Origin of the sequence: Amycolatopsis pigmentata (assembly GCF_042684065.1) — a bacterium.
GTDB lineage: Bacteria > Actinomycetota > Actinomycetes > Mycobacteriales > Pseudonocardiaceae > Amycolatopsis_E > Amycolatopsis_E pigmentata.
In genome coordinates, this window is the sequence record NZ_JBHUKR010000015.1 from 1 (window position 1) to 226,313 (window position 226,313).

206 protein-coding genes, 6 pseudogenes and 2 riboswitches (1 of these 214 running past the window's edge) are annotated in these 226,313 nt (G+C 68.1%); of the genes and pseudogenes, 103 read left to right on the plus strand and 109 right to left on the minus strand.

What is annotated here, in order from left to right; all coding sequences use genetic code 11:
* Positions 1–113: 113 nt before the first annotated feature.
* Together ACFSXZ_RS25795 and ACFSXZ_RS25800 are read left to right on the plus strand one after the other, a co-directional pair.
* Positions 114–773: a TetR/AcrR family transcriptional regulator gene (locus ACFSXZ_RS25795; protein WP_378267779.1), complete on the plus strand. Its 660-nt coding sequence runs from the start codon at positions 114–116 to the stop codon at positions 771–773.
* A 181-nt stretch (positions 774–954) separates the two neighbouring features.
* The gene (locus tag ACFSXZ_RS25800) at positions 955–2,454 is read left to right on the plus strand and encodes an AMP-binding protein (protein WP_378267780.1); all 1,500 of its coding nucleotides are present in this window, start codon (positions 955–957) and stop codon (positions 2,452–2,454) included.
* Positions 2,455–2,761: 307 nt separating this feature from the next.
* Here the strand turns inward: ACFSXZ_RS25800 and ACFSXZ_RS25805 are convergent, their stop codons facing one another.
* Positions 2,762–3,286 (minus strand): hypothetical protein, encoded by a 525-nt coding sequence (locus ACFSXZ_RS25805; protein ID WP_378267781.1) that lies wholly within the window; start codon positions 3,284–3,286, stop codon positions 2,762–2,764.
* A 499-nt stretch (positions 3,287–3,785) separates the two neighbouring features.
* Here ACFSXZ_RS25805 and ACFSXZ_RS25810 point away from each other — a divergent pair, with 499 nt between their 5' ends.
* The 3 genes from ACFSXZ_RS25810 to ACFSXZ_RS25820 all read left to right on the plus strand — a co-directional run bounded on the left by ACFSXZ_RS25810 (position 3,786) and on the right by ACFSXZ_RS25820 (position 7,286).
* Positions 3,786–4,262 carry a hypothetical protein gene (locus tag ACFSXZ_RS25810; RefSeq protein ID WP_378267782.1) on the plus strand — a complete coding sequence of 159 codons (477 nt, stop codon included), beginning with the start codon at positions 3,786–3,788 and terminating at the stop codon, positions 4,260–4,262.
* 1,192 nt (positions 4,263–5,454) lie between these two features.
* Entirely contained in the window at positions 5,455–6,009 is a 555-nt protein-coding gene (locus ACFSXZ_RS25815) for a hypothetical protein (protein WP_378267783.1), read from the plus strand.
* A 212-nt stretch (positions 6,010–6,221) separates the two neighbouring features.
* On the plus strand, positions 6,222–7,286 hold the full coding sequence (locus ACFSXZ_RS25820; protein WP_378267784.1) for a hypothetical protein: 1,065 nt from the start codon (positions 6,222–6,224) through the stop codon (positions 7,284–7,286).
* A gap of 28 nt (positions 7,287–7,314) precedes the next feature.
* Here the strand turns inward: ACFSXZ_RS25820 and ACFSXZ_RS25825 are convergent, their stop codons facing one another.
* Positions 7,315–7,854 (minus strand): LysR substrate-binding domain-containing protein, encoded by a 540-nt coding sequence (locus tag ACFSXZ_RS25825; protein WP_378267785.1) that lies wholly within the window; start codon positions 7,852–7,854, stop codon positions 7,315–7,317.
* A 1,665-nt stretch (positions 7,855–9,519) separates the two neighbouring features.
* Here ACFSXZ_RS25825 and ACFSXZ_RS25830 point away from each other — a divergent pair.
* Together ACFSXZ_RS25830 and ACFSXZ_RS25835 are read left to right on the plus strand one after the other, a co-directional pair.
* Positions 9,520–9,741: pseudogene (locus ACFSXZ_RS25830) on the plus strand (winged helix-turn-helix domain-containing protein); the annotation flags it as partial.
* 113 nt (positions 9,742–9,854) lie between these two features.
* Positions 9,855–11,702, plus strand: a complete 1,848-nt coding sequence (locus ACFSXZ_RS25835; protein ID WP_378267786.1) for an APC family permease — start codon at positions 9,855–9,857, stop codon at positions 11,700–11,702.
* A gap of 123 nt (positions 11,703–11,825) precedes the next feature.
* On the opposite strand, the gene fmdA is transcribed toward ACFSXZ_RS25835, so the two are convergent.
* Positions 11,826–13,085 (minus strand): formamidase, encoded by a 1,260-nt coding sequence (fmdA, locus tag ACFSXZ_RS25840; protein WP_378267787.1) that lies wholly within the window; start codon positions 13,083–13,085, stop codon positions 11,826–11,828.
* A gap of 147 nt (positions 13,086–13,232) precedes the next feature.
* Positions 13,233–13,532 (minus strand): FmdB family zinc ribbon protein, encoded by a 300-nt coding sequence (locus tag ACFSXZ_RS25845; protein ID WP_378267788.1) that lies wholly within the window; start codon positions 13,530–13,532, stop codon positions 13,233–13,235.
* Positions 13,533–14,341: 809 nt separating this feature from the next.
* On the opposite strand from ACFSXZ_RS25845, the gene ACFSXZ_RS25850 reads away from it, so the two are divergent.
* The 4 genes from ACFSXZ_RS25850 (at position 14,342) to ACFSXZ_RS25865 (ending at position 17,455) form a co-directional block, all read left to right on the plus strand.
* Positions 14,342–14,617 carry a CbtA family protein gene (locus ACFSXZ_RS25850; RefSeq protein ID WP_378268072.1) on the plus strand — a complete coding sequence of 92 codons (276 nt, stop codon included), beginning with the start codon at positions 14,342–14,344 and terminating at the stop codon, positions 14,615–14,617.
* Positions 14,618–14,764: 147 nt separating this feature from the next.
* Positions 14,765–15,205 carry a hypothetical protein gene (locus ACFSXZ_RS25855; RefSeq protein WP_378267789.1) on the plus strand — a complete coding sequence of 147 codons (441 nt, stop codon included), beginning with the start codon at positions 14,765–14,767 and terminating at the stop codon, positions 15,203–15,205.
* Between the two features lie 496 nt (positions 15,206–15,701).
* Entirely contained in the window at positions 15,702–16,352 is a 651-nt protein-coding gene (locus ACFSXZ_RS25860) for a response regulator (RefSeq protein WP_378267790.1), read from the plus strand.
* Positions 16,349–17,455 carry a sensor histidine kinase gene (locus tag ACFSXZ_RS25865; protein ID WP_378267791.1) on the plus strand — a complete coding sequence of 369 codons (1,107 nt, stop codon included), beginning with the start codon at positions 16,349–16,351 and terminating at the stop codon, positions 17,453–17,455. Before ACFSXZ_RS25860 ends, ACFSXZ_RS25865 begins: the two co-directional genes overlap by 4 nt.
* A 361-nt stretch (positions 17,456–17,816) precedes the next feature.
* Here the strand turns inward: ACFSXZ_RS25865 and ACFSXZ_RS25870 are convergent, their stop codons facing one another.
* Both ACFSXZ_RS25870 and ACFSXZ_RS25875 read right to left on the minus strand, forming a co-directional pair.
* A complete protein-coding gene (locus ACFSXZ_RS25870) occupies positions 17,817–18,281 on the minus strand; it encodes a GNAT family N-acetyltransferase (protein WP_378267792.1) in 465 nt (154 codons plus the stop codon).
* A 64-nt stretch (positions 18,282–18,345) separates the two neighbouring features.
* Positions 18,346–20,475 (minus strand): hypothetical protein, encoded by a 2,130-nt coding sequence (locus tag ACFSXZ_RS25875; RefSeq protein WP_378267793.1) that lies wholly within the window; start codon positions 20,473–20,475, stop codon positions 18,346–18,348.
* 36 nt (positions 20,476–20,511) lie between these two features.
* Between ACFSXZ_RS25875 and ACFSXZ_RS25880 the strand changes: the two genes are divergently transcribed.
* Positions 20,512–20,859 (plus strand): hypothetical protein, encoded by a 348-nt coding sequence (locus ACFSXZ_RS25880; protein WP_378267794.1) that lies wholly within the window; start codon positions 20,512–20,514, stop codon positions 20,857–20,859.
* A gap of 145 nt (positions 20,860–21,004) precedes the next feature.
* Here ACFSXZ_RS25880 and ACFSXZ_RS25885 read toward each other — a convergent pair whose 3' ends face one another.
* On the minus strand, positions 21,005–21,286 hold the full coding sequence (locus tag ACFSXZ_RS25885) for a hypothetical protein (RefSeq protein ID WP_378267795.1): 282 nt from the start codon (positions 21,284–21,286) through the stop codon (positions 21,005–21,007).
* A gap of 558 nt (positions 21,287–21,844) precedes the next feature.
* Positions 21,845–21,955 carry a GMC oxidoreductase gene (locus ACFSXZ_RS25890; RefSeq protein ID WP_378267796.1) on the minus strand — a complete coding sequence of 37 codons (111 nt, stop codon included), beginning with the start codon at positions 21,953–21,955 and terminating at the stop codon, positions 21,845–21,847.
* A 213-nt stretch (positions 21,956–22,168) separates the two neighbouring features.
* Between ACFSXZ_RS25890 and ACFSXZ_RS25895 the strand changes: the two genes are divergently transcribed.
* Entirely contained in the window at positions 22,169–22,480 is a 312-nt protein-coding gene (locus ACFSXZ_RS25895) for a hypothetical protein (protein ID WP_378267797.1), read from the plus strand.
* Between the two features lie 4 nt (positions 22,481–22,484).
* On the opposite strand, the gene ACFSXZ_RS25900 is transcribed toward ACFSXZ_RS25895, so the two are convergent.
* The gene (locus ACFSXZ_RS25900) at positions 22,485–23,342 is read right to left on the minus strand and encodes a helix-turn-helix transcriptional regulator (RefSeq protein WP_378267798.1); all 858 of its coding nucleotides are present in this window, start codon (positions 23,340–23,342) and stop codon (positions 22,485–22,487) included.
* A 103-nt stretch (positions 23,343–23,445) separates the two neighbouring features.
* Between ACFSXZ_RS25900 and ACFSXZ_RS25905 the strand changes: the two genes are divergently transcribed.
* Together ACFSXZ_RS25905 and ACFSXZ_RS25910 are read left to right on the plus strand one after the other, a co-directional pair.
* Positions 23,446–24,222, plus strand: a complete 777-nt coding sequence (locus ACFSXZ_RS25905) for an SDR family NAD(P)-dependent oxidoreductase (RefSeq protein ID WP_378267799.1) — start codon at positions 23,446–23,448, stop codon at positions 24,220–24,222.
* Complete coding sequence (locus ACFSXZ_RS25910) at positions 24,219–25,028, plus strand: patatin-like phospholipase family protein (RefSeq protein WP_378267800.1); 810 nt, start codon at positions 24,219–24,221, stop codon at positions 25,026–25,028. The genes ACFSXZ_RS25905 and ACFSXZ_RS25910 overlap by 4 nt, the downstream gene beginning before the upstream one ends.
* Positions 25,029–25,076: 48 nt before the next feature.
* Here the strand turns inward: ACFSXZ_RS25910 and ACFSXZ_RS25915 are convergent, their stop codons facing one another.
* The 4 genes from ACFSXZ_RS25915 to ACFSXZ_RS25930 form a co-directional block, all read right to left on the minus strand.
* Entirely contained in the window at positions 25,077–25,931 is an 855-nt protein-coding gene (locus ACFSXZ_RS25915) for an SDR family NAD(P)-dependent oxidoreductase (protein WP_378267801.1), read from the minus strand.
* A gap of 54 nt (positions 25,932–25,985) precedes the next feature.
* Positions 25,986–26,876: a LysR family transcriptional regulator gene (locus ACFSXZ_RS25920; protein WP_378267802.1), complete on the minus strand. Its 891-nt coding sequence runs from the start codon at positions 26,874–26,876 to the stop codon at positions 25,986–25,988.
* A gap of 93 nt (positions 26,877–26,969) precedes the next feature.
* On the minus strand, positions 26,970–27,728 hold the full coding sequence (locus tag ACFSXZ_RS25925) for a GAF and ANTAR domain-containing protein (RefSeq protein WP_378267803.1): 759 nt from the start codon (positions 27,726–27,728) through the stop codon (positions 26,970–26,972).
* Between the two features lie 37 nt (positions 27,729–27,765).
* A complete protein-coding gene (locus ACFSXZ_RS25930) occupies positions 27,766–28,512 on the minus strand; it encodes a GAF and ANTAR domain-containing protein (protein WP_378267804.1) in 747 nt (248 codons plus the stop codon).
* Between the two features lie 411 nt (positions 28,513–28,923).
* On the opposite strand from ACFSXZ_RS25930, the gene ACFSXZ_RS25935 reads away from it, so the two are divergent.
* Both ACFSXZ_RS25935 and ACFSXZ_RS25940 read left to right on the plus strand, forming a co-directional pair.
* Complete coding sequence (locus tag ACFSXZ_RS25935) at positions 28,924–29,103, plus strand: hypothetical protein (protein WP_378267805.1); 180 nt, start codon at positions 28,924–28,926, stop codon at positions 29,101–29,103.
* A 69-nt stretch (positions 29,104–29,172) separates the two neighbouring features.
* Positions 29,173–29,736 (plus strand): dihydrofolate reductase family protein, encoded by a 564-nt coding sequence (locus ACFSXZ_RS25940; protein ID WP_378267806.1) that lies wholly within the window; start codon positions 29,173–29,175, stop codon positions 29,734–29,736.
* Positions 29,737–29,847: 111 nt separating this feature from the next.
* Here ACFSXZ_RS25940 and ACFSXZ_RS25945 read toward each other — a convergent pair whose 3' ends face one another.
* The 3 genes from ACFSXZ_RS25945 to ACFSXZ_RS25955 are packed head-to-tail and all read right to left on the minus strand — an operon-like array spanning position 29,848 to position 33,054.
* Complete coding sequence (locus ACFSXZ_RS25945; protein WP_378267807.1) at positions 29,848–30,612, minus strand: class II aldolase/adducin family protein; 765 nt, start codon at positions 30,610–30,612, stop codon at positions 29,848–29,850.
* 1 nt (position 30,613) lies between these two features.
* The gene (locus ACFSXZ_RS25950) at positions 30,614–31,627 is read right to left on the minus strand and encodes a methyltransferase (protein WP_378267808.1); all 1,014 of its coding nucleotides are present in this window, start codon (positions 31,625–31,627) and stop codon (positions 30,614–30,616) included.
* A gap of 29 nt (positions 31,628–31,656) precedes the next feature.
* A complete protein-coding gene (locus ACFSXZ_RS25955; RefSeq protein WP_378267809.1) occupies positions 31,657–33,054 on the minus strand; it encodes an NAD(P)/FAD-dependent oxidoreductase in 1,398 nt (465 codons plus the stop codon).
* Positions 33,055–33,702: 648 nt separating this feature from the next.
* Here ACFSXZ_RS25955 and ACFSXZ_RS25960 point away from each other — a divergent pair.
* From ACFSXZ_RS25960 to ACFSXZ_RS25970, 3 genes are read left to right on the plus strand one after another with little or no spacing between them, the layout of a single operon-like run.
* Positions 33,703–34,803, plus strand: coding sequence for a type III polyketide synthase (locus ACFSXZ_RS25960; RefSeq protein ID WP_378267810.1), 1,101 nt, complete (start codon positions 33,703–33,705; stop codon positions 34,801–34,803).
* 28 nt (positions 34,804–34,831) lie between these two features.
* The gene (locus ACFSXZ_RS25965; protein ID WP_378267811.1) at positions 34,832–35,350 is read left to right on the plus strand and encodes a cupin domain-containing protein; all 519 of its coding nucleotides are present in this window, start codon (positions 34,832–34,834) and stop codon (positions 35,348–35,350) included.
* Positions 35,337–36,053 carry an NADPH-dependent FMN reductase gene (locus ACFSXZ_RS25970; protein ID WP_378267812.1) on the plus strand — a complete coding sequence of 239 codons (717 nt, stop codon included), beginning with the start codon at positions 35,337–35,339 and terminating at the stop codon, positions 36,051–36,053. Before ACFSXZ_RS25965 ends, ACFSXZ_RS25970 begins: the two co-directional genes overlap by 14 nt.
* A 6-nt stretch (positions 36,054–36,059) precedes the next feature.
* On the opposite strand, the gene ACFSXZ_RS25975 is transcribed toward ACFSXZ_RS25970, so the two are convergent.
* A complete protein-coding gene (locus ACFSXZ_RS25975; protein ID WP_378267813.1) occupies positions 36,060–36,803 on the minus strand; it encodes an SDR family oxidoreductase in 744 nt (247 codons plus the stop codon).
* 69 nt (positions 36,804–36,872) lie between these two features.
* Here ACFSXZ_RS25975 and ACFSXZ_RS25980 point away from each other — a divergent pair, with 69 nt between their 5' ends.
* Both ACFSXZ_RS25980 and ACFSXZ_RS25985 read left to right on the plus strand, forming a co-directional pair.
* Positions 36,873–37,505 carry a TetR/AcrR family transcriptional regulator gene (locus ACFSXZ_RS25980; protein ID WP_378267814.1) on the plus strand — a complete coding sequence of 211 codons (633 nt, stop codon included), beginning with the start codon at positions 36,873–36,875 and terminating at the stop codon, positions 37,503–37,505.
* 387 nt (positions 37,506–37,892) lie between these two features.
* Positions 37,893–38,768 (plus strand): annotated as a pseudogene (locus ACFSXZ_RS25985) (LysR family transcriptional regulator); the annotation flags it as partial.
* A 42-nt stretch (positions 38,769–38,810) separates the two neighbouring features.
* On the opposite strand, the gene ACFSXZ_RS25990 reads toward ACFSXZ_RS25985, so the two are convergent.
* Positions 38,811–40,058, minus strand: coding sequence for an MFS transporter (locus ACFSXZ_RS25990; protein WP_378267815.1), 1,248 nt, complete (start codon positions 40,056–40,058; stop codon positions 38,811–38,813).
* A gap of 112 nt (positions 40,059–40,170) precedes the next feature.
* Positions 40,171–41,058, minus strand: coding sequence for an NAD(P)-dependent oxidoreductase (locus ACFSXZ_RS25995; protein ID WP_378267816.1), 888 nt, complete (start codon positions 41,056–41,058; stop codon positions 40,171–40,173).
* Between the two features lie 432 nt (positions 41,059–41,490).
* Here ACFSXZ_RS25995 and ACFSXZ_RS26000 point away from each other — a divergent pair, with 432 nt between their 5' ends.
* Positions 41,491–42,972, plus strand: coding sequence for a class I SAM-dependent methyltransferase (locus tag ACFSXZ_RS26000; RefSeq protein ID WP_378267817.1), 1,482 nt, complete (start codon positions 41,491–41,493; stop codon positions 42,970–42,972).
* A gap of 24 nt (positions 42,973–42,996) precedes the next feature.
* Positions 42,997–44,484, plus strand: a complete 1,488-nt coding sequence (locus tag ACFSXZ_RS26005) for an MFS transporter (RefSeq protein WP_378267818.1) — start codon at positions 42,997–42,999, stop codon at positions 44,482–44,484.
* 28 nt (positions 44,485–44,512) lie between these two features.
* Here the strand turns inward: ACFSXZ_RS26005 and ACFSXZ_RS26010 are convergent, their stop codons facing one another.
* Complete coding sequence (locus tag ACFSXZ_RS26010; RefSeq protein ID WP_378267819.1) at positions 44,513–44,668, minus strand: hypothetical protein; 156 nt, start codon at positions 44,666–44,668, stop codon at positions 44,513–44,515.
* Complete coding sequence (locus ACFSXZ_RS26015) at positions 44,669–45,505, minus strand: class E sortase (RefSeq protein WP_378267820.1); 837 nt, start codon at positions 45,503–45,505, stop codon at positions 44,669–44,671.
* Between the two features lie 65 nt (positions 45,506–45,570).
* Here ACFSXZ_RS26015 and ACFSXZ_RS26020 point away from each other — a divergent pair, with 65 nt between their 5' ends.
* Positions 45,571–46,116, plus strand: coding sequence for a DUF2020 domain-containing protein (locus ACFSXZ_RS26020; RefSeq protein ID WP_378267821.1), 546 nt, complete (start codon positions 45,571–45,573; stop codon positions 46,114–46,116).
* Positions 46,117–46,268: 152 nt separating this feature from the next.
* Here ACFSXZ_RS26020 and ACFSXZ_RS26025 read toward each other — a convergent pair whose 3' ends face one another.
* Complete coding sequence (locus tag ACFSXZ_RS26025) at positions 46,269–48,776, minus strand: SdrD B-like domain-containing protein (RefSeq protein ID WP_378267822.1); 2,508 nt, start codon at positions 48,774–48,776, stop codon at positions 46,269–46,271.
* Positions 48,777–48,952: 176 nt separating this feature from the next.
* Between ACFSXZ_RS26025 and ACFSXZ_RS26030 the strand changes: the two genes are divergently transcribed.
* The gene (locus ACFSXZ_RS26030) at positions 48,953–49,741 is read left to right on the plus strand and encodes a hypothetical protein (protein ID WP_378267823.1); all 789 of its coding nucleotides are present in this window, start codon (positions 48,953–48,955) and stop codon (positions 49,739–49,741) included.
* 7 nt (positions 49,742–49,748) lie between these two features.
* On the opposite strand, the gene ACFSXZ_RS26035 is transcribed toward ACFSXZ_RS26030, so the two are convergent.
* Positions 49,749–51,038: a right-handed parallel beta-helix repeat-containing protein gene (locus ACFSXZ_RS26035; RefSeq protein ID WP_378267824.1), complete on the minus strand. Its 1,290-nt coding sequence runs from the start codon at positions 51,036–51,038 to the stop codon at positions 49,749–49,751.
* Between the two features lie 110 nt (positions 51,039–51,148).
* On the opposite strand from ACFSXZ_RS26035, the gene ACFSXZ_RS26040 reads away from it, so the two are divergent.
* On the plus strand, positions 51,149–52,297 hold the full coding sequence (locus tag ACFSXZ_RS26040; RefSeq protein ID WP_378267825.1) for a Dyp-type peroxidase: 1,149 nt from the start codon (positions 51,149–51,151) through the stop codon (positions 52,295–52,297).
* Between the two features lie 18 nt (positions 52,298–52,315).
* Here the strand turns inward: ACFSXZ_RS26040 and ACFSXZ_RS26045 are convergent, their stop codons facing one another.
* Both ACFSXZ_RS26045 and ACFSXZ_RS26050 read right to left on the minus strand, forming a co-directional pair.
* The gene (locus tag ACFSXZ_RS26045) at positions 52,316–53,890 is read right to left on the minus strand and encodes a LuxR C-terminal-related transcriptional regulator (protein WP_378267826.1); all 1,575 of its coding nucleotides are present in this window, start codon (positions 53,888–53,890) and stop codon (positions 52,316–52,318) included.
* Between the two features lie 196 nt (positions 53,891–54,086).
* Positions 54,087–55,034, minus strand: a complete 948-nt coding sequence (locus ACFSXZ_RS26050; protein WP_378267827.1) for a MarR family transcriptional regulator — start codon at positions 55,032–55,034, stop codon at positions 54,087–54,089.
* Positions 55,035–55,229: 195 nt separating this feature from the next.
* Here ACFSXZ_RS26050 and ACFSXZ_RS26055 point away from each other — a divergent pair, with 195 nt between their 5' ends.
* The gene (locus ACFSXZ_RS26055; RefSeq protein ID WP_378267828.1) at positions 55,230–55,844 is read left to right on the plus strand and encodes a trimeric intracellular cation channel family protein; all 615 of its coding nucleotides are present in this window, start codon (positions 55,230–55,232) and stop codon (positions 55,842–55,844) included.
* 26 nt (positions 55,845–55,870) lie between these two features.
* On the opposite strand, the gene ACFSXZ_RS26060 is transcribed toward ACFSXZ_RS26055, so the two are convergent.
* The 5 genes from ACFSXZ_RS26060 to ACFSXZ_RS26080 all read right to left on the minus strand — a co-directional run bounded on the left by ACFSXZ_RS26060 (position 55,871) and on the right by ACFSXZ_RS26080 (position 60,610).
* Complete coding sequence (locus ACFSXZ_RS26060) at positions 55,871–56,359, minus strand: DUF4383 domain-containing protein (protein ID WP_378267829.1); 489 nt, start codon at positions 56,357–56,359, stop codon at positions 55,871–55,873.
* A 92-nt stretch (positions 56,360–56,451) separates the two neighbouring features.
* Complete coding sequence (locus tag ACFSXZ_RS26065; protein ID WP_378267830.1) at positions 56,452–57,825, minus strand: L-serine ammonia-lyase; 1,374 nt, start codon at positions 57,823–57,825, stop codon at positions 56,452–56,454.
* Positions 57,826–57,872: 47 nt separating this feature from the next.
* Positions 57,873–57,971, minus strand: a riboswitch (glycine riboswitch).
* Between the two features lies 1 nt (position 57,972).
* Positions 57,973–58,067, minus strand: a riboswitch (glycine riboswitch).
* Positions 58,068–58,278: 211 nt separating this feature from the next.
* Positions 58,279–59,121 carry a bifunctional methylenetetrahydrofolate dehydrogenase/methenyltetrahydrofolate cyclohydrolase FolD gene (gene folD, locus ACFSXZ_RS26070; RefSeq protein ID WP_378267831.1) on the minus strand — a complete coding sequence of 281 codons (843 nt, stop codon included), beginning with the start codon at positions 59,119–59,121 and terminating at the stop codon, positions 58,279–58,281.
* Between the two features lie 26 nt (positions 59,122–59,147).
* Positions 59,148–60,089 (minus strand): methylenetetrahydrofolate reductase, encoded by a 942-nt coding sequence (locus ACFSXZ_RS26075; RefSeq protein WP_378267832.1) that lies wholly within the window; start codon positions 60,087–60,089, stop codon positions 59,148–59,150.
* Positions 60,086–60,610, minus strand: a complete 525-nt coding sequence (locus ACFSXZ_RS26080) for a methylenetetrahydrofolate reductase C-terminal domain-containing protein (RefSeq protein ID WP_378267833.1) — start codon at positions 60,608–60,610, stop codon at positions 60,086–60,088. The genes ACFSXZ_RS26075 and ACFSXZ_RS26080 overlap by 4 nt, the downstream gene beginning before the upstream one ends.
* A 595-nt stretch (positions 60,611–61,205) precedes the next feature.
* Between ACFSXZ_RS26080 and ACFSXZ_RS26085 the strand changes: the two genes are divergently transcribed.
* The 7 genes from ACFSXZ_RS26085 (at position 61,206) to ACFSXZ_RS26115 (ending at position 69,666) form a co-directional block, all read left to right on the plus strand.
* The gene (locus ACFSXZ_RS26085) at positions 61,206–62,204 is read left to right on the plus strand and encodes an ABC transporter permease (protein WP_378267834.1); all 999 of its coding nucleotides are present in this window, start codon (positions 61,206–61,208) and stop codon (positions 62,202–62,204) included.
* Positions 62,201–63,100, plus strand: a complete 900-nt coding sequence (locus ACFSXZ_RS26090; protein WP_378267835.1) for an ABC transporter permease — start codon at positions 62,201–62,203, stop codon at positions 63,098–63,100. The genes ACFSXZ_RS26085 and ACFSXZ_RS26090 overlap by 4 nt, the downstream gene beginning before the upstream one ends.
* A gap of 212 nt (positions 63,101–63,312) precedes the next feature.
* Complete coding sequence (locus ACFSXZ_RS26095; protein WP_378267836.1) at positions 63,313–64,293, plus strand: ABC transporter ATP-binding protein; 981 nt, start codon at positions 63,313–63,315, stop codon at positions 64,291–64,293.
* 35 nt (positions 64,294–64,328) lie between these two features.
* Positions 64,329–65,357, plus strand: a complete 1,029-nt coding sequence (locus tag ACFSXZ_RS26100) for an ABC transporter ATP-binding protein (protein ID WP_378267837.1) — start codon at positions 64,329–64,331, stop codon at positions 65,355–65,357.
* Positions 65,358–65,430: 73 nt separating this feature from the next.
* Positions 65,431–66,975 (plus strand): ABC transporter substrate-binding protein, encoded by a 1,545-nt coding sequence (locus ACFSXZ_RS26105; RefSeq protein ID WP_378267838.1) that lies wholly within the window; start codon positions 65,431–65,433, stop codon positions 66,973–66,975.
* A 203-nt stretch (positions 66,976–67,178) separates the two neighbouring features.
* On the plus strand, positions 67,179–68,408 hold the full coding sequence (locus ACFSXZ_RS26110) for an amidohydrolase family protein (protein WP_378267839.1): 1,230 nt from the start codon (positions 67,179–67,181) through the stop codon (positions 68,406–68,408).
* 52 nt (positions 68,409–68,460) lie between these two features.
* Positions 68,461–69,666, plus strand: a complete 1,206-nt coding sequence (locus ACFSXZ_RS26115; RefSeq protein WP_378267840.1) for an epoxyalkane--coenzyme M transferase — start codon at positions 68,461–68,463, stop codon at positions 69,664–69,666.
* Positions 69,667–69,771: 105 nt separating this feature from the next.
* Here the strand turns inward: ACFSXZ_RS26115 and ACFSXZ_RS26120 are convergent, their stop codons facing one another.
* The 7 genes from ACFSXZ_RS26120 to ACFSXZ_RS26150 all read right to left on the minus strand — a co-directional run bounded on the left by ACFSXZ_RS26120 (position 69,772) and on the right by ACFSXZ_RS26150 (position 74,783).
* The gene (locus tag ACFSXZ_RS26120; RefSeq protein ID WP_378267841.1) at positions 69,772–70,566 is read right to left on the minus strand and encodes an SDR family NAD(P)-dependent oxidoreductase; all 795 of its coding nucleotides are present in this window, start codon (positions 70,564–70,566) and stop codon (positions 69,772–69,774) included.
* On the minus strand, positions 70,458–71,018 hold the full coding sequence (locus ACFSXZ_RS26125) for a hypothetical protein (RefSeq protein ID WP_378267842.1): 561 nt from the start codon (positions 71,016–71,018) through the stop codon (positions 70,458–70,460). The genes ACFSXZ_RS26120 and ACFSXZ_RS26125 overlap by 109 nt, the downstream gene beginning before the upstream one ends.
* On the minus strand, positions 71,015–71,200 hold the full coding sequence (locus tag ACFSXZ_RS26130; protein ID WP_378267843.1) for a hypothetical protein: 186 nt from the start codon (positions 71,198–71,200) through the stop codon (positions 71,015–71,017). Before ACFSXZ_RS26130 ends, ACFSXZ_RS26125 begins: the two co-directional genes overlap by 4 nt.
* A 437-nt stretch (positions 71,201–71,637) precedes the next feature.
* Positions 71,638–72,453, minus strand: coding sequence for an SDR family NAD(P)-dependent oxidoreductase (locus tag ACFSXZ_RS26135; RefSeq protein WP_378267844.1), 816 nt, complete (start codon positions 72,451–72,453; stop codon positions 71,638–71,640).
* Positions 72,450–73,085 (minus strand): VC0807 family protein, encoded by a 636-nt coding sequence (locus ACFSXZ_RS26140; protein ID WP_378267845.1) that lies wholly within the window; start codon positions 73,083–73,085, stop codon positions 72,450–72,452. The genes ACFSXZ_RS26135 and ACFSXZ_RS26140 overlap by 4 nt, the downstream gene beginning before the upstream one ends.
* A gap of 56 nt (positions 73,086–73,141) precedes the next feature.
* The gene (locus ACFSXZ_RS26145) at positions 73,142–73,738 is read right to left on the minus strand and encodes a TetR/AcrR family transcriptional regulator (RefSeq protein ID WP_378267846.1); all 597 of its coding nucleotides are present in this window, start codon (positions 73,736–73,738) and stop codon (positions 73,142–73,144) included.
* A 118-nt stretch (positions 73,739–73,856) separates the two neighbouring features.
* A complete protein-coding gene (locus ACFSXZ_RS26150; protein ID WP_378267847.1) occupies positions 73,857–74,783 on the minus strand; it encodes a MurR/RpiR family transcriptional regulator in 927 nt (308 codons plus the stop codon).
* Positions 74,784–74,873: 90 nt separating this feature from the next.
* Here ACFSXZ_RS26150 and ACFSXZ_RS26155 point away from each other — a divergent pair, with 90 nt between their 5' ends.
* From ACFSXZ_RS26155 to ACFSXZ_RS26180, 6 genes are all read left to right on the plus strand, one after another.
* Positions 74,874–75,770, plus strand: a complete 897-nt coding sequence (locus ACFSXZ_RS26155) for an ABC transporter substrate-binding protein (RefSeq protein WP_378267848.1) — start codon at positions 74,874–74,876, stop codon at positions 75,768–75,770.
* A gap of 5 nt (positions 75,771–75,775) precedes the next feature.
* Complete coding sequence (locus ACFSXZ_RS26160) at positions 75,776–76,690, plus strand: amino acid ABC transporter permease (protein ID WP_378268073.1); 915 nt, start codon at positions 75,776–75,778, stop codon at positions 76,688–76,690.
* Positions 76,687–77,463, plus strand: a complete 777-nt coding sequence (locus ACFSXZ_RS26165) for an amino acid ABC transporter ATP-binding protein (protein ID WP_378267849.1) — start codon at positions 76,687–76,689, stop codon at positions 77,461–77,463. The genes ACFSXZ_RS26160 and ACFSXZ_RS26165 overlap by 4 nt, the downstream gene beginning before the upstream one ends.
* A gap of 16 nt (positions 77,464–77,479) precedes the next feature.
* On the plus strand, positions 77,480–78,631 hold the full coding sequence (locus tag ACFSXZ_RS26170; RefSeq protein WP_378267850.1) for an NAD(P)/FAD-dependent oxidoreductase: 1,152 nt from the start codon (positions 77,480–77,482) through the stop codon (positions 78,629–78,631).
* Positions 78,632–78,694: 63 nt separating this feature from the next.
* Positions 78,695–79,036 carry a PadR family transcriptional regulator gene (locus ACFSXZ_RS26175; RefSeq protein ID WP_378267851.1) on the plus strand — a complete coding sequence of 114 codons (342 nt, stop codon included), beginning with the start codon at positions 78,695–78,697 and terminating at the stop codon, positions 79,034–79,036.
* The gene (locus tag ACFSXZ_RS26180) at positions 79,033–79,980 is read left to right on the plus strand and encodes a hypothetical protein (RefSeq protein WP_378267852.1); all 948 of its coding nucleotides are present in this window, start codon (positions 79,033–79,035) and stop codon (positions 79,978–79,980) included. Before ACFSXZ_RS26175 ends, ACFSXZ_RS26180 begins: the two co-directional genes overlap by 4 nt.
* A 7-nt stretch (positions 79,981–79,987) precedes the next feature.
* On the opposite strand, the gene ACFSXZ_RS26185 is transcribed toward ACFSXZ_RS26180, so the two are convergent.
* From ACFSXZ_RS26185 to ACFSXZ_RS26200, 4 genes are read right to left on the minus strand one after another with little or no spacing between them, the layout of a single operon-like run.
* Positions 79,988–80,578: a GTP-binding protein gene (locus ACFSXZ_RS26185; protein WP_378267853.1), complete on the minus strand. Its 591-nt coding sequence runs from the start codon at positions 80,576–80,578 to the stop codon at positions 79,988–79,990.
* Positions 80,559–80,927 carry a DUF742 domain-containing protein gene (locus ACFSXZ_RS26190; protein ID WP_378267854.1) on the minus strand — a complete coding sequence of 123 codons (369 nt, stop codon included), beginning with the start codon at positions 80,925–80,927 and terminating at the stop codon, positions 80,559–80,561. The genes ACFSXZ_RS26185 and ACFSXZ_RS26190 overlap by 20 nt, the downstream gene beginning before the upstream one ends.
* Before the next feature lie 25 nt (positions 80,928–80,952).
* The gene (locus ACFSXZ_RS26195; RefSeq protein ID WP_378267855.1) at positions 80,953–81,459 is read right to left on the minus strand and encodes a roadblock/LC7 domain-containing protein; all 507 of its coding nucleotides are present in this window, start codon (positions 81,457–81,459) and stop codon (positions 80,953–80,955) included.
* A 31-nt stretch (positions 81,460–81,490) separates the two neighbouring features.
* Positions 81,491–83,797 carry a sensor histidine kinase gene (locus ACFSXZ_RS26200; protein WP_378267856.1) on the minus strand — a complete coding sequence of 769 codons (2,307 nt, stop codon included), beginning with the start codon at positions 83,795–83,797 and terminating at the stop codon, positions 81,491–81,493.
* Positions 83,798–84,167: 370 nt separating this feature from the next.
* Here ACFSXZ_RS26200 and ACFSXZ_RS26205 point away from each other — a divergent pair, with 370 nt between their 5' ends.
* On the plus strand, positions 84,168–85,880 hold the full coding sequence (locus ACFSXZ_RS26205; protein ID WP_378267857.1) for an FAD-dependent oxidoreductase: 1,713 nt from the start codon (positions 84,168–84,170) through the stop codon (positions 85,878–85,880).
* 15 nt (positions 85,881–85,895) lie between these two features.
* Here the strand turns inward: ACFSXZ_RS26205 and ACFSXZ_RS26210 are convergent, their stop codons facing one another.
* The 3 genes from ACFSXZ_RS26210 to ACFSXZ_RS26220 form a co-directional block, all read right to left on the minus strand.
* Positions 85,896–86,807 (minus strand): hypothetical protein, encoded by a 912-nt coding sequence (locus ACFSXZ_RS26210; protein WP_378267858.1) that lies wholly within the window; start codon positions 86,805–86,807, stop codon positions 85,896–85,898.
* 14 nt (positions 86,808–86,821) lie between these two features.
* A complete protein-coding gene (locus tag ACFSXZ_RS26215; RefSeq protein WP_378267859.1) occupies positions 86,822–87,451 on the minus strand; it encodes a class I SAM-dependent DNA methyltransferase in 630 nt (209 codons plus the stop codon).
* 71 nt (positions 87,452–87,522) lie between these two features.
* On the minus strand, positions 87,523–88,185 hold the full coding sequence (locus ACFSXZ_RS26220; protein ID WP_449224291.1) for a class I SAM-dependent methyltransferase: 663 nt from the start codon (positions 88,183–88,185) through the stop codon (positions 87,523–87,525).
* A 280-nt stretch (positions 88,186–88,465) separates the two neighbouring features.
* On the opposite strand from ACFSXZ_RS26220, the gene ACFSXZ_RS26225 reads away from it, so the two are divergent.
* The 10 genes from ACFSXZ_RS26225 to ACFSXZ_RS26270 all read left to right on the plus strand — a co-directional run bounded on the left by ACFSXZ_RS26225 (position 88,466) and on the right by ACFSXZ_RS26270 (position 99,291).
* A complete protein-coding gene (locus ACFSXZ_RS26225; RefSeq protein WP_378267860.1) occupies positions 88,466–89,893 on the plus strand; it encodes a DNA-binding protein in 1,428 nt (475 codons plus the stop codon).
* A gap of 96 nt (positions 89,894–89,989) precedes the next feature.
* The gene (gene pqqB, locus ACFSXZ_RS26230; protein WP_378267861.1) at positions 89,990–90,883 is read left to right on the plus strand and encodes a pyrroloquinoline quinone biosynthesis protein PqqB; all 894 of its coding nucleotides are present in this window, start codon (positions 89,990–89,992) and stop codon (positions 90,881–90,883) included.
* A 19-nt stretch (positions 90,884–90,902) separates the two neighbouring features.
* Entirely contained in the window at positions 90,903–93,425 is a 2,523-nt protein-coding gene (gene pepN / locus ACFSXZ_RS26235; protein ID WP_378267862.1) for an aminopeptidase N, read from the plus strand.
* 218 nt (positions 93,426–93,643) lie between these two features.
* Complete coding sequence (locus ACFSXZ_RS26240; protein WP_378268075.1) at positions 93,644–94,105, plus strand: MSMEG_3727 family PQQ-associated protein; 462 nt, start codon at positions 93,644–93,646, stop codon at positions 94,103–94,105.
* A gap of 90 nt (positions 94,106–94,195) precedes the next feature.
* Positions 94,196–95,887: a PQQ-dependent dehydrogenase, methanol/ethanol family gene (locus ACFSXZ_RS26245; protein WP_378267863.1), complete on the plus strand. Its 1,692-nt coding sequence runs from the start codon at positions 94,196–94,198 to the stop codon at positions 95,885–95,887.
* Positions 95,888–95,972: 85 nt separating this feature from the next.
* On the plus strand, positions 95,973–96,083 hold the full coding sequence (gene pqqA, locus ACFSXZ_RS26250; protein WP_378267864.1) for a pyrroloquinoline quinone precursor peptide PqqA: 111 nt from the start codon (positions 95,973–95,975) through the stop codon (positions 96,081–96,083).
* A gap of 77 nt (positions 96,084–96,160) precedes the next feature.
* Positions 96,161–96,850: a pyrroloquinoline-quinone synthase PqqC gene (pqqC, locus tag ACFSXZ_RS26255; RefSeq protein ID WP_378268076.1), complete on the plus strand. Its 690-nt coding sequence runs from the start codon at positions 96,161–96,163 to the stop codon at positions 96,848–96,850.
* Positions 96,822–97,106, plus strand: a complete 285-nt coding sequence (gene pqqD, locus ACFSXZ_RS26260; RefSeq protein WP_378267865.1) for a pyrroloquinoline quinone biosynthesis peptide chaperone PqqD — start codon at positions 96,822–96,824, stop codon at positions 97,104–97,106. The genes pqqC and pqqD overlap by 29 nt, the downstream gene beginning before the upstream one ends.
* Positions 97,099–98,199 (plus strand): pyrroloquinoline quinone biosynthesis protein PqqE, encoded by a 1,101-nt coding sequence (gene pqqE / locus ACFSXZ_RS26265; protein WP_378267866.1) that lies wholly within the window; start codon positions 97,099–97,101, stop codon positions 98,197–98,199. The genes pqqD and pqqE overlap by 8 nt, the downstream gene beginning before the upstream one ends.
* A gap of 12 nt (positions 98,200–98,211) precedes the next feature.
* Positions 98,212–99,291 carry a sodium:calcium antiporter gene (locus ACFSXZ_RS26270; RefSeq protein WP_378267867.1) on the plus strand — a complete coding sequence of 360 codons (1,080 nt, stop codon included), beginning with the start codon at positions 98,212–98,214 and terminating at the stop codon, positions 99,289–99,291.
* Positions 99,292–99,499: 208 nt separating this feature from the next.
* On the opposite strand, the gene ACFSXZ_RS26275 is transcribed toward ACFSXZ_RS26270, so the two are convergent.
* On the minus strand, positions 99,500–100,126 hold the full coding sequence (locus ACFSXZ_RS26275; protein ID WP_378267868.1) for a sulfotransferase family protein: 627 nt from the start codon (positions 100,124–100,126) through the stop codon (positions 99,500–99,502).
* Between the two features lie 247 nt (positions 100,127–100,373).
* Here ACFSXZ_RS26275 and ACFSXZ_RS26280 point away from each other — a divergent pair, with 247 nt between their 5' ends.
* Positions 100,374–102,074 carry a prenyltransferase/squalene oxidase repeat-containing protein gene (locus ACFSXZ_RS26280; RefSeq protein ID WP_378267869.1) on the plus strand — a complete coding sequence of 567 codons (1,701 nt, stop codon included), beginning with the start codon at positions 100,374–100,376 and terminating at the stop codon, positions 102,072–102,074.
* Here ACFSXZ_RS26280 and ACFSXZ_RS26285 read toward each other — a convergent pair.
* Positions 102,050–104,743 carry an HAD family hydrolase gene (locus ACFSXZ_RS26285; RefSeq protein WP_378267870.1) on the minus strand — a complete coding sequence of 898 codons (2,694 nt, stop codon included), beginning with the start codon at positions 104,741–104,743 and terminating at the stop codon, positions 102,050–102,052. The genes ACFSXZ_RS26280 and ACFSXZ_RS26285 overlap by 25 nt on opposite strands.
* Before the next feature lie 124 nt (positions 104,744–104,867).
* On the opposite strand from ACFSXZ_RS26285, the gene ACFSXZ_RS26290 reads away from it, so the two are divergent.
* From ACFSXZ_RS26290 to ACFSXZ_RS26305, 4 genes are all read left to right on the plus strand, one after another.
* A complete protein-coding gene (locus ACFSXZ_RS26290) occupies positions 104,868–106,025 on the plus strand; it encodes a sensor histidine kinase (protein WP_378267871.1) in 1,158 nt (385 codons plus the stop codon).
* Positions 106,022–106,702 carry a response regulator gene (locus ACFSXZ_RS26295; protein WP_378267872.1) on the plus strand — a complete coding sequence of 227 codons (681 nt, stop codon included), beginning with the start codon at positions 106,022–106,024 and terminating at the stop codon, positions 106,700–106,702. Before ACFSXZ_RS26290 ends, ACFSXZ_RS26295 begins: the two co-directional genes overlap by 4 nt.
* Positions 106,703–106,806: 104 nt before the next feature.
* Positions 106,807–108,033: a D-mannonate dehydratase ManD gene (manD, locus tag ACFSXZ_RS26300; protein WP_378267873.1), complete on the plus strand. Its 1,227-nt coding sequence runs from the start codon at positions 106,807–106,809 to the stop codon at positions 108,031–108,033.
* On the plus strand, positions 108,030–108,956 hold the full coding sequence (locus ACFSXZ_RS26305; RefSeq protein WP_378267874.1) for a sugar kinase: 927 nt from the start codon (positions 108,030–108,032) through the stop codon (positions 108,954–108,956). The genes manD and ACFSXZ_RS26305 overlap by 4 nt, the downstream gene beginning before the upstream one ends.
* Before the next feature lie 88 nt (positions 108,957–109,044).
* Here ACFSXZ_RS26305 and ACFSXZ_RS26310 read toward each other — a convergent pair whose 3' ends face one another.
* A complete protein-coding gene (locus ACFSXZ_RS26310; RefSeq protein ID WP_378267875.1) occupies positions 109,045–110,478 on the minus strand; it encodes a bifunctional phosphatase PAP2/diacylglycerol kinase family protein in 1,434 nt (477 codons plus the stop codon).
* Positions 110,479–111,642: 1,164 nt separating this feature from the next.
* Between ACFSXZ_RS26310 and ACFSXZ_RS26315 the strand changes: the two genes are divergently transcribed.
* Entirely contained in the window at positions 111,643–112,173 is a 531-nt protein-coding gene (locus ACFSXZ_RS26315) for a hypothetical protein (protein ID WP_378267876.1), read from the plus strand.
* 157 nt (positions 112,174–112,330) lie between these two features.
* On the opposite strand, the gene ACFSXZ_RS26320 is transcribed toward ACFSXZ_RS26315, so the two are convergent.
* Together ACFSXZ_RS26320 and ACFSXZ_RS26325 are read right to left on the minus strand one after the other, a co-directional pair.
* Positions 112,331–112,990 carry a response regulator gene (locus tag ACFSXZ_RS26320; RefSeq protein WP_378267877.1) on the minus strand — a complete coding sequence of 220 codons (660 nt, stop codon included), beginning with the start codon at positions 112,988–112,990 and terminating at the stop codon, positions 112,331–112,333.
* A gap of 241 nt (positions 112,991–113,231) precedes the next feature.
* Positions 113,232–114,491 (minus strand): GAF domain-containing sensor histidine kinase, encoded by a 1,260-nt coding sequence (locus tag ACFSXZ_RS26325; protein ID WP_378267878.1) that lies wholly within the window; start codon positions 114,489–114,491, stop codon positions 113,232–113,234.
* A gap of 376 nt (positions 114,492–114,867) precedes the next feature.
* On the opposite strand from ACFSXZ_RS26325, the gene ACFSXZ_RS26330 reads away from it, so the two are divergent.
* Positions 114,868–115,737 (plus strand): amidohydrolase family protein, encoded by an 870-nt coding sequence (locus ACFSXZ_RS26330; RefSeq protein WP_378268077.1) that lies wholly within the window; start codon positions 114,868–114,870, stop codon positions 115,735–115,737.
* 549 nt (positions 115,738–116,286) lie between these two features.
* Here the strand turns inward: ACFSXZ_RS26330 and ACFSXZ_RS26335 are convergent.
* Positions 116,287–117,690, minus strand: coding sequence for a 3-oxoacid CoA-transferase (locus tag ACFSXZ_RS26335; RefSeq protein ID WP_378267879.1), 1,404 nt, complete (start codon positions 117,688–117,690; stop codon positions 116,287–116,289).
* 400 nt (positions 117,691–118,090) lie between these two features.
* Here ACFSXZ_RS26335 and ACFSXZ_RS26340 point away from each other — a divergent pair, with 400 nt between their 5' ends.
* The 6 genes and pseudogenes from ACFSXZ_RS26340 to ACFSXZ_RS26365 all read left to right on the plus strand — a co-directional run.
* Positions 118,091–118,423 carry an SDR family oxidoreductase gene (locus ACFSXZ_RS26340; RefSeq protein WP_378268078.1) on the plus strand — a complete coding sequence of 111 codons (333 nt, stop codon included), beginning with the start codon at positions 118,091–118,093 and terminating at the stop codon, positions 118,421–118,423.
* 3 nt (positions 118,424–118,426) lie between these two features.
* The gene (locus tag ACFSXZ_RS26345; protein WP_378267880.1) at positions 118,427–118,888 is read left to right on the plus strand and encodes a Rieske (2Fe-2S) protein; all 462 of its coding nucleotides are present in this window, start codon (positions 118,427–118,429) and stop codon (positions 118,886–118,888) included.
* Positions 118,889–118,906: 18 nt separating this feature from the next.
* Entirely contained in the window at positions 118,907–119,965 is a 1,059-nt protein-coding gene (locus ACFSXZ_RS26350) for an amidohydrolase family protein (protein ID WP_378267881.1), read from the plus strand.
* Positions 119,962–121,008: an amidohydrolase family protein gene (locus ACFSXZ_RS26355; RefSeq protein ID WP_378267882.1), complete on the plus strand. Its 1,047-nt coding sequence runs from the start codon at positions 119,962–119,964 to the stop codon at positions 121,006–121,008. The genes ACFSXZ_RS26350 and ACFSXZ_RS26355 overlap by 4 nt, the downstream gene beginning before the upstream one ends.
* Before the next feature lie 9 nt (positions 121,009–121,017).
* Entirely contained in the window at positions 121,018–121,203 is a 186-nt protein-coding gene (locus tag ACFSXZ_RS26360; protein ID WP_378267883.1) for a hypothetical protein, read from the plus strand.
* A 23-nt stretch (positions 121,204–121,226) separates the two neighbouring features.
* Positions 121,227–121,592, plus strand: a pseudogene (locus tag ACFSXZ_RS26365) (MmyB family transcriptional regulator); the annotation flags it as partial.
* On the opposite strand, the gene ACFSXZ_RS26370 reads toward ACFSXZ_RS26365, so the two are convergent.
* Complete coding sequence (locus tag ACFSXZ_RS26370) at positions 121,545–122,522, minus strand: LysR family transcriptional regulator (RefSeq protein ID WP_378267884.1); 978 nt, start codon at positions 122,520–122,522, stop codon at positions 121,545–121,547. The pseudogene ACFSXZ_RS26365 and the gene ACFSXZ_RS26370 overlap by 48 nt on opposite strands.
* Positions 122,523–122,592: 70 nt before the next feature.
* On the opposite strand from ACFSXZ_RS26370, the gene ACFSXZ_RS26375 reads away from it, so the two are divergent.
* Complete coding sequence (locus ACFSXZ_RS26375) at positions 122,593–123,018, plus strand: ester cyclase (RefSeq protein WP_378267885.1); 426 nt, start codon at positions 122,593–122,595, stop codon at positions 123,016–123,018.
* Between the two features lie 76 nt (positions 123,019–123,094).
* On the opposite strand, the gene ACFSXZ_RS26380 is transcribed toward ACFSXZ_RS26375, so the two are convergent.
* From ACFSXZ_RS26380 to ACFSXZ_RS26405, 6 genes are all read right to left on the minus strand, one after another.
* Positions 123,095–123,319: a hypothetical protein gene (locus tag ACFSXZ_RS26380; RefSeq protein ID WP_378267886.1), complete on the minus strand. Its 225-nt coding sequence runs from the start codon at positions 123,317–123,319 to the stop codon at positions 123,095–123,097.
* Positions 123,320–123,600: 281 nt separating this feature from the next.
* Entirely contained in the window at positions 123,601–124,605 is a 1,005-nt protein-coding gene (locus ACFSXZ_RS26385; RefSeq protein WP_378267887.1) for an amidohydrolase family protein, read from the minus strand.
* A gap of 22 nt (positions 124,606–124,627) precedes the next feature.
* On the minus strand, positions 124,628–125,725 hold the full coding sequence (locus tag ACFSXZ_RS26390) for a zinc-dependent alcohol dehydrogenase (RefSeq protein WP_378267888.1): 1,098 nt from the start codon (positions 125,723–125,725) through the stop codon (positions 124,628–124,630).
* 2 nt (positions 125,726–125,727) lie between these two features.
* Positions 125,728–127,026, minus strand: coding sequence for a phenylacetate--CoA ligase family protein (locus ACFSXZ_RS26395; RefSeq protein ID WP_378267889.1), 1,299 nt, complete (start codon positions 127,024–127,026; stop codon positions 125,728–125,730).
* 31 nt (positions 127,027–127,057) lie between these two features.
* Complete coding sequence (locus ACFSXZ_RS26400) at positions 127,058–127,993, minus strand: TIGR03560 family F420-dependent LLM class oxidoreductase (protein ID WP_378267890.1); 936 nt, start codon at positions 127,991–127,993, stop codon at positions 127,058–127,060.
* Positions 127,994–128,096: 103 nt separating this feature from the next.
* Positions 128,097–129,569, minus strand: coding sequence for an aldehyde dehydrogenase family protein (locus ACFSXZ_RS26405; RefSeq protein ID WP_378267891.1), 1,473 nt, complete (start codon positions 129,567–129,569; stop codon positions 128,097–128,099).
* 167 nt (positions 129,570–129,736) lie between these two features.
* Between ACFSXZ_RS26405 and mdlC the strand changes: the two genes are divergently transcribed.
* On the plus strand, positions 129,737–131,332 hold the full coding sequence (gene mdlC, locus ACFSXZ_RS26410; RefSeq protein ID WP_378267892.1) for a benzoylformate decarboxylase: 1,596 nt from the start codon (positions 129,737–129,739) through the stop codon (positions 131,330–131,332).
* A gap of 200 nt (positions 131,333–131,532) precedes the next feature.
* Positions 131,533–132,843: an MFS transporter gene (locus ACFSXZ_RS26415; protein ID WP_378267893.1), complete on the plus strand. Its 1,311-nt coding sequence runs from the start codon at positions 131,533–131,535 to the stop codon at positions 132,841–132,843.
* 21 nt (positions 132,844–132,864) lie between these two features.
* Here ACFSXZ_RS26415 and ACFSXZ_RS26420 read toward each other — a convergent pair whose 3' ends face one another.
* Entirely contained in the window at positions 132,865–134,460 is a 1,596-nt protein-coding gene (locus ACFSXZ_RS26420; RefSeq protein WP_378267894.1) for an ABC transporter substrate-binding protein, read from the minus strand.
* 474 nt (positions 134,461–134,934) lie between these two features.
* Here ACFSXZ_RS26420 and ACFSXZ_RS26425 point away from each other — a divergent pair, with 474 nt between their 5' ends.
* Both ACFSXZ_RS26425 and ACFSXZ_RS26430 read left to right on the plus strand, forming a co-directional pair.
* Complete coding sequence (locus ACFSXZ_RS26425) at positions 134,935–135,672, plus strand: IclR family transcriptional regulator (RefSeq protein WP_378267895.1); 738 nt, start codon at positions 134,935–134,937, stop codon at positions 135,670–135,672.
* A gap of 110 nt (positions 135,673–135,782) precedes the next feature.
* Positions 135,783–136,589: an IclR family transcriptional regulator domain-containing protein gene (locus ACFSXZ_RS26430; protein ID WP_378267896.1), complete on the plus strand. Its 807-nt coding sequence runs from the start codon at positions 135,783–135,785 to the stop codon at positions 136,587–136,589.
* A 5-nt stretch (positions 136,590–136,594) separates the two neighbouring features.
* On the opposite strand, the gene ACFSXZ_RS26435 is transcribed toward ACFSXZ_RS26430, so the two are convergent.
* The 5 genes from ACFSXZ_RS26435 to ACFSXZ_RS26455 all read right to left on the minus strand — a co-directional run bounded on the left by ACFSXZ_RS26435 (position 136,595) and on the right by ACFSXZ_RS26455 (position 141,384).
* Positions 136,595–136,954: a hypothetical protein gene (locus ACFSXZ_RS26435; RefSeq protein ID WP_378267897.1), complete on the minus strand. Its 360-nt coding sequence runs from the start codon at positions 136,952–136,954 to the stop codon at positions 136,595–136,597.
* Positions 136,951–137,814 carry a DODA-type extradiol aromatic ring-opening family dioxygenase gene (locus ACFSXZ_RS26440; RefSeq protein ID WP_378267898.1) on the minus strand — a complete coding sequence of 288 codons (864 nt, stop codon included), beginning with the start codon at positions 137,812–137,814 and terminating at the stop codon, positions 136,951–136,953. The genes ACFSXZ_RS26435 and ACFSXZ_RS26440 overlap by 4 nt, the downstream gene beginning before the upstream one ends.
* Positions 137,807–138,628 (minus strand): citryl-CoA lyase, encoded by an 822-nt coding sequence (locus tag ACFSXZ_RS26445; protein WP_378267899.1) that lies wholly within the window; start codon positions 138,626–138,628, stop codon positions 137,807–137,809. The genes ACFSXZ_RS26440 and ACFSXZ_RS26445 overlap by 8 nt, the downstream gene beginning before the upstream one ends.
* Complete coding sequence (locus ACFSXZ_RS26450) at positions 138,621–139,805, minus strand: CaiB/BaiF CoA transferase family protein (protein WP_378267900.1); 1,185 nt, start codon at positions 139,803–139,805, stop codon at positions 138,621–138,623. Before ACFSXZ_RS26450 ends, ACFSXZ_RS26445 begins: the two co-directional genes overlap by 8 nt.
* 127 nt (positions 139,806–139,932) lie before the next feature.
* The gene (locus ACFSXZ_RS26455) at positions 139,933–141,384 is read right to left on the minus strand and encodes an amidohydrolase family protein (RefSeq protein WP_378267901.1); all 1,452 of its coding nucleotides are present in this window, start codon (positions 141,382–141,384) and stop codon (positions 139,933–139,935) included.
* Between the two features lie 445 nt (positions 141,385–141,829).
* On the opposite strand from ACFSXZ_RS26455, the gene ACFSXZ_RS26460 reads away from it, so the two are divergent.
* Positions 141,830–143,200 (plus strand): glycosyltransferase, encoded by a 1,371-nt coding sequence (locus tag ACFSXZ_RS26460; protein WP_378267902.1) that lies wholly within the window; start codon positions 141,830–141,832, stop codon positions 143,198–143,200.
* 533 nt (positions 143,201–143,733) lie between these two features.
* Here ACFSXZ_RS26460 and ACFSXZ_RS26465 read toward each other — a convergent pair.
* The 4 genes from ACFSXZ_RS26465 to ACFSXZ_RS26480 form a co-directional block, all read right to left on the minus strand.
* Positions 143,734–145,107, minus strand: coding sequence for an HNH endonuclease signature motif containing protein (locus tag ACFSXZ_RS26465; RefSeq protein ID WP_378267903.1), 1,374 nt, complete (start codon positions 145,105–145,107; stop codon positions 143,734–143,736).
* A 222-nt stretch (positions 145,108–145,329) separates the two neighbouring features.
* Positions 145,330–146,532 carry a CaiB/BaiF CoA transferase family protein gene (locus tag ACFSXZ_RS26470; RefSeq protein ID WP_378267904.1) on the minus strand — a complete coding sequence of 401 codons (1,203 nt, stop codon included), beginning with the start codon at positions 146,530–146,532 and terminating at the stop codon, positions 145,330–145,332.
* Positions 146,529–146,807: an acyl-CoA dehydrogenase family protein gene (locus ACFSXZ_RS26475; protein WP_378267905.1), complete on the minus strand. Its 279-nt coding sequence runs from the start codon at positions 146,805–146,807 to the stop codon at positions 146,529–146,531. Before ACFSXZ_RS26475 ends, ACFSXZ_RS26470 begins: the two co-directional genes overlap by 4 nt.
* 196 nt (positions 146,808–147,003) lie before the next feature.
* Complete coding sequence (locus ACFSXZ_RS26480; RefSeq protein WP_378267906.1) at positions 147,004–148,206, minus strand: PucR family transcriptional regulator; 1,203 nt, start codon at positions 148,204–148,206, stop codon at positions 147,004–147,006.
* Positions 148,207–148,354: 148 nt separating this feature from the next.
* Here ACFSXZ_RS26480 and ACFSXZ_RS26485 point away from each other — a divergent pair, with 148 nt between their 5' ends.
* Together ACFSXZ_RS26485 and ACFSXZ_RS26490 are read left to right on the plus strand one after the other, a co-directional pair.
* A complete protein-coding gene (locus ACFSXZ_RS26485) occupies positions 148,355–151,033 on the plus strand; it encodes a helix-turn-helix transcriptional regulator (protein ID WP_378267907.1) in 2,679 nt (892 codons plus the stop codon).
* A 56-nt stretch (positions 151,034–151,089) separates the two neighbouring features.
* Entirely contained in the window at positions 151,090–151,563 is a 474-nt protein-coding gene (locus tag ACFSXZ_RS26490; protein WP_378267908.1) for a VOC family protein, read from the plus strand.
* Between the two features lie 22 nt (positions 151,564–151,585).
* On the opposite strand, the gene ACFSXZ_RS26495 is transcribed toward ACFSXZ_RS26490, so the two are convergent.
* A complete protein-coding gene (locus ACFSXZ_RS26495) occupies positions 151,586–151,849 on the minus strand; it encodes a hypothetical protein (protein WP_378267909.1) in 264 nt (87 codons plus the stop codon).
* Between the two features lie 149 nt (positions 151,850–151,998).
* On the opposite strand from ACFSXZ_RS26495, the gene ACFSXZ_RS26500 reads away from it, so the two are divergent.
* Positions 151,999–152,511: a gluconokinase gene (locus ACFSXZ_RS26500; RefSeq protein ID WP_378267910.1), complete on the plus strand. Its 513-nt coding sequence runs from the start codon at positions 151,999–152,001 to the stop codon at positions 152,509–152,511.
* Positions 152,512–152,627: 116 nt separating this feature from the next.
* Here the strand turns inward: ACFSXZ_RS26500 and ACFSXZ_RS26505 are convergent, their stop codons facing one another.
* The 5 genes from ACFSXZ_RS26505 to ACFSXZ_RS26525 are packed head-to-tail and all read right to left on the minus strand — an operon-like array spanning position 152,628 to position 158,523.
* Positions 152,628–153,446, minus strand: coding sequence for a universal stress protein (locus ACFSXZ_RS26505; RefSeq protein WP_378267911.1), 819 nt, complete (start codon positions 153,444–153,446; stop codon positions 152,628–152,630).
* A complete protein-coding gene (locus ACFSXZ_RS26510) occupies positions 153,443–155,662 on the minus strand; it encodes a PEP/pyruvate-binding domain-containing protein (protein ID WP_378267912.1) in 2,220 nt (739 codons plus the stop codon). Before ACFSXZ_RS26510 ends, ACFSXZ_RS26505 begins: the two co-directional genes overlap by 4 nt.
* Positions 155,662–156,531: a universal stress protein gene (locus ACFSXZ_RS26515; protein ID WP_378267913.1), complete on the minus strand. Its 870-nt coding sequence runs from the start codon at positions 156,529–156,531 to the stop codon at positions 155,662–155,664. Before ACFSXZ_RS26515 ends, ACFSXZ_RS26510 begins: the two co-directional genes overlap by 1 nt.
* Positions 156,532–156,586: 55 nt before the next feature.
* Positions 156,587–157,525 carry an Acg family FMN-binding oxidoreductase gene (locus tag ACFSXZ_RS26520; protein WP_378267914.1) on the minus strand — a complete coding sequence of 313 codons (939 nt, stop codon included), beginning with the start codon at positions 157,523–157,525 and terminating at the stop codon, positions 156,587–156,589.
* Positions 157,522–158,523: an Acg family FMN-binding oxidoreductase gene (locus ACFSXZ_RS26525; RefSeq protein ID WP_378267915.1), complete on the minus strand. Its 1,002-nt coding sequence runs from the start codon at positions 158,521–158,523 to the stop codon at positions 157,522–157,524. Before ACFSXZ_RS26525 ends, ACFSXZ_RS26520 begins: the two co-directional genes overlap by 4 nt.
* 232 nt (positions 158,524–158,755) lie before the next feature.
* On the opposite strand from ACFSXZ_RS26525, the gene ACFSXZ_RS26530 reads away from it, so the two are divergent.
* A complete protein-coding gene (locus ACFSXZ_RS26530) occupies positions 158,756–160,492 on the plus strand; it encodes a GAF domain-containing sensor histidine kinase (protein ID WP_378267916.1) in 1,737 nt (578 codons plus the stop codon).
* Between the two features lie 4 nt (positions 160,493–160,496).
* Here ACFSXZ_RS26530 and ACFSXZ_RS26535 read toward each other — a convergent pair whose 3' ends face one another.
* On the minus strand, positions 160,497–161,390 hold the full coding sequence (locus tag ACFSXZ_RS26535; RefSeq protein WP_378267917.1) for a universal stress protein: 894 nt from the start codon (positions 161,388–161,390) through the stop codon (positions 160,497–160,499).
* A 164-nt stretch (positions 161,391–161,554) separates the two neighbouring features.
* Here ACFSXZ_RS26535 and ACFSXZ_RS26540 point away from each other — a divergent pair, with 164 nt between their 5' ends.
* From ACFSXZ_RS26540 to ACFSXZ_RS26550, 3 genes are all read left to right on the plus strand, one after another.
* On the plus strand, positions 161,555–162,211 hold the full coding sequence (locus tag ACFSXZ_RS26540) for a response regulator (RefSeq protein ID WP_378267918.1): 657 nt from the start codon (positions 161,555–161,557) through the stop codon (positions 162,209–162,211).
* 71 nt (positions 162,212–162,282) lie between these two features.
* Positions 162,283–163,737, plus strand: a complete 1,455-nt coding sequence (locus ACFSXZ_RS26545; RefSeq protein WP_378267919.1) for a bifunctional aminoglycoside phosphotransferase/ATP-binding protein — start codon at positions 162,283–162,285, stop codon at positions 163,735–163,737.
* 213 nt (positions 163,738–163,950) lie between these two features.
* Positions 163,951–164,088 carry a hypothetical protein gene (locus tag ACFSXZ_RS26550; protein ID WP_378267920.1) on the plus strand — a complete coding sequence of 46 codons (138 nt, stop codon included), beginning with the start codon at positions 163,951–163,953 and terminating at the stop codon, positions 164,086–164,088.
* 100 nt (positions 164,089–164,188) lie between these two features.
* On the opposite strand, the gene ACFSXZ_RS26555 is transcribed toward ACFSXZ_RS26550, so the two are convergent.
* Positions 164,189–164,683, minus strand: coding sequence for a DinB family protein (locus tag ACFSXZ_RS26555; protein ID WP_449224294.1), 495 nt, complete (start codon positions 164,681–164,683; stop codon positions 164,189–164,191).
* Positions 164,684–165,000: 317 nt separating this feature from the next.
* The gene (locus ACFSXZ_RS26560) at positions 165,001–166,071 is read right to left on the minus strand and encodes an acetate kinase (RefSeq protein ID WP_378267922.1); all 1,071 of its coding nucleotides are present in this window, start codon (positions 166,069–166,071) and stop codon (positions 165,001–165,003) included.
* 158 nt (positions 166,072–166,229) lie between these two features.
* Here ACFSXZ_RS26560 and ACFSXZ_RS26565 point away from each other — a divergent pair, with 158 nt between their 5' ends.
* The 6 genes from ACFSXZ_RS26565 (at position 166,230) to ACFSXZ_RS26590 (ending at position 174,490) form a co-directional block, all read left to right on the plus strand.
* Positions 166,230–167,630: a cytochrome ubiquinol oxidase subunit I gene (locus ACFSXZ_RS26565; protein WP_378267923.1), complete on the plus strand. Its 1,401-nt coding sequence runs from the start codon at positions 166,230–166,232 to the stop codon at positions 167,628–167,630.
* A gap of 9 nt (positions 167,631–167,639) precedes the next feature.
* Positions 167,640–168,653 (plus strand): cytochrome d ubiquinol oxidase subunit II, encoded by a 1,014-nt coding sequence (gene cydB, locus ACFSXZ_RS26570; protein ID WP_378267924.1) that lies wholly within the window; start codon positions 167,640–167,642, stop codon positions 168,651–168,653.
* Positions 168,650–172,168, plus strand: coding sequence for a thiol reductant ABC exporter subunit CydD (cydD, locus tag ACFSXZ_RS26575; RefSeq protein WP_378267925.1), 3,519 nt, complete (start codon positions 168,650–168,652; stop codon positions 172,166–172,168). Before cydB ends, cydD begins: the two co-directional genes overlap by 4 nt.
* An 82-nt stretch (positions 172,169–172,250) precedes the next feature.
* On the plus strand, positions 172,251–172,760 hold the full coding sequence (locus ACFSXZ_RS26580; protein WP_378267926.1) for a DUF2231 domain-containing protein: 510 nt from the start codon (positions 172,251–172,253) through the stop codon (positions 172,758–172,760).
* 206 nt (positions 172,761–172,966) lie between these two features.
* Positions 172,967–174,007, plus strand: coding sequence for an AraC-like ligand-binding domain-containing protein (locus ACFSXZ_RS26585; protein ID WP_378267927.1), 1,041 nt, complete (start codon positions 172,967–172,969; stop codon positions 174,005–174,007).
* 27 nt (positions 174,008–174,034) lie between these two features.
* Positions 174,035–174,490: a hypothetical protein gene (locus tag ACFSXZ_RS26590; protein WP_378267928.1), complete on the plus strand. Its 456-nt coding sequence runs from the start codon at positions 174,035–174,037 to the stop codon at positions 174,488–174,490.
* Between the two features lie 45 nt (positions 174,491–174,535).
* Here the strand turns inward: ACFSXZ_RS26590 and ACFSXZ_RS26595 are convergent, their stop codons facing one another.
* Positions 174,536–175,135 (minus strand): CBS domain-containing protein, encoded by a 600-nt coding sequence (locus ACFSXZ_RS26595; protein ID WP_378267929.1) that lies wholly within the window; start codon positions 175,133–175,135, stop codon positions 174,536–174,538.
* Between the two features lie 53 nt (positions 175,136–175,188).
* Positions 175,189–176,085: a universal stress protein gene (locus ACFSXZ_RS26600; RefSeq protein WP_378267930.1), complete on the minus strand. Its 897-nt coding sequence runs from the start codon at positions 176,083–176,085 to the stop codon at positions 175,189–175,191.
* A gap of 180 nt (positions 176,086–176,265) precedes the next feature.
* On the opposite strand from ACFSXZ_RS26600, the gene ACFSXZ_RS26605 reads away from it, so the two are divergent.
* Positions 176,266–176,706, plus strand: a complete 441-nt coding sequence (locus ACFSXZ_RS26605; RefSeq protein WP_378267931.1) for a pyridoxamine 5'-phosphate oxidase family protein — start codon at positions 176,266–176,268, stop codon at positions 176,704–176,706.
* A 303-nt stretch (positions 176,707–177,009) separates the two neighbouring features.
* Here the strand turns inward: ACFSXZ_RS26605 and ACFSXZ_RS26610 are convergent, their stop codons facing one another.
* The 5 genes from ACFSXZ_RS26610 to ACFSXZ_RS26630 form a co-directional block, all read right to left on the minus strand.
* On the minus strand, positions 177,010–178,497 hold the full coding sequence (locus ACFSXZ_RS26610; RefSeq protein WP_378267932.1) for an FAD-dependent oxidoreductase: 1,488 nt from the start codon (positions 178,495–178,497) through the stop codon (positions 177,010–177,012).
* 4 nt (positions 178,498–178,501) lie between these two features.
* Positions 178,502–179,362, minus strand: coding sequence for an AurF N-oxygenase family protein (locus tag ACFSXZ_RS26615; protein ID WP_378268079.1), 861 nt, complete (start codon positions 179,360–179,362; stop codon positions 178,502–178,504).
* Between the two features lie 121 nt (positions 179,363–179,483).
* On the minus strand, positions 179,484–181,064 hold the full coding sequence (locus ACFSXZ_RS26620) for an adenylate/guanylate cyclase domain-containing protein (RefSeq protein ID WP_378267933.1): 1,581 nt from the start codon (positions 181,062–181,064) through the stop codon (positions 179,484–179,486).
* Positions 181,057–181,368: a hypothetical protein gene (locus ACFSXZ_RS26625; protein ID WP_378267934.1), complete on the minus strand. Its 312-nt coding sequence runs from the start codon at positions 181,366–181,368 to the stop codon at positions 181,057–181,059. Before ACFSXZ_RS26625 ends, ACFSXZ_RS26620 begins: the two co-directional genes overlap by 8 nt.
* A 111-nt stretch (positions 181,369–181,479) precedes the next feature.
* A complete protein-coding gene (locus tag ACFSXZ_RS26630) occupies positions 181,480–182,649 on the minus strand; it encodes an alpha/beta hydrolase family protein (protein WP_378267935.1) in 1,170 nt (389 codons plus the stop codon).
* A 98-nt stretch (positions 182,650–182,747) separates the two neighbouring features.
* Here ACFSXZ_RS26630 and ACFSXZ_RS26635 point away from each other — a divergent pair, with 98 nt between their 5' ends.
* Complete coding sequence (locus tag ACFSXZ_RS26635; RefSeq protein ID WP_378267936.1) at positions 182,748–183,362, plus strand: TetR/AcrR family transcriptional regulator; 615 nt, start codon at positions 182,748–182,750, stop codon at positions 183,360–183,362.
* 13 nt (positions 183,363–183,375) lie between these two features.
* Here ACFSXZ_RS26635 and ACFSXZ_RS26640 read toward each other — a convergent pair whose 3' ends face one another.
* The 3 genes from ACFSXZ_RS26640 to ACFSXZ_RS26650 all read right to left on the minus strand — a co-directional run bounded on the left by ACFSXZ_RS26640 (position 183,376) and on the right by ACFSXZ_RS26650 (position 185,925).
* Positions 183,376–184,593: an RNA polymerase sigma factor gene (locus ACFSXZ_RS26640; protein WP_378267937.1), complete on the minus strand. Its 1,218-nt coding sequence runs from the start codon at positions 184,591–184,593 to the stop codon at positions 183,376–183,378.
* A 3-nt stretch (positions 184,594–184,596) separates the two neighbouring features.
* Positions 184,597–184,947, minus strand: a complete 351-nt coding sequence (locus ACFSXZ_RS26645) for a YciI family protein (protein ID WP_378268080.1) — start codon at positions 184,945–184,947, stop codon at positions 184,597–184,599.
* Between the two features lie 90 nt (positions 184,948–185,037).
* Positions 185,038–185,925, minus strand: coding sequence for an isocitrate lyase/PEP mutase family protein (locus tag ACFSXZ_RS26650; protein ID WP_378267938.1), 888 nt, complete (start codon positions 185,923–185,925; stop codon positions 185,038–185,040).
* A gap of 161 nt (positions 185,926–186,086) precedes the next feature.
* Between ACFSXZ_RS26650 and ACFSXZ_RS26655 the strand changes: the two are divergent.
* Together ACFSXZ_RS26655 and ACFSXZ_RS26660 are read left to right on the plus strand one after the other, a co-directional pair.
* A pseudogene (locus ACFSXZ_RS26655) lies at positions 186,087–186,248 on the plus strand (hypothetical protein); the annotation flags it as partial.
* Between the two features lie 27 nt (positions 186,249–186,275).
* Positions 186,276–186,474: pseudogene (locus ACFSXZ_RS26660) on the plus strand (MBL fold metallo-hydrolase); the annotation flags it as partial.
* A gap of 44 nt (positions 186,475–186,518) precedes the next feature.
* On the opposite strand, the gene ACFSXZ_RS26665 reads toward ACFSXZ_RS26660, so the two are convergent.
* Together ACFSXZ_RS26665 and ACFSXZ_RS26670 are read right to left on the minus strand one after the other, a co-directional pair.
* A complete protein-coding gene (locus ACFSXZ_RS26665; RefSeq protein ID WP_378267939.1) occupies positions 186,519–186,980 on the minus strand; it encodes a type II toxin-antitoxin system VapC family toxin in 462 nt (153 codons plus the stop codon).
* Positions 186,970–187,239, minus strand: coding sequence for a type II toxin-antitoxin system Phd/YefM family antitoxin (locus ACFSXZ_RS26670; protein WP_378267940.1), 270 nt, complete (start codon positions 187,237–187,239; stop codon positions 186,970–186,972). Before ACFSXZ_RS26670 ends, ACFSXZ_RS26665 begins: the two co-directional genes overlap by 11 nt.
* A gap of 54 nt (positions 187,240–187,293) precedes the next feature.
* Between ACFSXZ_RS26670 and ACFSXZ_RS26675 the strand changes: the two genes are divergently transcribed.
* Positions 187,294–187,719: a hypothetical protein gene (locus ACFSXZ_RS26675; protein ID WP_378267941.1), complete on the plus strand. Its 426-nt coding sequence runs from the start codon at positions 187,294–187,296 to the stop codon at positions 187,717–187,719.
* A gap of 116 nt (positions 187,720–187,835) precedes the next feature.
* Here the strand turns inward: ACFSXZ_RS26675 and ACFSXZ_RS26680 are convergent, their stop codons facing one another.
* The gene (locus ACFSXZ_RS26680) at positions 187,836–188,456 is read right to left on the minus strand and encodes a helix-turn-helix domain-containing protein (protein ID WP_378267942.1); all 621 of its coding nucleotides are present in this window, start codon (positions 188,454–188,456) and stop codon (positions 187,836–187,838) included.
* A 292-nt stretch (positions 188,457–188,748) separates the two neighbouring features.
* The gene (locus tag ACFSXZ_RS26685; protein WP_378267943.1) at positions 188,749–188,895 is read right to left on the minus strand and encodes a hypothetical protein; all 147 of its coding nucleotides are present in this window, start codon (positions 188,893–188,895) and stop codon (positions 188,749–188,751) included.
* Between ACFSXZ_RS26685 and ACFSXZ_RS26690 the strand changes: the two genes are divergently transcribed.
* The 3 genes and pseudogenes from ACFSXZ_RS26690 to ACFSXZ_RS26700 all read left to right on the plus strand — a co-directional run.
* Positions 188,894–189,925 carry an alpha/beta hydrolase family protein gene (locus tag ACFSXZ_RS26690; RefSeq protein WP_378267944.1) on the plus strand — a complete coding sequence of 344 codons (1,032 nt, stop codon included), beginning with the start codon at positions 188,894–188,896 and terminating at the stop codon, positions 189,923–189,925. The genes ACFSXZ_RS26685 and ACFSXZ_RS26690 overlap by 2 nt on opposite strands.
* Before the next feature lie 9 nt (positions 189,926–189,934).
* Complete coding sequence (locus ACFSXZ_RS26695; RefSeq protein WP_378267945.1) at positions 189,935–190,537, plus strand: hypothetical protein; 603 nt, start codon at positions 189,935–189,937, stop codon at positions 190,535–190,537.
* A gap of 241 nt (positions 190,538–190,778) precedes the next feature.
* A pseudogene (locus ACFSXZ_RS26700) lies at positions 190,779–190,907 on the plus strand (IS5/IS1182 family transposase); the annotation flags it as partial.
* A gap of 24 nt (positions 190,908–190,931) precedes the next feature.
* Here ACFSXZ_RS26700 and ACFSXZ_RS26705 read toward each other — a convergent pair.
* The gene (locus ACFSXZ_RS26705; protein WP_378267946.1) at positions 190,932–191,699 is read right to left on the minus strand and encodes an SGNH/GDSL hydrolase family protein; all 768 of its coding nucleotides are present in this window, start codon (positions 191,697–191,699) and stop codon (positions 190,932–190,934) included.
* Between the two features lie 76 nt (positions 191,700–191,775).
* Here ACFSXZ_RS26705 and ACFSXZ_RS26710 point away from each other — a divergent pair, with 76 nt between their 5' ends.
* Positions 191,776–195,387, plus strand: coding sequence for a hydantoinase B/oxoprolinase family protein (locus ACFSXZ_RS26710; protein ID WP_378267947.1), 3,612 nt, complete (start codon positions 191,776–191,778; stop codon positions 195,385–195,387).
* Here the strand turns inward: ACFSXZ_RS26710 and ACFSXZ_RS26715 are convergent.
* Positions 195,273–198,542: a type 2 lanthipeptide synthetase LanM family protein gene (locus ACFSXZ_RS26715; RefSeq protein ID WP_378267948.1), complete on the minus strand. Its 3,270-nt coding sequence runs from the start codon at positions 198,540–198,542 to the stop codon at positions 195,273–195,275. The genes ACFSXZ_RS26710 and ACFSXZ_RS26715 overlap by 115 nt on opposite strands.
* Positions 198,543–198,653: 111 nt before the next feature.
* Complete coding sequence (locus ACFSXZ_RS26720; protein ID WP_378267949.1) at positions 198,654–198,881, minus strand: mersacidin/lichenicidin family type 2 lantibiotic; 228 nt, start codon at positions 198,879–198,881, stop codon at positions 198,654–198,656.
* Positions 198,882–199,130: 249 nt separating this feature from the next.
* Between ACFSXZ_RS26720 and ACFSXZ_RS26725 the strand changes: the two genes are divergently transcribed.
* From ACFSXZ_RS26725 to ACFSXZ_RS26735, 3 genes are all read left to right on the plus strand, one after another.
* Positions 199,131–200,141, plus strand: coding sequence for a BTAD domain-containing putative transcriptional regulator (locus tag ACFSXZ_RS26725; RefSeq protein ID WP_378267950.1), 1,011 nt, complete (start codon positions 199,131–199,133; stop codon positions 200,139–200,141).
* A 121-nt stretch (positions 200,142–200,262) separates the two neighbouring features.
* Positions 200,263–200,703 (plus strand): large-conductance mechanosensitive channel protein MscL, encoded by a 441-nt coding sequence (gene mscL, locus ACFSXZ_RS26730; RefSeq protein WP_378267951.1) that lies wholly within the window; start codon positions 200,263–200,265, stop codon positions 200,701–200,703.
* A 445-nt stretch (positions 200,704–201,148) separates the two neighbouring features.
* Positions 201,149–202,495: an MFS transporter gene (locus ACFSXZ_RS26735; RefSeq protein ID WP_378267952.1), complete on the plus strand. Its 1,347-nt coding sequence runs from the start codon at positions 201,149–201,151 to the stop codon at positions 202,493–202,495.
* Between the two features lie 70 nt (positions 202,496–202,565).
* Here the strand turns inward: ACFSXZ_RS26735 and ACFSXZ_RS26740 are convergent, their stop codons facing one another.
* The 4 genes from ACFSXZ_RS26740 to ACFSXZ_RS26755 form a co-directional block, all read right to left on the minus strand.
* Positions 202,566–204,266, minus strand: coding sequence for a thiamine pyrophosphate-binding protein (locus ACFSXZ_RS26740; protein WP_378267953.1), 1,701 nt, complete (start codon positions 204,264–204,266; stop codon positions 202,566–202,568).
* Positions 204,267–204,553: 287 nt separating this feature from the next.
* Entirely contained in the window at positions 204,554–206,047 is a 1,494-nt protein-coding gene (locus tag ACFSXZ_RS26745) for an MDR family MFS transporter (RefSeq protein ID WP_378267954.1), read from the minus strand.
* Positions 206,048–206,214: 167 nt separating this feature from the next.
* Complete coding sequence (locus tag ACFSXZ_RS26750; protein WP_378267955.1) at positions 206,215–207,177, minus strand: zinc-binding dehydrogenase; 963 nt, start codon at positions 207,175–207,177, stop codon at positions 206,215–206,217.
* A 131-nt stretch (positions 207,178–207,308) separates the two neighbouring features.
* Positions 207,309–207,929, minus strand: a complete 621-nt coding sequence (locus tag ACFSXZ_RS26755) for a TetR/AcrR family transcriptional regulator (RefSeq protein WP_449224292.1) — start codon at positions 207,927–207,929, stop codon at positions 207,309–207,311.
* Positions 207,930–208,028: 99 nt separating this feature from the next.
* On the opposite strand from ACFSXZ_RS26755, the gene ACFSXZ_RS26760 reads away from it, so the two are divergent.
* Complete coding sequence (locus tag ACFSXZ_RS26760; RefSeq protein WP_378267956.1) at positions 208,029–209,060, plus strand: hypothetical protein; 1,032 nt, start codon at positions 208,029–208,031, stop codon at positions 209,058–209,060.
* Positions 209,061–209,139: 79 nt separating this feature from the next.
* Positions 209,140–209,574, plus strand: a complete 435-nt coding sequence (locus tag ACFSXZ_RS26765; RefSeq protein ID WP_378267957.1) for a hypothetical protein — start codon at positions 209,140–209,142, stop codon at positions 209,572–209,574.
* Here the strand turns inward: ACFSXZ_RS26765 and ACFSXZ_RS26770 are convergent.
* From ACFSXZ_RS26770 to ACFSXZ_RS26800, 7 genes are all read right to left on the minus strand, one after another.
* Positions 209,475–210,728: an FAD-dependent oxidoreductase gene (locus tag ACFSXZ_RS26770; RefSeq protein WP_378267958.1), complete on the minus strand. Its 1,254-nt coding sequence runs from the start codon at positions 210,726–210,728 to the stop codon at positions 209,475–209,477. The genes ACFSXZ_RS26765 and ACFSXZ_RS26770 overlap by 100 nt on opposite strands.
* 284 nt (positions 210,729–211,012) lie before the next feature.
* Positions 211,013–211,684, minus strand: a complete 672-nt coding sequence (locus tag ACFSXZ_RS26775) for an enoyl-CoA hydratase-related protein (protein WP_378267959.1) — start codon at positions 211,682–211,684, stop codon at positions 211,013–211,015.
* A gap of 114 nt (positions 211,685–211,798) precedes the next feature.
* Entirely contained in the window at positions 211,799–214,171 is a 2,373-nt protein-coding gene (locus ACFSXZ_RS26780) for an ATP-binding cassette domain-containing protein (RefSeq protein WP_378267960.1), read from the minus strand.
* 24 nt (positions 214,172–214,195) lie between these two features.
* Positions 214,196–214,603 carry a VOC family protein gene (locus ACFSXZ_RS26785; protein ID WP_378267961.1) on the minus strand — a complete coding sequence of 136 codons (408 nt, stop codon included), beginning with the start codon at positions 214,601–214,603 and terminating at the stop codon, positions 214,196–214,198.
* A gap of 5 nt (positions 214,604–214,608) precedes the next feature.
* Complete coding sequence (locus tag ACFSXZ_RS26790) at positions 214,609–215,058, minus strand: helix-turn-helix transcriptional regulator (protein WP_378267962.1); 450 nt, start codon at positions 215,056–215,058, stop codon at positions 214,609–214,611.
* A gap of 76 nt (positions 215,059–215,134) precedes the next feature.
* A complete protein-coding gene (locus ACFSXZ_RS26795; RefSeq protein WP_378267963.1) occupies positions 215,135–216,661 on the minus strand; it encodes an aldehyde dehydrogenase in 1,527 nt (508 codons plus the stop codon).
* A 160-nt stretch (positions 216,662–216,821) separates the two neighbouring features.
* Positions 216,822–217,352: a PadR family transcriptional regulator gene (locus tag ACFSXZ_RS26800; RefSeq protein ID WP_378267964.1), complete on the minus strand. Its 531-nt coding sequence runs from the start codon at positions 217,350–217,352 to the stop codon at positions 216,822–216,824.
* A 221-nt stretch (positions 217,353–217,573) separates the two neighbouring features.
* On the opposite strand from ACFSXZ_RS26800, the gene ACFSXZ_RS26805 reads away from it, so the two are divergent.
* The 4 genes from ACFSXZ_RS26805 (at position 217,574) to ACFSXZ_RS26820 (ending at position 221,570) form a co-directional block, all read left to right on the plus strand.
* Complete coding sequence (locus tag ACFSXZ_RS26805; protein WP_378267965.1) at positions 217,574–219,355, plus strand: hypothetical protein; 1,782 nt, start codon at positions 217,574–217,576, stop codon at positions 219,353–219,355.
* 153 nt (positions 219,356–219,508) lie between these two features.
* A complete protein-coding gene (locus tag ACFSXZ_RS26810) occupies positions 219,509–220,354 on the plus strand; it encodes a TIGR03621 family F420-dependent LLM class oxidoreductase (RefSeq protein ID WP_378267966.1) in 846 nt (281 codons plus the stop codon).
* Positions 220,355–220,407: 53 nt separating this feature from the next.
* On the plus strand, positions 220,408–221,058 hold the full coding sequence (locus ACFSXZ_RS26815) for a TetR/AcrR family transcriptional regulator (protein WP_378267967.1): 651 nt from the start codon (positions 220,408–220,410) through the stop codon (positions 221,056–221,058).
* Between the two features lie 17 nt (positions 221,059–221,075).
* Positions 221,076–221,570, plus strand: a complete 495-nt coding sequence (locus ACFSXZ_RS26820; RefSeq protein ID WP_378267968.1) for a nitroreductase family deazaflavin-dependent oxidoreductase — start codon at positions 221,076–221,078, stop codon at positions 221,568–221,570.
* Here the strand turns inward: ACFSXZ_RS26820 and ACFSXZ_RS26825 are convergent.
* From ACFSXZ_RS26825 to ACFSXZ_RS26840, 4 genes are read right to left on the minus strand one after another with little or no spacing between them, the layout of a single operon-like run.
* Complete coding sequence (locus ACFSXZ_RS26825) at positions 221,557–222,318, minus strand: CatB-related O-acetyltransferase (RefSeq protein ID WP_378267969.1); 762 nt, start codon at positions 222,316–222,318, stop codon at positions 221,557–221,559. The genes ACFSXZ_RS26820 and ACFSXZ_RS26825 overlap by 14 nt on opposite strands.
* 45 nt (positions 222,319–222,363) lie before the next feature.
* Entirely contained in the window at positions 222,364–222,705 is a 342-nt protein-coding gene (locus ACFSXZ_RS26830; protein WP_378267970.1) for an effector-associated constant component EACC1, read from the minus strand.
* Between the two features lie 20 nt (positions 222,706–222,725).
* Entirely contained in the window at positions 222,726–223,007 is a 282-nt protein-coding gene (locus ACFSXZ_RS26835) for a hypothetical protein (protein WP_378267971.1), read from the minus strand.
* Between the two features lie 15 nt (positions 223,008–223,022).
* Positions 223,023–223,166, minus strand: a complete 144-nt coding sequence (locus tag ACFSXZ_RS26840; protein ID WP_378267972.1) for a hypothetical protein — start codon at positions 223,164–223,166, stop codon at positions 223,023–223,025.
* 139 nt (positions 223,167–223,305) lie between these two features.
* Here ACFSXZ_RS26840 and ACFSXZ_RS26845 point away from each other — a divergent pair, with 139 nt between their 5' ends.
* Positions 223,306–225,612, plus strand: coding sequence for a helix-turn-helix domain-containing protein (locus tag ACFSXZ_RS26845; RefSeq protein ID WP_378267973.1), 2,307 nt, complete (start codon positions 223,306–223,308; stop codon positions 225,610–225,612).
* 1 nt (position 225,613) lies between these two features.
* On the opposite strand, the gene ACFSXZ_RS26850 is transcribed toward ACFSXZ_RS26845, so the two are convergent.
* Positions 225,614–226,313, minus strand: partial view of an MGH1-like glycoside hydrolase domain-containing protein gene (locus ACFSXZ_RS26850; protein WP_378267974.1) — the end only. The gene runs 1,385 nt beyond the window's last position; 700 of the gene's 2,085 nt are visible here — the last part of the coding sequence; its start codon lies off the right edge, out of view; the stop codon is at positions 225,614–225,616.

Below are 226,313 nucleotides of genomic sequence, written 5' to 3' on the forward strand. Positions count from 1 at the left end.
AACCACCACGACGCCATGATCCACTACGGAGCAAGCGAGTGCCGTTGCAGTACTAAGCCTGGCGAGGTACCGCGACGATGTGAATCGAACCGGCACCTTTTAGGATCGTGGTTGTGCATTCTGCCAGGCAACGTCGCATCGACGAGATCGGTGACGAGAGTCGTCGCCGTATTCTCGACGCGGCGGAGGAGTTGTTCGCCGAGCAGGGGTTCGAGCGGACGTCGTTCGTGGACATCGCGGAACGGTCAGGGATCAGCCGGGGCAGTATCCCGTGGCATTTCAAGAACAAGGACGGCCTGCTGATGGCCGTGCTGAGCCGGGCGATGGACCGCTTCATGGACCCGGCGCGGTATCAGCAGTCCCTGCCCTCGCTGGCCACCCTGTTGCAGGACTACGAAAGCTGGGTCCTTAGCGGGAATTCCGCGTTGCTGTTCATGGTCCTCACCGAAGCCATGCACAGCACCGGCGCGGTGCACAGCCAGTACCAAGAATTTCTCGCCCAGCACCGCCAGGGCCTGGAGGAATGGCTGCGCGCCCAACGCCCCGACGGGGTCGATCCCACGGCCGCGGCCGAACGCGAACGCGCCGTCGCTGCCGCCCTCACCGGCGCCGTCATCGGCATGCACCTCCAAGCCCTGATCGACCCCGGCCACGTCAACCTCGACGCCGCCCTCCAATCCCTCGCCGGTCTCGTCGACGAGAACCTCACCGGCCTCTGGGCAAAGCCCGCCACGGACAAGACGCGTCACAAGACGAGCAAACGCACCAGCTGACCGCTCCGCCGGTCCGTACGCCGAGCGAAGTTCTCAGCCATTTCAACGTGGAACCGATGAGGTCAGCGGCTTCGTCATGCTCTGGTGAAGGTGGAGTTCACGCCGCGACCCTGTGTTCATCCTGTGCTGAATGACATAGAGTTGGTTGCTCTGCCACCGACGATCGGAAGATAGGTGTGATATGGACGTTTCGGAACTGGAGCGGCTGATGGCCGCGAACCCGCCGGAACCCTTCGTGCGGACGATGGCCCGCCTCACCGGGGAGGACCCCGGCTTCGTGGCGATCAGCTGTGAGGGCGAGTCCATCACGCGGCTGGAGCTCGAACGGCGGTCGAACCGGCTCGCCCGGGCCTACGCCGAGCAGGGCGTCGGATTCGGGGACTACGTCGCGATCGCCCTGCCGAACGGCATCGAGTTCTACGTCGCCTTCTTCGCCGCGCTGAAGGTGGGCGCGGTGCCGCTCCCACTGTCCTACCGCCTCCCGGCCGTGGAGCGCCAGGACATCCTCGACCTGGCCAAGGCCGCACTCCTCGTCGGCGTGCGCGAGGACGAGCACCCCGGCTACCCCTCGCTGCCCGCCGGGTTCGAGCCCGACGCCCGGGTGAGTGACGAGCCCCTGCCCGAAGTGGTCTCCCCAGCATGGAAGGCGCCCACCTCCGGCGGCAGCACCGGCCGGCCCAAGATCATCAGAGCCAGTTCCGGCGCGGTGGGCTCGCCCGCCCTCGGCCGGCTCCTCTACGGCTACACGTCAGACGACGTACAGGCCGTGCTGGCTCCGCTCTACCACAACTCCGCGCTGGGGACGTCCATCGACGGCCTGCTGCTGGGGCAGCGTCTCGTGGTCGCGAAGAAGTTCGACGCCGAGGAGGTCCTGCGACTCATCGGTGAGCACGGCATCACCTGGCTGATGCTCGTGCCCACGATGATGCACCGCATGTACCGGCGCATCGAGGCCGGCGGCCAGTACGACCTGTCCTCGATCCGGATCATGCTGCACCTGGCGGCCAAATGCCCCGAATGGCTCAAGGACAAGTGGATCGAGCTGCTGGGCCCGGAGAAAATACTCGAGCTCTACGGCGGCACCGAATCCATCGCCATCACGCTGATCACCGGCGAGGAATGGCTCGAGCACCGAGGGTCGGTGGGCCGGCCCTGGTTCGGCGACATGAAGATCTTCGACTCCGGCGGGAACGAGCTGCCACCCGGCGAGATCGGCGAGATCTACATGAAGAGCGTCGAGGGCTTCGGACCCACCTACGAGTACGTCGGCGCCGAGGCGAGGACGATGAACGGCTGGCAGACGCTCGGGGACCTGGGCTGGAAGGACGAGGACGGCTACCTCTACATCAGCGACCGCCGCGTCGACATGATCGTCAGCGGCGGCGCCAACATCTACCCCGCCGAGGTAGAGGCCGCGATCGACCACCACCCCAAGGTCCTCTCCTCCGTCGTGGTCGGCCTGCCCGACGACGACCTGGGCCAGCGGGCCCACGCCATCGTGCAAGCGGAGGCGGGCACCACCGCGCGGGAGCTCCTCGACTTCCTCGCCGACCGCCTGGTCCGCTACAAGATCCCGCGATCGGTCGAGTTCACCAATCAGCCGCTGCGCGACGACTCCGGCAAGGTACGCCGCAGCAAACTGCGCGACGCCGCCATCGAAAGGATGAAAACCCGTGCCTGACACCACCTTCGAGCGCTTCCGCCACTGCCTCCCCGGCTAACCGGTCGCCCGCATCACGAACGCACGCGCGGTCTTCGACGACCTGCCCGTGAATCCAGGCGGCGTCGAGGTCATACGCCGGCTTTGGAAGGTCAGCTTCCGTAGACAAGGGCGACGGGGCTTGCCGCCTCGTCGCCCTTGTCGGCCTACGCCCGGCAACACGCCCGTTTCGCGCTCAACAAATGTCGAGCGATTTCAAGAAACCGAGATCGTCGAAGACGATCGTGTCCAACCTCTCCACCGATCGACACGCAGTCACGACGTTTGATCAAGTTCTAAACCAAGTCAACAGCTCCGAGCCAGTCTTCAACAATTTCACGCAGACCTTGTGCGACAACGCCTCTTCGGTGAAGTCCAGCTTTTCACAATTCAAGAGCAGTTTCTCAATCGATATGCATGGTCGGAAAGGTTTTAGGATCGACTGTGAGACCTTCCAGATCGAAGCGACCACGAGCGGTCGCAGGAGCAGGAACATGGAAGTGGGCCCCACCGACGCTACCGGATGCTGCGGCACAGCGTTGCCCTGCGGCCCAGTAACGAACTGGTCCGTTACGTCTTCCCCTAGATCGGCGATAACCCATGCCAATGGCGTCGCAAAAGTCAATCCGGCTCGAATCTGCGCCTGCAATTTGATGCGAAGCGCGCTGGAAGCATCGTCAGTCCGGTTTATGCGGAGCGCTGCGAGGTCGTCCATCAGAATCGCCTTGCCGTCGATCACGATGGCACGACCTTCGCGGTACGGTTCCAGGAACCGCGACTCCAATGCGTCCGTGGACAGGTCCAGCAGCCGCACCTCGTCCCAACTCGGATTCGACGTCAGCGTCGCTACCCGTCAACAACGCCGCCTGCCGACGAACCCTCGAAACGCTGCCGCGCTGAAAACGGCCTTCGGATTAGGGTTTTCGACGGTGGTTGTGGTCGTAGGTGTGGCTGGTGGCCCGTTCAGCGCCGCAGCCTCCGGTTATGGCAGTACCACACGAAGTCGTGAGTGCCGCCGCCTGCGTACCAACACTTTCCTCCTGACCCGATACCCCACCTGAAACGGCAACTGCGCCAACACAGCCGCCAGCACCAGCTGGTGATCGGCCGCTTTTCACCTGCCGACACGCGCGCTTTCCGCGCGCAAGGTCCGGCGACTGTTCCGCCGACAACGATTCCGATGTGCCGCAGCGGGACACCGGTGTGCGGTGACGGTCGCTGGACAGACCGAGGCCATTGCGGGGCAATATCGCGCCCGGATGCGGCAAGGAGGGGTGAAGGGATGACGAAACGGCGGCGACCCGCCGCGTACGGTGCTCGAACAGAAAATCCGGGAGCGCAACGAAACGCTCACGGAGTTCGTCGACTACGGCAACCGCTTCGCCCGCGACATCGGCGAAATCGGCACGCTGAGCGAACGCAACCTCAAACGTCTTGCCTCCGGCAGGAAGCCCAACGGCGAACCCATCGGCCGACCCCGAGCAGCCACCGCACGACTCCTCGAACGCAGCTTCGGCACCGGCATAGACGAGTTGCTCTCACCAGTGGCATCCACGCACGAGGACGCCGAGCCGGACCTACGCCAGGCGCTCAGCGCATCGCGCCGCGTCGACGCCTCGGTCCTCGGCCTACTCGACACCCAACTCAACGCTATGCGGCAACTCGACCGCCAGTTGGGCGCCGTGGTCGTCCATGACGAAGTAACCGCGAAAATGCGCCAGACCCGTCGTCTGCTGTCACACACCCTGGCGCCCGGCTCACGACAACAACTCGCCGCACTTCTCTCCTAAATCGACACCCTCGCCGACTGGCAAGCCCTCGACCTCGGGAAAACGGCCCAGTCCTGGGAGTACTACGAAAACGCCAAGTCCGCTGCAAGAGAATCCGACCTACCCGCTTTCGAAGCGCACGCGTCCGCCGAGCAAGCCTTCGTTCTGCTCGACCTCGGCGAGACCGCGGCGGCCGTCGATCTACTCACAGTTGCATATCGCCGCGCCCAGGGGTCCGCCGAACGGGTGCTGCGCGCATGGCTGGCAGCCGCGCTTGGTGAAGCACTGGCCGCCCACGGCAAACGATCGGCCAGCCTGCGATGGTTCGACCAAGCCGAGTCGCGACTGCCCGCCGAACCGTCGCCTTCACCCGCGCTGAGACTGCCCTGCGGGTCGACCTGGCTACCGCCCTAGCCGCTGTCGGGGAACGTCAGGAGGCCCGGACGCAGGTCCGTACGCACAGTCGCTCGCCGTCAGCATTGGATCGGCCCGGCAGCAACGGCGGATCAAGCGGTTCATCGGCTCACTGCGGGATCAACGCGCCTATCGGACATCTTGCTTGCTGTCGAATCCTCTCGTACCCGGACACGCCAGCAGCACTGGCTCCGGAGAGCGAGTGCTGCTGGCGACTACTGCGACGTGACACGCGACCCGATCACGCCGGTTGCGACCCTCGCTGGCTCCGGAGAGCCAGCCGCTGCCGGTTCGCGCGTGGGGTCTCAGCACGTTGAACTTCAGCGTTGCGATCCTCGCTGGCTCCGGAGAGCCAGCGCCGCTAGTTCACCAACTGGTGGCCGCACCCATCTTCACCCACCCCCATCAGCCAACAGCTCGAAGTCCGGCTGGAGTACTAGAACGCTGGCCCAAAAGGAGTAAGTGGACGTACTCGCCGCCACGAAAGTGCAATCACGCTCCGCCAAGCAACTCACATCACCCATCTAGGCCGCCCAACACTCTTCAATAACTACGAAGAGTCACACATCCAAGCAAACAGGCGAACAATTTTCATCTTTATTGTCGCATCCCATCCGGTCCTGTAGCTTAAATAAGTCGACAACGAAAATGGTTGACAGCCAGGGGGCTCATTGACTTCAGCTATGACCTAATCGGTGACGCTTACCGCCGTGTCGACTGTTGTGAAGAGCAAAGCCCCTCGTGGAAATAAGTATACCTATCAAAAGCACGTCCTGAGCATGGTGGGAAAAGTAGAGAAGTGAAAAAGAAAAGATCGTTACGCTGGCTGACTGGCGTCGCATTCACACTCGGCGCGACCCTGCTGGGGACCACCACCGCGACTGCCGCCCCGCCCGCGCCCGATAACACACCTCTCGACTGTTTCTGGCAATGGGCGAACAACCCCAACTACGTAGGCGACGGCTGGGTTGGAGCCAGGGTCTCCGACGTCAACGGAGTGTTCCTGGGTTGCGGCGACGAACTTTCCGGAATCATACACATCGCAGATCCCGATTCGACGGGCTCGATACATCCTATATTCGCGGACACCCAGGCTGATTTTTTGGCATGCTTCTGGAATATCGCCACCTTCGGCAGCCAACGACCCGATAATGATTTTCCGAATGATCGAACTCGCTACGAATTTCAGTACACATACTGGACCAATGTTGGATTCCCAGCGACGCAGACCGCAACCCTGATCAAAAACAACGTCGGCAGGTTTGTGTGGACAATGTTCACACAAACCGATTTTTCCCCCGATGGAAACGATTGGTACAGTTGCGCCCATAATGGAAATCAAACAAAGAAGTGAACGCGCGACGCTGACACGGGCTAAACGCCGATCAGGCGACTTCCGCACTTAGCGCGCGCCCTGTGGCCACCTCGGGCCTAATGTGGCTGAGGTGGCTATAGGACATGAGACTGCCCGGATCACGGGGATCAGCAGTTCCGGTGGCCTATTGCAGGTGTGTGTCCAGCCCTCGCGGAGAACGCCTGGCCAGGTAAACCGGTTACACTGCCTTCATGGGATACAGCAGCTTCGCCCACCCGGTTTCCCGCCGACACTTGGCGTCGGGAGAATCATCCGCAGTCGCCTCCGAACGGAGGCTGTTCTCTCCGCGCTTCGTCACCGCGCTGGGGCCTCATTTTGTCGCTGTCGACAGAGTGCAGCCAGTGGTGGTGTCCATCTCGGCGGACGGACAGCTTCTCGATACGCGATCCTGGTCGCGCGAAGTGGCCGTACCGGAAGCGTCGACGTGGCCGAACCAAAAGTTCGCCATTGATGGGCGAACACTGTTCGCTCAGAGCTTGCCGACTGGTGAAACCGTCGCTGTGGAAGTGGGCGCGGACGGAAGGCTTGAACATGGTGTGGCCGATCGGTGGCCGGCCGAGGCCTCTGTTGTCGTCCGGCCGCGGATGTGGTCCGCGCCGCCGATTGTCTCCCCTGATCACGGAGATGACGGCAGGACTTGGTCAGTCCGGTCGAAGCTCGATCAGTTCTCTTGGTCGGCTGATGTCACATTGACCGGTAAGGGTGGTGAAATTGAAGCGTTGAACATTCCTGAGCCCGCATCGGTAGTGTCGTACAGTTCGATAGGGGCCGAGACCGTCGCGCTCTGTGTTCAGCGCGCGAACAAGCGCCCGTGGCCTTTCTCTCCTGATATCGAAATGTGGCTCATATCCGCACAGCCCGAGGGATTGTCTTCTCACGTTTTGCCGGACATCGACATAACCGGCCTTTGCTGGGAAAAGGACATGAGTCCGGAACGAAAGATCAAGCGACAGGTCGAGTTTTCGAACTACCTTTCCTACTCGACCGGACAGTACCAAGGCGTTCGAGAGTGCGGAGCGGACAACATCGAGTTGGCCGTGTCGGGAGATGTGTCCGCCGGTGAGCCGGTTATCGATCTCAGGTTCACACTTGACGACATCCCTGGTGTCACCTTCGTGCGGACAGACCGGCCCTTCGACGAGTTGGGCAATGTGGCGGGCGGGCTCCGGGACATGAATGTCTCACTGGTCGAAGACCTGCGGGCCGGCCTCGCTCGACGGTTTCGGCCGGAAGGACAGGAGACAATCGCCTTGTAACCCGCCCGGCCGAGACGGGGAAGGCCAGTCAGGCGGAGGCGTGTCCGCGAAGCCATGCGGCCAGCTCGGACGTCGCGGCGTTCGGGTCGTCGGATCGGCGCACCAACCCGGCATCGACCGTCGCCGACGCCGGTACCGGCTCGATCCGGAGCGGCACGAGCGCGTCGGACACGGTGATGGAGTGGTGCGCCGGCACGAAGGTCGCGATCACACCGCAACCGGCGGCCGCCGCCAGCAGCCTGGACTGAAGGCCTTCGATCATCTCCAGCACCGAGTAATCCTCGGCCAATCCGAAGTCCCGCAACACCTCCCGGTAGAAGACCGACTCGATCCCCGTAAGCGGCGTCGTGATCAGACCTGCCCGGCCGACCTCGTCGGCGGACACCACCTCACCACCCGCCAACGGGTGGCCACGAGCGGCCAGGAAGACGAGCCGGACCTCGTGCAACACTTCGAACTTCGTCTCCGCGGGCAGATGCCAGCGCAACACGTACGCGAGGTCCAGTTCCCGGTCCAGGACCGCCTGCGCCTCACGCCTGCTGCGTCTGCTACCGCTGTGCGCCCACATAAAACCCCTCAGTTCACCTCATCCCCGACGAGCAACGGCAAGTTACCGGGACCCACCGACAGAAAATTGCGCCTTGGCCTCACTAGGCTCGAGTCTGGCAGTCACATCGTCGATCTCATCATCCGGGATGACACACCGCTTCGGGGTTAGGAATCTCCCGGCGTGTCAGCCGACGCCTCGGGTTCCGAACCGGGCGTCTGGACCATTCCCCTCGCAGTCGGTCCACCAGAACACGAGGCAACACAGGATCGATACGTGCCGGTGCGAGACCAACACTTCCCCCCTTGTGTGTCGAGAGTACGGGCCGCCGGGTTGTCCATGAGTCTGTCCATGAACTCCTACCGATCAGAGCCTCAGGGGCACCCAACCGGCTCGCCGGAGTGCTCTCCGACCTCGCACAGCCCGTCCTGAAATGTGATTTCGGACACTCATAACCCCTTGGCCGCGGGTTCGAGTCCCGCCCGGCCCACATCATCTGAACTGGCATTTCGTTCGAGTTCAAGATCATTTTCGGTCGGCTTGTCCATTGACAGCTTTTTGGCGTGGGGACTGGCTCACCCACCTCGAACCCGAGCTGACCGAGCTTTGCCACCGCTTCTCGGTCACACCCCAACGCCTCCTTCCCGCCCAATACGCCCTCGTTGCTTAGGGCGAGCACTGGCACATACCGCTCCTTCCGGACCCTCCGTCGCTCGGCGCTTCCAGCTTCAAAACCGGCAGATGCCGTGAATGCCATGACAGTGCATCCAAGACCAGACCGGGTGAAACGTTTACCGCCGAGCCAACGATAAGGTCGCAGGGGCTGGGAGGGCACGTTAATGAATACTATCATCAACCAAACCATGAAAATTCGGAGTACATGTGGAGATGGCTCAGGGCGACGTGTGTTCCCCTCTACAACACGTACTGGACAGTCCGCGGATGGAACGAGTTTGAGGTCATGTTCAACCGCAAGCCACTCGACTGGGTAACGAATTTGAAGACTCCCATCCCTGAAGTGGTCGAAGAATTCACAAATATCCTGGACACCGAGTTGGATCGTGCGGTCATCCACTTCGGAGAGGGACGGTTGAACCCTTCTACGATCGCTTGCGTATTGGCTGAGGTTGAGCGCACGCTTGCCGCACGCTATGGGGTGACACTCACAGAGTCACCGGCAAAGCGAGCCCGGCAAGGTGTCCTGGGCATAGCCCCGCAGTAATGACCCAACAGACGGCTCGCCCCTGATCATCGGTGTCCGTCAAACCGAGGCAAAGTCACATAACATGTGATCAAGACTGCGGAGATCAACACCACCAGATCAAGCACAACACTCCAACCAGACCACCGTCGATTCCGAAACAGACCACGGACGGCCGGCGGGAAATGGTGTAAAAGGACCGATGCGTACGCGGCAAGTCGACGCGGCCAGGGCACCTGGCAGGCCCTGGCCTCCAGCAGGAACACCCACCTGACCCCACGCGCGAAGTCGAGCAGCGGGGTCGGGACGTCGTTGCCGATTACTTGGTGGTGGTAGCAGCCGTCGAGTCCTCCACCACAGCCCGTGCCGGGCGAGGTGTTCCGGCGGGCGTCGCTGCGCGTCCGCGACCGCCGGCGCCCATTGGTCTCTCAGGATTAGAGCCGGTAACCGTGGCCTGCTTCGGTGATGAGGTGGCGTGGGGTGACCTCACCAAGACCGAATGGGCCACCTTGGAAATCGGTGCGCAACCACGGACGGCTGGTCTCCCAGAAACACCTCCCCCGCGAAATCTGGGGCCCGCCTACGAAAACGCAACCCACTACCTCCGCGTGTATCTCGCCCCACTGCGCCGCAAACTCGAACCAGAACCCTCCCGCACACTCCATCTGCTCACCGAATCCGGCATGGGCCTCCGCTTCGAACTCTGACCCTGTTACCCAGCGCACGCCCCTGGCCGAATTTTTGACGCTTCCTTGATTCCGGAGCCCATTGTCCACGCATAGCTTGGGGTTCGCGGAAACGACAGTGAGCGAGGTGTGGAGTGGACACTCCGGCGGGTGATGAGTGGCATCGGCTGACCGCGGTGACCGGCACGGTCGGACTCGGCCTGGACGCGCTGGCATCGGTGGCCTATGGACCGGAAGCGATCGTGGTGGTCATCGCGGTCGCCGGCGCCGCCGGACTGAGCTGGACCCTGCCGGTCACCGCCGTGATCGTGCTGCTGCTGGTGGTCCTGGTGGCCTGCTACCGCCAGGTGATCACCGCCTACCCCGACGGCGGCGGCGCCTACACCGTCGCCCGCGAACACCTCGGCGCCAAGGCATCCCTGGTCGCCGCCGCCTCCCTGGTGGTCGACTACGTGCTCAACGTGGCCGTCTCCGTCGCCGCCGGAGTCGCCGCCCTCACCTCCGCCTTCCCGGCATTACTCCCGTGGACCACCGAACTGTGTCTGGTGGTGCTGGCCGCGATCACCGCGGTGAACCTGCGCGGCGTGGTGGCCAGCGCGAAACTGTTCATCGCGCCCACCGCCGTCTTCGTCGTCTCCGTCGGCGCGGTCGTCGTCACCGGACTGGTGCGGGGCGCCCCGCTGCATCCGCTCCCCGCCACCACCCAGCCGGTCACCGTGGGCTCGGTCGGCATCCTGCTCGTGCTCGCCGCCTTCGCCAACGGATGCGCCGCACTGACCGGCGTCGAAGCCATCGCCAACGCCACACCCTCATTCCGCAAACCTCGTTCCGCGCGGGCGCGCCGCGCCGAAGCCGGACTCGGCGCGCTCTTGGGAGTCCTGCTGATCGGGCTGGCCGTGCTGATCGAACGGTTCGGCGCCCTGCCCGTCGACGGCCGCACGTTGCTGTCCCTGGTGGCCGAAGGCGCCATCGGCAACGGCGCGGGTTACGTGGTCGTGCAGATCGCGACCGTGGTGCTGCTGGCGCTGGCGGCCAACACCTCCTTCGGCGGGTTACCCGTGCTCGCCGCCAAACTGGCCTCCGACGGATATCTCCCCCACCTGTTCGGGCTGCGCGCCGACCGGCTCGTCCACCGCTACGGCGTCGGCGTGCTCGCCGTATGCGCCGGTGCGCTCCTGCTGGTCTCCGGCGGAGAAGTCAACATTCTGGTGCCCTTGTTCGCCGTCGGCGTGTTCATCGGATTCTTCCTCTGCCAGATCGGTATGGTCCGCCACTGGCGCGCCGCGCGCGGCCCCGGCTGGCGGCGCCGCGCCACCGTCAACGGCGCCGGAGCCCTCCTCACCGCCACCGCCGCCATCGTCGTCACCAGCAGCAAGTTCACCCACGGTGCCTGGCTCATCGTCGTCATCGTCCCCGGCCTCGCCGTGCTCTTCTGGCGGGTCCGCGTCGCTTACGACCGCATCGGCGCACAGCTCGGGATCGGCAGCCTGCCCGACCGGCCCCACCAGCTCGACACCCTCGTCGTGGTGCCGGTCGTCGCCATCACCCGGCTGACCTCCGAACTGCTGTCCACCGCGATGGGCATGGGCCGCCGCGTCGTCGCCGTCCACGTCAGCTACCCCGGCGAATACCAGGCCGCACGCGATATGGAAACCCAATGGCTGTCCTGGCGACCGGAAATCCCCCTCGTCATCCTCAACTCCCCCCACCGCGAACTCGGCCCGCCCCTCGCGCGCTACCTCCACGACACCTGCGACACCACAGCCGACCGCGTCATCGTCCTCATCGGCGAAGTCCAACCCCAGCGCCGGTGGGAACGCATGCTCAAAAACCACCGCGGCACCGTCATCGCCCGCCGCCTCTCCCACACCACCAACGCCGTCGTCTGCCGCTACCGCCTCCCCCTCAACCCCGAGTCGCCACCCGCCGGCCAGATCGGGACACGCGAAACCGTCCGCGGCCCCGCAGACCTGCCCCGGTAGCCGGTCATGCCATTCATGTGGCCCGGGGTGCCGACGCCATCGGCCGTTGCGGTGCCTTCCTGTCGTGCACGGGCCCGGCGCAGGTGCTCCTTGGGCGTGACGACCTCACCACGGATTAACCGGTCAAGCGTCGGAACTGGCCATCGGCACAGTCGCGCCGGATGCGACCTGCGCGGGTCCCTCGGCCGAGGGACGCACGTCGATATCGAAGATCGCGGTGGGGATGTATACCGTCGAACACGAATTCGGGATGTCCACGACACCGGACAGTCTGCCCTCGATCGGAGCCGAACCCAGGATCATATAGGCCTGAATACGGCTGTAGCCGAACTTGCTGAGGTAGTCGATAGCGTGCAGACACGCCCGCTGATAGGACAGGTGCGAATCCAGATAGTGCTGGACGTTGTCGACCGTCACCGAGGTGCCGGAAAAGGCCAGAAACTCGCTGTACCTCGGTTCGACGTTGCCCGGCATGAAGACCGCATGCTCGCCGACGCCGTAGGTCTCCATCCCGCCCTTGATCAGGTCGACGTGCAGGTCCAAGAACCCACCCATTTCGATGGCACCGCAGAAGGTGATCTCGCCGTCGCCCTGGGAGAAATGCAGGTCACCCATCGACAGGTTCGCCCCGTCGACATAGACCGGGTAGAACACCCTGCTCCCCTTGCTGAAATTCTTGATGTCCTGGTTGCCGCCATTCTCCCGTGGTGGCGCCGTGCGGGCACCCTCCGCGGCGGCCCGGTCGAAATCGTCTCCGGTAAGACTGCCGAGGATCGCGGAGTCCGCCAGGGGGGGCAGTGCCAGCGGCGGCACCCGGTCCGGGTCGGTGTCGATGAGCGCCTGCTCGCGCGCATTCCACTGGGCGAGCAACGATTGCGACGGTGCCGTCCCCATCAGTCCAGGGTGCGTGATGCCGGTGTAGGAGACTCCCGGTATGTGCCGCGACGTCGCGACTCCACCGCGGAAGTCCCAGACCACCTTGTAGGCATCCGGGAACCACTCGGTGAGGAATCCGCCACCGTTCTTGGTGGCGAATACACCGGTGTAACCCCAGCCCTGGCCGGCCAACGGGCCCGAGTCTTCCTGCGGGATCGGGCCGACATCGACAATGTCGACGATGAGCAGATCACCAGGCTGGGCGCCCTGGACGGAGATCGGCCCGCTGAGCACGTGCACGGAGGGGAGCGGCGCGTGCAGTACGTCCTCAGCAGAGTCGTCGTTATGAATGGCTCCGTCGAACCACTCACGACAGTGGACACGGAACGTGTCTCCCGGTTTGACCTGGACCTGCGCCGGGATAGCCCAGTGCCACCGATTGTGGCCGACTATCTGCTGCTCGGTGAACTTTTTCGTGGAATCGAGTGGAAATACTACCTGCGGCATCGAATCTCCTGACTGCTTGGTGAGCCCCCAACCACCGACAGCGGGCCCACGACCGGCAAACCTCGCGGATGTACACCTCCTTTTCGCGTCTCTCTGCGCTGAACGCGCTCGGCCGCGCCGGTTTCCGCAGGGTCCTTTCGCGAACGCTTACGGCCTCGGCAAGCGCCGCAGAGCGGGATTCGGTGCGCCCATCGGTCCCAGCGTCCGCGCACTGCGCGGCGGCACAGCCGATACCACGTCAGGCTCGTCGCGAGTCTTCTCAGCGCGGTCGATCGCGGCCACCAGCGCACGAGACGTGCGCGAAAGCATCGGCGCGGAGAAAACCCGCACCGCGTCGCTGCCACACACCGGACATCGCCACTGGGGCCCTGCCGTTCCCATTGGCAGGCTCACGTCGAAGACGCCATCCTCGGCACAGCGAAACTGATAGGTTGCCACGCGATGCACCTCCCCGCCGCGTAACCCCTACCCGCGGCGGGTCTGTGCGCAGTGCGGGAGTCCGGGCACCGCCGCCTCGGCAAGCCGCCGACATCCCGGTTGGCGACCAGACATCGACCCGAGGAACCGTCCCTGCCGCGCCATATCGCTGATGCCACTCAAGGAAAGGGACTTCGCAGCAACAAAAAATCTACCAGTCCCGCGACTCGAACACAATAAACTCCCGCCACATGAAACTGTTTCGAGTATCCTGATCAAGGCGCCCGAGATCGCTGGTCCAATCTGCCGGAAGATCGGGTTCCAGTCATCTCGGACAATATCCGGCCAATCATGTGGGCGACATCGTTTCACTCGGCGTGGCGCCGGGAACACAGGCTGCGACATCGACCGGCATCGACCCGGCTCCCGCGGCGACACGGCGAGCCGTCGCACTGTGGGCATGCCCGATCCACCCGGAATCCGTAGTGAGATCCGTAATTTCCCCGTTACCCTCGCGCGGGCGCGCGGAGGAACCTGGCGGAGCTCGGAATGAGCGAGGCGCGGGGCCAGGTACCGACCATAGCTTCCCGAACGACAAACAAGAATATAGACAGCTGCCATCGAGAGGATCGGATCAAGTGAAGGGAAGGATTTTTCTCGAGCAGGGTCGTTGGTACTCACGATGTGCCTGCGGAATGAGATGGTCCAGCAGTGGAAATGGCGAAGGCTGGGAATTCGTCAAGATCAACCTCGTGAGCCACATGAGGTATGTCTGCCTGTACTTCAGGATTGAATCCGCGAGCAGTGCGTTGAGTTGATCTTCGCAGCTACCGGCGGCAATTTCGTGGTCGCTTCCGAGTGAGCGCTTTCAGATTTTGGCGAGCCTGGCCGCCGGTGCGGCGTTCCTTGTGGTGAGCGGGATCCTGATGGCAATCCTCCCCTCGCTGGGACAGTTGTCCGCGAACGTCGTGGAGTACGGCAAGCAGGTGACCGAGACTCCGCCGCCACTGACCGACACGGCCGGGCACATCGTCTACCCGGGCTTCTCCGCGGACACCCTCTTCGAGTTCCGGCTCTATTCGATCGGCGCGCGGGCGATCCTGTGGGCGGGCTGATGTTCGGCCCGTTTGCGGGCACGGGTCGCGGGCCAGATCCCCACATGCCCACGCTGCGCCCACAACGCGTCCTCGGCCGAATTCTCGATTGGATCACGCAATGTGACCGGTGACGAGACGGTGACTCGTTGGCCAGAGGCTTGCACCGTGTGGCATCACAATCCGTTGCGCAGTGCGCGGCCGCGGCTTGGCCAGGGCACGGACATCGCGAGGGGCGCTCGTGTTGAGATCGACCTGCCCTTGATCGGTGGCAAAGTCCCGCTGACCCGCGACCAGCGCTTGGCCAGGCAGGAGAAAACGCGGCGCCGCGCGATCGTTGCCGATACCGTGACGGCGCAGGCCGCGCGGGTCGGCCTGGGCGGGCATACCCACGTCAATGTGCGCCTGCACTTCGCTACGGGCGACAGTCGCGGCCGCGATCAGGCCAACCTCGCCGCCACGTTGACGCCCTGCCTCGACGGGCTCGTCCGGGCCGGGGTCATCCCCGACAGCGCACCCCAACACGTCACCCGATGGTCGGCTGAGATCCACCCCGGATCGGGCCCTCGACGGCTGTGGCTGGAAATCACCCCTACCACGGGCACATGACCGCACCCGTCCAGCCGACGGCGCGTTCGTCCGTGGCTGTGCTCACCGGCTATCGCGCTTCCTTGCGGTGGTCCGATAGGGCGACTGTGGTGGCGCTGGCGCCAAGCGGACCGCAGGCTGCTGGTCATGATCAGTGGCGAGGGCGCGACGCGTGACAGGGCCTCGCGGTGGTGCAGCGATCGGGGTCGCGTCCATGGTGACTTCGCCCGCCCGGACTCCCGGGTCTCGGCCGAACTCGATAAGCACATCGCCCAGGTTCGGCAGTAGTCGGCCGAGGCCGCCCTGTCGATCGACCGGGCCAGCCGCACTCTGCATCCGCACGTCCTGGGCCTGACCACCGCGTATCTGGCGGGTGCGGCCGGGACGGACATTCACTGGTCCACCATGCGCTTGACCGCTATCTGTGCGGTGGCGAAGGAAGAAGCCCTGCTCACCAACGAGTGACCGGCCCGGACGCGTAAAATGGCAGGCTAAGTACAGGGCGGGGGTGGGCCCCGTGATCCGAGTTGTAGTGGTGGACGACGAGGCACTTGTCCGGTCCGGAATCGAGTTGATTCTGAGAGCGGCGGGCGATATCGATGTCGTGGCCACGGCCGACGGCCGTGACGCGATGTGGGAGATCAGCCTGCACCGTCCGGATGTGGTGCTGCTGGATATCCGCATGCCCGGGGTGGACGGGCTGACCATCCTCACCGAGGTGCGTGCGCTGCCGGACCCGCCAGCTGTGGCGATGCTGACCACGTTCGACACGGACGAACACATCGCGTCGGCGTTGCGGACCGGTGCGGCCGGATTCCTGCTCAAGGACACCGATCCCGGACAGCTCGCGCGTGCGGTGCGGGCGCTGGCCGGCGGCGCGGTCGTGCTGTCCCCGTCGGCCGCCCGACTCGTGGGGGACAGCGCAGGCGTCTCCCGTGCCGAGGCGGCGGCCAGGATCGGTCGGTTATCCGAGTGGGAACGGCATGTGCTCACGCTGGTCGCGGAGGGAGCATCCAATGACGACATCGCGCTCGGACTCGCGCTGAGCGTCCATGCCGTCACCGAGCAGGTCAAGGCCATCCTGGGCAAACTGATGGTGAACAGCCGGATGCAGGCAGCATTGCTGGCGCAGGCCGCAGGCCTGCTCGACGAGGCGAGCGGGCCATGAGACCAAAGCTCACGGACGCCTCGCAACCGGTCGCGGTCGATGCCGGCCTGATCGCCGTAGCCGCGACTGAGGTGGCGCTTAACGCTGTTCCACCTTCGTCGGTCGCGAAAACCGTTGCCGGCGTTGTCGGCGTGCTGGCACTGTTCGTACGGCGCCGCCACCGCTACGTCGCGTTCTTCTTCACCCTGCCCGCGGTGATCATGTCACCCGTGACCGTACCGGCACTGATCGCGCTGTACACCGTCGCTCGCCACACACGAGATCGGCGGGTAGTGGCGCTGTGCGCGGCCGCTGTCGCCATCGCGGACGCGGTTCCGTCGCCGCTGAACTTCCACAGCCCCGGCGGCCGCGATTTGCTGATCACCTTGATCTACTCGACCCTGTTGGGAGCGGCCCCGGCGTTTCTCGGCCAGCTCGTGCAAGCTCGTGCGGATCTGGCGGTAAGACTGGAAGAGATCATCGAAGCCCGGGAACACGGCCAGCAACTCGCGGCACAGACGGTACTCGCCGAGGAACGCGCCCAACTCGCCCGCGAGATGCACGACGTGGTCGCCCACCAGGTGAGCCTGATCGCGGTGCAGGCGGCCGCGCTCCAGGTGACGGCGAACCCGCCAGAAGCTACCGCCGCGGGCACAATACGTGAGCTGGCCGTCAAAACCCTCGACGAGCTCCGGCACATGATCAACCCCCTGCGGGCCTCCGCGAACCGAGCCACCCCGCTCGCCCCGCAACCCACCCTCACCGACCTGCCCACCCTGATCACCGACAGCGGCATCGACGCCACCCTGCAGGGCGAACTCCCCGAAGGCGTCGACGCCACAGCTCAACGCGCCATCTACCGGACAGTTCAGGAAGGCCTCACGAACGCGCGCAAGCACGCGCCCGGCGCCCGGGTCACCGTGGAACTCTGGCAAGACCCGGATGTCGTGGGCGTGACGGTCACCAATGGCCCCTCGACCCGGCGCCCCCTCGCCCTGCCAAGCGCGCACCATGGCCTCATCGGGCTCCGCGAGCGAGCCAAACTCCTCAGCGGCACGCTCACCACCGAATATGTCGACGAGGGCGGTTTCCGCATCAGCCTGCGGCTCCCCACCACGAAATGATCGGCTGACTCGTGTCCCGTTCCCCGGCATTGCACCGACGTCGACCGCGTACTCCGCGGCCTCACGCCCGGTCGCGGCGAGTTCGCGGTCGCGGCATGATGCCAGCGAGGACGAGCCCGTGGGGTCCCGGTGAACGCCATGGCACGAACGGTAGCTGCCGTCCGGGCTTCGGCACGGGCGCGGTGCCCCGTGCCCCGGTGCCGGAAAACCTGCCCGAATTCTTCGCGCGCCGGGGCCGACCACGCGGACGGGCATGGTCGGCCGGTCGAACTTGTCGCTGATCTCCGTGGTGAACGGCGTGTCGCAGGGCCGCATTCGGTGTTCGAAGAAAGAGCGTTCTCGGGTATTCTCGTTCAGCAGGTCAGTTCAGCGCCTTCAGGAATCGCGCCGCTATATCGCAGATATCCTCGTAACCGATGCTGCGGTAAAAACGCTGGGCGGCATCTCGGTCCCGCGCACTGGTGACCTCCAGTTCCCGGCATCCGAGCCTGCGCGCCTCGTGTTCGACCTCGGCTACCAGCCTGCGTCCCAGGCCCAGGCGACGACAAGCGTCGTCGACCACGAGCGCCACCAGCCGGCCCCGGTGCCCGTCGTGTTCCAGCAGCGGAATCACGTGCAACGCGGCGACACCCGAGAGCAGGCCATCCGTCTCCGCACCGATCAGCACGCTGCGCCGGTCGGTCAGCCAATCGTCCAGCCGGGCACGTACCCGCACCGCGTCGGTGGGATAGCCCAGTTGCCCCAGCAAGACCGCGATACGCGCGGCGTCCGCAAAACGAACCCGCCTGATCGTGATCGTCACGTCGCCCAGTCTGCCAAATGCCATGATGAGGTCACCACCCGATTCGCCGGACCGTCGGGCGGCGAGATCACGAAGTCCGGCCCGAGTATTAGCCGCGGGACGATTCTTTGCGAGTAGGCGGTGCCAGCCGTGCTTGGAGTGAGGCGTGCCGGAATTGGTAGACGGGTCCCACTGTGCGCAGGAGATGCTTGCTCCGCGCGTCTTCCAGGAATGCGAGCAGCCGCAGCGGAATCTTGTGCCGGACGGCAAGATGTATCGCGGCCAGTGCGGTCTCGACAACAGCGGTACCGGGTGCACTCGGCACGGTGTCCATACGTTTGATCAGCATTCTGCCCCGTAGCCCCGAGGCGAGCCCGGCCAGCAGCACGATCGACAGCACGACCAGCACGACAACCGGCAGTTTGGACGCGAGTGTCGATGGCAGCGCGGGCACCAGCCCGACCGCGACCACGGCCAGAAGACCGATCACGAGCCCACCGCCGAGTGCGTTCACGAGCAAGGCGTTTCTGTCGTGCCGCCAGAGGTCCGTGGGCCCGAGCGAGCTGTCGTCGCCGTCCGTCCTGGCAAACCCGAGAATGGCGCCGCCGGCGAGTCCGGACACGAGTCCGAACGACAGCCCGGACACGAGCCCGATCAACGGCCCGGACACGACCCCCAGCACGAGCCCGACCATGGGCCCGAACACGAGCGCATACCCGAGTCCATACCTCAGGCTGTGCACCGTGCTCCGACCGGTGAGACCGGTAATCCGCTGTGGCGCCGCCGATGCCCCCGGCCCGGCCCGGAGCACCAAGGTGGCCACGAACGCGAACATCAGCCCGATCGGGAGCCCGACGAGGAGCCCGAACACGGGACCGAACACGAGACCCAGCGGGAGCCCGACGAGGAGCCCGTCGGAGAGCACGGTCGTCACGGCGAACGCGATCACTCGAAAAGGGGGCGGTCCCCAGGTGGGGATGTGCCACCAGGCCAGATCCGAGGTGCGTCGCTCGGTCAACTCGGTGGCGAGGTAGCGCAGCGTGCGATGGGCGGTCGCCACGCTGTAGCGAGGACGCGGGTGCCCGGGTCGGGGTGTGTAGGCGGCGGTGATGGCGTGGTCGAGGAGATGGTTGTCGATGTCGGCAGCGGCGGGAAATCGTGCAGTGTCGAGAAGTTCGTCGACCGGACCGGCCTGGCCGTAGACGTCGCCGAGCAGGCTCAGGGCCAGCGGAGTGGCCAGGGCTTCCAACACTGCGCTGGCCGGGTGACGCCGGCCCACGGACTCGGCGAGGTGATCAGTGACCGTTTGCCAGGCCGGCGGTGGCGGGTCGACCAGCGGTTGGAGGAGGTAGGCCGCGGCGTCGGTGGGGTGCACGGGTTGCAGTTCCAGCGCGACGGCACCGGCCAGGGGACCATGGTGCGCGGCCGCGACCGCTTCCGCGGTGCGGGTCAGCAGGACCAGGCGAAACGGGGCGTCGGCCAGGGCTTTGAGCACGCCGGGCCGGACGGTCTCCGGGATTTCGTCCAGGCCGTCGAGGAACGCCGCGACCCGGTCGGCAGTCAGGAGTTCCGTTGCCGCGCGGCGCCCGGCGCGGCCGTGGAACATCGGATAGGTTTCCGCGAGTTTGCCGGCCATCCAGTCGGTGACGGACTCGCCACGATCGGGGTGCCAGCCGTGCAGGGTGAACAGCACCGGCACCGGAATCCGCGCCCGATCCTCCGGTGTGGCCTGCTCGCGGTAGCGCAGCCCGTCCAGCAGCAGCAGGATCGCGGCGGCGCTCTTGCCGGACCCCGGTTTCCCGATCAACAATAGCCGCCCCGATGGCAACCCTCCGTAGATCCGGTGCAGCGCGTCGTGGTCGCCCCCGGCCAGTTCGCTGCCGCTGGGGACGGTCAGTCCGGGCAGCGGATCGAACCGGGCGTGGCCGGCGGCCCACACCGGGCCTGCCACCGGCTCGCTCGAACGGCGCCACCGGACCGGCAACGGGGCGGGATGCACCAACCGCCGATCGTTGGCGGCCGCGGTCCACTGATTCCGCGACGCCATGGCCAACAGGCCCACGCGCTCTTCCACCGGCGATACCGGCGCTGCCGTGGACTCGGTGATCGAGACCTGGTTGATCGAACCTGCCAGCACCACCCGGCCGGACACCGGGCCAGTCACCGAGTTGCGGACCGTGTTGTCGACCGTGTTGGCGTGTCGTTGCTCGCTTCCGGAGCTCTCATGGTCTGTCGTCACGGCACCCCCAAGACAGTCAACACACACAGTAACAAGTTGATCACCGGAACGTTGGCCGATTCTGGAACGCGTGCGAGGTCCGGCGGTTCACCGGCAGAAGCCGTGGACCGCGCCATGTGTGGTGAAGGCGCGCCCAGCCCCATCTACGAAGGCGAAGACGGCGTCATCGCCTGGCTGCTGAGCGGCCCGCGGATCGGCGACCCCGGCAAGGTCGAGCGCATCGTCATTCACACCAGCCACCACACCCACTACGTGATCGGCCTGGGCTCGGGCGACCCGCAGAAGTACGACCCGACGGCAAGCCGGAGAGCGTGGACCACTCGATCCCTACATCTTCGCCGTCGCGTTGCAGGACGGGACCTGGTTCCCTCTTGCTACAGGTGAATCTTCTCGTGCTGAAAGCCACCCGCGATGTCGCATCTCTGCGGCGTCGCGTCCGGTTCCCGAAGCGACGATCAGCCTCTCGGGCGGGCTCGGCTGGGATCGTTGCCTTCCGGCAGCGGCCCCGGCTCGGGAACTCCGCCGCCCGTCACGCCTGTTCGGGCCTCCGGGACGATGACTCGGCGTCGCGCCAAGCCCCCGCCCCCGCCCCGGCCGCAGCCCTTGCCTGTTGCCACTTCAGCTTCGCGATCTGGTTGGCCGGCAGGTCCACTCGGCGATACCAGCGCTTGCCGCTCGCGATCACCGCCGCGGCACCCAAGCCCAGACCGGTCAGGCCGATTACGCTCCCGGCCAGGAGCGTCGCGGCCGCGGCGATGAGCAGCCCCCAGTGAATATCTTCCGGTAACGGATCGGTCCGTCGTTGCGTCATGTCCTTACCCCCGCTGCTTGTCGCGGTCGCGGCCGGAAATGCCCGCACCGCCGCAGCGTGCCAGTCACAGCCGGAGTGCGGCATCACCTGCCGCGGATGACACCCGAGCTTCGGCCGGCCCTCCCCGACTCGATCCGCACCAGTTCCGGTGTCGTCTTCTCCTCGCACAGCGCCGGTGATGCGGCCGGGCTATCGCATGATGTTCCCCAGACCGTTGGACTCACATTCCTTGGACCGCGTCGCGGCCACGCGGAGGCTGGGCAGAACTGGAAGCGCTCTCATGGAATCAAGTGCGGAGCCCGGTCCACCGGAAGCCGCGGCCCGGTCGGTGAGTCGCCAGCTGCTGGACAGGGACACCCAGCGCACCGGGGATCGGGTGATGTCGGCGGTCCGGGTCGCCTTGCCCGCATACGGCTCCCGCCGCTCTCATCTCATGTCCGGCGGTGTGGTTCTCGATCAGCCCAGCCGCTCGGCGAGGTGGTCGCCGACGCGCAGGGCGATGGCGGTGAGCGAGGGATTGACCGCTCCGATACCCGGGAAGAAGCTCGTGTCGACGACTTAGAGATTGTCGAGGTCGTGGGCCTTGCAGTTGATGTCGAGCGCGCAGGTCTTCGGGTCTCGGCCGAAACGGACGGTGCCTGCCTGGTGAGCGGTGGCGCCGATGGGCATGCCCTTGTGCAGGTAGATGCCTGAGCCCCGGCACCCGTCGCGTTACTGAATGAGCGACCTGTCATGGCCGGACGCGCCCGCGCACCGCACCCACCGCCGGAGAGAGGTTCGCCATGGATTTGATCCATGTCCGAGCGGTGAGTCCGCCGAACCACACGGACCGCACCATGGCTCTGCCGAGGGCCGAGCCGCGCGTTCTCGGCGGTGGTGGCGGTGCCGGCCGGGATCGTCGGCATCGTATCGCTGACCGAGGCCCGGACGAGCGCGCTGCTCGGAGTCTTCATGGCCGTGCCGAACGGTGGCATTGCGGTGACGAGTGATCAGGTCTTCGTGGGCCTCGGCTTGATCGTCGTACTGGCCGTGGGCTGCCAGGCGGTGGCCAGGCGTCTGGGTATTCCGGCGTTGATCGTCCTGCTGCCGGTCGGATGCGTGGCCGGCGCGCTGACGTCGCGATCGACTCAACTGGCCACCCGTCGGCTGCCACTCGGCCGCAAGGCCGCGCGCGGCTTCCACGACTGGGAGTGAGAAGTCACCGCGGTGGACTCACGGGAGTCGTGGCGTCGGTGGCCCAACTGGCGAGGATGGGCAGGACCCGCGCGGTGGGCGAGCCGGGTTCCACTGTGTACACGACCAGGTGCTGCTCGGGAAGGTGCGGCGCGCTGACGATTTCGACGCCGAACTCCAGGAGTCCTGCGTCGGGATGGCGGATGACCTTGGACACCGGCGCGTAGTCGCGCACGGTGTGGTCCTGCCACCACCGGGCGGCATCCGGATCGGTGTCCAACAGCTTCCGCACGTTGTCCGCGAGACGCTGGTCGTGCGGCCGGCGGCCGGCCTCCATCCGCATCGCCGCGATGGCCCGGGCGCCGAACTCGGCCCAGTTGACGATCCGCTCGCGGGCCGACGGATCGCCGAACAGATAGTCCATAAAGGACGAACCAGGGTGCAGGGGCCTGCCGAGCACGGCCGCCAGCAAAGTGTTGCGCGCCAGCACTTCGGCGCGTTGCCCCAACAGGAGCACCGGCACGTGGTGAAGGGTGGCCAGCAGGCGCATCAGCCCGGGATCGGGCCGCTGCACCTCGGGCGCCGGCGGGCGGCTGCGGGACGTCGGTGCGGCGAGGTCGCGCAGATGCGCCGCCTCGGCCTCGTCCAGCCGTAGCGCGCGGATCAACGCGGTGAGCACGGATTCCGACACGGTCGATTGCCGGCCCTGTTCCAACCGGCTGTAGTGATCGGTGCTCAGGCCCGCGAGCATCGCCAGTTCCTCTCGCCGCAGGCCGGGCACGCGACGGGGACCGGGGAACGCGTCGATGCCGGCTTGGGCGGGAGTGAGCCTGTCCCGGCGAGCCCGCAGGAAGGCGCCGAAGGCCGAACGGTCCGCACTCATGGCACGAACGGTACGTCGGCCGGCGCCGTCCTTGCCTGGGCACGTCATGCCCAGGCAAGGCCCGCACTGGTAGCGCCGGGGCCGAGCAGGCCGAATGGAAGCCATGACCAACACGCGACAACTGCCCTTCGACGGCCGGACCGCGCTCGTGACCGGGTCCACCAGCGGCATCGGCGCCGCGATAGCCCGGCTGCTCGCGGCCCGCGGCGCCCACGTGATCGTCAGCGGCCGGGATGCCGCACGCGGCGAGCAGGTGGTGGCCGGTGTCCGGCAAGCCGGTGGCAAGGCCGACTTCGTCACCGCCGACCTCGCTGGAGACGCCGAGGACGTCCGCCGGTTCGCCGCGCAAGCGACGGCGACCGCGGGCGGCCGGGTGGACATCCTGGTCAACAACGCCGGTATCTACCCCGCGACGCCGACCCCGGACCTCCCTGACCATGCCCTCGACGCGATGCTCGCGGTCAACATCCGCGCGCCGCATGTGCTCGTCGCCGAACTGGCCCCGGCCATGGCCGTCCGCGGCGACGGCGTCATCGTCACGATCGGCTCGTGGATGGCCGCCGTCGGCAGTCCCTTCGCCGCCCTCTACACCGCGACCAAGGCCGCCGACGAGCAGATGACCCGCACCTGGGCCGCCGAGTTCGGCCCGCGTGGGGTCCGGGTCAACGCCGTCGCCCCCGGTGTCACCCTGACACCCGGAAACGAGAAGGACCGCCCGGTCATCGACCGGATGACCGCCGGGACTCCGGGCCGGGTCCCGGTCACCCCCGAGGACATCGCCTACGCGGTCGCCTTCCTAGCCTCCGGCGAGGCCCGCATGATCCACGGCACGACCCTGTATGTGGACGGCGGCATCACCACCACCAGGTTCGTCTCGTGAGCACCGCGCTCGTGCTCGGCGGCGGAGGCCCGCTCGGCATCGCCTGGGAGGCCGGACTGCTCACCGGACTCGCCCGCCGGGGCGGCCTCGCCCGTCCCGATCGGGTCGTGGGCACCTCGGCCGGCTCCGTGGTCGGCGCCACGCTCGCCGCCGGCCTCGATTTGACCGCATTACCCGAGAAGACGAGCAGGCCGCTGACGCTTGCCCCGAACGCCTCTGCCGACATCGAACCGCTGATGACGCTCGCGGCCGAGGAGGCCGGCCCAGCTGAAAAGCTGGCGCGGATCGGCGAGTACGCGCTCGCCGCCGAAACGGTCACGGAAAGCGGATATCTCGGCCTTCCGCTGTTCGCGGCGTTCGCCGGCGTGCCCTGGCCGGACACCTTCCGCTGCACAGCCCTCGACATCTCCACCCGCCGCCTACGGGTATGGGATGCGAACACAGGTCCTGGCCTCGCGACGGCGCTGGCCGCCAGCTGCGCGGTGCCAGGCCTGTTCCCACCCGTGACGGTCAACGGCGCCAAGCACATCGACGGCGGTGTGCTCAGCCCGCTGAACGCCGCGCTCGGCGCGGGGCACGACCACGTCGTCGTGGTGTCCTGTTTCACGCTCACCGGACCCGGAGCCGCCGAAATCGACCAGCTGCGCCCCGGTGGCAGCCAGGTCACGCTGATCGAACCCAGCCAGGATTTCCTGATACTCAGCGATTTCGGCACGGGCGTGATGAACACCGCGCACGTTCCCGACGCCTACCAAGCCGGCCTCCGGCAGTCCGGGACGATGCCGGCACAACTACCTCCAGCATGATCCCACCGTCCTGCCAGTGAGTCCGCAAAGGACGGTACCCGGGACGGGTCACCGGGCAGGGTTCGAACGGCGGTCGGGGTCGAAGACACGCGCCATCATCAGGGCGTTCCGGCGCCGGCTCAGGAATCGGCTCATGAGCACGCCGAGTTGGTTGGACCGCCCGTCTATGACGGTCGGGCCGGGATTCCGGCGCTCGAGGTGGTTCAGGGCGGTAGTGACGACGCCCTCGGGCGTGCGCAGCCTGCCGGCGGTCAGCACCCCCGCGTCCGGCCCCATCCCGGTCGTGAAGTCGGTGGCGGTGGCGCCGGGCAGGACGGCGAACGCGGTCACGCCCGTGCCGCGCAGCTCCGTCCACAATGACTCGGTGAAGCTGAGCACGAATGCCTTCGCAGCGCTGTAGACGGCCATCCGGGGAGAAGGAAGGTAGGCGGAGACACTGGCGAGGTTGATGACAAACCCGTTGCCGGCGCTCACCATCTCGGGCAGGAACGCGGCCGTCAGGTGGACTGGTGCCATGACGTCGACGGCGATCTCGGCGACGAGGCGTCCGGGATCTGCGCCGTTGAACAACGCGAACGACCCGAACGCGGCATTGTTGATCAGGCCCGTGACGTGGAGGCCCCGATCGGCGACCGCCCGGTGGAGCTCGTCGGCGACGGCCGGGCGGGAAAGGTCGGCGGGGATCGCTTCGATTCGGACATCGGTGGTGCGGCGCAGTTCGTCCGCCATCGATGCCAACCGCTCGGCGCGCCGCGCGACGAGCACGAGGTTCGAGCCGCGTGCGGCCAGGGTTCTGGCGAAGGCGGCGCCAATCCCCGAGCTCGCCCCGGTCAGCAGAACGGTCTGTGAGTGGTAGTCGACGGTCATGTGTCCAGCCAACGAGCTGCCGACGGTCTCGTCCAAGACCTGTTCGGTACCCCGTCATGCAGGAGCCGCATGACGGCGTCGACCCGGTGGTCACGCGGCGGGGACGAGAAGTTTTCCGGCGGACCTGACGAACTCCGCGACGAGGAGGTTGGTGTCCGCGGCACGGGTGGCGACGACGACCTGGCAGGGCTCGATCCCGTCGACGGGCACGGTAACCAGGTCCGGGCGCAGGGTGTAGCGCCGGTCGCCGGCGGGGACGACGGCAATGGCGTTGCCGTCGGCGATGGCTTCGAGCTTGTCGTCGTAGGTGTCGGCCAGGGTGGGGCCGAGCGGGGCGGGATCGCTACCGGGCCGGGGTTCGAGCCGCCAGAAGCTGGTCCAATCGGCGCCCATGCCAGTGCAGCCGACGAGTGGCTCCGCCGAGATGTCGGCGGCGGTGACCGACTCCTTGCCGGCGAGGCGGTGGGATGCGGGCACGAGCACGACCCGAGGCTCGTCGTAGAGGACCGTCATGTCGAGGTCATCGGCCGGGATCGGCAGCGGGGCGCGGATGACCAGGGCGTCGACCTGCCGGTCGAGGAGGGCACCGGCGTCCTGCGAGCCGAGGTGGCGGGTGCGGATGTGGGCGTCGGGATGCCGGTGGCGCAGGTCCCGTACGGCGGGCGTGACGACCAGATCGTCGACGTATCCGATGGTGATCGTGCGTGCCGGCGCCGCGGCGCGTGCGGTGACCACCGCTCGCTGGGCGCCGCGCAGCAGTTGCTGCGCCTGCGGAAGGAACGCCGCACCGGCGGCGGTGAGTCGGCTGCCCTGGGTGGTGCGCTCCAGCAAGCGCACGCCGAGGGTGTTCTCCAGCCGCTGGATCTGACGGCTCAGGGAGGGCTGGGCGACCCGCAACTCCTCGGCCGCACGGGCGAAGTTCAGTAGCTCGGCAACGACCATGAAATACCGGACCAGCCGCAAATCCAGATCCGGGAGCATGCCCGCAGCCTACCCGTTATGCGATCAACGCATGGACGGTCGCGCCCGGCCCCTGCTGTCATTCAGAGCCAGGAGATGCGTTCCCACGCGCCGTCAGGCGGATGGAGTACGCCGGAAGGCGAGGACGCGGCGGGCTTCCACCGAATCCATGACCACCCTGCGGGCGAGTTCGGTGAGCAGGAGGTTGTGATGGCGCGCGAAGCCGTGCAGCTTTTCGAAGGCCTCGTCGACGCCGATATCCCCGAGGGACGACAGCACACCTTTGGCCTGCTCGATGGTGATCCGGCTGTTGAGCGCACCTTGCAGTTGTTCGATGAGCGTTTCGCTGCGCGCCCGGGCACGACGTTGCAGGATCGCGATCGTGGCGTTGTCGGCGAGCGCTTGGCCCAGCTTCAAATCTCCGTGGGAAAGCGAAGTGGCTTCGCTGCGGAACAGGTTGAGGCCGCCGATCGTCTGCTCGCGTAACCGCATGGGGAGTGCGTGTACGGTACGGAAGCCTTGCCCCAGAGCTTCGTCCGCGAATCCCGGCCATCGGCTCGACCACCGGGACAGACCCACCGCCGTGACCGCTTGGCCGGTGCGATAGCACTCCAGACAGGGGCCATCCTGTTCGTTTTGCAGCTGGAAAAGTTCCACCAGCCGGGCTTTTTCGTTGGACGAGGCCAGCAATCGCAAGCCTCCGTGGCCGTCCGCGAGCAGGATGCCCGCAGCGGACACGTCGAGCAGACGTACGCAATAGGCGGCCACCCGGTGGAGCAGGTCCACGACGTCATAGTCGTCGACCATCGTGTCGGCGATGTCGGTGAACGCCACCGCCAGCTCGACCTCTCTGGAGGGCACCGGTGTTGTCATGACTGTTCCTCTCAGAGCACGAGAACGGGGACGGACATCATGGGCGTCCGCTCCCGTCGCCGTTGGGCTCGAACTGCAGCCGGCGTGCCATGACATCGGCTGCGACGACGCGCAGCGGACGGGCGTGCCGGAAGGCATAGGCGCGCAGTCGCGCGAGGGCTTCATCGGTCGAGATGTCCAGTTGCGCGGCCAACGCTCCGGTGGCCTGGTGTACTTCAGCGTGATCACGCCAGGACAAGTCGAACAGCTCGGTACCTTCAGCGGGGCCCGGCCCCCCGTTCAGGCGTGCCTGCAAGTTCAGCAGCGCCAGCGTCACCGCGTCGGCCACGGTCAATGCCTCCGTTACCTCCCGCAGAGGGCCCGCCCGGGCACGGTAACAGTCCAGTACGCCGATCCCGATCGCGCCGAGTTGCAGGGGGAACGCGAAAATCGCCACGGCCTCGATCGCCTGAACCGCCCTGGTGAACATCGGCCACCGAGCGTGAAGGTCGTCGGCCCGCAGGTCGGCCACCAGGACCGGCTGGCCGTCGCCGAAGGCCGAGATACAGGGTCCCTCGCCGAGATCGAACTGCAATTCTTCGATCTGCGCGCTCACACTGTCACTGGCGCCGAGTAAAGCTCGCCCGCCGGAATGTTCTCGACTCACCAACGACACGCCCACTCCGTCGACCGGAAGAACCGTCACACACGTCTGGCACAAACGATCAGGCAGTTCGGCTGGTGTCCCCGAATCCGTCGCGATCGCTGCCAAGGCCCGTGCCAGCCGAATACGGTCAACCGCCATGGCGCTCCACCACACAACTCGCGTCGTCGGCCACGTCACGGTGTCTGGATGAACGCATCCGACCTCCCTCCGTATTTTACGCGGACAGCCGCCCCGGAAAAGAGGACCGGCGGGAAAACGTTCCGGCTGTCCGGCGACCGAACTGGATGGTGATAATCGGAACTGTTACGGTAGGAGCCATCGCCCAAGACATCGGTGATACCCGCATGGCAATTGCCGTCACAGAAGGGATCGACCGTGACCGGGCGAGACGCGTCATCGAGATATGGCGGAAGTTTTTCCCATGACGGTTTTGAGGGAAACAATCCTCCCGGAGTGGGTGACGGGGGTGATTCGCACCCTTCCTCGCAAGACGCCCTCCGCATAGAGGTGCTCGCTTACTGTGACAACGTCGTCCGCACCCTCGACCGAGTGATCGGCACCCACCTGTTCAACGCGGCGCTGGACCTCCACACCGCGCTGGCGACGACCAACCCGCAAGATGTCGACGCCGGGGTCTACGCCGCGCTCCACCGTCTCGACGACGCGATCACCGAAATCCGGACCGCGTCCCACCGCCAAAGACAGTTCCAGGCCGCGTCCGGCAGATAGTTCCTCCGCCACGCGACCGGCCGTCCGGTCCTAGACTCCCGAGACCGACTGACGGAAAGGCATGGCGCCATGCGGAAGCTGGTCTACGGCATGAACCTGTCCCTGGACGGCTACATCGCCGCGCCGGGCGACGACCTCGGCTGGAGCGGGCCGAGCGACGAGCTGTTTCAGTGGTGGCTCGACCAGGAGCGGGCGATCGGTTTATTGCTGTATGGGCGCAGGCTGTGGGAGACGATGAGTTCCTACTGGCCGACCGGCGATCAGCAGCCGGGCGCCACGCCGGCGCAGGTCGAGTTCGCGCGGAACTGGCGGGATACGCCGAAGGTGGTGTTCTCTTCGACGGTCGGCAAGGTCGACTGGAACGCCCGTGTGGTCGCCGGCGACGCGATCGAGGAGATCACCCGGCTCAAGGCCGAGGACGGCGAGCCGATGAGGGTCGGTGGCGCGGCGCTCGCCGGCGCGGCCATGCGGGCCGGGCTGGTCGACGAATACGAGATCGTGACCCATCCGGTGCTGGTGGGCGGCGGCACACCGTTCTTCACCACGGTGGACAGCTGGGTGCGGCTGAAGCTGGTGGAGACGCGGACGTTTCCCGGCGGAGTCGTGCTGACCAGGTACGAGACGAGGCGGTGAGGCACGCCGGCTTCGGGGCGAGTGTGCGACTTCCGGCCTGGCCACACCGGAAGTCGCACGATCGGCCGAGGACCGTGTCCCCGCGGTGGGTGGTCGCAGCCGGTGCGGGGCTCAGTCGAGAAGATCCGGCTGCCGGCTGACGATCTGGTGATAAAGCGGCTGGAAGTTCAGCCAGCCGACGTATTCGGTGCCCAGTTGCGCGTGGGTGCGCGCGGCATTCTCGTCGTCGATGAGGATCGGTTTTCCGGCCGCCTTCGCCACGAGCTGGACTTCGCAGGAGCGGTCCATGGAAATGAACCACCAGGTGGCCGCGTCGACGGACGTTCCTACCGTAAGGAGCCCATGGTTGCGCAGGATGACGCCCTTGGCCTCGCCGAGTGCCGCGGCGAGCTTCTTCCCCTCCGCTTCGTCCAGCACCACACCGGTGTACTCGTCGAGGTATCCCTGGTCGCCGAAGAAGGCGCAGGAATCCTGCGTGATGGGTTCCACCGGTTCGCCGAGTGCGGACAGCGCCCGTCCGTGAATCGAGTGGCTGTGCGCGGCGGACTGCACATCCATCCGCGCTCGGTAGATCGCGGAGTGGATCGAGAACGGCGCCTCGTGGGTCTGGTGGTCACCCTCGACGACCTCACCGAGATCGTTCACCAGGATCAGATCGCTCACCCGGATGCGCGAGAACGGCATGCCGATCGGGTTGATCCAGAAATGGTCGTGATGTTCCGGGTCGCGCGCCGAGATGTGGCCGGCCACTCCGTCCTCGTAACCGAACAACGCGAACAGGCGCAGCGCGGCGGCCAGCCTTTCCTTACGGTGACGGCGATCCTCGGCCACCGAGCCGAACGTAGGCGGGACGAGACTGATCGAGTGGTCCGCCATATCACCGCTCCCCTTCGGTCTTCAACGAAATGACCGAGATCTCGCCCACCGTGGACACGTCCGCCAACCTGAGCCCGGACGGCCCGGCCAAGGCCACGACCTCGCTGATCCGGCGTTCGTGACCGTTCACGAGAACGAACATCCGCATGTCCATGGCGGTGCTCGGCGACTCGCCGTCCTGGCCGTACTCGCCGATGACGAGAACCTGTCCACGGTCTCCTGCCGCCTCCGCACAGCGACGCAGAATCGCCCTGGCGTCGTCAGCGTTCCAGTCGTGCAGGACATCCGAGAGCAGGTACGCGTCGGCGCCCGCCGGGAGGGGGTCGAAGAAGCTTCCCGCGACGACATCGGCCCGGTCGGCAAGTCCCGCCGCCGCGAAGGCGTGCCCGGCCGCCTCGGCGGGTTTCGGCAGGTCCACGAGGGTGCCACGCAGGTTCGGATGCTCGGCGAGCAGCGCCCTCAACAGCGCGCCATTGCCGCCGCCGACATCCACGACGTGGGTGAAAGACCCCCAGTCATAGGCCGACAGGATCGACGGCAGCACCTCGCGCAGGTTGAACGCCATCATCTCGTCGAAGGATTTCGAAAGGGCGGCGTCCGCGGCCAGATCCTCCCACAGGGTGCGACCGTATCGTGCGCTGTAGGCGTTCTTGCCGCTGCGCATCGCCCCCAACAGTTCGACGAAGGCCAGTTCCGCACGGCCGAGAGCGCCCTCGATGTCCAAGCGTTTACGCATCCGGCTCGGGTGATCGTCCCGGAGCGCCTCTCCTTGGGCGGTCAGCGCGTACCGGCCGGGCCCCTGGTGGCGCAGCACACCAGCCGTGGCCAGGTGCCGCAGCATCCGCTCGAGCGGCCCGGCGTCCACATTCGTCTTGGCTGCCAGCTCCGTCGCGGTGCACGCCCCGTCGGCGATGTGGTCGGCGATGCGCAGCGTCGCCGCCACCCGGATCGCCATCGGCACGGTGAGGTCCGCCATCGCCCCCAGGGCCGGACCCGGTCCATTCGCTTGCGTCAAAGCGGTCGCTCCTTCTGGTGTGTCGGGGTTCAAGCCGGTCGGCTCAGGACGAGCCGCTCGAACTCGGGCCGCCCCGGACCCGGTGCCGGGGTGAGGCGATCGACGTGAGTGCGGAGATACTCGTGGACTCGCGGCATCGCGACGGGATCCCGAAGGAGCGCCTGAGGTGCCATGAGCATGTTGAAGAACCGCAACTGGACGGCGTTGATCTCCGGATCGTGCGCGCTCAGAACGGCCAGTGCGGCGAGGAAGCGGCTCACGTGGTCGCGCGGTGGCGCGACAGACGCTCCGCGTACCCCGGCCTCTATGTGCTCTCGCTGTTCGCGAGAGCTGGCGAGCTGTGCTTTGAACCAGACTCCCAGATTCCGCTCGGCCCATTCGTCCCAGCGCACGACGTAACTCGCCGGATCGGCCTTGGCCGTTTCGGCCGTTTCGGCAAGGTGCTGGGCCTGAAGGAACGCCAACGGCATTCCCCGCCCGAAGGCCGGATTGGTCTGCATCGCCGCGTCACCCAGCAGAACGTATCCGGCGGCGACCGGCTTTTCCTCGCTCATCAGCCGTCGCCAGCGGTCCTCCAGCCGGGCCATCGGATGCGGGTCGTCGATCGGCTCGCTACGGTCGAGCCAGGGCGCGGTCAACGGCACGGCTTGCAGGAAACGCTGGTAGACCCCGGGGTCCCGAAGCCGGTGCCGTAACGGATCGTCCGCCCCGACGGTCATGGAGATCTGGAAGCAGCCGTTGTCCGCGGCGAAGACCACCAGCTTGGTGAAACCCAGGTTGACATAGACCGGCACCGCCGACACGGGAAACACCTGGCCGGCCCGCAGCCGGAAATGCTGGGTGAGATAGTGGAAACCGCATGGCTGCGCGGTCTCGGCCGGCGCGCGGCAGCCCACCTCGGTCAGCCATCGGACCGAACGCGTCCGCCGCCCGCTCGTGTCGACCACGAGATCCGCGCCGACATCCTCTTCACCCGCCAGCCGGACACCCCGGACATGCGGCGCTGCGGCACTTTCCCCGCGCACCACCAGGCCGGTGGCGGTGGTGCCCGACCGCACCGTGACACCAGGCTCCGCCTCCACGATCCGGCGCAGGGTTCCCTCGAAGACAAGCCTGCGGCACAACAGATTCTCGTCGACGTCCGCGCCGGCGACAGGGATCCGCGGTGCACCCCGGGCGGCGGCCGCGACGAGCACGTCCGGTGCTTCCTCGCGCATTATGCGGGTCGACAGGCCGAGGAAGTTGTGTCCCTGCCGGGCATGGGGCACACCCGCGCGGTCCCAGTACCGGAAATCGTCTTCGGCCGTCGCATCGGGCTTGGGTTGCTCGTCGCGCTCTATCACGGTCACCGGGTGCCCGCGCCTGGCACAGAACAGGGCGGCGGCCAGCCCGCCGATTCCCGCACCGATCACTGCTATCTTCGCCATCGACCTGCCCACTCTTTCGCTACCAAAGGCGGTTCCATCGAGCGGCCCCCGCGGCCGCTCAGATTTGTATTCCGCGTCGGCGAATCGGTCCTATCGACGCTCGGTGCAGACAGAACGATATCTAGCAGACCATCGAGGGGAACGCAACGAGGTGTATCGCGGTGCGGGCGGAAGAGAATTCCATCATGTCACCTCGTGCATGGTTTCCGGACCGGAACCACATGTCAGGCAGGAATGCGATGTCCTCAATGATTGATCGCCATCGTTGTGCGCGGGGAAACGATGCTTCTCAATACGCCACCAAGCGGAAACGCCTGTGATGTGCGACACAAAAAATGCCCGCTCGCGGCCACTTGGCATGGATCAGCCACGGGGTTGACCCGCCGACACAGGCGCCGGTATAGATAGTCGGGTGCCGGTTCGCGGCCTCGCAACGACGCCTCGGCGGCTCGCCGGCCACGACCTGATCGTCAAGCCACGAAGGTCGCAAATTTGGGGGAATACTGTGCCGTTTAGTTACCAGTCCGACGGCGGGAACGGGTCTCTACAAGCCGTTCGGCTGCGGTGCGTCTCCACCTGCTTTCGGTCGGATTGGTGACAAATCCGATACCCGGGCGATTCTGTTGTGATGAGGATGGATCCACCACTATGCCAATCCTGTGCAAGCCGGTCGTCGCCGTCCCTGAGAACATCGTGACATTGGATGAGACGCTCGACATGGCCAAACGACTGCACGCCGACAATCCGAAGCTGAATCTGGCTCTCCGCTTGATCCGTAATACCGGCGTCCTCAAGCGCCACACGATCCTCCCGCTGGAGGAAACGCTCAGACATCCGGGGTTCGAGGAGCGGAACCTCACCTACGAGCGGCACGCGAAGAAACGAATCCCCCCGGTCGTGGAGCGAGCGCTGAAGAACGCGGAGCTGAACGCGTCGGACATCGACGTGATCATCTACGTTTCGTGCACCGGGTTCATGATGCCTTCACTGACCGCCTGGCTGATCAACACGATGGGGTTTCGCTATGACACCCGGCAGATCCCCATCGCGCAGTTGGGCTGCGCCGCCGGTGGCGCGGCGATCAACCGGGCGCACGACTTCTGCACCGCCCACCTGGGCAGCAACGCGCTGATCGTCTCCTGCGAGTTCTGTTCGATGTGCTATCAGCCCTCCGACGGCGACGTGGGCTCCCTGTTGTCGGACGGCCTGTTCGGTGACGCGGTCGCGGCCGCCGTCGTCCGGGGCCACGGTGGCACCGGGATGAGCCTCGAGCGCAACGGCTCGTATCTCATTCCGGACACCGAGGACTGGATCTCCTATGCCGTGAAAGAGACGGGTTTTCATTTCCGGCTCGACAAGCGGGTACCGACCACGATGGAGCCGCTGGCCCCGGTGATGCGGGACCTGGTGCGCAGTCATGGCTGGGACGCGTCCAAGCTGGGGTTCTACATCATTCACGCCGGCGGTCCGCGGATCCTCGACGATCTGTGCCGTTTCCTGGGCGTCGAATCCGATGCTTTCCGGCACAGCCGGGCCACGCTCACCGAGTTCGGGAACATCGCGAGTGCCGTTGTTTTCGAGGCTCTGCGCCGCCTGTTCGACGAAGGCGAGGTCGAGAACGGGGCCAGCGGAATCATCGCGGGCTTCGGCCCGGGTATCACCGCCGAGATGGCCGTGGGCAGCTGGGTGGGCGATCCGGTGGAAACGGCCGCGAAGGCCCGGCGGGAAGCCCACGTCCCGGTGTCCTGACACGGTGCGGATCTCGAGGAGGAACACCATGACCGACGGTCTGATCGTGCCACCCGGTGCGGGCCGGAAATTCGTGACCAAGGCGCAGGAGGTGACCTTCAAGGTGACCGGGGATCATTCCCGGACCGGTTCGCTCTTCGAGGTTCTCGTCCCGCCGGGCTTCGACGTGGGCGCGCACGTGCACACCCGCAGCGAAGAAATTTTCTATGTCCTCGAAGGAGAACTGGAACTTCTCGCGTTCGAGCCGGGCCAGCGCACCTCGAAGGACTGGCGTTCCTGGCGTGGGGCGGGTGACCGGCGTCCGGTCCGGGCCGGCGCCGGAAGCTGCATGTTCGTCCCGCCCGGTTGCCCGCACGCCTTCACCAACCCGACCGACACGCCCGCACGGATGCTTTTCCTGTCCGCGCCGGCGCCGGATCACGAACGTTATTTCGAGGAGTTGCTGGAGATGTGGAGCAACGAGACCGCGGACGAGGCGGCCGTGATGAACCTGCGGGAGAAATACGACATCCAGCAGATCACTCCGCTCCGCTATGACGCTCGCTGAGACCACCGGGTCGCAGCCAAGGCAGGGGCCGCGCACGCTCGACATTCTGGCGATATCGGGATCACTACGCAGAGACTCCTTCAACACCCGTCTGCTGAGCGTGCTGGCGTCGTTGACTCCGGAGAACATGCGCCTGCACTTGTTCGACGGCCTCGGCGCCCTGCCCATGTTCAGCGAGGACCTGGAGACCCAACTGGTACCGCCACCGCCGGTGATGCGGATGTGCGAAGCCATCCGCAGGGCCGACGGCGTCGTGATCGCCACGCCGGAATACAACCATTCCATTCCGGCGGCGCTGAAGAACGCGATCGACTGGGCCTCCCGTCCGCATGGCGCCGGCGCCCTCACCGGCAAGCCGATCGCGGTGATGTGCGCGACGACCGGCAGGCGAGGCGGCTACCGCGGCCTGGGCGAGACCATCCGGATCCTGACCGGGCTCGGCAATCTGGTGGTTCCCGAGCCCGAGGTCGTGGTCCAGTCTGCGCGGTCGGCCCTGGTCGTCGGGCCGGACGGCGGCCCGGAGCTACTGGACGCCACCGCGGTGAAGCTCCTTCGCATCCAGATCGAGGCGCTGGCCGACCTGATCACCTCGGATGCGGCGAGCGTCGTCCTGCGGGCCGCGCACCGGCATCGCCCGACCGTGCTGCACGCCCTCGGTATCCGGGAGGAGTGGGACCCGATGGCCGACCGCGTGGCCGAGTAGGGGTACCTACCACGGCACCATGCCCGCGTCGTTGAAGAAGCCGCCGGTGGGACCGTCATCGGCCAGCGTGGCGAACTCGACGATGGCGCGCGCTCCCTCGGCGACCGTGCGGGTGCCTCGATGCTTGGTCATATCCGTCGCGGTGTAGCCGGGAGTCACCGAATTGATCTTGATGTGCGACAGGTCTTCGTTCCTGCCGAACGCCTTGGCGTACTGAACCGTCAGCATGTTCAGCGCCGTCTTCGACGAGGAGTAGGCCATCCGCGTCGCGGCGTCGCCGCCGAAGTCGGTGCCACCACTGGTCAACGACATCGACGCGGTGGTACTGGAGACGTTCACGATGCGCGGTGCCCGGGACTTTCCCAACAGGGGCAGCATGGCCTGGGTCACGGTGACCGCACCGAAAACGTTGACCTCGTAATGGCGCCGCATGTCCGCGGCGGTGGTGTCCTCGGCGAGCCGGTCGACAACCGTTCCGGCGTTGTTGACCAGCACGTCCAGCCGCCCATACTCGACGTCCAACCAGTCGGCGACATCCCTGACACTGTCGGCGTCGGTCACGTCGAGCCGCACCGCCGTCGGTTTGACACCCGCCGCGCCCAGTTCGCGCGCGGCGGCTTCACCACTGGCGAAATCGCGGCTTCCCAGGATGACGGACCACCCACGCGCGGCGAGCTGCCGCACGGTTTCCTTGCCCAGCCCCCTGTTCGCACCCGTCACCAGCACCACTGGGTACTCGGTCAAGGCCACACACCTCCCCGCCGCTCTCATGTTGATGTTACAAGTCGTATCATACAACACGTCCTGTATCATCGCGACGTGGGCCAGGACCAGTCGCAGCCAGGACGACCAGGCCTGCGCGCACGCGGCGTGGAGCGGACGAGGACCAACATCCTCGCCGCCGCCCGGCAGCACCTGATCGACGTCGGCTACCGCAACCTCAGCCTCGAACAGGTCGCCGCGGACGCCGAGGTCACCCGGGTGACCATCTACCGCAAGTTCGGCAACAAACTCGGACTGCTCGACGCGGTCGCGGAAAACCTGTCCCAACGAGCCGGGCTCGTGGAGGGCATGCGGGCGGCGGCCGCCATCGAGGAGCCGGTCGCGGCCTTCAAGCAGATGGTCTGCGAGCTATGCCGGTTCTGGAACATCGACCCCGACCTGTTCCGGCGTCTGATCAGTCTCTCCGCGGTCGATCCCGAAGCCCATCGCGTGATCAGCAGCAGAGAGCAGTGGCGCTTCGACCAGGTGGCGCGGTTCGTCACCAGGCTCACCGAGGCCGGCAGACTGCGCCGGAGTTTCGACCCGGACACCGCGGCTGTCGCCGTCGGGACCATCACCAGCTTCACAACCTGCGATGAACTCGCCACCCGGCTCGGGCGCAAGCATGACCGACTCGAGGATCTCCTGCTCCCCCTGCTCGACGGAGTCGTCCGGCTCGATGAGTCCTGAGCCTGGAGGCCCGCCCGGCGTAGGACACGATTTCGAACACAGCCGACGGTGAACGAAAGCGCTCAGCGTTACACGATTCACCTTTCAGAAATGTTTTTCACGGCACGCGAACAATTCTCCGGCGGCTGTGCCGGATCCACTTCCACCCATGAACGCTCCGCGCTACCTAGAGCGACCGTCAACCACGCATGCGGCGAACGAGTGGAGATAGACCCGAAGTCGTATCAGTGGCCGAAAACCGGAATCCGATCGGTATGACCTTCGAAATGGGCGGAACGCTGCTACAATCATCGGCTAGGGATGATGAGACGTCTGCGACAGCGAAACACGAGCGTAACACACCGCACGGACACGTTCGAAGAAGTCGGCTGCCCCTGCACATCGGTGATGCCGTGCGGTCGACTTCACAGTTGCGCGGGAGGCGCGTTGGTTCGGGGGAATGAAAGTACACCGCTGTACCTGACCCATGATTTCCGGCTACTCGTCGCGCTCGACGCCCTGCTGCAAACGGAGAGCGTCACGGAAGCCGCGCGACGACTGAAGCTCTCTCCTTCCGCGATGAGCCGGACACTTCATCGTATCCGGCGCACCTTGGGCGATCCGATACTCGCCCGGGCGGGACGCGGCATGGTCATCACGCCCAGGGGCGTCGAGCTGCGTGAACGCGTCCACCTGCTGGTGCGTGAAGCTCAGCAGTTGCTTTCCTCCGGCGAAGAGGGCGGCACGGGCTCGGTATGGCGCAACTTCGTGCTCATAGTCGACGATGGCTATGCGGGCCTGCTGGCACCGAGGCTGGCGTCCTACGACCAAACGGCATTCCATTTTCTGTCCGCGGGGCAGGTGGACAGCAAAGTCCTTTACGACGGCACGGCGGATCTCAAGATCGGACGGGTGCATTCGATCTCGCCCGAACTCATGGTGGAGCATCTTTCCTACAGTCGCTATGTCGGCGTCGCGCGGGCCGGACATGATCTGCTGACCGGACCGGTCGATATCGAACGGTTCGCGAACGCGCAGCACATAGATATCCTGGAGGCCGACACGGTGGCCGCCGCCGTGGGCACCGCGCTCACCGAGCACAATATGCGGCGCACCGTGGCCATGACGACCCGCCACTACACATCGGCATTCTCCATGATCGGTCAGACCGACCTGGTCATGATAGCGCCGGAAATCCTGATCAACCCGGCGCTGTTGATGGCAGGTCTGCGCCCGTTCGAACTGCCCATTCCCATCACGCCCGTGGCGATCCGCATGGCCTGGCATCCACGCTGTGACGCCGATCCGGCGCACGCCTGGCTGCGGTCACGGATTCGCGACGCCCTCCTGCGCGGTGACGGCGGACCGGCGCGGTTTCCAGACCGACCACACGAGCAGGGCCAGTATGGCCAGACTCGCGCCGAGAACGCAGATTCCCGGCCAGCCCGAAGCGTTGTAAACCACGGCGGCCAGCGTTGATCCGGCCACCCCGCCGAGGAAGAACGCGAACATGTAGGCGGTGTTGATGCGGCTGCGTGCTTCGGGTCGCAGCGCGAAGACGGTTCGCTGATGGTTGATGTGGGCGCCCTGGAACCCGGCGTCCAGCAGCACGATGCCGACGATGAGCGCGATCAGCGTCGAGCGGCCGAGGGCGAGCGCTCCCCAGCTGAGGAGCATGACGGCCAGGGAGATGGTGACGGTCAGGCCGCTGTGGCCACGATCGCCAAGCCGTCCCGCCGCCGGGGCGGCCATCGCTCCGGCGACGCCGAAGAGCCCGAACAGGCCGATGATGGTGGCTCCGTAGTTGTAGGGCGGTCCCGAGAGGAGAAACGCCATCGGCGTCCACAGCACGGTGAAGCCCGCGAACTGGAGGAAGGCGAGCGTCATCCGGCGGCGCAGTTCTGGTTCCGCGGTCACCAAGGTCACGACCGACTTCAGCAGTGCGCCATAGCCCTGCTGGTGCGTCGAGGGCACCAGCGGCAACATCCGCCTCAGCAGCACGGCGAGGACGATCATCGCGACAGCCGCGACGGCGAAGATCAACCGGAACCCGGCCAGTCCCGCCGCGAAGCCGCTCACCGTCCGGGCGGCGAGCGTGCCGATCAGCAGCCCACTCGTCACGACCCCCACGACCTGGCCGCGTTGCTCGGGAGCCGCGAGGGTGGCGGCGAGCGGGATGAGGATCTGCGCGGACACCGACAGCAGCGCCAGGCCGGCCAGCGCGAGCGCCAGCACCGGCAGCCCGGGCGCCACGGCACAGCCCGCCGCGACCACGCCCGCGGCCACGAGCATGGTCGTGATCAGTCGGCGCCGTTCCAGCAGGTCCCCCAACGGCACCAGCAGGATCAGGCCGATGACATAGCCGACGTTCGCGCTGGTCACCAGCAGCCCCGCCGCGGTGGTGGACACGTTGAACGAATGGGCGACCAGGCTCAGCAGCGGTTCGATGTAGAAGCGATTCGCCACCGCCGCGCCCACGGCGGTGGCCACCAGGATCATCAGCGGCCGTGACAACCGGCCAGGGCCCGCTTCGGCCTGCACGGGCATTGTCCGGCCTTGCTGTTCGGCGGCCATCCACGTCCCCCTCAGGAAGATACAAGTCGTATCATCGGAAACAACTTATATCACGATTCCCGGGGTACGGAAAAGCGTCAGGGAAGGACCGGTGCGGAACAGACCTGGTGAGTCACGCTGGGCGTGCCTCGGTGGAGACGGCGTCGTGCAGCAACGAAACGGCTTCGGCCAGGTCCCCGTCGGGGCGGTCCCGGAACCCGGCCCAGCGAGTGAAGATTTCAGCGGCCGCCCGTGGCAGGCCACCCGGCAGGCCGGCCGTGGCCAGCGTGCTCGATATCTCCTCCATCTCGAGTTCCCAGCGCCAGCCGCGTGTCGCGGCGGGCAACAGGAAGCCGGCGGGATCGCTCAGCGGTGACCGGCCGGTCCGCTTGGTCTCCGCTTCGGCCTCGGTTTCGGCTTCGGTGCGCAGCCTGTCGGTGACCTCGTAGTGCTCCGCCAGCGCGTACGAAACGGCCGCCAGGGCACGGACTCCCTTCTGCCACAGGGCGAAGGCCACCTTCAGCGCGGACGCGGTCCCGACCTCGTCGTTCAGCGGTATCGCTCGCACGGTGGTCCCCGCGAACAGCCGGGTCACCACGGCGACCGCATCGGCGGGCCCGGCGAGATAGAAGCGCTTCTCCGCGATCGACGCGCCGAGCAGGCCTCCGTCGACGACCGTGGCACCGTTCGCCGCGATCGTCTTCGCCACCTGCCCGACCCGCTCCGGGGCGACCGCGTTGGCATCGACGTAGATGCCGGAGAATCCGTGCTCCGCGACGGATTCCGCGACCGCCTCGACCGCGTCCGACGGGCAGATGGAGAAAATCACCGCGCTCTGGGCGACCAGTTCAGCCATGCTGCCCGCCGGACGCAGTCCGGCGGTCTCCGCACGTTCCCGGGTCGCCGGACTCCGCCCCTCCGGTAGCCAGAGCACATCCACATCGTTGCCCCGTAACTGCCGGGCCACCGCGGTCCCCATCTGTCCCGGATGCAGGATCGCGATCGTCGTCTGGTCGGCCATCTGCCCCTCCTTTGAACGTGCGGATATTCCGGTCACCGTCGTCCGGTGGTCTTCGTCGTGGTTTTGCGGGATAGCGATCACCGGCGGCCGATTAGGCCGGCGAATTGCGTACGGCCGCGGGCCGGGTATTCACCGGCACGATTTCATCCAGCCCGGTACACGGCCCCACGTTACCGATCGCGCCCGGCGTGTCCACCGGAAATTCTCGTCGCCAAGGACCCGGGTGATGTATATCACAAAACAAATCCAGGGCCTTTACCGCGGGCAGAGTTGACCTCAGCACAACAGCACCGGGAATTCTTTGACGTGCCTGCAAGTTTCCGCTTGTCTTGTGCATTCGCGCGGTCTGCGTTTAGCTAAGGAAGCTTTGCGCCGACAGGTATCCCGCATATTTTCTCGACGGTAGCGCCGCCACCCAGGGGAGACACAGGCATGAGAGCAGAACCCTCGGAACGCCTTGCGCTGTTCTTGCGAGCGAACGACGAGGAGGAGGCGGGCCGGCGGTATCCCGGCCTGCTCCGCGCGCTGGTGTCCGGCGGAAAATCCCGGCCAGGAGCGTCCGAAGCGGCACGCGAGATGGCCGGGCAAGTCCTCACGGTGCCCGCCGAGCGAAGCGGTCATCTCGTCGTGCTGCTCGGGCTGCTGGCCGAATGCGGCGAGCCGGAACTGCGCCGGAACATCCGTGCCGGGCTGGACCACTACCTCAAGTTGCTGGGCACGGTAAGGGAAAACACCCCGCTCGGCGCAGCCTTGGTCTACCTGCTGGCGCACTTTCCCGAGGATGCCGCATCGATCCTCCCGGTGGCCCGAAGCGGCTTCCTCGACCAGGACGATCTTTCCCGCCTGGAGCGCTGCTTGGCCGTCTTCACCCCGGAGACACCGGCCATCGGTCGTTCATGGCCGTCCCCGGCGCGCTGGCGGCTCAGCGACGCGGAACGTGACCACGAGCGCCGATGGCTCACGACGCTCACCCGCGACGCGGTGGTCGCCTTCTGGGAGAAGGACACCCGGACCCTGCTGGCCTACATGGGCGCCAAGGCAGCCGCCGCGATCAGCACCCGGCAGGTCGAATCCGAAGCCCCGGACGAGATCCTTCCCGTGCGAGCCCCTCAGGCCACAGGACGAACGTCAGCGCTGTTCGACAAGTACGCCCCCTTGTTCCGATGTCCGGCCTGTGGTGGGCGGCTCGTGCGCCGGGGAACGGCCATCACGTGCCGCGACTGCGCCGCCGGCTATCTGACCGATGAGGGGTATCTCGATCTGTCCGGGACCGCTCCCGGAGCCGGAGACCAGATCGCGGGTAACTCGCCGCTGTATCTCTCGCGCTACGAACCTCTGCTGCGCCCGGCCTTCCTGCGTGTCAACGGAACGAACTGGAGCGGCGCGGTGTCCATCGCCGACGAGGACGCCTACCTCATCGACCATGTGCGCCCGGCCGCTGGTCCCCTCCTCGATCTCGGTGCGGGCACGGGCCGCTGGACGAAGGTGCTGGCAAGTCACCTCGGCGGCGAGCGCATCATCGCCTTCGACCTGGCGGCGGCGATGGTCCGGCGCCTCGGCGAGGTCGTACCGGACAGTCTGGTGATGCGCGGCGCTGCCGGGAATCTGCCTTTCGCCGACGGCACGCTCGGCGCGGTGAACTGCTGGAACACGATTCAGTCGATTGAGACGCCTTACCAGACGATCCATGAGATCGGCAGGTGCCTTGGCCGCGGCGGCACCTTCACGATGCTCACCTACCGGCATTCCCCGGATCCGCTCTACCGGTATTTCCAACAGCGGCACGAATCCTGCCTCGGCGTCACCTCATTCGATCCGGAGGAAATGCGGGAAGCGCTTTCCAAGGCCGGTATGACGGTGATGGACCAGTACACGCCGGGCAGCTTCCTCATCATCACCGCGGTACGCCGTTGAGCCCGCATCTCACCAAGGAGTCGAATGTCGACAGCAACGGAGACGAACGCGCCACCGCTGCGTAAGGGCTCCACCATCGCGGTGGTCATGACCGGGGTCTTCCTGTCCGGGATGGACACCACGATCGTCATCCTCGCCCTGCCGACCCTCGAACGGAGTTTCGGCGCCGCCCTGACGTCGATCGTGTGGGTCGTCATCGGTTTTCTTCTGGTCAACACGCTGCTGACCACCCAGGCCGGACGCCTTGGCGACCTCTACGGTCCGGCCAGGATCTACCAGACGGGATTCTGGGTGCTGACCGTGGCGTCGCTGCTGTGCGGCTTCGCCTGGAACGTGACCTCGATCGTGGTGTTCCGCCTGCTGCAAGGTGTCGGGGCGGCGTGCGTAACCGCCAACAGTGGCGCGGTCATCTCGAGTGTCTTCACCCGTGAGGAACGCGGAAAGGCCTACGGCAACACCGGTATCGCCTTCAGTCTCGGCGCGGTCGCCGGCATCGTCCTCGGCGGTTTGGCCATCACCTACGTTTCCTGGCGGTGGATTTTCTGGCTCAACGTGCCGATCGGTGCGGTGACGATAGCCTACGCCGGCAAAGTGCTCCACGACCGGGCGCCGGCACGGCGCAGAATCCTCGATCCGGTCGGGATGGGCACGCTGGGATCGGGTTTGTTCTGTCTGATCTGGTCCGTCACCCGGCTGGCGATCGAACCGCCGAGTCCGCTCATCGTGGGATCGGTGGTCGCCGGGATCTGCGTTCTCGGCGTTTTCGTCTGGAACGAACTGCGTCACCGAGAACCGATGCTGCGCCTGTCGTCGTTCCGTATTCCCGCGATGTCGGCACCGCTGCTGGCCGCGCTCTTCCAGGGCCTGGCCAACTACGCGGTGCTCTGGCTGGCGATCATGTACCTGCAGGGCACGAAAGGCCTGTCTCCACTGGACACCGCGTTGCTGATGATGCCGGGATACGTCCTCGCCGGGCTGGTCTGCCTGGTCAGCGGCCGGCTGGCGGACCGCGCGGGGCCGCTGCTCCCGATCACCGTCGGACTGGCCGTCGAAATCGTCGCGCTGTTCTGCTACGCCCAGGTCTCGACCAGCAGCGGACTTTGGCTCATCGTGGTGGCGAACGTCGCCAATGGGCTCGGCCTCGGCTTCTTCATCCCCGCCAACAGTTCGGCGGTGATGAAGGCGGCGCCGCAAGAGCTCATCGGGATATCATCCGGCATGCTGCGAACCTTCGCGAGCATCGGCTGGTCCTTCTCGTTCCCGCTGGCGATCATGTTCGCTTCCCTGTCCATACCGCGAGATCTCGCCGTCACGATCTTCGTCGGATCGTCGCCGGAACTCGACAGCAGGCTGGCCGCGGCGTTCACGGACGGGCTCCACCGCGCCTTCTACGCGTTGCTGGGCATCATGATCGTGGCCATGGCCGCCTCGTTCATCAGGCTGGTCCGCACGCACCCGGCCCGGCGCCCTGCTCCGGAGCCGGCCGTCGGGAGACGGACGAGCCGACCATGAACCTCACTTTCGGCAGGGGTGGCAGTCCCTACTGCACCGACACGTTGTTGAACGGCAGCAACGGTTCCAGCCATGGGAACACCACGAACAGCAGCAGGGCGACCGCGCCCAGGACGAGCACGATCGCGAGGGTGGCCTTCGCGACCACCGGCCCGGGAAGGCATCGCCAGATCCAGCCGTACATCTATCCCTCTCCGATGGAGTGCAGCAGCTGCGCGTAGGTCGCGCCGTTCTGCTTCAAATACTGGTTGGTCAGGACGGCGTGCACGATGAGCCGCTGCCGGTCCGAGAACTGGGGGTGGCAAGTGGTCAGCGTGAGCAGCGCGACCTGCTGAGCGGGCGGAAGCGCGTCGGCCGGCTTGTCCGGCACCGACGCGATCACCTCGACCTGGTCCGGGTTCACCACCTCACGGCCCACGGTCCGGCCGTAGGGGCCGCCGTCCGGCGCGTTCGTTCGCAGCGTGCCGACCGCCGCGCATTTCGGGTCGCGTCCCTTGCCGGTGGCCCAGCCGGCGACCTCGTCCGCATAGGGCAGCACCCGGTACACGAAGAAGTCGTTCTGGGTCTCGATGACGATCGCGTCACACGAGTTCAGCAGGTCGAGGTCGTTGAACGGCGCGCCCTTGCCGACCCGGTGCCCGGCGATCGCGAAGTTGCCGGGTTCTCCGGGAAGCGCGGTGCCCCGGTAGTGCCCGGGCCCGGTTTCCAGCGACGCGTAGTCCGTGCCCTGCTGAATGGTGAAATGGTAGTCCGCGCCGAAGCCCGGGACATAGATCTTGGCGAAGGCCTGGCCGTTGATCAACTCGGGATGCGGCCGGCGGCCCTTGGCCCAGTCATCGTCCAAAGACGAAACGGCGTCGGCCTGTTTCCCGGCGGAGACCAGGTCGGTCACGTACACCTCGTAGACCACGAACAGCAGGATCACCAGGCCCGCCGTCATCAACAGTTCGCCCAGCGCGCGCACGGTCTTTCTGCCCCGGCCGGGCGACGGCTTCGGCGGCGCTGCTTGCTGTATCGCCATGCGCGCTCCTCATTTTCTCGAGCAGGATTGCCTTGGCGGCGCCAAAGCGTGGTTCACTGTGGCCGATGCGTCGAGTCGTGCTTGTTCTCGGAACCTTCGCTCTGGTCACAGCGGCGTGCTCGCGGCCGTCAGGACCGGTCACGGCGCCACTCCCGTCCAGCGTGCCGCCACCGGTCACCGTCACCTCCGCTGCCCCGGCGCTGCCGCCCGAGCCCCAGCCGGTAGCCGCGGGACCATGTCCATACCTCGCCACCGACTTCGTCGCGGACGCCAATGGCCAGCGGGTGTCGAAGGTGAAGCTCTCGGCCGACCGCCCCCATCCCGCCTGCTTCTTCTACGACCTGGCCGGGAAACCGCAGCTGACCGTGCGGGTCTACGTCGGCGAACCCGCCGTGGCGACCGCTCTGGTGGATCACGCGGCGCCCGTGGACACCAGCAATCCCGCCACCGAACCCCCCGGCTGGCAAGGCGGATACCTCCAGACGGGCGGTGGCGCGGTCTACGCCGTCGCGAAGCAGGGCGTGGCGATCGTGGTCACCACCGACCAGATGCAAACCGTCAAGGCGAGAACCGTTGCGAAACAAGCGATCTCCGCTCTCGGACTGTACTGAGCCAATCGTTACCAATCCGACCACAGCCACGGCGGAAAGGGTGTCTATAAGCACATTGGCTGCGGACGGGTCTCCGCCTGGTTTTGGTCGGATCGGTACCCTGGTCTGCTCACCCGCGCTGAAAGATCACGGGTGAGCAGACCACCTGGTGTTCAGCCCTGGTTGGCCCGGCGCTTCCGGCCGGCGAACGCCAAGGCCGCGCCCGCACCGAAAAGCAGGACCCCGAGGATGATCAACATCGGCAGACCGGGAACACCGGTGTAGGCCAGCGAACCCGCGTGCGTGCCGACCGGGGCCGGGTTGGTGGGAGCCGGGTTCGTCGGCATCGGACTCGGCGGCGACGACGAGGGCGGTGTCGAGGAAGGCGGCGGTGCCGCTACCGGCAGGTACACGCCGGCGTCGATCGTGTGATCGACTCCGCCGGGCGCCTTCGGAGCCACCACGGGTGCGTTTCCGTCGCACAGCTGCCCGGACGTCGGCGGGACCACATTGGAGTCATGGCTCCGGTCTTCACCCACCGTCGGCAGTGTGAACCGCAGGTCCTCGGCCGGTGGCCGGCTCGGCACCTTGCTGGTGTTCGCGGTACAGACGTCGAACTCCACGGTGTACTTCCCGCCCGGCGTGAGCTGGTAGGTGGCGCCGACACCACCGAAGTAGTACTCGCCGGCCGCGTCGGTCCTGGTGGTGGCCACCCGCTTTCCGTTGGCGTCCATCAGGTTGATGGTGGCGTTCGGCAGCGGCACGCTCCCCGGGTCCTGAATGCCGTTGTGGTCGCCGTCGAACCACACGAGGTTGCCGATCTGGATCGGCGCGTTCGCCGCCGCGTAGGCGATGTCGCCGAGCCCACCGGCCTTGCCGAACCCGTTCGCCTCCTGTCCGACGAACTCGTAGGCGTTGGCGGCCGGTTTGTTACCGGGCCCCTCGCCGGTCACGATGTTGTGGTAACCGGTTCCGTCGGTTTCGATGTGGACGGTCGGGTCGAACTCCGTGCTGACCACCCATTGCTGCTGCGGAATGTAGGCCACCGCACCCAGCGCGGTTTCCTCGTGCCCGCCGGCGAAGAAGTCGCCCGGGAAGTATTCGACGACGCTACTGGCCTCGCCGTGGTCGTTGGCGGGTTTCGCGTGGTTGGGGCAGTTTCCGGTGCCTTCCCACGAGTATCCACCGGCGGGGTCGGCGCAGGCCATGTTGATGTCACCGCCGGACATGCCGAGTTCCGGGTTGTCGTTGCCCGGCCTGGGGTCCAGTCCGTTGGCGCCGAGCACGTCCATGAACCGGTCGCGGAAACCCAGGATCATCGAACCGTCACGGGCGAAGGCCAGGCTGGACAGCTCCGGCTGCGGATCGATGAAGGCGGTGGTGCCACTGGGCTGGAACTTGTCCCAGTCCGACAGTTTGGTGTCCCACGGGTTCCAGTGGTTGTTCTGTCCCTGACTCGGGCTACCGATAAAGACGGCACCGCGCTCATCGGTAAGCGCGTGGGCCAGCACCGTGGTGAACCGCTTCCCGTCGTAGAGGTAGACGACGGCCTTCAGGTCCGACCGGTCCTGCGTACTCTCCGCGGAGCAGACTCCACCGACGTAAAGCTTGTTGTCGTGCGTGGTAACGCCGAACGGCCGCCAGTCGGTGGGCGACGCGCAACCCGGGTCCGGGATCGGCACCGTCGACTCAGGTAACAACGCGGTGTTCCCGGTCGCGTCGAAGCTCACCAGCGTCCGGCTCAGCAGGTTCACCGCGTACAGCGTCGAGCCGTCCTCGGACAGGGCTATTCCGCCGATGCTTTCCTTACCCGGCGCATTGGTGAACCCGCCGTCCTTCTTCATGTTGGCGATGTCGTGGGGTGTCACCGTGGCGAGGGGAACCTTCGCGAACAAGGTCGGCGCGCTCCCACCGTCGGCGGGCACCGTGTAGATGGCGTTACCGCCGTCCGGACCGTAAAGGGCGTACCGCCGGGCGAACGCGCTTTGGAACAGCCGCTTCCGGTCCTTGTCGTAGGCCAGCCCGAACGTCGTGCCCACCTGGGCTTGCGTGTCGATCACGGCCGGGCACGCGACATCGGTGGGACAGGTGCCCCGGGTGTTCGTCCCGAACGCCACCAGCGCCCGGGTGTCGGTCCCTTTGGCGCCGTTCTGGATCGGTACGAAATAGCGCGTATCGGGCAGCGCGTAGTCGGCCGCGTCCCAGACCCCGGTGATCACCGAAGCGTTCTTGCCGTCGGACACATCGGCGAAACTGGTGAAGCTGTCGAAATGGTTCGCCGCCGTCGAAGCCGGCGCGGCCCGCAGATAATCGCTGTACGGCGCCGGAACGCTGACGTCGACGCGGTACTGCCCGCCGGTCAGCACGGTCGACGCCGACACCACGACCTTTCCGGTGGCATCGGTGATTCCGGTGACGTGGTGACCGGCGGAATCGCTGACATCGACGCTCATGCCCCGCTGTGGCACGTCCATTGTGGTGTTGATGACGCCTGTCCCGAAGAAGTCGCGCAGGACCTCGACGGTCAGCGTGCCATCGCCAGTGGACGCGGCAGCCGTCCCCGCCATGGTGCCGGTGGCGCTGCTCATCAGCAGCAGACCGGACAACCCCAAGCGCGCCAGCCGTGCCGACCGCTTCCCGGCTGCCGGGCGCACTCCGCTACCGGCCTGGCTCATAGCCATCGCTGTCCCCTCGTGATCTCAACAGAACACCCGCCTCGACTCGCGACCCCCGGTGGCACGTTGACCACGCAAGGTCATCACCGACCGTCACATATAAGCAGAACGCTCTTGGCGCGTACGCGCGGGAACCGGGTGATTTGGGGGGTGAACCGGCAGAACTGTTAGCGTTGCGCCGCGTGCGGGGTAAGAGTGTCCGGCAAGGATTTCGGCGGCGCGCGACCGGCCGGCGCCGGCGATTCCGGCCGCGCTGGGTGGCCGCGATCTGTATAGCCATCGGCGCGGTGGTCACGCTGATCGCGGTGCTGGTCGCGAACTCCGGCCCTACCGGCCCACGTGCGCTGACTTCGGACGAGGCGAACCGGCTGGCGATCACGCGGTTCCGCAACTTCCAGGCAGGGGGCCGCGCGGTCACGATCACGGTTCCCACCACCGCCGGTGGTCTGGTCATCGCTGGTTCGATCGACTACCGCGCCAAAATCGGTTACGGCGTGGTGCGCGGCACCGGACGCGATACGGCCGGAGACGGGCTGATCCAGTGGACGGCCACCACCGTGCTCGTCCATCCCATGCCGAACCCGCCGGGGGAAGCACCGGCGACACCGCCGGAGCAGAACTGGTACAGCCGTCCACTGCGGACTTCCGGCAGTTCACTGGACACGGGCCTGGCCGTCGCGCTCGGCCTCGGGAGCGACCGTCCGGACAACGCGCAACTCCTGCCACAGAACGGTGCCTCCTGGACCGGACAGGACCAGGTGGACGGTCATCAGGCGGAGGTCATGACCGGCCCGACCACCGGTACCAAGACCGGCGAGGCGGGCGTCGTGCGCTATTGGATCGGCCCGGACGGCACCATGTACCGGGTGCGGGCCGATGTGGCATCCCAGCCGGATCCGGTCGTCATCGATTTCGACACCGGGAAATACGTTCCGGTCCAGCCGGTACCCGGCCTCACGCCGACGCGGTAACCGCTGCTCAGGAGGGTTGTACCACTGCGCTTCCGGCGAGCAACGACGCCGACGGCAACGGGATGCTCGCGGCGTCGGGGAGGGCGGGAACGTCCGGAACAGCGGTGGCTCCGGAGGTGGCGGCATCCGGGAACTGTGGTTGAAGGACAGGCACGGCCACCTCGGTGAACGGGATACCGCCAGGTGGTTTCGGCATCACCCATGAACCCGATGGCGTGGGCGACTCAGCAGGAGCCGGGCAGGACGTCGTGGCCACGAGCTGAGCGGGCACGGTCGTCGCCAGATCGTTGTCCCGCAGGCAATTGCCCCGTCCCCGCGTGGCGGTGCGGAAAGTCCAGCCGATGTCCACACCGTTGGCGGCGAAGGTGTTTCCGATGATCTGATTGTCATCTGCCGGTATATCGGCGCTTGCGGTGATAACCAGTCCGGCGTTGCTGTTGCCGGTGACCCGGTTGCGCACGAACTGATTGCTGCTGCCGCCGTCGACGCCTATGCCGATTCCCCACCCGCCGTCGGCTTGTTCAGGGGTCGATGCCTGCTGGTTGGCCGCGATCAGGTTGCCCGCGATGACGGCGCCCCGCTGCGGAAGCAGTTTCTCCTGGTGGTCGGAGTCGGTGGTGAGTCCGACCCGGTTACCGGAGAACCGGTTGGCGACCACATACAGGTCGCCACTGGCGTTGGTGCCTTCGTAACCGACGGCGTTGAGTTCGGAAACGTTGTCCCGCACCACGATGTGGCACGGCTTGCACTGTCCGACGTAGATCCCCGAGTCGGCACCGCCTGAGGTGTAGGAATGCTCGATGACACCGTTTTGCGCGGAGAACGCGTAGATGCCGTACAACCCGTTGCGGGTCGCGGTCACATAGGACACCAGGAACGATTTCAGGAAGTCGACGGGTTCGTCACCGGTGTCGTAGCCGCCGCTCTTTCCCGGTGCTCCGGCGATCGCGGTCGCGGAACCGGTGACCAGCACGCCGTTCTGCGTGTTGTTCTCCACGGTCAAGTTCTCCACGGCCACGCCCGGCGCGGCGACGACGACGCCGTTGGCCTGTTGCAGTTGCCCGTCGATGACGACCTTGTCCCGGGACTCGCCGCGAAGCGTGAGGTGGGCCGTGGTGATTTTGACCGACTCGTGGTACACGCCCGGCGCGACCAACACGAGATCGCCGGACTGGGCGAGCGATACCGCGGCCGAAATTGTCGGAGCGTCAGCGGGAACCCGGATCGTCACGTGCGCGCCGGCCGGCCGGTGGCCCTGCTCCGGTCCCCCGCCGCAACCGGCCAGCCCGAGTGTCATTACGCCCAACATTGCGATCATTGCACGACAACCGAAACGAGCCACGCCTCGCAGTTTGGCATGGCCGCCGGATTCGTTCGCGGCAGGGCGGATATGGCAGTCTCCCCTTCATGCGCCGAGCCGAGCATCATCCGTCACGCCGCGCGTTCCTCGGTGCCGCAGGCACCGTGGTGGCCGCCGGTCTCACCGGGTGTGAATCGCCTTCCGTTCAGCCACACCAGTTCGAGGGACCCGCGCCAACCCCGTCGGTGCCGCCGACGGGCCGGTATCAGGCGGGTGTGACGCTCCCGCAGCCTGCCCAGGCCAACCTGCTGGCCGTGGTGGCCGACATCGGTGATGGCGTCGCCGTCGGCCCGTTGCTGGCCGAACTCGGTGAGGCCATCCGCACGCTCACCGCGGGGAACGACGCACGACTGCTGGGCCTGCCGCCCGGCGATCTCACCGTGACCGTCGGGGTCGGGCCCCGGCTGGTGCGCAGCGCCGATGCTTCCCTCCCGGGCGCGATGGATCTCCCCCCGTTCTCCCGGGAACAGATTGCCCCGCAGGCACGCGGCGGCGATCTGGTGATACAGATCTGCGCCGGGAGCGCCCCCGTCCTTCCGATCGTCGCCGCCGCGCTGGTGAGTCAGGCTGGTGACCGGATACGGGAACGCTGGCGGCAGTCCGGCAGTCGCGGTTCGAGCATTCCCGTCGACCAAGGCGTTGCCGCGCCACGAAATCTGCTCGGTTTCATCGACGGCATCGTGGGTCCGCACACGACCGGCCAAGAACAAAGGGATCTGTGGCTGGCCGGGCCTGCCCCGGTCGCCGACGGCACCATTGCCGTGATACGGCGCATGGAACTCGATCTGCCGCGCTTCGCCACGCTGCCGGTCGCCGAGCAGGAGGCGGTCATCGGCCGCCGCCGCGCCACCGGCGAGCCGCTCTCCGGCGGCACCATCGCGTCGGATCCGGACCTGGGCGCCAAAACACCGGACGGGCGCTACCTCGTCCCGGCGTCCGCTCACGTCCGCCGGGCGCATTCCAACGTGGTCGGCGTCGGTCTCATGCTGCGCCGTTCGTACGGCATCGCCGAACCGGGGCCGGGCCTGCTCTTCGTCAGTTTCCAGAACGACCTGCGAACATTCACCAGCACCCTCACCCACATGGAGAATGTGGACGCGTTGCTGCCCTTCACCACCACGACCGCCAGTGCGAGTTTCCTGATACTGCCGGGTTTCGACCGACAACGTCCGCTTGGTTCCACGTTGTTCCGGTGACCACAATGGACACCGGTGTCAGAGGACGCCGAGTTCGTAGGCACGCATCAGCGCGTCCTCACGACTGGTCGCTCCTAGCTTGCGGTAGAAGCTTTTCATCTGCGTGCGGACAGTGTTGACGGACACGACGAGCTTGCGCGCGACCTCCGCGACGGTCAGGCCGGCGTCGAGTTCGGCGAGGACCACCTGCTCACGGTTGGTCAGTTCGACCAGGTGGACGCGTTCCGGGTACACCGGCCTCGCCTGGGCCAAGCGCCGCGCCGCTTCATCGGCCAGCGGGATATCGGCCAAGCGGAACAGATCCTCGCGATCAGCCGGTGACAACGAGGCGAGCGAGAGCACTTCGTCGGGCGTGCGCACGCGGCTGATGGGCGCGAGTGACCGGCGGGCCTCGTCCTTGTCTCCCATATGGAGCGCGGCGATCGCCCTGAGGAACAACATTTGCCTGGCATCCCGGCGCGATGTCGTTTCGTGCCAGGAAGTGCGGGAGGCTATCGCGCGGACCGCCTCGTATTCGCCGTTGAGGAGGCGAAGCCGGGCGGCGGGCAGCGTCAGCCACGACGCCTGCCCGTCGGCCTCCTTGATCATCCGGAGGGCGCGGGTGGCTTGGCCGGTCGCGATCAGCAGTTCGACATGGGCCCGTCGCAGCACCCGGGCGGCGGTGCCCTGGTCGATGAGCGCGGGCGAGTGGCTGAGCCGGAGGGTACCGAGATGGGCCAGCGTCGTCGCGGGATCGCCGAGGTACAGCCCGTGCGCCGACACCAGCGCCGCGACGAAGGGCCAGACCTCCAGTTGCCTGGTGCCGTCCCCGGCGAACTCCAGACGGCCCGCGAGGCTCGCCTCGTCGTAGCGGTCCAGCGCATCCCAGCCCTCGGCGATCGTTCCGCCCACGGTGAGCAGGAACCGGACCCGCCGCGACGGCGATGCGAAGCCACGCATCCGGTCAAGCCACTGCCGCGCGAGGGCAGGGTGCCCGAGATGGCCGAAGATCATGGCGAGATTGGCGCTCGCGTTGAGGGCGGTGGCGGTGGTCGCCGGCTCGACCGTCGCGTACTCGTAGGCCTGGCGATACAAGTCGACGGCGGCGGGAAAGTCGTCCATCAGGGAACGCGTCAAACCTCGTTGCATGGCCAGCCAACCGGGACGCGGTACCGCGTCGACGCCGGGCAGCGGGCTGAGCTGCGCCGCGCGCGTGGTGAGGCGCTGCCCCAGATCCTCGGCCTCGGTGAAGGCCCCTTGCGCGCGCAGGGCGATCATCGCGGCGGTGCCGACGGTCACGAGTGTCGCCAGTGAACTCTCCCTGGCTATGTCCATTGTCGCCGCGAGGCGGGTACCGAGCTCCATGTACTGACGCAAGTACGGCCGGAGTTCGCCCGCGTCCGACTGGTTCGCCGCGTGGTAGGCGGTGACCCACGAGATCATCAGGCGTGGTCGCGCGCGCAGCTCCTCGTTCGGGACCTGGCTGAGCACGAAAAGCAGCCGAGCGGCGAGTTCGCCTTCCACCGCGAGGATGTGCCTGTCGCACAACGCTTCAAGCGCGGCCCAGTCGCGTTCCTCGGCGGCTCTGTCCACCGCTTCCGGCAGATCGGCCACGGGGACATGAGCGGGTTGAGCGCAGTCCGGCACCGTCTCCGCCCCTCCCCGGACCAAGCCGATCGATCTCACTCGCAAGTATGAGGTACCGGGGCACCGAGCGGGCGACCTGTGTGAAGTTCACCATCGATATCACTCGATCGGGTATTTTCTCGTCCTCGTTGCGGTGCCTGGCAACGGGCCTGCACCAGCTCTCTCACGCGTGGTTCGGAGACTCGATCCCGATCACGTCGCTCGCGTCCTCCGGCTGCGGGAAGGCGTACCAGCGGATGGCGACCTCCCGGGTGCCGGCCGCCGAGCTGTCGTGGAGCAGGCAGTAGCGGGTGAGCAGTTCCTCGTATTCCTGGGTGAACTCGGCGAGTTCCCGTTCCGTCAGGTAGGTACTCGCCCGGTGACCGCGACCCCACGACCCGAACTGCTCGCGATGTCGTGCCGCCCAGCCGAACAGTCGTAGTTCATGGTCGTATTTCGCGTCGTAAAAGGCCCTTAGCCGCGCCTGGTCCGCGTCGGCGAGTTCGGTCGCCACGGGCGGCCGCAGGTTCAGCTTGGTCACCCGCCACCGGCCGTCGCGGCGGCGGGTCACCCGGCCGGCCTGTGCCAGCCGGTCCAGCATCCGCTGAAGTTCGTGCGCGGGCAGAGAAAGTGTCTTTGCCAGCCCGGCGATCGTCGACGGCCCGTTCACCGAGAGCGTTTCCTGAAGGCGCCGGTAGCCGGGATCGGTGTGCAGTTCGATGTCCGTCACGGCGAACGGCCGGCTGCGCATGCCCGCGGTCAGCAGCGGGCGCGCCCAACTCGCCAGCAGCACCGCGACGGGCAACTCCGCCAGTGCGGCCATCGCGATGCTGCTCCATTCGCCGGGCCCACCCCAGTCGAGCATCACGTCGAACCAGGCGTCACAACAGAGCAAGGCCGCCGTGACCGTCATGGCCGGAACCACGCCACGCCGGCGCCGCCAGCCGAGCCAGGCCGCGACGGCGAAACAGGTCAGCAACGCCACGTCGAACCCCACCCAGGCCAGCCGCCAGTTGCCGGTGCCGAACCGGTCCGGTAGCGTGCTCTGGAGATAGATCGTCCACGGCACAAGGAAAGCCGCGGATCCTCCGGCCAGGATCAGCAGGACATGTCTGATCGCCTGTTTCGGCACCCACCCGTTCCCGGCATCGACGGCCTCACGATCGGGATGCCTTGTGGATCGAAGACGGGGACCGCGCATCATCGCACGGTATCGCCGATTCCCGCGACAGGAATCAGGTATTTTCCCGGAGACCCGCCTTGGTGCGGCGCGGATCTCGTCGCTCGACGGTCTCGACGCGGGCCTGCTCGGGGTTAGTCTGCGGGCGTGACTGACGAGCCGTTGCAGGTGCTGGTGCCCGACCTGATGGGTGTCTTCGTGTTCGGGCTCTCGGGAGGGCTGGCCGGCGTGCGCGCGCGGCTTGACCTCTTTGGAGTCACGGTGCTTGCCGGTATCACCGCGTTGGGCGGTGGCGTGGTGCGTGACCTGCTGCTCGGGCTGACACCTCCGTTCGCGTTGCGGCACTGGCCGTATGTGGCGGTGGCGTTCGTCGCCGGGCTGGTCGCGTTCCTCATGCACGCGCAGGTCCAACGGTTGCGTCGCGCCTACCTGGTGCTGGACGCCGCGGGATTGGGCCTGTTCACGGTGACGGCCACCAAGCTCGGGCTTCAGCAAGGGCTGGGGCTGGTGGGCGCGTGCACCGTCGGCGTGATCACCGGCATCGGCGGCGGGGTGATCCGCGACGTGCTCATCCGTGAAATCCCGATCGTCCTGCGCTCGGAAATCTATGCCTTGGCCGCACTCATCGGCGCCGTGACCGTCTATGCCTGTTACCGCCTGCACGTGTTACAGGCGCCGGAGCAGATTGCCGCGGCCACCCTCGTCTTCGTGGTGCGTCTGATCGCGCTGCGACGAGGTTGGCAGGCTCCCGTCGCGCGATAGCCGACGAACTGCGCCCCGCACCGGATTTACCGTTCTCCCTGGTCCTGGGGCGCCGGATAGGTGCCCTGCCCACGTTCGATGGCCGTGGCGAGGACGCCGAGCCCGATCATGCCGAGCCCGAGTCCCAGGTGCAGCCAGTTGTCCGCGCTGTTCACGGGAATGAAGTTGCCCGGGGTCGCCTTGCTGACGGCAACGCCGTACAACCACAGGACCAGGTAGATCCCGCCGCCCAGCACCAGATAGGCACGCGCGGGGGCCCGGGTCGCGAAGGCCGCCAGTCCGGCGACGCCGAAGGCCAGGTGCACGAGATTGTGCAGGATGGACACCTGGAAGACGCCGAAGAGCATCGCGCCGGAATGGTGTCCGCCGAACTCGAGCGCGTCGTAACCGGTGGTCACTCCGGGAATGAACCCCAGCACGCCTGCCACGAGGAAGACCACTCCGGCCATGAGCGCGAACACCTCGACCGGCTTGCGTTCGGTGGCCTCGCGTCCCGCCGCTTTGGATACAACCATGTTCCTTCCCTACGTTGTCCTTCAGCGGCGGGTACCCGTGTGATCCCGAAGAAAACGGACGATGGGTTCGAACATGGACGAGTCAGGGCCACCTAGCACTCGATGACGTTGACCGCGAGGCCGCCTCGGGCGGTTTCCTTGTATTTGACGTGCATGTCACGGCCGGTGTCCCGCATGGTCTTGATGGCCTTGTCCAGACTGACCTGATGACGGCCGGTGCCGTTGATGGCGATCCGGGCGGCGTTGATCGCCTTGATCGAGGCGATCGCGTTGCGCTCGATGCACGGAATCTGCACCAGACCGCCCACCGGGTCGCAGGTGAGGCCGAGGTTGTGCTCGATACCGACCTCGGCCGCGTTCTCCACTTGTTCCGGCGTGCCGCCGAGAACTTCGCACAGCGCGGCCGCGGCCATCGAGCAGGCGGATCCGACTTCGCCCTGGCAACCGACCTCGGCGCCGGAGATGGAGGCGTTCTGTTTGAAGAGGATGCCGATCGCGGCGGCCGTGAGGAGAAACCGCACGACGCCGTCGTCGTCCGCGCCGGGGACGAACCGGGCGTAGTAGTGCAGCACGGCGGGAATGATGCCCGCGGCACCGTTGGTCGGCGCGGTGACGACGCGCCCGCCGGAAGCGTTCTCCTCGTTGACCGCCAGCGCGTAGAGGTTGACCCAGTCCAGGACGCGCAGCGGGTCCTCACTGTCCACTTCGGACGTCAGGGTCCGGAACAGGCCCGGGGCGCGCCGCGGGACACGGAGACCACCGGGCAGGACGCCGTCCCGGTGACAACCCGCCTCGACGCAGGCGACCATGACGTTCCACAACCCGAGCAACCCGGTCCTGATCTCCTCGGCGGACCGCCAGGACAGTTCGTTGGCCAGCATCACGTCGCTCACGCGAAGCCCCTCACGAGCGCAGATGGCCAGCAGCTCGGCGGCGGTGCCGAAGGGATAGCGCACCTCGGTGGTGTCACGAACGATCCGGTCCGAACCCACCGCGTCCTCGTTCACCACGAAACCGCCGCCGACCGAGTAATAGGTACGGTCGCACAGGACCGTTCCCTGGGCGCCGTAGGCGGTGAAGACCATGCCGTTGGGGTGCGCGGGCAGGGATTTGCGCCGATGCAGCACCAGATCCTCGCTCGCGGTGAAATCGATCACCTTGCTCCCGCCGAGCGACAGCCTGCCCTCTTCCTTGGCACGCGCCGCCCGTTGGTCGGCGGTGTCGGTGTCGACGGTGGCCGGGTCCTCACCCTCGAGACCGAGAATGACCGCCTTCTCCGAGCCGTGCCCGTGGCCGGTGGCGCCCAGCGATCCGAACAACTCCGCTCTGACCCGGATGACCGAAGCGAGCAGGCCGTCTTCCCGCAGCCTGTCGACAAAACGTTTCGCCGCACGCATGGGGCCCACCGTGTGCGAAGAGGACGGCCCGATACCGACGGAATAAAGATCGAACGCGCTCAAGGGCATTTTCGGAGGCTCCCTGTTTCGGGCACCACGGATCGTGGCGCTGGGCACCTCCCCGCTCTGTCATCGGTACCTGAGAGTTTCACCGCCTGCTCGGAGGGGCTTGCACCGTGGGTGCGGGATCGGAAATCCCGGCTTTCCAGAGTTCGCCTCGCCGGAGCGGTAGGGGGACCTGAGAGTTTCTGGGGAGAGTTGCTCCTTCGGCGCCCCACCGTCACCGATGGGATCTCTCCCGCTCCGGCTGGAACGGCGCGGTATGAAGTTGAGGGCTTCTGACAGTAGATCGGCCCGTTCAGCGCGGTCAACCCGGATCCGCGTGGCCTCGGCGACTTCGCCGCGGCGGCCCGGCACAGCGCCGGCCGGCGCAGACCGCCGTTGACCTGAGCGCAACACGTGGTCGGCGCCGGCCACGCTCGCCCGGGGCGGAAACCCCGAGAGCGTCGTCAGGCAAGTCGATCAGGTGATCGGGTTTTCCCGGGCGGCGGTGAGGGTGTTCTGGAGCAGCATCGCGATGGTCATCGGACCCACGCCACCGGGCACCGGGGTCACCACACCGGCGATTTCGCGGACGGTGTCAGTGTCGACATCGCCGCACAACCCGTTCTCGGTGCGATGAATGCCGACATCGAGCACGATCGCTCCCGGCTTGACCGCGTCCTCGCCGATGAGCCGGGGCACGCCGGCGGCGACCACGAGCACGTCCGCCGTCCGGCACACGGCCGCCAGGTCACGAGTACGGGAGTGGCACACGGTCACGGTGGCGTTGCGCTGCAACAGAAGCTGTGCCATCGGTTTGCCGACCAGATTGGACCGGCCGACGACCACGGTGTGCGCGCCCTCGAGGACCGCACCGATCTCGTCGAGAAGCACCATCACCCCCTCGGGGGTGCAGGGACGCAGCCCCGGCCTGCCCAGCGCGAGGCGGCCGGTGCTGCGCTCGGTGAGTCCGTCGACGTCCTTTTCCGGAGGGATGCGCTCGATGAGGGCGGCGGCGTCGAGGTGCGGCGGGAGGGGCAACTGGAGGAGGATTCCGGTGACCTGAGGGTCGGAGGCGAGTTCGTCGACGACCGCGGCGGCGGCCTCCTGGGTGATCTCTCCGGGCAGGTGCCGGTGCAGGTCGCGCATTCCGGCCTCGGCACACTGGCGGCGCTTGTTGCGCACGTAGATCGCCGAGGCCGGATCGTCGCCGATGAGAACGGTGGCCAGCCCCGGAGGAGTGGGCAGCGTGGCCACTTCCCGTGCCACCCGCGCGCGGACCCCGGCCGCCACGGCCCTTCCGTCGATGACCAACGCGTTCATACCCTCTCCTCCACCCGTCACGATGTTCAAGAACCGGCGGCGAACGATCCGGCCGTGCGGGTGAACCCGGCCCGCTGGAGAATCTCGGCGACACCGCGTTCGAAGCCGAAGGCCATCACGTGTACCCCCGCGACCCCGGGGATCTCCGCCAACTGCTGGATCGTCTCCGCGCACAGCCGGATTCCTTCGTCGCCGACCCGATCGGCGGGCACGCCTCGCAGCCGGCGTTCGATCTCCGCGGGCACATGCACGCCGGGCACGCTGGTGCGCAGGAACTCCAGCATGCGCAGCGACCGGATCGGTCCCACGCCCGCGAGCACCGCGCACGTCTCGGTGACGCCCAGATCCCTCAGCTCGGCCATCCACCGCGTGAACACAGCGAGGTCGAACACGTACTGGGTCTGTGCGAACTCCGCGCCCGCCGCGACCTTCTTCGCCAGCCGTCCGGCACGGAAGGACAAGGGCGGGGAGAACGGGTTCTCCACGGTTCCGATCATCCACTGTGGACGGCCATCGACCTTCTCTCCGGACGCCAGGACACCGTCGTCGCGCAACGTCCTGGCCAGCCAGGCCAGCTGCACCCCGTCGAGGTCGAACACCGGCTTCGCCTCCGGGTGATCGCCCGCGCGCGGATGATCACCCGTGAGCAGCAGCACGTGCGGGATGCCGAGCGCACCGGCGGCGAGCAGGTCCGACTGCAACGCCATCCGGTTGCGATCGCGGCAAGTCAGTTGCATGACCGGGGACAGCCCGGCGCGCTGGGCCAGCACGGCACCACCGAGGCTCGACATCCGGACGCGGGCACCCTGGTTGTCGGTCACGTTCACCGCGTCGACCCAGCCCCGCAAAAGGTCGGCCTTACGGGCGATCTGCTGTGTGTCGGCGCCTCGCGGCGGTCCCAGCTCGGCGGTGACGGCGAAGCGCTTCTCGTCGATCGCGGCGCGCAGGCCCGGAGCAGCCGTCGTCATGAGACTTCCACAATGGGCAGCAGTGGACGAGATCGCGGGTCGGTCGCGAGTTCGTCGTCGCGGCCGAGCCAGTAGTTGATCCAGGAGCTGCGGCTGTGTTCGCGGTGGTCCACCGGCCGGTGCAGGAGACCGAGATCGCTGCCGTGCCCGGCGGCGGTGGCGCGCTCGTGCGCGATGACCCACACGCACCGCATCTCCGGGTGCACTTCGCAGTTCCCGTCCGGCGACACGCCGCCACACGGGCCGTTGCGCAGTTGTTTGGGGCAGGTCATCGGGCACGCGTAGCCCGTCGTGGGCAGGGCACACTGGCCGCACATCCGGCACCCGTACAAACGCTCCTTCGAGACACGTTCGACGGTGGTGAAAGCGCGATACGCGCGCGGGGCCCGTTCGAGCCTCGCCGCGACCCGGCGATACAGGCCGTTGGCGGCCAAGATGGCGTGCAGCCGGTAGGAAAACGAAGCCGAGATCCGTGGCCGAAAGGGCGTCGGCCATCCGGCACGCGGCGCTGGCTTGGTCATGTCCACCTCACTGTGGGCCCGCATCGGCACTTGTCGAACCGTCACGATACGGCCGGTGACGCGGCAAGGTCTTCGGGCTGGAAAACAAAGATGAAGGTCCCGATTTGTGGTCACCCCGGCAGTACCCACCGCCGGGTCCGCCAAGGCCCCCGCCATCGAGTGGCCCACCGGGCGGGACGCGACCCGTGTTGCGCCCAGGGCAACAGCGGCCGCCGGAATTGTTGCTCTCACCTCCGTCTAGCTGGAACTACTCTCGTCATGAACTTCGGGTGAGGAGAGCAACACGTGAGGTACGACATGCTGACTGCCCATGGTCATGTCCACCCCTGTCGCCCCGGCGTCGCTGATTGACCCGCGGGCGAACGAGCCATTCCCGGAAAACCGCGAGCGAAAAACCCTGGCGTTGAAAAGAAGTCCGAAAATCAGGGCATGGCCGGCCCCGGCCATGAATTCGATGCTGGTTTCACCATATTCTTGATTCCTTCATGATCGGGAGGTGGCAATGGAGCCACGGAAAGCCCCATCGGACGGCGAAGAATCACCGTCCGATGAGCGGCGCGTCAGTGGCGTCGCGACAAGACCCGACCGTATTCCGGTGCCGGGTAACCGGGGGGAAAGTCGTCGTCCACGGCGCGGATCCGGGCTCGCCGGCCTGTATTCGGTGATCCGGCGGATTCTCGGCGGCGTCGTCGTGCTGTGGCTGGTCTCGGTGCTGACGTTCCTGTTGATCCATCTCGTGCCGGGCGATCCGGCGGAGTTCGCCGCGGGCGAGGCCGCCACACCGGAACGCGTGGATGCCATCCGGCACCAGCTGGGCGTCGACCGCCCGCTGCTGACGCAGTACTTCACCTGGTTCGGCCACGTGGTGCGGGGTGACCTCGGAAACTCGCTGTTCTCGTCCGAGACGGTGAGCGGCGCGATCATGCGCGCCGCCCCGGCCACCCTGTCGATCACGATCCTGGCCCTGCTCATCGCGATCGCGGTCGGCGTTCCGGCCGGGATCATCGCGGGGCTGCGCCAGGGCACCTGGATCGACCGGGCGGTGTCGCTGATGGCGACGGTCGGCATCGCGATGCCCGGCTTCTGGGTGGGCATGCTGCTCGTGCTGATCTTTTCGCTGGCGACGAAGTGGCTTCCGGCGACCGGATACGCGTCCCTGTCGGACGGGTTCGGCCCATGGCTGCAGCATGCCATCATCCCCGCGGTCGCACTGGGGCTGGCCACGGGAGCCGAACTGGCCCGGCACGCCCGCGGCAGCGTCGGTGACGTGCTCGCCCGGCCCTACATCCGCACCGCGCTGGCCCGGGGCTGCTCGACGATGTGGTTGATCCGGCGTCACATCCTGCGCAATGCCGCGATCCCGGTGGTGACCGTGCTGGGCCTGCAGGCGGGACGACTGCTCGGTGGCGCCATCGTCATCGAAATGGTGTCGGGCGTGCAGGGGCTCGGGACGCTGGCCGTCAACTCGATCCTCAAACGGGACTTCCCCGTTCTCCAGGGCTATGTCCTCTTCGCCGCCGCCGTGGTGGTCGTCGCCAACCTGGTCGTCGACGCGGTCTACGGCAGGCTGAACCCGAAGGTGCGTAAAGCATGACCACCGAATTGATCGGCGGGTTAGCCCGGGTGGGCCGGACGGCCGGTTCCGGTGACGTCGGCAAGCGTCCGTCGGCGCTCGCGAGACTGTTCCGCAGGCCCTCGACCGTGATCTCCGCGGGATTCCTCCTCCTGCTGGTGATCCTCGCGATCGCGGCGTCGTGGATCGCCCCCCACGATCCGACGGCGCAGGACATCGCGAAGAGCTTCGCCCCCTACAGCGGCGACCACCCGCTCGGGACGGACGACCTCGGCCGTGACGTCGCCAGCAGACTCATCTACGCGGTCCGCCTCGCCCTTCTCGCGCCGCTCATCTCGGTCGGCGTGGCGTTGGTGCTCGGTGTCCCGAGTGGACTGTGGGCGGGGCTGCGCCGCGGTGTGGTGGACACGGTCATCAGCAGGCTCGCCGACACGTTGCTGAGCCTGCCCGGCCTGGCGTTCGCGCTCGCGGTCGTCGCCGTGCTGGGGCCGGGCCTGACCAACGCGATGGTGGCGCTGGGCGTGGTGTTCGCGCCGAGCCTGTTCCGCGTGGTCCGTGGCGCCGCCATGTCGGTGGCGGAGGAGCCGTTCGTCGATTCCGCCCGAGCGATCGGCTGTTCGACCCGCCGGACGCTGTGGGTGCACATCCTGCCGAACGTGGCTGCGCCGTTGTTGGTCCAGACCACCATCCTGATGGGCGTGGCGCTGCTCGCGGAGGCGGGGCTCAGTTTCCTGGGACTCGGGGTACAGGCGCCCGCGGCGAGCTGGGGTTCGATGTTGCGTACGGCCTACGACAACCAGTTCCAAGCGCCCCTGTCGGTGCTGCCTCCGGGCATCGCCGTAGTGCTGACCGTACTCGCGTTCAACACGCTGGGCGACGCCATCCGGGACACGATGACATCGAGGGGGCGGCGATGAGTGTTTTCCCTGACAGAGCGTCTGAGAACCGGAACGAGCCTGCTCATGGCGAGCCGGTGAACGCGCCATCCGAAGGTATCCGATCACGGGGGCAGGGCTCCCAGCAGCCACGACGTGACGTCAAAGCTGAGGCGAGCCCTGGCCACGTGATCGGATGGGCGCGTGTTCAGACAGACACTGAAGGACAGCCGACCGGTGAACCCCTGCTCGAGGTGCGGGGGCTGACGGTGGACCTCGTCGGTCAGGTTTCCCAGCCAGGCTTGGTGCAGGACGTGAGTTTCACGGTCTCCCGCGGTGAGTCGGTCGCGCTGATCGGCGAGTCGGGTTGCGGCAAGACGGTCACCGCGATGGCGATCCTCGGACTGCTCCAAAGTGGACTCAAGATCTCCTCGGGGCAGGTGTGCTTCCAGGGCAAGGATCTGCTGACGTGTTCCCCCCGGGAGTTGCGCGCCGTGCGCGGCGGTGCCATCGGCGCGATCTTCCAGGAGCCGATGAGCAGCCTGAACCCGACGATGACGGTCGGGGAACAGATCGCCGAGGCACGCCGCCTGCATCTCAAGGAGAGCCGCAAGGTCGCCCTCCGTCACGCTCGTGAGCTTCTCGACCGCGTGGGCATCGCGAACGCCGCACAGCGGGTACTGGCCTATCCGCACGAAATGAGCGGCGGGATGCAGCAGCGGGTCATGATCGCCTCGGCCATCGCCTGCGATCCGGCGCTGGTGCTCGCCGACGAACCGACGACCGCGCTGGACGTCACCATCCAGGCCGAGATCCTGGAACTGTTGCGCGAACTGCGCCGGGAGCAGGGCATCGCCGTCCTGCTGGTGACCCACGACCTGGGTGTGGTGGCGGACTTCTGCGACCGGGTGGTGGCGATGTACGCCGGGAACGTCGTGGAGCGGTCGGACGTACTGAGGTTGTTCGCCGACCCGGTGCACCCCTACACGCGAGCCCTGCTCGATTCCACGCCCCACAACGGGCAGGCACGGAAGGCGCTGCCGGTCATCCGCGGACGGGTCCCCGTGGCAGGCACCTTCCCGGCCGGTTGCCGGTTCGAACCCCGGTGTGTCCACGGTGGACACGAGGCCTGTGCGCGACCTCAGCAGGAGGCCGATCTCGGCGCGGGCCGCTCTACCCGCTGCGCCCGGGTCGCGGCCGGTGACCTCGTGCTGCAGCAAGTGGCCGTCCGATGACCGCCGGGACACGAAGCGTGATGGGAGACGATCGCATGAGCGAGGAGAGCGACAGCCTGCTCTCGGTCAAGGGCCTCACAAAGACCTTTCCCTTGTCCCGCACCATTATCGGCCGGTCCGCGCAGCGAGTCAGGGCCGTCGACGGTGTGGATCTGGAGGTCCCCGGCGGGCTGACCGTCGGGGTGGTCGGCGAGTCCGGTTCGGGCAAGAGCACTCTCGGCAGGTTGATCACCCTGCTCGATCGTCCCGACTCGGGGACGATCACGCTGGGCGGTACGGACATCACCCAGGCGCGGGGCAAGCGCCTGACCGCGCTGCGGACGAGCCTGCAGGTCATCTTCCAGGACCCGCTGGGTTCCTTGGATCCGACGAAGTCGATCGGGCATGCCGTCGCCGAACCGTTGTTCGTGCACGGCCGGATCCGGCGCGGCGAGATGCGGGAGGCGGCCGGGGACCTGCTGGCGCGGGTCGGGCTCGATCCCGTGCTGACCGAGAGGTATCCCGAGCAGCTTTCCGGCGGGCAGCGTCAGCGGGTCTGCATCGCGCGATCCCTCGCCCTGTCGCCGCGGATGCTGGTCGCCGACGAACCCACCTCGGCGCTCGATTTGTCGACCCGGTCGGAAATCCTGAACCTGCTGTTGTCGCTGCAGGAGGAAACCGGGCAGGCGATCCTGCTCATCTCCCACGACTTCGCGACGGTCCAGCACCTGGCGCACCGAGTCGCCGTCATGTACCTGGGACGGATCGTCGAGGAGGGTCCTGCGCAGGAGGTGGTGGGCGATCCCCTGCACCCCTACACGCAGGCGCTGGCCTCCGCGGTACCGGTGCCCGATCCGGTGGTCCAGCGGACACGCCGGCGAATACTGCTCAACGGCGAGGCTCCCGATCCGGCGAATCCGCCGTCCGGCTGCCGCTTCCGGAACCGTTGCCGTCATGCCATGGCGTCGTGCGCGACGACCGATCCGCCGCTGATCGCGCTCAGCGCGACCCGCAAGGTCGCCTGCCTGCTTCACGAGCCGAGTTCCCCGGAGCCGGCGCGGGAGCCGGCGGCTCTCCCTCGGTGACACCGGCTCGCCACCGGGCATGTCCGCAGGATAGGCGCGGCCCGAATTTTTTCAGCAAAGAACGGAAGAACAGATGAAAGCATTCACCCGCCGCTTTGCCGGCGTGGCCCTGGCGGCCGCTCTCGTCATACCCCTCGCCGCGTGCGGTACGTCCTCGCCCCAAGGCACCCAGACCGGCGGCGAAGTCGACACCAGCGCACGGTTTCGCTATGGAGGGGCCGCCATTCCCGCCTCGCTCGACCCACGGACTTCCTCGCCCTATGACGGGGCATGGACCGGCCTGCTCTACGAATCCCTGATAAAACGGGCGCCCGACGGAACCTTCCACCCGGGGCTGGCCACGGAATGGAAGGCCGCCCCCGACCTGCTGTCCCTGGACTTCACGCTGCGGCCGAACCTGAAATTCACCGACGGTGCCCCCGTCAACGCCGCGGCGGTCAAAGCCAACATCGAATGGGCGCAGAAACACACGACCAACTTCTCGAACTTCATCGCGAACGTCAGCGCGGTCGAAGTCATCGACGACACCCATGTGCGCCTGCGTTTCACGGATTCCGGCGCGCCCATGCTCGGCGTTTTCGCCGGGGAGGCCGGCATGCTGATCAGCCCGGCCGCCCTCGACCGTACCGACCTTTCGAAGGTCTCCTTCGGCGCGGGTCCGTTCAAGCTGGACAAGTTCGAAGGCGCGAACATGTCCTTCAGCAAATCCGACAGCTACTGGAACAAGGACAGCGTCAAACTCGCCGGAGTCGACGTCACCGTCTACATCGACGAGGCGGCCCGGCTTCGGGCCCTGCGGTCCGGCCAACTCGACTACACGAACATCCAGCCGAAGCAGGTGGCCGAGTCGAAGGCCGCCGGCCTGCAGATCGTGACCGGCGACATAGCCGACTTCTGGGGCGTGATCCTCAACACCGGCCGGTCCGAATTCGGCAACCCGAAGGTGCGCCAGGCGATGCTGCTGGCCGTCGACCGGAAATCCATCGCGGACAACATTTTCCCGGACAGCTGCGTGCCGAGCGCGCAGCCGTTCTCCCCGGGTGACTGGGCCTTGCCCCCCGACCTCGACAAGAGCCCGGCGGCCCAGTTCAACGTGGCCAGGGCGAAACAACTGATGGCCGAAGCGGGCCTGCCGAACGGGTTCACCTTCGAACTGCAGACCGGCACGGCACAGACGAACATGCAGCTGTCGCAGGTTCTTCAGTCGCAGTGGAAGGAAATCGGGATCAACGTCGTCGTGAAGCCGATGGAGAACGTGCAGTTCGTCACGGCGCGCCGGCAGGGCAACTTCGACGCGACCGTGTCGGTCTACCAGTCCGGCCGTCCCGACGAGAGTGTGGTCGTCCAGAACTTCTACCTGCCCGGCGGCCTGTTCAACCCCGGCAAGTACACCCTGCCGGGCGTGGCCGAACTGCTCAAGCAGTCGTCGTCAACCCTCGATCCCGCCGGGCGGGCACAGCCGATGCACAAGATCATGACCGACGCGCTGGCCGACGGCCCGCCGCTCATCCCGATCTGCACCAGGACCGGCCTCTGGGCCACCGGGCCGAAGGTGCGCGGCGTCAAGGCTTCCCTTCAGTTCGACCCCATACTGCAGGACGTGTGGCTGGCGAAGTAAGGCACCGGGAAACCGGTTCGCCGTGGTGGGTACCTCCTGGTGCCCACCACGGCGCTTTGCCGTGTCCCCCGAAAGCTCACACCGGAAGCGTGAGTGGAGCGCTCTGTTGCGGTCAGGTCAACAGTGGCTGCCGGATTGTCGCTCCCACCCCGGTCTACCTGCAACTACGCTCGAGATGACGTTCGGGTGAGGAGAGCAACCACGTGACGACGTACGACCTGCTGATAACCAACGGTCATGTCCTTGATCCGGGCTCCGGCCTTGACGGGAAGAGGGACATCGCCATCAGCGGCGGCCGCATCGCCGCCATCGAGCCGCACATCGACCCGGCCGGTGCGAGTCAGGTACTCGAGATCCGGGGCACGGACCGGTATGTCGTGCCGGGACTGATCGACATCCATACCCATGTCGCCCATGGCGCGACGACGGCCGGGGTGGGAATGGGATGCTGTGACCCCGACGCCATCGGCGTGCGGTCGGGCGTGACGACCCTGGTCGACTGCGGTTCGGTCGGGGTGGCCAACCTGGGAGTGTTCCCCACGCACATCCTGCCCAAGGCGCGCACGCGCGTCTCGGTGTATGTCAACGTCGGCAGCTACGCGCACACGATGCCGGGACCGGCCGACGTCTACAGCCTCGACGACATCAATCCCGCCGCCATCTCGGCCTGTGCGGAGCACAATCCGGGTCTGATCAGCGGGGTGAAACTCCGCCTCGTCGGCGGCATCGTCGACGAACTCGGTGAGGAAATGGTCACCCGGTCGAAGGCGGTCGCCCGGGAGCTCGGAGTGCCCCTGATGACGCACATCGGGGACTTCTTCGGTGGCCGGGCGAGCCGGGCGGAACGGCTGGCCGAAGTCACCCAGTTCCTGATCAAGACCCTGGAGCCCGGTGACATTCTCACCCACCTGTGCACCCCGAACCTCGGCGGTGTGATGGACCGGCTGACCGAGTCGCTGGCGAATCTCCGCGAGGCGCGTGACCGCGGGGTGACCCTGGATCCCGCGGTGGGTATGGGAAACTTCGGCTACGACGTCGCGCGCGAACAGGCCGAGCGGGGCATGTTCCCCGACACGATCAGCAGCGACCTCACCGCGCCCGGCCAGAAGTTCCACAGTCTGGTCGAATGCATGGCGAAGTTCATGGCGGTGGGCTACTCGTTCGAAGACGTGGTGAAGATGACCACGGCCAACGCGGCGAAGGCGATCGGGCAGGCGGACGAACTCGGTGCGCTCGCGGTGGGCCGGGAAGCCGACATCACCGTGCTCGACCTCGTCCGTGGTGACTTCACCTTCCGCGACACCACCAAGAAATGGTTCCGTGGTGAACACGGAATCGTTCCGGTGCACACCGTCAAATCCGGAGAACTGGTGCCCCCGCAGTGGGGACCGCATCCCTGGGGCTGGTTGCCGGCCACGGCCGAGACACCTTGAGTTTCCCGCAGTTTTCTGTTCGCCCGCAGCTACCGTCCATTTTGGAGAAGAAATGAAACGTAACGAAGGACACATCCGGACTTCCCACGGTGGCAACCTGCCGGTTCCCGAGGATTTGGCTGCCCTGGTCAGGGCGGAAAAGCGGGACGATGGCGCGGTGGCGGCCAGGGTCGCGAGTGCGGTTCAAGAGGTCGTCGACTTTCAGCTGGACTGTGGTCTGAATGTGGTGAACGACGGCGAGTACGTCAAGGCCGGTGAGGGTGCCTACGCCGGTTACATCCACGGCCGGGTGACCGGCTGGGAGATCCAGGAAAAGGCTCGGTCGCCGAAGCGCGGCGGGCCGGGCGAGCGTGATCGGGCGGATTTCCCCGGTTTCTACGAGTCGGGCTTGTGGCTGTCGGGTTCGGGTGGTCCGGTGCGGCCTGGGTTCTTCACTCCGGGGCGGAAGCCGGGCAAGGTGCGGACCCGGGTGTGCACCGGTCCGGTGAGTTATGTGGGGCACGACGCGATCGCGAAGGATATCGAGGCGTTGCAGGTCGCGTTGAAGGGCAAGGAAGGTCTGGACAACGCGCCGGAGGGCTTTATCGCGGCGCTCGGCCCGTTGAGCCTGGGTGCCGGTGCCTTCAATGATCACTACTCCTCGGAGGAGGAGTACATGATGGCGGTGGCGGAGGTCGTTCGCGAGGAGTACAAGGCGATCACCGACGCCGGGTTGATCGTGCAGGTCGACGAGCCGGAGTTCTTCACGACGTGGATGTTCTATCCCGAGTGGGACGTGGCGGATCTGCGGAAGTATCTGGGGTTCGCGGTCGAGGTGATCAATCACAGCCTCGAGGGGATTCCGGTGGAGCAGGTGCGGTTCCACTCGTGCTGGGGAAGCGGGCACCGGCCGCATACGCATGACATCGAGTTGAAGCACATTGTGGATCTGCTGGTGCGGGTGAACGCGCAGTGTTACACGTTCGAGGCGAGCAATGTGCGGCATGCTCACGAGTGGCGGGTCTGGGAGGACGTGCGGCTTCCCGAGGGAAAGATGATCATGCCGGGTGTGGTCGGTCATGCCACGGATCTGGTGGAGCATCCCGAACTGATCGCCGAGCGGCTGGTGAACTACGCCAGTGTGGTCGGCGCGGAAAACGTCCAGGGTGGGACGGACTGCGGTATCGGGTCCCGGGTCGGGCACGCGGAGGTGGCCTGGGCCAAACTGCGGTCACTGGCCGAGGGCGCCAAGCTCGCCAGCGAAAAACTCTGGCGATGAACGGGCGGTGACCCCGCCAGGGAATCCGGTGGATTCCCGCTCGCAAGGGGACGTGAGTGTGCGTGGCGCTGCGCATACCCACGTCCCCTTCAAGCACTGTGCCTTTTAGTAGTGGATGACGCCCTTCTCGCCGCCGCCGGCGTCGATGGACTCGCCGTTGATCGCCGCGCTGCGTTCGGAGACCAGGAAGGTGACGACCTCGGCGAGTTCGGCCGACGTGACGAGCCGTCCGATGCTCACGTCCCTGGCCATCGCCGCGATGACGTCGGCGGTCGACTTTCCTTCGCTCGCGGCGCGATCGGCGACGGCCTTCGCGACGCGTTCGGTCACCGTGAGGCCGGGGTGGACCACGTTCACCGTGATACCGGAGGGACCCAGTTCGTCGGCCAGGTTCTTCGTCATCCCGGCGACGGACACGTTGCGCACGGTCCCGACGAGCGCGCCGGTGCGCCGTGCGGCCAAACCCGCGATGTTGACGACGCGCCCCCACCCCGCGGCGATCATGTGGGGCACCACCGCGCGGATGCACCTCAGGTAGCCGAGAACCTTGGTCTCGATCTCCGCACGCAGGGCGTCATCGGTCAGCTCGGCGAGCGGAGGCGGCGCGGCGAACGCCGGTTCCGCGGCCGCGTTGACGAGGATGTCGACACCGCCGAAGACGCCGGCCACCCGGTCGACCATGGCACGCACCGCGTCGTCGTCACGGGTATCGGTGGACACCGGGACGACGCGTGTCGCGTGGCGGCCGACGTGCTCGGCGGCACGGGCGAGTTCGTCGGTGTTCCGCGCTATCAAAGCGACGTGGGCGCCCTCCGCGGCGAGACTGTCCGCGATCGCGAGTCCGATGCCACGGCTCCCGCCGGTGACGATCGCGCGCTTTCCCGTGAGCCCGAGTTCCATGTCCTTCTCCAACCGGTCTTCCGCGTAGCCGCGGCGGTTACTTGCGTTTCGGGAGTTTGGGCGGGGTGCCCGGGTGGTCGGCCAGCCACGGTCCCAGCCGGGCCAGGTAATTCGGTGGCGGTTCGAAGAGGCTCCACTCCGCTGAGCACCATACCGATGACCTCGGAGACCGGCTGACCGTTCCTCAGGTCGGTCAGCAGCACGGTGTCGTGCTTCTTCTCCCAGGTCAGGTATTTGAGGCCAAGGATTTCCAGGAACGTGCCGTCGAAAAAGTTCTCCCGTTGCCACCGGCCCACCTTGTAGCCGTACTCCTGCCACGGATAATTGGCGAGGACGCTGAGGAAACTCTCGGGGTTGTAGGCGCGGTCGGGGAGATAGGAGTGGCGCACCACAACGTTGTAGTCCGCGTTGAGGACCTCTTCCTCGACGTAGCGATACGTCTCGATGTTCACGAGTTGTCGTCCACGTCGACGAGGCCGGCCTGGCCGCGCTCGGTCGCGTCCGTGAGCAGAGACCCGGCCTGGTCGAGGGCGGCTCCCGCGCTGTCCAGCGGAAGCGCGAAGTATCCCTGCGGAATGTCTATCCACAGCGGAATATCGTCGTCCTCGCTCAGGACGTTGCCGATCTCGCTCACCCCGTCGCCTCCTTGACGTCATCGTAGACTGCCGAGGCGAAGGATTCGGTCGGCGGCGCCGACGACCTTCCCGCCCGCGGCGGTGCCCGAGACCGTCTCGGCGATGCCGGTGGCCATGCCCGACCCTACGACTCCTCACTTACTCGTCCAGGCTTGATGGAGGCTTGTGGATCTCGGTGTCCGGCGGCGGTTCCGCGCGTGACACTCTCGCGTCACACGGCTCCCACTGTCGTACCGGCCGGGAGTGCCCCGTGGCGCCAGTGCGCGAAGGTGCCCGGGTAAGTGCGCGATTCGGGCGAGTTGCCTGCGGGCCTTCGCTGGCGCTCGGCGCAAGTGCTTGAATTTCCGCCTAGCCCATTTGGCCAGATGAGGATTGGTCGCCGTGTCGACCCGCGCGCCGCGATGACTCCGGGATTCCTCAGTACAGGGTTCGGCCATCAGGTCCGGAGTGGAATTTCGGGCGGCTCGATCGGATACGCGGGTTCGCCCGCCTGTAGCAGCCAAGCCTGCCCGGTCTTCCCTGCGGCGAGGATCTCTTCGACGGCGGTCGCGGCCTCGTCCGGGTGCGCGAGCGGAAAACCGCGGCCGAGGAGATCTTGGCGCACCGGGGCGAGGATCGGTGTGTCCACGAAGCCGGGGCACAGTGCGTTGATCCGGATACCGGCGGAAGCGAGCGGGGTTGCCGCGGAGCGGACCAGGCCGAGCACAGCGTGTTTGGCGGTGGCGTAGAACAGATCCGGCGACCCGGTCAGTCCGGCCATGCTCGCCATGACCACGATCGATCCGCCACCCTGCCGCCGCATTGGTGCCATGACGGCGTGCACGCCGTAGACCACCCCGTCGAGGTTGGTGCGCATCGTCTGGCGGTACCGGTCCGGCGTGAAGTCGGTCAGCGTGCAGCGGCCGGGGATTCCGGCATTGAGCACGGCCACGTCCAGCCGCCCGAGTTCGCGCATCACCATGGAGACGGCGCGGTTGTTGGCTTCCGGAACACCGACGTCGACGGCCACGAAACGGCCGCCGGTCTCGTCGGCGACGGATCGACCGCCACGCTCGTTTCGATCAGCGATCACCACCCGCATTCCCCGGGCAGCGCACCGCCGGGCGACCGCCGCGCCGATCCCGCTCGCCGCTCCGGTGATCAGCGCGACCCCATCCGTCGCGACCGGGTCCGTCAGCGCGACCCCGTCCCTCGCGACCGAGTCCGTCAGCGCGACCCGGGCCGCGACCTCGTCCCTCGGCGGGAGCGTCATCGCGACTCGGCCAGCGGCAGGATCTCCACGCCGTTCAACCGTAATCCGTTCCGGCGCAGGTGCGCACGACCGTAGAAGCGTTGCACCGCCACCAGAAACGCGAGCGTGAGCACGAGCAGGACGTCGTCGAGAACCGGCACGACATCGACCGGCAGCGTCATCGCCATGGCCACCCGCACGCCGGCGTCGGCCAGGCTTGCCAGGCCCCAGATGGCGCTGCACCGGAGCAACAGGCTCCGGAACGCCGGGAAGTTCTCCCAGTTGCGCGCCCAGATCCGGCGTTTGTTCTCGTCGAACACGATGTTTCCCGCTTCGAACAGGAACGGGCGCCGCGTGAGCAGGCTCGCCAGCAGGAAGACGCCCAGCGCCGCCGTACCCCAGGCGTTCCGGATCAACAGCACCCGCGGGCTTCCGGTGACGAACGAGATCGCCACGGTCAGCACCATCGCACCCAGCACGAAAACGCGGACGCCACTGACCCGATGGTCCACCACGATGTCACGCACCGCGCTCGCGGCCGGGATCGCACCCCCCGCCAGAAGTGCCGCGAACGGGTTCACGCCCAGTCCGCGAAGACCGTAGAACAGCGCCAACGGGATCAGCACGTGGATGAGCAAGACACGGCTCACCATGGCGCCACCCCGGCCGGACTGTGTATCGAGCACAAGAAACCCCCAATGAAAGCGAATCAGCCCCGTCGGACGGCGAGGGTGAATGTGGTGACGACCTCGCGGGTGTAGGCGTCGAAGTCGAAGTCGGGTTCTTCGCGCAACCGGGTGGCGGCGCCGTCCACCGCGCCACGGACGATGACCGCCATCGAACGCACATCGAACTCGCGGAACTCACCGGCGGTCTGCCCCTCGGACAGCAGTTTTTCGAGCCCCTGCACGCTGATCTCCTGCGCACTTGCCGAGGTGTAGTGCTCACCCATCTCGTTGCGCACGTGCGGGCCGATCTCGGTCAGTACCGCGATCTCGGCAGGGTGTTCGCGCAGAAACTCGAGGTTGGCCTCCAAGTAGGCGCGGAACCGTTCGAGGGCGGTGCCGGCCTGTGCCATCCGCTCCGCGATGTAGTTCGCCCCCAAGGTGAAGACCTCGATCAGGATCTGCCGGACGAGGTCCTCCTTGTCGGCGAAGTGGTACGAGATCATTCGCGGGCTTCGCAGCCCGGCACGTTCGGTGATCTTGGCGAAGGACGCCTTGGCGTAGCCCAGATCGGCAATCGTCCCTATGGCCGCGCGCACGATCTGCGCGCGGCGGGCTTCGTTGATGTACGTCCGCTCCACAGCCCCCACCTGCACTTTTATCTGACTGGATAAATCTACCACAGCTGAATCAATGCATGGTCCAGTCCATGCGCGAGACGGTCACGCCGGTCGGCGGTTCGCGCGGTGGAAGTGGCGGTTAGTTCGTGTCCCCTCCATTGCCATCGGAATCGTCCGGCCGCATGGAGGCCACGAAGGGGTTCAGCGGCACATCGAGATTCCCGTCGACGATCTCCCCGCGCAGGCGGTTCGTGGTCTTCCAGCCGTCCAGCGCCCGGTCCGGGTCGGTGGCGGCCACGGCCAGGAGCAGCGCGTCCACCAGCAACAGGTGCGCGATCTGGGTGCCTGCCAGGAGTTTCTCCGTGGACGGGGTGGCCAGCACGGCGTCCACCCGGTCAGCGAAGTGGCTGTCGAGCACCTCGGTAATGAGGACGACCGGGCAGCCGATCCGCCCTGCTTCGGCGATCGCCACGTCGTGCTCGCGCACGTGGCGTAGCGGCGCGATGAGAACCACCGCCGAATCAGCGGTGAGCTGGCCGAGTTCATCGGCGAAGTTGTAACCGGTCAGGCCGGTGGCACCGGCGATCCGGCCGATTCTCCGCAGGCCGAGTGACAGCGATTCGGCCACCGGGTGAGCGGATCCGTAGCCGACGACCAGGATGCGCGAGGCCGCCGCGAGAATCCGGGTGGCGGTCTCGAAGACCTCGGTGGGGATGGCGCGCGGCAAGGAACGAGCGAGGTGGGCCGCGTCGAGACTGATCTTGGCGAGGAGCTGGCCGTTGTCGTCCGACTGGGTCAGTTGCTCCGCCAGGGTCTGTTCCGGGTCACGGACCGGGTTCAGCATGGCGGCCGCCGCGCGGCGCAGTTCGCCGAGCCCGCTGTAGCCCAGTTGTTTGACGGTCCGGATGACCGTCGCGTCACTGACTTCCGCCTCACGGGCGATCTCCTGCGCGGAATACACCGAGGCCTCGGCGGGGTGCAGCGCGAAGAAGTCGACGACCCGCAGGCCACCGCCACTCAACTGGTCCCGGACTCCGGCGATGCGCTTCGTCAACGAAGGGTCCATCTAGTCACCACTAGACTTTCGCGAGTTCATGAAGTAGACACTACATCCCATGAAGCGCATGCTACGGCATTCGACGGCGGAGGTGGTGCAATGCGGCGAACTCCGCGAACGATCGCGTGGTCGCTGGCCCTGGTGCTGACGGTGACCGGATGCGGGCTGAGCTCGGCGAGTCCGGCCGATCCCGCCCTGGTGACCCGTCCACATGGCCGGTGCGATCCGGCGCTGGCCGCGACCGTGCCCGCACCGGTCCGGCAGCGCGGCACCTTCCTCGTCGCGATGGTGCCGAGCACGCCCCCGATGGCCTACTACGCCGAAGACAACACCACCATCGTCGGCCTCGACCGGGACATGAGCCAGGCCATCGCGGACGTGTTCTGCCTTGGCACGGCCCCGATCCCGGCCAGTCTCGACGCGATCGTCCCGGGGCTGGCCGCCGGGCGCTACGACATGGTGCTCGCTTCGCTCGCTCCCACCGCGGAGCGGCGGAAGAACGCCGACTTCGTCACCTACTACAACGGAGGACAGGGCTTCCTCGCCAGGAGTGACACCGACTTCCCGGTGAACTCCTATCTCGATCTCTGCGGCCGCACCGTGGGCGTGGTGATCGGATCGGTCCAGCAGGGCCAACTGGATCAGGCGGCCGGTACCTGTGCGCGGGCCGGGCGTCCGGACTGGCGCCTCAGCCTCTACCCCGACGGAACCGCGTCAGTGCTCGCCCTGCGCGCCGGCCATATCGATGTCCTCTACTTCTCGATTTCGCTCACGCAGTATGTGGCGAGCAAATCGCCAGGCGTGTTCCGCCTGGCCGGCCGCTACCAGCGGTCACTCGTGGCCGTCGGACTCAAGAAGGACTCCCCCTTGACCGTCGGAGTCCACGACGCCGTCCGCCAGTTGATGACCGACGGCACCTACCGCAAGATCCTGGAGAAATGGGGCCTTCAGGAAAACGATCTCGATACCACGGAAATCCTGAACGGAAGGTCGTGACGACGATGCCGGAAACCATGCCCCTCAGTAAAGGCGTCGATCCGCCGTCCCGGGTGCTGCCACGGAAGCGATACGGAAACTGGCTCGCGGGCGTCGTCCTCGCCCTGGTCGTCGTGGCGGTGGTCAGGTCGACGGTCGGCAATGCGAACTACTCGTGGCCGACGTTCGGCCGTTACCTGTTCAGCCCGGCGATTCTGGCCGGCCTCGCCCGGACCGTCGAACTGGCGGTGATCGCGATGGCACTGTCCATTGTGGCCGGAATGGTGCTGGCCGCGATGAGACACTCGTCGAACCGGGTGCTGAACGCGGTCTCCGGGGCCTACATCTGGCTCTTCCGCGCGACCCCGTTGCTCGTGTTGTTGCTGCTGCTCTACAACATGGCGGCGCTGTATCCGAAACTATCGCTCGGTATCCCGTTCGGTCCTGATCTGTTCACGGTGGGGACCAACACGGTGATCTCGGTGGCCGGTGCCGCCATCATCGGGCTGACCCTGCACGAAGCGGCCTACTGTGCCGAGATCCTCCGGGCCGGGTTGGTGTCGGTGGACCACGGTCAGCGCGAAGCGGCCGAAGCGCTGGGCATGTCGAACGGCCTGATGATGCGCCGGATCGTGCTGCCCCAGGCCATGCGCGCGATCGTCCCGCCGTTGACCAACCAGTTCGTCAACGTGGTCAAGACGACCTCGATCGTCAGCGTGATCTCCATGCCGGAACTGCTCTACAGCGCACAGATCATCTACGCGCGGACCTACGAAACCATCCCGCTGCTGTTGGTCGCGACCTTCTGGTACCTCGTGCTGACCGCGTTGCTCACCGTGGCCCAGCACTATGTCGAACGGTATTTCAACCGGGGCCGGGCCGGAGTTTCTTCGGCCGCTTCCCGGAAACTCTCCCGGTTGGCCTTGGAGGCCGGACAATGACGGATGCTCGCGACGTGCCCGCGGTCGAGATTCGCGGCCTGCACAAACTGTACGGCTCCCTTCATGTTCTCCAGGACGTGAATCTGGTGGTGTCCCCCGGTGAGGTCGTCTGCCTTATCGGTCCGTCCGGTTCCGGCAAGAGCACGCTGCTGCGCTGCATCAACCACCTGGAGAAGATCCAGGGCGGGGTGATCCGGGTGGACGGTGCGCTGGTCGGGTACCGGCGGGCCGGTGACGACCTGATCGAGACAACGCCACGACAGACCCGCCAGGCACGCCGGCACATCGGAATGGTCTTCCAGCAGTTCAACCTGTTCGGTCATCTCACGGTGCTGCAGAACCTGATCGAAGCACCGGTTCATGTTCAGCGCACGCCCCGCGCGGAAGCGATCGAGCGTGCCCGGGAAATGCTCGGCAGGGTCGGGCTGGCGGACAAGCACGCGGAGTATCCCGCACAGCTGTCCGGTGGTCAGCAGCAGCGGGTGGCGATCGCGCGCGCCCTGTGCATGCGGCCGAAACTGATGCTGTTCGACGAGCCGACGAGCGCGCTGGATCCCGAACTCGTCGGCGAAGTGCTGGACGTCCTGCGCGATCTGGCCGCCAACGAGATGACCATGATCGTGGTCACGCACGAAATCGGTTTCGCGCGCCAGGTCGCCGACAGCGTCGTGTTCATGGACCAGGGACGCGTTGTCGAACACGGTCCGGCCGCGCGTGTTCTTGATTCTCCCCGGCAGGACCGCACCCGGCGTTTCCTGGAAAGGGTCGGTTGAAATGAAAGGACGGTCGATGCGATCCGTCGAGTACGTCGTTGTCGGCGGAGGTGTGGTCGGCACGGCCACGGCGTGGAATCTCGCGGGCCGGGGCGCGGAGGTCACCTTGCTGGAAGCAGGAGAGCTTGCCGCCGGCGCCTCGGGCGGTCCTGGACGGCGAGGCGTCCGCGCAGGCGGACGTGACCTCCGCGAGCTGCCGTTGGCTTGCCGCGCCCAGGAACTCTGGCCCGAATTGGACACCCTGCTCGAAGCCCCGACCGGCTACCGGCGCAACGGTCTGCTCAACCTCTATGACGTCGAGATCGCGGGTGTTTCCGGTTGGCGGAGTCTGCCGGCCAGAGTCCAGGCGCAGCGGGCGGCCGGTGTGCCGTGCGAGATCGTCGATCGCGAACGACTGGACGTGATGCAACCGGGGATCGCCGAGGACGTGCGCTTCGCGCTCTACACACCGAACGACGGAACCGCCGATCATTCCGCGACCACCAGGGCGTTCGCCGCGGCGGCCAGGAAACTGGGCGCCACGGTGCTGGAGAACACCGAGGTGGCCACGATCTCGCCGGACGAAGACGGCTCGGTCACCGTGCGTTCGGCCACCGGTGACGAGTTGCGGGCCACGCGCGGGGTGATCATCGCGGCGAACCGGTCCACACCGCGCCTCCTCGACGACGCGGCCGGTTTGACCTTGCCGGTATGGGAAAAGGCAACGCAGGTCACGTTCGTGACCGCGCCACCCGGGTTCACGCTCAACCACCAGATCGGGCACACCCGTCGGTCGTTGTCGGTGAAAACGACCGACGAAGGCTCGGTGATGCTTTCCGGCGGCCGCCCCGGCCGCTGGGACCCGGTCACCGGTTCCGGCACGGCCGATCCCGATGTCCTGCGCACGACCTTGGCCGATCTGGCGGCGACCCTGCCCGCGCTGGCCGACGTGGAGGTACTCGCCGTCGACAACAGCCGGGCCGACACCAGCACGATCGACCTGATCCCGGTCATCGACACCGTGCCCGGCCTCGACTCCGTGTTCGTCGGCACCGGCTGGAGCGGGCACGGCTTCGCGCTCGCTCCAGCCGTGGCCGAAGCCCTCACGACCTGGGCGCTCGACGGGCGGCGGCCGGACTCCCTCCGGCCCTTCACCTTCGACCGCATCGGCGTCGTCCACCGCGGCTGACGATGTTCTGCTAGTCTGAATCCGTACTAGTCGTCATCGAGATCTACTCAAGGATGCGATTCAGTGGCGGACGCGACGACGAGCTGGTTGCGCGGGAGCTTGGAACTGGTGGTGGCCGCGGTGCTGGCCGAGTCCGACCAGCACGGTTACGCGCTGGCCCAGCGCATCGAGCAGGCCGGGCTCGGCAGCATCCGTGGCGGTGCGCTGTACCCGGTGCTCGGGCGGATGGAAAGCGCCGGGCTGGTCGAAGCGCACTGGCAGGCCGGGGAAGGCGGGCCGGGACGCAAGGTCTACCGGCTCACCGGATCCGGCCACGCGATGCTGTCCGCGGACACCGCGCGCTGGCGCGAGTTCGCCGCCGCACTGGACCACCTCCTGGAACCGACCCGAGAGGAGCCGCGATGAAGCCGGAGAGGTGGGAGGCGCGGGCGCGGTTGGCGTTGGCCGCGCGAGGAGTGGGCAAGGAATTCGCCGACGCCAGGATGGAGGAGGTGGCGCGGCACTGCGCGGAAAGCGGTCAGCGGCCCGAAGAGGCGTTCGGCACGGCCGAGGAATTCGCGGCGACCGTCGAACCCGAGGAGGCGCCCGAGCACCGCGGTGACGACCGGTCGTCTTCCGCGCTCATGCTTTACGGAGTGCTGGCGGTACTCGGTGGCGCGTGGGCCTGGATCAGTGAAGGGCTGATGCTGCCCGCGACCATGGCCGGGCTGGCCGGCACCGCGTTGCTGGTCTGCATGATCTACGGCGTCCTCTTGTTCCTCTCGCTGTCAAAGGAAGGCAAGCCGCGTCGCGCGCCTTGGATACTCGGCGCAGTGGTGTTGCTGGTTCCCTTGGCCGCGGTGGCTTTCGAACTGCTGCCCAGGAAAGAACTGTTCCCGCTGCCCGCTCCATTGCTGATCGCGTTCGGTATCGCGCTGCTCGCCTGGGGAACAAGCCGTACCGGTGGCACCCGCTCGAAGCATTCCGGACAGGACACCGAAGCGTGGCTGCGCGACCTTGCCGGTTTACTCGAAGGCAGGCACGACCTCACCCGGGAACGTGCGGGCGAACTGGCGGCGGAAGCGGCGGCGCACCTGACCGAAAGCGGCCGCACGCCCGAGGAAGAGTTCGGCCCGGTCGAGGAGTACGCGGCCCGGCTGGCCGAACACGAGGCCCCGCGCCCGCCGTGGTGGCGCGACGCCCGGATCCTCCGCGCGGCGCGCCCGCTCGGCTGGGGGGTGCTGGCGGCCCTCAACGTGATCGACGGCGGACCGTGGTGGCTGAGCGGGGTGATTTCGCTGGGCCTCTGCGCCGACATCTGGATCCTCGCTTCGGCACGACTGAACCACCGGGGCCAGACCGCCCGGTGAAGGCCGGTCAGAATCCGTGAAGCTGCCGGGCCCGGTTCACCACCGCGATCAGCGCCTCCTTGGCCGAGGCCCGTTCCCGGGCGTCACACAGGAGGACAGGGGTGTCCGGTTCGAGGTCGAGCGCCGCGGACACCTGCTCCTCGCGGTAACGGCGGGAGCCGTCGAAACAGTTCACGGCGACGACGAACGGGATCGCGCGGCGTTCGAAATAGTCGACCGCCGGGAAGCAGTCCTCGAGCCTCCGGGTGTCGGCGACCACCACCGCACCGATCGCGCCCTGGGCGATGTCGTCCCACAGGAACCAGAACCGGTCCTGGCCCGGGGTGCCGAAGAGATACAGCGCGACCCGGTCGTTGAAGGTGATCCGGCCGAAGTCGATGGCCACCGTGGTGGAGGTCTTCGACTCCACCCCGTCCTTGTCGTCGATGCCGCGGCTGATCTCGGTGATGGTCTCTTCCGTGCGCAGTGGCTGGATTTCGCTCACCGAACCGACCAGGGTCGTCTTGCCTGCCCCGAAGCCGCCCGCGACGATGATCTTCAACGCGATCATGGGCTGCGCGCGGCCGGAGTCGGCGGGCTCAGAGCGCTCGGAGACCATCGAGAACTTCCCTCAGGATCTTCTCGTCGGGCATGTGGCCGGTCGGGTGCATCACCTGGATGTGCCGCCCGGCCTGCAGATCCGCCAGCAGCACGCGGATCACGCTGAGCGGCAGGCGCGCCTTGGCGGCGATCTCGGCCACCGTGAGCATCCGGTCCCGGCACAGGGTCAGGATCGTGGCCTGTTCGGGGCTCAGCGTCAGGTCGTCTTCGGGACGGGTGCCGGCGAGCACGAGCGCGATCATGTCGAGGGGTTCGCCCGCGGGCCGCGCTCGGCCCCTGGTCAGGGCGTAGAGCCGGACCATCGGGCCGGACTCGTCGCCGTACCATTCACTGCCGGGCTGGGTCACTCCCCCACACCTCCTCGCGCGGTTTTCACGGGCCGGTCCTCTCGGCGCCTATTGACAAACGCGAGGACGGCGCGTCCGGCCGGTCATTTTTCCCAGGCATCTCGCGATGAGCAGACTGTCTCTCGGGTACGACCGGACGCCGGGGCACGGTGACCAGGTGCTCGCCGACCCGCCGCACCAGGCGTGCCATCTCGTAGGCCACCATGCCGACGTCGGTGCCCGCTTCGGCGAACACGGCGAGGCAGGTGCCGCCGCCCGCGGCGATCACGAACAGGAACCCGCCCTCCAACTCGACCATCGTCTGCCGGACGGCACCGGCCTCGAACTGACGACCGGCACCCTTGGCGAGACTGTTCAGCGCCGAGGAAACCGCCGCCATGTGCTCGCTCGTCTCCCGGTCCGTGCCGGCGGAGGTGGCCATCGGGAGGCCGTCGTTCGACAACAGCAGCGCATGCCGGACTCGCGGCGCGTTGGAGACCATTTCGTCCAGCAACCAATCCAGTTCCCGAGTGTCCTCGCGTGCTTCGAACATCTGTCCTCCCTGTCTGGGGTCCGTACCGGAGCTATCCGTCGCGGCCACGACGGAATCCCTGCTGCAGCGCGGACATCGTCGCGCGGGCCTGGTCCGGGTTCGGCTGCGGCGAAGCCGAGCCGTTGCCGTTGCCACTGCCGTTTCCCTTGCCGTTGCGCGGATCGCTCCGCCGGAGGCCCGGCGCGAGATTCGCCTGCCGGGTCCGCCGGGGCAGGCCGCCCGTGGCGTCGTCGCTCGGCCAGACGATGGCGGTCGCCGGGCCGTCGGACGACGGTTCCTTCACCACGGTCGGCGGGGCCGGGTCGCCGGGACCGACCGACGGCGCGGGCACGGACACCGCCGCGGGCTGCCGGAGGAGTTTCGGACGCTCCTCGGCCGGAATAGGCCGGTCGGGCCGGTCGGGCCGCGAAAGGATGGCCGCGGGCAGGAGGATCACCACGGTCGTCCCGCCATAGGCCGAAGGCCGCAGGGTCACATGGATGTTCTGCCGGTGGGCCAGACGGCTCACCACGAAGAGCCCGAGCTGATCACGGTCGACCAGATCGAGTTGGTGCGCTTCGGCGATGCGCTGGTTCGCCTCGGCCAGCGTCTCCGGGCTCATGCCGAGACCGCGGTCTTCGATCTCCACCACGAATCCGCTGCCCACCCCTTCGCCGCGCACCCGCACGGTGGTGGTGGGCGGCGAGAACGAGGTGGCGTTTTCGACCAGTTCGGCGATCAGGTGCGTCAGGTCCGCCACCGCCGCGCCCCGCACGGACACCGGTGCCATGCGCCGTACCTCGACCCGCTGGAAGTGTTCGACCTCGGCCACCGCGGCCCGGATCACCGTCAGCAGCGGCACCGGGTTGCTCCACTTCCGGCCCGGGGCCGAGCCGGACATGATGATCAGGCCTTCGGCGTGCCGCCGCATCCGCGCGGCCAGGTGGTCCAGCCGGAACAGGTCCTCCAGGTCGGCCGGGTTCTCCGTGCGCCGTTCCATGGTGTCGAGCAGCGCGAGCTGACGGTGAACCAGCGACTGGCTGCGCCGGGCGAGCGTGACGAACACACCGGACACACCGTGCAGCAGCTCTCCGCGTTCGGCCGCGGCCTGCAGCGCGGAGCGCTGGACCGCGTTGAGCGCGTCGCCGACCTGCCCGATCTCCCCTTCGCCGGGCGGGACGACCGGCACCGCGGCGTCGACGTCGACACGTTCGCCCGCCCGCAGCCGCCGCATGGCCTGCGGAAGTCGTCGAAGAGCCAGGTCCAGGGCCGAGTCGCGCAACGTGACGAGTTCGAGCACCAGGCCACGGCCGATCCGGACGGAGATCACCAGCGAAGCGAGCACGGCGACCAGGCCCAGGACGATCACGAGGGCACCCTTGGTCAGGGCCGACTTGCCGGCCGCGCCGGTCTCGGCGACGGCGGCGCCGGCGGCATTCGTCCAGAACGTGGTGACGGATTGGGCGACCGGGCCCATCGCGGACCGCCAGGCACCGCCGGCGACGGCCGCCGCGAGGGCGCGTCCTGACACGTCGCCGCGAGCCGTGTTCTGGAGGGCGGTCAGGGACGCGTAATCGTCACCGCCGACGAGCCGCTGGAATCCTGCCCGCAGGTCCGGAGTCAGGTCGCGGACCACGTCGGTGGCGACGACCTGTTGCCCGCCAACGGCGTCGGTGAAGGCCCGGTACTCCTCCGCGGTTAGCCGCCCGCTCGCCCGGGTCGAATTGGCCACGGCGTCCTGGCGGGCGAGCATCTCGCCGATCCGGGCCAGCGCTTCGACGGCTTTCGCGGACTCACCACTTTGGACATCGGTGAGCGCTGACCCGACCGCGATCGTGTCTCCGATCGCGGTGTTGTAGGCGTCGAACGCGGTCGGCCAGTCCAGTTGCCGCGCGACGATCACGGCCTGATCGGCGCGGAGCCCGTCGATGTCGCGGCTGACGTCGCCCAAGCGGCGGCTCACTTCGGGGGCGATAGTGGCGATGTCACCGCTGTCGCGCGTGACACCGTCCTGGAGTGCGCTCAGCGCCGCCTCGGTCTGATCGTGCCGCTCGGCGAGGACACGGGAGTCGCCGGTGTCGTTCGGCGAAAGGTACGGGGCCACCGCCGACCGCTCTGCCTGCAGCCGGGTCGTCAGCGCCGCGACCGGCGTGGCGAGGTTCGCGCCGAGGTCCTTGCGCTGTTGGAGCGACCAGGCGTCCTGCATTGTGGACACGGCCGCCAGCGCCCCGAGCACCAGGAGTGACACGACGGGCACCAGCAGCAGCGCGGCCACCTTCGCGCGCACCGACTTCGGGCGGAGCCGGCGCGCGAAGGACCGCGCACGGGAAGAACGGGATGGCTCGGGCCGCTCGGACATGCTTCTCCAACTCGGGCGGATTAAGGAATCGGTTCAGATGCCGACGGCACACCTCCCACCTCGGCCGAAAGCGGACGCTACTTCGATTCGATTGGCGCGCACAAGTATTCGGAGAGATTTTTTCGAATGTTATTACACCACCCCGTTACGGACGACCAGGTCAATATCTTGCCGACCACGATTCCATCCTTGCCAGGGCCCCGGAAAATATACCCGGGATAAACGACCGATGACCGTCCGAAGTAGCCACCGGCGAACATGGACGCGGGGTGAGCGACCGATGACCGTAGTCACCGTTCACCCCCGGTGAACAAACCGCGACGATTCCGGAGAATCAGCGCCGCGGCGGATTGCCGCTACAGTGGGACCCATGGCCGGCGCCGTGATTGTCGCCGTCGACGAGGACGCGGATGCACTGCGCGACGTCGAACGGGAATTACGCGAGCGCTATGCGAGCCATTACCGTGTTTTGTGCGTTTCGTCGTCGCGCGAGGCGCGCGTCCGTCTCGAAGACCTTGCCGCGTCAGGCGAAGAGGTCGCCCTGGTGCTTTCGGGTCAGTGGCTGTCCGGCATGACGGGATGCGAGTTGCTGGACCGGGCCCGGCGTCTTCATCCGCACGCCAAGCGCGGGCTGCTGATCGCGTGGGGCGAGTGGGGAAACCGGGAAACGGGTGAGGTGATCTTCGATTCGATCGCCCACGGCCACATCGACCACTATTTGCTGAGGCCGGCCGAGTCCCCGGACGAACTGTTCCACCAGGCGATCTCGAGTCTGCTGCTGGAGTGGACGGAGGCACGGAGAACCTCGCCCTACACGATCTATGTGGTCGGCGAATCGTGGTCGGGGCGGGCGTATGAGTTGCGGCGGGTTCTGGGACGTTGCGCGATACCGCACTCTTTCTGTCTGGCCGACTCCACCGAAGGGCGTGCCCGTATCGCCCAGGCGGGACGGGCGAGGAAACTGCCGCTCGTCATCTTCCCCGACGGCACGGTGCTCACGGACCCGAGCGACGCCGAACTCGCGCTGGCGACGGGTTCGCCGGTGACCCCGGAGCGCATGGAGTTCGACCTGGTGATCGTCGGCGCGGGGCCGGCCGGGCTGTCGGCGGCCATGTACGGCGCCTCGGAAGGGTTCAGCACGCTGGTCCTCGACGAAGGCGGACTCGGGGGCCAGGCGACCTCCAGTTCGCTGATCCGCAACTACCTCGGCTTTCCCCGGGGCATCAGCGGCCGCCGCCTCGCGCAGCAGGCCTACGACCAGGCCTGGATCTTCGGCGCGAAATTCGCGTTCATGCAGGGCGCGAACGGGCTCGAGCGCGAGTACGAAGAACTCGTCGTCACCCTGTCCAACGGCACCCGCGTGCGCTCCCCCGCCGTTCTCCTCGCCACGGGCGCGAGCTATCACCGGCTGGGCATTCCCGCGATCGAGGCGTTGACCGGTGCGGGTGTCTTCTACGGCGGCCCGACCTCCGAGGCGCCCGCCATGTCCGGCCGCGACGTCTACGTCCTCGGAGGCGGGAACTCGGCCGGGCAGGCCGCCCTGTATCTCGCCCGGTACGCCCGGCGGGTCACGCTGGTGGTCCGTGGGCGGTCGCTCGCCGACGGGATGTCGCAGTACCTGGTCTCCGAGATCGAGGCGACGCCGGGACTGCGGGTCCGGCCCGGGACCGAAATCGTCGGCGGCGGAGGCGACGGATGGCTGGAACGCCTGGTACTCCGCGACCGGATGACGGGAACCGAGGAAACCGTCGACGCCGACGGGCTGTGCGTCATGATCGGCGCCCGCCCGCACACGGATTGGCTGCCCCCGCAGGTCGCGCGGGACGCCCACGGTTTCGTCCTCACCGGCGCCGATCTCGGTGAAGGCCACCGGTGGCGGGCCGGCCGTGATCCGTTGTTGCTCGAAACGAGCATGCCGGGCGTTTTCGCGGCCGGCGACGTGCGACACGGCTCGGTGAAGCGGGTCGCGGCCGCGGTGGGCGAGGGCTCGGTGGCCATCCAGCTGCTCCACCAGTTGTTCGCGGCCAGCGCCCTGCATCCGCACGGACGCCCGCACGACCCCGTCGTCACGACCGGACGGTGACGCGCCGGGTTCCGGTCAGACCGGCAGGCGGATCGCCGTGCAGGTGAAGCCGGTCTCGGGCGCCGGATCGCAGGTCACCGGAGGCGCCTGGGGACGCGACGGATCGCTGTCGAGCCGGGCGGTGACGATCGCCCAGGGACGGCCGGGAGTGAGCCGCACGGTCACCGTGGTCGTGTAGGTGAGGGTGCCGTCGCTACCGGGCCCGGCCCACGTGCGCAGGAGCTGGACGGTGTCGGCCGGGCGACCCGGTTCGCCGGTCAGCCAGCCGGTCAGCTCGTAGTGGTCGCTGGCCGACATGCCGTAGGCCGACATCGTGATCGACAGTTCGGCGGTGTCGCCCGCCGTTTTGACGGAGGCGCTCAGCTGTGGCTGGGTGTGCACCCGCAGGCCCGTCGAAATCAGCGTGATGATGCCCAGCATCGCGGAACCGAGAAGGAACAGCGCGGCCATGGTCACCGCGGTCCGGGCGCGCAGCCGCGGCAGCCTGAGGACCAGCACGGCGCCCGCGGTGACGGCCGCGACCATGAGTCCGGCATAGGTCCAGCCGCCGGTCGTGTCATCGGCGAAAGAGCTGTACTGGAAAAAGGCCTGTGCGACGCGGAGCCAGAAAATCCCGGCGAGCGCGACGACGAGAACCGCGCAAAGAACGGCGGTCCGCCGATGATCGGCCACGCGCGCGTTGCCGCGCGTGAAGGACGCGACGACACCGGCCAGCACGGCCACCCCGATCAGCGGGATTCCGGTGAGCACCGCGACCGGGAATTCGCGCAGCAGGGCCGCGGCGATCCCGGTCCCCACCCCCACCGCGCCGAGCGCGCCGGCGACCAGGGCGACCACCCCCGCGGCGATGTTGAGCAGACGATCGAAACCCTGCTCGGTCCCCTCGGATTTGTTCGATCGCAGCGTTTCTCCTCCGTCCGGAACCATCCTTCGGCCCGAGATCAGCGCTCGTCGCGGACGCGCCGCGCGACGATGGCCGCGTGGGGCCTCCTGCCCGGGTCGACACGGCTTTCCGTTGCCTCCACCCGGAAACCCGAATCAGCGAGGCACCGGGACATTTCCTCGATCGACCAGAAGTAGGCGGTCGTCACGGCGTGCGGGAACGGCTCGACGCGCGGCCCCTCGAACATGCCGAGCAGCAGACCGCCGCCGTCGGCCAGGCACCGCGCGAACTCACCGAGAATGCCGGGCACGTTCGCGGGATCGGTGTGGATGATCGAATACCACGACAGGATCCCCGCCAACGACCGATCAGGTACCTCGAGATCATTCAGCCGGCCAAGGCGAAAGGGAACATCGGGAAACCGTGAGCGGGCGATTTCGATGAAGCGCGGCACAACGTCGACGCCCTCGATGTCACAGCCCTGGTCTCGCAGGAAGCCGGTCCACCGCCCCGGTCCGCAGCCCGCGTCGATCATGCGCCCGGATAGTCCACCGGCCCAGCGGGAAATCAGCTTGTGGTCGAGTTCGTGCCTGCCCGCCGGCGAAAAGGCCAGCTCCACGTACTCGTCCGCCCGGCGGCCATACGCCTCCCGTACCTCGTCCACCGACACCGGAAAGCCCCCGTTCACGTCTTGCGAACCGCGCCGGTGAATCCGGCGACGAAGAGCGTAGCGAAGGACCAGGCGAGGAGCCGGAGTACCTAGGCGACGGGCTTCGTCGCGGCGAGCCGCTCGACGGTGCCCAGCTTGAGGCGTTCCCGCCGTCGCACGACGAATCCGGCCTCCTCGACCAGCGGCAGGGGCCGACGGGTCTGGTAGTCGCCCAGCATCGACACCGTCAGCTTCTCCAGGAGCCGCTGCCCGAACCAGATCGGTCTGTGGTGGCTGCCGACGTGATCGAGGAGCAACAACGTCCCGCCGGGGCGCAGGACGCGGTGCATCTCCGTGATCGCCACGCGCTGGTCGGGAAACCCGCACAGGCCGAGCGTGCACACCACGGTGTCGAAGGATGCGTCGTCGTACGGCAACGCCTGGGCGTCGGCTTCCCGCAGCGTTGCCTCGCGACCCAGTTCCGCGGCACGCCGGCCGGCGAGATCCAACATGGCCGGGCTGAAATCCATGCCGGTCAACCGCACGTCACCGGGGTAATAGGGCAGGTTCCGTCCGGTCCCGACCGCGACCTCCAGCACCTCCCCGGCGGCTTGGCCGCACACCCACTCCCGGCCGCCGCGAAACCACACTCGCTCGACGAGCCCCATATCGCGGTCGTAACGGGAGGCATACCTGTCCCACAGCGCTCGCAGCCGCTCCTCGCCGTGCCCGCTCATGCCCCCGGCCTCTCCCGTCTCGTGCAGGCGGTTCACCGTGCACTATAGACACGAAGGCGGAAACGAGCGGGACACCGAAGATTCCCGTCGTGGGGAAACGGGGCGCGATTATCGTGCCGAAAGCGTGGACTTCGGAAACGCTTGTCCCGCACGATTTTGATCAACTCCCCGCCTTCACCGCCGCCGAAAGGCCGTCACGGTGAGCATCGACATGACTCCAGATAGTCCTTGAGCGAGTTGCCGCACGCCGTTAACGTGACTGAGGCGACCGTCCGCGCTCTGACGGGGTCATCGGCATCTACGACAAGGAGGTCGGATGACGGACGTGCCCACGACCATGCGGGCCGGAGCCGGCCGCGACACCCGGACGAGGCGAGGCGGCACGGGCGTGGACGACAAGGTCGTCGCCCGGGCGTGGGAGGGCTTCACGGCAGGCGAGACGGTGATCCAGGGCGTCCGTCCGGAAATCCTGGCCTCGTGGTACCGATGCCGCGACCAGTACGACGTCGATCCCGGCCTCACGGTCGCACCCGGCGCGTCCGATCGCACCGACCATCGCCTGGACGCCGATGTCCTGCTGACGAAACTGGGCGGGATCGCCGCCCAGGCGGGACAACGGCTGGAAGACGAGCACGGCATGGTCGCCGTCGCGGACGGTCGTGGACGAGTCCTCGCGTCCTGGGGGGATCCCGCGGTGCGGGCGCGCGCGGAGGACAGCAACCTCGCCCCGCGTTCGGCATGGGCGGAGGAGACGACCGGCACCAACGGAATCGGGACCGCGCTCGAAGGCCGGGGCGCGGTCACGGTGAGCGGGTCCGAGCACTGGTGCGAAGGCTTCCATCAGTGGTCCTGTGCCGCCATCGCCATCCGTGACGTGGTCACGGACTCCCCCGTCGCGTTGATCAACGTCTCGCGCTGGGCCGCGGACATCCCGGCGCAGGTGATGTCCTGGCTGGAGAAGGCCGCCGCCGGGGTGGAGGCCGAGATCCGGCGGCGGACGGTCTGGGAAGGAGGGATCGTCGTCCAGCGCTTCACCGACATCGCGTCCCGCAGCGACGGCTCCTTCGCCGGTTTCGATCTCGGGGGTCACGCCATCGTCGCGGACGAGGCGGCGCAGTCGCTGCTCGGCCTGCGGGTCGACGCGCCGATGGTGGACGCGGCCCGCCGCGCCAGGCCCGACATCCCCGAACTGCCCGGGCTGATCCGCTGGGCCACCGAGCGCTCGCTGAGCAGTCCACAGTGGACCGGTCATGCCCGGCTGCACACCATGGGCCCTGGCGAGGTCGTGCCCGTGAGCCTGAGGCCGGTCTTCGCGGCCAACCAGCTTGTCGGCGTCCTCTGCGAATTCGGCTCCGACGAGGGCGAAGAGCGCTACGAGCGCCCGGGAGAGACGCCGGTGGTGCCGATGCCCCAACGGATCATCGGGGTGCGCAACGAGCGGGTGATGGTGCTCGCGCCCGCCGAAATCAGGTATGCCGAGGCCGATCGGAACACGGTCTGGCTGAGCACCGATCGCGGAAAGGTCCAGGCCGCCACCAGGGGCCTGGACAACATCGAACGGGAACTGAAACCGTTCGGCTTCTGCCGTGTGCATCGCCGGTTCGTGGTCAACCTGCGCCGGGTCGCCGAACTGGAGCGCGGAATCAAGGGCGAACTGCTCCTGATCACCGACCCACGCGTGCCCGACTACATTCCGGTTTCGCGCCGGCACACGCCCGAGATCCGCCGGTTGCTGGGGGTCTGACCTTTCGTTGGCCGCGGCCACCCGTTCGTGCCCGAAGAGTCACCACTCGTGGGAGAACCGTTGCCCCGGCCGCCGGGGGTCCGCGATCGTGGAAAAGTGTTGCTCCGATGCCTCGGCGCCGCCGCGGGTGGCGGCTATCCACAGTGGAACTGCGCGTGCGCGGGATGCCGTGGCGCTCGCGACAATCCCGGAACGGGTTCGCCGCACGCGAGTCTGGCGGTTTCCGGTGACGGCGCGCGCTGGTTCCTGCTCAACGCCACGCCGGACGTCCACCACCAGATAGCGGCCACGCCGTGCCTGCATCCGGGCCCCGGCCCACGGGACACGCCGGTCGCCGGTGTGCTGCTCACCGACGCCGAATTCGACCACACCATCGGCCTTCTGATCTTGCGGGAGGGCTCGCCGCTGACCGTCTACGCGACGGCGCCCGTGCTGGACACCCTCGCCGATGTCTTCCCTGTCCGCGACCTGCTTTCCGATTACGCGGACCTGTCATGGCGTCAGGTTACGACCGACGTTTCCTTCACCCTCGACCAACGATTGCGCGTGACCGCGTTCGCCACCGGACGAAAGCCACCGCGCTACGTCCGGGAACCGAAGCCGGGCCACGACTGGGAAATCGCCTACCACCTGCTCGACACGGTTACCGGAGGCACCGCCGTGTACGCGCCGACCGTGCCACGGTGGGACGACGCCTTCGCGGCGTGGGCCGGTGCCGCCGACTGTGTGTTCGTCGACGGCACCTTCTTCACCGACGACGAAATGGCGCGCACCGGCAGCGGAAGCCGAACGGCACGCGACATGGGTCACCTGCCGATCAGCGGTGCGCACGGGTCGCTGAACGCGCTGTCCCGGTTGCCCGCGGCCCGGAAAGTGTTCACCCACATCAACAACACGAACCCCATCCTCGACCCGGCTTCACCCGAACACGCGATGGTCACGGCGGCGGGCGTCGAACTGGGTCTGGCCGGTCTGGAGGTGCGGCTATGACACTCGGCGGCTTCCGGCGATGAATCCGGCCGGCTCGGCCGGCGCGCCGGGCCATCCGGCCGGACACGAGGCGGCCGCCCGGTCGCGGCTCATCTCGCACGTGCGCTACCACGTCGTCCTCGATCTCACCCGGCCCGGTGACGAATTCCGCTGCGGCGCGACGATCCGGTTCCGGGCCGGCGCCGGGAACACGTTGACCTTCCTCGACTACGCGGGCACGGCACAGCTGATCGAATGCAACGGCTCCGCCGTGGGCACGGTGGCGCAGCACGGAGCGCGCATCTACCTGCCGGTCGTCGTCGGCGAGAACGTGGTGCGGGTGGTCGGCACGGCACCCTACCGCCGCGACGGCGCGGGCCTGCACCGGTTCCGTGATCCGGTGGACGGGCAGTCCTACCTGCACACCAGGTTCGCGCTTTTCGACGCCCACCGGGTTTACCCGTGTTTCGATCAACCCGATCTCAAGGCGGCGCTGGAGCTGAGCGTGACGGTGGACGATCGATGGCACGTCATCACGAACACCGAACCCACGAGCGTGCCGAAACGGTTTTCCAACGGCACGGCGGTGTGGACGTTCGCGCGAACGCCGCCGCTGCCCCCGCATCTGACCGTCCTGGTGGCGGGTCCCTTCCGCCGGATCACCACGACCCATGGCGATCTCCCCCTCGCCCTCTACGCGAGGGAGGCACTGTTCGACGCTCTCGGCAACGACGCGGACGAACTGTTCGAGGTCATCACCCGTGGGCTCGACTTCTCCGCGGATCTGCTGGACCGCCCTTACCCGTTCGCCAAGTACGACCACGTCTTCAGCCCTGAATGCGCTTTCTCCACGGCCCCGCATCCCGGATGCGTCGTCTGCGACGAGCGGTTCCTTTTCCGCTCCGGAGTGACGCGAGAGACCCGGCGGCGCAGGGCCGAGGCTCTGCTCTCCGCGATGGCGCACATGTGGTTCGGTGGCCTCGTCACCTTGCGGTGGTGGAACGGCCTGTGGCTCCACGAAGGTGTCGCCACGCTGATCGCCGCCCTCGCGCAGCCCGAGGCGACACCTTTCGGCGAGGCATGGGCGCTGTTCGAACACGAGGTCTGTTCGGTGGCGCGACAGGCGGATCGCTTGCCCCATAATCATCCGATCACGCCCGGCGCCGGCGCGGCCCACCTCGGCGCCGACCCGATCATGGCGAAGAAGGCGGCCGCTGTGCTGCGTCAGCTCGCGGTGCGGGTCGGCTGGGAAAACTTCCTCGCCGGTCTTCGCCGCTACCTGCGTGATCACGCGTGGTCCGCGGCCGACACCGGTGATCTCATCCGCGTTCTGGAGTCCGCGGCGGCGCCCGGCCTGACCGGATGGGCGGCCGAATGGCTGAGGAGACCCGGCGTGGACACCGTCGAGGTGCACCGCCTGCCCACCGGCGGAACGGTCACGCACCTGAGCGATCCGCAAGCGCGACGAGTCCGTCTGCGCGTCGGCTGTTATTCGGAGGCCCTACGCCTTCAGCACCGGAGGTGGGTGAATCCGGATCACCAGGGAGCCCGCGAAAACGACGGAGACGGAACCCGCCAGGTCTGCGATGTCGTGCTGCCCAACGACGACGGGCACGTTTACGTCAAGATCCGGCTCGACCCGGCATCACGGCGTACGGTGATGAGCCGGATCTCGGCGTTGTCCGACCCCGTGACGCGTGCCGTCGCATGGGGAACGTTGTGGGACAGCGTGCTCGACGCACGCATCCCCGCACGCGCCTTCGTCGCCGTGGTGCTCGACCACGCGCCGGCCGAGGAAGATGTCGGCGTCCTCGGCCTGTTGTGGCAGCGCGCCATCACAGCGGCGCGGGTCTTCGGTGCCCGGTCCAACCGCGCCGCGTCGCTTCGGCGAATCGCGCGGCGAATACGCGAAGAACTCGACGCCTCATCCGCCGGTGGCGACCGCTTGCTCACCCTGGCCCACGCGCTGACCTCGTCGATCAGCGGCGAAGACGCCCTGCTGCACGACATCGCGTGGGGACGAAGACCATGGCCCGGTCTGGAGGTGGACCGGGACCTCCGCTGGCGGGCACTGCTCCACCTTGCCGTGCAAGGAAAACCGGTCGACGAACTCCTCGCCGCCCTGCTCCCGGCCGAACCGGGGGACGACGACCGGCGCCGGGCCCTGACGGTCGAGGCCGCACGGCCGGACTCACGCGCGAAAAGTCAGGCATGGCACCGTATGTTCAGTGACGCCTATTCACTCGTCGAGCGCCAGGCGGTCATGGCGGGCTTTCACCGGCACGGGCAGGAGCACGTGCTGACGCCGTACGCCGAGCGGTATTTCCTTGCCCTGGACCACGTTTGGCACTCGATGAGCCCCGAAAACGCGCTCGCGATGGTACGAACGCTCTATCCTCTGGTCACCGACGCGGAGCAGGAAGTCCTCGCCCGGACGGACGAAACCGTGGCACAGCGCGCCTTGCCCGCCGAAGTGCTGCGCGTGTTGCGCCGGAAGCGGGCGGAACTCGCTTTCATGCTGGCGGCCAGGGCATGTGACGCGGCGCGGCCGCGTTCCGGCTGACCGCCCGCCGACCGGCTGTTGGCCGGTGCCCACCGCTCGTTGCCCGCGTGCTCCCGTTCCGCACAAGTTCCTTGATCCGGCGACTCCGGCGCGGATAGCGTTCTGGTTCACCTGTAATGAAGTATCGCTTCCCCGCGCCGGAGATGTTCGCCTGCCAGCTGGTGCGGAAAAGAAGCCGGATTTCCGTATCGGATCGGAATCGGGAGGTGAGGCCGGTGGTGGCCAGTACGCGGGAGCTGTCCGGTTTGATCAGCGAACTCGGCCTGGACAAACAGAACGGGGCGACCTTGGGGCGCCTGGTCGCCCACGGCGGCCTCGCGCACGCGGAGGAGGGCCCGGACGGGCGGATGACGGCACAGATCCGGATCCCGCCCGACGAACTCGCCTGGGATCCCTCGATCCTGGTCATGCCGCACGGCGGCGACCTCGAAGTCGAACTCGTCAACGACGACACCAACACCCACTGCGCGCTCCTGCCGAGCAACGGTGACAGCCATTGGATATGGCTTCCCGTCTATTCGCGGGGAAAGACCACGATCAACCTCGACGGACCGGGCTACTACTGGTTCAGCTCCAACGTCGGCAACGACGAGGGCCGTGGATTGATCGGCGCGATCGTCGTTCTCGGAGACGTGCCCCCCGAAGCCCGCCTCGACCGCCCTGAGCAGCCGAGGCCGTAGAACGCGCGACCGGCACCGCACCTGAGGCAGCCAGAGGCACTGAGCGCGGTTCAAGCCCGCCGGCGTCTGAGGCACAAGAAAGGATTCGTCATGACGGACTATGTCGACGCACCACCGGCTGCCAAGCTTTCGGAGTTGAGCGCGTCGCTCGGCACGGCTCCCCCGGTGGCCGAGGACGTCACCTACGAACGCCTTCTCGACGCGCGTTCGGAATCGCACAACTGGCTCACTTATTACGGTTCCTACGATGGTCAGCGATACAGCCTGCTGGACCAGATCAACACGGAGAACGTGAAACGCCTGTCCACGGCGTGGGCTTTCCAGTTCGGCTCGGCCGGAATGCACGCGGGCGCTTCGACCTATGCGTTCGAAGCCGCGCCGATCGTCGTCGACGGCGTCATGTACGTCTCGGGGTGGGACGGCTGGGTCTGGGCCATCGACGCCAGGACGGGCCAGCAGCTCTGGCAGTACAAGCACGCGATCCCGTTCGACGTTTCCCTCTGCTGCGGCAACGTGAATCGCGGCGTCGCCGTGGTGAACGGGAAAGTCATCGTGGCCACCCTGAACGCCCACGTCGTCGCGCTCGACGCCACCAACGGCGAATGCCTGTGGGACACCGTGCACGGTGACGTACGCGCGGGCGAAAGCGCCACCGTCGCGCCCCTTGTGGTCAAGGACATGGTCATCGTCGGCAGTTCGGGTGGCGAGTTCGGGGTTCGTGGCCATCTCGACGCCTACGACGTCGAGTCCGGAGCTCGCCGCTGGCGGTGCTACACGATTCCGAAGCCGGGTGAGCCGGGTTCGGAAACGTGGCCGGCGGACAGCCCGGCCTGGACGCGGGGCGGCGGCAACACCTGGGTCACCGGAACCTTCGACCCGGAGCTCAACCTTCTCTACTGGGGAACCGGCAACCCGGCGCCGGACTTCGACGGCGAGGTCCGCGAAGGCGACAACCAGCACAGCGACAGCGTGATCGCGGTGGATGTCGACAGCGGGGAAATCCGCTGGCATTTCCAGTTCACCCCCCATGACCTGTGGGACTACGACTCCAACATGGAGTCCATCCTGTTCGAGCAGGACGGCCGGAAACTGCTGGGCCACTTCGACAAGAACGGGTACTTCTTCGTCCTGGACCGCACGAACGGCGAACTGGTCCGGGTGACGCCGTTCTCCGATCGCATCACCTGGGGCGAGATCACCGCCGAGGGTGATGTCAAACCGCAGATCTTCCCCGACAAGGAAGGCGAGGCGGTGCACTTCTGGCCAGGACCGGCCGGGGCCAAGGAATGGTGCCACGCGGCGTACAGCCCCAGGACGAACATGTTCTACGTGCCGGTGCAGGACGTCGGCGCGACGGTGACCCGGCGGCGGCGTGAGTTCAAGGAAAGCATCCCCTACTGGGGCGCGAGCGTCACGGTGGACACCGACGACATGGCGGGTCAGGTCAAGGCGATCGACGCGGCCACGAGCGAGGAGGCGTGGCGCTGGACGTGGCACCTGCCGATTTCGTCTTCGGTGCTGGCCACGGCGGGCGACCTGGTGTTCTGCGGCACGCCGTCGGGCGAGTTCAACGCCTTCGACGCCCGGACCGGCGAGCTGTTGTGGCAGTTCCAGACCGGCAGCGGGCATCACAGCAGCCCGACCACCTACAGCGTCGACGGCCGGCAGTACATCGCGGTGCCGGTCGGCTGGGGATCCTGGGTCGAAGGGTTCGCGCCCGGCATGATGGGCGGGCCGCACGGGGACGCGCTCTTCGTCTTCTCGTTGCCGGAAACACCCTAGTTCTCCCAGGCGCGGCCCCATCGCCTCGGGCGGCGACGCGGACTTCGAGACACACCAGGCATCGGTGGAGAGGAGGTGTGCAGCGATGGAATCTTCGGCCACCCGGTCCCAGCCCGCGGTGTGGGAAGCCCCGGAGTTCGAGGAGATCGGGGTCCCGCCCGAGGTGACGATGTACGTGGCACAACTGGAAAGCTGATGTCCACACTGGACACTTCGGCAAGGGGCGCCGGAGGCGATTCCGGCGCCCCGCCCGGATCATCGGCGAAAAGAGGGATGATGACGTTGTCCAGCACGGCGAGTTTCGTCGAGAAGCTCCGAGCCCAGTCCGAGCGGTATCACCACCAGCATCCCTTCCACGTCAAGATGAACGAAGGACGGCTCTCCCGCCGGCAGATCCAGGGCTGGGTGGCCAACCGTTTCTACTATCAGGAAAGCATTCCCCGCAAGGACGCCGCGATCCTGGCGAACTGCCCGGAGCGTGACATCCGGCGCCGCTGGATCCAGCGCATCGTGGACCACGACGGCACGGCCGGCGGGGAAGGCGGCATCGAGGCCTGGCTGCGCCTGGGCGAGGCCGTGGGGCTGCCCAGGAAGGAACTGAGCGACAGGCGGCATCTCCTTCCCGGCGTCCGCTTCGCCGTCGACGCCTATGTCACCTTCGCACGCACCCGGCCCTGGGTGGAGGCGGTGGCGTCCTCACTGACCGAACTCTTCGCCCCGGACCTCATGGCCGAGCGCCTCGCCGCGTTCGAACGCTGGTACCCGTGGATGGACGGCGACGGGCTGGCCTACTTCCGCACGCGTCTGCACCAGGCTCCGCGCGACTCCGAACACGCGCTCGAGGTGGTCACCGAACGCTGCCGTTCCGTCGACGAACAAGAAGCCGCGCTCGCCGCGCTGTCCTTCAAATGTGACGTCCTGTGGAGTGTGCTGGATGCCATCGACCGAGCTTATGGGGAATGAGTGTCCCAAGCTGTCGGACCGGGTTCGCCTGACCTTCGACCCGGTGCGCGAACAGCACGTGCTGTTGTCCCCGGAGACGGTGACCGTCCTGAACCCGACCGCGGCGGCGGTGCTCCGGTTGTGCGACGGGGTGTCCACAGTGGAAACCGTGGTGCGGGAACTCGGCCTCCGGTACGACCGCGTGGTCGCCGGCGATGTCCGGGGCTTCCTGAATCGTCTGGCCGCCAAAGGATATCTGGAGTTCGGGCGTGACTGAACCGTTGTTGCCGTTCGGGGTGCTGGCCGAGCTGACCTATGCCTGCCCCCTGCACTGCGCGTACTGCTCGAATCCGCTCGACCTCGCCCGCTACGGCGACGAACTGACCACGGCGCAGTGGCTGCGGGTGCTCGCCGAGGCACGCGAACTGGGAACGCTGCAGGCGCATTTTTCGGGCGGCGAACCTCTGCTGCGCCGGGACATCGTGGAGATCGTCCGCGGCGCGCACGACTTGGGCATGTACACCAACCTCGTCACGAGCGGGCTCGGTCTCTCGCCGCTCCGGGCGGAGAAGCTCAGGGCGGCCGGCCTCGATCACGTGCAGATCAGTATCCAGGACTGGGAAGCGGCCGCATCGGACCGGATCGCGGGGCTCCGTTCCTTCGAACGCAAGATCGCGGCGGCGGTTCTGGTCCGGCGGCTCGGGTGGCCCTTGACGGTGAACGTCGTCCTGCATCGGCAGAACATCGGTAACGTCGCCGAGATCATCGCCTTGGCCGAACGGCTCGGGGCCGATCGGGTCGAGTTGGCCAACACGCAGTACTACGGCTGGGCCTGGCGCAACCGGCAGGCCCTCCTGCCGAGCCGCGAACAACTGGCCAGTGCCGAGGCGATCGTGCGCGAGGCCCGTCAGCGCCTCGAAGGGCGGATGGAGCTCATCTACGTCCTGCCGGACTACTACGGCGACCAGCCCAAACCGTGCATGGGCGGGTGGGGCCGCCGGTTGCTCGCCGTCGCACCCAACGGCGATGTCCTCCCCTGCCTGGCCGCGCACCAACTCCCCTTGCCCCGCGCGAGCGTGCGCGAGCGCTCGTTGGAGTGGATCTGGCGGGACTCGCCGCTGTTCCAGGCCTTCCGCGGCACGGACTGGATGCCGGAGCCATGCCGGAGTTGTGATCGCCGAGAACTCGACTTCGGCGGCTGCCGGTGCCAGGCGTTCCAGCTCACCGGTGACGCCACCCGCGCCGATCCCGTCTGCCACCTTTCCCCCGACCACGGGATCGTGCTGGCGGCGGTCAGCGCGGCCAACGATCCGTCACGACCCGGTGCGGCGCGCACGACACCCCGCCCGCATCCGGGCCGTCCGGGCTGAGCGGCACGGGCGATGTCGGCTGTCTTCGTCTTCGTTTCCGGCGCGGCGTTGCTGATCTACAGCGCGGAAAAGCTGATCGGCTACCTCGTCGGCGCCGCCAAGGGGCTCAGGATCTCCCTGTTCCTGCTCGCCGTCATCTTCACGGGTATCGAGTTCGACGACGTCTTCTACGCCGTCGCCGCCAACCTCGAAGACGCGGACGGGGTCGCGCTCGGCGTCATCGTCGGAACGGCGCTCTCGCTGCCCGGAATCGTGCTCGCGCTCGCCGCGATCATCACGCCGACGAAGGTCACCGTTCCGCGCGACTATCTCGTCGCCTTCGCCGCCGCGCCGCTGGTGATGATCTTCTTCGTCCTGAAGGCACCGCTCACCGTGGTGGACGGAACAGTGCTGGTCGCCCTGTTCGCGCTGTTCATCGCCTACGTCGCGGTCCGGGAATCACGAAGCGGCACGCCGGTCTTCCGCGACGCGGAGATCCACGAAGCCTACGCGCTCGTCCGCGAAGCCGAGGCGAAGTCCGCCGGGCGGTCCCCGGTTTCGGTGGCGTCCCCCGGGCCGGCGGTCCTTCCGCACGGGGAAGCCCGGACGCCGCGCCCGCCCTTCGCCGAAGAGTTCGAGCTCTCCGGCTGGGCCGGGCTCGGACTGGCGGTCCTCGCGCTGGCGGGTCTCGTCATCGGCGCGGCGACCATGGGCATCGGCACCAAGGGAATACTGGAGGACTACGGCCTCGAAGGCACCGTCTTCGGCGCGACGATCGCGACACTCGTGCTGACGATCGAGGATGTCTTCCTGACCGTGGAACCCAGCCGCAAGGGCGCCCCGGAGATCGGCGTGGGCAACGTCATCGGCAGCGTCATCTTCTCGGTCACCGGAAAACTGGGCATCGTTCTGCTCGCCGGCACCCTCGTGGTGGGCCCGCACGTGCTTTCCTGGCATCTGCCCGCCCTGGTCGTCCTGACCTGGCTCGCCGGCTACTTCCTTTCCACCGGCCAGTTGAAACGATGGCACGGCTATACCTTGCTGAGCCTGTATCTCGTCTACTGGACGGTGAGCTTCTTCGCCTTCGGCCTGATACCGGCGGACACGCAGTGACCAGTCGGTGTGGGGAAATCGTGCTGCTTTTTCGGAGCTTCCCTTACTGTGCCGATCGTTACCAATCCGACCACAGCCACGGCGGAAACGGGTCTATACAGCCAGATTGGCTGCGGTCCGTCTCCGCCTACTTTTGATCGGATTGGTAACGCGGTATCGGGAACGATGCGGCGGAATCGCGTCCAAACAGTCCTCACGGCTGCCTCGCTCACAACCCGGCCATCGCCCGGAGTTCGGCGGCGGTGTTGCGGTGCGGGAAGGGTTCGGCGGGCACCGGGACCTCCAGGGCGCGGCACAACGGGCCCCATCCGTCGGCCGGGGTCCACTCGACCAGCCGATCCGCCGGCACGAGCGAACGCACCTCGTCGTTGTGCGCGTCGTAGGCCGCTTTGGCGGTGTTTTCGTCGGCCCAGCCCGCCGTCAGGTGCCGGACGGTGGTGAGGTGGCCCAGTTCGACGACCCGCGCGTCGTCGGCCTCCGGGTGCCGCAGATGCCGTTCCAGGACCGGAACGACCGTTCGGGAAAAGCTGCGCCACCACTCGTCGGTGTCACGGACGGACAGTACCACCAGCGCTTCGGGGAAAACGGTCAGCAACTCGCGCCAGAACGCCGAGGTCGGGCCGCCAACCGACCCGTCGTACCCCGCGAAGAAGGCGTGCCAGCCGGACGGCGGAGCGCCGTCGGTGAAAGCGCTTTCCCACGGCTCGATGTGCTCAGGGCGCTGGACGACCTCGAACATGTGGTAGCACTGTTGGTCCAGCAGCGCGCTCAGACCGAGATGCAGCGAAAACGTACCGGTACGCCCGATGCCCGCTCCGATGACCCGCAAAGACACTGGCGTTCTCCGTTCGCTCGGCCTGCTCGAAAGCTACGAGGCGACTCTCGATCTTGTCAAGGAAGCACCGCTTGCCGGTAAGCTCGGTTTGTTATGCGCGGAGTGCGGCGGCGAACCATCCGGAAAATCATGCTCCCCTTTTGTCCCGAGCCATCATGACGCCACGATTCAGAGAATGGTCGATTCACCCGAAGGCCGGATTGCTTTCGCCGGTGCCGGGTGCACGCCAGACGGGAAGGATCCAGCGATGACCCGGACGAATTCACGCCTGCACGACGAGGTGACCAGCGCGGTCGGCCGCGGTGCCCACGCTCTCTTCGAAGTGCGACGGCCCGACGGGGTCTTCGACTACGGAGCCACGGAATGGACCTCGGTCCTGGCCACCGTCGGCGCGATCTCGGCGCTGCACACCGCCGACGCCGAGCGCTCCGCCGATCTCATCGCGGCGGGTGTGGAGTGGCTGTGCCGCAGCCAGTCCCCCGAGGGCGCGTGGAGCACCGTCCCCGGCACGCCGCCCGAGGCCGCGCCGACCGCGGTCGCGGCGGCGACCCTGCAGCAGCTCGCGCCAGAGCGCGCGAGCGACGCCGTGCGGGCCGCGCGATCGTGGCTGGACGACCGTGGCGGGCTCGACGCGATCCCCCACCAGGAGATGGCCGCGGTGTGCCGCCGGTTCTACGCCCGCGCGGGCTGGCTCGACCCCGGCGAGCTGCCGCGAATTCCGCTCGTGCTCGCCGCGTTCCCCCGGCTGTTCCGCCGGCTGCTCGACTTTCGCGCACCGCTCGTCGCCGCCGCCGGCCTCGCGCAGAGCCGCACGCGCCCCGGCGGCCCGGTGCGCCGCCTCTTCGACCGCCTGGGCACTCCGGCCGCGCTCCGGCTGATCCGGCAGATCCACGAGCACGAAGGGATGACGGGCGAGTTCAGCGACGACCCGTGGGCGGCCGGCCTGACCTGCGAAGCGCTGGCACGCTCCGGTGCGGCACCGGAACTGGTCGGTCTGACCGTCGAGTGGCTGCGTTCGAAGGCCAACCCGGACGGTTCCTGGAACATGATGCCGCTCGACCTCACCTGGTCGGTCTACGCGGTGGAAGGTCTGATCGACGCGGGCTACCGGGACGATCCGCGCCTGGTCTCCTCCCGTTCGCTGTTCCAGGACCGCCAGCAGGACCGACCCTTCGTCGCTTTCGGCTGTCCGCCGGGCTTTTGGGGCTGGTCCTCGCCGCACGGCTGGCCGGCCTCGGTGGAGACCGCGGAAATCATCTCGTTACTGGCGAGAATGCCGGGGGGCCGGGAGGACGACCACGTCGCTCGTGGCGTGTCCTGGCTGCTCGCGCAGCAGGACCGCCGAGGGTCGTGGAGCCTGTGCGTCCGCGACACCAAAGTGGACAACTGCGGTCCTTGCCCGCACACCACGGCGCAGGCCGTCGTCGCCCTGCTGGACGCGGGAACGCCCGCGGACGCCAAGGCCGTGCGCGACGCCGTGCGGTGGCTTCCGGCCAGTCAGCGCCCGGACGGTTCGTTCGATTCGGTGTGGTACCGGGCGTTCACCGCGGGTACGTCCGTCGTGCTGGAGGCCCTGGTCAAGGCCGGAGCCGGGACGCATCCGGCCGCGCGCCGGGCCGCCGAGTGGCTGGTCGGCACGCAACGCGCCGACGGTTCCTGGGGCACCGGTGACGGCACCACACCGGGCACCGTCGAGGAAACGGCCTGGGCGGTCCGCGCCCTGCTGGCCGCCGGACACCACGCGGACGACCCGGCCATCGGACGCGGCATCGGCTGGTTGCTGGAAGCGCAGGAGCCCGACGGTCAGTGGCCGCGGACGCCGGTGAGCGAGTTCATCCGCAACGCGTCGCGTTTCCCGAACGGCGGGCTGACCAATGGCCTCGCCCTGCGCGCCATGGCGCGCTTTCTCGACGTTTCCCCTGGTCACAACTCGTCCGTGGGAGGCTGACGCGGGATCAGCTCGCCGTTGCGGATCTGCCTCCGGGCCATCCGCGCCATCGAGGCCACGAGCCCGGCCGGGCCGCGTGCGCGGTATTCCTCACGGATCCGGCCGGCGACCCGGAGCAGCCGGGGGCCGGCCGGCAGGGTTTCCTCCAACCCGCTGCGGGAGCGGGGCAGCATCGCGAAGGTCACGGTGACCTGGCCGGAACTGGCCGGGGCTCCGAGGCGCCCGGCGATCGGCAGCCAGATTTCGGATTCCTCCACGTGGAACTCGATCATGGTGCCGCCGAGCCAGGTGCACGCCGCGTGGACCAGGCCGGCGAAATCCTCCGGCCGGTCCCAGCGCAACGTCCGCGAGCCGCCCTGCCCGGCGGGAATCGCCGTCACCTCGATCGCATCGATCCGCACCAGCGCGGGGCGCCCGGGCAACGCCAGGGCGATGTCGGTGATGTCCCCGCCGCCGGAAAAGAAGTCCAGGCGGGCGAAGGAAAGTCCGTTGTGGTTGATGCGGACGCGCTTCGACGGGCCCTTGTACCACTTGCCGTCCGCGGATTTCACCGAAATCCGGGTCAGCGCGGGCTCGTCCGACGGTTCGAAGACGACCGGGTCGACCGCGCCCGACGCGAGAGCACGCTCCGCGGCGGCGAGGGCCGGATCGGACGCCGCCAGCAACGCGGGCCAGAACGCGTCGCGCATGTCGAGGTCGGTCAGGTCGTTGGGGGAAAGGTAGGGCAGCGCACGCAGGAGGTCCTCCGGCACGACCCGGCTGGACACCGCGGAACCGAAGTTGTCGTCGTGTGTCCACGAACCGAAGGTCCCGGCCTCCTCCGCGGTCGGTGCCCTGAGCGCGGAGACGAGCACATCCGCCAGACGTTCCCGCGCCGGAGTGGTGACGAGTTCCGGCCACGCCCCACCGGCGTTGGCCACGTAGGCGTTCCACTGGTCCTGGAAGGCAAGAATGCCGTCCTGGACGGCGAGGCGCTGCGTTCGCTGCGTACCGATTTCGGCGCCGGGGCCGAGGATCGGTGAACCGTCCTCGGTGAAGCCGAGCAGCGACCCGCACAGGTCGTTCACCGACTGCTCGATCACCTCGGGACTGCGGCTGATCGTCGCCGCGACGTCGTGCGGATGACCGGCCTGCGCCAGGTAGCCCTCCATGCGCATGCCGTCCAGGTGGACGCGGGTGGCGCGGGCATCGGTCGACAGGTAGTAACCGGCCGGAAGGACGTCCAGACCAGCTCTTTTCAGGGCCCGCCCGAGATAGAGCTGGATCGTGGCGCCCCACCCGAGGTCGACCAGCGCCGGCTCGGGATCGGCCGACATTCCGCTGGACCGCAGTTCCGCCAACAACTTTTCGCGGTGACGGGTCACGAGTGCCGCGAGCCGGTTCCGCAGATGAGGGGTCTCGACCAGTGCCTCGCCGACCTGGTCGACGATCCGGTCGTTGTCCAGCAACGCGTCCAGTCGAGTGGCCAGCGACGGCACCTCGCCGGGGCTGAGCAGGAGGACCGACAGCAACTGGCTGACGGTGAGCCGATACCGCTGGCGGATGAAGGTGCGCAACTGGTCGCTGTCTCCGGTGTCGAGCGAAGCGAGCGACACCACATGGCGCGACAGCCAGACGGGCCGGGCCTTCACCTCCCAGCCCCGGACCGCGGCGGCCCTGTTGATCAGCTTCGACAGGAGCGTGCCCTCGCGCATCGGGCACCAGAGCGTCGAATTCCCCGAGTCCCGTGCCCGCCACGCGACCCACTCGGCGAACCCGGTGAGCACCGGGCCGAGCACGGCGGCGCCGAACCGGTAGGCGGCGCGGACTTCGCTGGGCGCCGCCGGATCGGCCGCCGCCAGCGTCTTCGCGCGCAGGCTGGTCAACCCGAAATCGCCCTCGGCGAGATCGAACCGGGCCCCCAGCGGCCCGAACGGTTCGAGTGATTCGTGCTCCCGTTCGAGCACGACCTCGAACCGGCTGTCCACTCGGGCGTAATGCACCGCGCGGATGCCGAGTTCGGTGGGCACGGCGAAGTCGGCATCCTCGTTGTCCCCGACGTGCAGCACCTGTTCTGGCCTGCGGCCGAGCTGATCGAGCACGATTTTCCACAGCCCGTCGGCCTTGCTCACGCCGTGCTGATGGGAACGGAAGATCCGCGCACCACTCAGGGACTCGAGTTCGGGCCGGTCGAGGAGCCTGGCGAGTTGGTCCTCGGTGAAATAGGTGTCCGAAACCAGAACGACCGGCAGGCCCCGCTCGCGCGCCAGCTCGACGATTTCCACGACATCGAGGTCCACGACGGTGAGATCACGCTCGGTTTCGACCTCGGCCTCGACGACCTGCGCCAGCGCGTCTCGGTCCAACGCCGAGCCCACCATGCGTCCCCAGATGTCGAACAGGGAGACCTCGGTGCCGAGTTCGTTCTCCTCCTGACGCTCCCTGGCCGCACGCTCGGCCGCGATCCGCATTTCGCGGAAGGCCGCCGCGGAAAGCCAATCCGGAACCCGGCCGGCGGCCCGCAACCGCTCCCCCAGGATCGCGAAGACATCGGCCGGGCGCGGGGTACGGCGCCAGAGCACGGTATCGAAGATGTCCAGCGAAAGCACCGCGCAGGAACCGTCCGCGACCATCTTCCGGGCGCGTTCGAGTTGCGCGGATCGCCGTCTTTCCCCTTGGCCATCGGCCATCGCCGCCCCCAGTTCCTCCCCGAACGGCTTCGCGTAAGACGCGATGCTACTCCGCTTTTACGTCGTTCAGGCACGGCAAGCACGCGGCAACACGGACTTTTGGGACACGCGCTAGTCTTCGCGTGTGTCAAGAGCCTGGTTGCCGCCTGTCTTCCGATCGGCGCGATGGGGCATGGTCTGGAACATCGCGCTCGCGACCATGCTTTTCGTGTTCTCGTTCGTTCCCGGCGTCGAGCAGCGCGGCATCGACCTGGCCGCGTTCCCGGACCGGCGACCACTGGACGCGCTGGGCCTGCTCCTGATGGTCGCGCAGACTCTGCCCCTCGTGGGGCGGCTGCGCTGGCCGCTGACCTGCCTGGTTGTGACGAGCGGCGCCTTCGCCGCGTTCCAGTTGCTCGGTTACCCGACCTTGATCGCGTCGTTGGGGTGGTTCGTCGCCTTCTACAACGCGGGCGCCCACCTGAGCAGGAGCAGGCAGCGGATCGCGATCCCCGCCGCGCTCGTGGCCTATGTCGCGCTGGCCGTCGCCACGCACGCGGCCGGCTCACCCGAACAGTTCATGGACTACGTGACCTTCGGCGCGGTCCTCGCGGTGCTGTGGTTCGTCGGCGCCGAGGTCCGGGCAGCGGCCGCGGCGGCGGCCGAACGGCAACGACGCGCCGAGGAAGCGGTCGTCCACGCCGAACGGGCCCGCATCGCGCGGGAGTTGCACGACGTGGTCACCCACCATGTCACCGCGATGGCCGTGCAGGCCGACGCCGCGCAGTATCTGATGGAGCAGCCCGAAAAGGTCACCGCCAGCCTGTCGTCGATCAGCGGCACCGCCCGGCGCGCCCTGACCGAACTGCGTTATCTGCTGGGAGCGCTCGACGGCAACGCCCAGCACGGCCAGGAGCCCGTGGCGGGCAAGCTGGCCGACCTGGTCGCGCAGTCCCAGGCCGCCGGTCAGCCGGTCGAACTGGTCGAGCACGGCGAACCGCGGCCGATGGCGAGCGCGGCGGAGGTCGCCGCCTACCGCGTCGTCCAGGAAGCGCTGACCAACGCGCTCAAACACGCGCCCGGCAAACGCACCGTCGTCAACGTCCATCATCGCGACGACTGCACCGACCTCGAAGTCACCTCGGAACGGGCGGGCCGGGCGGGTATCGGCCGGGGCAGCGGGCGTGGTCTGGTCGGGCTTCGGGAAAGAGTCAGTGTGGTCGGCGGCGAACTGCACGCCGGTCCGCGTCCGGACGGTGGATTCGCCGTGTCGGCAAGGATTCCGCGGGGGTTGTCATCATGAACGCGCCGATCCGGGTGGTGGTCTGCGAGGACCAGGCGCTGGTGCGCGCCGGCTACGTCACGATCTTCGACGCGCAGCCGGACATGGAGGTCGTGGGTGAGGCTGCCGACGGCGAAGCCGGGGTGGCGCTCGTCGAGCGCGTGCGGCCGGATGTCGTGGTGATGGACATCCACATGCCGGCGCTCGACGGCATCGAGGCCACTCGCCGCCTGGCCGGCCCGGACGTGGTCAACCCCTCGAAAGTCCTCGTGGTGACCACCTTCAACCTCGACGAGTACGTCTACGAAGCGCTGCGCGCCGGGGCGAGCGGGTTCATGCTCAAGGACGCGCCACCGGCCGAACTGATCGCGGGTGTGCGCACGGTGGCCGCCGGAGAGGCGCTTCTGGCACCCGCGGTGACCCGGCAGCTCATCGGCCGGTACGCCTTCCGGCTGCGCCCGGTGGAGGAAGAGGCTCCGGCCGGGTCCGGGCCGCTGAGCGCGCTCACCAACCGGGAGCGCGAGGTGCTCACCCTGATCGCGGACGGGCTTTCCAACGCCGAGATCGCCGGGAAGCTGGTGATCAGCCACGAGACCGTGAAGACCTACGTGTCACGCATCCTGACCAAGCTCGACCTGCGGGACCGGGTGCAGGCGGTGGTTCTGGCCTACCGCACCGGACTGGTGAGCCCGCGTTAGATCTGGTCTGGACCACATCTCGTTGGAGATGAGATCAGCGGATCTCCGGCCTTCGCCGTATATCATGCGATCGTGCGGTGGTGCGGAGCCCGGCGGGACCGGTCATGAGCGAAATCGTCAGTGAAATCGTCGCCGCCACGGTGATCGTCACGTCGCCAGGCCGCAACTACGTGACGCTGAAGGTGACCACCCGGGACGGCGTGGTCGGCTGGGGCGACGCCACGCTGAACGGGCGCGAACTCGCGGTCGCGGCATACCTGCGCGACCACGTGTGTCCGCTGCTGATCGGGCGCGACGCGCACCGCATCGAGGACACCTGGCAGTACCTCTACAAGGGCTCCTACTGGCGGCGCGGCCCGGTCACCATGACCGCGATCGCGGCCGTGGACATGGCGTTGTGGGACATCAAGGGAAAGATCGCCGGCCTGCCGGTCTACCAGCTGCTCGGCGGCGCGGCCCGCGACGGCGTGCTGGTGTACGGGCACGCGAGCGGCCGCGACGTGCCGGAAATGCTCGACGACGTCGCCCGCTACCTCGACCTCGGGTATCGGGCCGTGCGCGCGCAGGCAGCGGTGCCCGGGCTGGAGGGCACCTACGGCGTTCCCGAGGCGGGCCAGTCCGTGTACGAACCGGCGGGGTCGGCCCGCCCGCAGGAGGATTACTGGGACACCGAGCGGTATCTGCGCTTCGCGCCGGACATGCTCGGCGCGGTGCGCGAGCGCTTCGGGTTCGGCTTCCACCTGCTGCACGACGTGCACCATCGGCTCAGCCCGAACGAGGCGGGCCGCCTGGGCCGCGACCTGGAGCCGCACCGGCTATTCTGGATGGAGGACCCGACGCCCGCCGAGGATCAGAGCGCGTTCCGGATCCTGCGCCAGCACACGACCACGCCGATCGCGGTCGGCGAGGTGTTCAACTCGATCTGGGACTGCCAGCAGCTGATCACCGAGCGGCTGATCGACTACATCCGCACCGCCGTCTCCCACGCGGGTGGCATCACCCATCTCCGGCGGATCTTCGGCCTCGCCGAGTTGTACGGCGTCCGCACGGGTTCCCACGGCGCCGGCGATCTTTCGCCGGTGTCGCTGGCGGCCGCGCTGCACGTGGACCTGGCGGTGCCGAACTTCGGTATCCAGGAGTACATGGGCCATGCCGAACCCGCCGACGAGGTTTTCCTTACCTCTTATACGTTTTCCGACGGCTACTTCCATCCCGGACAGGCGCCGGGGCTGGGCGTCGAACTCGACGAGAAGGCCGCGGCCGCCTTCCCGTACGAGCCCCGGTACCTGCCGGTGAACCGCCGCCGCGACGGGTCGGTGCACGACTGGTGAGCCACTACGACGTCCTGTTGCTCGGTGAGCCCCTGGTGGAGATCTCGACCCTGGCCCCGTTCCGGGCCGGTGTCGCCGCCCGGATCGGCATTTCCGGAGATGTGGTGAACGCCGCCGCGGCCGCGGTGGCGGCCGGCGCCTCGGTCGGGCTGATCGCGCGGATCACCGAGGACGAACTCGGTGAAGCGGTCGCCGCCTACATCCGCGAACTCGGTGTCGACGACGCGCTGCTGCGCCGTGTCCCCGGGCAGCAGGGAATCTACCTCCAGCACGGTGATCCCGAAGGTGAGCGTCAGTTCTGCTACGCGCGGACCGGTTCGGTCGGCGCGGCGTTGTGCCCGGCCGACCTCGACCCGGCTCTGCTCGGTTCGGCGGGCGCGGTGCTGGCCAGCGGAATCACCTGCGCGATCTCGGCGACGGCCAAGGCCGCGGTGCGCGAGGCGGCGCGGCTGAGCAAGCGGTTCGTGTACGACCCGAACTTCCGGCCGCGCCTGGGCACCGCCGAGGACGCGGCGGAGACTCTCGCCACCCTCGCGCCGATGGCGACACTCGTGACCCCGTCGGCGCCGGGAGAGATCGCGATGCTGCTCGGCACCGCCGATCCCGTGGTGGCGGTGGCGAAACTCCGCGAACGCGGTGCCGACGCGGTCGCGGTCACTCGTGGCAGCGCGGGCGTCTATCTCGGCGATTCCACCGGGAGCCGCGAATATCCGGCGATTCCGGCGCCCGAAGTGGTGGACCAGACCGGCGCGGGTGACGTCTTCGCCGGAACCGTCACGGCGAGGCTCGCCCTCGGTGACCCTCTCGACGAAGCCGTCTTGCTCGGCGCCGCGGCCGCGTCGCTGTCCGTCGGTGGCCGGGGCGGCACCGGGCGCATCGCGTCTTTACCCGAGGTGATCGCGCACGCCGGGTTCGCGCGCTGAATACGACCTCGGCCGGTGACAGAGGTCGCGACCGCCGTCACCGGCCGCGCGAGTCGTCGTTGACCCCGCGGCCGGCACGCGCGGGCGGTCAGCCGCGACGCGGGCGGTAGACGGCCAGGGCCCGAGGTTCCTTCGTGATCGTCATCTGAGGGTTCACCTCGGTGAACTCACCGTCCACGGTCACGTGCAGCAAGCCGTCGGGGGCGCTGATCTTCACCTCCGTCGCGGTGCCACCCTCGTACGGGCCACACCAGGGAAGGGTGCCGGTGAGCAGCGCCCAGACGATCCGGCTTCGCGCCAGCGGCCTTTCCGCGTCGACGATCCTCACGTCGAGCAGGCCGTCGTCGAGCTGCGGGCGGCTCGACGGCGCGAAACCGGTGGGCTCGTAACGGCCGTTCCCGGCGAAGACCATCCAGACCCGGCGTGGGCGCCCGTCGATCATCAGTTCCTGCGGCTTGGCACGGCGCGTCACGTGGACGAGGCCGACGAGGACGGCAGGCCACTTCCCGAGCCGGCGTTCCCACTTTTCCCGGTACCGCACCATGTCCGTGTACAACCCGGTACTGCACGTGTTGACGAAGACCTGCCCGTCCACCCGTCCGAGATCGACGCGGACCGTTTCCCCGGCCTGAAGCGCGTCGATCGCCTCGTCCGCGTTGCCGACACCGAGGTCCTTGGCGAAGTGGTTGAGCGTCCCGGCGGGGATGGCCAACAGCGGGACATCGTGCTCGACGGCGATGCGCGCGGCAACGTTGATGGACCCGTCACCGCCGGCGACTCCCAGGACACGGCAGCGGCGGGCCGCGGCGGCCAGCACGTCGGCGAGGTCGGCATCGCCCGGGTGCTCGATGAGCTCGGCCTTCGGCAGTCGCCGCTCGAGCACCTCGCACAGGTCTTCCCCGGCGCTCCCGGCGGCGGAGTTGACGATGACGACAAGCCCCTCGCCATCGGCCAAGGCGGGTCCCGGCACGTTCTCCACCATCGCGGGGCCGGGTGTGGTCCGCGGCCACCACCACAGGGTCAGCACACCCGCGCCGACGCCGAGCGCGCTACCCGCCACGACGTCGGACGGGTAGTGCACGCCGGTCACCACCCTCGACGCCGCCACCCCGGCCGCGATCACCCCGATCGGCGCCGCGAGCACCGGGAATTCGATGGCCACGCCCGCCGCGAACGCGGCCGCCGACGCCGAGTGGCCGGAGGGAAACGACGTGGTCTGGGGAAAACGACGCAGCCTGCGGTGGATCGGCGTCAGGTCGATCGGAGGGCGCGGCCTGCGGACCGCCTGTTTGGCCAGGATGTTCGCGGCGAAGCTCGCCACCACCGCGGCGATGATGCCGCGAAGCCCCGCCCGCCTCGCGCGCTTGTCACCGGTGACGGCCAGCAGAGCGCTGATGCCCCACCACAGCCGGTTGTAGTTCGCCGACCGGCCCAGGAGGGGCAGGTAGCGGATGATCTTCGGATCGCGGGTTCCCATCTTGGTGAGCACCCAGCGGTCCATCGCGGGAATCCGTCTCCACATGCGTGAAGCCTACGGGCAGTGACTCCTCCCTGCCGTGCGGAGCGTTCCCCTCTGGATGAGGCCACTGGGAGGATCCACCGAGAGGACACAATTCCCGATCCACGTTGTCGACCGGTCCTGGCGAGTGGTCGATGAAGACGACAGCCCACCTATCGGTCACGTAGTGGTGAAAGTCGGGACCCGGAATGGGAGAGGTCGGCTACTGGACCGCGGCCGTGGTTCGAGTCGAGGCATCGCCGTCCGTGCCCTGGACACTGCGTCGCGATGGGCCCTGGGCACCCAGAACCTGGTCCAGCTGGCCCACTTGGAATTGCCGCATGCGAAGGACAACTCCAATTCGACGGCAGCCGCAACGAAAATGGGTCTATACAAGCACGTCCGTTGCGGACCGTGTCCGCCTCCTTTCGGTCGGATTGGTAAATTGTCATCCGTCCGCCCGCCCCACCAGGGTTCGTGCCTACCGGCGGAGACTCGGGAGACTCAGAAGGCTCGGGAGGCTCGGGAGGCTCCGGCGGTTGAGACGGTTGAGGATCAGGCTGTTCAGGCATGCGACCAGTGTATCGACCATGCGATCGAACACCGACAAAACGTCGGCACACGAAAGAGTGACGTCTCCGCGCGAGATTGCCCATTCGCGAGCACCGGCATAATGAAGCCGCCCAGCGAAACCGACACCGAGATCGGCAACATCGGCTCTCCACGCGGACGAAGACGACCGCGCCCACAGGGAAGCGCTATTCGTCGGCCAACAGGCCGCAACAAGTCGATCGCCTCAGTACGGTCGAGTGTCCTCCCGAGCCCGACGCCAAAGGATGGTCCAGACCAAACGGAATAGGCCGTCGGGAGAGCGGCCAGCCGAGCGGAAAGCCGTTGTGTGCGCGTTCGTGCTGGTCGCCGAGGACGATCCCCGGCGGGCCTGATCCGCCGCTATCTCGCGCGCGAGGATCACTCGGTGCTGGTCGTCGGCGACGGGTGTGTACTCGCCGGACCCCACCCCGCCGTGCGCGCTTCCCGGCTACCACCCACCGAAGGGCTCGTGGCCACGTGAGGGAAACCGCTGGTCACGGGTTGGTGTGACAGAACCGGGGCGGTCGGCGCTGTAGGAGGTGAGACGAGCGCGGACGCCTCGTCTCACCCCGTTCCTTCGGTGATGGAGATCGATCGATGATCAAGACGACGTTGGCGAAGCTGTTGACGACCAAGCTCGCCGTGGCCGCCGCGGCGACCGCGGCCGTGACTGTCGGAGGTGTCGCGGCCGTCGCCGCGACGGGCCACCCTTCCGTCCCGGCGAGCGAAAGCTCGACGCACGCCCCGGCCACCACCGGCGCCCAGCCGCACGCCAGTGAGTCTTCCGAGACCGCCAAGGACCGCCCGAGCGTTTCCGGTGACGACCACGATCCCAGCGCGTCGCCCACCCCTTCGCTGACCGGGCTCTGCCACGCCTACGAGGCCGGGGCGGGCTCCGAGCACGGAAAGGCGTTGGAGAGCCCGGCGTTCAAGGTCCTGATCACCACCGCGGGCGGTAACGACAAAGTGGACGCCTACTGCACCAAGGTGCTGGCCGAGGAGAAGGCCGACAACACGCCGGTCACCACGACTCCCTCCGGAAAGGACCACAGCAGCAGGGAGGCGCACCCGACGCCCGATCCGAACACGCACGCGTCCAACGCGCCGACGAGCCACCCGGGCCGCTAAGGCGCAGCGCGTCCACCCAGACCGACGGCGGTTTTCTGCGGGGAAGTCCGCCGTTGGAAAAGAGTGGGTGGCGGCGTCCGGACGACCCCCCAGTCCGGATGCCGCCACCCGCATCTCGTGCACAACAGTCCATTATGGACGATAAAGGAAACCGCACTCAGCCCGGCGAGTCGATCAGGCCCTCGCGGATGGCGAACAGTGCCGCCTGCGTGCGCGATGAAAGTTGCAGCTTCGTCAGCACGTGACTCACGTGCGTGCGCGCGGTGCGCTCGCTGATGGACAACTCGGTGGCGATCTGCCGGTTCGACAGGCCACGCCCCACCAGCGTGAGGATCGTGCGCTCGCGGGGGGTCAGCGCGGTCAGGCCCATCGGCGGCGACACCAGCTGCCGCGTCAGCCGCCCGGCCACGGCCGGGTCGAGATGGACCTCGCCGCGCGCGGCGGCCCGGATCGCCGCCGCCACCTCGTCCGGATCGGCGTCCTTGAGCAGGTATCCCGCCGCACCCGCCTGCAGCGCGGCGTGGACCCGTTCCGTCTCGCCGAAACTGGTCAGCACCACCACCCGCACGTCGGGGTACTTCGCCACGATGGCGCCGATGGCGGTGAGGCCGTCCATGCGCGGCATCAGCACGTCCATCAGCACCACCTTGGGCAGGTTCTCCTGGCTCGCCAGCCGCGCGAGCTGGGCCAGGGCATCCTGGCCGTCGGAGGCCTCGCCGATCACCTCGATGCCGGCCGCGCTTTCCAGATAGGCGGCGAGCCCCCGGCGGACCACGGCGTGATCGTCGACGACCAGCACCCCGATCACGTCCTGCACTGTTCCTCCGCGAGTTTGCGCGCCCCCGCGATCGTGTCGACAGGGCGCTCCTTACCGGAGCACGTCACGTGGGGCCGATGGGCGCCCTGCCGCCCCGCTGAGGGGGTCTGGGGGCTTGCCCCCAGCGGGGGTGTGGGGGCCGTGCCCCCACAAAACACTGGACAAAAAGGGCGCGCGCCGTGGTCACCCTGATTGCCGCGAGCCCGCACGGGGAGCCGCGGCCGGGCTCGGGCCCGGGGGTTCACAGCCTGCCCTCCCACACCGGCATGGTGACCCGCACCCGGCAGCCGTCCGGCGTGTTCTCGATCTTCATAGTGCCTCTCCATCGTTGGGCCCGCTCGCGCATCGACACCAGACCGAGTGTGCCCGCCTCGGTCCGTGAATGCGGCAGGCCGACGCCGTCATCGCTGACCTCGACCGTGACCGGTCCGGCAGGCTCCCCTGGCGGCGCGGCGATCGTCACGATCGCGGTGGTCGCCCTCGCGTGCTTGACCACGTTGTTCAACGCCTCCTGCACCACCCGGTACAGGTCTTCCTGCTGCTCCGTCGGCAGGGCGGGCAGTTCGCTGTCGTGGATCTCGATCCGCACGCCGGACGTGGCCTGCACGCCCTCGGCCAGCGTCCGCACCGCGCCGACAAGACTGCGCCCGGCCAGTTCCAGCGGATGCAACTGCAACACGAGGCCGCGCAGGTCGGCGAGCGCCGTCTGCGCCAGGCCCAGCAGTTCGTCGGCGACCATGCGCACCTTTTCGGGCGTCGCGTGGCCTCCCGGCTCGACCTGGGCGCGCAACGCCTTCGCGTGCATACGCATGGAAAACACCTGCTGCACCACCGAATCGTGCAACTCGCGGGCCAGCCTCGCGCGCTCCTCGACCTGGGCGTCCTGACGGGAGCGCGCCAGCAGATCGGCCGAATCGACCGCCATCGCGGCCTGGTCCGCCATGCACTCGAGGAACTCCAGGTTCTCCGGGTTCGGTTCCTCGGCCGGCGAGTAGAAGGCGTTGAGCACCCCGACCGCGCGGCCACGGACGACCAGCGGCACGGCGGCGAAGGCGTCCCAGTCCGGCGCGCTCATGATCTCGTGCAGCGGCTTCCAGCGCGGGTCGGCGAGCACGGCCGCCTTCCGATGCGCGAGCACGACCCGCTTCTGCGTCCGGAACGCCTTGACGAACATCAGCGGCGCGCCGAGCTTGCGGCAGTCTTCGAGCCGCTCGGGGAAGTCGTCGGCGTCGGTGAACCCGGCCTTGCCGACGACCCGCATGGTGCCGCCCTCGACGCGCAGGATCTGCACGGCCGAGATGTGCGTGGCCTGGACGACCTCACGGGCCATGACATCGAGCGTGACGCTCAGTGACGCCGCGTCGGCGACGCTCGATGCCGCGCGCGCGATGGCCGCCAGCCGGCGTTGGCCCCGCCGCGCGCCGTCGAAGCCGCCCACCTCGCCGGGCGGCCGCCCGCAGGACGGGCACACCCCGGCCGCGTTCGTCGTCACGTCCGTCACGCCGACCCCTTCGTACAGCGCTGATCTCCAGTCACCCTGCCACGATTCCGCGGCAGGGTGTCACATCCAGTGTGGCACACAGTGAGCATCGCGACGGCCTCCGCCGGGGACGCGGCCCGCACCGGCGTCGCGTGCTCGACCGCACCGTACATAGTGGACTCGTCGATCGGCCGTTCGGCCGCCTTCGCGCCGCCGCCGGTACGGCCCCCGCTTCCACGGAACGTCTCCCCCGGGCCAGACGGTGAGAAAGGCCACGGCCGAGGCTAACCGCGTAAATCCGGCATTGTCAACGTTCCTGATACCGTGAAATCCTGTTGACATCATTGTCCGGCCCCATCGGAGTGAGCCTGTGAATCAGCCCGGAACCAATACCACTTTGGACTTGGCGAACCTGCGCGCCATTGACGTCCACACGCATGTGCAGCGCTTGTCGACCGCCGAGCCCCGCCCCGAGGACAACGCTTCGCTGCAAGCGATGGCCAAGTACTTCAAGACCGCCCCGAAAAGCTTCACGGTCGACGAACTCGCCGAGTTCTACCGGACGCAGAACATGGCGGCGGTCACCTTCATGGTGGACGTCAAGGACAAACCCGAGCAGCCGGACGCGCCGACGAACGAAGACATCGCGGAACGCGCGCGCGCCAATGCCGACGTCATCATCCCGTTCGGCAGCGTGGACCCCGCGCGCGGTGCCGAGGGCGTGCGCCGGGCGCGCCGTCTCATCGAGGAACACGGCGTGCGCGGGTTCAAGTTTCATCCCACCTCACAGGCGTTCCAGCCCAACGACCGGGAGGCCTACCCGCTCTACGAGGTGATCCAGGAGGCGGGGATTCCCGCGCTGTTCCACACCGGTCAGACCGGTGCGGGCGCGGGCCGGCGTGGCGGCGGCGGACTGCGGCTCCGCTATTCCAACCCGATTTATCTCGACGACGTCGCGGTCGATTTCCCGGATCTGACCATCATCATGGCGCATCCCTCCTTTCCGTGGCAGGAGGAGGCACTCTCGGTCGCGACGCACAAACCGAAGGTGTACATCGACCTGTCCGGCTGGTCGCCCAAATATTTCCCGCCCATTCTGGTGCGCTATGCGAACACTCTCCTCAAGGAGAAGGTGCTCTTCGGCACCGATTTCCCGATGCTCACCCCGGAACGCTGGCTGAACGATCTGGAAAAGGCGGGTATCCGCGAGGAGATCAAGCCCGGCCTGTTCAAGGACAACGCGATCCGCGCGCTCGGCCTGGCCTGAACCGCCCTCCGGTTCCCGGTCCTCCGGGAACCGGAGGTGGCCGCGCGCCTGCCGGTGCGCGCCGGCCCGGCACCGTGAAGTCCAAAGTGGACAATCGGGGTGGGCCTCTCCGGCGGTTCGGCTCGACGACCCGGGCATCGACGGTCATGCGGTTCCTTAAGCGCGGCGGTGAGGACAACCCAGGAAAGACAAGCACGCGAGACGGCCGGCGGGAACCCCGAGTCCGCACAGTGGAAGACAACCTTGGCCTGACATGGTTGCCGCCGGAGGGCGGTTGGCCCATACTCCTCCTGACGCCCGGCAAGAGGGTCAACGGAGACCCTGGACGGCACCATGCCCGGCGTGTGCCGCCCCGGGGCCGCGTCCCCGGGCCGGGGCATGGTGCCGTTCCCCGTGCGGCCGACCGCGACGCATGACTCGGGTTCTCGGCAACATTCGCCCGTCGCCGACGGCAGGATCGGTTGCCTACGTTGACGTGTGGCGGCTCACCCGATCGGCGAAGACGGGAACGCGGACATGAGAACCAGGGCGTCGATCATCGCGCACCGGTCACCAGCTGTCCTGCAGCACCCCCACCCCGTCGGCGACCGCGACCGGCATGCCGGTCAGCTTCAGCACTTCCTCGACGGTGAAGCCGCGGGCGATCTCGTCGAGGCGGAATCCCTCGCCGGTGCGGGTCAGCAGCGCGAGGTCGGTGACCACCGTGTCGACACAACCGCGCGCGGTGACATCGAACTCGCACGTCTCGACGAGCTTGGGCCGCCCCTGGGAATCGGTGTGCTCCAGCAGCGCGATGACCTGCTTCGCTCCGACGGCGAGGTCCATCGCGCCGCCGATGCCGCCGCCGGTCATCGTGGGCAGTGTCCAGTTCGCCAGGTCCCCGTCGGCTCCGACCTGATAGGCACCGAGCACGACCGCGTCCAGCCTGCCCGAGCGCGCGATCTCGAACGAGGTCACACTGTCGAAAAAGGACGCCCCGGGCCGCAGCCCGACGAAGTAGCCACCGGCGTCGTGCACGTCGGGGTCGAACTCCTCACCGACGACGCGTTCGCCGTAGCGCAGCATCCCGTTCTCGCTGTGCAGGGTGACCGGCCGGTCGCCGATGAAGTTCGTGACCAGGGTGGGCATTCCCGCGCCCAGGTTGACGATCGCCCCGTCGGGCAGCAACGCCGCGGTGCGGCGCGCCATCTCTTCGCGGGTGAGCGCCGGCTTTCCGGCGTACTCGCGTGCGCTGGTCGCGGCCCGGCTTGGCCGCATGGGCAGGTTCTTCACGTCGAGTTGCACGGTGCTCTTCACGACCCGGCTGACGAACACACCCGGCAGGCCGACCTCTTCCGGCGGAATCCCGCCGACCTCCACGATCTCGTCCACCTCGGCGATGGTCACCGCGGCCGCCTTGGCGAAGCTGACGTTGAAGTTCCGGCTCCCGCCGCGGAACTTCAGGTTGCCCGCGGTGTCGGCACAGGCGGCGCGGACGAACGCGAAGTCGGTCTTGATCGCCTGTTCCAGGATGTGCGGACGGCCGTCGAAGATCCGGACCTCCTTGCCCTCGCCGATCGCGGTGCCCGCGCCGGCCGGGGTGTAGAACGCCGGGATGCCCGCTCCGCCCGCGCGCATGCGCTCCACCAGCGTGCCCTGCGGCACCAGTTCCAGTTCCATCAGCCCGGCCCGGATCTGCCGCTCGGCCTCGGAGACGATGCCCGGCCGGGCGGAGAAGCAGGTGACCAGACGAGCGATCTGCTGCCCGTCGGCGAGCAGGTGCGCGGTGGGCGTGCCGGGTTGCCCGAGACCGTTGCAGTAGACGGTCAGCCCGGTGGAACCCTGCTCGTGCAGCGCCACGATAAGGCTGGAGGGAAACCGGTGCGACACACCGAAACCGGCGATCGCGATGCTCGCGCCGTCGCCGATGTCGCGCACCGCTTCCGCGGGAGAAGCCATGATCTTGTCGTCCATTTACGGAACCTCACCAGTCCGGAGTACAAAGTTAACGTCTCGGGTACCGCCACGAAGAATGTTGACAAGAAACGTTACAACGGCGATTCTCGGGCGACCATAGCGCGACCGCCTGGCGGAAACCTTGTTGCGCGCGGAAACCGAACCAGTCCACGAACACACTCACGAATAACCTTCCCCGCGTTGCGATGGCATGTTCATGACAGGTGACAAAACACTTCGTTCCGGCGGCCCCGCCGAAGCCGGATGACGCCGACGAAACGGCCACGTTCCGTGACCGTTGCCGGATCGTGACCGGCGGCGCGAGCCGCGGCCGAAGAGAAGGGAGGTGCCGGTGACCGGGACCGGACCCGCCGTGGGGCCCGTGGACGTCTTCGGTGTGACCGGCGGTGTCGCGCCCGTGACCGCTGGTGTCCCGCCACGACCGCGCCGGCCCGGTGGTCGCGGGGGTGTCGTGGTGACCGTATCGACCGCCGGCCCGCGCGCGGATCCCTTCATTTCCTACTCCTCCGCCGCCGCGAAAGCAGGTATCGTCAACCTGGTCCGGCAGGCGGCACTCGATCTCGCACGCTGGCAGACGCGGGTGAACGCCATCGCGCCGGGTCCTCTTAGGACGAAAAACGGCGGAGGTGCGTCTGTGGACCGGTCGGCTCACAAAGCCGAATGGGGCACGGCCCGCCCTCGTTTTCGCTGGAGCCCACGCCCTGACGGGTTCGCCGAGGAAAGGAAGTGACCTATGCGGATAGTCGTGGCGAAGGTTTCGGACTTCCCGCCCGGACAACGGCGCATCGTGCGGGTCGGAAAACGCTCCATCGGCGTCTTTCACGTGGGCGGCGGGTTCTACGCCCTCAACAATTACTGCCCCCATCAGGGTGGGCCGCTGTGCCTGGGGCGGACCGCGCCCACCGCGACGTCCGGCGGCCCCGGTGACTACGTCATGACCGACGACGTCTTCCTCGCCTGCCCGTGGCACGGCTGGGAGTACGACATCACGACGGGCCAGTCCTACATCAACGCCGCGGAACCCGGCGTACGCAGTTACGGCGTCTCGGTGAAACCCGGCAAGACGATCGACGAGGACACCGAGGTGCGGTTCCCCGACCGTGTCCCGGGGCCGTATGTGGCCGAAACCTACGACGTGCAGATCGAGGACGACTACGTGGTGGTCGACACGTCCACCAAGACGATTTCGAGGTGAATGATGACATCCGCACCTGTGAGGCAGCGCACCGCCGTCGTCGACGCCGACATCCACCCGTCCGTCCCCGCCGCCGATCTCGCCGCCCGCCTGCCCGAACCGTGGCGTACCCGGTTCGAGACCTTCGGTTTCCGCGTCGCGCCGCCCCCCGCGATGTACCCGCGTATCCGCAACGGCGGGATGCGGCTGGACTCCTTTCCCGCCAACGGTATCCCGGGCAGTGACCTCAGACTGATCCAGGAACAGTTGCTGGATCAGTACGGCCTCGGTTACGGAGTGCTCATTCCGTTGCAGAGCCACAGTTACGGTGCCGAGCAGCCCGAATACGCCGGGGCACTGACCCGGGCGCTCAACGACGCCGTCGTCGACATGTTCCTCGACCCGGAGCCCCGGCTGGTGAGCAGCCTCTGCGTCGCCCACGAGACGCCGGAACTGGCCATCCAAGAGATCGAACGCTTCGCCGGCGACCCCCGGTTCGTCCAGGTCCTCTTCCCCGGTGGCACCGAAATGCCGCTCGGCCACCAGAAGTACGTGCCCATCTACCGCGCGGCCGCCTCGGCGGGGCTGCCGGTCGCCGTGCATCTCGGCGGCATGGAGCACCACCGCGCCGACGGCTGGCCGTCGTTCTACCTGGAGCACCACACCTGGTACGGCAACGTGATGGCGATGGGCGCGGCCAACCTGATCTGTGAAGGCGTCTTCGAGCAGGTACCCGATCTTCAGGTGGTGCTCGTCGAGGGCGGCATCGCGTGGTCCGCGCACCTGATGTGGAGCATGGACGCGGCGTGGCCCCTGCTGCGCGAGGACGTGCCCCTGCTCGCCCGGCGGCCGTCGGAGTACTTCCGTGAGCACTTCTGGTTCAGCACGCAGCCCATCGAGGAGCCGCCGGAGCGTGAGCACCTGGCGACGCTGCTGCGGCAGACCGGCATGACGGATCGGATCATGTTCGCCTCCGACTATCCGCACTGGGATTTCGACAACCCCGACACCGCTCTGCGCGACCTGCCGAAGGACCTCCGGCGAACCATCATGTCCGAGAACGCCTACCGTCTCTACCACCGCTTGGAGCGCCCGTGAGCGGCCACATCGACACCGACGTCCACTGCGCGCCCGCGTCGATCCAGACGCTGTTCCCGTATCTGGACGGTTACTGGCGGAACTATGTGACCGACGGCAATGTCCGGTTGTCACCGGCCTTCGGCGGCGCCTACCCGCCCGGCGCCCGGACCTCGGCCACGCCCGACGCCCGGGCTCGCGGAGTCTTCCCCCCGGACAACGTGCACGCCCTGCGCAAGGAGGTGCTGGACACCGAGGACCCGGCCAGGGTGCATCTGACCTGCACCACCACCTTCGACATGACCCGCAACCCGTACTACGAGGCCGCCCTCACCCGGGCCGTGAACGACTGGATCCGGACCGAGTGGCTCGACCAGGACGAACGCCTGCGCGGCAGCATCGTGGTGCCCAGCATGGACCCCGAGGCCGCGGTGGCGGAGATCGACCGCCTCGGCCCGGACGAGCGGTTCGTGCAGGTGCTCCTGCCGATCCGCGGGCTGGAGGTCCGCTACGGCCACAAGCGCTACCGTCAGGTCCTGGCGGCCGCGGACCGGCACGGGCTGGTCGTCACGCTGCACGCGTGGGGCCGCAACGCGACGGCGCCGACATCGTCCGGGTTCGCCCACACCTACCTCGAGGATTATCTGAGCAACTCGCAGATCATCCAGGGCCACGTGGTCAGCCTCATCGCCGAAGGCGTGTTCAGCGATTTTCCCGAGCTCCGGGTGTGCCTCGCCGAATGCGGTTTCTCCTGGCTGCCGCCGCTGAAGTGGCGGTTCGACAAGGAATGGCGGTCGCTGTGGCGCGAGGTCCCGTGGGTGAAGGAGCCACCGGAGACCTACCTGTACCGGCACTTCCGCGCCACCACGCAACCGGCGCAGCTGCCCGGCAGCGACGAGGAACTGGCCGAACTCGGGAAGATGATGCGCTTCGGGGACTTCCTGGTCTACGCCAGCGACTACCCGCACGATCACGGCCCCGGCGCCGAGCGGTTGCTCGCCCTGTTGCCGGACACCGAACGGCAAGCCGTGATGTCCGGCAACGCGGCGTCGTTCTTCCGGTAAACCGAAACCATGACCGTCCTAACGGGACGGTCATGGTTTCGCCGGCGTGGCGCCCCCGGCACGACGTGCCGGTCGGCGCCGTTCGACTTCACCATCCGCCCCGAAGACGTCGGTCTGGTGTCCGGACCACGACGCCGGGTGACCGGATTGCGCCGCGACGAAGTCGCCCAGCCGGCGGGCGCCTCGGGCAGGTGATCACCGATCTGCACGTGACCCTGGTGCAGAATCCGCTGGCCGTCGCGCTGCTGGGCGACCAGTCGGCGTTCCGGGGCACCTGGGCCAGCTTCGTCTTCCGCTGGTTCACCGAACCCGGGGCCCGGAAGGGTCTATCCCGACGAGGACCACGAGGCCCAGTCGCGTGCGTTCGCCGCCGACCTGCGTGCCGCCGCCGCGCGCGAAACGCCAAGGACACCAAGGCCGGCTCGATGATCACAACCCTGCTCCGGCGCTCAGCGGAATTCTCGTCGATCTGGGCCGAGCACGATGTGGCCTTTCGCCGCGACGACCGCAAACGCATCATCCATCCGTCGCTCGGGCTACTCGAGGTGAACTGCCTCAACCTCTTCAGCGAGGACGGTCGCCAGCGTCTCCTCTGGTTCACCCCCGCGCCCGGAACGGACAGCGCCGACAAGCTCGACCTCCTGTCCGTCATCGGCACCCAGCTGCTCTCGGTCCCCCAAGACGGTTGAAAGCATCGTCGCGGTCTCGGCCGCGGTGCGGACGAACGAGGCGAGCGCACGATCACGGCGCTGATCGGTCCAGGCGGCGGCCAAGGTCGTCCGGCGACCCTCAACCGGAACGGCGACCAGGCCGCGGCCGAGGTGGCGAGCCACCGACTCGGGCAGAACGGCGATCATCCGGCCAAGGGCGATCAGTTCGGCCACCTGCCCGGTGTCCTTGATGACCGGTCCGGTGCCCGGAGCATCCTCCGCCCACCGCGGAAGGATCTCGCCGGCCAGGTCGGCCGCGCCTACCGACCGGCGGCCGGCCAGCCGGTGGGTACGCGGCACCACCATCATCTCGCGTTCGGTCAGCAGGTCTTCAGTGGCCAGTCCGTCCAAGTCGTCCTGAGGCAGGCGTAAGAGCGCGATATCCGCGGTTCCGTCGCGGAGCAACGTTTTCACCTCGCCAAGGCCACAGATCAACACCTCGACATCGACCCCGTCGGGGTGGGTCGCGAAGCGAGTCAGGAGAGGTTCGAGCAGGCCGGCGTCACCGCCCGGTTTCATGACCACCGTCAACCGTGGAGCCGCTCGCCCCGCGCGCTGAGCCGAACGCTCGGCCATCACCAGCGCGGTGAGTGCCTTACGGCCCTCCTTCAGCAGAACCTCGCCCGCATTGGTGAGTGAGACGTGGCGGCTGGTGCGCTCCAGCAGCCGCACCCCGAGCCGGCGTTCCAGCCGCTGCATCGCCCGGGACAGGGCGGGCTGGGCGATCCCGAGCCGAGTGGCGGCACGGCTGAAGTTCCGTTCCTCGGCGACCGCGACGAAGTAGGCCAGTTCCCGCGATTCCATGCCTTCAGGGTATAGCTGGTGGATCCGATGGGTCTTGGCTCCCTTCGCCGGCGAATGGTGGACTGGAGCCGTGACGGACAGCGTCGAATGGGAATCCAATGTGGACCGAATGCGGTTCTTCGTCGAGCAGGTGCAACAGGGTGGACGGTTCGAGCTGATCGACAAGCTCGTCCACCCCGGCTACCACAATCACACGGTCGAACCAGGACAGGGAAACGACAGGGAAGGAGTCCGGGCGACCATGGCGGCCATGCATGCCGCCTTCTCCGAGCTCACCGTGAGGATCCTGCACTGTGTCGGGGACGGAGATCTGGTGGCGACCCACAAAGTGTTCCGCGCCCGGCATACCGGCCCCTGGTTCGGCGTTCCTCCCTCGGGCAACCAGGTCGAGTTCCGGGTGATGGATCTGGTCCGCTACCGGGATGGGCGGATGGCCGAGCACTGGGCCGTCGCCGACGCGCTGAGTCTGCTGCGGCAGACCGGCGCGCTCGCGTGAGCCGGGCCGACCGCGCGTGACCTGGCGTTGGGGCCGCATCAGTTCCTCCTCGAAAGCCCCTTCTCTGGGGAGTTTGTCAGTACGGTGGTGGATCGGACGGGAGCGGGTTCGGTGGTCCCGGCCCGCCGTCGGCCGGGCGTTCATGGGGTGCGGTGTCTTTCGGGCCTGTTTCCGGCGCCTCCAGTTCCTCGGCCTGGAGACGGCTGATCCGCCTGCGCAGCTGCTGGAGCTTGCACAGCATCGCCCCACGCGTCCGCACAGGACGATGACGAGGCTGATCGGGCGGGGACGGGTCGCTCATGCCTCCTATTTTATCGAACCTATGAGCGGCAAGGTTCGAACAAACTCAGGAGTACCGGAAAGGGTGAAAAGGTCCGATCGCCATCACGCGGAAGGGCTACGGCGGACCAGGGTGAAGTAGCGCTACGGAGCAAAAGTGTGCAGTACCAGGGAAAACCTCCCGATCGAGGACGGCCGCCAGTCGGCGAACCACGCCAACAGGATCGGTAAACCTCCGACCGCCGCAATCAACCGGCGGCGACCGATACCGAGGCAACCCCACGACCAAAAGTGTCGACAGACTCAGCGAGGCGGGTCGATGCCGAGGAAACGGAACGCGTTGTGCCACGTGATGTCGGCGAGCGTGTCCTCGGGAAGACCAAGTGAGCGCAACGTCTTCCCCGCGGGCTCTTCGCGGGGCATCGCCGGGAAGTCCGAACCGACCAGGAGCCGGTCAGGCCCGAGCAGGTCCACCAGGTAGCGCAGGGCACGGGCGTCGAACACCATGGTGTCGTAATAGAAACGCCGGGCGTAGTCCATCGGCGAAGGACCGTCGTCGTGCGCGACCGCGCGCTCGGGCACGGGTGTCTCCTCGTTCCACACGCCGCTCCAGAAGTACTGGTGGCGGGGCACCATCAGCGGGAATCCGCCCGCCGCGTGGCTGAACGAAATCCGCAGGTCCGGGCACTTCGCCGCGGTGCCACCGGTGATCAGCGAGGCGGCGGCCAGCGCGCCTTCCAGTCCGACCACGTAGGTGCCCATGGCCGAGGCGGGCAGGCGGTCGGTCGGGGACGGCATGGCGTGCACGAAGATCGGGAAGTCGAGCCGTTCGGCTTCGGCGAAGAAGCCCAGGAACTTCTCCTCCCCGATGGAGCTGCCCGCGATGTTCGAGGCGATCTCGACCCCGCGCAGCCCCGCGTCCTTCATCGCGCTCAGCTCCGCCGCCGCCGCGTCGGGATCCTGCAACGGCACCATGCCGAACCCGGTGAAGCGCAAGGGATCGTGCGCGCACAGCGTGGCGGTGAACTCGTTGACGTGACGTGCCAGGGAAAGCCCGTCGGCCGCCGGCAGGTCGTAACGCAGCAACGGCGGCATGGGCGTGAGCACCTCCATGTCCACGCCGGACGCGTCCTGTGCCTCGAGACGCCGTTCCGCTTCGAAGAAGACATCGCGGGCGCGGAATCGCACGGCGCCGAAAAGCAGCATCCGCGCGGTGTCGCCGTCGATCGCCTCCATCCGCGGAAAGCATTCCGGCGCGTCTTCGGGGTAGTCACGGGGCAGCAGGTGGGCGTGCGCGTCGACCAGCACTCGAGAAACCTCCTTCGAAAGCCTAGGAATTCGGGTGAACGGAGACGTGCACCGCCGATTCGCCGGGCACCTCCCCGGCGAGCGTCTCGATGGCGAGCGCCACTTCGTCCAGCCCGAAGGTGTGGGTGTGCAGCTTCTCCAACGGAAAGCGGCCGGACTCGATGAGCGCGATGGCCTGTTCGTTGGCCCGTGCGTCGACCCCGAACGCGCCGACCACCGACAGCGCCCGGTTGATGATGAGGTCGGTCTTGAGCGGGATATCGCGGCCGCCCTTGAGCCCCGCGAGCACGACCCGCCCACCGTGACGAGCGGACAGCAGCGCGTCGGTCACCGGCCCGGCGGCCATCGGGGTGAGTTCCAGGACGACATCGGCCATCGCTCCGCCGGTGATCTCCCGGACCCGCTCCACGGTGTCCTCGGCGTCGGCCACGATGGTGTGGTCGGCGCCGAACTCACGGGCCAGCTGAAGTTTGTGCGCGTCGGATTCCAGCCCGGTGACGACGACCGTGCCCGCACCGGCGGCACGCGCGGCGATCACCGAAGCGAGACCGCGCTGCCCGGCGCCGAGGATCAGCACCGTGTCCCCGAGCTGGATGTCGCCGAGGGTGCGGGCCCAGCGCACGCCCGCGCCCAGCGGGTTGAACATCGCCGCGACTTCGACGGGCACGTTCACGTCGATGGGATGCACGACCGTGCCGGGCGAAAGATAGAGGTATTCGGCGAAACCGCCCCACAGCGCGGGCTCCACGTCGATCCCGGTGACGCCATGACCGTATTTCCGGTTGGGGCACGCCTGGTATCGCCCGACCAGGCACTGCTGGCATTGGCGGCACGGCACGATCACCTCGACGGCCACCCGGTCACCGGCCCGCACGCCCCATCGCTCGGCGGCGCGTTCGCCGATCTCCTCGATGATGCCCAAGGGCTCGTGCCCGGGGATGAACGGTTTGCCCTCCCGGTTGCCCAGGTGTCCCTTGTAGGTTTCGACATCGCTGCCGCAGATCCCGTTGGCCTCGACGCGGAGCAAACCGTCGTCCGGCCCGACTTTGGGACGCGGGAACTCCCGGATCTCGATCTTGCGCGGCCCGGACTGCACGGCCGCTCGGACGGTTTCCGCCATGTTCAGCCTCCCTCTTCGACCGACCGGGTCAGCCGGGACTTCATCTCGGAACGTTCCAGGGAACCGGGCGGAACGAGGGTGACCTCGGCGCGCACCGAGAGCCGGTCCCGGATCACCGCTTCCAGCTCGGCCTTCAATCTCGCCTTGTCGCCCGCGTCCTCGCCCCATTCCGCGTCGACGCACAGCGGCGGATCGACGCGAGGCCCCTGCCTGGGCAGGACGATCTGCACGGCACCGGTGGTACGCGGGTGGAAGGTCTGCACGATGTCACGGACCGCGGAGGGGAACACGTTGACCCCCAACACGATCAGCATGTCGTCGGTGCGCCCGACACACCGGATGAGTGGCGCGCCGTCGGCCGCCCGGCCGGTGACCACGATCCGGTCCCGGGTGCGGAACCGCACCAGCGGGCAGCACTCCCGGTCGGTAGAGGTATAGACCAGTTCTCCGGTGGCGCCGGGCTCGGCGGCCACCGGCTCGCCGGTGTCCGGGTCGATCAACTCCACGATCACGTGGCGGCCGCCGGTGAACCGCATTCCCCCGGAGTCCGGTACCTCGCCGAAGAGCACCGGCGCCATGTCCGCGTTCCCGAGCCCTTCGGTGACCCGCGCGCCCCATTCGCGCTCCACGTGCTCGCGGAACGCGGGCTCGCCCCCGCCGGGCTCGCCGCCGACCAGCAGCTTCCGGAGGCCGAACTCCCGCGGGTCACGGCCGAGCCCGCGCACGTATTCGGCGAGGTAGCGCACGTAGGACGGGGTCGAGTGCAGGGCGGTGACCGGGAGCGTGTCCATGGCCTGCACGGCCTTCGCGGACGCGCCGGTGCCGATCGGGATCACCGTCGCACCGAGGTGCTGGAACGCGTCCAGGATCGGCAGTCCGCCCACGAAAAGGGTGGTGCCCGCGCCGTGGACGATCACGTCGTCGCGGGTGACGCCCATCGTGTGGAAGGCGCGTGCCACCATCTCCGTCCAGGCGGCGGAATCCCGCGCGGTCACACCGACCCAGCTCGGTTTTCCGGTAGTGCCGCTGGAGGCGTGCAACCGGATGACGTCGGCCATCTCCACCCCGGCATGCCTGCCCAGCGGCGGCGCCGCGGCCTGTGAATCCCGCAGCATCTGCTTGGTGGTGAAGGGAAGTTTCCGCAGATCCTCCAGCGAAGCGACGGCCGCGGGCGTCACGCCGTGTTCGGCGAAGAGGTCGGCGTAGAACCCCGAGCGGGCCGGGAGCGCCTCGAGTTGGGCGCGCAGCGTCGCGGTGACGGCCTCTCGGTCGTCGGGTACGACGAAACCGGGTGTGACCACGGGCGAACCTTTCCGGAAGGGAGTCGGCGCTCTAAGCCACAGCCGGCGTCACGACGTGCGGCAGGACCTCGGCGCCGAGCAACTCGATGTGCTCGAGATCGTGGATGTCGTAGATGTGCAGATAGACGGTGTCCGCACCGGCCTCGCGCAGTTCGCCGATCCGGTCGACGACCGCCGACGGCGACCCGATGGTCGCGTTGGCGCGGATGAACTCCGAGACCATGACCTCCCCCCGGCGCTGGGCCTCGGCTTCGGTAGTGCCGCACGCGACCGGCAGCACGGTCGAAAGCCGCGCGTCACCGGGGTCACGGCCGATCGCCTCGCAGGCTCGCGCGAACACCGCGAAGCGCGCGGCCGGATCGGCGGTCAGCGCGCTGTTGAACTCGGTGGCGAACCGGGCCGCGATGGCCGGGGTGCGTTTCGGGCCGCTGCCCCCGATGATGATCGGCGGATGCGGCGACTGCACCGTCCTCGGCGGCGTGCGGTTGGCCTCCACCCGATAATGCTTGCCCTGGAAGGAAAATCCCGGATCCTCCCCGATCGGCGTCGTCCACAGCCCGGTGATGACCGCGAGCTGCTCTTCGAACCGGTCGAACCGTTCGCGGGTTTCGGGGAACGGCAGGCCGAACGCGGCGTGCTCCCGCTCGTACCAGCCGGTGCCGAGGCCGAGTTCGATCCGCCCGCCGCTCATCTCGTCGATCGAAGCCACGATGTTCGCCAGCACACCGGGCTGGCGGAAGGTCGCCGCCCCCACCAGCGATCCGAGCCGCACCGCTTCGGTGTCCCTGGCCAGGCCGGCGAGTGTGGTCCAGCAGTCGGTGGGCCGGAAGGTGCGGTCCTGGGAATCGACCCCGAGCAGGTGGTCGGAGCGGAAGAAGGCTTCGAACCCGGCGCGCTCGGTGGTCCGCGCGAGCGCGAGGATGTCGTCGTAGCGAGCTCCGTGGCGGGGCTCCATGAGCACCCGCATCCGGAAATCTCTCTCAGTGCTTTTGTTGGAACGCGCCGGACCTGCGGACTGCGCGTTCGGCTGGTCTTTTTGGCTGCCCGAGTAGCGGTTCCCAGACAGTCTGTCAGTTCGTGCCACGCAGGGACACCGCCTTCACTTGGGTGTAGTCGAGAACGGCGTCGGCACCCATCGTCCGGCCGAAACCGCTGCGCTTGTAACCGCCGAACGGCGCGCCGATCAGGCCCGCCCCGAGCGCGGCGTTCACCGCGACCTGGCCGGCCTGCAGGCGGCGTGACATCCGCACCGCCCGGCCGACGTCGCGGGTCCACACGGAGGCGACCAGGCCGTAGTCGGTGCCGTTGGCGACTTCGACCGCCTCGGCTTCGTCGTCCACGGGAATGACCGAGAGCACCGGGCCGAAGATCTCCTCCCGCGCGATCCGCATTTCCGGGGCGACACGGTCGAAAAGCGTCGGCTCGACGAAGAAACCGCGCTCGAACTCCTCCCCGGAAGGCACCCCGCCACCGGTGACGAGTTCGGCGCCTTCCTCCTGGCCGAGCCGCATGTAGGACAGCACCCGCTCGTGCTGGCGCGCGCTGATCAACGGTCCCATGTGGACCTTCTCGTGCCACGGCCCCACCCGGACCTGCCCGATGCGCTCGGCCAGCCGCCGCACCACCTCGGCGTGCACGCTCCGTTGGACCACGACCCGGGACCCCGCGGCACAGATCTGTCCGGTGTTGAGCGTGATGCCGTTGACGATCGCGGGAATCGCCGCGTCGAGGTCGGCGTCGTCGAAGACGACCTGCGGGGACTTGCCGCCCAGTTCCAGGTGCAGTGGCACCAGGTTCGCCGCGCAGGCGGCCATCACCGCGCTGCCGGTCTCGGGCGAACCGGTGAAACTCATCCGGCGGATTCCGGGGTGGGCGGGAATGGCCGCACCGGCCTCGGTGCCGTAGCCGGTGACCACATTGATCACTCCCGGCGGGATGCCCGCCTCGACCGCCAGCCGGGCCAGCGCGAGCGGCGTCAACGGCGCGTCCTCGGCCGGCTTGATCACGATCGTGTTGCCCGCCGCGATGGCCGCGCCGACGTCGTTGGCGAACATCGGCCCCGGCGCGTTCCACGGGATGACGCTGCCGACCACGCCGTAGGGTTCGCGCAGCGTCAGGCCGAGCACGTCGGGACTGTGGCCGGGCATCGAAATTCCCTGCACCTTGTCCGCCTGCCCGGCGATGAAGGTGAGGATCCGCGCCATCGGCGGCGGGCCCCAGTGCGGACGGCCCACCTCCTGGGACTCGATCCGGTCGATCTCGGTCTCGCGTTCGGAGATCAGCCGCGCCCATTTCATGATCAGTCCGGCCCGGACGGAGGGGTTGGTGTCACGCCAGGCCGGGAAGGCCGCCGTCGCGGCGCGCACCGCCGCGTCCACGTCCTCGGCACCACCGCGCGGCACCCGGGTCAGCACACCGCCCGTGGCCGGGTCGATCACGTCGATCGTCTGACCGGAGGAAGCGGGCACCCACTCGCCGCCGATCAGCTGCGTGTTGCCGGTGACCAGGGCATTGACCTCGGGACTGGGCAGAACGGTCGTCATCACCGCACCTCCTTGTCGCGAACCGACTATGCCGGGGGCGGACCACGGAGGGCGATATGCCTTTCACGTCACGGAAACGGCGTGCCCAACGCCCTGGTAGGAGCACAAATGTTGTGTCAGGCGCGGGGTCGTGTTGTCCTGGAAAGCACGCGAGAAGGCTGGTGATCATGACAACGGTGCGTGAGACGGTGCACGACCTGCTCCGGGCCTGGGGCCTGACCACGATTTTCGGCAACCCCGGTTCGAACGAGCTGCCCTTCCTCGACCGGTTCCCGGCCGACTTCCGGTATATCCTCGGCCTGCACGAAGGCGCGGTACTGGCGATGGCCGACGGTTACGCGCAGGCCACCGGAAGACCCGCACTGGTGAACCTGCACGCCGCCGCGGGACTGGGCAACGCGATGGGCAATCTGGCCAACGCCAAGGAGATGCACACGCCGCTGATCGTCACCGCGGGTCAGCAGTCGCGCGGATTGGTCGGGCTCGGCGCGATGCTTTCGGAGCCGGACCTGACCGTCGTGCCCACCCCGCACGTCAAGGCGTCGCTGGAACCGAAGCGGGCGCAGGACGTTCCGCGCACCCTCGCGCAGGCCTATCACCTCGCGATGCTGCCGCCCCGTGGTCCGGTCTTCGTTTCCCTGCCGCTCGACGACTGGACGGCGGAAGTCGAGCCGCACGAGGTCGAGCACCTGGGTCGCCGCCGGGTCACCCCGCTGGGCGGTCCCGGCGAGGGCCAGGTGGAGGAACTCGCCACCCGGCTGGCCGCGGCCTCGTCGCCGGTGCTCGTCCTCGGCCCCGAAGTCGACGTCGAACCGGCGTTCTCCCAAGCGATCGAGCTGGCGGAGGCCGCACGGCTCCCGGTCTGGCTGGCCCCGCACCCGCCCCGGTGCCCTTTCCCCACCACGCATCCGCACTACCGGGGCGTGCTCCCGACGAACGTGGCGGGGGTCAGCGAAAACCTGGCGGGCCACGATTTCATCCTCGTGCTGGGCGCGCCCGTGTTCCGCTACCACGTGAACCGTCCGGGACCCTTCCTGCCACCCGGCGCCGAACTCGTTTCCGTGACCAGCGATCCCACCGCGGCCGCACGCGCCCCGATGGGCGACGCGCTCGTCGGCGACGTCACGCGCGTCCTCAGCGCGCTGGTCAAGCTCGGTGCGCGGCCCGCCGACCGGGCGCCCGTCACCCCGCGCACCGCGCCGGAGAAGGTGCCCGCGGACAAGGCGCCGTTTCCCGCCGAAAGCGTCTACGACGCCTTGGCCGAGGTCCTGCCGGAAGACGCGGTCCTGATCAGCGAGTCCACTTCGAACACCGGGATGCTCTGGGAGCGCGTCCCGATCCGGGGCGCGGGCGGCCTGTACTTCCCCGCCGCGGGCGGGCTCGGGTTCGGTCTGCCCGCCGCCGTCGGCGTGGCACTGGCCGATCCGTCGCGACGCGTGTTCGCGGTGATCGGCGACGGGGCGGCCCAGTACGGCGTGCAGGGCCTGTGGAGCGCGGCGATGCACCAACTGCCCATCACGTTCGTGGTGCTGCGCAACAACGGATACGGCGGGCTGCAACGATTCGTCGACGCGCTGGGCGTCTCCGGGGTGCCGGGGCTCGACCTGCCTGGTCTGGACATCGTCTCGGTCGCCGCCGGATACGGCCTGCCCGCCGAGCGGGTGGGCACCATCGCCGGCCTGCGTGCCGCGCTCACCGCGATGCCGGACGGCCCGCTGCTGCTGGAAGTGCCGATCACGGGAGGTCCGGATCTGGCCGGCTGACCGGCTTTTCGCCGGTTCGGGGACTGTGCCGATCGTTACCAATCCGACCACAGCCACGGCGGAAACGGGTCTATACAGCCAGATTGGCTGCGGTCCGTCTCCGCCTGCTTTTGGGTCGGATTGGTAACTGACCCGCGCGAGAACGCGCGCACCGCTCTACAGTGCCAGACAACTGTCCCTCAACGGCGAAGGGTGGTCCGATGTCCGGTTCGGAACGGAGCAAGGCCGCGCTGCTGCTCGGCAGCTGCGTGGGCACGTCGATCGAATGGTATGACTACTACGTCTTCGGCAGCGCTTCCGCGCTGGTTTTCGGTTCGTTGTTCTTCCCGTCGTTCTCCGAGGTAGCCGGCACGCTCGCGGCGTTCGGCACGTTCGCGGTCGGGTTCATCGCCCGGCCGCTCGGCGGCGCGGTGATCGGCCACTTCGGCGACCGGCTCGGCCGTAAGGCCATGCTGGTGCTGACGCTGATGATGGCGGGGGTGTCCACGTTCCTCATCGGCATCCTGCCGACGTACGCGGCGATCGGCGTGGCGGCGCCGGTGCTGCTGGTGCTGCTGCGGCTGGTCCAGGGTTTCGGTGTCGGCGGCGAGTGGGGTGGCGCGGTGCTGGTCGCGACCGAGCACGCCCCGCCCCGGCAGCGCGCCATGTACGGCAGCTTCGCACAGTTCGGCGTGCCGATCGGGGTGCTGTCGTCGAACCTGGTCTTCCTGATCGTCACGCAGCTTTCCGGCGAGCACTTCCGTACCTGGGGCTGGCGCCTGCCGTTCCTGTTCAGTATCGCCCTGCTCGTGGTCGGCATGCTGGTGCGGCGCAAACTCTCGGAGAGCCCGGAGTTCCGGAAGGTGGTGGACCGGCAGGAAGTCAGCAAGCTGCCGGTCGGCACGCTGGTGCGGGAACGCCCGGCCACCCTGTTGCTGGCCAGCCTCCTGTCGATCGCACCGCCCGCGGTCGGTTACACGGTCATGGTCTACATGCTCAGCTACGGCACGACGACCGTGAAGTTCAGCCGGAACACCCTGCTCACCCTCCTCCTTCTGTCCACATTGGTCTGGATAGCGGCGATCTACGTGGCGGCCCGGTGCGCCGACCGCTGGGGTGCCAAGCGGATCTACGCCATCGGCGCGCTGTCCGCGGTGGTCTGGGCATTCCCGCTGTTCCTCCTGGTCAACACGCACAACGTGGCCGCCGCACTGGTGTCGTTCTTCGTGGCCGCGATCGTGCAGGGCATCATGGCCGGAGCCCAGGGCGGCCTGTTCACCCAGATCTTCGACATCCGCACGCGGTTCAGCGGCTCGTCGATCGCCTACCAGCTCGGTGGCCTGGTCGGCGGCGCGATCACGCCCCTGGTGGCCACCGCGCTGTTCAGCGCCTACCACTCGTCCACCCCGATATCCCTCTACTTAGGACTGTTGTGCGCGGTGAGCCTGGCGGCGGTCCTGGTACTGCGGGTACCGGGCGGGGTGCGGGAGCGGGCCGAGGACGTGGCCGGCGACCGGACGGCCACCACCTGACCGATTTCCCTTGACACGCTTCTAGTTTCGGTAGACCTGGTCCCACAGGATGCCGGAGTAGATCGTCAGCGGCGGGATCTTGGTGGTCAGTCCGGGTCCGTACACGCCCTTGACGGCGAGGTCGGCCGGTGCGAAAGCGATACCGAAAGGCGCGTATGCCTTCTCGCTGATGTACCGGCCGGCCTGCGCGTAGAGCGCGTCCCGCTGCGCCGGGTCCGTCGTCGCCTTCCCCTGATACAGCAGGTCGTCCAGATGAGGGTCGGCCACACCGCTGTAGGCCGAGGTCGAGGAGAAGCGGAAACTCACCCCGGAACCGGCGGCCGGGTCCCACGAACCCGCGGTCTGCAGCATGACCTGCCAGGTGCCGGAGTTGTACTGCTGCACGAGCCCGTTCAGCTGAGAGGCCTGCAGGTCGACGGTCATCCCCGCGGCCCGCCACTGGCTCTGGAGCGCGGTCGCCACCTGCTGGGCGAGCGAGGTGTTCAAGGTGCCCAGCTTGATGGTCAGCCCGTTGAGCTGGCCGATGATCTGCCTGGCGCGGGCCAGGTCGAAGTTCCGGTAGCCGGGCACCGTCGGGTGATGGAACAGACCGCCGGGCCCGGTGAACATCTGGCTCACCGGGTACCTGTTCGTGAACACGCCGCGGGCGATGGCGCCGAAGTCGGTCGCGTAGTAGATCGCCTCCCGCGCCAGTTGGTCGCTGAACGGCGCGGTCCTGGTGTTGAGCTGGACCACGTAGGGCGAGGTCGGCGGCTGGACGGTGGTGGTGAGCCCGGGGTCGGCCTGCGCCTGGTCCAGTACCGGCACCGTGGTCAGCCCTTCGTAGGCCTGCGCCTGCCCGGCGCGCAACGCCTGATAGGCGGACTGATCGCCGTCGACGGCCTTGAAGTCCAGCCGATCGAGATAGGGCAGCCCCTCCTTGAAGTAGAAGGGGTTCCGTAGGAGCACGAGTTCGGAGCTGAGCTTGTCGGAGAAGACCTTGAACGGCCCCGCGCCGACCGGGGTCACCTTGAACGCGTCCGGCCCCAGCCGCCGCAGGGCCGCCGGCGAGGCGATCCAGTTGACGTTGGTGTTGGGGAACTCGTCGATGATCGAGGCGTAGGGCTGGTTGAACTTCAGGAGCACGCTGTTGCCCTGGACGGTGATGCCGTCGGAGGCCAGCGGCCATTTCGGCGCGCAACTGCACGGCGTGGCGAGATCGCGCCTGAAGTTGAAGGCGACCGCCTCGGCGTCCAGCGGCGTGCCGTCCGAAAACTTGACCCCGTTGCGGATGGTTATTTTCACCGTTCGACTGTTATCGAGGAATTGGTAACTCTCCGCCTGGTTGGGCACCACCCTCGCGTCGCTGCCGTCATCCTTCGCGGTCATCGTGAACAGTCCACCGAAAATGGCGCTGTATTGCGATATGTTGGCGCTGTTGTTGGTGTTGGTCGCCGGGTCGAGACCGGCCGGCCAGCTCCCCGCGTAGGACGAGCCTTCCAGCACCGTGACTTCGCCACCCCGGGTGTGCGGTGCCACGGCCAGGCCACTTCCGCTGGAGGCACTGGTGTCGCTGCACGCGGCAAGGGCGAGGACAGCCACCGGGGCGAAAACCGATCGGCGCATCGACTTGTGCACGACACTGACTCCGTCCAGCCCACGTTGGTCAGGGGCAACCCAGAGTCGCGAATCGTACACAATTCACGCAGTGGGTATTTCGCGACACGGAAACAACATTGCGGTCGAAGCGGTCAGCGGATCGCGTCGCTCGGGCCAGCACGCCTACATCATCCGTCTCACCCGCTCCGAGCACTTGGGGAAAGATTCGCCGTGGCGGCCCGGAATCCCTTGTGCGGGCGAGTTCACCTGGGGAGACTGTTACGCGCCCGGCGAGATGTTGATGTTGATTGACGTGAACAGGGGTCAGTGTTGACCGAACGGTTGGCCATCGCCACAACGACAGACGGATCCTCGGCACTCGCGAACACCGCCCTCTACGAACCCGCGCCTCCCCCACCGCGGGAAGGGGGTCTGGAGGCTTGCCCCCAGCAGGGGCGTGGGGGCCCGGCCCCCACGGAGCACAGGCGGGCGGCCGAGGAAGCCGGGCCCCGGATGACGGCGGCGACCCGGTTACTCGCCGTGCTCGACGCGTTCGGCCCGCGCCACCGGCACCTGTCGTTGAGCGAAATCGCCCGCCGCGCCGGGCTGACCCTGCCGACCGCGCACCGGCTGACGCGTGAACTGGTCACCTGGGGCGGTTTGGAGCGCGACGCCGACGGGCGGTACTCGGTCGGGCTGCGGTTGCTCGAACTTTCCGCGCTCGCCCCACGCGGCCTGCAACTGCGAGAGGCCGCGTTCCCCTTCCTCGATGAACTTCACCGGATCACCCGCGGCAACGTGCACCTCGGCGTGCGTGACGGCCTGGAAGTGGTTTACGTGGAAACCCTGCGGGCGCGTGCCGAGTACGCGGTCTCCAGCCGGGTCGGTGACCGGTGGCCGATGCACGCCACGGGAACCGGACTGGTGCTGCTCGCCTACGCGGACCCGGAACTCCAGGACGAGGTGCTGAGGTCGCCGCTGGAGCGGTTCACGACCCTGACCCTGACCGATCCGATGGAGTTGCGCCGGCGACTGGCGCGGATCCGCCAGAGCGGCGTCGCGGTGGCACGAGGGCAGATCACGGTGGAAAACCTGGTCGTCGCCGTGCCCGTGCTGGGACCGGACGGCGACGTGATCGCCGCGATGAGCGTGGTGATCCAGACCGCCCGGGCGAAACCGATGCAGCTGGCCAGGATCCTCGCCCGGACGTCCCAGTCGCTTTCCGGCCGGCTCGCGGCTCGCGCGGGATAAGGCCACCGCCTGCGCCCTCACCGATGCCGGGCGTGCCCGGGCGGGGACAAACCGTCCGGCTGCCGGACCCATGTCCGGACAGCAATCCCGAAACCGTCTAGCCTGCTCGTATGCGCCGAGACGGCAATCCCGAGTTCATCGAAGCCCTGGCCCGCGGGCTGGACGTGCTGCGCTGCTTTCCACCGGGGCGCCCGGCCATGACGCTGAGCGAGGTCGCGACCGCCACCGGACTGGCCCGGCCGACCGCCCGCCGGATCCTGATCACGCTGGAACAACTCGGTTACGTCCGTGGCGACAACGGCGGCTTCTCGCTCACCCCGCGCGTGCTGGAACTCGGCATGGCCTATGTCGGTTCGATGAACCTGTGGGAACTGGCTCACCCGCACCTGCGGGACCTCGTGACACGCACCGGCGAATCATGCTCGATCGCGCAGCTCGACGGCTCCGACATCGTCTACGTCGCCCGCGTCGCGGTGCCCAAGCTGGTCACCCTCGCGGTGACCATCGGAACGCGCTTTCCCGCGCTGCAGACCTCGCTCGGCAAGGTGCTGCTGGCCGCGCTGAGCCCGGACGAACTCGACCGCGTGCTCGCGCACCCCAGCCGGTCGGGCATCCCGGCGCGCTGGGAGCCCGGCCGTGACGAGATCGACGCGATCCTGCGTGAGGTGCGGGCCCAGGGCTGGGCCGCCACCGATCAGCAACTCGCCCTCGGCATCCGCTCGGTCGCCGCGCCGATCCGCGACGGGGACGGGAAAGTCGTGGCCGCGGTCAACGTCAACGCGCACGCCGCCGAGACCTCGATGGAAACCCTCATGACCCGCCACCTGCCCATGCTCCTGCACACCGCCGGAGCGATCAGCGCGGACTGGGACGCCTGGTACTCACGCCCGCTGGAGACCGTACCCGTGGTCTCCTGAAGCCCCTACGTGGCGATGTCCGGGTAAGGCAGGGAAAAGTGCGCGAGCCGCCGGGCGTACTCGGTCTGGAATCCCAGCGGTTCGTAGTCCCGCTCGAACATGGCGATGAACAGCGTCAGAGTGAGGAACGGATGCGCGCCCAGTTCGAACAGTTTCGGGTAGTCGTGCGTGGCGAGCGCCTCGCGTTCGACGTCTTCGAACCGCAGCCAGGTGGACGCTTCACCGCTGTGGCAGTTGAGGATGGCGTTCGCGCGTTCGGCCTCCCACCACGCCACGGTGCCGGCCGGATCCTCGCGGTACCGCTCGACCAGTTCGGGGTCGCGGTCGACCGTGTAGAGGAACTTGTTCAGCAGATACTTGCTCATGAATTCCCGCCGTCCGGATACCAGGTGAAGTAGGCCTCCATCGTGTGGAAGAGGTCGTAGGTGTCGACGTAGTCGGCTTTCTGACCCGCCCCCGCGACGCCCATCATCAGCATGAAGTCCATGAACCCGTGGGTGGCGTTTCCGGGCAGATGCAGGCTTTCCAGACTGACCTCGCCCAGGCACTTTTCGATGTCACCGCCGGAGATCCACTCGACCGCCTTCCGGTCGAACTCCGGATCCGGCCCGTGCGGCCCGAACTGCCGCGGTCCGCCCAGTTCCAGCGACAGGTGCCCGGTACCGATCACCGCGACCCGCTGGTCCGACGGCCACGACTCGACGAGTTCGCGGATCGTCCGTCCTAATTGGACGAACCGCTTCGGCTGCGGCAGCGGCGGAGCGAAGATGTTGGTGTAGACCGGCACGATCGGCAGGTCGTTTTCCGGGCGCAGCGTGATGATCGGGCAGGTGATCGAGTGGTCGATGCGCAGTTCGTTGGAGAAGGCCAGGTCGAATCCGGCGTCCAGGCCTTCGCGGAGCAGATAGCCGGACAGGTCTTCCTGTCCCTTCATCAGCATCCGGGGCAGCCCGAACTCGCGTTCCTCGTTGTAGTAGTTCGCGTCGTAGAAGGGTGCCTTCCCGATCAGGAACTGCGGCATGTTGTCCAACCAGAGCTGGTGGAAGTGGTCGGAACCGACCATCACCAGCACGTCGGGACGGGCGCGCGTCAGCGTCTCACGGAACGCCTCGACCTTGCGCACCCACTCGTCGGCGAAGGGCGGGCGGTCCTCGCCGGTCGCGGTGCTGGCCCGGTAATAGAACGGATGGTGGGTGGACGCGATCACCGCGACCAGCTCAGCCATGTCGACCTCCGTCGGATTGGTCATAGGGATCGGGCGCGACGGACCGGTTGTTCAGGTCCACCGACAGGAAGATGTCGTTGCCCACCGGGTGCCGCAGTTCCTCGGCGAGCTGACCGATCAGCCCGGCCGTCCGGGCCAGCAATGCGAAGCCACGCAACAGTTCCAGCGGCAGGCCGAGGTCGGCCAGTGCCGCGCCGCACACGCCGGCGCCGTTGAGCGGAAGCGTTTTCCCCAGCACTTCCGGATGCACCCGCCCGATCGCTTCGAACAACGAAAGGTGCGGGCCGAACAGGTTCTCCTCGCGGGCGATGCGGAACAGCCGTGGCGTGCGCGGATCGCCTTCCTTGTGCACGTGGTGGCCCAGGCCCGGCACGAACTTCCGGGCTTCCCGCGCCGATCGCACCGTCTCCAGCGCCAGCGCGTCCCACCCGGCGTCGTCCGCGGGCAGCTCTCCGTCCACAGTAGACAGGACGTCGTGCAGGAACCGGCCGCAGTCCTCGGTCACGCCGAGAAACCGCGAGCCACCGCCGAGCAAACCGGCGGCCAACGCGCCCTGGATCGAGTCCGGCGCCGAAAGATAGGTCAGCCGCGTGACGATCGCGGTCGGGGTGAACCCGTGGTCGGCCAGCGCGGCGAGCACCGCCTCGAACACGCGCGTCTCCCCCGGCGTGGGACGCCGTTGCGTGGCGAGCCAGAAAGCCAGCTCACCGAAGGAAACCTGGCCCATCACGTCCTCGGCGAGATCCTGCCCGAGCAAGGTGATGCTCTTCAGCGACGAAGCCCCGAGCGCCGTCGGATACTCACGATCAGGCATCGCCGTCCTCCTCACTCAGCCACTCGCGGAGCTCTTTTCCGTGCTCGTCGAGTTTCGGGGGCGGCAGCCGGTAGCTCGCCGGGGTCGCGGAGAACCGGATGGGGTGCCGGGTGGTGGGCACCGCGTCATCGCCTTCGCCCACCACGACGACCGGGTCCAGTTCCATCCGCTCCGCCATCGCGAACCCGCCGTCGATGGTGTTGATCGGCCCGCACGGCACGCCCGCGTCGACCAGCAGATCGAACCATTCCAGCGCGCCGCGCCGGGTGAGCCGCTCGGTGAGGATCGGCCGCAGCTCGTCCCGGTTCTCGGTGCGGTCCGCGTTGCGGGCGAACCGGGGATCGTCGGCGATCTCCGGGATGCCCAGCACTTCGCACAGCTTGCGGAACTGGCCGTCGTTGGCGGCGGTCACGATCAGGTCGTTGTCCGCGGTGGGCAACGGTTCGTAGGGGAAGACGCTGGGGTGGGCGTTGCCCATCCGGTAGGGCACGGTGTCGCCCGCGACGTAGGCGGAACTGTGGTTGACCAGGCCGGTCAGCGCCGAGGACAACAGGTTCACCTCGACGTGCTGCCCTTCACCCGTGGCGTCCCGGTGCCGCAGCGCGGCGAGGATGCCGATCACCGCGTGGTTTCCGGCCATCACGTCGAACACCGAGATGCCGGCCCGGTACGGCGGGCCCGCGGGATCCCCGGTCAGGCTCATCAATCCCGAAATCGCCTGCACCATCAGGTCGTAGCCGGGCACATGAGCGCCCGCGCCCGAGCCGAACCCGGTGATCGAGGAGTAGATGATGCCGGGATTCGCCGCGCGGACGGACTCGAAGTCCAGGCCGTACTTGTCCATCCCGCCGGGCTTGAAGTTCTCGATCAGGACGTCGGCGCGGCGAGCGAGTTCCCGTGCCAGCGCGACATCGCCCTCTTCCCGCAGATCCAGCGCTATCGACCGCTTGCCACGGTTCACGCCCAGGTAATAGGTGGACACCCCGTCCCGCACCGGGGGCATCCAGGTGCGCGTGTCGTCGCCGCGCGGTCCCTCCACCTTGACCACCTCGGCGCCCATGTCCGCGAGGAGCATCGTCGCGTAGGGGCCGGCGAGGATCCGGGAGAAGTCCGCCACCAGCAGTCCGGCGAGCGGCCCCGAAGCGCCTTGTCCGTCCTGGCCGGCATTCTCGCTCATCCAGCTTCTCCTTGTCTGCCGCGAAGCCGCCACGAACCGTGCGATCCGCTGTGCGGACGTTCGTCCGTACAGCGATTATCGCACGGTCAGACGGCCGCGCCCCTGGTCGCGGGTGAGACCATGCGCACTAGCGGCCACGGGTGGAGGCACTGTGGTACTCGGTGTAGGTGTAGGGGTTGTCGAGGATCTTGGTCGCGGGGATGTCCGGGTTCATGCCCTTCTGCCAAGCCTCGTCGCCCATCTCCGACCGCAGGTACTCCACCGTGCGCTCGACTTCGCCCCGGATCGCGGCCAGATCCACGTCGAGCAGCCGGTGCTCGTGCTTGACCACGCGCCCGTTGACCAGAACCGTGTGCACGTCGCCGCGCTGCGCCTGGAACGCCACGTGGCCATAGGGATTGAGCACCGGGAACGAGACCGGTGAATGCTCGTTCTTGATCAGCACGAGGTCGGCCTTCTTGCCGGTTTCGATGCTGCCGAGATCGTGCTCACGCCCGATCGCGTGCGCGCCGCCACGGGTCGCCCACTCGACCACCTGGTCCGCGCGCAGCGAACAGTGCGTGACCGTGTCGTTCTTGGCGTGTGCTTCGAGATGCTCACGGGAACGGTCGGCGCCCAGCGTCGTGCGCATGGCCGAAAACAGGTCGCCGCTCCACCAGACGCTCGTGTCCATCGACAGCGACACCGGGATCTTGTGGGCGCGGATGGCCCAGGTGGGCGGGTAGCCCTGGCCCGCGCTCTGCTCGCTTTCCGTGGACACCGAGATCGAACCGCCGGTCGCCGCGATGCGGTGGTAGGAGTCGGCCGACAGCGACGCGGCGTGGACGTACACCGTTTCCGGCCCCATGAAGCCGTTTTCGTACATCAGCTTGATACCGTCGTCGTTGGTGGCGCCCCAGACACCGGCGTGCGTGGTGACGGGGACACCCAGTTCGCGCGCCACCTCGAAGGCCGGCTTCTCCGGGAACGCCGGGTCGCCGGTGACGTCGAAGGCGATCTGGAAACCGAGCATGTCGTCGCCGGTGATGCGGCGGCGCACGAAGTCACGGAACTCCGGCGCGGCGGTCCATTCGGCCGGCGACTGGTGGATGTTGCCGTAGGCGAAGACGAACCGGCCCGGCACCGACTCGAGGGCGTCGACCGCCGCGTCGGCGTGGTCGACCGTGCGCAGTCCGTGGGACCAGTCGACGACCGTGGTCACCCCGGCGTCGATGGCCTCGACCGCCGCCAGCCGGTTGCCGGCGTGCACGTCTTCGGGCCGGAACAGCTTCCCGCTTTCCAGGTAGTACCAGACGAAGTACTGGGTGAGCGTCCAGTCCGCGCCGTAGCCGCGCATCGCGGTCTGCCACATGTGCCGGTGCGTGTCGATCATGCCCGGCATCACGATGCCGTCGGTCGCGTCGATCTCCACGGCTCCGTCGGGCACGGACAGGCCCGGACCGACCGCCGCGATCCGGTCGTCCACCACCAGCACGTCGGTACCGGTGAGAACCTGGTGCCCGGAGTCCATCGGCAGCACCGTGCCGTTCCTGAGCACCACCGGCCGCCCCGCTTCGAATGCGGGCCGTGCGTTCATCATCGAACTCCCCTCACGTTCACGGGGTGACCGGGCGCGCACGGACAAGCGTCCGGTGAACGGTCACGTGTGATCGCTACTCTGACCTCGCCGGACACTCTTGTCAAGCAGGTCACCGGCATTTCCGGACACCTGTCCGAAGGTGTCCGGCCTCGAGATCCGGCCCTCGGCGACTCTGCTCCCGCGCGGAGGTCTGGACGGCCCGGATCAGCGGAACGATGACCTTCGACCCGCACCCTCGGGCCATCCCGGCGTCCTCGGCCGACGTGGTCCGCGCTGCGCCGTCTTCGGCGGCGCGCTTGCGTCCGCTACGCTCACGCGAACGCGTTGCCGGTAATCCGGCCGACGCTGCACAGCACGATGAAGGAGCTGGCGCGCGAGGAGTTCTCCACGTGGCTCACCGAGACGGTCGGCACGCACCACGCCCGTTTGACCGGGGCGGCCGGCGATGAGCCGGTTCCTGGTGGTCGTGCCGCCCTCGGCCGGACACATCGCGCCGATCGCCGGCGTGGCCGCGAAGCTGGCCGAGCGCGGGCACCAGGTGGCCTGGGCGGGTGCGGAGCAGGTCGTCGCGCCGATCGCCCGTGGCGCAAGGATCTTCGACTGTGCCGTGCCTCCGCCGTACGAGCCGCCAGAGACCATTCACGGGTTCGCGGCCCTGCGGTTTCTCTGGGAGAACACACTGGTGCCGCTGGCCACGGCGATGGAGCCCGGGGTGCGCGCGGCCGCCGAAAAGTTCCGGCCCGACCTCGTCGTCGCCGACCAGCACGCGCTCGCGGGTGCGCTGGTCGCCAACCGGCTCGGGCTGCGCTGGGTGACCTCGGCGAGCACGTCCTCGGAGTTCGCTTCTTCCCCGGCCCGGATGCCCAAGGCGGACCGGTGGTTGCGGGCGCTGACCCGTGACCTCCAGCAACGATTCGGTGACCCGAGGTCCGGTGAGGACCCGCGCTTCTCCCGGGAGCTCGTGCTCGCGTTCACCACCCGCGAACTGGCCGGTTCGGGCGCCGGGGCCCAGGTGCGGTTCTTCGGGCCCGTCATCGACGAGTCGAACGCCGGCACGGAGTTCCCGTGGGCGGCGCTCGATCCCTCGCGCCGGCTCCTGGTGGTCATCCTGAACACCGACACTCCCCGGCGGTTCACCGCCGAATGCGCGAGCGCCCTGCTCTCCCGATCGCACCGGATCCAGACCGTCGTGGTGGACCCGGCGGAGTCCGTGCCCGAGTTCGACGGCCTGGTCGTGCGCCGCGCGGTACCGCTGGGCGCGTTGCTCGAACGGGCGAGCGCCGTCGTCTGCCACGCCGCGCACGACACTGTTTCGGAGGCGCTCTACCACGGTGTGCCGCTCGTCCTCGCACCGGTCCGGGACGACCAGCCGATCGTGGCCGACCAGGTCGTGCGAGCCGGTGCCGGCATCAGGCTCCGCTCCTCGACCTCGACGGCCATGCAGATCGGCGCCGCGGTCGACGCCATCCTCGACGAACCGGCCTTCCGTGACGGCGCCGCCCTGATCGGCAAGTCCCTGCGGGGCGCGGGCGGCCCTGCCGCCGCCGCGGACGCTCTGGAAGCACTCGTCACGGAAAACGCCGAGGAGGAAACCGAAGAGCAGGAAGCGGGAACCAAGAAGCCTGACAAGGAAACAGAGAAACCTGACAAGGGAACCGAAGAGCCTGACAAAGAAACCAAGGAACCTGACAAGGAAGCGGAAGCCCCTGTCGTCGCACCGGAAAACCCTGCGAAGCCGGCAAACGGCTCCGACGAGGAAACGAAGGACTCCCGCGAGGAAACGGTCTCGTCAGGTGACAAGCCGGGCGCGCCCTGAATACCCTCGCCACACCGGCATGGCCACGTTTGCGTTCGGCAGGCCTTGCTCGCCGGAGTCGGCCCAGTCGATCACGACCCAAGACCGCCCCGTCACCCCGCAAGCTCCCGACGAGACATGCTGTTGGGGTGCTTCGACGCTCCACCAAGACCCACATCTCGTCGGGCACCAACCGTTGCGACAACGAGTCGATCACGGCCCAAACATCTCATGTCCCCGTTCAAGATCCACACGAGACACTTGCCAATCTGTTGGTCAAGCGGTTGCTGGTATTGAGGGTGCTGGCTGGTAGCAGCGTTTGTCTCGGAGGAGAAATCCGTCGCGTCCATCCATCCCCACAGACGACCTCGCCGACGTCCTCCTACACAGCGATCTGCTCGCACATCCCCATCAGCGGCCGAGTCGTCACGGGCGCCGGACGGCCAAGTGTCTCCAGCCACCAACGGCAACGCTCTAACAGCCACATCCGGCGCCCAGGGCCAGCCGAACCCTACGAGAGGCCCACACCAACCACGTCAGAAGGTAGGACGCTCTTACTCTTCTAGATCGGGGGCTGCATCATGGCTGCCGAGCTCGGGCGGCGGTTCTGCGCCGCTATCCCGGTTATCGGGCGCACCGTTGCTCTCTGACGCGTCAGCTGTCGTCGGACCGTCCACTGTGGATCGATGATTGCCGGGTTCCGGTGGGCGCGGTTCCTCGGGTGGACGGGGGTCGTGGAGTGGCGGGACGTCAGTGGTGTGGCGGTCGCCTGTCGGCGTGGTCACGGTCAGGCGGCCGGTGGTCTTGTCGAGGTGGAATCGCCACCCTGGCCGGTCTTTGAGTCGATGATGGCGACGACACAAGGCGATGAGATTCTCGTCCGCTGTCTCACCAAGATCGGCGAGCCACTGTTCGCCGTGGTCGATGTCGCTGGCCTGCGCGGGCCGATGACAATGCGGGAACCGACACTCCCTGTCCCGCACCTGGATCAGGCGGGCGAGATCTCTCGGTGGCCGGTAGGCGTTGCGCCCCACGGACACCACCTGCCCGGTGTCGGGGTCGATGATCACCCGGCGGATGGTGCTGTTGTCGCCGTAGGCGATCCTGCGGGCCAGCCACGCCGGAATCACCCCGTGCCCGGCCAGGTTCCCGGGCTCGTCGTGGAGACCGAGCCAGGTCATAAAATCGAGGTAGACGAACACTTCCGCACGCGGGCCCACCCGGACACCGTGATCATCGGTGAGCAGCAGGTCGGAGTACACCTCGGCCCGGTGCTGATCGAGGGTTTTGGTTTTGTCCCGGCGGCGTCGGCGACGGGCCTCGATATCGATACGCCGATAAGCGGCGGCACCCTCCTCGGCCGGGAGATCCCCGCACAACCGGACCATCCCCTCATCCATCGGGATCAACTCGACCCGCCGCTGCGCGCGGCGGGCACGACACCGCTGCGCGTAACCCTCGGGATCGACCTTGATCACCGCCAGATTCACAGACCTACGTAGACCACCCGGGTCCTTGCCGGACAAGCGGGTGGCCATGATGGCGTCGACCTCCCGCGCCTGCTCATCGGTCAGGACCGCGGTCGGCTCATGGATCTTCGAGGCCTTGAAACCATCCAGTTCGCCACGCCGCATCGCCTCCAGCGTGCGCGGCAACCGCGTCGTCAACGCCTCCGCCAAACCGACCTGGCTTTCCGCCGCGCTCCTGCTGATCGCAAGCGCGAGCGCCAGCTCCTGCGGAACAGTCGCGCGTTCCTCGGCAGCACGGGTGAAACGGGCCAGCACCTCGAAATACCGGGCCTGTATCCGATTCACCAACCCCTGCGCCGCCTGCAACTCACGCCGCATCCCCTCCAGACTCACCGGAAAGTCCGGAAACTCCGGCAAATCCGGGAAACCAGGGAGGGTGGGAAGGTCGGGTGCGCTCATGGGGCCATTTTATCGAACGTTTGAACGTGATCTCCTAGGTAAAGACCCAGTTCACCGGAAAGTGTTAAAACAAACAGGCGTCACCACAAGAACACCCACCACAAGACCCACGTGCTCGCCCACCAAAGAGTGAAACGATGAAGCGACCACGCATCCAAGCCCGAGCCCGCCCCCCGGCGGCAAAGCCGCGATCCCGCACCACCCCTGCGCACACCGACGAGCTCAGCTCAGGGTGTGGTCGGTGGTGGCGACGACGCGCTTTCGCACGAGGTTTTTGACCTCCGCCCGGCTACGGCCGAGTTCGGCGAGCACGGAGGCGGTGTGCTCGCCGAGCGCGGGCACGCCGTTCATCGCCGCCGTGGTGTCGGCGAAGGTCGCCGGTGGGAGCAGCGCCGCGATTTTCCCGGCAGGCGTGTCGACCTCCCGCCATCGGTCGCGCTCGGCGAGTTGCGGGTGCGCGGCCAACTCTCGCACCGAGTTCAGTTTGGCCGAGGCGATGCCCGCGGCGTCCAGGCTGCGGACCAGTTCCGCCGCGGTGAAGGTCTTCGTCCCTTCCGCGACGACCGCGTCCACCTTGGCACGGTTGCGGCAGCGTGCCCGGTTCGTCGCGAAGTCCGGATGCCGCGCCAGATCCGGTTTCCCGATCACCTCGGTGACCAACCGCGTCCAGCCGCGGTCGTTCTGGATCCCGATCAGCACCTGGCCGCCGTCGGCGGTCGGGTAGGCGTCGTAGGGCACGATCACCGGATGCGCCAGTCCGGTGCGGGGCGGCTGTTCTCCCGTGTGCGACGCGAGATACAGCGGATGGCCCATCCATTCGGCGACCGCGTCCAGCATCGAAACTTCGACGTGCGCGCCCTCGCCGGTACGCGCGTGTCGGAACAGCGCGGCGAGCACGGCCGAGTAGGCATACATGCCCGCGGCGATGTCCGCCACCGGAATGCCCGCCTTGGCGGGCTTTTCCGGGGTCCCGGTGATCGACACGAGCCCGGATTCCGCCTGCACCAACAGGTCGTAGGCGCGACGGTCGCGATAGGGCCCCGAGGGCCCGTAGCCGGACATGTCGACGACGATCAGCGCCGGCCGTCGTGCCCGGAGCGTCCCGGCATCCAGGCCGAGCCGTGCGGCGGCGCCGGGAGCGAGGTTCTGCAGGAACACGTCGGCCGTGGCGATGAGTTCGCGCAGCACGGCCAGCCCTTCCGGGTTCTTCACGTCGAGCGCGACGGATTCCTTTCCCCGGTTGAGCCACACGAAGTGCGAACCCATCCCCCGCACCGCGTCGTCGTAGTCGCGCGCGAAGTCTCCCCCGTCCACTCGCTCGACCTTGATCACACGCGCGCCGAGATCGGCGAGATGCCGTGTGGCCAGCGGCGCCGCCACGGCCTGCTCCAGCGCGACGACCGTGACGCCCTCCAACGGCATCATCGGGCGCTCCGCAGCGACTGCCTTGCCCTACGGTGCCGTTCGTGACCAATCCGACGGCAGCCACGGCGGAAACGGTTCTGAACCTCGCTGGTGCCCTCGTAAATGCGGAACGGCCCCTCGATGCCGTAGCCGAAGAGCCCCATGTCGGCGGCCTGGCGCCGGAGGTCCGCGGGAATCTCGTCGCGCCCTTCGATCTCGTCCTCGCGCGGCACGACGTCCTTGCGCACCAGATCCCGCACCGCGCCCAGCACGGCTCGGAACTCCTCCGCTTCCAAGGCGCCTCCCGGGTTCGCCGCCACCGACTCCGGTCAGCGTAATCGGCAACCCGTCAACGGTCCCCTCGTGCGCCGCCAGGCAGGGGAGGAAGGTGGGTCTACGGATGAACCGTAGTAACGCCACCTTCCTCCCGAACCGCGATCGATAGAGGAGGTTCAGATCCGGCGCCCACGAGAGGAGCGGGCGGCACCCGGTTCACGAGTTGTAGGGGACGCCGAGCAGTTCCAGTCCGCGCAAGGCGGCCTCGATCTCGAAGCGCGCGTCCGGGTTGCGCAGTTCCTCGCCGAAGGCGTTCTCGATCTGGCGCATCCGGTACCGCACGGTCCGCGGGTGCACGTTGAGCTTCGACGCCGTCTCCTGCACGTTGCCCTGGGCCCGCAGCCACGCGTACAACGTGCCTGCCAAGCGCGAACGCTGTTTCGACGGGAACTGCGTCAGCGGCGCGAGCCTGCGCTTGGTGACCTGCCGCAGCAGCGGCGTGTCGGTGAGCAGCCACAGGGTCGCCCAGTGCTCGGAGCACACGGTCATCGGCACGTCGGGCAGCACGCCCTCGCCGACCAGCCGCAACGCCTGACGGGCCCACCGCAGCGAAGCCGCCGCCTCGGTCACCGGCACCGTCGGGCCGATCACCAGCCGCGCGCCGCGGAACGCGACGGACAACCGCTGCAACCGGTCCGAGGTGACCGGGCCGGGCAGCAGGAGGCAAGGCTCCGAATCCCGCAGATCGGCCAGCACATCGGTGCCCAGCGCGAGATCCAGGTGCGCCTGGCTGCCTGCCTCGATGTCCAAGGCGACCATCGCGCAATGCTCGGGAACGGTCCAGCCCGCGCTGCGGGCGAGGTCGTTGATCACCGAGCGCGAAACGGCGGGGCGCTTCAGGAGCATCTGCAGCAGCCTGCGCCGCAACCCGCGGCCGGCGTCGGCCACCCGGTCCTGCACCTGCCGGTAGCCCTGGACCGACAGCGCGGTCATCTCGTCGAGGAAGACGAACAACCGCTCGGCCATCCACGACACGTCGACCGCGGGCAGCCCGCGCTGACGCTCCACGCGCGAGATGCGCCGCCACGCGATCCGGCCTCCGATGCGGAAAGCCGCGTGCAGCGCGTCCAGCGTGCGGCCGGCGTGGCCTTCGGCCCGGCCGATCGCGCGGAACATCTTCTCCGCGTCTCCCCGGGGCATCTCGGGGTACTCGACCAGGTCCACGAAAAGTTTGACTACGTACTCGACTCGTTGCCGGAGTACCGCTCCCTGCGCCTGATCGAGAAGTCGCCCGTACTCGGGCAAGGCGCGCCGGATCTCGCGCACCAGCTCATCGACCACACTCGGGATCTCGGGACGCAGCATCGCCGCGAGACGGTGCCTCCGTGCCCCGATCCCCGGCAGTCGTTCTTCCTCCAAGACTGCCTTCCCTGTGTACATCGCGACCTCCTGAAACCACTGAGCAGCAACTGTGGAGGTCACATCCTGTGCTCGATCGGGGGCTCCATGCATCGGTGAAATCGCCAGTCCCTTCCATAATCGTTACCGGGGCGCAACACTTAGGCCCATGCTCCGCGGCCGCGACAGCGAACTCGCCATGCTCGACCGACTCCTAGAAGACGCCCGAAAGGGCCGAGGGGGTGCAGTCGAGTTGGCGGGAAACACCGGCATGGGCCGGACCACCACCCTCGCCGCCGTCCGCGCAAGAGCATCAGGTTTCCTGATACTGCAGGTAGAGGGCGTGGAGACCGAAAACGGCCTTCCGCTTGCCGGTCTGCACCAGCTGTTGCGGACACTTCTTCCGGATCGTGAAATTTCCACCCTGTTCGGCTCCGGCAACACCTTCACTGCCTACTCTGAGGTGACCGGCGTGCTCGCCAACGCGGCCCGCGAGCGCCCGGTGCTGTGCAGCGTGGACAACTTCGATCTGCTCGATCCCGTGTCGCGGGCGGGTCTGGTCTTCGCCGCCCGGCGGCTGACCACCGAACCGGTGGTGCTGCTGCTGGCGTGCCACCCCGACCTGTCCACCGGTCTGCGCCGGCTTCCGCTCGGCCCACTGGACGACGTGGCGGCGCACCGGCTCCTCGCCGACCAGGTGCCCGGTGGCCTGCCCGAAGACCTGGCGGCCGAGCTGGTTTCGCTCGGCTGCGGGAATCCGCTGGCGCTGACCGAGCTGGCATCGGCGCTTACTCCGTCCCAGCTCGCGGGTACCGTGCCCGCGCCGGTGGCCCTACCGGCGGAAAGCCGTCTCCGTGCGCATTACCGCCATCGGTACGAAGCGCTCTCTCCCGGCGCACGGCGGCTGGTACTGATGGCCGTGACCGGTGATTGGCTTGGTCTGGACACGTTGGTTTCCGCCGCCGCCGAAGCCGGGATCGACCTGCGGGCGCTCGACGAGGCCACCGGCTCCGGGTTGCTCCACGTCCGCGGTGAGAAAGTCGGCGTGCCCACGCGGCTGATCCGCTCGTGCCTCTACACCGACGCGCCGCTCACCGAGCGGCGGACCATCCACCTGCTGCTGGCCAGTGTTCTGGACCACGAACAGCGGCACCTCGACGCCCTGCTGCACCGTGCCGCGACGATCTCGAAACCGGACGAACGGCTCGCCGGCGAACTCGACGCGGCCGCGGCCGCGGCACGCAAGGCCAAGGACTACGAGTCCTCGTCACGAGCCTATGAACTGGCCGCCGAGCTCACGCCCGATCGGGACGCGAGGGCGCTGCGCCTGCTCACCGCCGCCCGTGACTGCTGGCTCGCGGGACACACCTATCGCAGCCGGTCGTTGCTTCGGCGGCTCCGGCCGATCCTGTCCGACGACGCCGTGCGCGGTATGGCCGACCTGCTCGAGGGTGAGATCGAGCTCCGTGACGGGGTGCCGGATGTCGGCCACCGGAACCTGCTCGATGCGGCCGAACTGCTGGCCGGGCGGCACGTTCCGCTGGCGGCGTCGGCCTTGATGCGCGCGGCCGAAGCGAGCGTCGGCGCCGGTCACTACCACGACTACTTCGACACCGGGAAACGCGTGAGCGCGCTGGTCGGGACCGGAGCGCCGCCGTTGCTCCAGCTCATGGTCGACCATTACGCGGGGATCGGCGCGGCGATCCAGGGCCGGTACGCCGAGGCGAAGGAACCGCTGCACCGGGTGGTCGAGCTGGCCTCGTCGCAACCCGGGTGCGCGCCGAAGATCTGGGGCTGCATGGCCGCGCTGGCGCTCGGAGACGACACGCTCGCACACACGATGGGCACCCACGCGGTCAACGCGGCACGCGCCGAAGGGACACCGGCGAACATGCCGCGCGCGCTGGAGTTCGCCGCCCATGCCGCGCTCCGGCTGGACAACTTCTCCGCCGCCGTCAACAGCGCGGTGGAAGGCCTCCGGTTGGCGGAGGCGGCGGGCCAGCACGTCGCCGTCGTCAACCTGCGCTGCGTACTGGCGCTCGTCGCGGGGTTCCGGGGCGACAAGGAAACGGCGCAGAAGGAGCTGGACAGGGCGGCCGAGCACGCCACCGCGCGGGGGCTCGCCTGGCCCATGGCGCTGGGATCGTGGGCGATGGCCTGCATCGACCTCGCCGAGGACCGGGCGGCCGAGGCGTTGAGCAGGCTGAGCCCCCTCCTGGCGACCGACCGCCGGGACGGTGGCAGCCCGTTCGCCCGCGTGACCGCGATCCCCCATTTCGTCGAGGCCGCGGTGAAGGCCGACGAGCGCGAGACCGCGCGGGAAGCGGTCGACAGGCTCGACAGCTGGGCCCGGCACACCGGCAACCCCGGGCACATGGCGGTGGCCATGCGCTGCCGGGCCCTGCTGCTCGACGGCGACGAAGCCGACGAACTCTTCCGCAAGGCGCTGCGGCTGCACCCGCCCGGCGGCAGACCGTTCGAGCGCGCGAAGACCGAGCTCTTCTTCGGGGAACGGTTGCGGCGCGGCCGCAAACCACGGGCGGCCCGGGATTACCTGCGTAACGCGCGGCAGACGTTCCAGCGCTACGAAGCGGTGTACTGGGCCGAACGCGCGGGAGGCGAACTGCGCGCCGCGGGTGAATCGGTGACGCCCTCGGGCAAGCCGGGCATGACCGAACTCACCCCCCAGCAGACGCAGATCGCACGGCTGGTCGCCGAGGGGGCGACGAACCGGGAAATCGCGGCGCAGCTCTTCGTCAGCCCGCGCACCGTCGACCATCACCTGCGCAACATCTTCACCAAGCTCGGCATCCGCTCCCGCGTCGAACTGACCGCCTTCTTCCGATGAGTTCCGGTGTCGCGCCGGGTCTACCTTCGCGACAACCGGCGAAGAAGGGACCCCTCATGCAGAAGATCGTCACCTTCCTGTGGTTCGACGACCAGGCGGAAGCGGCGGCGGAGTTCTACACCTCCGTCTTTCCCAACTCCAAGATCACCGACGTCCAGCGCTACGGCGAGGCGGGCCCCGGAACGGCCGGCTCGGTGATGGTCGTGACCTTCGAACTCGACGGCCAGGAGTACATGGCGCTCAACGGTGGCCCGCAGTTCACCTTCTCCGAAGCGATCTCGCTCTACGTCCGGTGCGAGACCCAGGAAGAGGTCGACGAACTGTGGGAGAAGCTCTCCGAGGGCGGCGAAAAGGGGCCGTGCGGGTGGCTGAAGGACAAGTTCGGACTGTCCTGGCAGATCGTGCCGAACGCGATGATGGACCTGATCGGCAGTTCGGACACCCGCAAGGCCCAGGGCGCCATGAAGGCGATGCTGGGGATGACGAAACTGGACGTCGCGGAACTCCGTCGCGCCTACGACCAGGCCTGATCCCCAGCCGTGCGCGGGCGGCTCAATGCGAAACGGTGGCCACGAGGGCGTGCAGTTCCGCGATCGTCAGCCGGTGCTGGCCGCTGACCTGCGGGACCGCCGCTTCTCCCACGGCAGGCACCTCGCCGAGGGTGCCGGTGCCCTCCTTGGCATCGAGGCCCAGCATGTCGAGCAGTTCGGCCAGATCGGCGGCGTCCCGCGCGGCGGAGGCGACGACGCGGACGGCACGGGATCGCTGCACGGGGGTCGGGGTGGCGCTCGGATACGTCTCGACGAAGGAGGTCATGAAGCTAATCTGCCCTGCGGAGGGCCCCCGGCCGCAGGGCCGGAGGCCTTCACCCTGAGGGACTTTGGTGACGAACCGATGCCCCGGAGTGTGGTGCGAATGGGTACTTTCGACAGGTCTGTTCCATGTCGAGGAATCCGGAGGGTCGGATGACGGTGGTCGTCGTGATGGGTGTGGCCGGTTCGGGCAAGACGACGGTGGGGCAGGCCCTCGCCGCCGAGTTCGGTGTCGAATACGCCGAGGCGGACGTGTTCCACCCCGAGGCGAACATCCGCAAGATGTCCTCCGGTGTCCCGCTCACCGACGCCGACCGCGAGCCGTGGCTGCACACCATCGCCGGCTGGATCCGCGCACACCAGCACACCGGCGGCGTGGTGTCCTCGTCCGCGCTCAAACGCCGGTACCGGGACATCCTGCGCACCGGCGGGAACGTGTGGTTCCTGCATCTCGCCGGGCCGAAGGAGGTCCTCGCGGAGCGGATGCGCACGCGCCAGGGCCATTTCATGCCGGTGTCGCTGCTGGACTCGCAGTACGCCGATCTCGAACCGCTGGGCGCGGACGAACCGGGCTGGACCGCCGATGTCCGCGACACGCTGGCGCAGATCGTCCACGACGCGGTCAAGGAGTTCGCCGCACGCGATCAGCGCGCGCCGAACTCATGACCTGCCCGCATTTACCAATCCGACCAAAAGTAGGCGGAGACGGACCGCAGCCAATCTGGCTGTATAGACCCGTTTCCGCCGTGGCTGTGGCCGGATTGGTAACGATCGGCACAGTATCAGGCTGAAGAACGCGCGATGAGCACCGGGCAGTCGGCGTGGTGGATCACCGCGTGGCTCGTCGACCCCAGCAGGAGACCCGTGAACCCGCCCCGCCCGCGACTGCCGACCACCACGAGCTGGGCACGGCCGCTCCAGTCCAGCAGTCCCTTGCGGGGGTCTTCGCGCGTGGTGACCTCCTGGACCGTCACTTCCGGATATTTTTCCCGCCACGGGGCCAAGACCGCGTCCAGGGAAACACGCTCCCGGCCCTCATCGGCATGCAGAGCGACCAAGGAGACGCCTCGCAGGGCGGCCTCCTCGAAGGCGAGCCCGGTCGCGGCGACGGAACCCTGACCGCCGTCGACACCGACGACGACGGGATCATCGGCGGAGATCAGCCTGCCGTCGCGGCCCCGGACCACGACGATCGGGCAGTGCCCGTGCGCGGCCAGCGAGGCCCCCGTCGAGCCCATGACGAGTTCGCCGAGGACGCTTCGCGCGGTGAAGCCGACCACGACCATCGTGGCCGAACCCGATTCCGAGATCAGCAACGGCACCGCCGAGTCCAAAAAGGACTCGGTGTACAGCTCGGCGTCCGGGTCGGCCCGTTCGGCGATCTCCGCCGCTTCGGCCAGCCAGTCGCGGGACTGCTTTTCCTTGTCCGCCAACCAGTCCTGGGGTGGCGCGGTTTCGTTGTAGAAGGCGGCCGGAATGCCGTAGCCGTGGACGAGCAACAGCGGCGAGTGCCGCCTCGCGGCCTCCTTCGCGGCCCACCACACCGCCCTCCGCGCGCCCGGGCTCCCATCGATGCCGACAACGATCGGATGGTTGTTCATAGTGGTCTCCCTGAACTCACCCGGGCCCGGCCGACCTCGGCGGCGGCACGCCGGAGCAGTAGACGGCGCTCGGCGGAAGCGATCGCCGTACGAGCGGCCGGAAGGGTCTCCGGGTCCACCGACACCGCGGTGACGCCGGATTCGACCAGGCGCGCCGCGAGATCCGGATCGCCGGAAAGCGCACGCCCATGGGCCAGGCAGGCGATCCCGAGACGGGCCGCTTCACCGGCGATGGCGCGGATCGCGTCGAGCACGGCCGGGTCGGTGGGATCGAAGGCCTCGGCACACTGTTCGGCGTCCTTGCCCGCGCCGAGCATGAGCTCGGTCAGTTCGTCGACGCCGACGGCCACACCGTCGATGCCGAGTTTTCCGTAGTAGGGCAGCCAGTACACCGCCGACGGCACCTCGGCGGCGACCCACCGGCGCAGCCCGCGTTGCCGGCCGAGCGCGCTGGTGCTCACCAGACGCAGGCACTCCTGCAGCTCCCAGCGGGTGCGCACGAACGGGATGAGCAGGTGCAGGTTCGGCGTCCGGTCCCGCACCCGTGCCAGCGCGTCCAGTTCCAGGCCGAACAGCGCCGGTTGCCGGACGTGGCGGTAGCAGCCGCGATAGCCGATCTCGGGGTCGCTCTCCGCGGGCTCGGCCGCCCCACCGCCCGCCAGCGCCTTGAACTCGTCGGTGCGCAGGGCGCTCGCCCGGTAGATCACCGGCCGGGGCGCGAAGGCCGAGGTGACCTCCAGCATCGCCGTGGCCAGATCGTCCACAAAGGACTTCTGCTCACCATGTACCATGACTTCGTGGGGATGGCGTCCGGCCAGCGCCCGCAGGACCAGCGCGTCACCGCGCAGCGGCGCCACTCCGTCGACCGGACGGACGGCCGCCTGCCGCGCCGGAAAAGAACCGGGCAGATCCAGGTACAACCGGGTCGCGACGGACTCGAAAACCGGTGCCGGGGGCCGCTTGTGCCGCGGCTCGCCGCTCACCCGCGCCGGGCGCCACGGACGGACCTCGCCCGCCACACCGTCCACGGTGACCGGCATACCGTCGGCGAGCACGCGGGTGGCGTTCCCGGTGCCGACCACGCAGGGGACGCCGAACTCGCGCGCCACGATCGCCGCGTGGCAGGTCATCCCGCCGCTGCCGGTGACCACGGCGGCGGCACGGCGGATCGCCGGCGCCCAGTCAGGGTCGCTCATCGGGGCGACGAGCACCTCACCGGGCAGGAGCGCCGCTTCCTGCTCAGGCACAACCAGCACACGGGCCGCTCCGCTGGCCACACCGGGTGCCGCGCCGAGCCCCGACACCAGCGGTGTGTCCTTTGTGGACAAAACCGGGGTGGTGACCGGCCTGGTCTGCACCAGCCAGATGACGCCACGGGTGTCGATCGTCCACTCGATGTCCTGCGGACGGCCGAAATGGTCCTCCACCCGTGATGCCAGCCGCACCAGTTCGAGCAGGCTCGCCTCGTCGAGCACGCGCCGGTGCGCGACCCGGGCGGAGAGGACCGTCAGGTCCTCCTTGGCCACCACATAGGTGTCGACCTCCACCGTGCCGCCCGAGATCGGCTCGCCCTCGCCGTAGGCGGCCTCCACCACGGCGATCGAGGAGTCGCCGGTGCGGGGATCGGCGGTGAAGGTCACGCCCGCGCGCTGGGCGCCGACCGTGCGCTGCACCACGACGGCCATCACCGGCTCACCGGTGAGCCCTCGCTTCGCGCGGTAGGCGACCAGTCGTGGCGAGAACAGCGAAGCCCAGCAGGCGGAAATCCGTTCCAGCACCGCGTGTTCGCCCCACACGCGGGGATAGCTGTCGGTCATCCCGGCGAAGGAGGACTCGTCGCCGTCCTCACCGATCGCCGACGCGCGGACCGCCACCGCCGCTCCGGTGCCGAGCCGGCGGTACGCGGCCACGATTTCTTCGCTCACCTCCGGCGTCAGCACGGCCTCGCGGGTGAGCGTGCGCATGCGCTCGCACTGCGCGGCCAGCTTCCCCTCGTGCGGTTCCGTGGCCGTCGCGAGCGCTTCGGTGTGCAGCGCCGCCAGTTCCTCCAGGATCCCGTCCAGTTCCATCGTCGCGCGGTAAGCGGACGAAAGGACGACGAACCCGTCCGGTACCGGGAAGCCCGCGCCGGAAAGCTCACCGAGATTCGCGCCCTTGCCGCCCGCGACACCCGCGTCCGAGACCCGGATGTCGCCGAGCGGCCTGACGAAAACCATCAGGAGCCCCGGGTGATGAGCACCGGGCACTCCGCGTGGTGGATGAGCGCCTGGCTGGTCGACCCGAGCAGCAGGCCACGGAACCCGCCACGGCCGCGGCACCCCACGACCACGAGCGCGGCGCGCTTGCTCCACTCCAGCAACTGGTGACGAGGCCGGTCGTTCAGGACCACGCGCTGAACCACCACGTCGGGATACTTCTCCTGCCATCCCGCGAGCGCCTCGGCGAGCACGCGCTGCTCCTCTTCCCCGAGTCCTTCACCACCGGCGAGGTACCGGGTGCTGCCGAAGGCGCTGTCGTAGTCCAAATCCGACCACACGTGCAGCGCGACCAGCGGGACCTCGCGCTGGGCGGCCGCGTCGAACGCGGCTTCGATCGCCGGCTCCCCCGCCTGGCTGCCGTCGATGCCGACCACCACCGGCCCGGTGTGCTCCTGGCCGCGGATCACCGCGACCGGGCAGTGTGCGTGGGTGCTCACCGCGACAGTCGTGGATCCGACCAGCATCCCGGTGAAACCACCGCGGCCGGTCGAGCCGAGCACGATCATCCTCGCGGTGCGGGAAAGCTCCACCAGATGCGGGATGGGGGCCAGGCACGGCATGTCCCCGGTCACCGGCAGGTCCGGTTCCGTCTGACGGGCCGCCTCCACGGCCTGGTCCAGAACGCGTTCCGCTTCCTGCTTGAGCACGTCGAAAGCGCTGGCGGGCAAGGGAAGCCCACCGCCGTAGTATCCGCCCGTCACGCCCCAGACGTGCACGACACGCAGGCCGAGCCCGCGCCGCTTCGCCTCGGCGGCCGCCCAGCGCGCCGCGTTCAGTGCGGACTCCGACCCGTCGACACCGACGACGATCACGTTCGTGGTGGCCATGAAAATCCTCCAGTTGAAGATTCCGCGACCGGAAAGTGGTCGCCCACAAGGAAACCTACGAAGACGCGGGGGTCGGGGACAGCTGGCGTTCGTCCTCTGCGGAGGGGACTTCGTGCCCCGCCTGCGCCGGGTGACCCAGCCGCAGGAACAGTTGCGGATAGCCGGCCAGACCGAGCCGCTCGATCAGTGCCGACCGGACTTCGTGCAGGTGCAACGGCTGGGTGAGCACGGACGCGACCATCCCGCGGGTGATCGCGGCGAGCCAGATCTGCTGCATCGCCACGCCCGCGAGCAGGTGGTCGCGCCGGGTGTCGTCGGGCGTCAGCAGCATCAGGATGCCTTCGCGCATAAGGCGTTCGGTCAGGGTGACCGTGTCGGGAACGTGCGTGTCCGCGCGCACCAGCCCACCCCACGGAAGAGTCGTGTCGGCGGGTCCGTCACTCCAGGAGGCCAGCTCGCGCTGGTAACCGCGGTCGTCGCGCAGGACCTCGGCCGCGTAGTCGAACAGTTCGGCCAGCGTGGCGCACTCGGTCCGCGGGTCGACCACGCGCGCCTGCACGCCCGGCTCGTTCACCACACCGGCGAGGCCCCGCAGCGCGCCGCGCGAAACCGGGTGCAGATCGAACGGGTGCCGGTGGCTGTGCCGCCGGAAGATCGCCGCGTAGCGCTCGACCTCGGCCGCCGTGGTTTCCTTCCGCCCGGCCGTCCCCACGACGGCGACCAGATCCGGATGACCGGCATCGGGGAACAGCGAGATGTCGGCGGCCCAGCCGAGCGCGCGGACGGCGAGTTCGAGGTTCGCCAGCGCGGCCCCGCAGGAGATGAGCCGGTCGCGGCCGGTGGGGTCATGGTGCGGCAGGGTGACGTCGAACCGCTCATACAGCTCGGCCGATTCGGCGCGGGCTTCCATCGTCCACGGTTGTGTGTTGTGGACGGACGGCGCGTGACTCACCGCCCGTGCCAGCACGCCGATCTCGGTACTCGACCAGGTCATGACAGCGCCTCCTCCGCGTTGGGAGCACCATGCCGGGTGACCGTGTCCACGGCGCGCCGCTTGGTGGCGGGTGCGGTGAAGCCGTAACCGAAGCGCAGCACGACCTGCGGCTGCGCGCGGCGGCCGAGCAGTTCCCGCAACGCCACGCGCGTGGAGGGGACCTCGACCGGCTGTGACAGGAACGACGCGCTGACGCCCGCGTTCGTGGCGGTCAGCAGCACCCGTTGCATGGCCTGACCGGCACCGAGCTGGGCCAGTGGCGTATCGGTGTAGGAACCGAGCACCGCGACCAGCGGTTCGCGCTCGAAGGGCCGGTCCGGCTGCGGGCCGGCGCTGACGGCGTAGTGACGCAAGGTGAGCAGGCTGCCGGGTTCGGGTCGGGGCCCGCCCGCGACGGCGGGCACGCCGTCCTCGCGACTGCCGTTCGTCACCGTCCACTGTGCCAGTTCCGCGCGGAACTCCGGGTCCTCGCTCTGCATGTGCTCGGCGTGCCGCAGCAGCGCCGCCAGCGCGTCGACGTCGCCAGGCTGCTCCAGCAGGACCAACTCGGCGCCCTCCAGGCCGGCCGCGTCCATCAGCGCGTGCCGGACCTTGCCGGGCAGCGGCCGGTCGGTGAACGGCCGCCGGTTGCTGCGCCGCAGGCCGATCGCGCGCGCCAGCGCGGTGTCGGCGGGCGCGGCGGGCCGCGCTCCGCGGACCCACACCCTGGCCAGCAGTTCGTCACGGCCCGGGTCGGGCAGCAGTTGGACCAGGCTCGTCCGCCCGGCGGCGGCGAGCGCGACGCGGATGTTGAGGATCGCCGCGCCGCAGGACAGCCGCGCTTCGCGAGCGTCGGGGTCGACTACGCGCAGTACGCGCTCCGGGTCCAGCAACACGTCGATACGGTCGCCGGTGACCTCGAACCGCCAAGGCTGGGAATTGTGGGGGGACGGAGCGCGGACGGCCGCATCCAGGGCAAGCCGGACCGGCTTGCTGAGCGCGGGCAATGGGATGGTCATGGTGGGCTCCAGAGGGTTTCGCATCGACTCTCACGGTGCCCTCGGATCCGTTTTCCAGGCAGAGGCGGGCGTCCCCGAAACGGCGGGTCTTTGTACCCTGGGTGATCGCCCGGTCCGGTGGCGGGGCCTGGTCCCTCGCGAAAATTCTCCACGAAACCGCGCCGTCACAGAACTTTTCGACTGTGAGATCGACTTCCTGGTATTTCGCAACCGGCGATGCCACGATGTCGGTATGTCCTCGGACGCCCTGACCCCGTTTGACGACGTGCATCCCTCATTACGAGGCACGCTGTCGCAACTCCGGCTACGCGAACTGCTCCGCGAGGTCCAAGACCGCGTCGAGCAGTTGGTCAGCGCCCGGGACCAGATGGACGGGCTTCTGGAGGCCATGCTCGCGGTGGCCTCCGGCCTGGAACTGGACACCACGCTCCGCCGGATCGTGCACGCGGCGATCGATCTGGTCGACTGCCGCTACGGCGCGCTCGGCGTGCTCAACCCCGACCGCGAGGGCCTGGCCGAATTCGTCTACGAAGGCATCGACGAGGCGATGCGGCGCCGCATCGGTGACCTGCCCACCGGTCACGGCCTCCTCGGCCTGCTGATCCACCAGCCCAAACCATTACGGCTGGACGACTTGTCGCAACACGTCGCCTCCTCCGGTTTTCCCGAGCACCATCCCCCGATGCACTCGTTCCTCGGCGTGCCGGTCCGGGTGCGCGACGAAGTATTCGGAAATCTCTACCTCACCGAAAAGAACGGCGGCCTGCCGTTCACCGAGGACGACGAGGTGGTCGTCCAGGCCCTCGCCGCGGCGGCCGGTATCGCGGTGGAAAACGCGCGCCTGTACGAGGAAAGCCGGCTGAGGCAGCGGTGGCAGGAAGCGACCAGCGAAATCCGCGCCGAGCTGTTGGGCGCCGCCGATCCGCACGACGTGCTGCACCTGATCGCCAATCGCGCGCTCGCCCTCACCGCCGCCGACTACACCTTCCTCGCCCAGCCCGACGACCCCGAGCTCCCCAAGTCCGACGTCACCAACCTGGTGGTCACCGTCTGCGCCGGCCTCGACTCCGATGAGCTGACCGGCCGCGAGATTCCGGTGGAAGGGTCGAGTTGCGGGGCCGCGTTCACCGACGCCGAGCCCCGGCGCGTGGAAAGCCTGAGCTACGAGCTCTCCGACGGGCTGGACGAAGCGTTCGGGCCCGCGCTGGTCCTGCCGCTGCGTGCCTCCACCGACACCGTTTCCGGTGTGCTCGTCGCCCTGCGCAAGGCCGGGGAGGACCAGTTCGACAGCGCCCAGCTCCCGCTCGTCGCGGCCTTCGCCGACCAGGCCGCGCTGGCCCTCCAGCTGGCCGAAGACCAGCGGCACCTCAACGAGCTCCGGGTCCTCGGTGATCGCGACCGCATCGCGCGCGACCTGCACGATCACGTCATCCAGCGGTTGTTCGCGCACGGGCTGGCGCTCCAGAGCACGCATCAGCGCACCCGCTCCCCCGAGATCCAGAAACGGCTGGCCGATCTGGTCGAGGACGTGCAGAGCATCGTGGCCGAGATCCGCACCGCGATCTTCGACCTGCACGGCGGCCTGCAGGGCACCACCCAGCTCCGCAAGCGCCTCCAAGAGGTGATCGCCGAGCTCACCGACGACACCGACCTGCACACCGTCGTCCGGATGTCCGGCCCGGTCGGGGTGGTCTCCCCGGAGCTGGGCGAGCACGCCGAGGCGGTGTTGCGGGAGGCACTCGCCAACGCCGTCCGGCACTCCCGCGCCGCCACGGTCACCATCACCATCTCGGTCGGCGACGATCTGGTGCTGGACGTCACCGACGACGGCGTCGGCATCCCGGACACCGTCGCGCGCAGTGGCCTGCACAACCTCGACGAGCGCGCGCGGGACGTCGGTGGTTCGTTCGCCATAGAGCGCCGGGAATCCGGCGGCACACGGCTGGTCTGGGCCGCCCCGGTGGCTTAACGCGTCACGGGCGGACGACCGCGACCGGGCAGGTGCCGTGGTGCAACAGCGCCTGGCTGGTCGACCCGAGTCCGACGCCCTTGAGCGGGGTGCGGCCGCGCGAGCCGACGACGACCAGTTGCGCGCCCTCGGACTCCTCCAGCAACCCGCGGACCGGGCGATTGCGCACCACCCGTTGCTCCAACTCGACATCGGGGTACTTCTCGCGCCAGCCCGCCAGCCGTTCGGCCAGCAGCAGACGCTCGTCTTCGGCGACCGCGTCGTAGTCGATGTCGAACGGCAGCACCGACCAGGTTTCGCCGGCGGACATGTCGGTCCAGGTGTGGACCGCGACGAGCGGGACCCCGCGCATGGTCGCCGCGTCGAAGGCGAACTCGAGCGCCGCCTCGCTGGCGGGCGAGCCGTCCACCCCGACCACCACCGGCCCCGACGTGGGCGGCGGATCGTCCAGCGTCCGCCCGCGCACCACGACCACCGGGCAGTGCCCGTGCGCGGCCACGCCGACCGACACCGAACCGGCCAGCATTCCCTCGAACCCGCCGAGCCCGCGGGAACCCAGCACGACCAGCCGTGCCGCCTCGGACTCGTCGATCAGACGGCCCGCCGCCGGGCCCACCCGCAGGTCGCGGTGGACTTCGATGCCGGGCTCGGTGTCCAGCGCGACCCGCTCCGCGTGCCGCAGGATCTGGTGCCCGTACTCGACGAGCGCCTCGACCGCGCCCCCGGGGAGCGAAATCGGCACGCGTGGCGCGGCCGGCGGCAGCACGCAGGCGTGGAAGAGACGAAGCGGAATGTGGCGGCGGGCCGCCTCATGGGCCGCCCAGCGGGTCGCGTGCAACGAAGACGACGATCCGTCGACGCCGACCAGAATCCAGTGATGCGCGGCTGTGTCGACCATGCCTACCATGACTGTCACTTTCGCCCTCGGCGTGGGGACCCGGCGAGAGCAGGCGGTAACGGCACCGCGGTGACTTTGGTCCCGTGGCGGAATGACCTTCGGTGAGCCGACGGGTGGCCACCGGCCGTAGTCTTGAGGGACTCCCGGCGCGAAGGTGGTGCACTGTGATCAAAGTATTCCTGGTCGACGACCATGAGGTCGTCCGGCGCGGTGTCGCCGACCTGCTCGAAGCGGACCCGGATCTGACGGTGATCGGTGAGGCGTCCAACGCCGCCCAGGCCCTCGCGCGGATTCCCGCGCTGCGGCCGGACATCGCGGTCCTCGACGTCCGGCTCCCCGACGGCAACGGCATCGAACTCTGTCGCGATCTGCGCTCCAAGCTGCCCGAACTCAACGTCCTGATGCTGACCTCCTACACCGACGAGGAGGCCATGCTCAACGCCATCCTGGCCGGCGCGGGCGGTTACGTGATCAAGGACATCCAGGGTCTCCAGCTGGTCTCCGCGGTGCGCGATGTCGGTTCCGGCCGGTCACTGCTCGACAACCGCGCCGCCGCGACCCTGATGGCCAAGCTCCGCGCCGACGCCGACAACAACGGCCCGTTGTCCGGGCTGAGCGAACGCGAGCGCACCCTGCTCGACCTGATCGGCGAGGGGCTGACCAACCGGCAGATCTCCGAACGCATGTTCCTGGCCGAAAAGACGGTCAAGAACTACGTGTCACGCCTGCTCACCAAGCTCGGCCTGGAACGCCGGACGCAGGCCGCGGTGCTGGCCACGAAGCTGCGCGACGGCCAGCGCGCCCGCGCGGACGAGGAGTAGAGCACTTCGCCCCCGGGCGGGGACTTAGGCCCTCTTGCGGTCCCTCGCCCGGCGGCGCGAGCCTGAGAGCTATGCGATCAAGCCAGTTCGCGGTCAGCGAGACGCACTCCGGTGTGGTGTTCTTCGTCGGAGATCGCGCGTACAAGCTGAAGAAGCCGGTCGATCTCGGCTTCCTCGACTTCACCTCGCGCGAAAGCCGGGAAGACGTGTGTCACAAGGAAGTCGCGCTGAACCGGCGGCTCTGCCCCGATGTGTACCTGGGTGTCGCCGACGTGATGGGGCCGGACGGCAAGCCCTGCGACCACCTTGTGGTGATGCGCCGCATGCCCGAGAACCGCCGGATGTCCACTTTGGTCGAACGCGGCGAGCCGCTCGGCGAGACGGTGAAGCAGCTGGCGAGGAAGCTGGCCACGTTCCACGCCCGCGCCGAGCGGGGGCCGGAGATCTCGGCCGAGGGTTCGCGGGACGCGATCCGCCGCCGTTGGGAGGACAGCTTCGCGCAGGTCCGGCCGTTCCACGGCGCGGTGCTCGAACCCGGCATGGTCGCCGAAATCGAGCAGCTGACCAAGGATTTCCTCGCCGGACGCGAGGAGTTGTTCAAGCGCAGGATGGAGTGCGGGCGCGTGGTCGACGGCCACGGCGACATCCTGGCCGACGACATCTTCTGTCTCGAAGACGGCCCCCGCGTGCTCGACTGCCTGGAGTTCGACGACCGGTTACGGTGGCTCGACGCGCTCGACGACGTGGCCTTCCTCGCGATGGACCTGGAACGGCTCGGCGCCGGCGACCTGGGGAACCACCTGCTCGACTGGTATGCGGAGTACTCCGGGGACGCGGCGCCACCGGCGCTGCGGCATCACTACATCGCCTACCGCGCGTTCGTCCGCGCCAAGGTGGCGTGCCTGCGGCACGACCAGGGCGACTCCGGGGCGGCGCGGCTGGCGCGCGGCTACGCCTCGCTCGCGTTGCGGCACCTCCGGCAGGGCGTACCCCGGTTGATCCTGGTCGGTGGCCTGCCCGGGTCGGGCAAGTCGACGGTCGGCGGCGCGATCGCGGACCGGCTCGGTGGCACGGTGCTCCGGTCCGACCGCATCCGCAAGGAGATGGCAGGCCTCTCCCCGGAGAAGAGCGCGGCCGAAGAGTACGGCGAAGGTCTCTACGACAGCGCCCACACCACGCGCACCTACCACGAGTTGTGCCATCGGGCGGGTGAGCTCCTCCGGCTCGGCGAAACGGTCGTGCTCGACGCGTCCTGGACTTCGGTCGACCAGCGGGCGATCGCGGCGGAGACCGCCGCCGAGACCCACAGCAGGCTGGTGCAACTACGCTGCTGGGCCCCGGAAACCATTACCGCGCAACGAATCGCGGAGCGCGGCACATCGCTGTCCGACGCCACCCCCGACATCGCCCGCCAGATGGCGGGCAACGTGCACCCGTGGCCCGCCGCGCACACCATCCTGACCGCGGGGACCGAGCACGACTCCCTCACCCAGGCCCTGGCCTACATCGAGTCCTACACGGATTAGGGCCAGCCGAGGCGCACACGGTCCCCCGATTTCCCGTTCGTGAACAACAGGTTTGGGGAATTGTTCGCTCGGCCACCAAAGCACTGTGATGATCAGCCACTTCGGCTACTTCGTTGCGCCCTTCGCCGGATATCGGAACACCCGGTTCGAAGTTAGCCTCTCACCATTACCGGTTCTACTGGGCCGGTTATTCCCTTCACGGAGGTAGGCGTCATGCGCGTTATCCGGAAGATCGCCCTGGCCACCATCGCCGCCGGCATCGTCGTCGGGAGTCTCTCGGGAGGTACCGCTCTCGCCAGCACGAGCACCACCGCGCACCCGATGTGCGGCACCGCCATCTGCTGGGAGTAGTTCCACGTCGCGGACTTCGCGGAGATGGCGCCGGAACCCACGCCGTCTCCGCGGAGTGACCGCCACCCGGCCCGTTGTCACGTAAGGACAAGGCACCTCGTCAGCGTCCGGTCGAGCCGTCGATCTGTTCACGCAGGATGTCCGCGTGACCGGCGTGCCGGGCGGTTTCCTCGATCATGTGGACCAGTATCCAGCGCATCGACGGCGGCGCGGTTTCGCGCAGCGAGCGCGCGCCGGGACGGTCCAGATCGGTGCAGGCGAGGGCGATCTCATTGGCTTGGGCGATCGCCTCGCGGTAGGCGTCCGCCAGGTCCGACGCGGTGTCGTCGGCGGACACCGCACTCTTGGTCTCCCAGCGTTCGCGGCCGGCACCGGCGTAGGCCCAAACGAACCAGGTGAGTTCGACGGCCGTCAGGTGCTTGATCAACTGGAGCAGGCTGGTCCCGGATGGGACGCCTGCCGTGCGGACCGCCGGCTCCGGGACACCGGCCACCTTCGCGAGGACGGCCTCTCGCAGGTAGTCCAGAAAGGCCAGCAGGGTGGTCTTCTCGTCGGCATTCAGCATGGGGGGCCGACGATCGGGGCGGGAGTCCATAGTCGTCATGACCGAACCGTAGAGGATCGGTTGTCGCTGTCGAGCGATGACCACGAGCCGTAGTTGACTCACCGCATAAGAAAATCGCTCAAGGAAAATGAAACTTCGTGGACACGAGCCAATTATATCGAACGCAAAGTCGAACATAACTTAAAATAGTTACATGAACGAGTGGAAGTCGTACGGCCGCCCTTCAGTCGAAAGCCGCACGGAAAGTTCGAAGGCATCGGGGCCATCAGCAGGCCCCACGGGCACCACTCGCACCGGCGACGAACGCACGGATGTCATTGCGGAACAACGCAAAAGGAGGGTGTCCCTCAGCCGCACAGAAGCTCTTCGGCGCCACGCGCGAGTTCGAGGTCTTCGCGGGCGGCGACGACCAACACCGTGACAAGGGCACCGTCGACGCTGACCACCCGGTCCCCGGCGCCGGCGACCCGTGACGGGAGGCCGTGGATTCCCAGTGTGCCCAGGCCCTCGAGGAGTTCGGCCAGCAGCGGTGGCTGGTGTTCGGCGACGCCACCGGTGAACGCGACGGCGTCGAGCCGGTCGAGGCTGGTCGCCGCGGCGCCGATCTCTCGCCTGAGCCGGTGCAGGTAGACCGCCAGCGCGAGTTCCGCGTCGGCGTTGCCCGATGCCCTGGCGGAGAGTACTTCGCGCACGTCGCCGCTGGTGTCGGTCATCCCGGCCAGCCCGGACCGCTCGAACAGCGTGTCGGTCATCTCGCTCGGGGTCACCTCGCCCGTTCCGAGGACGTGCAGCACCAGGCCGGGATCGACCGATCCGGAGTGGGTGGCGGAGACCGCGCCTTCGATGGGCGTGAACCCCATCGAGGTGTCCACGCTGGCGCCCCCGCTGATCGCGGTGACCGAAACCTCCGCACCCCAGTGTACGGACACCAACCGCAACGCATTCTCCGGCTTACCAAGGAATTCTGCCGCACGGCGCACCGTGTGGCGGCACGACAGGCCGTGAAAGCCATAGCGGCGCAGACGGTTCTGACTGGTCCATTTCTTCGGCAGCGCGTAGCGGGACGCGGATTCCGGAAGTCCACAGTGGAAAGACGTGTCGAAGCAGGCGACCACCGGCACGCCGGGCAGCGACGGCTCCAGCAACCGGGCCACCCGCACCGACGATTCCTGGTACGGCGGCGCCAACGTCACCAGGCGTTCAAGGTCGGCGAGACCGGCGTGGTCCACCAGCACCGGGCCGGCCCGCGAGCCGCCGTGCGGGAACCGCACCGACACCGCGTCCGGCACACCCCAGCGGTCGGCCGCCGCCGCCAGCGCCGCGGTGTCCGCCCAGACCTCTGTCACCGTCGTGTCGCCGTGCACGACGAAGGCCGCCTTCAGGCCTCCAGCGCCCGGGTCGAGCGTCAGAACCCGCATCCGCCAAGGAGACCACGGCCGCCGCGCGGCCGGTGCTGCCGTAACGCACGAATCCCGATGACCACCGTCCCGCGCTCCCGGTGACCTAGGACCCTCCCGTCCCCCACCGCCACTGCCCGACGCTGGGGACGATCTCGCGTGCGGCGGATAGGAGAGACATGAACGCGCTGGACCTGGCGCGGTGGCAGTTCGGGATCACCACCGTGTACCACTTCATCTTCGTTCCGCTGACGATCGGGCTTTCCTTTCTGGTGGCCGGAATGCAGACCGCCTGGGTGCGTACCGGCAAGGAACACTACCTGCGGATGACGAAGTTCTGGGGCAAACTTTTCCTGATCAACTTCGCGATGGGCGTGGTCACCGGAATCGTGCAGGAATTCCAGTTCGGCATGAACTGGAGCGCCTACAGCGCCTTCGTCGGGGACATCTTCGGCGCGCCGCTGGCCATCGAGGGCCTGCTGGCGTTCTTCCTCGAATCGACCTTCCTCGGCCTGTGGATCTTCGGCTGGGACCGGCTGCCGAAGCGGGTGCACCTGGCGACGATCTGGCTGGCTTCGATCGGCACCGTGCTCTCGGCCTACTTCATCCTCGCCGCGAACTCGTGGATGCAGCATCCGGTCGGGTACGCGGTCAACCCGGCAAGCCACCGTGCCGAGCTCAAGGACTTCGGTGCGGTCCTGACCAATTCCACCGCGGTCGGCGCCTTCGCGCACACCATCACCGCGTGCTTCGTGACCGGTGGGATCTTCGTCGTCGCGATCAGCGCGTGGCAGCTCAAGCGCGGGCGCTCCACCGAGGTGTACCGGCCGTCGATGAAGGCCGCGCTGATCACGGTGCTCATCGCGAGCATCGGCGTGGTCGTGACCGGTGACCTGCAGGCACGCCTGATGACCGAACAGCAGCCGATGAAGATGGCGGCCGCGGAAGCACTCTACGACACCGCGGGACCGGCGTCGTTCTCCTTGTTCACCATCGGTTCGCTCGACGGTTCGCAGGAGAAGTTCAGCGTCCGCGTGCCCGGCCTGCTGTCGTTCATGGCGACCGGCTCGTTCGACGGCACGGTCGAGGGCATCAACAACGTGCAGGCCGGCGAGACCCAGACGTTCGGCCCCGGCGACTACAAGCCGAACATCCCGGTCACCTACTGGACGTTCCGCCTGATGATCGGTTTCGGCCTGCTGACCGCGCTGCTGTCCGCGGTCGGCCTGTGGCTGTTCCGTCGCGAGCGAACCCCCGCGTCGAAATGGTTCTTCCGGGCCGCCGTCGCTTCGCTCGCCCTGCCGTTCCTGGCCGACGCGCTCGGGTGGATCTTCACCGAGATGGGCCGTCAGCCCTGGGTCGTGTACAGCGTCCTGCGCACCGCGGACGGCGTCTCGCCCAGCGTCGGGGGAACGACCGTGCTCATCTCGCTCGTCGTCTTCACTCTGCTCTACGGAGTGCTCGCGGTGGTGGACGGCGCGCTGATGGTGCGCTACGCCAAGGCCGGACCGCCGGAGCCCACCCCACCCGAAGAGTCCGATGTGGACTCCGGATCCCGCACCCCCGTGTTCACCTACTAGGAGCTCGTCATGGCACTGACCGACATCTGGTTCCTGCTCATCGGCCTCCTGTGGACCGGCTACTTCGTCCTGGAAGGCTTCGACTTCGGCGTCGGCATGCTGCTGGGCATGCTCGGCAAGGACAACACCGACCGCCGCGTCATGATCAACACGATCGGCCCGGTGTGGGACGGCAACGAGGTGTGGCTGCTGGTCGCGGGCGGCGCCACCTTCGCCGCCTTCCCGCTCTGGTACGCCAGCCTGTTCTCCGGGTTCTACCTGCCCCTGCTGATCATCCTGGTCGCACTGATCGTGCGCGGGGTCGCGTTCGAGTTCCGCGGCAAGATCGACAGCGCGCGGTGGCGGCGCAACTGGGACCGCGCGATCATGTTCGGCTCGCTGCTGCCCTCGCTCCTGTGGGGAGTCGCGTTCGCCAACATCGTGCGCGGGGTCCCGCTGGACGCGCAGCACCATTTCACCGGCACGCTGCTCACCCTGCTCAACCCGTACGCGCTGCTCGGCGGCCTCACCACGCTGTGCCTGTTCGCCCTGCACGGCGCGACGTTCCTGGGTCTGAAGACCGAGGGCCCGATCGGCTACCGGGCCCGGACACTCAGCCGGACGCTCGCCGCCGTGGCGATCGTGCCCGCCGGCCTGTTCCTGGTGTGGACCCAGCTCCAGTTCGGCAAGAACTGGACGTGGGCCGCTGTGGCGCTCGCCGCGGCGGCGCTGGTGGCGGCGGCGGTCTCGGCGGTGGCCGACCGTGAAGGCTGGGCGTTCACGTTCACCGCGCTGACCATCGTGGCGGCCACCGTCACCTTGTTCGGCGTGCTCTACCCCGACGTGCTGCCGTCCACGACGGCCGCGGCCAACAGCCTCACCACCACGAACGCCGCGTCGACCCCGTACACGCTGAAGATCATGACGTGGGTCGCCGTGGCCTTCACCCCGATCGTCCTGCTCTACCAGTCGTGGACGTACTGGGTGTTCCGGCGGCGTGTGGGCCGCGCGTCCATTCCGGACCACCAAGGCCTCGTCCCGTGACCGTGCCACAGTCACGCACACCCCCGGTGCACCGGGCGCTGACGCGGCACGCCCGCGCCGCGCGGCCGTTCATCATCGGCTGCGCGGTGCTGGGCGTGCTGACGGCGGTGTTGTTGCTCGCTCAGGCCGACCTTCTGGCCACCGCGATCTCACAGTCCTTTCTGGACGGATTCGGGCTCGGTGCGCTCACCGTCGTCGCCGGGCTGCTCGGTGTGGTCGTGCTCGCCAGGGCCGGAGTCTCGTGGTTGTCGGAAACGATGGCGCACCGCGCCTCGGCACGGGTTCTCGCGCAACTCCGCGCCGCGCTGATCGACCATGTCCTGCGCACCGGTCCCCGCAGGCGGGCCGGCCACTCCCCCGCGGATCTGGCGGCCCTGGCCACGCGCGGGGTCGACCGGCTCGACGGGTACTTCTCGCGGTACCTGCCGCAACTGCTCGTCGCGGCGGTGGTGCCCGCGGTGGTCGGCGTCCGCATCCTGGTGGCGGACTGGGTCGCCGCGGTGATCGTGGCCGTCACGGTGCCGCTCATCCCGGTCTTCATGGTCCTCATCGGCTGGTACACCGAGCGCGAGGTCGGCAGGCAATGGCGCACGCTCGCCGTGCTGGGCAACCACTTCCTCGACCTGGTGGCCGGGCTCGCCACGCTGACCGCGTTCGGCAGGGCACGAGCGCAACTGCGGAGCCTGCGGGCGGCCAGTGAGGCGCACCGCAAGCAGACCATGCGGACCTTGCGAGTGGCATTCCTGTCCGCGCTCGCCCTGGAACTGCTCGCCACGTTGTCCGTCGCACTGATCGCGGTTTCGATCGGGTTGCGCCTGGTCAGCGGCACGCTGGACCTGCACACCGCGCTCGTGGTGCTGATCCTGGCGCCGGAGGTCTACCTGCCGTTGCGCGCGGTCGGCGCCCGCTTCCACGACAGCGCGGAAGGTGTCGCGGCCGCCGGCGAGATTTTCGCTCTGCTGGAGGAAAAACCGACCGTCGGCGGCACGCGGTCGCCCGCGCCCAACCCTTCCCGGGTTCCGCTACGCGTCGAAGGCGTCACGGTGAACGGCCGCTCCGGGCCCGTTCTCGACGCTTTGAGTCTGCGGGTCGAACCCGGTGAAGTCCTGGGCATCACCGGACCCAGCGGCGCCGGGAAGTCGACCTTGCTGGATCTGCTGCTCGGCTGGTACCCGCCGGACGCCGGGCACGTCTACGTCGACGGCGTGAACCTGGCGGAGCTGGACCGCGCCGCGTGGCAGGAACGCCTCGCGTGGGTGCCGCAGCGGCCGCGGTTGCTCGCCGGGGACATCGCCTCGAACATCCGGCTCGGCCGCCCGCACGCCACCGACGCGCAGGTCACTCGGGCCGCCCGCGCGGCCGGACTCGACCTGCCGCTCACCACCGAGGTCGGCGAGCTGGGCGACGGTCTGTCGACCGGACAGCAGCGACGGGTCGCGCTGGCCAGGGCGTTGGTACTGGACCGTCCCCTGCTCCTGCTCGACGAACCGACGGAAGGTGTCGACGCCGAAACCGAGGTCGCCATCGTGGAGCGGCTTCCCGCGATCCTCGACGGGAAGACGGCGGTCATCGTGACCCACCGGGAAGCGGTTCTCGATGCCTGTGACCGGGTCGTTTCCCTGGTGGCCGCAGACCGCGTGCCGGACGAGGAAGCGGTGCCCGCGACCGTCCCGGGCGAGCGCCATGCCGACTTATCGCCTACTGCGTCGATCGTTACCAATCCGACCACAGCCACGGCGGAAACGGGTCCCCGCAAGCAGTCCGGTTGCCGACCGTCTCCGCCTACTTTTGGTCGGATTGGTAAATCCGCGCCGAGAATTGCTCCTGTCCTGGAGGGCCGACTCCCGCAGGTGCGGGGGTGGCTCGCCGGCGCCACGCGCGGACGCCGTCGGCGCCTCGCCCTCGCGTGCCTGCTCAGCGCCGCCGCTCTGGGTTGCGGGGTCGCGCTCACCGGCACTTCCGCGTGGCTCATCTCGGCCGCCGCCCTGCACCCGCCCGTGCTCAGCCTCATGGTCGCGATCGTCGCGGTGCGCGCCTTCGGCCTGTCGAAGGGCGTGCTGCGTTACCTCGAACGCCTGGTCTCCCACGATGTCGCCCTGCGTGCCCTGTCGGACCTGCGGGTCCGGGTGTGGGCCGCGCTCGTGCGCCTCGGCCCGGCCACCACTGGCAGACTCCACCAAGGCGACCTGCTCAGCCGCTTGATGTCCGATGTGGACAGTCAGCAGGATCTCCTGCTCCGGGTCCTCGTGCCGGTCGCGGGAGCGGGCATGGTCGCCCTCGGCACCGCCGCGACGCTGGGCGTCCTGCTTCCCGAAGCGGGCCTGATTGTCCTTTTCGGACTCTTCTGTGCGGGCGTGCTGGCGCCAATGCTCTCGGCGATGACCTCACGCCGGGCCGAACGTGAGACCGCGCGCCTGCGCGCGAAGGTCTCCGCCGACACCGTCGAACTGCTCGCCGCCTCGCCCGAACTGATCGCCTTCGGCGCCGATCAACGCCGTCACGTGCTGCTTCGTCGTGACGGCGAGGCGCTGAGCAGGCAACTGGCCCGCTCGGCCGCCGCCCGTGGCGCCGGAGCCGGCGCCGGCACGCTGGCCATCGGCGCGACCATGCTCGGTTGCCTGCTCGCCGGGATCGCGGCGCTGCGCTCGGGACGGCTCCCCGGCCCCGAACTCGCGGTCCTGGCACTGACCCCGTTGGCCACCGGCGAACTCGTGACCGCGCTTCCCGAAGCGGCGCAACGGCTTCTCGGCGCCCGCGTCGCCGCCCACCGCCTCGCCGAACTCGACGCCGGCACCACCCCCAGTACCGAACCCGAGCGGCCGCTGGTCCCCGAAACCGCCCACGGTCTGCGCGCCGAAGACCTTTCGGTGCGCTGGCCCGGCGCGACCGACGACACCGTGCGTGGTCTGAACCTCACTGTGCGGCCCGGACACGGTGTCGTGCTCACCGGGCCGTCGGGCGCGGGCAAGAGCACCGCGCTGGCCGCCCTCATGCGTTATCTCGACCCGTCCGGCGGCCGGGTGCTGCTCGACGACGCGGACACCCAGGGCTACCGGGGTGACGACGTGCGCGAGCAACTGGCCTGGTGCGGCCCGCGCAGCCACCTGTTCGACAGCACCCTGCGCGAAAACCTCCTGCTGGCAAGGCCTTCCGCCACGGACGACGACCTTCGTGCCGCGCTGGGCCGGGCCCGTCTCGACGGCTGGCTCGCCCGGCTCCCCGACGGGCTCGACACCGCGCTCGGCGCGCACGGCACGGCTGTCTCCGGAGGCGAACGGCAGCGGATCGGTGTCGCCCGCGCGCTGCTGGCCGACCGGCCGATCCTGCTCCTCGACGAGCCCACCGCGCACCTCGACGCCGTCACCGCCGCGTCGCTGGCCCGTGACCTTCGTGCGCTCACCGCGGGACGGGCCGCCCTGATCGTCACCCATCGGCCGGCCGAGTTCGGCGAGTTCCCGTCGATCCGACTCGGTCCACGCGCCCGGGAGGCGGCCTCCATGCCGGGCCGGGAGTAAATCGCGGGAGCGCACCAAGAAAATTCACAGAATCGACGGGCAAGCTGTGCGTGCTCGAGAGATTCCGAGGAGTTCACAGGACATGCCCGTCTTCGTCAATGGATTACCACTACACCCACTCGTCGTGCACGCGGTGGTCGTGCTCGTCCCGCTGGCCGTGCTGGGCACGATCGTCGTGGCCGTGTGGCCCGCGGCGCGCAGGCGCTTCGGCTGGCTCGTCGTGGGCCTGACCGCGCTGGCCGCCATCTCCATCCCGGTCGCCACCAGCACCGGGGAGGACCTGCGCGACCGGCTCGCCTCCAACGACCTGATCCGCGCGCACGCCGAGCTCGGTGACCAGCTGCTCGTGTTCGTCGCGGGCCTGCTCGTGGTCAGTCTCGCCCTGGTCTGGTTCGATCACCGGCGCCGTCGCGAGGCCCCCGGCGCGGCGCGGGTCCCGGCGAAGCCGATCATCGCTGTGCTCGCCGTGCTGACGGTCGCCCTCGCGGCCGTGTCCGCCGTGCAGGTGGTGCGCATCGGCGACTCCGGCGCGAAGGCCGCCTGGTCCGGCGTCCAGTACACCGCGCCCCAGCAGCGTCACCACGACGGCTGAGCTGAAGCAAGGGGGGTCCGCCCCGGACAGGTGACCCTCGCGGCCGCCGGTTGATCATGGTCTGGCCACGATCATCCGGCGGCCGCGGGCCCCCGGTCCGGGGGCGGCTCACCGTGGTCCAGACCTGCGTGAAACGGACCCAAGATCGGCCTCGACTCAAGGGGCGGGTGCGCTCGCGGCACCGCCATGACGACTTGGGGGCAGGCATGGATGTGATCAGCACCGCCGAAGTTCCGGCGCGTGAGCGGTTCGCGTTCTGGCGGGAGGTGAGCTCCAAGCTGTGGGTTCCCTATGACCTGCGCTGCGCGCCGGACGTGGAGAGCCACTTCCAGGCGCGGGTCGGTATCGGCGAGTTCGGGCCGGTGCAGGCGACGGTGCTCACCACGACGCCGCATATCGTGCAGCGTACGGAAAGACTCATCCGCCAAACGGATCCCGAGGTGTTCAAAGTCGGGTGCCTGATCCGGGGCGGCGGCATCATGGAACAGGACGGACGGCAGGCCGGACTGTGTGCCGGGGACCTGGTGCTGTTCGATACCTCGCGCCCCTTCCGGGGGTGGCACTCGCCTGGCGGATCCGCGAGCCGCCTGCTGCTTCTCCAGTTTCCCCGTTCGCTGCTGCCGCTGCCGGCCGGTGACGTGAGACGGCTGAGCGGGATTCCGATCCGGGGCGGCAAAGGGCTGGGGGCGCTGGCTTCGCGGTTCCTGCTGGAACTGGCCCGGCGCATGGACGAGTTCGATCCGGCCGAGGCGGCACGGCTGCCCATGCTGACACTGGACGTGCTGACCGCGGCACTGGCCAGTGGGCTGGACGCGGAGAGTTCGGTGCCACCCCACACCGCGCGCCGCGCGCTCATGGCACGGATTCACGCGTTCATCCGGGACAATCTGGGCGACCCGGACCTGAGCCCGGCGACAATCGCCGCGGCCCACCATATTTCCCCGCGCTATCTGCACAAATTGTTCCAAGCCGAAGAGCGCACCGTCGCCGGCTGGATTCGTGAACGCCGCCTGGCGGGGTGCCGCCGCGACCTGGCCGACCCCCGGCTGGCCACCCAGCCGATCAACGTCATCGCGGCCCGGTGGGGATTTTCCAGCGCCTCGCATTTCAGCCACGCCTTCCGCGGCGCTTATGGGTTTTCACCACGCCAGTTTCGCCGTTCGCCGAACGATGGTGCGCGCGGGCACAACAGCTGTGCGCTCATCGACAACGACAAACCCCGCCGCGGCGAGCATAGTCGGTCCTGACACTGACCACCTGGGGAGTTGTGAGTCATGAGAAGAGCGTTCACGATGCTGTTGGCCGGCGCCGCGGTACTGGTGGCGAGCACGGCCACGGCGGCGGCTGCCACGGAGGATGTGACGACGCCCAACGCGACCACCGCGGCGAAGAAGGGAGGCCCATGGAGTGACCCGCCTCCCGCTGCCTTTTACAGCAGGCAGCCCAACAGCGCACCGGAATGTGCCCCCGGATACACGTGCATGAAGATCAAAGCCGGTTCCCAGTCATGGTATTACGACTTCTGGTACTTCGACTACGGCTATTACAGCCTGGAAAACTGGGTCGGCCACGGATACCTCAACAACCGGCAAACCGGCGGAGCGACGCTTCGCACCTACGACGCGGCCGGCCGGCTCATCGAGTGTTACGCGAGCGATCCGAACGCGGCCGTCTCCAACCCTGACTGGACGCCGGTCTACACCATCCAGCTCTCGGCCGCCCGCTGCTGAGCACCAAGGCGTGACAGCCCGCTGTCACGCCTTGCTCAGGAAATCTCAGGAAACCACGGTGGAGACCTGGGCGCTGACCACCCCGGGCACGGCTTCCGCCAGCAGCGTGGCGACATGGCGGTCGGTCTCGTCGTCGAAGGCGTCGACGATCCGCACCTTGCCGTCGTGCACCTCGACCTTCCACCGGTCCGGCCCGCCGTAGATGGCCAGGTGGCGCCGGACCTCGGCGGCGATTTCCGAGTCCTGGCGGGCGAACGTGCGGACGATGTCGCCCCGGGTCACGACGCCGATCACCCGCGAGCCCTCCACGATGGGCATGACGCGGATCCGGTCCTCCAGCAGCGTCCGCGCCAGCAGGGCCACGTCGGTGCCGGGTGCCATTCCCGTGCACGGACTGGTCATCACGTCGGCCACCGTCTCTCCCCCGCGCCGTGCCGTGGTGTCCGCGGCGCGGAAGCGGATGTCGGGCGGGACCCGGTCGGCGATCAGGTCCGCCTCGGTGACGATGCCGATCAGCCGGTCGTCCTCGTCCACCACCGGCAGGGCGGTGAACCCGTGTGCCGACAGCAGCGCCGCCGCCTGCTTCGCCGGGGCTTCCGGCCCCACCGTCACCACCGGTGTACTCATGATGTCCTGTGCTCGCATGGTTTCTCCTCTTGGTCCGCTGCTGGCGGACAGGTCGGGGGGCTTGGGGCTTCTCATTCCTCGGCGCGGGCGACGATGACCGGGCAGAGGGCGTAGGACATCAGCGCCTGGCTGGTCGAACCGAGCAGCATTCCGGCGAGGCCGCCGCGACCGCGGCTGCCGACCACGATGAGCTGCGCGCGGTCGGCGAACGCGAGCAGTTCGTCCGAGGCCCGCCCCCGCGTCACGGCCCGCCGTACGACGACGTCCGGGTACTTCTCCTGCCACCCGGCGAGCCGCTGCGCGAGCACCTCGCACTCGCGCTGTTCCATCTCCGGGCGCTCGCGCTCCCAGCGGGCCTCGTCGAACATCTCGGCCAGGAAGGCGTCGTCCCAGGCGTGCACCGCGACCAGCGGGACCCGGCGCCACGACGCCGCGTCGAAGGCCAGCGCGACGGCCTCTTCGCTCGACGGCGACCCGTCCACCCCGACCACCACGGGACCGTCCGTCGGCGGGGCCTCTTCGGCCACGTGCGGGCGGATCAGCGCCACCGGACACCGCGCGTGCGCGGCGAGCGCGATCGAAACCGACCCGATCAGCGCCCGGCCGAGCGGCCGGATGCCGGTGGTCCCGAGGACCAGCAGCGAGGCCGAACTCGACTCCGCGCGCAACGCCTCCACGGGACGGCGCTGGCTGAGGTCCATTTCGATCTTGACGTTCTGATCGACTTCGCGAGCCACGTCGCGTGCCTCGCGGAGCAACCGGTGACCACGCAGACGGAACCGCTCGACCAGGTCCTCGTCGGTCGGAATCGGTTTCGGGTAGCGCGCGGCGAGGTCGTCGAGCGCGTGCACGAGCCGCAGCGTGCGGTTGCGTGGTGCGGCGCCGGCCGCCGCCCAGCGGACGGCGTTCAGCGCCGAGGTCGATCCGTCCACGCCCACCACGAGCGGGCCAACGGTGTTTGCGGGCATCGGCCCTCACTCCTCATCCCAGCGAGCCTTACGGTGGAAATTACGGAGGATCCGCCTTGACCGGCGACAGGCCTACGTCCCCGCTACGCGGGACCTTGGCCCTCTGCTCTCGGTTATTCCGAACGGGTGAGGTCTTTGGACCCTATCCGGGGCGGCGCCCGGCGGCGATGCTAGGCGGCCGTGACCAAGCAAGTCCGGGAACTGACAGCGGCGGAGTCGTGGCGGCGGCTCCGCGGCATTTCGCTGGGGCGCATCGTGTTCAGCATGCGAGCGCTGCCCGCCATCCGCCCGGCCAGCCATCTGGTCGACGAGGGCGACATCATCATCCGGGGCCACCCCGATTCCCCGGTCGGGAACGCCGCGGGTCAGGTGGTCGCCTACGAGGCCGACGAGTTCGACCCCGGCGCTCACCTCGGCTGGAGCGTGGTCATGACCGGCCTCGCGACCGCGATCGACGACCCGGCCGATACCGCGCGGTACGAACTCCTGCTCCGCCCGTGGGTCCGCCGCGCGATGAACTCGCTCGTCCGGATCACGCCGGAGATCGTCACCGGGTACGAGGTGGTGGCCGAGACGGAGTTCGGCGGCCCGGTGCCCGGCGACCTGAGCGACGTGTCCTGACGATGGAACCGGTCCCGACCGGTGGAGCGGCTGAAGACGGCCACCAGTCGAGCACGGGAAGACGGTGCGCGGGCAGGCGCCGGACCGTCGTCAACCGGTCAGCGCCCGCCCACTACACCGTGGACAGCGACAGTGACGCGCTGCGCCAAGGACGGTGCGACGGAGGCATCGGCCGCCGCAGGGGCGTGGTTGACGCCTACTCCGCGGGCAGCTCCGGTTCTGTCTGCTCGGGGATACCGAGGTTCATGCGTTCATGCTGGGTCCGCCACGACCGCCTGATCGACCGCAGACTGACGGCTGAGATCAGCGACCAAGGAAGCTTTTACGGCGAAAACACGAAGCCCCACCGTGGGTGAACACTCCCGAGGCGATGTCGTCGAGCAGCGCGCCGACGGTCTCCTCGGCGCACCTCCGATTCGCACCGATACCGCCGGACGGCCCTCGCTTGATCCAGCCGACGACGTACGCGCCCGGCACTCCGTCGACCCGGCCGCCGGTGTTCGGAACGGTGCCCGTGTGCTCGTCGAAGGGCAGCCCGGGAACCGGGCGCCCGCGATAACCGATCGCCCGCACAACACCCCCCGTGCTGATTTCGACCTCGCCGCCATCGCCGGTGACGCGGACTCCTCGTACCCGGTCGTCCCCGACTACTCGCGTCGGCGCCGAATTGAACCGCAGCACGATCCGACGCCGATCGGACCGGGGAGATCCGGCATAGTCGACGCGCTCTCGACGAAGGCTCCGCAACAATTTCCCTTGCTCGCTCGCGAACGCGGTATCAACCGGCCATGAATCCGCGTCGACAACGAGTTCGATGTCCTCGTGCTGAATGAGCGCACGCAGCTCCGACGGCGTGCAGGCGGCGTCTTCCGGGCCTCGCCGGGCCAGCATGACGATCTCCCGGAGACGGCTGGATCGCAAGCGGCTCAAGGCATCCGGCGAGATCGAGGTGCTCGCCAGCGCATCGGGGTCACTGAGCAGAACCCGTGCCACGTCCAGGGCGACATTGCCGTTGCCCACGACGGCCAACCGCTCACCCGAGAGATCGATGGTCTCGGCCGTGGCCTCGGGATGGCCGTTGTACCACGCCACGACGCTTGTCGCCGAGGTACTGCCCGGCAGGTCCTCACCGGGGATGCCGAGACGACGGTCGGCCGACGCGCCCACGGCATAGATCACCGCGTCGTGCTGGGCGGCGAGATCGGCTGTGGTGACATCGCGTCCCACCTGGAGCCCGAGCCGCAGGCGGACGCGGGGATGGGCGTGAAAACGCGCGAAGGTCTCCCCGATCTTCTTGGTCGCGGGATGATCGGGCGCCACGCCGTAACGGACCAGGCCGCCGGGAACCGGCAGCCGGTCGATCAAGGTGACCCGGAAATCGGTGTGCAGCAACAGATCGCGCACCGCATACATCCCGGCCGGACCGGTGCCGACCACCGCGACCTTCAGCGCCGGAAGGTCGCTGGGAATCACGCGCGAGAAGACCGGGGGACCCCACTCGTGGAAGTTCGGAGCGGGGTCACCGGATCCCCCGTCCTTTCCGTCGAAGAAGCCGGCGTTGATTTCCGGGTAAATCCGCAACGGGCCGGTCAGCTCGTCAGCCGGGAAAATCGCGTCGACGGGACAGGCGTCGGTGCAGGCACCGCAGTCGATGCACGTCGACGGATCGATGTAGAGCATGTCCGTGGTGCCGAAGTCCGGCTCGTCCGGCGTGGGATGGATGCAGTTGACCGGACAGACCGAGACGCAGGACGCGTCGGCACAACAGGTCTGCGTGATCGAGTAGGCCACTGGTTCAGACCAGATTCGCGCGTCGGTAGAACCACGTCGCTTCCCGGGTGAGCAGCCCCGCCGAGGCCAGGAACTCCATCAGCCCCGCACAACTCGATCGCAGCATCGACTTGTGGTGCTCGTTCGCCTTCGCCTCCCGTACCGCCCGCCGCACGTCCAGGCCCGCGTTGGCGTACACGCTCGGGGACACCATGCTGTCGATGATGAAATACGCCGCGATCGAGGTCCCCAGTGCGGAGATCCGCCGGCGTAACCGGCCGCTGGCCGCCAATCGCCGCTTGGTCTCCGCTCGCGCGAACTTCATGTGCCGGGACTCCTCGACGACGTGAATGTTGTTGATGGTGCGGACGAAGGGCGCCACCCGCTCATCGCGCATCCAGTCCCGTTGCATCACGTCCAGGACTTCCTCGGCCACGAGGATGGCGGCATAAGCGGATTCGCCGTAGGCGATGGTCTTGAACAACCGGCCCAGTTCGAGCACCAGCCGGCGAGGGCGATAGGCCGGTGCGCGGAGTTTGGCCGCCCCACGGGCGAACATGATGGAATGGCGGCATTCGTCGGCGATTTCGGTCAGCGCCCACTGGAACGCGGGGTCGGTCTGGTCCTTGCCGTAGAAGTCCCGCAACATCAACTGTTGCAGGATCATCTCGAACCAGATCCCGGTGCTGGCCACCGATGCGGCTTCCTGCCGCGTCAGTTCCCGCTGCTGTTCCGGGGTCATCTCCGCCCAGTAGGGCGTGCCGTAGAGGGTGCTCCACTCCGGGCTTGCCCCGTGATGGTCCGTGTCGAGCGGGGTGTCCCAGTCGACCTCCTGGACCGGGTCGTAGGACAAGGTTTCCGCCGAGTCCAGCAGCCGCCGGGTGATCGTGCCACGGCCGCCCGGCCCGGATTCCGTTCCGCCTGGCGCGTTCGTCTGGTCCACGACATCCTCCAGAGCCCAGTCCTGTTACCACAAGTAACTGTAAATGAGAGTAACAGATAAACCGTCAGCCGGCCACCGGGGACTGGTCCACGGCCGGAGCCGGTGCGCGGGGAACGGCGATGGTGGTGGCTTCGGCACGTCCGCGCAGGGTCACTGTGCGGGATTCCTTCCACAGAGCCGCTTCCTGTGCCCCGGCCAGCCGGAGCGCGGACAGGGACGCGACCACATGGTGCGGTTCGGTCTTGGCCAATTCGGTCAGGCGCGCGGCCTCGTTGACCGGATCGCCGATCACCGTGTACTCGAATCGCCGGCGCTCCCCCACGTTGCCGGCGACCACCCGCCCGCCGGCCACTCCCACACCCGCGACGGCATCGGGGATCTCACCGGGCAGCCGCCGCGCGATCGCCCGTGCGGCGGCCAGCGCCCGGGTCGCATGGTCGGGCAGGGGCACGGGAGCACCGAAGACAGCCAGGACGGCGTCACCGACGAACTTGTTCACCAGGCCGCCGCGGGTGTCGATCTCGTCCACGATCAACGCGAAGAACCGGTTGAGCAGACTCACCACTTCGGTCGGCGGCCGGGTCGCGGCCAACGCGGTCGACCCGACGAGATCGACGAACAGCACCGACACCTCGCATACCGTGCCGCCGAGCGTGACCTCGCCCAGTCCGGTGTCCAGCGCCGCGGCGGCGACCTCCTGCCCGACGTGCCGGCCGAACAGGTCGCGGATCCGTTCCCGTTCCCGCAGACCGCGGGCCATGCGGTTGAAACCGGCCTGCAACAGGCCCAGTTCGGTGGCGTCGTACACCGGGACTTCCACGTCCCATTCGCCTTGACGCACCTGGGCCATGGCGTCGCGCACCGAACCGAGCGGCGGCACGATCGCCCGCACCGTGAAAACGGTGACCAGCGAACCGAAAACCAGCACCACGCCACCGAGCACGACCACCGTGACCGCCAACCGGTCCGCCGTCACCCCGCCCCGCGACAACACCAGCAGCGCGAAACCGATCAGCCCAGCGGTCGGAACCCCGGTGCCCAGGCACCAGAACACCAGCATCCGCGTCCCGACCCCGCCCGGCCGGCGGTCCGGCAGGTCGTCGGCCAGCGCACGCGCCGCCACCGGCCGCAGCACGAACTGGCCCAGCAGATAGGCGTTCGCGCACACCACCACACCGGTCAACCCGATCGTGGCGGGCACCGTGACCAGCAGGGACGGCTGCACCACGCCCAGAAGGACCGCGGCCACCAGTACCCCGCCGGCCCACAGCACCGCCTGCACGACCGTCAGCTCGCGCGGAACACGCAACGCTTCGGCGCGCTCCGCCGCGCTCGGCACCCGCTCGGCCAAGGCCCAGCGCAGGGCCCGTAATGCCCGCCGTGTGCCCCACCATCCACCCAGCACGAGCCCGAACACCACATAGGCCGGACCGGCGACGGTGACCGCGGTCAGCGTGAGCGCCGCCGGGCGAGGGCCGGGAATGACGAGCACCAGCAAGGCGAACACGACGGCCGCGCCGACCACGTTGGTCACCATCAGCAGGACGGTGAGCAACACCTGGACTCGTATCCGCAGGATCGGCGTGGGCTGGTCGGCCGACCCCAGCAGCCGTGACCCGAACGGATTGGCGGAGCGGTCACTCATGCCCGGGGTCGCGGTGCGCCAGGTCCTCGCCCAGGCGCACCATGCGGTCCCCCAATGCGGTGCTCCACCGTCCTATCGTTCCGGCGACCTCCCCGGCGACGCGATCGGCGGCGGCCGTCAACTGCTCGGTGGCGGTCACCGTCTCGTCGGCAAGGGCCTGGCCGACCCCATCGACCCGATCGGCGCCACGACCCGCCAGCTGTGCGACTCGGTCCATGGCTTCGGCGCGAGCACGATCGAAGAGCTCACCGGTCTGGGTTCGAAGGACCTCGATCGGCCCGGCCAGCAGCGACGGAAGGGGCATGCCCCACTCCTTCCTAGGTGCGACTACAAGTAACTGCTACTTTCGGTAACAGTCTAGGAGACGTCAGCGTGACGGGCAACGCCCTACCCGGTCGCGCAGGCCGGGACGCACTCAGCTGGCGAATACCGTGTCGAGCCAGTCGAAGGTGCGCTGGTGGAACAGGAACATCGCCCCCTCGTGGCAGTGCTCGCCCCCACCTTCGTCTTCACGGAACAAGATCAGCTCCTTCTCGCAGGTCAGCTCGTCGAACACGCGCTGCGGTTGTCCGGCGAAGAACTGGTCGTTCTCGGCGTCGAGCACAAGCGTCGGGCAGGTGATGCGGTCGGCGATACCCGCCATGGTGTAGGCCTCGCCGGCCTTGACCAACTCGTCGAGGCCGGACACGCCGAAGGTCCACCGGCCATTGCGAACCACCCAGCGCGCCTGCGTGTTCTGCGCCATCAGCGCTTCCGGACCACCGGGCGTCGAAGCGGCGCGATCGGCGATCGCGGCCAAGACTTCGTGGAGGTCGTACACGCCGTCGAACAGCACGCACGCGGCGACGCGGTGTTCGAAGGCGGCCGCCCTCGCGGCCAGGTAGCCGCCAAGACTCATGCCCATCAGCGCGAGCCGTCCGCCGTCCACCTCGGGCAGGCCGAGCGCGAAGTCGACCGCCGGAGTGACCACGGCCTCCCAGTCCGGCCGGAAGTGCAGGCCCTGCTCGCGGACGGTGCCGCCCTGGCCGGGGCCGTCGAAGGTGATCACGTTGTAGCCGCGCCGCAGCGCGCCCGCGGCCACCGCCAGGTAGTCCTCCTCCAGCGTGGAGTCGTACCCGCCGTGGAAAAGGACGGTCGGGCGCGGAGCGCCCGAATCGTCGACGAGGAACAGGTAGCCAGGCAGCGTGGTGTCCTCGTACGGGATACGCAACGCGCGGGCCGGCGTGTCGAGTAAGGCGGCCGCGTCGGCGAACGTTTGCTGGGACGCCTTGGCGAGCCGCGCAGACTCGGCATCGGCGGCGGGATTCTCGCGACGGTAGAAGTCGGCGGTCCGGTAGTAGTTGGACGCGCGCAGAAGCGCCTCCCGAGCGCTGACCCGGTGACCGGCTGCCAGCGCCTCCCGGCCCGCACGCTCGACGCGTGCGGCGGTCGCCGCCCACTGAGCCGACCATGCATCCTCGTCCCCTTCCGGGATCTGCCGGCAGGTGACCAGGACTTCGCCGAGGTCTGCGCCGCCGTAGGCGATGTAGCCCGCGGAGCGCAGCGCCTCGAAGGAGAAGGACTCGTCGTCGAAGAGGAACTTCATCGTGGGACTCCCTCCAACCTTTATGGAACGGAACGGTTCCGTTCCATGTCGACGATAGCACGGGGAACGAGACCGTTCCGTTCGCTAAGCTCGGCCGCGTGGCGACGAAGCAAGAGGAGGGCCGGCCCGTGACCGGCGGGGCAGCCCTGCGGCGGCAAGTGACCGAGGCGATCACCGAGGCGGCCTTCACCGAACTCGCCGAGGCCGGGTACGCGCGGATATCGATGGAGGCGGTCGCCCGGCGCGCCGGTGTCGGCAAGGCCGCGCTTTACCGGCGCTGGCCCTCGAAGCAGGCGATGCTCACCGAGTTGATCCGTGACAAGGTCACCGGCACGCTTCCGCCCACGCCGGCCACCGGCGCCCTCCGCACCGATCTGCGCGAACTGTTCGCCCTCTTCCGTGGCCAGCTGGCCCACCCGCTCCTGACCCGGATCGGGGCCGGACTGCTCGCCGAGGCCGGCCGCGACGACGCTCTGGCGGAGATCCTCGACACCGGGGTCGCCGCACCGCGGCGGGCGGCGGCACGCGCGATACTGCAGGGCGCGATCGACCGTGGCGAACTCCAGCCTGGGCTGGATCTCGAACTCGGTGTCGATCTGCTGATCGCACCGCTCGCCTTCCGCATGCTGGTCACCCATGGGCGCAGCGACGACGAGTATCTGGAAACGCTGGCCACCGCGATCGAGGCGGCGCTGAAGGCCGTCGTCCGCTGACCGGCCAGGTCACCTAGTCACCGGCCAGCTCCGCACGGCGGCGTTGGAGGAACGTCCGTTCGGACTCGTTTCCGGCGAGGGAGATGGCGGTTTCGTAGGCCGCCGCGGCTTCGGCGTCCCGGCCCAGACGCCGGAGGAAATCCGCACGAACGACGTGAAACGTGTGGTAGCCACCAAGGTCATCGAGATCGTCCACTACGGAAAGCGCCTTCTCGGCGCCCTCCACCTCAGCCACAGCGACGGCCCGGTTCAGGGCCACCACCGGCGTCGGACTGATCGCGAAGAGCTGGTCGTACAGACACACGATCTGACGCCAGTCCGTGGCCGCCGCACTGGGCGCGTCGGAATGGACGGCGTTGATCGCCGCCTGGATCTGGTACGGACCCGGCTGGTCACGCCGCAGGCACCGCCGCACCAGGGCCTGGCCCTCCGCAATCAGGTCACGGTCCCAAAGATCGCGATCCTGCTCGGCCAGCGGCACGAGGTCCCCGTGCGGGGTGACACGGGCGCGGTGGCGGGAATGGGTCAGCAGCATCAAAGCCAGAAGCCCCAGCACCTCCGGCTCGTCCGGCATCAGTTCGGCGAGGAGCCTGCCGAGCCGGATCGCTTCCCCGCACAGGTCTTCCCGCACCAACGTCGTCCCCGAACCGGGCAGATAACCTTCGTTGAAGATGAGGTAGACCACCGCGAGCACGGCGCGGAGCCGGTCGGGCAGGTCGGCTTCCGCGGGGACCCGGTAAGGAATCCGCGCGTCGCGGATCTTGGCCTTGGCACGGACGATGCGCTGGGCCATGGTCGATTCCGGGACCAGGAAGGCGCGAGCGATTTCCGCCGTGCCGAGGCCGCCCAGCAGGCGCAGCGTCAGCGCGACCCGTGCGGCCGGAGCGAGCGCGGGGTGGCAGCAGGTGAAGATCAGGCGTAACCGGTCGTCGCGCACGGGCCCTTCTTCCGCCGGTTCGTCGTAGGCATTCAGCGCCGCCGACTCGGTCTGCCGGTCCGCCCGGATGCTCTCCCGGCGCAGCCGGTCGATCATCCGGTTGCGGGCGGTGGTGATGATCCACCCCGCCGGACTCGGCGGGAGATCGGTCCACCGCCGCAAAGCCGTGGTGAAGGCGTCCTGGACCGCTTCCTCGGCGAGGTCGATATCGCCGCAGGAGCGGGCCAGGACAGCCACCGCTCGCCCGTACTCCTCCCGGAACACGCGCTCGATTTCCGCGGCCGGAACCGCCACGGATCAGACTTCTCCCTGGAACGGCCGGACCTCGACCGGGAGCAGGCGCACCGCCAGCGCCATCTTGCGGCCCCATTCGAGCGCGGCGTCGAGGTCCGGCGCTCGGACGATCGTGAAGCCGCCCAGATGCTCCTTGCCCTCGAGGTAAGGCCCGTCGGTCATCAGCACCTCGGCGTCCTTGGCCCGCAACACTGTGGCGCTGCCCGCCGAGTGGAGGCCGCCGGAAAACACCCAGGCCCCGGCGGCCTTCATCTCGGTCCGCAGGTTTTCGAGGTCTCGCATGATGGGCTCGAGGACCTCCGGCCGGGGCGGTTCGCCGTCGGGCTGGTACATGCTCAACAGGTACTGCTTCATGGGGTGTTCCTCCTCGGTGTCGACCGGTTTCTCACCCTCCACACGAACAGCATGCGCCCGGATCGACACCCGGCCCGGAAAATCTTCTCGTCAACCGCGACCGAACCTCGCCGCGATGTCGTCGATCTCGGCGATGCCGACCTCTTGGGCGAACTCGGCCAGACCCGGCCGGTTTTCCGGGACGGGTGTGCCGTCGCGCCGAAGGTCGTCGAGCGCGCGGCGCATTCCCTCGGTCGCCGCGAGCAGCGTGGACACCGGGAAGATCACCACGCGGAAGCCCAGTTCGGTGATCCGGTCCAGGCTCAACGGCGGAGTCCGGCCGCCTTCGGCCCAGTTGAACAACAAGGGGACGTCACCGAGCGCGGTTGCCACCGTCTCGATCTCCGACTCGGACCGCAGCGCCTCCACGAACAGCACATCGGCGCCCGCCTCGTGGTAACCGCGCGCCCGCTCGATGGCCGCGTCCAGCCCTTCCACGGCACGCGCGTCGGTGCGGGCGATCAGGAGGAAATCCGGGTCACGCCGGGCCGCGACGGCCGCGCCGACCTTGTCCATCATGGACTCGGCCTCGATGACCTCCTTTCCCTCGAAGTGCCCGCACCGCTTCGGCGAGACCTGGTCTTCCAGGTGCAGCCCGGCCACCCCGGCCGCTTCGTACTCCTGCACGGTCCGGATGACGTTGAGCGCGTTTCCGTAACCGGTGTCCGCGTCCGCGATCACCGGCACGGCCACCGCCGACACCATCCGCCGCGCCGCGTCCACCATTTCCGTCATCGTGAGCAGCCCGACGTCGGGACGGCCGAGCAGCGAAGCGGTGGTGCCGAAACCGGTCAGGTAGACCGCGGGAAACCCGGCCGCTTCGACCATCCGCGCGCTGAGCGCGTCGTAAGCGCCCGGCGCCACCACCGGGCCAGGCCCGGCCAGCAATTCACGCAAACGCGCCGGGCCGGAGGGGCGCGGCGCGAGCAGATCCGCCACGCGGACTCCTCACTCCTCTTCGGACAACCTGTGGTCCACTTTCCCTTATCACTTGCCCCGAAACCCCGCGCGTGCGGTCGAGGCCCGACCCCGGCACGAGTGGCCCTCCCGATCGGGCGATCTTCCTCCGGACCGTCTTCACACCGTCACTCTCGATGCCGATGTCGCTGCAGTCCGGTCGTCTCGGCGGCACCGATGTCGAGCGTCCACTGCCGGTGCGGACTCTCCTGCCGCCCGGCACGACGGTGACCGCGCTGGCGGGCGGCAACCGCTTCAGCGTCGCGCTGGACTCAGCCGGGCAGGTGTGGTCGAGGGGGGACAACGCCCAGGGCCAACTCGGCATCGGTGTCACCGGCGCGCCGGTGTTTCCGGGGGGAATAGGGCGGACCACCAATCCGGAGGATTTCACGTCGTTACTCAATGACGTCTCCCGAGCGAATCTTCGACGTCCTGCCGGACGACACGCGGTTCTACCCGGGGCACGGCGACGATTCCACGCTGGGCGCGGAGCGGCCGAAGCTCAGGGAATGGCGCGAACGCGGCTGGTGATCCCAACGGCAATCGGTCGGCAAATCGCGATTTCTGGGCCTCGGTCAACTTTCATGCGACACCATGGGGCGATTGACGGGTACGAACGTCAGCAAAGCGTCGAGACCGGTGAAGTCCTTCGGGTTCGTTGTGAACAACGGCAAACCCTCGGCGATGGCGATTGAAGCGATCATCAAGTCGGCAATACGACGCCGAGGCTTCCGGCCGGCACCGATGACAGCGGCCGTCACACGGCCGTAAATACGAGCGGCTTCGGCATCGAAGGGGATCGGATCGAACTCGTTCTCCACACGTTGCAGGATCTCAAGTCGCCTGGCACGTTCCGCGTGTTCGTCGTACACGGTCTGTTCCTGTCCACCCCGAACCTCGTGCAGACCGGCGGACAACTCGGCGAGAGTAATCGCACTGATCGCCATCTCATCGGGCAGCTCCGCCGGATCCACCCATTGACGAAGAATCACGACGTTAGTGTCAAGCAAGCCCTGTACGTAGCGCTCACCGGTCATACTGGCTGATCGCCTCGTGATCGACCGCGGCGTCCTGATCGGCACGGAAGGCCTCGAGATCGACACTGGGCGTGTTGCGCGACATGGCCGCAAACTGCTGCCGAGAGACGAACCGGGGTCGCCGGCGCAGCGGGATCAACTCTCCGATCCCGTGACCGTCTCGCGTGACCGTGAAAGACTGCCCATGCTCGACAGCATCCATGATCTCCCGGGACCGGCTGCGCAAGTCACGCTGAGTAATCTCAGGCTGGAGGCTCATAGCGTGATGCTACCAGCGGTGCTACGGTGTGGCACTCGGTGAACTTCGTGCCGCTTGGAGCGGCAGCGGTGCGAGACCTTCGGGGCGGTCGTGGCGAACGGCGGAACCGGTCTGCTGATGTGCGGAAGCGGCGTGTTCGGCCCGGTCACGGTGACCGGGATGACCGGCGTCATCGTCATCGGTGACGCGGGCGACGACGGCGCTCCCGGCTGCTCCGGCACCACGATCGCCGGGCCGGTGTCCATCACGGGCACCATCGGGTTCGTCGAGGTGAGCGGTAACCGGATCGCGGGCGGTCTCACGGTGTTCGGGAACACCACCACGACCCTCGTGCCGCCGGAGAACGCGCCGGCGACCGAACTGGAGACCAACGACATCGGCGGCAACCTGGTGTGCGGGGGGAACACCCCGCCGCCGGGCAACGACGGGCGCCCCAACAGGGTGCGCGGCGTCCGGGCCGGTCAGTGCGCGGGGCTGTGAGACCCGGTCACCGAGTGGCCGTCGATACACCACTCCAGCGGACGTGACCCGGCCCACCGGCCAGCGTTTTCCCATGAGGGCCGGCAAGGTGGCAGTTGAGCCAAGACATCGCAGGTCTACCGCACGCTCCTGGCATAGCCACCTGCACTCATGCCGAACGCCCGCCGGAAGTGCCGATTGAGCTGGCTCTGGTCACAGTAACCAAGCTCGGCGGCGGTCTCTGCCACGGATCGTCCCGCTGCCAGCATGGACTTGGCGCGTGCCAAGCGCAACAGGGTCCGGTAATGGTGCGGTGGAACCCCGTAAGCCTGCCGGAAACTCCTGATCAAGTGGCGTTTGCTGCAACCGGCGACTGCCGCGAGGTCGTCGAGCTTGATGTTGGAGTTCAGTTGGCTGTGCAGCATCTCCCGTACTTGACGCAGCGCTCGAGGACGAAGTGCCGGACTCGCTGCGCCGGGAGCATCCGCATGCCTGGCGAGCAGGACGGTCAGCAAGCGGATCAGCGACGACTCGAGATCCAACTCGTCCTCGCCGTGCGCCAGACCCCTGTGCAGCGCAGCAATGCCGTTGAAGAGGCTGCGGTCTGGATAGGTCACCTCATGAAAGCGCGGCCGGCCTGGGCCGACTGGCATGAGATCGGCGTCAATGAACATCAGTTGCACAATGGCTTGGCCGTCAGCGGCGGCTTTGTCCCGATCGAGGCAGCTCACGACCTCATGGGGCTCGATCACCGTCACCGCGCCAGGAACAGGGGGACCCTGGGTTCGCCCGAGGTACTGAAAAGGGGGTGCAGAGCCGCCATGCGTGATCTTGACCGCGTACCCACTGTTCACAACGGTCGGGAAGTCACCATCGGCAACGCGCACAACCAGGCTCTCGACTCCGAACCGTGCTCTTCTGTGACGCCCATCGATTGCGGACTCGGTCATGTCACTTTCGCCCTAGTTCGGTTTGTTCGGTTGATCCTACAGTTCCCGGCAAGACAAGTGCATCCGTCGAGTTAGGGAGGCATGACAGTCGATGGTTGAGTCAGTCGTCTTCCCCTTGCCGCAAGACCGCGGGACGAACACCTGACGAGATCTGTGCACCGCCGCGGAGATCGCCGTCCACACCGACCCAGGTGCCGGGTGGCCATCCCTGGCCCATCAGGCTCGCGGCCACGACCGCCGATTCCATGCCTACCGCCAGTTACGACAGGCGCTATGTCAACACCGATCTCGAAAGGGCTCCGATGAGCAAGCCGTACAGCGACGCCGCCAACATCCCGGTCAACGCGTCGCAACCCGTCCTCACCTACCATCCGGTCACCCTCGACGTTCCCGGCCGGCCCGTGCCGCTGGAGGTCAAGGTGTCGATCCCCGCGACCGGCACCGACCTGCCGCTCATCCTCCTGTCCCACGGGCACGGGCTGGCGAACTTCCTGTCCTCCTACAACGGCTACGGGCCGCTGGCGAACTTCTTCGCCGCCCACGGGTTCGCGGTCATCCAGCCGACCCACCTGGACTCGACGGCCCTCGGTCTGCGCGACACCGACCTCAAGGACGCGCCCCTGTTCTGGCGTGACCGCGCCACCGACATGCACAACATCCTCGACCGCCTCGACGACATCGAGGCCGCCGTCCCTGGTCTTGCCGAACGGCGGATCGACAGGGACCGTGTCGGTGCCGTAGGACACTCCATGGGCGGCAACACCGTCTCGCTCCTCCTCGGAGCCCGGATGCTGGACCCGGAGGACGACCGGCCGAAGGACCTCTCCGACTCTCGTGTCAAGGCGGGGGTGCTCATCGGAGCTCCGGGCATCGGCAACGACGAGCACTTCGCCGAGTGGGCCAAGACGAACTACCCGGTGCTGTATTACACCGACTTCGAGCAGATGACAGGCACCGGCCTGATCATCGTGGGCGATCAGGACCTCAACCCCAACTTCTCCAATCGGCTCAGCTACCGTGCTGACGCTTACTCGGCCAGCCCCGGCGGCAACAAAACCATGGTGACCATGTACGGCGCTGGTCACATCTTCGGTGGCATATCCGGATATGACGCGGCAGAGACGAGCGACGAAAATCCCGAGCGCGTGGCGACTCTGCGGGCTCTCGTGTGGGCCTACTTGCGCGGCCAGCTCTACTCGGGCGACCCGTCCTGGAAGAACGCGGTGAATGCTCTGGAGAACGGTGAAGACCCGATGGCCATGGTCGAAACGAGGTAGTTTCGCGAGGTGGGCGGCGGCGCGACGGCCGCCGCACTTCATCGCACCGAGACCTTCCACCCCAGCACGGATCGCACAGGAGCAACCGCCATGTGGACCACGTTCGCCGCGACCGTCGGCGGAAGCGCCGCCGGCCTCACCGGCCTCACCTTCATCGTTGTCGCCTTCCGCTTCGACGTCGTCGCCACCTCCCAGGAATACCGCAACCGCGCCGCGCAAACCGTCTCCCTGTTCCTGACCACCACAGTCACCGCATCGCTGGTCACCCTGCCGCAGCCGACCTGGGCACTCGGGGTCGAGTTGTTGGTCGCCGCAGCGGCAAGCGCAAGTCTGCTCTCGGTGCTCGACTACGCTGCCCGCCGTGGCACGTCCCAGCATGCGCGGCCCATCCTCGTCGTCGCGCTCGTCGTGTTCGCGGCAGGTATCGCCGCCGCCGGACTGTTCGCCACCGTCGGCTCCACCAACGGAATGGGCTTCTACGCCGCGAGTTCGCTGCTCGGCCTGATGTGGGGCGTCTACGGGACGTGGGTCTTCCTCACCCAGGCGGGCACAGATCAGATCAACGCGGTAGCAAACGTGCATGACCAGCCCGGCACCGTGCCGGCCGCCTGACCGGCCCCACACAGTGAGGCGGTGCGAGACTGTGACGGTGAGTGCTCGCCTGTGATCATTGAGCGTGCATGATGCGAACACGCTTGTGGGAAAGGTGCTTTCGGCGTGAGCGCCCGGGGCGCCGTAAGCACCTCTCCGGCGTCCCTCCGGAACTCCTCCGGGTACGGAGACTGGCGTCCCACCTGGACATCCCTCCCTGGACCATCAAGATCCATTGTCAGGGTGTCCACTCCAAGGGATCAGCCTCGCCTGGCTGCATCAGTTCAAACGACTCCGCACCCGCCACGAGCGACGCGCCGACCTCCACCAGGGCCTGCTCCAACTGGCCTGCAGCCCCATATGTCCGCGCCGCCTCCGAACCGCATTCTGAAACGATCGGTAAGCCCTGAATCTCTCAGCAGATGGAGGCGAGCGAGGAGACCCAGCCCCACCATCCGCCGTACTCGGCGAGGTTGCCCGCGTCGTTGAGGTGCACGCCGTCGGAAGTCCACGGTGACGGGTTCGGCTGGTTGGTCGAAGCGGCCGGCGGGACGTACTGCCGCAGGTCGATGAGCGCGGTCCCCTTCGCCACCGCGGTGTCATAGATCGCCGCCCCGTACTGCGACCAGGTGTAGTTCTGCGTGTTCCCGCCGTACTGGTTCGGTTGCCAGTTCAGCTCGGCGTAGATGCCCATGAGGATGTCGACGCCGGGGCGAGCAGCACGGATCTTGTCGACCAGGGTGCCGAGGTTGGTCTTGAAGGTCGCGGGGTCGGCCTGGCTCCACAACTCGTTGCCGCCCAGGTTGATCAGCACCAGGTCGGGCTGCACGGTGGTGATGTCCGCGACCGCGCCGGTGGTGATGCTCCAGCGGCCGCCGGGAAGGTAGTCCGCGGCCAGCGCGCCGTTGTGGCTGTAGTTCTGGATGTTGGTGCCCCACTGCGAGTGCAGGCTGTCGCTGAACCGCGTCACCCAGCCGTAGACGGTGCGCTGGAAGGTCTCCGCGCCACTCGGGTAGCCGGTGGTGCCGTAGCCGGTCTCGGAGCTCGCGCCCAGAATGGCGAGGTTGGCGTGCTTGGCGCACCAGGTGCTCTGCGGCGTCGCGGCCGAAGCCGGATTCGCGAACAGCAGTACGGCAACGCAGGCCATGGCAAGGAAAGCGGCGATTCTCGCGCGCAAGGTCATGGAATCTCCTTCTCGTCGCTCATACCTCGTGTGTGAGGGAGCGGCCGTTACGTCCGGGGCGGAGGATACTTCGGGTATGGCCGGATCATGGCAATTCTGGGTGGACCGCGGCGGAACGTTCACCGACATCGTGGCGCGCACTCCGGGTGGCCGTCTGGTGACGCACAAGTTGCTGTCGGAGAACCCGGGACGCTACGCCGACGCCGCGGTCGCGGGGGTGCGCGCGCTGCTCGAACTCGGCCCCGGCGATCCGGTGCCCGCCGGGGAAATCGAAGCGGTCCGCATGGGCACCACCGTGGCCACCAACGCGTTGCTGGAACGCAAGGGCGAGCCGACCGTCCTGGTGATCACCAAGGGCTTCGGCGACGCGCTGCGGATCGCCTACCAGAACCGCCCGCGCATCTTCGACCGGCACATCGTGCTCCCCGAACTGCTCTACGACCGGGTGATCGAGGTCGGCGAACGGATCACCGCCGAGGGTGAAACCCTGCGCCCGCTCGCGGAGGAGCCGCTGATCGGGGAGTTGCGCCGGGCTCGTGACGACGGGTTCCGCGCGGTCGCCGTGGCCTGTCTGCACAGCCACCTCCACCCGGCGCACGAACGGCGGATCGGCGAACTGGCCCGGGAAACCGGTTTCCCGCAGATTTCTTTGTCGTCCGAGGTCAGCCCGTTGATGAAACTCATTCCGCGGGGCGACACCACGGTCGTCGACGCCTACCTCTCCCCCGTGCTGCGCCGTTATGTAGGCCAGGTGGCCGAACAGCTGGAAGGCGTTCGGCTGATGTTCATGCAGTCGAACGGCGGATTGGCCGAGGCACGGCACTTCCGGGGCAAGGACGCGATCCTTTCCGGCCCGGCGGGCGGAATCGTGGGAATGGTGCGCCTGTCGGAACTGGCCGGGTTCGATCGCGTGATCGGCTTCGACATGGGCGGCACCTCGACCGACGTGTCGCACTACGCGGGCGAGTACGAGCGGGTGCTGATCACCCGGATCGCGGGCGTCCGGCTGCGTGCCCCGATGCTGGACATCACCACGGTCGCCGCCGGGGGCGGGTCGATCCTGCACTTCGACGGCAGTCGTTACCGGGTCGGCCCGGACTCGGCGGGCGCCAGCCCCGGCCCCGCGTGCTATCGCAATGGAGGACCCCTGACCGTCACCGACGCGAACGTGATGCTCGGCCGCATCCAGCCCGCGCACTTCCCAGCCGTGTTCGGCCCCGACGGCGACCGGCCGCTCGACCACGAGATCGTGCGGCGCCGTTTCGCCGAGCTGGCAAGCGAAATCCGCGATCGCACCGGTGACGACCGGTCGCCCGAGCAGGTCGCCGAGGGTTACCTCCGGATCGCGGTGGCGAACATGGCCAACGCGGTCAAGAAGATCTCCATCCAAAAAGGACACGACGTCAGCCGCTATGTGCTCACCACGTTCGGTGGCGCGGGCGGGCAGCACGCCTGCGCGGTCGCCGATTCGCTCGGTATCCGCACCGTCCTCGTCCCGCCGATGGCCGGTGTGCTTTCCGCGCTCGGCATCGGGCTGGCCGACACCACGGAGATCCGCGAACAGTCCGTCGTCGCCCGGCTCGAACCCGCCGTGCTGGACCGGTTGCGCGAGGTCGCGGCCACGCTGGAAGACGCCGCGAAAGCCGAACTCCGCGAGGAGGGTATCCCCTCCGACCGCATCCGCGTCACCCGGCGAGTCCAGCTCCGCTACGACGGAACCGACACGCTCGTCCCGGTCGAGTTGACCGAACGCGCGCAAATGGTCTCGGAATTCGAAAACAACTACCGCAGAACGTATTCGTTCCTGATGGATCGTCCGTTGATCGTCGAAGCGGTCACGGTGGAGGCGACCGGCCTGTCCGACCAGCCTGATCTCTCCGCGCTGGGCGAACGAGCCGGCACCACCGGCACGGCCGGTCCGCTCGACACCGTATGCCTCCACAGCGGCGGCACCTGGCGGGAAGCTCCGCTCTACCAAAGGGAACGGATGGTGGCCGGGGACAGCGTCACCGGCCCGGCGATCATCGCCGAAGCGAACGCCACCACGGTGGTCGACGAGGGCTGGCGAGCCGGCGTGACGCGAGCCGGGCATCTGCTCGTCGAGCGGGTCGACGAGCAGACCGGAAACGGCGTGCCCGATTCCGCCGCCGAAGCGGAAGCCGATCCGGTGTTGCTGGAAATCTTCAACAACCTGTTCATGTCCATCGCCGAACAGATGGGCACACGGCTGGCGGCCACCGCCCAGTCGGTCAACATCCGCGAGCGGCTGGACTTCTCGTGCGCCCTGTTCGATCCGGACGGCAACCTGGTCGCCAACGCGCCCCACATCCCGGTGCACCTCGGGTCGATGGGCACCAGCGTCAAGGAAGTGATCCGCCGTCGCGGCAAGGACATCGAACGCGGTCACGTCTACGCGGTGAACGACCCCTACCACGGCGGCACACACCTGCCGGACATCACGGTGATCACGCCGGTGTTCGACGAGGCGGGCGAAGAGATCCTGTTCTACGTCGCTTCACGGGGCCACCACGCCGAGGTCGGCGGTATCACCCCCGGTTCGATGCCGGCCACGAGCCGGGAGGTCCACGAGGAAGGCGTGCTGTTCGACAACTGGCTCCTGGCTTCACACGGCCGTTTCCGGGAAACCGAGACGCGCCGCCTGCTGACGGAGTCGCCGTATCCCTCGCGTGATCCCGAAACGAACCTGGCCGATCTGCGCGCGCAGATCGCCGCCAACGCCAAGGGTGTCGAGGAGGTCGGCAAGATGATCGACCACTTCGGACTCGACATGGTGCAGGGATACATGCGGCACGTGCAGGACAACGCGGAAGAAGCGGTGCGCCGGGTCATCGGCACGCTCGAGGACGGCGAGTACGCGTACGAAATGGACTCCGGCGCGGTGATCCGGGTGAAGATCACCGCACGCCGGGAAACCCGCGATGCCACGATCGACTTCACCGGCACCTCGGCCCAGCTCGGCACCAACTTCAACGCGCCGTCATCGGTGGCCACCGCCGCCGTGCTGTACGTGTTCCGGACCCTGGTCGCCGCCGACATCCCGCTCAACGACGGTTGCCTTCGCCCACTGGAGATCATCATTCCGGAGGGCTGCCTGCTGGCGCCGGAATATCCCGCCGCGGTGGTGGCCGGGAACGTGGAAACCTCGCAGGCGATCACCGGCGCGCTCTTCGCGGCTCTCGGTGTGCAGGCGGAAGGCTCGGGCACGATGAACAACGTCACCTTCGGCGATTCACGTCACCAGTACTACGAAACGATCGCGTCGGGGTCGGGCGCGGGAGACGGATTCGACGGTGTGCCGGTGGTCCAGACACATATGACCAATTCACGGCTCACCGATCCCGAAGTCCTCGAATGGCGATACCCCGTGCTGGTCGAGGATTTCTCGATCCGGCACGGCAGCGGCGGAACGGGTCGCTGGCACGGGGGCGACGGGGCGGTCCGCCGGATCACCTTCCGCGAGCCGATGACCGCGAGCACCCTGTCCGGTCACCGCCGCGTCCCGCCCTACGGAATGTCCGGCGGGTCACCCGGAGCGTTGGGCCGCAACCGGATTCAGCGCGCCGACGGCACCGTGGTCGAACTGGCCGGCTGCGACTCCGCCGACCTCGAACCCGGGGACACCCTGGAGATCCTGACCCCGGGAGGGGGTGGATACGGGGTCGAGTGACGCTGGGGAAGTTCGAGCCACAGCGTGGCCGGAATCGTCTCGGGCGACCATACGCGCAGCAAGCCGAGGCCGATGCCCGCCAGGCCGGTCATCAGGCCGGGCGCGTGGATTCCGGGTGCCACCCCGCAGCGCCAGCCGTTCTGCCGCCCGGTGGCCAGGATCCGCGCCGCCAGACGTTCCCGCCGGTCCCGCAGTCCGGGTTCAGCGGTGACCGCGGCGGCGAGCGTGAGCACCTCCAGGTTGCCAAGGTCGCCGTGACACAGGCAGTGACTCGCGCCGGTGAACCCTTGTCGTAGCGTGGTTTCCAGACCGGTAAGCGCTTCCTCGCGGATGCGATCGCCAGGGAGCACACGGAGGCAGAGCAACCGGCCGATGGCGACACCGGGCGCTCCGTGGCACCACTGGACCGGCCCCCCGGTCCGGATCGCGGTGTCCCCGGTACTGTCGCGCCGGTCCTGCCAGTTCTTCTCGGCCGGCACGAACAGCCGCCGTTCGTACCGGAGACCGCGAAGCGCCGCGTCGGTGAACCGGTTTTCGCCGGTGGCTTCGGCGATTCGCAGCAGGGCCCAGATGATTCCCGCCTGGCCATGGGAAAATCCGGCGAGCGGACGGCTTGATGACGCGCCGCGCCAGCAGAGTGTGTCACCGTCCTCACGCGCGGTGTGCAGGAGGTGTTCACCGCATTCCCTTGCCCCATCGAGAAGTTCCGGCGCGCCGAGGGCGGTGTGAAGATTCAGCAGGACCGCCGCGCAACCCGCGGCACCGCCGATGATGTCGAGCTGGGTGTCCTGAGAGATCTGCCGCCGGAGCTGTCCGAGCCCGGCGAGGATCTCCTTGCGCACCGTTTCCTCGCCGACGATTCCCCCCAGTTGGTGCAGCGCGTACGCCAGGCCGGACCGGCCGTTGAACGCGCCGATCCCGGTGGGGCGCCCGCCCGGGTCCTGGTAGCGCAGATGCTGCCGCACCGATACCGCGGCGGCCGTGGCGATATCGGCGAAGTCGGCCCTGCCGGTGGCTCGGGCGAGGCAACCGAAGAAGACCGCCACGCCCGCCGTTCCGTCATACAGCGTGGTGGCCAGCGGAGCCAACTGCCAGCAGTCATCGCGCGAACCGTCGAGCCGCGGGCCGATCCACGTCGCGTCCTCATCGCCCCGGATCGCCGTCGCGGCCAGGCTCTCCCCGATCTCCACGGCCGCGTCGAGGAACTCGTCATGGCCGGGCAAGCGGTCCATCACCGGAACGGTGTCCCGTGGCCGTCGAAGCCTGGTCTCGGGCGGGGGAAGCAACGCACCACGGATGATCTCGACCTGCCGCTCACGATCTTCAGGGCCGAGCCGCGCGAGCCGTTCGTGCACCAGCTCCCAGCCACTGCGTTCGAAGAACCCGGAAATGACCTCTCCCCTGCTGTCGCGCAGGTCAGTGCGGTCCGGGGTGGCCGAGAACATCGGAACGTCGTCGGTGTGGAGGTCGGCCATTTCCGACTCGGCGACGCGGGCGAGGGCGGGAATCGCCTCGGCTTCCGCCCATAGCTTGGCGAACAGCGCCTCGCGGTCCAGTCCGTCGCGAAGGTGATCAGGGTGATGCCCCTCCTGGATGAACAGCAGATAGCGCCGGGTCAGCCGGACGAGGTGCCGCACGCGGACCTCCCGGAACGGTTCCAGCGCCATGGCGACCGCCTCGCGGTTCGCCGCCAGCAGGTCGTACGTGCTGGTGAAACCGGCGATGACGGCCTCGACGTGTTCGCCCGCCGCGACCGGAACACCGGCCAGGCGCGGCCGGTTGCGGCCTTCCGGAATCGTCGGCCGGTCACCGCCGACGTGCATCGTGTCGGTGAAGGATTCCTTGAGCACGGGCACGGGCCGTGGCATCGTCTGCCCGCCCGCGCCGCCGAGGCCGCTCAGGTCCACGCCCGCCCGGCCGTCGGCGCCGAACAGGCGGATCGGCAGCAATCCGGTCGCCAGCACGGATCCGGCCAGCACGCCGAGTGCCCGGTGGTAGGCGTCGCCGCGCTCCGGTGCCGGAATCTCGTTGTGGAACAACGTCTCCAGGTCGACCGGCACCGGGTACTCCCCCGCCGCGATCAGGTTCTCCTGGTGGAAATCGACCGCGCGGAGCAGATGGAAGAGGGCCAGGAAGCCGCCTTGCCGCCAGTAGAACCGCTCGACCGCCGCCGGGCTGTCGCAGTCCCGGGTGCCGATGTGTTCGACCCAGCCGTAGCCGCCCCGGTTCAGCACTTGAATGGTGCGGTGCGGGTGGCGCGGGCCGAGCCGGTTGACGAAGGACACGAAGTCCGCGAACGCGGCGTCGACCGCGAGCGGGACGGGCTTGTAGACCAGGCGCAGACCACCGCCGAACTCCACACACGTCACCGAGCGGCCTCGATGGTGCGCGTCGCCCCAGCCCGCCGTCACCGAGACGAGTGGCCCGACCGGTTCGCCGCCGTAGAACGTCCGGGCGATGAGCGCACGGTCGGCGACGACTCTCACCAGCAGCTCTTCCGTGGCGTCGACCCATTGGCCGACGGCATCGACCATGATCCTCGCCAGCACGGGATATTCACGGAAGAGCGCGCGGCGCCCGGCCGTGTCGTCGAGGAAACGCTCCTGGAAGTACCGGAAACGCTCGCGCGGGCCGTCTCCCCGGAGAAGCCCGCGCACGCGCGCCACGTTCAACTCCAGCACCAGCGTGCGAGTGCACTGGCCGAGCAGACGCCGTGCCAGCGCGCCGCGCATCTGCCGCGCCACCGGTTCGGTCAGCGCCGGGAGCAGCCCCTGGTCCGCCAAACGTTTGCGCAGCCGGGCCGCCCCCGCCCGGACGAGTGGCCGCACGAATCCCGCGAACGGGTGGTCGTCGGCGCCCGGAGCCGGAGGTGGCTGCTGGTCCGCATAGGCCTCGCACAGCAGAGGAAGCCACGGCGGCGGATCAGGGACGACCTCCGGCTCCGGGGCCGCGAGGAGGCGGCGGAAGGCGGTGCGGTCGAGTCGCCGGCTGTTCAGCCAGGAACCGAACAGCTCCTCGCCGACGAACATGCGCTCCCGCCAGCGTTCGACCACCGGCTCCGTGACCGGCTCGACGCCCTCGGGCGGGCGCCGCTCGGGCAGGAGCGCGGCCCGGCGCCACGCGCGCCGGTCCTCCTCGGTCAGCCATGCGTCCACGCCACATCACCCCTCACTTTCCGGCGGGCGGGGAAAGGCCGGCCGGGCACCCCCCGCGGCGCCCGGCCGGCCGGGTATTTCGTTCGGCCGGCCACGGCCTCGGATGCGGGGTCAGCAGCAGACCATGGTCACGAGCGGGCACTCGAGGGTGAGCGTGCAGATCATTCCGCCGCTGTAGGCGACAAACGCGGCTTCCGGCGTGGTCTTGAGGCCGACGGCGTCGAGTTCGCCGAATCCCTCACCGGAGGGGTGCGCGGGCAGCGTGGCGAGCTGCGCGCCGGTCAGTCCTTCCCGGAAGCGCGGTTCTTTCCACGCGCGGACCATTACATCAGTGCTCATCGCCATCTCCTCATCGTCACGAAATCCGTCGGCGATTTCGAAAAGCTTTGTCTCGCCGGGAAAACCACGCTACGGGCTTCCCGCGACCGCACGATGGACTCCGGCTGTACTCCGGCTCCGGAGCCGAAAAGTCCCGCCTGGCCTGCGGTGTTTCCGACGTCACCCGGGCGTGTTCTTGGCCGGACGGCGGCAGAAGCGGCAGAATTCGGAAGACCACGGATGCCGGCGTGCGGAGGTGGAATTCCCGTCATGACTCCCGCGACTGTCCACTGGGGACAGACGGTCCGCGCGCACCGGGCCCGGCGCGGTCTGACCCAGCGAAGACTGGCCGCCGAAGCCGGAATCAGCGTGCGGGCACTGCGGGACATCGAAAACGGCAGGGTGCGGACACCGCAGCCACGGTCGGTCTCCGCCCTCGCCGCCGCGATCGGAATCGACGGAGCGGAGTTCACCCGCCCGCCCTCCGCCGCCGGTCCGGCGATAGCGGTGCTCGGCCCGGTCGGGATCGGTCCCGGCCACGCCGATCTCGGCTCTCCGAAACTGCGGTGCCTGCTGGCGTTGCTCGCGCTGCAACCGGAGACCGTGGTCCTGCGGGAAGAGATCGTGGACATCCTGTGGGGCGGCGCCCCGCCCGCCTCGGCGTCCGCGCTGGTGAACACCTACGTCAAGCGGCTGCGTGACCTCCTCGCCCGGCGATATCTCGTGCGAGCCGGTCACGGGTACCGGCTGGACATCGAGCCCGCCCTCCTCGACGTCCATCGCTTCCATGATCGCGACAGTCGCGCGCGACGCGCCCGCGACGACGGAAACGTGACGCTGGCGTGCGAGCTTTTCGGCGAGGCCCTGGGGTGCTGGCGTGGCCCGGCGGCACAGGACACGAACGCACGGCTGGCCCGCCACCCGGCCGCGATCGCGATGGCCGGCCGCCGGGTCTCGGCGGCACTGTCCTACGCCGAACTCGCGCTCACCACGGGACGCCCCGAGCAGGCGGCGACAGAACTCCGGAAGATCACCCGGGACGAGCCGCTGCACGAAGGACTGCACGCCAGGCTGATGCTCGCGCTCGCCGCCATCGGTGACCAAGCCGCCGCCCTCACCGTCTACACCGCCTTCCGCGCCCGCCTCGCGGACGAGTTCGGGGTCGGCCCTGGTGCCGAACTCACCGCCGCTCACCTGCGTGTACACAACCAGGACCCGCCCGCCGCGCCGCTCACCGCCCGGACGCGCCCGCGCTACCGTCCGGCGTCCGGCCCCGCCTGACCCGTCCACTGTGGACGCCGGCGGCGCGCTGTCCGGCGTTCGGTCCGCCCCGGCACTGCCATCCCGGTGCTCACGAAGCTAGGATGCCGGGCGTCGCCGCAGTCCCGGGGAAGGAGACGTCGTGCTCAAGGGGTTCAAGGACTTCATCTCGCGCGGCAACGTCATCGAACTCGCCGTCGCGGTCGTGATCGGAACCGCCTTCACCGCGATCGTCACCGCCTTCACCAACGGCATCGTCAAGCCGTTCATCAACGCGCTCGGTGGCACACAGGTGGCGCAGGGCTTCGGGTTCCACGTCCTGTCCGGAAAGGAATCCACCTTCGTCGACCTCGGCACCGCGATCAACGCCGTCATCAACTTCGTCCTCATCGCGGCGATCGTCTACTTCCTGTTCATCATGCCGATGAACAAACTCCGGGAACGCCGCCGCCGTGGCGAAGAACCGGGGCCCGCCGAGCCCACCGACATCGAACTGCTCAAGGAAATCCGCGACCTCCTCAAGCAACAGCAGCCGGTCCGCACCAACGACCGCCAGGACGTGACGGAAACCACCCAGCGCTGACCCGCACGTCGGCCTCGGCCCGTGGCAACTCTGTGAGGCTCTTTGGGGCCTTTTCTTGTATCGCAAGCATGACAAGCAATATCGCCGACGGGATCGGTGACTCGATGCTGCACGCCCGGCGCTCGTTCGGCTCGGCAGCCTGAACCTCCAGCCGCGGCGCGGCTCGACTCCTTGCCCCCGCCGAAAACACCGGTCAGCCACGCCGAAGAGAACCAGTAACACCATTCGCCGAGGTCGGCGTCAAGATCAGCCGAGCGGTACCGCCTTGCGCACCATTTTGGAGTAGTCGACCGCGCCGCCGCTCACACCGGTGACAGATCGGTCGCGGCCTCCTGCCAACATCGGGCAGAGTATTGACCGCGATCACGAAAGTGCCTAATGTCCTGGTCCGGTGTGATGGACGCCATAGCACTTTCCGGTGGTCAGCGACGAGGCAGGACACACGATGGCAGATTCCCCCCGGTCACCCGGCTCTTCGACACAGCTCCGCAAGGCTGTGCTCTCCAGTTTTCTGGGCAGCGTGATCGAGTACTACGACTTCCTCCTCTACGCCACCGCGGCGGCGGTGGTGTTCAACAAGGTCTTCTTCTCGAGCCTTTCGCCCGTCGTCGGCACGATCGCCAGCCTGGGCACCTTCACCACCGGCTACCTCGCGCGTCCGCTCGGTGGCGTGATCTTCGGGCACTACGGCGACCTGCTGGGCCGCAAGCGGATGCTCGTGATCACGATGACCCTGATGGGTGTCGCCAGTGCCCTGATCGGAGTTCTGCCGACCTATGCCCAGATCGGCGTGTGGGCACCGATCCTGCTGATCGTGTTGCGCGTGCTGCAGGGCATCGCGGTCGGCGGTGAATGGGGCGGGGCGGTCCTCATGTCCGCCGAGCACGCCACCAGCCGCCGCGGGTTGTGGGCCAGTTTCACCGGCTCCGGCGCGCCGAGCGGCATGGTGGTCTCGACCCTGGTCCTGACCCTGATGACGTCGGTGACCACCGATTCGCAGTTCCTGTCCTGGGGCTGGCGAATCCCGTTCCTGCTCAGCGTGGTGCTGGTGGCCATCGGGCTGTTCGTGCGGTTGAAGGTCGACGAGACGCCGGTGTTCGCCGCGACCCGGGCGCCGGCCTCGCCGCCGCTGTTCGAGGTCCTGCGCCGGTACCCGAAGAACCTGCTGCTCGCGATCGGTGTCGGCTTCGCGGCCTTCGTGGTACAGGGCACCCTGACCACCTATTGCCTGTCCTACGCCGTCCATGTGGGATTCCCGCGGCAGACGGTGCTCAACGCGCTCACCCTGTCTTCGGCGGGCGCCGCCGTCACCGTCATCGGCTACGCGGCCCTGTCCGACCGGGTCGGACGGCGTCCCGTCGTCCTTGGCGGGGCGATCGCCACCGCCGTGATGAGTTTCCTGCTGTTCCCGATGATCGACAGCAAGTCCGTCGGGCTGCTCACCCTGGCCCTCGTGCTCGGCCAGTCGATCACGCATCCCGCGATCTACGCACCGCTGGCTCCGCTCTACACCGAACTGTTCGGCACGCGAGCCCGCTACACCGGTGCGTCGCTGGGCTACCAGATCGCCGGAATCGGTGCCGGAGTCGCGCCCGTGGTCTTCGCGAGCATCGCCGGTGCCGGCGGGGGCACCGGCGTGATCTCCGCGGTGATGGCCGCCTGCTGTCTGCTGACCGTGATCAGCATCCTCGCGCTGCGGGAGACCCATAAGTCCGACCTCACGGAGGAGCCGCACGGAGCGGTCACCGACGTGCATGCGCTCGCCGACGCGGACCCGGCGCCGAACGCCTGACGTTTGCGAGGAAGGTGGCTTTACTACGGTTCATCCGTAGTAAAGCCACCTTCCTCGCGTACTGGCGCGATCAGGATTTCTCGTCGCTCGCGTAGAAGGTGGTCCCGCCGAAGGGCGGGTCCGGGAAAGCGTCGATCTGGGACACGGCGTCGATGACCGTCGGACGCGACGAGGCGATCGCCGCCTTGAGAGCGTCCGCGAACTCCGACGGTGTCTCGACACGGTGACTGTCGCAGCCGAGCGACCGGGCCGTGGCGGCGAGGTTCACCTCCTCGAACATCCACATCTTGTCGCCGTGCGCGGTCGGACTCCCGTCATAGGCACGCCGATACGGCTTCAAGTCCTGGCTGAGCGAGCGGTTGTCGTTCACCACGATCACCACGGGAATCCCGTAGCGGGCCGCGGTTTCCAGCTCGGCCAGGTGGTAGTAGAACCCGCCGTCACCGGTGAAGCAGACGACCCGGCGCTCGGGGGCACCACATTGCGCGCCGATGGCCGCGGGCAGCGCCCACCCCAGGCTGCCCGCGCACCGCAGGTAGGTCTGCGGTGGCTTCAGGTCGAACAGGCTCGCGGTCCAGATTCCCGAATGCCCGGTATCCGAGACCAGGACTCCGTCCTCGGGCAGCACCGCGTTGATCTCCGCGCAGATGCGCTCGGGCCGCATCGGCACCGCGTCGGACTCGAGTCGCTCGCGTTGCGAGGAGCGCCATTCCGCGACGAAACCGGCCGTCTCGAGCGCCCATGCCTCATGGGTTTCCGGCTCGTCCTCGGCGATCTGGCGCATCCGCTCCAGGGTCGCTTTGGCGTCACCACAAAGACTGACCGCGTTCGGATAGTTACGGCCCAGTTCGGCCGGGTCGATGTCGAGCTGGACCACCGTGGTGCCGGGAGCCGGAAGCCGCCAGTTGTCGGTGACCTGGCTTCCCGTGTGGCTCCCTACGAAGAACACGATGTCGGCGGCCATCACCGTGCGGTTGGCGGACGCCCGCGAGTAGCTGCCGACGACACCGACCGCGAGTTCGTGGCGCTCGTCGATCGTCCCCTTGGCGTTCATGGAGGTCGCGACCGGAATCTTGAGCAGTTCGGCGAGCGCGACCAGATCGGCCTGCGCACCGGACTGCACGACCCCTCCCCCGGCCACGATGACCGGCCGGGCGGCACCGGCCAGTTTCGCCAGCGCGGCACGGATTTCGTCGTCGCCCGCCCGCGGCCGGGTGGCCGGCACGGTCGCGAAGATCGGCTCGGCGACGACGTTGCCCTCGGGCGGCTCGATGTCGGCGTCGATGGCCTGGCCGAGCGCGCCGCTGACCGCGAGGTACACCGGCGCCGGCGCGCCCGAAGTCGCCTCGCGGAAGAGCTGACGAAGGAGGTCGGGCAGCCGCTCCGGGAGGTGCAGTTGCGCGGCGAACTTCGTGACCTGCTTGAACAGCGGGAAATCCTCGATCTCCTGATAGAGGTTCCGGTAGGTCGTCGACGGATGCGGGGCGCCGGTCAGCGCGACGACGGGCGAGCCCGCCATGTACGGGTCACGCAGCCCGGCGGCCAGGTTGGCGGCGCCGATGTTCTGCGCGTGGACGAGACCCGGCGCGCGCCGGATGCGCGCGTAGCCGTCCGCCATGTACACGGCGGCCTTCTCGCCATGCGTCATGATCGTGCGGACGCCGAGCCGGTCGAGTTCCGCCGAGGCGGCGACGAACGAGGTCGGCACCATGAACACGTGCGTCAGCCCGTAGGCATGGATCGCCTGCGCCAGGTATTTCTGAGCATTCATGCGTGACATCGGTGTCCTGTCTGCTCTGTGGGTGTTCAGGCGTTACTCTGCCCTTCGTCACCAATCCGACGGCAGCCACGGCGGAAATGGGTCAATACCAGCCACTCGGTTGCGGACCGCGTCCGCCTACTTTCGGTCGGATTGGCACGGAGGCAGCCCAGAGTGACGCTCCGGTGACTCCACGAGCCGACCGGGGGTCACGATCTTGGCTCTGTTGAGAGCAATGTACGCCCTCGACGCCCCGGCACGGCCCGATCAGGCCGTGCCCCACAGCAGACAGGCGCGCGTCAGGCCTCGTTGACGGCGAGCGCCTCGGCGACCGGGTGACCGTCCGTGCCCGGCTCGGCCTCGTCGGTGCCGGTGGCCGCGGCCCGGTTCGGCAGCTTCATCGCGATGAAGATGGTCACCAGGGCAAGGGCCGTCGCGACCACGAAGGCCAGCCTCATTCCGCTGACCTGTGCCGGAACCGCGGCGACACCGGAAGCCACCAGGTGATCGGCACGCCCGGCCATCACGGTCACCACCAGCGCGGTCCCGAACGCCGCGGCGACCTGCTGCAACGTGCCCAGGATCGAGCTGCCGTGCGAGTACAGATGCGCGGGAAGCGCGCCCATGCCGAGTGTGAAGAGCGGGGTGAACGTCGCCGCCAGGCTGACCATCAGCAGCACGTGCAGCGCCAGGACCTGCCAGTACGGCATCGTCGTCGAGAGCATGGTGAACCCGCCGAGTGCGAGCACCATTCCGATCGAGCCCGGCAGCACCAGCGGCCTGCTGCCGAACCGGTCGAACACCCGCCCCACGGTCGGTCCCAGCAGACCCATGGCCAGACCGCCGGGCATGACCAGCAACCCGGTCTGCAGCGGGCTGAGGCCGCGCAGGTTCTGCAGGTACAGCGGCAGCAGGATCATCGACCCGAGCATCGCCAGGAACCCGATCGACATCAGCGCCAGGGACAACCCGAAGGTGCGGTGCCGGAGAGTGCGCAGGTCCATCAGCGGCACACCGGTGCGCTGCAGCCTGAGCTGACGAACCACGAAGATCGCGATCGCGGCGGCCCCGGCGAGGACGATGCCGGTGCCGAGCACGGCTTGACCGCTCTCGCCGAACAGGCTCAGCCCGTACACCAGACCACCGAAGCCGAACGCGGCGGCGCCGACGCTGAACCAGTCGATCGAACTCACCCGTGGCTCGTTGATGTTCTGCACCTTGCGCAGCCCGAACACGGTCACCAGGGCCGCGATCGGAAAAACGGTCGCGAACAGCAACCGCCACGAACCGAGTTGCAGGACCAGTCCGGAGACCGCCGGACCGAGCGCCGGCGCGACCGAGATCGCCAGGGTCACGGTGCCCATCACCCGGCCCCGGTCCTGCTCGGGCACCACGTTCATCAACGTCGTCATCAGCAGCGGCATCATCACGGCCGTGCCCGAGGCCTGGATGACCCGGCCCAGCAACAGCATCAGGAACGACGGCGCCACCCCGGCCAGGACGGTCCCCAGGAGGAAGGCACCCATCGCGAGGGCATAGGCCTGCCGGGTGGCGAACCGCTCCAGGAACCATCCGGTGATCGGGATCACCGCCGCCATGGCGAGCATGAAGATCGTCGAGACCCACTGCGCCGCCTGCTCGGTCACGTGGAACGAGTCCATCAACCGCGGAATCGCGTTGATCATGAGGGTCTCGTTGAGGATGACCACGAAGGTGGCCAGCACGAGCAGCCGCACCACCAGCGGCGTGCGGCCCGGCCGCGTGGCCGGTCTTTCCTGGATCGCGGCGGTCATGACGAGCACCTCACAGGGTCCGGGGTCACAGCCGCCTCGCACCCTTGCGCCGTCGGCATGACGTTCGATTCGTGTCACCGGTAGAGACCGGTACATCTGCCAGAACTCATCGGCGGGCCCGAGTGTTCCGCATCATCGGGGCGATTTCGCCCGAATTTCCGCCTGCTTCACCGCCGGGTCACCAACACGACCCTTCCGAACACCTCGCCCGAGTCCATCATCCGGTGCGCGAGCACGGCCTGATCCAGAGGCAGCACCTCATGCACCACCGCGCGCACCTCGCCGCGAACCGCGCCGGCGAACAACTCGGCCGTCGCGGCGCGCCGGTCGGACACCGCCACGGTGTCCGCGCTGAAGGTCGCGAACGACATCGACTTCCGGAAGGCCTCGAACATCGTCCTGCCGAAGTCCTCCGGCGGGAAGCCCGCGATCGCGCCGACGGCCACCAGCCGGCCGTTCGGGTTGAGCCTGGCGAACCACGAAGGCAGCTCCGGACCGGCGACGATGTCGACGATCACGTCGTAACCCTCGGGCGCGTCCTCGCCCTGACCGGCGCGGTCCAGTACATGAGTCGCGCCGAGTGCACGCAGGCGATCACCGCGTTCGGCCGACGAGGTCGTGACCGCCACCACACTGGCGCCACCACGTGCCGCGAGCTGAACGGCCATGACTCCGATGCCACCGGCCGCGCCACGCACCAGCACCGACTCGCCAGGAGCGAAGCGGGCATGGCGAAGGCCGAAGTGGGCCACGATCCCGGAACTCCCGAGTGTCACCGCGTCGACGGCGGACAGACCCGCCGGCAACGGGAGGACCGCCGTGGCCGCCACGACGGCCCGCTCGGCATAGCCACCGCTGACGCCGAATGCCCAGACCCTCCGACCGACCCAAGACGTGTCGACGTCCTCGCCGACCGCGGCCACCGTGCCCGCGATCTCGCCGCCGGGAACGTGGCCTTCCCGAAAACCCCAGGCGGCGAGCGCACCACTGCGGATCATGGTGTCGACGCCCCCGACCCCGATCGCTTCGGTGTCGATCAGCATCTGGCCTTCGGCGGGGCTCGGGTCGGGGAGGTCGATGACCGCGAGGCCCTCCGGGGCGCCGAACGCCTGGATCGCGACTGCCTTCACTTCTTCTCCTTGTCCGTCGATCGCTCGTACGCGGCAACCCCCAGCCTGGGACGCTAACGGAGGCCTTCGTCCGCTTAGCCGAAGTGAGAGAAACGGCCGCCCCTTTGCCTCACGCGTTTTCCGGTGCGCGGTCAGGACTTTCGACGGTTTTCGGCGGCGTCGAACGCGGGCGCGAGTGGCGCGAGCGTGGCGCGGAGGAGGTCGGACAACGAACCGGACGGGACGACGAGACCACTGGCTGATCCTCCGGCAGGCCGGATCCAGCGGTGCAGCGCCACCCGGACGGCGGCGGCCACGCTCGCCGCGAGCACGTGGGCGACGTGGTCGTCGTGATCGCCGAGACGCGCGGCGATCAGGGCGGCCAGCGGATGTTCGATGGCTACGGCGGTGCCGGCGAAGGCCTCCCGCAGCGCGGGGTGGGTAGTGATCATCAGCAGCGCGTCGCGGCCGTGCTCACCCGGGTCGGTGTACTGCTCCACGATCGCCTCGGTCACCACGTCGGCGAGGCGGAGGTTCGCGGGCCGGGACGCGACCGCCTCGGCGACCCGCGATTCCCTTTCGGCGGTCACGGCGGCGACGATCGCCTGTTCACGACTGGAGAAATAGTTGTTGTAAGTCCTCGGCGACACCCCCGCCGCCTCGGCGATGTCGTCGACACGCACGTTGTCCGGCCCCTGTTCCAGAGCCAGCCGCAGTGCCGCCTCGCGCAGCGCCTCTCGCGTGGCCTGCTTCTTCTCCTCGCGCAATCCCACCGGCTCATGCTTCCAGATTCGATGCGCGCACGCAAACTTGCGCGCACGCACTTTTATCTCTTACGCTCGCTCTCGAACCCCACAGGAAGGACCACCGCCATGCGGGCCAAGGGCATCACCTACGACACCGGTTTCGTCCGAAACGGAGCGATCTCCCGTACCCGCTTCGAGCCGGAGACGGTGAAGCGCGAACTGGGCATCATTCGTGACGACCTGCACTGCACCGCCGTCCGTATCACCGGCGGTGATCCGGAACGGCTGGAACTGGCCGCGACCTACGCCGCCGATCTCGGCCTGGAGGTCTGGTTCTCGCCCTACCCGCTCGAGCTGACCACGGACGAAATGCTCTCGCTGTTCGCCGACTGCGCCGGACGGGCGGAAAAGATCCGGGTGCGGGGAGCCGAAGTCGTGTTCGTCACCGGAGCCGAACTGAGCCTGATGAACAAGGGATTCCTGCCCGGTGCCACCCAGGAAGACCGCCTCGCGGCGCTGCTGGACCAACCGGGGTCGGAGCGCATGCGCGAGCTGGTCGGCGAAGTTTCCCTACGGGTCAACGAGTTTCTGGCCGACGCCGTGGCCGTGGTCCGGGAACGGTTCGGTGGCCGGATCACCTACGCCGCCATCCCCCTCGAACGCGTCGACTGGACGTCCTTCGACCTCGTGGGTGTCGACCTCTACCGGTCGGCCGAGGTCGCCGACCGGTACAGCGAGGGGGTGCGCGCCCTTGTCGCGCAAGGGAAACCGGTCGCGATCACCGAATTCGGCTGCAGCGCCTACCGTGGCGCCGGGGACCGGGGCGCCCGCGGCATGGAGATCGTCGAGTACGACAAGGAAACCGGCGCGCCGATCCGGCTGAACGGCGAGTATGTCCGCGACGAGGCGGAACAAGCCACCTACCTGCGCGAGCTACTGGAGATCTTCGACGCCGAAGGTGTCGACAGCGCTTTCGTATTCCTTTTCGCGCTCGAAAACTTCCCGCACCGCCCGGAGGGAGACCCCCGCGACGACCTCGACCTGGCCGGCCCCGGGATCGTCAAGGTTCTGGAAAACCGTTACGGAGAAACCTATCCCGGCCTGCCGTGGGAACCCAAAGCCGCCTTCACCGCACTCGCCGGCCACTACCGCGGCTGAGCGATTGCGCCATCCGGCCGAGCCGGTAGCCCTGTCCGGAGACTCGTGGACCGGAGCGTTTCCGGCCTACCCTGCTGCCATGGACGACGGGGATGTGGTTTCTCCGGACGGTACGACCATTCGCTTCTCGATCCACGGAACGGGCCCGACCTTGGTGGACGTGCCGGGAGTCCTGGCACCGTTGGGCATGTACCTGCCGCTGGTCGCGAGCTTGGTGCTGGACGAGCCTCCGCTGTCGCTTCTCGGCGAGGTGCTCGTGCCGATGCTCCGGCATTGCCGGAAGGCCGTCGCCGAAGGCAGGCCGGAGGACGCGGCGCGGACCGCCCTCGCGGTGAGCGGCTCTCCCAGAATGCGCGACGAGGGTCCCACCCGCACCACCCTCGCCCGGTTGGCGCCTCTCGTCCCCGGGCATCTTCACGCGGCGACTTCGGCGACGGGGACCGACGGCGACTCCGAAGGGCGGCGGGCGAACGCGGGAACTGGTTCGGGACGGAAGCCGACCCCGATCAGGTAACTCGGCAAGAGCCTGGTGAGGTAGAGAATCTTGGCTACCGGCTTCGGCATGTCCGCGTGCCTGCCTTCGACCGCCGGCTTCACGACCTTGCTGTGCAGAATCCGCTGAAGTCCCTGCACCGCGACGGTCGGCAACCTCCGGCGGCGTCGCACCTTGGCGAGATCGACTTCGGTGACATACCCACGGCGCAACGGCTCGGCCAGCAGCCGCGCGGTGGCCATCGCGTCCTGCACCGCGAGGTTGATGCCCACGCCGCCCACCGGCGACATCGCGTGGGCGGCGTCGCCGATGCACAGCAGGCCGTCGACATGCCAGCGCGGCAACCGGTTCACCCGGATGTCGAGATGTTTGACGTCGTCCATCGACTCGATCGCGTCGACCCGGTCGGCCAGCATGGGCAATGTTTCCGCGATCCGCTCGCGGAACCGGTCGAGTCCCTCCTCACGCAGCCGCGCGTCGATTCCCTTGCGCATGGAGTAGCCGATCTGGAAATAACCCTCGCGCGGAATGAGCGACACGAAGCTCCCGTCGTTGACGATGGGCGCCAGGGTCCGGATTTCGCCTTCGTCCCGCGGCAACCGGAACCACCAGGTGTCCATCGGCACCGCGAACTCGCGAGGCTCCAGTCCGGCCTTCTGCCTGACCACGGACCAGCGGCCGTCGCAGCCGACGACGAGATTCGCCCGCAGTTCGCCGGTTTTGCCGTCGGCTTCCCGGTAGCGCACACCGGCCACCCGGCCCGCTTCGCCGATCAGATCCGTCACTTCGGTGTTCATGCGCAGGGTGAACGTGGGTTCCGCGCGGCCGGCCTCCGCCAGCAGGCTGAGCAGGTCCCACTGGGGGACCATCGCGATGTAGGGATGGGCGGTCTTGAGCATGCGAAGGTCGGCCACCACCGTGCGGTCGCCGTCTCCGCGCGGAATCACGACCTCGCTGATCCTGCTCTGGGGCAGCGCCGCGAACTTCTCGCCCAGGCCCAGTTCGTCCAGCAGCTGCATGGTCGACGGGTGCACCGTGTCCCCTCGGAAATCCCGGAGAAAATCGCCGTGCTTTTCCAGCACGGTGACCTCGACACCGGCCCTGGCCAACAGCAACCCCAGCACCATCCCGGCCGGGCCGCCGCCCACCACGACGCAATCCGTGCGTTCGCTCATCGGTCACACCTTCTTTTCCCCTGGCCCAGCGACTTCAGCGCCTCTCACTTCGCTTCGAGCGGACTGGGTCGCCGGTCCAGGACTGATTTCTACTCCGCGGGGCCCGTTCCGGCCCTCCCTCCGGATAGAACGCATCTTTCAGTCGCGGGTTCGCACGGCACAACGATCAAAGGATCATTTTCCCGATCCACGACACTGCCGCCCGCGCAAGGTTCCGGAAAGTTTCACAGGCTTCACAGGCAACGCCCGAAAACGTCCGCCGGTCCTCCGCGGAACAGCCGGGATCAGCCGAGGGGGTTGTCCGTGTCGCGCAGAAGCGTCAAGGCAGGCGCGTAGAGGCGGGCCTTGATGGTGCCGAGCGTGTCACCGGCCTTGCCCGCCTGCGCGGCGGCGATCCCGACCGCCGTGGCACGGACGGCGTCGGAATCCACGGCGTGGTCGACGATTCCGGCGGTCGCGGCGTCCCGCCCGCCGTAGCGGCGAGCGGTGACCATGGCCTCGTGTGCGCTCCGCGGGGCGAGCCTGGCCTGGATGAGCGCGGACATGGCCGGGGTGAACGGGATGTCGATGTCCACCTCCGGCAGACACCAGAAACCCCGGTCGGCACGCATCACCCGGAAGTCGTGTGCGAGGGAGAACATGGCCCCGGCCGCGAACGTGTGTCCCTGCAGGGCGGCCACCGTGATCACCGGGAGGGACAGCAGGCGCGCGAGCAGCGCGTGCACGGAGACGACATAGTCGTGATGCGCCTCGGCGTGCGCGAACAGCCAGTCCAGGTCCAGACCATTGGAATAGAACTTGCCGGTCGCGGCGGTGACCAGGGCACGGGGTCCGTCCGCTCGCGCCACCTCGTCCAGTGCCGCGTCGACGGAGGCGATCCAGTCCGGATGGAAACGGTTCTCTCCCTCGCCGATGTCAAGAACGAACACGTTGTCCTGACGGTCGAGCGTGGGCATGACGGCTCCTTCACGGTCACTGGCTGAGAGAACAGCCGTACTGTCCGGCACCGCCGTACGCTACCCGCCCCCGCGCAAGCACCTGCCATCGGGTTACTGACCGGTAACTTGCCCTCAGGGATTCACGTAGGCGGCGAGGTGCTTGCCGGTGAGAGTCGAGGAGGTGTTGACAAGATCGGCGGGGGTGCCCTCGAAGACGATCCGGCCGCCGTCGTGGCCGGCACCCGGGCCGAGGTCGATGATCCAGTCGGCGTGCGCCATCACCGCTTGGTGGTGCTCGATCACGATCACCGATTTGCCGCCGTCGACCAGCCGGTCGAGGAGCCCGAGCAGGTGATCGACGTCGGCGAGGTGCAGGCCGGTGGTCGGTTCGTCCAGGACGTACACACTGCCCTTGCCTCCCATGTGGGTGGCGAGTTTGAGCCGCTGGCGCTCACCGCCGGACAGCGTGGTCAACGGCTGGCCGAGGCTGAGGTAACCGAGCCCGACCTCGTCCAGACGGGTGAGGATGGCGTGCGCGGCCGGGGTGTGCGCGTCACCGGCGCCGAAGAACTCCCTGGCCTCGGTCACCGGCATCGCGAGCACCTCGCTGATGTCGCGGCCGCCCAGGGTGTATTCGAGCACCGCGGCCTGGAAACGCCGTCCCTCGCACTCCTCACAGGTGGTGGCGACGCCCGCCATCATCGCCAGGTCGGTGTAGACGACCCCGGCGCCGTTGCAGGTGGGGCAAGCTCCCTCGGAGTTGGGACTGAACAGCGCCGGCTTCACCCCGTTGACCTTGGCGAACGCCTTGCGGATCGGGTCGAGCAGGCCGGTGTAGGTGGCCGGGTTGCTCCGCCGTGAGCCCCGGATCGGAGTCTGGTCGACCGCGACCACGCCGTCCCGGCCGGAGACCGAACCGTGGATCAGGGAACTCTTGCCCGACCCGGCCACCCCGGTGACCACGACCAGCGCGCCGAGCGGGAGGTCGACATCGACCTCCCGCAGGTTGTGCGTGTTCGCGCCGCGCACCTCCAGGACGCCCGAGGGCGTCCGGACCGACGGCTTCAGGCGGACGCGGTCGTCCAGATGCCGTCCGGTGAGCGTGCCCGAGGACCGCAACCCCGCGATGCCGCCCTCGAACACCACCTCGCCGCCACCGGTCCCCGCGCCGGGCCCGAGGTCGATGACGTGGTCGGCGATCGCGATCACTTCCGGCTTGTGCTCGACGACCAGCACCGTGTTTCCCTTGTCCCGCAACCGGAGCAGCAGGTCGTTCATGCGCTGGATGTCATGCGGATGCAGCCCGATGGTGGGCTCGTCGAAGACATAGGTGACATCGGTGAGCGACGACCCGAGGTGACGGATCATCTTGGTGCGCTGTGCCTCGCCGCCGGAAAGGGTGCCCGTCGGACGATCGAGGCTGAGGTAACCGAGTCCGATCTCGACGAACGAGTCGAGGGTGTGCCGCAGCGACGTCAGCAGCGGCGCGACCGACGGCGCGTCCAGTTCCCGGACCCAGCCCGCGAGGTCGTTGATCTGCATCGCGCAGGCGTCGGCGATGCTGACCCCCTTGATCTTCGACGAGCGCGCCGCCTCGGACAGCCGGGTGCCACCGCATTCGGGACAGGTGTCGAAGGTGACCGCCCGCTCCACGAACGCGCGGATGTGCGGCTGCAGCGCGTCCACGTCCTTCGACAGCATCGACTTCTGGATCTTGGGGATCAGCCCCTCGTAGGTCAGGTTGATGCCCTCGACCTTGATCTTGGTCGGTTCCTTGTGGAGCAGATCGTGCAGCTGTTTCTTGGTGAACTCGCGGATCGGCTTGTCCGGGTCGAAGAAGCCGCAGCCCCGGAAGATCCGGCCGAACCAGCCGTCCATGCTGTAACCGGGGATCGTGAGCGCACCCTCGTTCAACGACTTGCTGTCGTCGTAGAGCTGCGTCAGGTCGATGTCGTTGACCGAGCCCCGTCCTTCGCATCGCGGGCACATCCCCCCGGTGATGCTGAAACTGCGGCGCTCCTTCACGGTGCGCCCGGCGCGTTCGACGGTGACCGCGCCCGCTCCGCTGATCGAGGCGACATTGAACGAAAACGCCTGCGGCGAACCGATATGCGGCTTCCCGAGCCTGCTGAACAGAATGCGCAACATCGCGTTGGCGTCGGTGGCGGTGCCGACCGTGGAACGGGGGTCGGCGCCCATCGGCTGCTGATCCACCACGATCGCGGTGGTCAGCCCGTCCAGTACGTCGACGTCCGGCCGTCCCAGCGTCGGCATGAACCCCTGCACGAACGCGCTGTAGGTCTCGTTGATCAGCCGCTGCGACTCCGCGGCGATCGTGCCGAACACCAGAGAGCTCTTGCCCGAGCCGGAGACGCCGGTGAACACGGTCAGTCTGCGTTTCGGGATTTCGACGCTGACGTCGGCCAGATTGTTCACCCGAGCGCCGTGCACGCGGATCAGATCGTGGCTGTCGGCGACGTGCGGCGTCTCCGTTCTCGTGCCCATGTTCTTTTTTCTCTTCCCCTCAGTTCAGAGTTCCTGGACGCGGACCAGGTTGCCCGCCGGATCACGGACCGCGCAGTCGCGGATACCGTACGGCTGCTCTGTCGGCTCCTGGACGATCTCGACGTCGGCTGCCTGCAGCCGCTCGAAGGTTCCGTCGAGGTCCTTGGTGGCCAGGAGGAGCGCGGCGTAGGTGCCCTTCGCCATCATCTCGGTGATGACGCGGCGCTCGTCGTCGGTGATGCCGGGGGTGACGGCGGGCGGGGACAGGACGATGGACGTGCTGGGCTGGCCGACGGGGCCGACCGTGAGCCAGCGCATCTTGCCCTTGCCCACGTCGTTGCGGATCTCGAAGCCGAGGGTGTCGCGGTAGAAGGCCACGGAGGCCTCCGGGTCGTCGTGCGGCAGGAAGCTCGCGTGAATCGTGATGTCCATACTGGTCACACTAGGTGCGGCTCGATGAGCGGCGCTTCTCGATTCCTGACCGGTCTGGTCACCTGTTTGGCCACGCACGGCGGCAGTGCCGCGGTCGCGTTGGCCGCGCGGCGCCGGTAGGTGCTGGGCGACATCCCGACCAGCTCGGTGAAACGAGTGCTGAAGGTGCCCAGCGACGCGCAGCCGACCGCGAAACAGACCTCGGTGACGCTCAGGTCCCCACGGCGCAGCAGCGCCATCGCGCGTTCGATGCGTCGCGTCATCAGATAGGAGTACGGTGACTCACCGTAAGCGAGCCGAAACTGACGGCTGAGATGTCCGGCCGACATGTTCACGCCCCGGGCCAGTGCCTCGACGTCCAGCGGCTGCGCGTACTCCCGGTCGATCCGGTCGCGGACACGGCGCAGCAACGCGAGGTCTCGCAGATGCTGCGCCGTGGCGGGTCTACTGCTCATTCGCCAGATCGTGCCATGAGGTCGCGGAGATTCCCAGCGCGATCGGGCCCGCGTGGACGCCTCGGCGCCCGGAGGCTCAGTAGCCCGCTGGGCGGCCTTCGAGGATGACGGTCTTGGTTTCGAGGAAGGGAAGCAGGCCTTCGCGACCACCTTCGCGCCCGATGCCGGACTGCTTGAACCCGCCGAAGGCGATGCCGAAGTCGGTGCGGAACGCGTTGTGGCCGACGGTGCCCGAACGCAACCGCCGCGCGACTTCGCGTGCCCGGTCGACGTCGTTGGTGAACACCGACGCGTTGAGGCCGTAGATCGTGTCGTTGGCGACCGCGATCGCGTGGTCCTCGTCCTCGGCCGGGATCACGCTCAGGACGGGCCCGAAGATCTCCTCCTGGGCGATGGCCGAGGAGTTGTCCACGTTGCCGAACACGGTCGGCTCGACGAACCAGCCCCGGTCCAGACCTTTCGGACGGCCACCGCCGGCGGCCAGCGTCGCGCCCTGCGCCACGCCCTTGGCGATGTAGCCCTCCACCCGATCCCGCTGGCGCTGCGCCGCCAACGGCCCCATCTGGGTGGCCGGGTCGAACGGATCACCGACCCGGACCTGGGAAAACGTACTGGCCAGTGCCTCGACCAGTTCGTCGTGCCGCGCCCGGCTGACCACGATCCGGGTCAGCGACGAACACACCTGCCCGGACATCAGGCACTCCGCCTCCGACAGCGTCCGCGCGGCGGTGGCGATGTCCATGTCGTCGAGGATCACCGCGGCCGACTTCCCGCCCAGTTCCAGGGTGCAGCGCGCGATCCGCTCCCCGCACAGCGACGCGATCCGGCGGCCGGCGGCGGTCGAACCGGTGAAGGTGATCTTGTCCACGCGCGGGTCACGCACCAGCAGTTCGGAGACCTCGCGATCGGCGGTGACCACGTTGAGCACCCCCCGCGGCAACCCGATCGCCTCGGCGACCTCGGCCACCACATAGCCCTCGCCGGGCGCTTCCGGCGCGGATTTCAGCACGACGGTGCACCCGGCCAGCAGCGCCGGAGCGACCTTGTTCGCGATCAGCTGCATGGGCGCGTTCCACGGGATGATCGCCCCCACCACACCGACCGGCTCCCGCACGAGAAGCCCGAACTCCCCCGCCATCGGCGTGGCCGGCTCTTCGAACGGATAGGTGCCGGCCAGATCGGCATACTGGTCGAGGATGATTTTGGCGCCGTACCCGCCGGCCAGCGCGATGCCGTGCAGGACACCGGATTCCCGCGGCCACAACTGGCCGATGTCCGCGCCTCGCTCCATCAGACCCGCCGCGAGCGCGCGAAGGAACTCCGCCCGCTCTGCATGGCTCATGCGCGGCCACGGACCCTCGTCGAAGGCCTCACGCGCCGCCGAGACCGCGCGCGACATGTCGGCCTCCCGCGCCTCGGCCACCCGGAAGAACAGCTCCTCGGTGCCGGAGTCGATCACCTCGATCTTCGCGTCGGACGAAGGTTCCACCCACTCTCCGCCGATGAAGAACCGGTCCGCGTGGCGCAGCGGCGCCTTGGTTTCCTCCGCCAGGGTCATTGCTCGGCCTCCGATCGTGGCCACGGCCACGCGGGCGGCACCCACGACACCGAGGCTGCTAGTAACACTGTTACTAGTGACGCTAGTGGCGCCGGCAGGGGGCCATCAAGTGACGACGACCACTACCGTGCCGTTCGTAACCGATCCGACCACAGCCACGGCGGAAACGGTGTCTACAAGCAGATTGGCCGCGGAGGCGTCTCCGCTACTTTTGGTCGGATCGGTAACCGGCGCCGAGCAGGTCCATGACGAACCGCAGCGCCGCATCGGCCGCGGTGTGCCGCCACGCCAGCAGAACCGCGTCGAATCCCTTGCCTCGTGCCCGTTCGAACTCGAGCGCGCCCACGATCTGCTCCAGCACATCCCGCTGACGCCGCAGAAGGGCCCGCGAATCGCCGCCGCGCCGGTCCAGCAACGCCAGTTTCGTCAGCAGATGCGAGCGGATGTCCCGCACATGCGGCACGGGACGGGTCAGCCACTCGTCGACCGCTCCACGACCGGTGGCGGTCAGCGCGAAGACCGTCCGTTGTGGACCCGGGCCGGACTCCACGGTGACCGGGGAAACCAAGCCGGCCGGCTCCAGCCGTCCCAGCGCGCGGTAGATCATCGGCCGGGGAATGTGCCACACCCGTCCCAGCGGACCGTCCGAAGCGGTCAGTGTGGCAATGGCGAAACCATGCCGCGGTTCCTCTCGCAGCAACGCCAGCACCGTCCACTCCGGCAACGTCCATTCCACGACGTCGAGCGTAGAACCTCCGGAGCCGATCCCCGCGCCAACCCGCCGGGCTTCCTGTCGCCGTGTCAAAAACCGTCTCCCCGGGAACGCCGGGGCGTGAATCCCGCACACACTGCCAGAATGTCCTGCGACAATTGTTCCAGTATTCGTGAAATGCGCGGTGATGCCGTTATATTGTCGGACGGGTGCGCGCGGCGGCGCGCAAAGGGGAGGGGATTACGGTGGACTACTTTCCGATCGCGGGTACGCCCTTGCAGGTCGAACTGGGTTTCGTCGCGGTGGGCACGGCTCCTCCGCCGGTCCGGAAACCGTTGGGCGGACCTGCCGCCACATCCCTGCGCGTGCTTGTCGAAACCCAACTGGAGCCAACTCAGGCCGCGGCGATGGAGGCGATGCTGGCCACCCCGCTGGACAAGATTTTCGACGGTATCTGGCGGGAGCAGAAAAGCACGGTGGCCGGCCAGGTCCGGCAGACGGTCCGGGACGCGCGGCCGGACGCGATCGACATCGACCCCGATTTTCCCGACAAGGGCACGCTGCGCGCGCTGACCACGGAAAACGTTTCCGAGGAATTGCTCGAACTGCTGTCGCCGGTGCGGCAAGCGACGCAGTTGACATTCAGCTATCAGTTGCCCGGCGTGCGGGTGCAGTGGCACGAAACGACCGGTGGCCCCCTGAGCGGGGCCTTCGACCCGGCCTTCGAGCTGACCTTCGACGCCGAACTCGGGCTGTATCTGGGCGTGCCCCACGATCCGCACTATCCGATCGCGGCCGCGGTCGACTTCCTCACGCTCAATGTGCGGTTGAGCGGTGGCAATCTGATCGGCGGCATCGGCCTCGCCGTCACGAAGCTGCTGGATCAGATCAAAGACCACCCCCTCGTCGTACCCGGCGAAGACGTCACCTCGCTGCCGCTGGATCAACTCGCCGGGCTGGCCGTTCAGCTCAACCTCTTGTCCGGCGCGTTCACGAAGGCCACGTCGCTCGGCTTCGACCGGCTGGACGTGTTCATCGACAGTGTCGTGCCCGAGGGCGAGAAGGTGGCCTCGAACACCGTCACCTTCACCCTCGACCGGCCCTTCGAGCCCGGCCCGAACGTGCGGCAGCTCGGTGTCGACGACGGGTTGTTCGTCTCGATGACCCATCTGGCGACGCTGGGGACCGTGGTCTCCCCTGGCGGCTCCCTGGACGTGAGCGGCGAGTCGTTTCCCGTCCCCAGCGCGAACAACCTGGCCATCGAGTGGGACGACACGGTGGCAGGGAAGGTGGTGCTGTCCGAAATCCAGTGGGGTTTCAGCCCCTTCGGCTTCACGCCCGACCCGTCGGACACGGTGAAGATCGACCGCGACGGCCCGTACGACGGGCGCAACCGGTTCAGCACCGGGCCGACCCTGATGCCGGAAAGCCAGTACGCGTTCCGCGTGCGCGATTACGCGGTGAAGGACCAAATCGCCACCGACTGGAGTCCCTGGCTGCTGGCGAGCACGGCCGTGACCAACGACGTCGACCTGGTGCTCGACGACGCCCGTGCCACCGTGGTGGGCCACACCACGGTGCGAGAAGACGGCACCATCGCCACCCGAATCACCGTCCCGCCCGATCAACCGCCCGGCACTTATGCCGTTCGGGCGGTACAGGACGGCCGGCGGCTGGCCTCGGCGCCGGAAAGGATCACGGTGCTCGCGGCGGCCGCGCCCCCGGCTCCCGCGATCCAGGCGTTCAACCACTTCACCCACGCCCAGCTCGACGCGAACGGCGTCGCGCTGACGAAATCCCCGTTGGACATCCACGGGGTCGACTTCGCCCCCGGAACCGTCTCGCTGTTCCTCGACAACGAGAACGGCCCACGGCTCGGCGACTTCCCGGTCCAGGCGGACGGAACATTCGAGGCGACGGTGCGGGTCCCGCGTGGGAACACCGGCCGGCGGCCGATCATGGCGCTTCAGGACAGCGGCCTCCGTGCCTCGACCTATCCGATCGAATTCGAGAACCCGCCCGCGTAATTCCGGGACCGGCGCGCGCCTCGTCAGATAGCCCGCACGCTGCGGTGATACCCGAAACGCAATGCTCGATGCGGAACATTCATTGGACTCGCCGCGGCCGGCGGTCACAAGGTGGAAGCAGCGCCACGTTCGGCACGCGACCGCGAGAGGACCATGATGACCGCCAGAGATTTCCGATTCGGCGTCAACCTTTTCACCGCCGGGCCCCGGAAGGCATGGCAGGAAACCGCGCGGCGAGTCGAGGACCTGGGCTACGACGTGCTCCTGGTGCCCGATCACCTCGGCATGACCGCGCCGTTCCCCGCGCTGGTGTCCGCCGCCGAGGTCACCACCCGGCCGAGGTTGGGCACCCTGGTGCTCAACGCCGGGTTCTACCGGCCCGCACTGCTGGCTCGCGACGTCGCCGGCGTGCACGAACTCACCGACGGCCGGTTCGAACTCGGCGTGGGCACCGGTTACGCCGCCGCGGAGTTCGAGGCCGCGGGGTTGCCGTTTCCCGGTGCCCGGCAACGGATCGAGCACCTGGAGCACACCGTGACCGAGGTGTCCCGGGAACTGGCCGCGGCAGGCCACCGGGTGCCGATGATGATCGGCGGCGCGGGCGAAAAGGTCCTCACCATCGCCGCCCGGCACGCGGACATCGTGAACATCGCGGGCGCGGGCCCTCTGCCCGGTTCCGGTCAGGCCGACCCTCTGTCGGCACGGGTCGGCTTCGTGCGCCGGGCCGCCGGCGAGCGCTTCGACCAGCTCGAACTCGGCATGTTCCTCGCCGCCGTGCACATCGCCGGATCCGGCGAGCCGGATCTGTTCGTGCCGCGCGCGCTCTACCCCGACCTGTCGGAAGAGGAATTGCTGGCGCTGCCGGGCGTGTTGCACGGGAGCGCGGGAGAAGTCGCGGACTCCCTTCGCGGGATCCGGGAAACCTACGGCATCAGCTACTTCGCCACGGCAGACCGATACCTGGCCCCCCTTGCCAAGGTGATCAGTCAGCTCCGCTGACGCCCACCGGCCGGAATCTATCAAGTGATGGAAACACGTGATAGATTCGCACCATGGGCCCTCAAGCCACCCGAGTGGGCGGCTCCGCGGCGGGCACGGAACGGCGCCTCGTCGCGGCCGCGGAGCGGCTGTTCGCCGAGCACGGCGTCGACGCGGTGTCACTGCGCACGGTGATGCAGGCGGCCGGGACGAACGTCGCCGCGATCCACTACCACTTCGGTTCGAAGGACGGACTGCTGGACGCGGTCCTGCGCAGCCGGCTGGACCAGGTGACCCGCGAGCGGGACGCGGTGCTCCTGGAACTCGAAGAGCGAGCCATCACCACACACGATCTGGCCCGTGCGCTCGTGCGGCCGGTGGTCGCCGTGCTCGGCTCCGGCGGCGACCACTGGATCCGGCTCGTCGGCCACCTGCTGGCCACCGGTGACACGAGGCTGGCCTCGATTTCCGAGTCGTTCTTCCGGCGCAACGCCACCTTCATCGAAGTGCTGGAACGGCTGAGCCCGGGCGTCCCCTGCCGGACGCTCAATTTCCGTTTGCTCCAGGCGATGAACACGACGCTGAACATCCTGGGCGACGTCGAGCGCACTCGTCGCCTGCTCGGCCCGGAGGCGGAGACCTGGACCACCGACGAGGTCGTCGCCGACGTCGTCGACCTCGTGACATCCGTCCTCGCCGGCCCGCCCGCCGAGTCAATCCCTTAGACCGTCAGGAGTTCACGATGGGACGTTTCACCTTGCCCGACAAAACTCCCAAGGGCCTGGATTCGGCGGTGACCGCCAAAGGCATGAAGTACATGGCCAAGCTCCATGTGAAGATCTTCAAGCTGACCAACGGGCGCGTCGGCAACAAGTGGCGGATCGGGGCCGCCTTCCGCAAGCCTGCCCCGACGCTGCTCCTGGAGCACCGCGGCCGCAAGTCCGGACGGCTGTTCACGACCCCGCTGCTCTATCTGCGTTCCGGCGAAGACCTGGTCCTCGTCGCCTCCCAGGGCGGTCTGCCCAAACACCCGCAGTGGTACTTCAACCTGATCGCGCACCCCGAAACCCGCGTGCACATCAAGGGCCGTCGCGACATCCCCGTCGTGGCCAAGGTCGCCTCATCCGAGGAGCGCGACGATCTCTGGCCGCGCCTGGTCGACTTCTACGCCGACTTCGCGAAGTACCAGACGTGGACCGAGCGGGAAATCCCGGTCGTGATCCTCACGCCCCGCTGAAATCCGGCGATGCCTGTTCGGCCGGATCGGGGTCGCCGACGACTTCCTCGGGCGTGACGCCGGCGAACTCGGCAAGCGCGCGCACATCGTGGCCCTGCAGCAGGGGCAGCGCCTCGGATATCCGTTCGTCGGGCCAGGTCCACCAGCCGATCCGCCACAACAGCTTGCGGGACAACGGATCGAAGCGGTGCCGGACCACCTTGTTGTCGGCGACCACGATGGAAAACGGCGCCACGTCGCGGGAGACGACGGCGCGGGAACCGATGATCGCGCCGGTGCCGATGCGCACGCCCGGCATCACGAGCGCCTCGTAGCCGATCCACACTTCGTGCCCCACGACGGTGTCCCCGACCGGTGCGATGCAGTTCCGGGCACCCTCGAAGATGGAGAAGAACCCGTACGGCGTCACCGCTTTCGCGTCGTGCCCGTGGTTGCCGCCCAGCATGAAGACGCACCCGGAAGCGAACTGGCAGAAGTTGCCGATGCGCAGTTTGTCGAACGGCGGGCCATCGAAGTTTTCGTAGCGCTCCGGCTCGGCGAAGACATAGCGCACGCGCTGCGCGAAGCTCTCCTGGTGATAGAAGCCGCTGTACCAGCAGTACCGGCCGTCCTCCAGTTCGATCAGAGGATGCCGGGCGATTTCGGGATCAAGGTCCAGCCGCTGCACCTGAGTTAAGTCCCTGAACACGGCATCAATTATGGCGCACAGCGCAGCTTTCCCAAATCGGTGTCGCGGCCTGCGCACCATTGCGGCCCACCGGGGCCGGGGGTGCTCACGCCGGGTCGAGGCCGGTCATGACTTTCCGTCGAGCATCGCCTCCAGGACCGGCAAGACCTCACCGACGTTTTCCGCGGTCAGCGTGACCACCTCGCCTCCGCATTTGACGGTGACCGCCACACCCGGGCGCCGGGACCGGAGAAAGGCGGGCAGCCTCCGCAGCGCCGTCATCAGCGGCACGCCGCCGGTGACGGCGATCTGCAATACGTCCCACGAGCCCAGACCCCCGTTCGTTGTCGTACGAGGCATTCGGGTCACCGCCACGCCCGGCACCCGCCCGAGATACGCGCTCAAGGAACGAAGTTCGCTGAGGTCCGAAATGGACACTTCTGCCGCGTGGCCACCTTTCGCCGTCACGGTTTCCTCCTTTCCCGCCTTCATCGGGTTTCCAGGTGGACGGCCGGGGGGATCTGGGGCGCGCTCTGCGATCCGTGCTGGCACGTGCTCGCGAGAAGCAGGATCAAAAACAGTGCCGCGACGACACCGAGGCATCCGCCACCGCCCGTGGGCCGCTGACGGAACTCGACCCGCCCCCCGGGCGGAATGCCGGGGTGGCGCTGGATGTAGTGGGTCATTTGCGCGTCGGCGCCTTGCGATTCGGTGAGCCAGGGGGTGTGGTAACCGCATTCACCACACCAGTACCGGTAGTTGTCCGCCATTCTCGTCTCCTCCGATCAGGGATGCTCGATGCGCCGGATGAGCAACGGATGAAGTGGTCCATGCCGGCTCGCAGGCATGGCTGCTGTTGGCGTGACGACAATGGCAAGGGCGGCCAGGCCGGCCATCAGGACCACACCCAGCCGACGGCGAACACTCATGATTTCCCCTCTCCCGGAATCGGCGTGCCCTCGAATGCTCGCGATCGACCCGGGTAAAAGACCAGGTCAGGAACCGGCCACAGATGACCGGTCGGAGCGATAGAGTCACCAAGACCGATTTCGCGGGGGAAGGCATCAGGTGACGAGTGAATTGGGCCCGCTTTTGCGCCGGCTGCGGCGTGAAGCCGGAATGACCCAGGAAGAACTCAACCGGCAGTCCGGGGTCAGCGTGCGGACCATTCGCCGACTGGAGACCAGCACCGAGGAGAACTTCCGGCTCGACACCATCCGGCTCATCGCCGACGCCTTGAAACTCATCCCGGAGCAGCGCCGTGCACTGATGTCCGCGGCCGGCACGGTACCGCCGGCCGAACCCGGGCCCGTCCCGACCGCCGTGCGCCCGCCGTTGGCCGAGGTGACCGATCGGCTCGCCGACGTGCTCCAGCGCCGGTGGCGCCGGGAAGTCGAACAGCGCGGCGCCCACAACCCGTTCCCGCTGCCCGTGCGGTGGCATCCCGTGCCCGGACACCTGGCCGACCACTGGGACAACGTCCGGGGCGTCCCGCCCGGCGACACGGCGGATCCGCTGGACCTCACGGGTGACCTGACCAGGATCGCGGAGGTCTACCGGCGCGTCCCCTCCGGCCGGCTGGTGGTACTCGGCCGCGCCGGGTCGGGAAAGACGATCCTGACGCTGCGCTTCGTTCTGGACTACCTCGCCACGCGCACCGCCGCCGACCCGGTTCCGGTGATCTTCAGCCTGGGCTCGTGGGATCCCACGGAAGCCTCCCTGCGGGACTGGCTGATCGGCCGGCTGCTGCGCGACCACCCGGATCTGGTCGCCGCGACGCCCGGCAGCGCAAACCTGGCCGCCGCGCTGGTCGAGTCCGGTCGCGTTCTGCCGGTGCTCGACGGATTCGACGAGATTCCCGAAGTCCTGCACCGGGACGCGTTGCTGGCGCTGAACGCCACGTCGCTGCCCATGCTGCTGACCAGCCGCCCCGGCGAATACCGCACGGCCGTCGCCGCGACCGACGTGCTCACCTGGGCGGCGGGCATCTGGATCGACGACCTGACGCCCGCCGACATGGACGACTACCTGCGCCGCTCCAGCCGCACGAATCGCTGGGACAAGGTCCTGGCCGAGCTGCGCGACGGCGGGGACGATCCCGCGCGCGAGAATCTCGCCGAAGTGCTCAGGACGCCGCTCATGGTCGTCCTCGCCCGCACCATCTACCGCGACAAGGATCCGGCGGCGCTCCTGGACATCACCCGGTTCCCGACCTCGGACGACCTCGAAGACCATCTGCTGGGCAGTTTCGTCCCGACCGCCTACCGGCCGCACTCCGCCGGGGTGCCCAGACCGCACTGGACTCCGGACCGCGTCCAGCGATGGCTGGGCTACCTCGCCCACCATGTGACCCGGCTGGGTTCACCGGATCTCGCGTGGTGGCAGCTGGGCGACTCGCTCGGCAACTCGTCCCGCATTCTCGGCGTGGTCCTGGCGTCGGCGGCCGTCACCACGCTCGTCGACTGGCTGATCCTGCTGCCGCTCGACGTGATCAAGGTCGGCTTCCCCTTCGGCCTCGAGGCCGGTCTGCTGGACGGGCTGCTGATCGGTCCCCTGGTGGGCCTGGGTTTCGGCCTCGTCTACGGGCTGATGACCGTGTTCGGCGGGGTGGTGTTCCAGCCGTCGTACGTCCAGATGCGCCTGCTCGGCCGGAACAGCCAGGTCCCGATGGTCCGCACCTTCACCGGAAGGTTCGGCTCCGGTCTCCTCGGCGGCTGCATGGTGGGTCTGGGATACGGGTCGGTGAGCGCCGTGGTGCGCGGCACGGTCTACGGACTGCCGTCGATGGACGTGCTGATCCGGACGGCGTTGATCAACATGCTGGTGAGCGGGGCCGTCTTCGGGCTCGCGGCGGGCATCGTGTTCGGTCTGGTGGCCGCGCTGGAAACGCCGCTCGACCTCAACTCGGCCGCGAGCCCGCTCACCATGCTGCGCGCCAACCGCACCACCGTGATCCGGCAGGTCCTGGCACTCGCGCCGGCGCTCGCGCTCGCGATCACCTTCGGCGGCACGCTCGTGGTCGCCTCCCTGCAGGGCCTGCTCGGCCCGTTGGTGTGGGGCCTCGGCGGACTCGCCACCGGCGTCGTCGGAGGCCTGAGCGGCGCGCTTTCCTATGCCCTGGCGTTCACCGCCTGGGGTCAATGGCTGGTGCTGTCCCGCGTTTGGCTGCCCGTCACCGGCAAACTTCCCTGGTCGGTCCCCGTCTTCCTCGACGACGCCTACCATCGCGGAGTGCTACGCCAGACCGGCGCGGTCTACCAGTTCCGCCACGCCCGCTTCCAAGACCACCTCGCCCGCACGTTCCGGCAGGGCGGCCCCGACGGCGGTTCGTCCACCAAGGCGCCGGCGGGAGTCCCGGACCACGCGCGCGAGTAGGTCATCCGGCCCGCCAGCTCCCCAGTTCGGTGATGCCGACCGCGCCACCGTCCACTCTGGACGCCAGGATGCGGAGCCCGTCGGTGTGGACGGGGGGTTGGACCGTGATCCGGTTGACGCGGCCGCGGATCGGCGCCTGGGGTGTTCGCACCTGCCGCGGGAGGCTTGCCCACGAGCCGTCCGCTTTCCGGTACCGCACCTCGTAGGAATCGGGTGTGCGAACGCCTCCGCCGTCGTCGTAGAACGAGATCCGGACGTCGGAAACGCTGATGGCGGCGCCAAGATCGACCTCGAGCCAGTCCCGCGCGTTCGGACTGCCGTAGTTGGTCCACCGTGTCGAAGGAACATCGAGGAAGAAGTCCTGTCCGTCGACCGCGTTCGACGGCTTGTCACCCGGCCAGGTGTAGGAGGCGGAAGCCACCGCACTGTTGGCCAGATCGTTGACGACCCGCGCCGGTTTCCGTGGCATACCATCAGGAACCGGGATGTCCACCGGGCTCAGGTCCGGCTGGCGACGCACGAGAGCGCCGTCCACCCAGACGCTCAGTCCCGCGCCGTGACCGTAGACCTGCCCGCCCCGGTCCCACGCGATCGTCAGGTTGTGCCCGTGGTAGGGGACGTTCTCCGCCGCGAAATGGTCCCAAGTGGACGGTGCGAGAGGTGAAATGCGGACGTCGTCGCCCTGTTGCGGCCGGATGCCC

What these genes read in the sequence shown, in the direction of transcription:
- ACFSXZ_RS25800 (WP_378267780.1), top strand. Translation starts at nt 955, where the DNA reads ATGGACGTTTCGGAACTGGAGCGGCTGATGGCCGCGAACCCGCCGGAA.
- ACFSXZ_RS25820 (WP_378267784.1), top strand. Translation starts at nt 6,222, where the DNA reads ATGGGATACAGCAGCTTCGCCCACCCGGTTTCCCGCCGACACTTGGCG.
- ACFSXZ_RS25825 (WP_378267785.1), bottom strand. Translation starts at nt 7,854, where the DNA reads ATGTGGGCGCACAGCGGTAGCAGACGCAGCAGGCGTGAGGCGCAGGCG.
- fmdA (WP_378267787.1), bottom strand. Translation starts at nt 13,085, where the DNA reads ATGCCGCAGGTAGTATTTCCACTCGATTCCACGAAAAAGTTCACCGAG.
- ACFSXZ_RS25865 (WP_378267791.1), top strand. Translation starts at nt 16,349, where the DNA reads ATGAGACCAAAGCTCACGGACGCCTCGCAACCGGTCGCGGTCGATGCC.
- ACFSXZ_RS25870 (WP_378267792.1), bottom strand. Translation starts at nt 18,281, where the DNA reads ATGGCATTTGGCAGACTGGGCGACGTGACGATCACGATCAGGCGGGTT.
- ACFSXZ_RS25885 (WP_378267795.1), bottom strand. Translation starts at nt 21,286, where the DNA reads ATGACGCAACGACGGACCGATCCGTTACCGGAAGATATTCACTGGGGG.
- ACFSXZ_RS25890 (WP_378267796.1), bottom strand. Translation starts at nt 21,955, where the DNA reads ATGCCCATCGGCGCCACCGCTCACCAGGCAGGCACCGTCCGTTTCGGC.
- ACFSXZ_RS25900 (WP_378267798.1), bottom strand. Translation starts at nt 23,342, where the DNA reads ATGAGTGCGGACCGTTCGGCCTTCGGCGCCTTCCTGCGGGCTCGCCGG.
- ACFSXZ_RS25905 (WP_378267799.1), top strand. Translation starts at nt 23,446, where the DNA reads ATGACCAACACGCGACAACTGCCCTTCGACGGCCGGACCGCGCTCGTG.
- ACFSXZ_RS25920 (WP_378267802.1), bottom strand. Translation starts at nt 26,876, where the DNA reads ATGCTCCCGGATCTGGATTTGCGGCTGGTCCGGTATTTCATGGTCGTT.
- ACFSXZ_RS25925 (WP_378267803.1), bottom strand. Translation starts at nt 27,728, where the DNA reads ATGACAACACCGGTGCCCTCCAGAGAGGTCGAGCTGGCGGTGGCGTTC.
- ACFSXZ_RS25930 (WP_378267804.1), bottom strand. Translation starts at nt 28,512, where the DNA reads ATGGCGGTTGACCGTATTCGGCTGGCACGGGCCTTGGCAGCGATCGCG.
- ACFSXZ_RS25940 (WP_378267806.1), top strand. Translation starts at nt 29,173, where the DNA reads ATGCGGAAGCTGGTCTACGGCATGAACCTGTCCCTGGACGGCTACATC.
- ACFSXZ_RS25945 (WP_378267807.1), bottom strand. Translation starts at nt 30,612, where the DNA reads ATGGCGGACCACTCGATCAGTCTCGTCCCGCCTACGTTCGGCTCGGTG.
- ACFSXZ_RS25955 (WP_378267809.1), bottom strand. Translation starts at nt 33,054, where the DNA reads ATGGCGAAGATAGCAGTGATCGGTGCGGGAATCGGCGGGCTGGCCGCC.
- ACFSXZ_RS25960 (WP_378267810.1), top strand. Translation starts at nt 33,703, where the DNA reads ATGCCAATCCTGTGCAAGCCGGTCGTCGCCGTCCCTGAGAACATCGTG.
- ACFSXZ_RS25965 (WP_378267811.1), top strand. Translation starts at nt 34,832, where the DNA reads ATGACCGACGGTCTGATCGTGCCACCCGGTGCGGGCCGGAAATTCGTG.
- ACFSXZ_RS25970 (WP_378267812.1), top strand. Translation starts at nt 35,337, where the DNA reads ATGACGCTCGCTGAGACCACCGGGTCGCAGCCAAGGCAGGGGCCGCGC.
- ACFSXZ_RS25990 (WP_378267815.1), bottom strand. Translation starts at nt 40,058, where the DNA reads ATGGCCGCCGAACAGCAAGGCCGGACAATGCCCGTGCAGGCCGAAGCG.
- ACFSXZ_RS25995 (WP_378267816.1), bottom strand. Translation starts at nt 41,058, where the DNA reads ATGGCCGACCAGACGACGATCGCGATCCTGCATCCGGGACAGATGGGG.
- ACFSXZ_RS26000 (WP_378267817.1), top strand. Translation starts at nt 41,491, where the DNA reads ATGAGAGCAGAACCCTCGGAACGCCTTGCGCTGTTCTTGCGAGCGAAC.
- ACFSXZ_RS26005 (WP_378267818.1), top strand. Translation starts at nt 42,997, where the DNA reads ATGTCGACAGCAACGGAGACGAACGCGCCACCGCTGCGTAAGGGCTCC.
- ACFSXZ_RS26010 (WP_378267819.1), bottom strand. Translation starts at nt 44,668, where the DNA reads ATGTACGGCTGGATCTGGCGATGCCTTCCCGGGCCGGTGGTCGCGAAG.
- ACFSXZ_RS26015 (WP_378267820.1), bottom strand. Translation starts at nt 45,505, where the DNA reads ATGGCGATACAGCAAGCAGCGCCGCCGAAGCCGTCGCCCGGCCGGGGC.
- ACFSXZ_RS26020 (WP_378267821.1), top strand. Translation starts at nt 45,571, where the DNA reads ATGCGTCGAGTCGTGCTTGTTCTCGGAACCTTCGCTCTGGTCACAGCG.
- ACFSXZ_RS26025 (WP_378267822.1), bottom strand. Translation starts at nt 48,776, where the DNA reads ATGGCTATGAGCCAGGCCGGTAGCGGAGTGCGCCCGGCAGCCGGGAAG.
- ACFSXZ_RS26035 (WP_378267824.1), bottom strand. Translation starts at nt 51,038, where the DNA reads ATGACACTCGGGCTGGCCGGTTGCGGCGGGGGACCGGAGCAGGGCCAC.
- ACFSXZ_RS26040 (WP_378267825.1), top strand. Translation starts at nt 51,149, where the DNA reads ATGCGCCGAGCCGAGCATCATCCGTCACGCCGCGCGTTCCTCGGTGCC.
- ACFSXZ_RS26060 (WP_378267829.1), bottom strand. Translation starts at nt 56,359, where the DNA reads ATGGTTGTATCCAAAGCGGCGGGACGCGAGGCCACCGAACGCAAGCCG.
- ACFSXZ_RS26065 (WP_378267830.1), bottom strand. Translation starts at nt 57,825, where the DNA reads ATGCCCTTGAGCGCGTTCGATCTTTATTCCGTCGGTATCGGGCCGTCC.
- folD (WP_378267831.1), bottom strand. Translation starts at nt 59,121, where the DNA reads ATGAACGCGTTGGTCATCGACGGAAGGGCCGTGGCGGCCGGGGTCCGC.
- ACFSXZ_RS26075 (WP_378267832.1), bottom strand. Translation starts at nt 60,089, where the DNA reads ATGACGACGGCTGCTCCGGGCCTGCGCGCCGCGATCGACGAGAAGCGC.
- ACFSXZ_RS26080 (WP_378267833.1), bottom strand. Translation starts at nt 60,610, where the DNA reads ATGACCAAGCCAGCGCCGCGTGCCGGATGGCCGACGCCCTTTCGGCCA.
- ACFSXZ_RS26090 (WP_378267835.1), top strand. Translation starts at nt 62,201, where the DNA reads ATGACCACCGAATTGATCGGCGGGTTAGCCCGGGTGGGCCGGACGGCC.
- ACFSXZ_RS26100 (WP_378267837.1), top strand. Translation starts at nt 64,329, where the DNA reads ATGAGCGAGGAGAGCGACAGCCTGCTCTCGGTCAAGGGCCTCACAAAG.
- ACFSXZ_RS26105 (WP_378267838.1), top strand. Translation starts at nt 65,431, where the DNA reads ATGAAAGCATTCACCCGCCGCTTTGCCGGCGTGGCCCTGGCGGCCGCT.
- ACFSXZ_RS26115 (WP_378267840.1), top strand. Translation starts at nt 68,461, where the DNA reads ATGAAACGTAACGAAGGACACATCCGGACTTCCCACGGTGGCAACCTG.
- ACFSXZ_RS26120 (WP_378267841.1), bottom strand. Translation starts at nt 70,566, where the DNA reads ATGGAACTCGGGCTCACGGGAAAGCGCGCGATCGTCACCGGCGGGAGC.
- ACFSXZ_RS26135 (WP_378267844.1), bottom strand. Translation starts at nt 72,453, where the DNA reads ATGACGCTCCCGCCGAGGGACGAGGTCGCGGCCCGGGTCGCGCTGACG.
- ACFSXZ_RS26140 (WP_378267845.1), bottom strand. Translation starts at nt 73,085, where the DNA reads ATGGTGAGCCGTGTCTTGCTCATCCACGTGCTGATCCCGTTGGCGCTG.
- ACFSXZ_RS26150 (WP_378267847.1), bottom strand. Translation starts at nt 74,783, where the DNA reads ATGGACCCTTCGTTGACGAAGCGCATCGCCGGAGTCCGGGACCAGTTG.
- ACFSXZ_RS26155 (WP_378267848.1), top strand. Translation starts at nt 74,874, where the DNA reads ATGCGGCGAACTCCGCGAACGATCGCGTGGTCGCTGGCCCTGGTGCTG.
- ACFSXZ_RS26160 (WP_378268073.1), top strand. Translation starts at nt 75,776, where the DNA reads ATGCCGGAAACCATGCCCCTCAGTAAAGGCGTCGATCCGCCGTCCCGG.
- ACFSXZ_RS26165 (WP_378267849.1), top strand. Translation starts at nt 76,687, where the DNA reads ATGACGGATGCTCGCGACGTGCCCGCGGTCGAGATTCGCGGCCTGCAC.
- ACFSXZ_RS26170 (WP_378267850.1), top strand. Translation starts at nt 77,480, where the DNA reads ATGCGATCCGTCGAGTACGTCGTTGTCGGCGGAGGTGTGGTCGGCACG.
- ACFSXZ_RS26180 (WP_378267852.1), top strand. Translation starts at nt 79,033, where the DNA reads ATGAAGCCGGAGAGGTGGGAGGCGCGGGCGCGGTTGGCGTTGGCCGCG.
- ACFSXZ_RS26185 (WP_378267853.1), bottom strand. Translation starts at nt 80,578, where the DNA reads ATGGTCTCCGAGCGCTCTGAGCCCGCCGACTCCGGCCGCGCGCAGCCC.
- ACFSXZ_RS26195 (WP_378267855.1), bottom strand. Translation starts at nt 81,459, where the DNA reads ATGTTCGAAGCACGCGAGGACACTCGGGAACTGGATTGGTTGCTGGAC.
- ACFSXZ_RS26200 (WP_378267856.1), bottom strand. Translation starts at nt 83,797, where the DNA reads ATGTCCGAGCGGCCCGAGCCATCCCGTTCTTCCCGTGCGCGGTCCTTC.
- ACFSXZ_RS26205 (WP_378267857.1), top strand. Translation starts at nt 84,168, where the DNA reads ATGGCCGGCGCCGTGATTGTCGCCGTCGACGAGGACGCGGATGCACTG.
- ACFSXZ_RS26210 (WP_378267858.1), bottom strand. Translation starts at nt 86,807, where the DNA reads ATGGTTCCGGACGGAGGAGAAACGCTGCGATCGAACAAATCCGAGGGG.
- ACFSXZ_RS26225 (WP_378267860.1), top strand. Translation starts at nt 88,466, where the DNA reads ATGACGGACGTGCCCACGACCATGCGGGCCGGAGCCGGCCGCGACACC.
- pepN (WP_378267862.1), top strand. Translation starts at nt 90,903, where the DNA reads ATGAATCCGGCCGGCTCGGCCGGCGCGCCGGGCCATCCGGCCGGACAC.
- ACFSXZ_RS26245 (WP_378267863.1), top strand. Translation starts at nt 94,196, where the DNA reads ATGACGGACTATGTCGACGCACCACCGGCTGCCAAGCTTTCGGAGTTG.
- pqqA (WP_378267864.1), top strand. Translation starts at nt 95,973, where the DNA reads ATGGAATCTTCGGCCACCCGGTCCCAGCCCGCGGTGTGGGAAGCCCCG.
- pqqC (WP_378268076.1), top strand. Translation starts at nt 96,161, where the DNA reads ATGATGACGTTGTCCAGCACGGCGAGTTTCGTCGAGAAGCTCCGAGCC.
- pqqD (WP_378267865.1), top strand. Translation starts at nt 96,822, where the DNA reads ATGCCATCGACCGAGCTTATGGGGAATGAGTGTCCCAAGCTGTCGGAC.
- ACFSXZ_RS26270 (WP_378267867.1), top strand. Translation starts at nt 98,212, where the DNA reads ATGTCGGCTGTCTTCGTCTTCGTTTCCGGCGCGGCGTTGCTGATCTAC.
- ACFSXZ_RS26280 (WP_378267869.1), top strand. Translation starts at nt 100,374, where the DNA reads ATGACCCGGACGAATTCACGCCTGCACGACGAGGTGACCAGCGCGGTC.
- ACFSXZ_RS26285 (WP_378267870.1), bottom strand. Translation starts at nt 104,743, where the DNA reads ATGGCCGATGGCCAAGGGGAAAGACGGCGATCCGCGCAACTCGAACGC.
- ACFSXZ_RS26295 (WP_378267872.1), top strand. Translation starts at nt 106,022, where the DNA reads ATGAACGCGCCGATCCGGGTGGTGGTCTGCGAGGACCAGGCGCTGGTG.
- manD (WP_378267873.1), top strand. Translation starts at nt 106,807, where the DNA reads ATGAGCGAAATCGTCAGTGAAATCGTCGCCGCCACGGTGATCGTCACG.
- ACFSXZ_RS26310 (WP_378267875.1), bottom strand. Translation starts at nt 110,478, where the DNA reads ATGTGGAGACGGATTCCCGCGATGGACCGCTGGGTGCTCACCAAGATG.
- ACFSXZ_RS26315 (WP_378267876.1), top strand. Translation starts at nt 111,643, where the DNA reads ATGATCAAGACGACGTTGGCGAAGCTGTTGACGACCAAGCTCGCCGTG.
- ACFSXZ_RS26335 (WP_378267879.1), bottom strand. Translation starts at nt 117,690, where the DNA reads ATGGACGACAAGATCATGGCTTCTCCCGCGGAAGCGGTGCGCGACATC.
- ACFSXZ_RS26345 (WP_378267880.1), top strand. Translation starts at nt 118,427, where the DNA reads ATGCGGATAGTCGTGGCGAAGGTTTCGGACTTCCCGCCCGGACAACGG.
- ACFSXZ_RS26360 (WP_378267883.1), top strand. Translation starts at nt 121,018, where the DNA reads ATGACCGTCCTAACGGGACGGTCATGGTTTCGCCGGCGTGGCGCCCCC.
- ACFSXZ_RS26370 (WP_378267884.1), bottom strand. Translation starts at nt 122,522, where the DNA reads ATGGAATCGCGGGAACTGGCCTACTTCGTCGCGGTCGCCGAGGAACGG.
- ACFSXZ_RS26380 (WP_378267886.1), bottom strand. Translation starts at nt 123,319, where the DNA reads ATGAGCGACCCGTCCCCGCCCGATCAGCCTCGTCATCGTCCTGTGCGG.
- ACFSXZ_RS26390 (WP_378267888.1), bottom strand. Translation starts at nt 125,725, where the DNA reads ATGGCGGAAACCGTCCGAGCGGCCGTGCAGTCCGGGCCGCGCAAGATC.
- ACFSXZ_RS26400 (WP_378267890.1), bottom strand. Translation starts at nt 127,993, where the DNA reads ATGCGGGTGCTCATGGAGCCCCGCCACGGAGCTCGCTACGACGACATC.
- ACFSXZ_RS26405 (WP_378267891.1), bottom strand. Translation starts at nt 129,569, where the DNA reads ATGACGACCGTTCTGCCCAGTCCCGAGGTCAATGCCCTGGTCACCGGC.
- mdlC (WP_378267892.1), top strand. Translation starts at nt 129,737, where the DNA reads ATGACAACGGTGCGTGAGACGGTGCACGACCTGCTCCGGGCCTGGGGC.
- ACFSXZ_RS26415 (WP_378267893.1), top strand. Translation starts at nt 131,533, where the DNA reads ATGTCCGGTTCGGAACGGAGCAAGGCCGCGCTGCTGCTCGGCAGCTGC.
- ACFSXZ_RS26425 (WP_378267895.1), top strand. Translation starts at nt 134,935, where the DNA reads ATGACGGCGGCGACCCGGTTACTCGCCGTGCTCGACGCGTTCGGCCCG.
- ACFSXZ_RS26430 (WP_378267896.1), top strand. Translation starts at nt 135,783, where the DNA reads ATGCGCCGAGACGGCAATCCCGAGTTCATCGAAGCCCTGGCCCGCGGG.
- ACFSXZ_RS26435 (WP_378267897.1), bottom strand. Translation starts at nt 136,954, where the DNA reads ATGAGCAAGTATCTGCTGAACAAGTTCCTCTACACGGTCGACCGCGAC.
- ACFSXZ_RS26440 (WP_378267898.1), bottom strand. Translation starts at nt 137,814, where the DNA reads ATGGCTGAGCTGGTCGCGGTGATCGCGTCCACCCACCATCCGTTCTAT.
- ACFSXZ_RS26445 (WP_378267899.1), bottom strand. Translation starts at nt 138,628, where the DNA reads ATGCCTGATCGTGAGTATCCGACGGCGCTCGGGGCTTCGTCGCTGAAG.
- ACFSXZ_RS26450 (WP_378267900.1), bottom strand. Translation starts at nt 139,805, where the DNA reads ATGAGCGAGAATGCCGGCCAGGACGGACAAGGCGCTTCGGGGCCGCTC.
- ACFSXZ_RS26455 (WP_378267901.1), bottom strand. Translation starts at nt 141,384, where the DNA reads ATGATGAACGCACGGCCCGCATTCGAAGCGGGGCGGCCGGTGGTGCTC.
- ACFSXZ_RS26460 (WP_378267902.1), top strand. Translation starts at nt 141,830, where the DNA reads ATGAGCCGGTTCCTGGTGGTCGTGCCGCCCTCGGCCGGACACATCGCG.
- ACFSXZ_RS26465 (WP_378267903.1), bottom strand. Translation starts at nt 145,107, where the DNA reads ATGAGCGCACCCGACCTTCCCACCCTCCCTGGTTTCCCGGATTTGCCG.
- ACFSXZ_RS26470 (WP_378267904.1), bottom strand. Translation starts at nt 146,532, where the DNA reads ATGATGCCGTTGGAGGGCGTCACGGTCGTCGCGCTGGAGCAGGCCGTG.
- ACFSXZ_RS26485 (WP_378267907.1), top strand. Translation starts at nt 148,355, where the DNA reads ATGCTCCGCGGCCGCGACAGCGAACTCGCCATGCTCGACCGACTCCTA.
- ACFSXZ_RS26490 (WP_378267908.1), top strand. Translation starts at nt 151,090, where the DNA reads ATGCAGAAGATCGTCACCTTCCTGTGGTTCGACGACCAGGCGGAAGCG.
- ACFSXZ_RS26495 (WP_378267909.1), bottom strand. Translation starts at nt 151,849, where the DNA reads ATGACCTCCTTCGTCGAGACGTATCCGAGCGCCACCCCGACCCCCGTG.
- ACFSXZ_RS26500 (WP_378267910.1), top strand. Translation starts at nt 151,999, where the DNA reads ATGACGGTGGTCGTCGTGATGGGTGTGGCCGGTTCGGGCAAGACGACG.
- ACFSXZ_RS26505 (WP_378267911.1), bottom strand. Translation starts at nt 153,446, where the DNA reads ATGAACAACCATCCGATCGTTGTCGGCATCGATGGGAGCCCGGGCGCG.
- ACFSXZ_RS26510 (WP_378267912.1), bottom strand. Translation starts at nt 155,662, where the DNA reads ATGGTTTTCGTCAGGCCGCTCGGCGACATCCGGGTCTCGGACGCGGGT.
- ACFSXZ_RS26515 (WP_378267913.1), bottom strand. Translation starts at nt 156,531, where the DNA reads ATGGCCACCACGAACGTGATCGTCGTCGGTGTCGACGGGTCGGAGTCC.
- ACFSXZ_RS26520 (WP_378267914.1), bottom strand. Translation starts at nt 157,525, where the DNA reads ATGACCTGGTCGAGTACCGAGATCGGCGTGCTGGCACGGGCGGTGAGT.
- ACFSXZ_RS26525 (WP_378267915.1), bottom strand. Translation starts at nt 158,523, where the DNA reads ATGACCATCCCATTGCCCGCGCTCAGCAAGCCGGTCCGGCTTGCCCTG.
- ACFSXZ_RS26530 (WP_378267916.1), top strand. Translation starts at nt 158,756, where the DNA reads ATGTCCTCGGACGCCCTGACCCCGTTTGACGACGTGCATCCCTCATTA.
- ACFSXZ_RS26535 (WP_378267917.1), bottom strand. Translation starts at nt 161,390, where the DNA reads ATGGTCGACACAGCCGCGCATCACTGGATTCTGGTCGGCGTCGACGGA.
- ACFSXZ_RS26545 (WP_378267919.1), top strand. Translation starts at nt 162,283, where the DNA reads ATGCGATCAAGCCAGTTCGCGGTCAGCGAGACGCACTCCGGTGTGGTG.
- ACFSXZ_RS26550 (WP_378267920.1), top strand. Translation starts at nt 163,951, where the DNA reads ATGCGCGTTATCCGGAAGATCGCCCTGGCCACCATCGCCGCCGGCATC.
- ACFSXZ_RS26555 (WP_449224294.1), bottom strand. Translation starts at nt 164,683, where the DNA reads ATGGACTCCCGCCCCGATCGTCGGCCCCCCATGCTGAATGCCGACGAG.
- ACFSXZ_RS26560 (WP_378267922.1), bottom strand. Translation starts at nt 166,071, where the DNA reads ATGCGGGTTCTGACGCTCGACCCGGGCGCTGGAGGCCTGAAGGCGGCC.
- ACFSXZ_RS26565 (WP_378267923.1), top strand. Translation starts at nt 166,230, where the DNA reads ATGAACGCGCTGGACCTGGCGCGGTGGCAGTTCGGGATCACCACCGTG.
- cydB (WP_378267924.1), top strand. Translation starts at nt 167,640, where the DNA reads ATGGCACTGACCGACATCTGGTTCCTGCTCATCGGCCTCCTGTGGACC.
- ACFSXZ_RS26580 (WP_378267926.1), top strand. Translation starts at nt 172,251, where the DNA reads ATGCCCGTCTTCGTCAATGGATTACCACTACACCCACTCGTCGTGCAC.
- ACFSXZ_RS26585 (WP_378267927.1), top strand. Translation starts at nt 172,967, where the DNA reads ATGGATGTGATCAGCACCGCCGAAGTTCCGGCGCGTGAGCGGTTCGCG.
- ACFSXZ_RS26590 (WP_378267928.1), top strand. Translation starts at nt 174,035, where the DNA reads ATGAGAAGAGCGTTCACGATGCTGTTGGCCGGCGCCGCGGTACTGGTG.
- ACFSXZ_RS26595 (WP_378267929.1), bottom strand. Translation starts at nt 175,135, where the DNA reads ATGCGAGCACAGGACATCATGAGTACACCGGTGGTGACGGTGGGGCCG.
- ACFSXZ_RS26600 (WP_378267930.1), bottom strand. Translation starts at nt 176,085, where the DNA reads ATGCCCGCAAACACCGTTGGCCCGCTCGTGGTGGGCGTGGACGGATCG.
- ACFSXZ_RS26620 (WP_378267933.1), bottom strand. Translation starts at nt 181,064, where the DNA reads ATGAGTGACCGCTCCGCCAATCCGTTCGGGTCACGGCTGCTGGGGTCG.
- ACFSXZ_RS26625 (WP_378267934.1), bottom strand. Translation starts at nt 181,368, where the DNA reads ATGCCCCTTCCGTCGCTGCTGGCCGGGCCGATCGAGGTCCTTCGAACC.
- ACFSXZ_RS26630 (WP_378267935.1), bottom strand. Translation starts at nt 182,649, where the DNA reads ATGAAGTTCCTCTTCGACGACGAGTCCTTCTCCTTCGAGGCGCTGCGC.
- ACFSXZ_RS26645 (WP_378268080.1), bottom strand. Translation starts at nt 184,947, where the DNA reads ATGAAGCAGTACCTGTTGAGCATGTACCAGCCCGACGGCGAACCGCCC.
- ACFSXZ_RS26665 (WP_378267939.1), bottom strand. Translation starts at nt 186,980, where the DNA reads ATGACCGGTGAGCGCTACGTACAGGGCTTGCTTGACACTAACGTCGTG.
- ACFSXZ_RS26670 (WP_378267940.1), bottom strand. Translation starts at nt 187,239, where the DNA reads ATGAGCCTCCAGCCTGAGATTACTCAGCGTGACTTGCGCAGCCGGTCC.
- ACFSXZ_RS26690 (WP_378267944.1), top strand. Translation starts at nt 188,894, where the DNA reads ATGCCTACCGCCAGTTACGACAGGCGCTATGTCAACACCGATCTCGAA.
- ACFSXZ_RS26685 (WP_378267943.1), bottom strand. Translation starts at nt 188,895, where the DNA reads ATGGAATCGGCGGTCGTGGCCGCGAGCCTGATGGGCCAGGGATGGCCA.
- ACFSXZ_RS26705 (WP_378267946.1), bottom strand. Translation starts at nt 191,699, where the DNA reads ATGACCTTGCGCGCGAGAATCGCCGCTTTCCTTGCCATGGCCTGCGTT.
- ACFSXZ_RS26710 (WP_378267947.1), top strand. Translation starts at nt 191,776, where the DNA reads ATGGCCGGATCATGGCAATTCTGGGTGGACCGCGGCGGAACGTTCACC.
- ACFSXZ_RS26720 (WP_378267949.1), bottom strand. Translation starts at nt 198,881, where the DNA reads ATGAGCACTGATGTAATGGTCCGCGCGTGGAAAGAACCGCGCTTCCGG.
- ACFSXZ_RS26725 (WP_378267950.1), top strand. Translation starts at nt 199,131, where the DNA reads ATGACTCCCGCGACTGTCCACTGGGGACAGACGGTCCGCGCGCACCGG.
- ACFSXZ_RS26735 (WP_378267952.1), top strand. Translation starts at nt 201,149, where the DNA reads ATGGCAGATTCCCCCCGGTCACCCGGCTCTTCGACACAGCTCCGCAAG.
- ACFSXZ_RS26740 (WP_378267953.1), bottom strand. Translation starts at nt 204,266, where the DNA reads ATGAATGCTCAGAAATACCTGGCGCAGGCGATCCATGCCTACGGGCTG.
- ACFSXZ_RS26745 (WP_378267954.1), bottom strand. Translation starts at nt 206,047, where the DNA reads ATGACCGCCGCGATCCAGGAAAGACCGGCCACGCGGCCGGGCCGCACG.
- ACFSXZ_RS26760 (WP_378267956.1), top strand. Translation starts at nt 208,029, where the DNA reads ATGCGGGCCAAGGGCATCACCTACGACACCGGTTTCGTCCGAAACGGA.
- ACFSXZ_RS26765 (WP_378267957.1), top strand. Translation starts at nt 209,140, where the DNA reads ATGGACGACGGGGATGTGGTTTCTCCGGACGGTACGACCATTCGCTTC.
- ACFSXZ_RS26770 (WP_378267958.1), bottom strand. Translation starts at nt 210,728, where the DNA reads ATGAGCGAACGCACGGATTGCGTCGTGGTGGGCGGCGGCCCGGCCGGG.
- ACFSXZ_RS26775 (WP_378267959.1), bottom strand. Translation starts at nt 211,684, where the DNA reads ATGCCCACGCTCGACCGTCAGGACAACGTGTTCGTTCTTGACATCGGC.
- ACFSXZ_RS26780 (WP_378267960.1), bottom strand. Translation starts at nt 214,171, where the DNA reads ATGGGCACGAGAACGGAGACGCCGCACGTCGCCGACAGCCACGATCTG.
- ACFSXZ_RS26785 (WP_378267961.1), bottom strand. Translation starts at nt 214,603, where the DNA reads ATGGACATCACGATTCACGCGAGCTTCCTGCCGCACGACGACCCGGAG.
- ACFSXZ_RS26790 (WP_378267962.1), bottom strand. Translation starts at nt 215,058, where the DNA reads ATGAGCAGTAGACCCGCCACGGCGCAGCATCTGCGAGACCTCGCGTTG.
- ACFSXZ_RS26810 (WP_378267966.1), top strand. Translation starts at nt 219,509, where the DNA reads ATGATGACCGCCAGAGATTTCCGATTCGGCGTCAACCTTTTCACCGCC.
- ACFSXZ_RS26815 (WP_378267967.1), top strand. Translation starts at nt 220,408, where the DNA reads ATGGGCCCTCAAGCCACCCGAGTGGGCGGCTCCGCGGCGGGCACGGAA.
- ACFSXZ_RS26820 (WP_378267968.1), top strand. Translation starts at nt 221,076, where the DNA reads ATGGGACGTTTCACCTTGCCCGACAAAACTCCCAAGGGCCTGGATTCG.
- ACFSXZ_RS26825 (WP_378267969.1), bottom strand. Translation starts at nt 222,318, where the DNA reads ATGGTGCGCAGGCCGCGACACCGATTTGGGAAAGCTGCGCTGTGCGCC.
- ACFSXZ_RS26835 (WP_378267971.1), bottom strand. Translation starts at nt 223,007, where the DNA reads ATGGCGGACAACTACCGGTACTGGTGTGGTGAATGCGGTTACCACACC.
- ACFSXZ_RS26840 (WP_378267972.1), bottom strand. Translation starts at nt 223,166, where the DNA reads ATGAGTGTTCGCCGTCGGCTGGGTGTGGTCCTGATGGCCGGCCTGGCC.